The sequence below is a fragment of the Phyllobacterium sp. CL33Tsu genome, from assembly GCF_900113985.1.
GTDB classification, from domain to species: Bacteria; Pseudomonadota; Alphaproteobacteria; order Rhizobiales; family Rhizobiaceae; genus Phyllobacterium; species Phyllobacterium pellucidum.
The window spans coordinates 453511-630038 of the sequence record NZ_FORJ01000002.1 but is presented as its reverse complement, the minus strand read 5'-3'; the positions used below and the strand labels follow the sequence as shown (position 1 = coordinate 630038).

The 176528-nt window shown below is 59.2% G+C and carries 162 protein-coding genes, 1 tRNA gene, 2 other RNA genes, 4 pseudogenes and 1 riboswitch (1 of these 170 running past the window's edge); of the genes and pseudogenes, 119 read left to right on the top strand and 50 right to left on the bottom strand.

The genetic code is table 11. From position 1 onward, the window contains the following. The 3 genes from BM074_RS12685 to BM074_RS12680 form a co-directional block, all read left to right on the top strand. Window positions 1-672, top strand: a 672-nt coding sequence (locus BM074_RS12685) for a sulfatase/phosphatase domain-containing protein (protein WP_175498842.1), incomplete at its 5' end; no start/stop codon positions are given. Between the two features lie 839 nt (window positions 673-1511). Beyond that, a complete protein-coding gene (locus tag BM074_RS22735; protein ID WP_139217663.1) occupies window positions 1512-1781 on the top strand; it encodes a hypothetical protein in 270 nt (89 codons plus the stop codon). Window positions 1782-1846: 65 nt separating this feature from the next. After that, window positions 1847-2701, top strand: coding sequence for a universal stress protein (locus tag BM074_RS12680; protein ID WP_091922393.1), 855 nt, complete (start codon window positions 1847-1849; stop codon window positions 2699-2701). A gap of 641 nt (window positions 2702-3342) precedes the next feature. On the opposite strand, the gene BM074_RS12675 is transcribed toward BM074_RS12680, so the two are convergent. The 5 genes and pseudogenes from BM074_RS12675 to BM074_RS12645 all read right to left on the bottom strand — a co-directional run bounded on the left by BM074_RS12675 (window position 3343) and on the right by BM074_RS12645 (window position 7110). Next, a complete protein-coding gene (locus tag BM074_RS12675) occupies window positions 3343-3960 on the bottom strand; it encodes a hypothetical protein (protein ID WP_091922392.1) in 618 nt (205 codons plus the stop codon). Between the two features lie 628 nt (window positions 3961-4588). Next, window positions 4589-4774, bottom strand: coding sequence for a hypothetical protein (locus tag BM074_RS12670; RefSeq protein WP_091922390.1), 186 nt, complete (start codon window positions 4772-4774; stop codon window positions 4589-4591). A 575-nt stretch (window positions 4775-5349) separates the two neighbouring features. After that, entirely contained in the window at window positions 5350-5688 is a 339-nt protein-coding gene (locus BM074_RS22730; RefSeq protein WP_139217662.1) for a hypothetical protein, read from the bottom strand. 426 nt (window positions 5689-6114) lie between these two features. Beyond that, window positions 6115-6789: pseudogene (locus BM074_RS12650) on the bottom strand (SOS response-associated peptidase). Window positions 6790-6852: 63 nt separating this feature from the next. Continuing rightward, window positions 6853-7110: a hypothetical protein gene (locus BM074_RS12645; protein WP_139217661.1), complete on the bottom strand. Its 258-nt coding sequence runs from the start codon at window positions 7108-7110 to the stop codon at window positions 6853-6855. A gap of 557 nt (window positions 7111-7667) precedes the next feature. On the opposite strand from BM074_RS12645, the gene BM074_RS12635 reads away from it, so the two are divergent. The 3 genes from BM074_RS12635 to BM074_RS12625 all read left to right on the top strand — a co-directional run bounded on the left by BM074_RS12635 (window position 7668) and on the right by BM074_RS12625 (window position 10700). Further along, window positions 7668-9101 carry a DUF1254 domain-containing protein gene (locus tag BM074_RS12635; RefSeq protein ID WP_091922381.1) on the top strand — a complete coding sequence of 478 codons (1434 nt, stop codon included), beginning with the start codon at window positions 7668-7670 and terminating at the stop codon, window positions 9099-9101. Between the two features lie 462 nt (window positions 9102-9563). After that, window positions 9564-9869, top strand: a complete 306-nt coding sequence (locus BM074_RS12630) for a DUF982 domain-containing protein (protein WP_091922457.1) — start codon at window positions 9564-9566, stop codon at window positions 9867-9869. Between the two features lie 204 nt (window positions 9870-10073). Next, window positions 10074-10700 (top strand): cysteine hydrolase family protein, encoded by a 627-nt coding sequence (locus tag BM074_RS12625; RefSeq protein ID WP_091922379.1) that lies wholly within the window; start codon window positions 10074-10076, stop codon window positions 10698-10700. Here the strand turns inward: BM074_RS12625 and BM074_RS23490 are convergent. Next, a pseudogene (locus BM074_RS23490) lies at window positions 10685-10801 on the bottom strand (DUF6766 family protein); the annotation flags it as partial. The gene BM074_RS12625 and the pseudogene BM074_RS23490 overlap by 16 nt on opposite strands. A 47-nt stretch (window positions 10802-10848) precedes the next feature. Here BM074_RS23490 and BM074_RS12615 point away from each other — a divergent pair. Next, on the top strand, window positions 10849-11574 hold the full coding sequence (locus BM074_RS12615) for a sigma-70 family RNA polymerase sigma factor (protein ID WP_091922377.1): 726 nt from the start codon (window positions 10849-10851) through the stop codon (window positions 11572-11574). A gap of 617 nt (window positions 11575-12191) precedes the next feature. On the opposite strand, the gene BM074_RS23030 is transcribed toward BM074_RS12615, so the two are convergent. Beyond that, window positions 12192-12341, bottom strand: a complete 150-nt coding sequence (locus BM074_RS23030) for a hypothetical protein (protein WP_162737325.1) — start codon at window positions 12339-12341, stop codon at window positions 12192-12194. Window positions 12342-12434: 93 nt separating this feature from the next. Further along, window positions 12435-13379, bottom strand: coding sequence for a LysR family transcriptional regulator (locus BM074_RS12600; RefSeq protein ID WP_091922374.1), 945 nt, complete (start codon window positions 13377-13379; stop codon window positions 12435-12437). A 102-nt stretch (window positions 13380-13481) separates the two neighbouring features. On the opposite strand from BM074_RS12600, the gene BM074_RS12595 reads away from it, so the two are divergent. Then, window positions 13482-14030, top strand: coding sequence for a nuclear transport factor 2 family protein (locus BM074_RS12595; protein ID WP_091922373.1), 549 nt, complete (start codon window positions 13482-13484; stop codon window positions 14028-14030). Between the two features lie 474 nt (window positions 14031-14504). Continuing rightward, the gene (locus tag BM074_RS12590) at window positions 14505-14696 is read left to right on the top strand and encodes a hypothetical protein (RefSeq protein WP_091922371.1); all 192 of its coding nucleotides are present in this window, start codon (window positions 14505-14507) and stop codon (window positions 14694-14696) included. 51 nt (window positions 14697-14747) lie between these two features. Here the strand turns inward: BM074_RS12590 and BM074_RS12585 are convergent, their stop codons facing one another. From BM074_RS12585 to BM074_RS12570, 4 genes are all read right to left on the bottom strand, one after another. Then, window positions 14748-16001 (bottom strand): sensor domain-containing diguanylate cyclase, encoded by a 1254-nt coding sequence (locus BM074_RS12585; RefSeq protein WP_091922369.1) that lies wholly within the window; start codon window positions 15999-16001, stop codon window positions 14748-14750. Window positions 16002-16521: 520 nt separating this feature from the next. After that, window positions 16522-17223, bottom strand: a complete 702-nt coding sequence (locus tag BM074_RS12580; protein WP_091922367.1) for an SDR family NAD(P)-dependent oxidoreductase — start codon at window positions 17221-17223, stop codon at window positions 16522-16524. A gap of 40 nt (window positions 17224-17263) precedes the next feature. Beyond that, window positions 17264-17779: a DUF3833 family protein gene (locus BM074_RS12575; RefSeq protein WP_091922366.1), complete on the bottom strand. Its 516-nt coding sequence runs from the start codon at window positions 17777-17779 to the stop codon at window positions 17264-17266. Further along, window positions 17776-18543 (bottom strand): MFS transporter, encoded by a 768-nt coding sequence (locus BM074_RS12570; RefSeq protein ID WP_280139079.1) that lies wholly within the window; start codon window positions 18541-18543, stop codon window positions 17776-17778. The genes BM074_RS12575 and BM074_RS12570 overlap by 4 nt, the downstream gene beginning before the upstream one ends. 985 nt (window positions 18544-19528) lie before the next feature. On the opposite strand from BM074_RS12570, the gene BM074_RS23485 reads away from it, so the two are divergent. The 11 genes from BM074_RS23485 (at window position 19529) to BM074_RS12505 (ending at window position 31106) form a co-directional block, all read left to right on the top strand. Continuing rightward, window positions 19529-20020, top strand: a complete 492-nt coding sequence (locus tag BM074_RS23485) for an SDR family NAD(P)-dependent oxidoreductase (protein ID WP_348271659.1) — start codon at window positions 19529-19531, stop codon at window positions 20018-20020. Between the two features lie 189 nt (window positions 20021-20209). Continuing rightward, window positions 20210-23080, top strand: a complete 2871-nt coding sequence (locus BM074_RS12555) for an ATP-binding protein (protein ID WP_091922361.1) — start codon at window positions 20210-20212, stop codon at window positions 23078-23080. Window positions 23081-23228: 148 nt separating this feature from the next. Then, the gene (locus BM074_RS12550) at window positions 23229-24209 is read left to right on the top strand and encodes a zinc-dependent alcohol dehydrogenase family protein (RefSeq protein WP_091922359.1); all 981 of its coding nucleotides are present in this window, start codon (window positions 23229-23231) and stop codon (window positions 24207-24209) included. Window positions 24210-24244: 35 nt separating this feature from the next. Then, on the top strand, window positions 24245-24544 hold the full coding sequence (locus tag BM074_RS12545) for a tautomerase family protein (RefSeq protein WP_091922358.1): 300 nt from the start codon (window positions 24245-24247) through the stop codon (window positions 24542-24544). Window positions 24545-24638: 94 nt separating this feature from the next. Then, window positions 24639-25625, top strand: a complete 987-nt coding sequence (locus BM074_RS12540; RefSeq protein WP_244532825.1) for an alpha/beta fold hydrolase — start codon at window positions 24639-24641, stop codon at window positions 25623-25625. Between the two features lie 92 nt (window positions 25626-25717). Beyond that, window positions 25718-26683 carry an MBL fold metallo-hydrolase gene (locus BM074_RS12535; protein ID WP_091922354.1) on the top strand — a complete coding sequence of 322 codons (966 nt, stop codon included), beginning with the start codon at window positions 25718-25720 and terminating at the stop codon, window positions 26681-26683. A 129-nt stretch (window positions 26684-26812) separates the two neighbouring features. Beyond that, window positions 26813-27250, top strand: coding sequence for a DsrE family protein (locus BM074_RS12530; protein ID WP_091922353.1), 438 nt, complete (start codon window positions 26813-26815; stop codon window positions 27248-27250). Window positions 27251-27360: 110 nt separating this feature from the next. Further along, window positions 27361-28206 carry an SDR family NAD(P)-dependent oxidoreductase gene (locus BM074_RS12525; RefSeq protein WP_091922456.1) on the top strand — a complete coding sequence of 282 codons (846 nt, stop codon included), beginning with the start codon at window positions 27361-27363 and terminating at the stop codon, window positions 28204-28206. A gap of 350 nt (window positions 28207-28556) precedes the next feature. After that, the gene (locus tag BM074_RS12515; protein ID WP_091922350.1) at window positions 28557-29009 is read left to right on the top strand and encodes a nuclear transport factor 2 family protein; all 453 of its coding nucleotides are present in this window, start codon (window positions 28557-28559) and stop codon (window positions 29007-29009) included. Further along, entirely contained in the window at window positions 29006-30091 is a 1086-nt protein-coding gene (locus BM074_RS12510; RefSeq protein WP_091922348.1) for a Gfo/Idh/MocA family protein, read from the top strand. The genes BM074_RS12515 and BM074_RS12510 overlap by 4 nt, the downstream gene beginning before the upstream one ends. Continuing rightward, window positions 30084-31106 carry a quinone oxidoreductase family protein gene (locus BM074_RS12505; RefSeq protein WP_091922346.1) on the top strand — a complete coding sequence of 341 codons (1023 nt, stop codon included), beginning with the start codon at window positions 30084-30086 and terminating at the stop codon, window positions 31104-31106. The genes BM074_RS12510 and BM074_RS12505 overlap by 8 nt, the downstream gene beginning before the upstream one ends. A gap of 762 nt (window positions 31107-31868) precedes the next feature. Here the strand turns inward: BM074_RS12505 and BM074_RS12500 are convergent. Then, on the bottom strand, window positions 31869-32219 hold the full coding sequence (locus tag BM074_RS12500) for a hypothetical protein (protein WP_091922344.1): 351 nt from the start codon (window positions 32217-32219) through the stop codon (window positions 31869-31871). An 869-nt stretch (window positions 32220-33088) separates the two neighbouring features. Here BM074_RS12500 and BM074_RS12495 point away from each other — a divergent pair. Continuing rightward, the gene (locus tag BM074_RS12495; RefSeq protein ID WP_091922342.1) at window positions 33089-33673 is read left to right on the top strand and encodes a TetR/AcrR family transcriptional regulator; all 585 of its coding nucleotides are present in this window, start codon (window positions 33089-33091) and stop codon (window positions 33671-33673) included. 27 nt (window positions 33674-33700) lie between these two features. Further along, window positions 33701-34726, top strand: a complete 1026-nt coding sequence (locus BM074_RS12490; protein WP_091922340.1) for an NAD-dependent epimerase/dehydratase family protein — start codon at window positions 33701-33703, stop codon at window positions 34724-34726. Here the strand turns inward: BM074_RS12490 and BM074_RS12485 are convergent. Then, a complete protein-coding gene (locus tag BM074_RS12485) occupies window positions 34717-35112 on the bottom strand; it encodes a MerR family transcriptional regulator (protein ID WP_091922339.1) in 396 nt (131 codons plus the stop codon). The genes BM074_RS12490 and BM074_RS12485 overlap by 10 nt on opposite strands. Window positions 35113-35182: 70 nt before the next feature. On the opposite strand from BM074_RS12485, the gene BM074_RS12480 reads away from it, so the two are divergent. The 5 genes from BM074_RS12480 to BM074_RS12460 all read left to right on the top strand — a co-directional run bounded on the left by BM074_RS12480 (window position 35183) and on the right by BM074_RS12460 (window position 39782). Continuing rightward, window positions 35183-36166 (top strand): aldo/keto reductase, encoded by a 984-nt coding sequence (locus BM074_RS12480; protein WP_091922338.1) that lies wholly within the window; start codon window positions 35183-35185, stop codon window positions 36164-36166. A 292-nt stretch (window positions 36167-36458) separates the two neighbouring features. Next, a complete protein-coding gene (locus tag BM074_RS12475) occupies window positions 36459-37694 on the top strand; it encodes an MFS transporter (protein WP_027230383.1) in 1236 nt (411 codons plus the stop codon). 147 nt (window positions 37695-37841) lie between these two features. After that, on the top strand, window positions 37842-38639 hold the full coding sequence (locus BM074_RS12470; RefSeq protein ID WP_027230382.1) for a type 1 glutamine amidotransferase domain-containing protein: 798 nt from the start codon (window positions 37842-37844) through the stop codon (window positions 38637-38639). Window positions 38640-38697: 58 nt separating this feature from the next. Further along, window positions 38698-39453 carry an alpha/beta fold hydrolase gene (locus BM074_RS12465; RefSeq protein ID WP_091922337.1) on the top strand — a complete coding sequence of 252 codons (756 nt, stop codon included), beginning with the start codon at window positions 38698-38700 and terminating at the stop codon, window positions 39451-39453. A 20-nt stretch (window positions 39454-39473) separates the two neighbouring features. Beyond that, the gene (locus tag BM074_RS12460) at window positions 39474-39782 is read left to right on the top strand and encodes a putative quinol monooxygenase (protein ID WP_081815769.1); all 309 of its coding nucleotides are present in this window, start codon (window positions 39474-39476) and stop codon (window positions 39780-39782) included. A 24-nt stretch (window positions 39783-39806) separates the two neighbouring features. Here BM074_RS12460 and BM074_RS12455 read toward each other — a convergent pair whose 3' ends face one another. Then, a complete protein-coding gene (locus BM074_RS12455) occupies window positions 39807-42659 on the bottom strand; it encodes a winged helix-turn-helix domain-containing protein (protein ID WP_175499001.1) in 2853 nt (950 codons plus the stop codon). Between the two features lie 469 nt (window positions 42660-43128). Between BM074_RS12455 and BM074_RS12450 the strand changes: the two genes are divergently transcribed. The 7 genes and pseudogenes from BM074_RS12450 (at window position 43129) to BM074_RS12420 (ending at window position 51535) form a co-directional block, all read left to right on the top strand. Next, entirely contained in the window at window positions 43129-43557 is a 429-nt protein-coding gene (locus tag BM074_RS12450; RefSeq protein ID WP_091922333.1) for a GlcG/HbpS family heme-binding protein, read from the top strand. Between the two features lie 271 nt (window positions 43558-43828). Further along, window positions 43829-44290, top strand: coding sequence for a (2Fe-2S)-binding protein (locus BM074_RS12445; protein ID WP_091922331.1), 462 nt, complete (start codon window positions 43829-43831; stop codon window positions 44288-44290). A gap of 1 nt (window position 44291) precedes the next feature. After that, window positions 44292-46550: a xanthine dehydrogenase family protein molybdopterin-binding subunit gene (locus tag BM074_RS12440; RefSeq protein ID WP_091922329.1), complete on the top strand. Its 2259-nt coding sequence runs from the start codon at window positions 44292-44294 to the stop codon at window positions 46548-46550. 712 nt (window positions 46551-47262) lie between these two features. Then, window positions 47263-47673 (top strand): annotated as a pseudogene (locus BM074_RS12430) (GFA family protein). Between the two features lie 334 nt (window positions 47674-48007). Beyond that, entirely contained in the window at window positions 48008-49708 is a 1701-nt protein-coding gene (locus tag BM074_RS12425) for an FAD-dependent oxidoreductase (RefSeq protein WP_113282198.1), read from the top strand. A 10-nt stretch (window positions 49709-49718) separates the two neighbouring features. Beyond that, a complete protein-coding gene (locus BM074_RS22725; protein ID WP_139217658.1) occupies window positions 49719-50030 on the top strand; it encodes a hypothetical protein in 312 nt (103 codons plus the stop codon). Then, a complete protein-coding gene (locus BM074_RS12420; protein WP_091922327.1) occupies window positions 50015-51535 on the top strand; it encodes a mechanosensitive ion channel family protein in 1521 nt (506 codons plus the stop codon). The genes BM074_RS22725 and BM074_RS12420 overlap by 16 nt, the downstream gene beginning before the upstream one ends. Window positions 51536-52083: 548 nt before the next feature. Here the strand turns inward: BM074_RS12420 and BM074_RS12415 are convergent. Then, window positions 52084-52464: a hypothetical protein gene (locus tag BM074_RS12415; RefSeq protein ID WP_139217657.1), complete on the bottom strand. Its 381-nt coding sequence runs from the start codon at window positions 52462-52464 to the stop codon at window positions 52084-52086. 944 nt (window positions 52465-53408) lie between these two features. Here BM074_RS12415 and BM074_RS12405 point away from each other — a divergent pair. Beyond that, a complete protein-coding gene (locus BM074_RS12405; protein WP_027231921.1) occupies window positions 53409-54428 on the top strand; it encodes a hypothetical protein in 1020 nt (339 codons plus the stop codon). Between the two features lies 1 nt (window position 54429). On the opposite strand, the gene BM074_RS12400 is transcribed toward BM074_RS12405, so the two are convergent. Both BM074_RS12400 and BM074_RS12395 read right to left on the bottom strand, forming a co-directional pair. Continuing rightward, entirely contained in the window at window positions 54430-55086 is a 657-nt protein-coding gene (locus BM074_RS12400) for a class I SAM-dependent methyltransferase (protein WP_091922321.1), read from the bottom strand. Beyond that, a complete protein-coding gene (locus tag BM074_RS12395; protein ID WP_091922319.1) occupies window positions 55086-56342 on the bottom strand; it encodes a BtaA family protein in 1257 nt (418 codons plus the stop codon). The genes BM074_RS12400 and BM074_RS12395 overlap by 1 nt, the downstream gene beginning before the upstream one ends. A gap of 383 nt (window positions 56343-56725) precedes the next feature. Here BM074_RS12395 and aroA point away from each other — a divergent pair, with 383 nt between their 5' ends. After that, on the top strand, window positions 56726-57994 hold the full coding sequence (gene aroA / locus BM074_RS12390) for a 3-phosphoshikimate 1-carboxyvinyltransferase (RefSeq protein ID WP_091922317.1): 1269 nt from the start codon (window positions 56726-56728) through the stop codon (window positions 57992-57994). A 394-nt stretch (window positions 57995-58388) separates the two neighbouring features. Here aroA and BM074_RS12385 read toward each other — a convergent pair whose 3' ends face one another. Together BM074_RS12385 and BM074_RS12380 are read right to left on the bottom strand one after the other, a co-directional pair. Beyond that, complete coding sequence (locus BM074_RS12385) at window positions 58389-58901, bottom strand: GNAT family N-acetyltransferase (RefSeq protein WP_175498999.1); 513 nt, start codon at window positions 58899-58901, stop codon at window positions 58389-58391. Then, window positions 58894-62529, bottom strand: coding sequence for a hydantoinase B/oxoprolinase family protein (locus BM074_RS12380; RefSeq protein ID WP_091922313.1), 3636 nt, complete (start codon window positions 62527-62529; stop codon window positions 58894-58896). The genes BM074_RS12385 and BM074_RS12380 overlap by 8 nt, the downstream gene beginning before the upstream one ends. A 233-nt stretch (window positions 62530-62762) precedes the next feature. On the opposite strand from BM074_RS12380, the gene BM074_RS12375 reads away from it, so the two are divergent. The 24 genes from BM074_RS12375 to lpxC all read left to right on the top strand — a co-directional run bounded on the left by BM074_RS12375 (window position 62763) and on the right by lpxC (window position 87588). After that, complete coding sequence (locus tag BM074_RS12375) at window positions 62763-63185, top strand: hypothetical protein (protein WP_091922311.1); 423 nt, start codon at window positions 62763-62765, stop codon at window positions 63183-63185. Between the two features lie 127 nt (window positions 63186-63312). Then, on the top strand, window positions 63313-64032 hold the full coding sequence (locus BM074_RS12370) for a J domain-containing protein (RefSeq protein ID WP_091922309.1): 720 nt from the start codon (window positions 63313-63315) through the stop codon (window positions 64030-64032). Next, window positions 64019-64783 (top strand): peptidoglycan recognition protein family protein, encoded by a 765-nt coding sequence (locus BM074_RS12365; protein ID WP_091922307.1) that lies wholly within the window; start codon window positions 64019-64021, stop codon window positions 64781-64783. Before BM074_RS12370 ends, BM074_RS12365 begins: the two co-directional genes overlap by 14 nt. A 211-nt stretch (window positions 64784-64994) precedes the next feature. After that, window positions 64995-65762 carry a lytic transglycosylase domain-containing protein gene (locus BM074_RS23480; RefSeq protein ID WP_091922305.1) on the top strand — a complete coding sequence of 256 codons (768 nt, stop codon included), beginning with the start codon at window positions 64995-64997 and terminating at the stop codon, window positions 65760-65762. A 97-nt stretch (window positions 65763-65859) separates the two neighbouring features. Beyond that, an RNA gene (gene rnpB / locus BM074_RS12355) (RNase P RNA component class A) lies at window positions 65860-66298 on the top strand. A gap of 377 nt (window positions 66299-66675) precedes the next feature. Then, on the top strand, window positions 66676-67134 hold the full coding sequence (mraZ, locus tag BM074_RS12350) for a division/cell wall cluster transcriptional repressor MraZ (protein ID WP_091922303.1): 459 nt from the start codon (window positions 66676-66678) through the stop codon (window positions 67132-67134). Continuing rightward, complete coding sequence (gene rsmH, locus BM074_RS12345) at window positions 67131-68129, top strand: 16S rRNA (cytosine(1402)-N(4))-methyltransferase RsmH (protein ID WP_091922301.1); 999 nt, start codon at window positions 67131-67133, stop codon at window positions 68127-68129. Before mraZ ends, rsmH begins: the two co-directional genes overlap by 4 nt. 3 nt (window positions 68130-68132) lie before the next feature. After that, a complete protein-coding gene (locus tag BM074_RS12340) occupies window positions 68133-68561 on the top strand; it encodes a cell division protein FtsL (protein ID WP_027231910.1) in 429 nt (142 codons plus the stop codon). Between the two features lie 2 nt (window positions 68562-68563). Next, entirely contained in the window at window positions 68564-70303 is a 1740-nt protein-coding gene (locus BM074_RS12335) for a peptidoglycan D,D-transpeptidase FtsI family protein (RefSeq protein WP_027231909.1), read from the top strand. 119 nt (window positions 70304-70422) lie between these two features. Further along, window positions 70423-71892, top strand: coding sequence for a UDP-N-acetylmuramoyl-L-alanyl-D-glutamate--2,6-diaminopimelate ligase (locus BM074_RS12330; protein WP_027231908.1), 1470 nt, complete (start codon window positions 70423-70425; stop codon window positions 71890-71892). Then, window positions 71889-73322 carry a UDP-N-acetylmuramoylalanyl-D-glutamyl-2,6-diaminopimelate--D-alanyl-D-alanine ligase gene (locus tag BM074_RS12325; RefSeq protein WP_091922299.1) on the top strand — a complete coding sequence of 478 codons (1434 nt, stop codon included), beginning with the start codon at window positions 71889-71891 and terminating at the stop codon, window positions 73320-73322. Before BM074_RS12330 ends, BM074_RS12325 begins: the two co-directional genes overlap by 4 nt. 31 nt (window positions 73323-73353) lie before the next feature. Next, window positions 73354-74436 carry a phospho-N-acetylmuramoyl-pentapeptide-transferase gene (mraY, locus tag BM074_RS12320; RefSeq protein ID WP_027231906.1) on the top strand — a complete coding sequence of 361 codons (1083 nt, stop codon included), beginning with the start codon at window positions 73354-73356 and terminating at the stop codon, window positions 74434-74436. A 5-nt stretch (window positions 74437-74441) separates the two neighbouring features. Beyond that, window positions 74442-75845: a UDP-N-acetylmuramoyl-L-alanine--D-glutamate ligase gene (murD, locus tag BM074_RS12315; protein WP_091922298.1), complete on the top strand. Its 1404-nt coding sequence runs from the start codon at window positions 74442-74444 to the stop codon at window positions 75843-75845. After that, complete coding sequence (gene ftsW, locus BM074_RS12310) at window positions 75838-76995, top strand: putative lipid II flippase FtsW (RefSeq protein ID WP_091922296.1); 1158 nt, start codon at window positions 75838-75840, stop codon at window positions 76993-76995. Before murD ends, ftsW begins: the two co-directional genes overlap by 8 nt. Window positions 76996-77001: 6 nt before the next feature. After that, window positions 77002-78129 carry an undecaprenyldiphospho-muramoylpentapeptide beta-N-acetylglucosaminyltransferase gene (gene murG / locus BM074_RS12305; RefSeq protein ID WP_091922294.1) on the top strand — a complete coding sequence of 376 codons (1128 nt, stop codon included), beginning with the start codon at window positions 77002-77004 and terminating at the stop codon, window positions 78127-78129. Next, window positions 78126-79526: a UDP-N-acetylmuramate--L-alanine ligase gene (gene murC / locus BM074_RS12300; RefSeq protein ID WP_091922292.1), complete on the top strand. Its 1401-nt coding sequence runs from the start codon at window positions 78126-78128 to the stop codon at window positions 79524-79526. The genes murG and murC overlap by 4 nt, the downstream gene beginning before the upstream one ends. A gap of 58 nt (window positions 79527-79584) precedes the next feature. Beyond that, entirely contained in the window at window positions 79585-80559 is a 975-nt protein-coding gene (murB, locus tag BM074_RS12295) for a UDP-N-acetylmuramate dehydrogenase (RefSeq protein ID WP_091922290.1), read from the top strand. Between the two features lie 68 nt (window positions 80560-80627). Next, a complete protein-coding gene (locus BM074_RS12290) occupies window positions 80628-80894 on the top strand; it encodes a type II toxin-antitoxin system HicA family toxin (protein WP_091922288.1) in 267 nt (88 codons plus the stop codon). Further along, the gene (locus tag BM074_RS12285) at window positions 80891-81229 is read left to right on the top strand and encodes a type II toxin-antitoxin system HicB family antitoxin (protein WP_027231899.1); all 339 of its coding nucleotides are present in this window, start codon (window positions 80891-80893) and stop codon (window positions 81227-81229) included. The genes BM074_RS12290 and BM074_RS12285 overlap by 4 nt, the downstream gene beginning before the upstream one ends. Window positions 81230-81438: 209 nt before the next feature. Continuing rightward, window positions 81439-82365 carry a D-alanine--D-alanine ligase gene (locus tag BM074_RS12280; RefSeq protein WP_091922286.1) on the top strand — a complete coding sequence of 309 codons (927 nt, stop codon included), beginning with the start codon at window positions 81439-81441 and terminating at the stop codon, window positions 82363-82365. Next, entirely contained in the window at window positions 82353-83294 is a 942-nt protein-coding gene (locus tag BM074_RS12275) for a cell division protein FtsQ/DivIB (protein ID WP_091922284.1), read from the top strand. The genes BM074_RS12280 and BM074_RS12275 overlap by 13 nt, the downstream gene beginning before the upstream one ends. Beyond that, window positions 83291-84613 carry a cell division protein FtsA gene (ftsA, locus tag BM074_RS12270; RefSeq protein WP_027231896.1) on the top strand — a complete coding sequence of 441 codons (1323 nt, stop codon included), beginning with the start codon at window positions 83291-83293 and terminating at the stop codon, window positions 84611-84613. The genes BM074_RS12275 and ftsA overlap by 4 nt, the downstream gene beginning before the upstream one ends. Before the next feature lie 68 nt (window positions 84614-84681). After that, on the top strand, window positions 84682-86376 hold the full coding sequence (gene ftsZ / locus BM074_RS12265; RefSeq protein ID WP_091922282.1) for a cell division protein FtsZ: 1695 nt from the start codon (window positions 84682-84684) through the stop codon (window positions 86374-86376). A 270-nt stretch (window positions 86377-86646) separates the two neighbouring features. Continuing rightward, entirely contained in the window at window positions 86647-87588 is a 942-nt protein-coding gene (gene lpxC / locus BM074_RS12260) for a UDP-3-O-acyl-N-acetylglucosamine deacetylase (protein WP_027231894.1), read from the top strand. Window positions 87589-87725: 137 nt separating this feature from the next. Here the strand turns inward: lpxC and BM074_RS12255 are convergent, their stop codons facing one another. Then, window positions 87726-88619, bottom strand: a complete 894-nt coding sequence (locus tag BM074_RS12255) for a LysR substrate-binding domain-containing protein (protein WP_091922280.1) — start codon at window positions 88617-88619, stop codon at window positions 87726-87728. Between the two features lie 118 nt (window positions 88620-88737). Between BM074_RS12255 and BM074_RS12250 the strand changes: the two genes are divergently transcribed. From BM074_RS12250 to BM074_RS12210, 9 genes are all read left to right on the top strand, one after another. Further along, a complete protein-coding gene (locus BM074_RS12250; protein WP_091922278.1) occupies window positions 88738-89148 on the top strand; it encodes a tautomerase family protein in 411 nt (136 codons plus the stop codon). Then, window positions 89145-89708: a DUF4865 family protein gene (locus BM074_RS12245; RefSeq protein WP_091922276.1), complete on the top strand. Its 564-nt coding sequence runs from the start codon at window positions 89145-89147 to the stop codon at window positions 89706-89708. The genes BM074_RS12250 and BM074_RS12245 overlap by 4 nt, the downstream gene beginning before the upstream one ends. Before the next feature lie 148 nt (window positions 89709-89856). Next, window positions 89857-91026 (top strand): MFS transporter, encoded by a 1170-nt coding sequence (locus BM074_RS12240; protein WP_091922452.1) that lies wholly within the window; start codon window positions 89857-89859, stop codon window positions 91024-91026. 376 nt (window positions 91027-91402) lie between these two features. Further along, on the top strand, window positions 91403-92269 hold the full coding sequence (locus tag BM074_RS12235) for an outer membrane protein assembly factor BamD (RefSeq protein ID WP_091922451.1): 867 nt from the start codon (window positions 91403-91405) through the stop codon (window positions 92267-92269). 18 nt (window positions 92270-92287) lie between these two features. After that, window positions 92288-93967, top strand: coding sequence for a DNA repair protein RecN (gene recN, locus BM074_RS12230; RefSeq protein WP_091922274.1), 1680 nt, complete (start codon window positions 92288-92290; stop codon window positions 93965-93967). 112 nt (window positions 93968-94079) lie between these two features. After that, window positions 94080-96224 carry an NAD-dependent DNA ligase LigA gene (ligA, locus tag BM074_RS12225; protein WP_091922272.1) on the top strand — a complete coding sequence of 715 codons (2145 nt, stop codon included), beginning with the start codon at window positions 94080-94082 and terminating at the stop codon, window positions 96222-96224. Continuing rightward, a complete protein-coding gene (locus BM074_RS12220; protein WP_091922270.1) occupies window positions 96221-96940 on the top strand; it encodes a DUF2461 domain-containing protein in 720 nt (239 codons plus the stop codon). The genes ligA and BM074_RS12220 overlap by 4 nt, the downstream gene beginning before the upstream one ends. Before the next feature lie 104 nt (window positions 96941-97044). Then, entirely contained in the window at window positions 97045-97785 is a 741-nt protein-coding gene (locus BM074_RS12215) for an AzlC family ABC transporter permease (protein WP_091922268.1), read from the top strand. A gap of 1 nt (window position 97786) precedes the next feature. After that, window positions 97787-98080: an AzlD family protein gene (locus BM074_RS12210; RefSeq protein WP_027231884.1), complete on the top strand. Its 294-nt coding sequence runs from the start codon at window positions 97787-97789 to the stop codon at window positions 98078-98080. A 7-nt stretch (window positions 98081-98087) separates the two neighbouring features. Here BM074_RS12210 and BM074_RS12205 read toward each other — a convergent pair whose 3' ends face one another. Then, on the bottom strand, window positions 98088-99932 hold the full coding sequence (locus BM074_RS12205) for an aminopeptidase P family protein (protein ID WP_091922266.1): 1845 nt from the start codon (window positions 99930-99932) through the stop codon (window positions 98088-98090). A gap of 249 nt (window positions 99933-100181) precedes the next feature. Here BM074_RS12205 and BM074_RS23025 point away from each other — a divergent pair, with 249 nt between their 5' ends. Beyond that, window positions 100182-100322 (top strand): hypothetical protein, encoded by a 141-nt coding sequence (locus tag BM074_RS23025; RefSeq protein WP_153668675.1) that lies wholly within the window; start codon window positions 100182-100184, stop codon window positions 100320-100322. Window positions 100323-100326: 4 nt separating this feature from the next. Here BM074_RS23025 and BM074_RS12200 read toward each other — a convergent pair whose 3' ends face one another. After that, on the bottom strand, window positions 100327-101211 hold the full coding sequence (locus BM074_RS12200; protein WP_091922264.1) for a 50S ribosomal protein L11 methyltransferase: 885 nt from the start codon (window positions 101209-101211) through the stop codon (window positions 100327-100329). Between the two features lie 10 nt (window positions 101212-101221). Continuing rightward, on the bottom strand, window positions 101222-101815 hold the full coding sequence (locus BM074_RS12195; RefSeq protein WP_091922262.1) for an SCO family protein: 594 nt from the start codon (window positions 101813-101815) through the stop codon (window positions 101222-101224). 274 nt (window positions 101816-102089) lie between these two features. Between BM074_RS12195 and BM074_RS12190 the strand changes: the two genes are divergently transcribed. From BM074_RS12190 to BM074_RS12180, 3 genes are all read left to right on the top strand, one after another. Next, entirely contained in the window at window positions 102090-102737 is a 648-nt protein-coding gene (locus BM074_RS12190) for a DapH/DapD/GlmU-related protein (RefSeq protein WP_091922260.1), read from the top strand. A gap of 68 nt (window positions 102738-102805) precedes the next feature. After that, window positions 102806-103288, top strand: coding sequence for a CreA family protein (locus BM074_RS12185; RefSeq protein WP_091922258.1), 483 nt, complete (start codon window positions 102806-102808; stop codon window positions 103286-103288). A gap of 108 nt (window positions 103289-103396) precedes the next feature. After that, window positions 103397-104230 carry an N-acetylmuramoyl-L-alanine amidase gene (locus BM074_RS12180; protein WP_091922256.1) on the top strand — a complete coding sequence of 278 codons (834 nt, stop codon included), beginning with the start codon at window positions 103397-103399 and terminating at the stop codon, window positions 104228-104230. 9 nt (window positions 104231-104239) lie between these two features. On the opposite strand, the gene BM074_RS12175 is transcribed toward BM074_RS12180, so the two are convergent. Then, window positions 104240-106681 carry an ATP-dependent helicase gene (locus BM074_RS12175; protein ID WP_091922254.1) on the bottom strand — a complete coding sequence of 814 codons (2442 nt, stop codon included), beginning with the start codon at window positions 106679-106681 and terminating at the stop codon, window positions 104240-104242. A gap of 250 nt (window positions 106682-106931) precedes the next feature. Here BM074_RS12175 and BM074_RS12170 point away from each other — a divergent pair, with 250 nt between their 5' ends. Further along, window positions 106932-109271, top strand: coding sequence for a glucose/quinate/shikimate family membrane-bound PQQ-dependent dehydrogenase (locus BM074_RS12170; RefSeq protein ID WP_091922252.1), 2340 nt, complete (start codon window positions 106932-106934; stop codon window positions 109269-109271). Between the two features lie 3 nt (window positions 109272-109274). Here the strand turns inward: BM074_RS12170 and BM074_RS12165 are convergent, their stop codons facing one another. Further along, a complete protein-coding gene (locus BM074_RS12165; RefSeq protein ID WP_027231875.1) occupies window positions 109275-109745 on the bottom strand; it encodes an Lrp/AsnC family transcriptional regulator in 471 nt (156 codons plus the stop codon). 147 nt (window positions 109746-109892) lie between these two features. On the opposite strand from BM074_RS12165, the gene BM074_RS12160 reads away from it, so the two are divergent. From BM074_RS12160 to BM074_RS12135, 6 genes are all read left to right on the top strand, one after another. Then, window positions 109893-110804, top strand: coding sequence for a DMT family transporter (locus BM074_RS12160; RefSeq protein ID WP_027231874.1), 912 nt, complete (start codon window positions 109893-109895; stop codon window positions 110802-110804). A gap of 44 nt (window positions 110805-110848) precedes the next feature. Beyond that, a complete protein-coding gene (locus tag BM074_RS12155) occupies window positions 110849-111736 on the top strand; it encodes a dienelactone hydrolase family protein (protein WP_091922249.1) in 888 nt (295 codons plus the stop codon). A gap of 84 nt (window positions 111737-111820) precedes the next feature. Next, a complete protein-coding gene (locus BM074_RS12150) occupies window positions 111821-112774 on the top strand; it encodes a hypothetical protein (RefSeq protein WP_091922247.1) in 954 nt (317 codons plus the stop codon). Between the two features lie 8 nt (window positions 112775-112782). Next, a complete protein-coding gene (locus tag BM074_RS12145) occupies window positions 112783-113148 on the top strand; it encodes a DUF2185 domain-containing protein (protein ID WP_027231871.1) in 366 nt (121 codons plus the stop codon). 223 nt (window positions 113149-113371) lie between these two features. Next, a complete protein-coding gene (locus BM074_RS12140; RefSeq protein WP_091922245.1) occupies window positions 113372-114781 on the top strand; it encodes an FAD-binding oxidoreductase in 1410 nt (469 codons plus the stop codon). Between the two features lie 124 nt (window positions 114782-114905). Further along, entirely contained in the window at window positions 114906-118691 is a 3786-nt protein-coding gene (locus tag BM074_RS12135; RefSeq protein ID WP_348271660.1) for an AsmA family protein, read from the top strand. A 30-nt stretch (window positions 118692-118721) separates the two neighbouring features. Here BM074_RS12135 and BM074_RS12130 read toward each other — a convergent pair whose 3' ends face one another. The 5 genes from BM074_RS12130 to BM074_RS12110 all read right to left on the bottom strand — a co-directional run bounded on the left by BM074_RS12130 (window position 118722) and on the right by BM074_RS12110 (window position 121167). Continuing rightward, entirely contained in the window at window positions 118722-119207 is a 486-nt protein-coding gene (locus BM074_RS12130) for a VOC family protein (protein ID WP_027231868.1), read from the bottom strand. Between the two features lie 101 nt (window positions 119208-119308). Beyond that, complete coding sequence (locus BM074_RS12125; protein WP_027231867.1) at window positions 119309-119539, bottom strand: ribbon-helix-helix domain-containing protein; 231 nt, start codon at window positions 119537-119539, stop codon at window positions 119309-119311. After that, the gene (locus tag BM074_RS12120) at window positions 119536-119754 is read right to left on the bottom strand and encodes a DUF4169 family protein (protein ID WP_091922241.1); all 219 of its coding nucleotides are present in this window, start codon (window positions 119752-119754) and stop codon (window positions 119536-119538) included. Before BM074_RS12120 ends, BM074_RS12125 begins: the two co-directional genes overlap by 4 nt. 2 nt (window positions 119755-119756) lie before the next feature. Further along, entirely contained in the window at window positions 119757-120326 is a 570-nt protein-coding gene (locus tag BM074_RS12115) for an SspB family protein (protein WP_027231866.1), read from the bottom strand. 184 nt (window positions 120327-120510) lie between these two features. Further along, window positions 120511-121167, bottom strand: a complete 657-nt coding sequence (locus BM074_RS12110) for a TetR/AcrR family transcriptional regulator (protein ID WP_244532823.1) — start codon at window positions 121165-121167, stop codon at window positions 120511-120513. 241 nt (window positions 121168-121408) lie between these two features. On the opposite strand from BM074_RS12110, the gene BM074_RS12105 reads away from it, so the two are divergent. Further along, window positions 121409-122617, top strand: a complete 1209-nt coding sequence (locus BM074_RS12105) for a multidrug effflux MFS transporter (RefSeq protein WP_091922239.1) — start codon at window positions 121409-121411, stop codon at window positions 122615-122617. Between the two features lie 63 nt (window positions 122618-122680). Here BM074_RS12105 and BM074_RS12100 read toward each other — a convergent pair whose 3' ends face one another. The 4 genes from BM074_RS12100 to ssrA all read right to left on the bottom strand — a co-directional run bounded on the left by BM074_RS12100 (window position 122681) and on the right by ssrA (window position 124751). Continuing rightward, complete coding sequence (locus BM074_RS12100; protein WP_091922238.1) at window positions 122681-123238, bottom strand: AAA family ATPase; 558 nt, start codon at window positions 123236-123238, stop codon at window positions 122681-122683. Between the two features lie 206 nt (window positions 123239-123444). After that, on the bottom strand, window positions 123445-123924 hold the full coding sequence (locus tag BM074_RS12095; protein WP_091922237.1) for an SRPBCC family protein: 480 nt from the start codon (window positions 123922-123924) through the stop codon (window positions 123445-123447). Next, entirely contained in the window at window positions 123917-124258 is a 342-nt protein-coding gene (locus BM074_RS12090; protein ID WP_027231862.1) for an ArsR/SmtB family transcription factor, read from the bottom strand. The genes BM074_RS12095 and BM074_RS12090 overlap by 8 nt, the downstream gene beginning before the upstream one ends. A 136-nt stretch (window positions 124259-124394) precedes the next feature. Next, window positions 124395-124751, bottom strand: a transfer-messenger RNA (tmRNA) gene (gene ssrA, locus BM074_RS12085). 143 nt (window positions 124752-124894) lie between these two features. Between ssrA and BM074_RS12080 the strand changes: the two genes are divergently transcribed. Then, window positions 124895-125206, top strand: a complete 312-nt coding sequence (locus BM074_RS12080; protein WP_027231861.1) for a DUF2853 family protein — start codon at window positions 124895-124897, stop codon at window positions 125204-125206. Window positions 125207-125260: 54 nt separating this feature from the next. Here the strand turns inward: BM074_RS12080 and BM074_RS12075 are convergent, their stop codons facing one another. Both BM074_RS12075 and BM074_RS12070 read right to left on the bottom strand, forming a co-directional pair. Continuing rightward, entirely contained in the window at window positions 125261-126349 is a 1089-nt protein-coding gene (locus tag BM074_RS12075; protein ID WP_091922235.1) for an NAD(P)/FAD-dependent oxidoreductase, read from the bottom strand. Between the two features lie 113 nt (window positions 126350-126462). Further along, complete coding sequence (locus tag BM074_RS12070) at window positions 126463-126858, bottom strand: DinB family protein (RefSeq protein ID WP_244532821.1); 396 nt, start codon at window positions 126856-126858, stop codon at window positions 126463-126465. A gap of 263 nt (window positions 126859-127121) precedes the next feature. On the opposite strand from BM074_RS12070, the gene BM074_RS12065 reads away from it, so the two are divergent. The 6 genes from BM074_RS12065 (at window position 127122) to BM074_RS12040 (ending at window position 132556) form a co-directional block, all read left to right on the top strand. Continuing rightward, the gene (locus BM074_RS12065; protein WP_027231859.1) at window positions 127122-127916 is read left to right on the top strand and encodes a thymidylate synthase; all 795 of its coding nucleotides are present in this window, start codon (window positions 127122-127124) and stop codon (window positions 127914-127916) included. Window positions 127917-127959: 43 nt separating this feature from the next. Continuing rightward, on the top strand, window positions 127960-128460 hold the full coding sequence (locus tag BM074_RS12060) for a dihydrofolate reductase (protein WP_091922233.1): 501 nt from the start codon (window positions 127960-127962) through the stop codon (window positions 128458-128460). Between the two features lie 191 nt (window positions 128461-128651). Continuing rightward, complete coding sequence (gene hflK, locus BM074_RS12055; protein WP_091922231.1) at window positions 128652-129758, top strand: FtsH protease activity modulator HflK; 1107 nt, start codon at window positions 128652-128654, stop codon at window positions 129756-129758. Continuing rightward, window positions 129755-130699: a protease modulator HflC gene (locus BM074_RS12050; RefSeq protein ID WP_091922229.1), complete on the top strand. Its 945-nt coding sequence runs from the start codon at window positions 129755-129757 to the stop codon at window positions 130697-130699. The genes hflK and BM074_RS12050 overlap by 4 nt, the downstream gene beginning before the upstream one ends. A 12-nt stretch (window positions 130700-130711) precedes the next feature. After that, entirely contained in the window at window positions 130712-130897 is a 186-nt protein-coding gene (locus BM074_RS12045) for a DUF2065 domain-containing protein (RefSeq protein ID WP_027231855.1), read from the top strand. Window positions 130898-131005: 108 nt separating this feature from the next. Next, window positions 131006-132556 carry a DegQ family serine endoprotease gene (locus tag BM074_RS12040; protein WP_091922228.1) on the top strand — a complete coding sequence of 517 codons (1551 nt, stop codon included), beginning with the start codon at window positions 131006-131008 and terminating at the stop codon, window positions 132554-132556. Window positions 132557-132583: 27 nt separating this feature from the next. Here the strand turns inward: BM074_RS12040 and serB are convergent, their stop codons facing one another. Next, window positions 132584-133471 (bottom strand): phosphoserine phosphatase SerB, encoded by an 888-nt coding sequence (gene serB, locus BM074_RS12035; protein WP_091922226.1) that lies wholly within the window; start codon window positions 133469-133471, stop codon window positions 132584-132586. 27 nt (window positions 133472-133498) lie between these two features. Here serB and miaA point away from each other — a divergent pair, with 27 nt between their 5' ends. Beyond that, the gene (gene miaA / locus BM074_RS12030) at window positions 133499-134380 is read left to right on the top strand and encodes a tRNA (adenosine(37)-N6)-dimethylallyltransferase MiaA (protein ID WP_091922224.1); all 882 of its coding nucleotides are present in this window, start codon (window positions 133499-133501) and stop codon (window positions 134378-134380) included. Here miaA and BM074_RS12025 read toward each other — a convergent pair whose 3' ends face one another. Then, the gene (locus BM074_RS12025) at window positions 134381-136279 is read right to left on the bottom strand and encodes an ATP-binding protein (protein ID WP_091922223.1); all 1899 of its coding nucleotides are present in this window, start codon (window positions 136277-136279) and stop codon (window positions 134381-134383) included. Between the two features lie 382 nt (window positions 136280-136661). Between BM074_RS12025 and BM074_RS12020 the strand changes: the two genes are divergently transcribed. The 12 genes from BM074_RS12020 to ilvC all read left to right on the top strand — a co-directional run bounded on the left by BM074_RS12020 (window position 136662) and on the right by ilvC (window position 147903). Then, window positions 136662-138467, top strand: a complete 1806-nt coding sequence (locus BM074_RS12020) for an acetolactate synthase 3 large subunit (RefSeq protein ID WP_091922221.1) — start codon at window positions 136662-136664, stop codon at window positions 138465-138467. Between the two features lie 22 nt (window positions 138468-138489). Then, a complete protein-coding gene (gene ilvN / locus BM074_RS12015) occupies window positions 138490-139062 on the top strand; it encodes an acetolactate synthase small subunit (protein WP_027231850.1) in 573 nt (190 codons plus the stop codon). A 131-nt stretch (window positions 139063-139193) separates the two neighbouring features. Next, the gene (locus BM074_RS12010) at window positions 139194-139787 is read left to right on the top strand and encodes a LysE family translocator (protein ID WP_027231849.1); all 594 of its coding nucleotides are present in this window, start codon (window positions 139194-139196) and stop codon (window positions 139785-139787) included. A gap of 38 nt (window positions 139788-139825) precedes the next feature. Further along, the gene (gene nthA, locus BM074_RS12005; protein ID WP_091922219.1) at window positions 139826-140446 is read left to right on the top strand and encodes a nitrile hydratase subunit alpha; all 621 of its coding nucleotides are present in this window, start codon (window positions 139826-139828) and stop codon (window positions 140444-140446) included. Beyond that, a complete protein-coding gene (gene nthB / locus BM074_RS12000; RefSeq protein ID WP_091922218.1) occupies window positions 140443-141102 on the top strand; it encodes a nitrile hydratase subunit beta in 660 nt (219 codons plus the stop codon). Before nthA ends, nthB begins: the two co-directional genes overlap by 4 nt. Further along, a complete protein-coding gene (locus BM074_RS11995; protein WP_280139082.1) occupies window positions 141095-141451 on the top strand; it encodes a nitrile hydratase accessory protein in 357 nt (118 codons plus the stop codon). The genes nthB and BM074_RS11995 overlap by 8 nt, the downstream gene beginning before the upstream one ends. Window position 141452: 1 nt before the next feature. Then, window positions 141453-141899: a hypothetical protein gene (locus BM074_RS11990; RefSeq protein ID WP_036814422.1), complete on the top strand. Its 447-nt coding sequence runs from the start codon at window positions 141453-141455 to the stop codon at window positions 141897-141899. A 61-nt stretch (window positions 141900-141960) separates the two neighbouring features. Further along, window positions 141961-143088, top strand: coding sequence for an ATP-dependent DNA helicase (locus BM074_RS11985; protein WP_091922215.1), 1128 nt, complete (start codon window positions 141961-141963; stop codon window positions 143086-143088). Between the two features lie 125 nt (window positions 143089-143213). Next, a complete protein-coding gene (locus tag BM074_RS11980; protein ID WP_091922213.1) occupies window positions 143214-143954 on the top strand; it encodes a pyridoxine 5'-phosphate synthase in 741 nt (246 codons plus the stop codon). Window positions 143955-144159: 205 nt separating this feature from the next. After that, window positions 144160-146025 (top strand): potassium transporter Kup, encoded by a 1866-nt coding sequence (locus tag BM074_RS11975; protein WP_228019398.1) that lies wholly within the window; start codon window positions 144160-144162, stop codon window positions 146023-146025. Window positions 146026-146203: 178 nt separating this feature from the next. Beyond that, complete coding sequence (locus BM074_RS11970; RefSeq protein ID WP_091922211.1) at window positions 146204-146863, top strand: TetR/AcrR family transcriptional regulator; 660 nt, start codon at window positions 146204-146206, stop codon at window positions 146861-146863. 20 nt (window positions 146864-146883) lie between these two features. Next, entirely contained in the window at window positions 146884-147903 is a 1020-nt protein-coding gene (ilvC, locus tag BM074_RS11965; RefSeq protein ID WP_027231841.1) for a ketol-acid reductoisomerase, read from the top strand. Window positions 147904-147966: 63 nt separating this feature from the next. Here the strand turns inward: ilvC and BM074_RS23280 are convergent. After that, window positions 147967-148089: pseudogene (locus BM074_RS23280) on the bottom strand (BA14K family protein); the annotation flags it as partial. Window positions 148090-148441: 352 nt separating this feature from the next. Here BM074_RS23280 and BM074_RS11955 point away from each other — a divergent pair. The 11 genes from BM074_RS11955 (at window position 148442) to BM074_RS11905 (ending at window position 157267) form a co-directional block, all read left to right on the top strand. Further along, complete coding sequence (locus tag BM074_RS11955; protein WP_091922207.1) at window positions 148442-149557, top strand: endonuclease/exonuclease/phosphatase family protein; 1116 nt, start codon at window positions 148442-148444, stop codon at window positions 149555-149557. Between the two features lie 3 nt (window positions 149558-149560). Next, window positions 149561-150274, top strand: coding sequence for an NUDIX hydrolase (locus BM074_RS11950; protein ID WP_091922205.1), 714 nt, complete (start codon window positions 149561-149563; stop codon window positions 150272-150274). Between the two features lie 125 nt (window positions 150275-150399). After that, a complete protein-coding gene (locus BM074_RS11945) occupies window positions 150400-151317 on the top strand; it encodes a PhzF family phenazine biosynthesis protein (RefSeq protein ID WP_091922203.1) in 918 nt (305 codons plus the stop codon). 115 nt (window positions 151318-151432) lie between these two features. Beyond that, a tRNA-Lys gene (locus tag BM074_RS11940) sits at window positions 151433-151508 on the top strand. An 86-nt stretch (window positions 151509-151594) separates the two neighbouring features. Then, window positions 151595-151939: a RidA family protein gene (locus BM074_RS11935; RefSeq protein ID WP_027231836.1), complete on the top strand. Its 345-nt coding sequence runs from the start codon at window positions 151595-151597 to the stop codon at window positions 151937-151939. Between the two features lie 240 nt (window positions 151940-152179). Continuing rightward, window positions 152180-152452 (top strand): 30S ribosomal protein S21, encoded by a 273-nt coding sequence (gene rpsU, locus BM074_RS11930; RefSeq protein WP_027231835.1) that lies wholly within the window; start codon window positions 152180-152182, stop codon window positions 152450-152452. 196 nt (window positions 152453-152648) lie between these two features. Then, window positions 152649-153215, top strand: a complete 567-nt coding sequence (locus tag BM074_RS11925; protein WP_091922201.1) for an NADPH-dependent FMN reductase — start codon at window positions 152649-152651, stop codon at window positions 153213-153215. A 50-nt stretch (window positions 153216-153265) separates the two neighbouring features. Further along, window positions 153266-153384, top strand: a riboswitch (TPP riboswitch). A 147-nt stretch (window positions 153385-153531) separates the two neighbouring features. Beyond that, window positions 153532-155334 (top strand): phosphomethylpyrimidine synthase ThiC, encoded by a 1803-nt coding sequence (thiC, locus tag BM074_RS11920; protein ID WP_091922450.1) that lies wholly within the window; start codon window positions 153532-153534, stop codon window positions 155332-155334. Between the two features lie 3 nt (window positions 155335-155337). Continuing rightward, a complete protein-coding gene (gene thiO / locus BM074_RS11915) occupies window positions 155338-156297 on the top strand; it encodes a glycine oxidase ThiO (protein WP_091922199.1) in 960 nt (319 codons plus the stop codon). After that, window positions 156294-156491, top strand: a complete 198-nt coding sequence (thiS, locus tag BM074_RS11910) for a sulfur carrier protein ThiS (protein ID WP_091922197.1) — start codon at window positions 156294-156296, stop codon at window positions 156489-156491. The genes thiO and thiS overlap by 4 nt, the downstream gene beginning before the upstream one ends. 2 nt (window positions 156492-156493) lie before the next feature. After that, a complete protein-coding gene (locus BM074_RS11905; protein ID WP_091922195.1) occupies window positions 156494-157267 on the top strand; it encodes a thiazole synthase in 774 nt (257 codons plus the stop codon). 16 nt (window positions 157268-157283) lie between these two features. On the opposite strand, the gene BM074_RS11900 is transcribed toward BM074_RS11905, so the two are convergent. Further along, window positions 157284-157733 (bottom strand): RrF2 family transcriptional regulator, encoded by a 450-nt coding sequence (locus tag BM074_RS11900; RefSeq protein ID WP_027231829.1) that lies wholly within the window; start codon window positions 157731-157733, stop codon window positions 157284-157286. Window positions 157734-157910: 177 nt separating this feature from the next. Then, on the bottom strand, window positions 157911-158216 hold the full coding sequence (locus BM074_RS22720; RefSeq protein ID WP_139217656.1) for a hypothetical protein: 306 nt from the start codon (window positions 158214-158216) through the stop codon (window positions 157911-157913). A 236-nt stretch (window positions 158217-158452) separates the two neighbouring features. On the opposite strand from BM074_RS22720, the gene BM074_RS11890 reads away from it, so the two are divergent. The 3 genes from BM074_RS11890 to cysW all read left to right on the top strand — a co-directional run bounded on the left by BM074_RS11890 (window position 158453) and on the right by cysW (window position 161263). Then, window positions 158453-159460, top strand: coding sequence for a sulfate ABC transporter substrate-binding protein (locus BM074_RS11890; protein ID WP_091922194.1), 1008 nt, complete (start codon window positions 158453-158455; stop codon window positions 159458-159460). 101 nt (window positions 159461-159561) lie between these two features. Continuing rightward, a complete protein-coding gene (gene cysT, locus BM074_RS11885; protein WP_027231826.1) occupies window positions 159562-160404 on the top strand; it encodes a sulfate ABC transporter permease subunit CysT in 843 nt (280 codons plus the stop codon). After that, window positions 160388-161263 (top strand): sulfate ABC transporter permease subunit CysW, encoded by an 876-nt coding sequence (gene cysW, locus BM074_RS11880; protein WP_027231825.1) that lies wholly within the window; start codon window positions 160388-160390, stop codon window positions 161261-161263. The genes cysT and cysW overlap by 17 nt, the downstream gene beginning before the upstream one ends. An 11-nt stretch (window positions 161264-161274) precedes the next feature. On the opposite strand, the gene BM074_RS11875 is transcribed toward cysW, so the two are convergent. From BM074_RS11875 to BM074_RS11855, 5 genes are all read right to left on the bottom strand, one after another. Then, the gene (locus tag BM074_RS11875) at window positions 161275-161835 is read right to left on the bottom strand and encodes an alpha/beta hydrolase (protein WP_091922192.1); all 561 of its coding nucleotides are present in this window, start codon (window positions 161833-161835) and stop codon (window positions 161275-161277) included. Between the two features lie 159 nt (window positions 161836-161994). Next, entirely contained in the window at window positions 161995-162945 is a 951-nt protein-coding gene (locus BM074_RS11870) for a lysylphosphatidylglycerol synthase domain-containing protein (RefSeq protein WP_027231823.1), read from the bottom strand. Window positions 162946-162988: 43 nt separating this feature from the next. Beyond that, window positions 162989-164746, bottom strand: a complete 1758-nt coding sequence (gene ybaL, locus BM074_RS11865; RefSeq protein ID WP_027231822.1) for a YbaL family putative K(+) efflux transporter — start codon at window positions 164744-164746, stop codon at window positions 162989-162991. A 185-nt stretch (window positions 164747-164931) separates the two neighbouring features. Next, window positions 164932-167460: a protein translocase subunit SecD gene (gene secD, locus BM074_RS11860; RefSeq protein ID WP_091922191.1), complete on the bottom strand. Its 2529-nt coding sequence runs from the start codon at window positions 167458-167460 to the stop codon at window positions 164932-164934. A gap of 102 nt (window positions 167461-167562) precedes the next feature. Then, window positions 167563-167991 carry a hypothetical protein gene (locus BM074_RS11855; RefSeq protein ID WP_091922189.1) on the bottom strand — a complete coding sequence of 143 codons (429 nt, stop codon included), beginning with the start codon at window positions 167989-167991 and terminating at the stop codon, window positions 167563-167565. A gap of 202 nt (window positions 167992-168193) precedes the next feature. On the opposite strand from BM074_RS11855, the gene BM074_RS11850 reads away from it, so the two are divergent. The 4 genes from BM074_RS11850 (at window position 168194) to BM074_RS11835 (ending at window position 172769) form a co-directional block, all read left to right on the top strand. Then, on the top strand, window positions 168194-168904 hold the full coding sequence (locus BM074_RS11850; RefSeq protein WP_091922188.1) for a 2OG-Fe(II) oxygenase: 711 nt from the start codon (window positions 168194-168196) through the stop codon (window positions 168902-168904). 54 nt (window positions 168905-168958) lie between these two features. Then, the gene (locus BM074_RS11845) at window positions 168959-170188 is read left to right on the top strand and encodes a urate hydroxylase PuuD (protein WP_091922186.1); all 1230 of its coding nucleotides are present in this window, start codon (window positions 168959-168961) and stop codon (window positions 170186-170188) included. Beyond that, entirely contained in the window at window positions 170185-171495 is a 1311-nt protein-coding gene (gene guaD / locus BM074_RS11840) for a guanine deaminase (RefSeq protein ID WP_091922184.1), read from the top strand. Before BM074_RS11845 ends, guaD begins: the two co-directional genes overlap by 4 nt. A gap of 62 nt (window positions 171496-171557) precedes the next feature. Beyond that, entirely contained in the window at window positions 171558-172769 is a 1212-nt protein-coding gene (locus BM074_RS11835; RefSeq protein ID WP_051614965.1) for an NAD(P)/FAD-dependent oxidoreductase, read from the top strand. 3 nt (window positions 172770-172772) lie between these two features. Here BM074_RS11835 and BM074_RS11830 read toward each other — a convergent pair whose 3' ends face one another. The 3 genes in view from BM074_RS11830 to BM074_RS11820 are tightly spaced (each overlapping or abutting the next) and all read right to left on the bottom strand, a layout consistent with a single transcriptional unit that may run on beyond the window. Then, window positions 172773-173360, bottom strand: coding sequence for a sarcosine oxidase subunit gamma (locus BM074_RS11830; protein WP_027231815.1), 588 nt, complete (start codon window positions 173358-173360; stop codon window positions 172773-172775). Then, entirely contained in the window at window positions 173353-176340 is a 2988-nt protein-coding gene (locus BM074_RS11825) for a sarcosine oxidase subunit alpha family protein (RefSeq protein ID WP_091922182.1), read from the bottom strand. Before BM074_RS11825 ends, BM074_RS11830 begins: the two co-directional genes overlap by 8 nt. Then, window positions 176337-176528 carry the 3' portion of a sarcosine oxidase subunit delta gene (locus BM074_RS11820; RefSeq protein WP_027231813.1) on the bottom strand. The gene runs 84 nt beyond the window's last position, so only the last 192 of its 276 coding nucleotides appear in the window; its start codon lies off the right edge, out of view; the stop codon is at window positions 176337-176339. Before BM074_RS11820 ends, BM074_RS11825 begins: the two co-directional genes overlap by 4 nt.

Here is a 176528-nt window from a genome sequence, read left to right as displayed (position 1 = left end):
CCCTTCAAGGGTGGCAAGCTGTCGACCTGGGAAGGCGGGATGCGGGCGCCGCTCGTTGTGCGCTGGCCCGGCCACATCAAGCCCGGCACGGTGAAAAACGACATGTTCGCTTCCCTCGACTGGTTGCCGACCCTCGTTGACATTGCTGGCGGTCCTAAAGGCAATGAATTGAAGAGCGAAATCGAGAAGGGAACATATCCCGGGATTACCAAGACCACACTCGATGGCGTCAATCAGCGCGACTATCTTGAAGGGACGTCGGACAAGTCGGCCCGCGATACATTCTTCTACTATTCCGGCAAAGACCCGTCAGCCGTCCGCTACAAGAACTGGAAAATGTATTTCGCGATGGTATCCGATGCTCCGCAGGGATTCCTGACCGGTGTCATTCCGTATAGCTGGACACAGGTCGTCAATATCAAGCGCGACCCGTTCGAAACCTCTGTCGGCGATCAGATAAAGACGCTTTTCGGTATGGGCGGGGCAATCTCGGCTCCGGCGACTGCCTACGTCTACGACTGGAACATGCTCCCGATCGGCCAGGCATTGTGGCTCAAGGAACTCCAGAGCTATATCGACTTCCCGCCAATGCAGGACCCGGCGAGCTATAACCTCCAACAGGTGATCCAACAGGTTCAGGCAATGAAGCAAGCGCATCACCCAAGTGAATGACACGAATAATGCGGACGTCCCCTAGGGCCCGTCCGCATTCGGCGATTAGCCCTTCGGCGCGCTCAATCGGCCTCTCGCCAGTACACCGACGATGACGAAAAGCGCCGCAGGAATTGGATAAAACTTACTTCAGCCAGCTTTTCCACCGCCCAATTCCGACGGTGTCTCCAAGAATGCTTTAAACGTTCGTAGTACGTGTTTTTGCGCGTCCTTCCGACTGGATACGACACCGTTCATTGTACTCGCTCGGAATGGTGAATGCCCGAGCTGGAAGTTGTAATACCAACGGCCATGCAGAGGGCCACCGTATAGACGGTATATGCGACCGATGGCCAAACGAAATGCAACCCCAATGAATTCATCGGGCCGCTTACGCTTGTCGAAATGGATCGGCTGCCAAGTTATGTCATATATTGCCCGCTTTTTCGTCGAAGGTCGGGAAGCACGATTTTCACCCACCGACCTGGGTTGTCTTTCGATCGCCATTTGAAGCGCTCCCATCGTCGGCCACAGTACGGTGTCTTCTCGCACGCGGCCGGCTCAATTCCCGCTACCAATTCTTAGCATACCAGGCGTTTTGCTGCTCCAGATATTCTCTTGGTTCGCCTTCCGCCATGGTTTTACTCGCTCGGATTCCTCTGCTCTCTTTTGAGAGCGTGACTAGGCACTTGATCAGCCGCAGCTCGCATCGCCTTGTCGATGATTGGGTCGATGCATTGCTTAAGCACTGACTAGCACCATGAGCCATCGGACGTTCCGGGCAGCAGGCAGGGTCACTTTAGTGAGAAACGTCGATAGACTGCGGATAGAGTGCTATAAGCGTCTTCAGGGGCATTTGAATGAACAGTGATCGTTATCCGGGATTCGATCGCCAAAGCGAGCGTCATACTTACAATGAGCTTGGCTCTTTGTTTGGCCCCGACAGCAGCCTCAAAAGACCAGACGTCTCCCATCCGACCCCCCCGGTTAAAGTTGAGCAATTACTAAAACTGCTGGATGATCCGGATTTGCATCGAGAAGCAGCAAAGCTCTTCGGCCGAAGTAGATTGACTCGAAAAATACGTTTCACGCCCTTGTTGATTTTGCGTGATCCGACCCACAGGTTTTGAAGAAATTGGCCCACAATTAATGTAGTATTGAAATTCCTTATCTCGGTCTGCTGGGGCGTATCATCATGAAACATATTCTCGTGGCAATGGACGTCAGCGAGATATCGGATCGAGCATTTGAAAGAGCTCTGCAACTGGCGCAGGTACATGATTCCAAGCTAACCGTCATGCACGTCATAGACGATGAGGAATTGATAGATAACGATCTCAACACCAAAGACCGATTGATCGAACAAGCCACGACGGATCTGCGGCGACACTGGGCAAACTTGTCCCCTTCCTCTGCCACCCGCATCAGCGCTATCGTCAAGATCGGCTCCGTCGCGAAGGATATTCTCGCCGAGGTTGCAACCAGACAAGTCGATCTTATAGTTCTTGGCATGCACCATGCGACGACGAAGGACCGCTTTACAGGAACCAAAGCCGGAAATATTGTCCGCAACAGCCTCGTTCCGGTTCTGGTTGTGAAAGACAAGCCCGCTGGCCCTTATCGTACGGTCGTTGCCGCGTCTGACTTCTCTCTTTCCTCGCAACATGCGCTGGGCGCTGGACTTGAGATTGCTCCTGAAGCAGCTGTTTGCCTGCTGCATGTCTTTCAAACCCCATTCTCAAGCCGTATTAAGGTAAATGCCGAGGAATTGGCGGAATATGAGCGGCCCTTGATCGATCAGTCTCAGCGCGAAGCCGATGCGGCCATCCGGGCATTTGTGAAAACCAATGGCGCTTTTTCAGGGTCCGTCACGCCAAGGCTTGAACGCGGAGAAATTGAGCCGGGCATAGACAAGATCGTGGCTGAACAGAACGCTGATTTGCTAGTCATGGGTACACATAGCAGCAGCGGTTTCGTCGGCGCCATCATTGGTAGCTATGCGATGAGCTTCCTGAATGCCCCGCCTTGCGACGTCATGGTAACGCGGTAAGCGCGCGCTGGAAAACTTAGGTCCCGATTCCTTGAGTAACAGCGATGCTCAGACGGTCCCCACACACTTATCCCCGAACATTGCAAACAATTATCCAGCTTCAGATTGTATTCCCTGGAGCGCACCGCCCGATGAACCCGCTTGTCAAGCGTGGGCAGGGTTCCAATGATGTGCTGAACAAGTTTTCACATGCTTGCGGGCCAAATGGCCGCTAACTTAAGGGTTAACCTTGCCTAACTAATGCGCAAACTCTTGTGCACCGCGAATTCATAACCATGTCGCATGGATTAGCCGAGTGTTGCAGAAAATCGTTGGATATCAATTGCAGCCACGACTTGATGCACCTCGGGGCGGGCGCCGTCCCAGTTATTATCCTTCTGCAGGATTCTTCCCGGCCCGCCAGTCATCGCCGGATGATATCCAGGCCCATACTTGCGGCAAATGGCGGATTCCCTTGCAAACAAAACCGCTTACTAGACGCTCAAAAAGAGGAGGAGAGAAACTCCGGTACGAACCCTGCCGTTTCATTCCCCTCCGAGGAGGCCAACCGCCGGCTTTTGGGGGTAGCGGTCAGTATGCTCAATCTACCAGCTTCGGCGTGATCTTGGGGTGACTCGGAACCTTCGTATTCCCCCCCAGTGCTAGCGCCTTGCATCCAAAAGTGCGTTGACCTCATCAACCTGATCGTCCGTCAGCGTTCGACCGAAATTTGCTTCCAACGTCGTCACGGCATCATCGAGAGCTTGTTCGCGCAGTATCGGATCGGTCAGCGCCAGCGCTGCCTCGCGATCGCGCTCATAGATAGCTATTTTACCAACCGACGAGTTTGGGGCTGCGCGCTCCCGGGCGCGGGCAGAGGCATGCGCCGCATTCAGCGGGCCCCATGTAGTGTCATCAAGGTTGTCATTGGTGAACTCGTCTTCTTTGGCCCAAGTTTTCTGAACCTTTGATTTGTCGATCGCGGTCGTCCTTTGCTCTTTCGACTTATCGTAATCGGTTTTCCTATTGTTGTGGGCACTAGCCGCATTGCCGTGGCTGGAAGAGGATTTCCCGCTAGCGCCGGCGTTTCCCTTAGCACCCCCTTTGCCCTGGCCGCCGCCATTTCCATTACCGCCGCCATGTCCATTACCGCCACTGTTTCCGTTGCCACCCTTTTCGGCAAAGGCCGGACCAGCGAAGTCAATTTGGTTTATCGTCGCGCCAGGAACCATTAAACCGAGAGACGCGGTTCCAATGAGAATAAATCTGAGCCGCTTCATGTCTACCTCCCATATTACTATTAAATTGAAAAACTGGACCGTCAGTTGGGTACCGAATATGCCCTAATCGGCAGTCGGGACCAAACGATTGCGGGGGCTCAATCGGACCGCCTACCCGAGCCCCTGCAGACAATCGAACTTCAGTCGATTTTAAACGGTGTACAGTGAGGACTGTTCCACAAGGGCTTGGCCTCATTGCGTCTTGGAAGAATACCTTTGGCCAAGCCCCACTGGGTGTGGGATACCAGCACAGATATAATACTCCTAATTCTGGAGTGCGTACGCTGAAGTTAATGTGATTTAGTTTCTGGTTATTGCGAAAAAGGGCGTAAAACTTACGCCCACCGCCAAGTCTTGAGCCCGAGGCTGCGGGCGACATTGGCGACCTGGATGCTCCTGTCAGCAGCGCACAAACGTACCAAAAATTGATGATGTTCCGCCTTGTCCGGAAAGAGACGGTCGGACATAAAAACGGGCTCGGACACGACGAGGGTCGCATGTCCGAGCCCATTGCTGCTTAATGAGCAAGGGTGGCATCAAGCAGATGCTATGGTTCCAACAGGCTGCCAACGGGAAGCGCCTGCGATTTCCATAGCCTAGTCGTCCTTTTTCACAATCTGGCCATTTTTCATCTCGAATACCCCTCATAGCCGCCTTGGATAATGAACGAATCTTCGAGTTCACGCCACGTTCCCAGCGGCGTCTCGCAGAGGCTGCAATGGATCATCGTCGTATAGGTCACGGTCTTCGGAATGCGCAGATAAATCTTTCCGCACTTGGGGCAGGTCAGCTCGAAGTTCAGCTTTTGCGGCACGCTTTCTTCTCCAAGAGGCGAGAGCGCAGCTCATCTCCCAAGCACCAGCGGCCGTTGTATCCCTGGCGACGTTTATAATGTACCGTAACTGTGGCCCCACGCAAGATTTTGAGTGCACTTCGAACATTGGCGATGGGAGATTAAAAGTATCGGAACGTAGTCGTGAAGAAGCGCATTGCTTCCGCCAAAGTTTCGACAGATGGCGGATGAAGACGGCAAAGATGAACGGATCAGGGTTGTGAGAAAGCACCTACTGGACCCGACATTTAAGGAGGCTTTGCGGTCTCGCTACGGCAATGTGCCTGACGATGAACGCTTCAAAGAACTTCTCGAGCAACTTGACGAGGCAGAGCGCCGTCATCGTAACAGACAACGTTAAACCGACTTGGTCGCGTCAATGCGGGCATCATGTGCCTCGCTTCATCGCTTTTTGCAAAAGTGTCTCGACCGAACGTAATTGCTGGTGATGCATCGCAAGTTGGGTGGTGTCCGCGACCGTTACGATGGCAGCAAACACTTCATCCTCGGCCCATCCGGCCGCAACAGCTTCGCCGAAGAGTTCAAGTAATCTATCTTCAATCGCCCTCTGGCAGTCGCTCAATCGATCCTTGTGGCCGGCCGGCTTGCGTGGTCTCTCGATCGTCATGTGAAGCACTACTTCCATCATCCATCACGGCACGACGTTTTCGCGCACGCCCACGCCGTTGGGCCAATTCTCGCTCGCGATTTTTAGCATACCATGCGTTTTGCTGCTCCCTGTATTTCTCTGGGTTTGCTTTTCGCCATTGTTTTACTCGTTCTGCTTCCTTTGCTTTCTTTTCGGGGGAAGGTGGGTTTTTGGCACGCCACTGCCGCATCTTCTCGGCATTTTTCGTTTTGCGAAGGGCCTCTTTTTCGTCGGTACTTTTGCTCATGTCTTCCTGCTCGCCACACCCTCGCTGCGGAGATCCTATTTATCCAACCCGCTTGTGCTCACCGCAATACCATTCCAGTCCAAATCGCTTTTCAAATCTAAATGAGCCGCACGATCTACAACCAGGATGCATGCAATGGTGCTCGACGATGGCCGCTGGGGCTTTGTCCACGTCCTGCGGGTAGGTAGGCTTTGGCGGTCCTGTCTCAGACATCGGTTTTCTTTATAAAAGCCAAGCAAGAAAAACTCCCAACATAATGCCGAGAAGGACCAGCGCGAGGAACCTGTTCGTCTTCCGAACTTGGCGAGCCTCTTCGGACGACATAACGCGAAGCGCGCCGGCCGCGTTCTTTTCAAGGTCGTTTAACTCAAAGTGCCGATTGGTCTCGTTTTGATGGTACATTTTGGGTTCCAGATGAACTCGCGCTTAAAGCAATGAGGGCTGCTGTTCTTCGGCAACCGGTTGAGGCGGCAGGATCAACTGCTCGTCGGGCAGCGGACGCTGCAATTTCAGCGCCTCCTCGGCTGGAGCATTCATCCATACGTCGATTTCATCAGTACTGGTCAGAATAACCGGCATTGCCTGTGGATGAATGGGCGCAACGATGCTGTTGGGATTAGTGGTTAGGAAGGCAAAGATATCAGCTTGAACCGGGCCTTCCTTCTTCTTGCGGACGCTGTACCAACTCGTCCAGATGCCGGCGAACTAGAAGAGGGGCCTTTCCTCGTTGAGCGCGAACCAGTGGATGGGCTTTTTCTTGGTAACGGGATCGGCGACCTCGCCATATTCGGAAAAACTGGTCGCCGGAACGACGCAACGGTTTTCGGGACCAATCCACCGGCGCCAATGTGAAGAGGTCGGGTTGCGAATGTTGGTCACGCCGCTATCGACCTCGGATTTAAGGTACTGTCGGGGCGTCGGCATGCCCCAGCGGGCGAGGGCAAGCTCGCGTTCACCCTCGGCATTCTTGCGGCCGATTGGTGCGTGATAGTCGGGGAAAATATCGATCTGCGGCGTCAGGCGATTGGTAAGGTCGTGGATCGGCAGGAAGAGTTGCCGCATCGCTTCGTGGGTCGTGGTGGCATTGTACAGATTGCACATCAGGCTCACTGGTCCGTGGAGATTAATGGACGATATCCGATCAACCACCTGGTGCAAGCGTGGTCAGTCGCGCGGCCGATTGCTGGTGCCAAATTCGTTGCCGCGCCGCGTCCCGCACGCCCGGCAAACAAGTCTGCGGGAAATATCTTCGAGGATCACATCAGCGCCGTAGCGTTTGGACAACATGGATTTTTCAATCTGACCGATTTTGCCGCACTGAATGCAGTAGCCGAACAAATCATCCCACGCTTCAAGCTCCGAGAGCCGCGTCCTCTCCTTGATCGGCCGAAGATGCCGCTCCCTCATGGTCGCTTCAGCCAAAGCAAATACCACGAAAGACTGATCCGGCGGGTTAGTGACGCTTATGAAGGCCGCGTGCATTATGAGAAACGCACATATTCGACAGGAGCAATTTTTGACGCCCGAGCAATTTAAGGAATGCCTTTCACTCTTGCGCTGGACTCAGATCGACCTTGCTGCGGCATTGGAATGCGACATTTTTCTCACGAACGCTTGGGGCAACGGGCTTGAGCCGATCCCGGCGGATATTTCCGCGTGGCTCGAGAAACTCGCTAAGGCTCACCACAAAGCCGGTATTCCCGATGCATATAGGGGTGCAGTGCTAAAGATGAAGGTGGGAGGGTAGAAAAGAGGCGTTTTACATCGTAATGCATTTAGCGATTCCGCGAGGCTTTGGAAACAGTAATTTACAGTAACATCTGATGGCTCTACTAGCCAAGATTGCAGCCTTTGAATATCAAAACCGGGTGACGCAAAATCAGTGTTTCTGAATATTGCGCCGCCAAGTTTGGGGTAATTCAGAGGAGAAATATCATGGGGCACTTGCTTCTGGCAGCCACGGCGGGAGTACACAGCAAATGTTGACCAAGCGCGATCTTCTTCGCTCGGCTGCGATAATTGCCGCTGCCGCTACAATCGTGAAGCCAAGCATCTTGATGGCGCAGAGCTATCCGGACATTATCGAGGCGAAGAACATCGCCGAGGAAGGGTTCATTTATGGCCTGCCGCTCGTGATGAACTATGGGGTCATGTACGAGTATGCGGTCGATCGCAATTCGGGGCAGTTCAAGGCTCCGTTCAACGAGATCAAGAACGAACCCAACGTCTTCACCTACAAAGACACAGCAATCGTCACGCCAAACAGCGACACACCCTATTCCTTCGTCTGGCTCGATTTGCGGGCCGAGCCGGTCGTACTCTCGGTCCCGGCGATTGACCCAAAGCGCTACTACTCGGTGATGCTCTGTGACGGCAATACCTACAATTACGGCTATATCGGCACTCGTGCCACGGGCAGCGAGGCCGGCGACTACATGGTGGTCGGGCCAGACTGGAAGGGTGACACCCCGGCAGGCATCAAGCAGGTGTTTCGTTCGAGCACACAGTTTTCCGTCGCGGGTTATCGCACCCAGCTCTTCGGGCCGGATGATCTCGACAACGTCAAGAAGGTGCAAGCTGGTTACAAGGTACAGATGCTCTCGGCGTATCTGAAGCAAACGCCACCAGCGGCGGCTCCGGCCATCGACTTCCCGAAGATCGATAAGGAACTCGTGAAGACCAACTTCTTCGATTACCTCGACTTCGCGCTGCAGTATGCGCCGCCGCAGGACAATGAAAGGGAGATACGCGCCAAGCTGGCTCGCATCGGCGTTGGGCCAGGCAAGACCTTCGACTTCAAGGAGCTGCCAGTGGAGCATAAGCTGGAGCTTGGCCTTGGCATGAAAGAGGGCCAGCGCAAGGTCGATGAGGCAGTCGCCAACGTTGGCAAAACAATCAATGGCTGGCGGCTTAGCGGTCTTCCCGGGGATAGCGCCCACTACAACGGGGACTGGTTAAAGCGCGCTGTCGCGGCGCAGGCCGGCATATATGGTAATGACCCGGAGGAGGCGACATATCCGTTTACCCGCGTCGACAGCGACGGGCAGACGCTCGACGGCAGCAAGCACAACTACACGCTGACGTTTCCGGCAGGACAACTGCCGCCGGTGAATTCATTCTGGTCGCTGACCATGTATGACGGCAAGTCCCAGCTCCTGATCGAAAACCCGATCAACCGCTATCTCATCAACTCGCCCATGCTGCCCGCTATGAAGACCAACGCGGATGGGTCGCTGACACTGCATATCCAGAACAAGTCTCCGGGCGCAGACAAGGAAGCGAACTGGCTGCCTGCTCCTGACGGGCCGATCTACTTGGTGATGCGGCTCTACTGGCCAAAGACAACGCCGCCTTCGGTGCTGCCGGCGGGCGAGGGGACCTGGGCGCCCCCTGGGATCGTAGTGAGTTCCTAAGTTTCAGATCGAAAACGGAGTGGTAAGGCAGTCAGCGCCGCCGCTTCATCGGCGCTTTGCGCTGCCCTGCTCCGGTCTGGTAAGTTTACGCTTCCTACAAATACTTCCTTCAGCGCGCTGGAATTGAGGTCCACCGAGGTGGAACCAGGAATACCATTGAACGTTAACTGCCGAAAATCGAAAGCAGCGAAAATTTGGGTGGATCGCGATGGAGGATCATCGGTACCCGCGCAAAAAATGTAGCCCATGGAGTGCTGGCAAGGCCATGGAGCTCAGGTTAACAAGGTCACAATCACCAGAGTCAGATCGCGCTGACGATAAAACCTGGGTAAGCCCATGGCTGTGGCGGTCCGCCCGGTCTGTAAACTTAAGACCCAGCAAAAAGCATACCGAGTGGCGCAAGGTGTTGGCCACGGGCACTCGGAGTCCGTGGCGAACACCGAGCTAAATAAGGAGGAGCTTATGGAGTACAATATCTTCAAAAATCCCGTGGTGATATTGGTTGGACTGGGTGTGCCAAGCCAAGTCAGGTCCGTCACTGAAGCATATGCGCTGTTGAGGGATTGGCCATTGTCGAAAAAAGAGGTCGCTCATACGATGGCACTGAACGCATGCCGCGCGGCGCTGTCAGGAGAGGTAGAAGCAGAGACCGCTCGGAGCATGTTCCTTGCTTTCGCCCGCAAACATGACGCTCTTGCGCCGGACTTCGAGGTTGCCGTGCATCGTAGTTCGGCGGAAAAATACTCGAATATCAGGAGGCAGCCATGACGGATTTACAAGTGACCGTCCTCATGGCCTTTGCCATGGTTCTGGCGATGGCGACCCAATATTTTTCGCAGACAAGAGACTAACGGCGGTGTTCGCGTTTGGCACGTGTCGACGTGCAACGCCGGCGCGCCCGTGCACGAATAGAGGATGCTGACAGCGCCGTCATCAATGGTCTAGTAGCGGTTCCGGTCATGGAGGTGACGAGTGGCGAGCGGACTAAGATTTGGCCCCATTGATGAAGCGGCAGTTCACCTTTGTGTCGACATGCAGGGCATTTTTCGAGGTGACAGCCCATGGGCCATGCCATGGTTTGACCGGGTCTTACCGCACATTGAAGCCTTGGTAGGAAAAGACCCTACGCGGACAGTGTTCACCCGATTTATTCCTGCTCGGAATGCACAAGACGTGGGTGGAACCTGGCTGCGCTATTATCAACGCTGGAATAACATGACCCTTGATAATCTTGACGCCGGCCAGGTTGATATCGTTCCTGAGCTTGCGCGGCATGTTCCGCCCGCGCGGACCTTTGACAAGGTTGTGTATTCGCCTTGGCAATCCGGCGAACTGTTTTTGCACCTCAATCGGGGAGCGGTCCGCACCCTTATCGTAAGTGGCGGCGAAACAGATGTCTGCGTCCTCGCTTCGGTGCTTGGTGCGATTGATCTCGGCTTCCGAGTGATTGTCGCGAGCGACGCGGTCTGCAGTTCGTCGGATGCAGCTCATGACGCCATGCAGTTGTTTTATGGTCAACGCCTCTCGCAGCAAGTTGAGACCGCTGAAACGGAGGAAATCCTGGATTGTTGGAGTGCTTACTATCAGTTCCCGGTTTGATCGTTTGGCGCTTCAACAGGCTTTAATTCAGGCGAGCCGCTATATCGCAGAAAAACCGGCAGCACTACCAGCGTTGCTGTCGAGAAAAACTCTGACTGCCAGGTTGAAAGCAGCTTCTCCGCATGTTGAATGAGTTGATCGTCGGAAAATGCGAAACTTCTACCAAAGCTTGCTGACCATTTTCATAGATAGACGCCACGGTGCGGTCGCCCCCACCGCCCGCTTCTCTGAACGTTATTTTTCGATCTACAACCTTCATCAGTCTACTCCTAGTGGTTGTAGGAGCAACTGTTCTAACCGACGGCAACATGCGCCGCCAGAAAACTTTTTGACATCTAAGAAGGAACTGCTTGCTGCTATTCCGGCATTACGCCGATTTTCCCGTACCTTTCACAAATCGAAGCCAGCCGCCGAAGATCTGGTTCAGGAGACGTTGGTGCGCGCTTGGCACTCTCTCGACAGCTATCAGCCAGGCACCAGCATGCAGGCATGGCTTTTCACCATCATGCGCAACATCTTTCTCACCGATTACCGAAAGCGCGACCGGGAGACGACGGGATTTACGACGGATATTGCGGATTACCAAGGCGCACAAGCTGCGCCTCAAGAATGGAAAATTCGTGCGCAGGATGTGCAGGCGGCCCTCCACAGACTTCCAACTGAGCAGCGCATCGCCATCGTCCTATGTTGCGTGCTTGGACACAGTTACCAGGAAGCAGCAGACATATGCGGTTGTGAAATCGGGACGATTAAAAGCCGGATCGGTCGGGGCAAACTCGCACTGTTGTCGTTGCTTGGCGAAGAGAGCCGACTATCGGTCCTCGAAACCGATTACCGTACTTCGACCACAGCAGCCATTAATTTCTTCGCCTAGAACACCGGAATGAAATGGGCTCGGAAAGGTTCGGGGTGCGCAATTCCAAGCGATAGCGCTGCTGCATGGAGCGCAAACGGGGTGCCGGAAAGCATCCTCATCATCAAGCCGTTTGTTCCTGCGCAGCTCGTAACCGCGCTCGCAACGCTGCTTAACCAACCCAACCTTGATCCGCCTGGTCCGAGCGGGCCGTGACGGGCCGAACTGCTTTGGCACCCACAGATCGCCACTAGCGCCACTGTTAATGGCGCCATCGTCCAAGCCGCTGGTCAAATTGCCGCCTTTCTCGCTCGTCGGCTCAATCTGGGCGCGGATGCAGCATTGGTTTATGGGTACATCCCTCATGGTTCTGGCCGTTAAGATGGCGACGGCTCCGCGCCCATGACAACCCGCTACTTTGATGCGAGGTAAGCAATAAGGATGTCGTGCGCCGCTTTGAGATCAGGCTTTTCGACCAATTCGCTACTTGTGTGAATATAGCGGACCCCATGATTCCGATTGCTCGCGATCCGGCAACTACTTGTTGAGCCGCCGAAGGGGGTGGACGCGATGCGGCCCATTGGAATCCCCATCACCCCGTCAGCACGAAGGCTTCGGACATCGCCCGACGACGGTGATCAAAAGCTGCGCATGGGCGATGCCGGGCAGCGAAGCCAGAGGCGGGCTGCGCCGTGCTCGAGCGTCAGTGAGAGCAAGAACGGTTCGACCGGCGGGTCTTCGCGATCGTTCTCGGCCGGAAGTGCGGCGTAGAGAGCGCCGTTCGGCATCAGACACCGGCGCCTGCCGAACCAGAACATCCGTGATGCTATATCCCATTGCTTGGACGACGGGCACGACCACAAAGCTTTGCCGATCGCCGCCTATGATCTCGCAGCGGCCGCCGTGAGTTTGTCAAGCAGCCACATCAGCCCCGCGTCGGCCGTCGCGGAGCGCGGCACAAAGGCCGTGAGCGGAAAATCGCCGAGTGGCAGCGGTGGCTCCGCAATGGCGATCCCCATGGCCGGCGCGAACCGTTCGGCGAAGCGCCTCGGCACAGCGCAGATCAGGTCGGTCTCACCGACCAGGGCACAGGCAAACATGAAGTTGGGGACCGTCAGCGCTACGCGCCGAGCCAAGCCCTGGTGTCTGAGAAGTGTATCGACGAAGCCGTGTGGATCGCCGCTTTCCGACACGACCAGGTGCCCACTATCGCAATAGGTCTCGATCGTCGGACGCGCGAGGAAGGCATGGCCCCGCCGCAGCACCAGAACAAAGTCCTCCTCGTGCAGTATGCGGCTCTCGAAGCGCAGCGGACCTTTCCCTGAAGGGATCACGGCTATGTCGAGCATGCGCGTCTCCAGTTCGCGGAACACGTCGCGCCAGGCCCTGTCGGGCTCTTCGCCGGGAAGCGGCAGGAGCTGGCGGATGCCGAGGTCAAGTCCGGGGGCTTCCCGGGCGATAACCGACAGCAAGGTCTGCAGGAAGACAGCGGAGACCCCGTCGGGCGCGCCGATCACCATGCGGCGCCGCGTTGTGCCCGGATCGAAGGGCTCCGCACGGGCGACCACTGCGCGGACATGGCGCAGCGCTTCGTCGATGCCGGGGGCGAGCGCCTCGGCGCGCTCTGTCGGCACGACACCCTTGGGCGTCTTCATGAACAGCGGATCGTTGAGCAAGCGACGCAGTCGGCCCAGCCCGTGGCTGACCGCAGAGGTCGAGAGGTTCAGCCGTGCCGCGGCGCGGCCAACATGGCGTTCGGCGAAGACCGCTTCGAACAGTACCAGCAGGTTGAGGTCGGCTCGCGATAAATCGATTTCATGCAACATATTGGTGAAATCATATCACTTCATTCATCAGACGTAAAATTGCATCAACGCCCCGCACAAGCGCGGTCCCAATCGACCGCGTCCGAGCGAAAGGACACCAACATGATATCCACTTTTGGCTTGAGCCTGCTGGCGACGCTGGCGGGCGCCACGGAGACCGGCAATGCGCGCGCGGAAGCCGAGGCATCCGAGATCGAGGCGGTCGCCGCCCAGGCCGCCGAGGCGCACGCGCATCTGATGCATGGAGATATTGCCGCCTATCGACGCGCAATCCAGACCGCGCCCGACTTCATCCTCATGGACCCCTTCGGCGGCGTTCCCACCGGCAATCCCAAGTCCGACGCTGACTGGGAGCGGATCGGTCGCTATTTCAGAGACGGGCGCGACGCCAGCTTCCGGCTGATCGCCTCTTACCGGGCGAGCGACATGATCGTCCTCGTTGCGAACGAATACGCGCATGTCGCCGTAGGATCGCTGCCGGCACAGGACTGGGCGCTGCGCGTGACCCTCGTCTTCCGGCGCGACGGGAACCGCTGGCTGTTGGTGCACCGTCATGCCGACCCACTTGAGCCGGGCATCAGTCTGGAAGAAGCGAGCCGGATAACGCTCGGCCGCAGGGCGACGAAACCGGTCGTGGAAGAGGGCCAATGACCGCGCAACAGTGAGCTGGATCTAGTGGTTTTTGCTTGAATAATGATCGTTTAACAGAAGACCTTGAGATTAGGTTGAATATCCGCCTAAACCGTACTTTGGGTTTGATTAGCCATTCCAATGATTTGCCGAATTGTGAAGCAGTGGGTCGATGGTTCGATTCCGTTCAAGGCGGCGGAGTCAAAGTGCCCTGTAGCAATCATTGAGATAGTGCACTTGAATGACCAGATGGGGCCGGTAGCGGACCGGCAGCTAACCCGTAACACAAGGGAGAAAGCCCCATGCCGCGCCTCTCCAGCTTTCGGAAAACCCAACCGGAGGAAGTCACGCCGATGAACCTTCTGTAACATTGGCGCATGCGAATCGATTTGCCAGATCAGTCGGTTGATGCTTGGCCGAAACTATCTCGGGCGGCTCCGCCGGCTACGAGCCCTCAATCGGGCTTTGCCGGCAGGGTGGCGGTTGGAGGTTTGGTTGAAGAGCTTTGGGGTACCCTTCGACATCAAAGGCGAGAGCCGTTTGCGTGCCACCAAGACTGCTGTCAATGGCGCAATGTTCATCGATAAAGGCAACTGCGAACCTTTCAAACGGGTCATCGAGAGCGCGGCCGACATGGGTGGGCAGCCGGTGGCAATTACCAAGAGCGTCCGGCACGGCGCTGTTTAGATTCCATATATAGCCCATCTGCGTAGCAGAAATCGATGGCATTCTTCCTTTTCAGCAAAACTCCACCTCAACGTTTCGGCTGTCTTGTGAGATAATGCGACATGAGGTTTTCAGGCCGTCGGCGCCGATTACAAGGGTGAATTCGTTGGGCAACGTTCGAGTGTCCGTTACGACGAGCCCTGCACCCTTTTGACCGAGCGACTTCACCGTGCAATCGACGACCGAGCCATAGTGATTATATAGGATCGCACCGGCCTTGAGCACGGCGGCGCGCGCGAAGCCCGCGCCATCTGCATCTCCGTCCCAAAGGACGCATCGGTTGCGACCTTCATTCTTAGCGTTGTAGAGCGCGGCGTCAGCCGATGCCAGTAGTGCGTCGATCGTGTTTATAGCACCCCGGCATGATGCAACGCCAAAGCTCGCGGTGACCTGCACCTTCGATCCGCCCAGTGAATACTCCATCCCTGCAATTGCTGTGCGCAGTCTTTCCGCAACCGAGAGAGCGCCCTTGGCGTCGACATAGGGAAGAAGGATTGCGAACTCCTCGCCGCCTAATCGCCCGAAAATATCGCTGTCGCGCAAATTCTGCAGAACCGTGTCGGCGGCGGCTATCAGCACGCCGTCACCTGCAGCGTGACCATAGGTGTCGTTAATTGATTTGAATCGATCGAGATCAAAAACCAGGCAGGTCAAGTCATGGCCGTGGCGCAACGCCAGCGAAATTGCCTGGTTGCAGGCTTCTTTGTAGGCGCGGCGGGTGAGGGCTCCGGTAAGCGCGTCAGTTGCCGCGAGCCTCGACAGCTCGAACCGGTCCATGACGACATCGGCTAAATCGGTAAGGATCGACGACTCGGTTTCGCCGAATTTTCGGGATTGGGTACCGATTGCACAAACGGTACCGATAATGTGACCGTCTCGCGTGCGCAGCGGGGCGCCGGCATAAAAACGGATGTTCGGCGGACCAATTACATTGGGATGCTCTCGAAAACGGCTGTCTTGGAGCGTATCCGGTACAATAATAAGTTCCCCGCTCTCCAAGGTAAACTTGCAGAACGTCTCGCTCCGCGCAATTTCGGAGGATTCGAGGCCAACACGGGATTTGTACCACTGGCGGTGCGCATCTATTACCGAAACGAGTCCAATATCTACAGCGAAAATCTTCTGCACAAGGCGAACAATGCGATCTATCGATTCATCCCGTGGAGAATCGAGGATGTCGAGCCGATCAAGGGCGGCAAGGCGGTAACTCTCGCGCTTGTGGAAGTCGAACTCGGATTTGCCTGTTACGCACAGTTTGGATGACATACCAACTCGGCTTGCTTTGTTAAAATTCACTTTAGTCCACGCAAGGTCGGCGCGTTGTACTGATACTTACAAAGCTCACTAGGATGCGCAAGGAATCAAACGATTCTACTCAGCTTGACCAGTGCAGCTTCGTAAAACAAGGGCTTGTTCTGTGGCCTCATAGCTAGACGCAAGCGGCAAAATGACACTTGTGATGTGATCTGGCAGGTGACGGAATTGAAATGCGCACCACACTTTGATCAAGCCAATTGAATGTATCGTCGCCTTTGATAGTCACACGGTGGATTCCCGACTCTTCAGACTTCAACACGCGGAACGGAATATCGATTAAGTTATCGAGCGCCCATAAATCGGACGGACTCCCGATTTGAGTCCTCCTTTCGAGCGCGCATGTAACTAGCCATGGCTCCGGAATCGTCATCGTAGAGCAGCGAGCGCACTCCAGCACGCGAGCATCCGATGGCTTCCTTTGTCTCGTCGGACAACTGCTGTGGCAGTAGCCCGCGATCATCTCGCGGAACTACCATTCGATTGGGCAGCCATTATAGTCAATGAACGTCCCGGTGCGATCGGCGGTCAATTGGTCGATGACGTTTAGCAGGGACGCCGCGGCGACTGCCGGATCTGATCTCGGATGATTGGCCGCAAACGGCCGGCTTAGTTTCGTATCAACGGTTCCAGGGTGCAGCGCCACACACAGACATTGTGGATGGGTTCTCGCAAACTCGATAGACGCTGTCTTGACGATTTGGTTGAGCGCCGCCTTCGATGCGCGGTATGATAGCCAACCACCGAGGCGATTATCCCCGATCGATCCCACCCGCGCCGACAATAGGGCAATAATCGCCTTCGATTTCTTGGAAACGAGCGGCGAAAAATGCTTGAGAATTAGCGCCGGTCCCACCGCATTTATGCGCAACAACTCCATCATGTGCTCGCCGTCTAAAGCTGCCAATGACTTTTCGGGAATGGCATCCCCAATTCGGAGAATTCCCGTGGCGACGATCAACACATCGATAGTCTCCACTCGTTGTCTAAGGTCATCCGCAATCTCAACGATGGAGTTTTCGTCACCCAGTTCGAAGTGTGGAAAGGTGGTCCGGTCAACACCTTGAACGACGTTCGCACGGGTGTCTGAAACCAAGGCGTGGCGCAACGCCTGACCGATCCCCCCGGATGAGCCGACGACGACCGCGTTATAATTTTCTCGAAGGCTATTCATTGATGTCGCCGGCAATTGGAAGACAAAGAACGCGCGGGCCTCACTTGCGAAATTCGACGTGGGTTCGCGCCACTGGAAACCCGTACTTGCTCACCCACGCATCGTTGATCAACAACCCATTGCTCTGCAACGTCATCCTGTCATGAAACCGGACGCGATTTTTACGGGTGTTGCCGTCAAGATAGACGTCATAGCTGAAGCGCGCCGTGTCACCGTTCACCCTTACAAAAGCACGCCCGACCACGTCTTCGCGGGTGCCGAGGTATGTCGTGAGGCTTGTCTTGACGAATATCCAGGTCTTGCGGTCCTTCTGACCATCCGCATAGGTGAAATCCTCTCGGAGAAGCAGACGCTTGCCGTTCCACCGGCCGGTCAGCCGAACTTTGAAGCTTTTTTTCACGCCGTTGATGGCACTGAATTGTCCCTCCGCGCGAGTATGCCCGGCGAAGTACTTCTCCAGCACAAGGTCGTTTGCCGAAGCGGCGGTGAAAAGGCTGCTGGCAATGAAGGCAATGGCAATCGTCAAACACTGGCGCAAGGTTTTCTCCTTCGTCATTCGGATACGTCTGGATACGCAAAGCGCTCGGTTTTGGATGACGCGCGCGATTTCTGGGATCGTTCAATGTTCTGGCGCAGCTTGTGCTGGGCTGCCTCGTCAAGCGGGAAGTTCCACATGATGCCGATCGCTGCCAGTTTGAAGGCGATCGGTAGCCAAGCATAGAGCGTGCTCAACACATGAAGAGCCAATGCGCCGGATTGGCCCTGAGCCTGTGTATTAAAACCGGACAACTGCAGGATCGGAAACACCAGCCCGACCGCAAGAGCCAGTGAAAACTTGGTGGCCAGACTCCAGGCCGCGAAATATATCCCCGTTCTTTGACTGCCGGAGGTGGCTGTATCGATGTCAACGACGTCCGCCTGGATCGAAGCGGGCAGGGCGAGGTCAAATCCGAGAAGCAGTCCGGTGAAGCCGCAGATCGCGGCAAAGGGGCCGACATCACCCCGGTCAAGAAAGCCGCTGAAGGCAAACACCAGACATGCGACGCCCATGGCATAACACCATGCCCTATGTTTGCCGACGATCCTTGCCGCCCATGCGGCAAGCGGGACGCCCACAATCCCGCAGATAAAATACAGAAAAAGCAACGGACCGCGCATACTCGGTGCGTCCAGGCGGTCCGATACGAAATAGAGAAACAGAGTGGCGGGAATGGCGTTGGCAAGACCATTGAGCACGAACGCCAGCAGGAGGCGCAGAAACGCACGGTTGCCGAGTAGCGCTTGCACGCCTTGCATCAAGGTGACGCTTCTCGTGGACACGGCTGAAGTCTACTGTCGGCCCCATTACGGACATAGGAAGTTCGATTGCGGATTCGCGTCTTCCTTGTAGGCATTCATCAGTGTCCGCTTCGCGCCCCTTTACCGGACAGATCGGCAAAACGTGCTGTGGCTGGAAGCAGACATCCCCGGACATGGCAGAGTCGTGATCGCGCCGACAGCAAACAGTTCATCGAGAAGAATTGGCCGCCGGGCCGGAACTTTGGCACGGTCGGCTGCATGCCGAAAGCCGCGATCGCGGTGCGGACGCGCGGTCGCACCTGGTCCGACTCAAGAGGAACCAACCCATCTTTCCCCGGCTCTCCTCCGACGACGGCACATCAGACAGTTATGGCGAAATTGGTGCATTTGGAAAATTGGTGCAGGATACATTTGGAAACGCCACCGTGTCCCATCACGCTTGATCGACTTAGATAGAGATCACCAAAGCGCGAGGAACCGGCTATTGAATAGTTGCGCCAACGTTAGAACTCCTATGCGAGAAGCCCAACCGCCGGTCCGCACCCGATTTGGCTCCTCAGTGACCGCGGCGGAAATCGCTCGTGGTGTGGACCTGACCGGAAAATTTGCCATCGTTACGGGTGGCGCTTCCGGTCTAGGATTGGAGACTGTCAAGGCACTCGCAGCATGTGGCGCGACGATCTGCGTGCCCGCGATAGACCCGGTTGAGGCACGAGTGGCATTGGACGGTGTTGGACAAATAGACGTTTGGCCGCTCAACCTTATCGATCAGGTGTCCGTCCATCAGAAACTTCGCCGCCGCATTTCTCGCACGGCGAAGCCGACTTGATCTTTTGGTTCTTAACGCGGGTGTGATAGCGAGGCCGCTGTTCCTCGATCAAAACGGTTACGAGGGCCACTTCTCCGTGAATTATCTGGGCACTTTCAGCTGGCAGCATTATTATAGCCAGCGTTGCTGGCGGCAGATAAGGCCCGAGTGGTTGTGCTATCGTCCCGAGGCCATCAGATGTGTGATGTCGATCTCGACGACCTAGATTTTACTCGCCGCCCGTATGACAGATGGAAGGCCTACGACCAGTCGAAAACGGCATGCGCGCTGCTTGCGGTATCCCTTGATAAGTGCGGCCGCCATCATGGCATACGCTCCTTCGCGGTGCATCCCGGAATGATAATAACGCCGGGCATTCGCCACATTACCTGGTCCGAACTCGACTCCTTCGGTGCCGTCGCGGCAGACGGCTCCCCCGTAGTCGATCCGGTCCGGGATATGAAAGCCTCGGAGCAAGGTGCGGCGACGACAGTGTGGTGCGCAACCTCGCCAGCGCTGGACTCAATGGGCGGCGTCTACTGCGAAAACTGTGATGTCGCACCCGCGGAGCAGGATGGCCCCTGCGGTGTGCGTCCGTACGCGGTCGACCCGCAGAGGGCGGAACTGTCATGGCAGGCGAGCGACCGGTCACGACATCGCAAGGACTTGATACTGCGCTTGATCGTTTGAGCGCCTTCCGGCAAGGACGAGTCGACACGTAAGATTTGGCAAGAATGGATGGAAGTTCGTCCTTTTCCTGTCATATTATGATCGAGACACGGGTTAGTCATTCGCTTTCAGTATTATGACCAGGCATCGTCACCTGCACAGCAACATCTCTTCTGAGGGCTGAAAAAGCGCCGATTAGTAAAGGATAGAATGCAAGGGCAGTCGCCTCTGGATGCAGCGCTTGCGGCTGATGAAGCGACCGCATTCGGTGCATTCGTGCTCTATGCCGGGCGGCATCTATTGCTCAAGGACGGCGAGCCCGTCACGATCGGCTCTCGGGCGCTCGAGATTCTCATCACGTTGACCGAGCGATCGGGCAAGCTAGCAACGAAGGATGAACTGACCGCGAGAGCCTGGCCCAATACTACAGTTGAGGAATCGAATCTAAGAGCTCAGATCGCATTGCTTCGAAGGGTGCTCGGCGACGATCAAGCCGCTCCCCGGTACATCGCGGCCGTCCCCTCAAGGGGCTACCGTTTTGTTGGTCCTCTCACCCGTTACCGCGTCGAAAACGAACCGAAGACGACAACTGCGCCGAATAACCTTCCACGACAGCTTATCCAAGCCGTCGGACGTGACGAAGCGATCCAGATCGTCGAAGGTCGGTTTAAACGGTCACGGGTGGTGACGATCGTTGGACCAGGCGGCATTGGAAAAACGACCGTCGGCCTTCGAGTGGCGGAACAGTTGTGGTCATCGCATAAGCATGGCCTTTGCTTCGTTGACTTGGCACCGATCACGAATCCTCAGCTCGTCCCTTCAATCGTAGCTTCACAGCTTCGCCTCCCGGAGACATCCGGTGACCCGACCGCGACCCTTATTGGGTATCTTCGCGAAAAACACATGTTGCTCGTGTTCGACAGTTGTGAACTAGTTCTTGAAGCGGCTGCCCGCCTCGCGGAGACTCTGCTCCGCCAAGCGCCGGAGGTTAGCATTCTGGCGACCAGCCGCGAGGCGCTGCGGGCAGAAGGCGAAAGCGTCTACAGGCTCCCGCCTCTCGACCTGCCACCGTCGGCGGCAGGTCTGACTGCCGCTGAGGCGTTGCAGTTCCCGGCAATTCGCCTGTTCGTAGAGAGGGCAACGTCGTTCGCGAGCGGGTATTCTTTCGACGACGACGAAGCACCCGTCGTCACGCACATATGCCGCCAGCTCGACGGGATCGCTCTCGCCATCGAGCTAGCGGCGGCACGAGTGGAAGCATTCGGCACGCGTGGGATAGCGGAACTTCTGAACGATCGACTGCGATTGCTGACAGGTGGACGGCGCACCGCACTGCCCCGCCATCAAACCTTGGCGGCCATGATCGACTGGAGTTATGGGGCGCTATCTGACGGTGAGCGTAAAGTCCTGCGCAGACTAGCGGTGTTTGCTGGCGATTTCGGACTGGACGCCGCTGTCGCCATTGCAACCGACCCGACCGCCCCGGATGGCGATGTACCGGGTCATCTAGCTGACCTCGTCGCCAAATCCCTGGTGTCGGTAGACGCCCAAGGCAAGGCCGCACGATACCGTCTGCTCGACACCACTCGGGCGTTCATTTTAGACAAAGTTCGGGATGAAGGGGAACTCGACGCCATCATGCGTCAACTCGCGGCCTATCTGTGCCAAGTCCTACGGCATTCGCAGAAGGAAGTCGAAACCTTGTCGAGCGAAGATTGGCTGTCGCGATATGGGATCCACATTAACAACGTGCGCTTCGCTTTGGACTGGGCCTACTCGGATCACGGCGACGCGGAAGTAGGCCTCGGGCTCACCGTCGCCGCTATTCCGATATGGTACCAGCTTTCCCTAGTCGACGAATGCCTGACCAGCGTCCAACGAGCGCTGCGGGGTATCTCCCCTGGTGAGCGAAGAGACCAAAACGCTCGTCAGATCATGCAGCTCTACAGAGCGCTCGGACTTTCAAAAGCTTTCAAGATCGGGTTTGCGCCCCAGGCTACGGCCGCGTTCGCCAAGGCGTTGGAGATATCGGAAGAGCTCGGCGACGTGGACGCTCAGGCGGAAGCTCTCTGGGGGTTATGGGTCGCACAGGTGGGAATGGGTGAATATAGGGCGTCGCTGAAAAGCGCCAAACGTTTCGCGGCGGTCGCAGAAAGTATACTCGATCGTTTTATTAGCGACCGCATGCTCAGCATGACACTCTTCTGCATGGGGGACTTCAAGGGCGCACGCCGTCACGCTGATCTGATGTTGACCCACGATACCTCGGCTGAAATCGCCTCCGCAAGCTCTGTCCGTTTCAGGTTTGGCCAGTCAGTTTCAGCACGAATCCAGCCAGCTCAACTCCTGTGGATGCAAGGCTTTCCGGATCAGGCGATCAAGGCGGTCGATACCGCCGTCGAGGCGGCGCGGGGCTCGGGCCACGCAATCTCATTGTGTGAGACCTTGGCGCGCTGGTCCTGTCCTGTCCTGGTTCACGTAGGAGACTTCACGGCGGCGGATATTGCGATCACCGAGCTGCTCGACCTGGCGACTGCGAATGCGCTCGGCCCATGGGAGGTGTTCGGCCGATGTTGGAAGGCAGCGCTTCTGATCGAGCGAGGGCTTCATGACCGAGGCGTTTCGCTCCTCCGGAACGGGTTGGCTGAACTGCGCCAGGTAAAACTGTTCAATCTCTATAATGTGCGATTTCTCGGCTATTTAGCCGAGGGATTGTCCTCGCTGGGACAACACACTGAAGCTCGCTCGTTGGTAGAGGCAGCGATCAGCGGCAGCGAGGAGAAGGAGGAGCTGTGGTGCATCGCCGAACTCCACCGTCTGAAGGGGGATGTCCTGTGGCGAGGTGGCGAAGACCTCGACAGCGTGGAACGATGCTATCGCCGTTCGGTCGAGGTGGCAAGGCGGCAGGACGCCCTATCTTGGGAGCTCCGAACGACCACCGGTTTGGCCCGTGTGGTGCGTGACCGGGGGGACATCGCTAGGGGGAGTGCCATGTTGGCCTCCGTGTATAATCGGTTCACCGAGGGATTCGACACGGCCGACATGGTGGCGGCCAAGGTGCTGTTGGCCGAGATGTCCTAACCTACTGACCTCTCAGTATTTGTCCTGTCACGGGAATTCACCACGATTCACTGGCTTGAGAGCTAGGTGTTCTGCCATCTTCTGGCCGTCGTCGAATAGTCGTCGACACCACATCAAGGGCACGCAGATGAAGACCACCGCCGCCACTATGGACGCGCTCGTCCTGAACGAAACGAATACGGACCTTGTCCGTACAACCGCAGTCCGCCCAGAGCCCGCATCAGGCGAGGTTCTTCTGCGAGTCAAGGCGAGCGGCGTCAATCCGCTCGATCTCAAGATCAAGAGCGGCCAGGCTCCTCACGCGCGACATCCCTTACCCGCCATCCTTGGGATGGATGTTGCCGGAGTCGTCGAAGCCGTCGGTCCCGGCGTGACCGCGTTTAAGCCGCAGGACGAGGTCTTCGGCATGACGGGTGGCGTCGGCGGTCTGCAAGGTTCGCTAGCGACCTATGTTGCCGCCGACGTGGAGTTGCTTGCTCCAAAGCCCTCAAACCTGACCATGCGCGAAGCCGCCGCGTTGCCGTTGATCTTCATCACGGCTTGGGAAGGCCTTGTTGATCGCGCGCAGGTCCAGGCGCGTCAGAAGGTACTGGTACTCGGTGCCGGGGGTGTCGGACACGTCGCGATCCAGATTGCTCGGGCTTTCGGTGCCGAGGTTTTCGCAGTGGACAAGGCCTCGAAGCAAAGCCAGATCGAGGAGCTCTGCGCAACGGCTATCGACCGCCATCAGACGACCGTCGAGGAGTATGTGAAAGACCATACGGGCGGCCGGGGCTTCGACATTGTGTACGACACTGTGGGCGGGGCCGGGATCGACGCCGCTTTCAACGCGGTGGCGCGCTTCGGCCATGTTGTCAGCTGCCTCGGATGGGGCACTCATTCGCTTGGACCGCTTTCGTTTCGAGCCGCAAGCTACTCGGGTGTTTTCACGCTCCTGCCGATCCTGACTGGGGAAGGCCGGGCCCATCACGGGCATATCCTGCGAGAGGCGAAGCGGCTCGCGGAAGCGGGAAAGATTACCCCTCTCGTTGATCCGCGCCGCTTCAGTTTCGAGACTGTTGCGGAAGCATATGCCAAAATCGAGAATCGGACAGCCAAGGGCAAGATCATAATCGACGTCGCCGACTAGGGCACCTTCAACACACTAATCAAAGGAAAGATGTCATGCCATTCGTCAATGTGAAACTGGTCGACGGCGTCTTCACGCCGGAAGAGAAACACGCTTTGGCCAAGGCTTTGACCGATGTCATGGTCAAGTTCGAAGGTTCGGAGGCGTTTCGCGAGGTGGTGTGGGTTCTCATCGAAGAACTGCACACCGACGGCTGGCACATCGGCGGCAGGCCGTTCGAAGGGCCCAAGTCTTTGATGACGACGCTCTCGAAATCCAAGGATGTCGTCGAAATCATCGACGGCACGCCCAAGACCCGGAAGGAGTGGGCAGCAGCAGCGCCAGTTCTGGGCTGACCAATTCGCAATCTCGGCACGGCCAAAAGCGAAGGCGCCGGACCGCCAACAGAGCTGCCGGTTAAACCGTGTCCGCTCCTCAGAGGGAACAGGCATGAACACGAATACGAGCATAACAATACCCACTGCGACGAGACGGGATGTCCTGATCGGGACCGGAGCCGCCTTCCTCGCCACGACGTTGCCGCTAAGGGCCTTTGCCGCCACGGCATCGTCGAACTTAAACAGAGCAACCATTGAAGACGGGAGTGAGACCATGAGCAGCATAAGAACGAAAGACGGCGCGCAGATTTTCTACAAGGACTGGGGCTCGGGGCAGCCGATCATGTTCCACCATGGTTGGCCGCTCAGTGCCGATGACTGGGACAACCAGATGCTGTTTTTCCTCGCGAAAGGTTTCCGCGTCATCGCGCACGACCGAAGGGGCCATGGCCGCTCCAGTCAGACCTCCGACGGCAACGACATGGATACGTACGCGGCCGACGTCGCTGCTCTCGCCGAGGCTCTCGACCTCCGCGATGTCGTTCACATCGGTCATTCGACCGGCGGCGGAGAGGTCACAAGGTACGTCGCCAAACATGGCAAGGGCCGGGTCGCGAAAGCGGTCCTCATTTCCGCGATCCCTCCAGTCATGGTCAAGTCCGCCGATAATCCGGGCGGTCTTCCGATAGAAGTCTTCGACGGCTACCGCGCGGCTTTGGCTGCGAACAGGGCACAGCTCTACCTCGATATTGCGAGCGGGCCGTTCTACGGCTTTAACCGCCCTGGCGCGACCATCGCCGAAGGCACGATCCGCAACTGGTGGCGTCAAGGTATGATGGGCGGCGCAAACGCGCATTACGAGTGCATTAAGGTCTTCTCCGAAACCGATTTTACGGAAGACCTGAAAGCCATTACTGTCCCGGTCCTGGTGATGCACGGCAGCGACGACCAGGTCGTCCCTATAGCCGACTCCGCGGAACTTTCCGTGAAGTTGCTCAAGAACGGGAAACTCAAGGTCTATGAGGGCTACCCGCACGGGATGTTCACGACGCATTCCGACGTGATCAATGCGGACCTGCTCGCCTTTATAAAGGCTTAACCACTCGGCAGACTGCAAAGCCTGCCTCGACCTCTCCATCTCCAGCTAGAAAGCCGCCGGCTCTCCTGAAACCGGCTGCGGAAAGGTATGTCATGAAGTCCGAACACATGCTCTCGAGGCGTGGATTTTGCCTTTGTTGCGTCGGCTTGGCGGGCTTTGCCACCAAAGGGGGATGGTTGAGCCCCCGCGAAGCCTACGCCGAGGCGCGGGGTCTGGTGAGCCTCATAAAAGATAGCGCGGCAAAGTCTGTCATCACCACGCACAAGCTGAGGCACGGTATTACCATCCTGGAAGGCTCTGGCGGCAACGTCGCGGCACTTGGTGGGAAGGACGGTCTCGTCATGGTAGATGCTGGCATCAGTGTCTCCCGCAAGCAAATGACGAAGGCGCTCGCCGAAATCTCGCCTGAACCTGTAACCCACTTAGTCAATACCCACTGGCATTTCGACCACGCGGACGGGAACCCCTGGATCGGCTCCGGCGGAGCCAAGATCATCGCGCACGAGAACACGCGTAAACACCTCTCTCAGGTCCAGCGGGTCGAAGACTGGGACTACAATTTCCTCCCGCTGGAGCCACGAGGCGTCCCCAAGCACGTCTTCGCCAAGGAGCTTTCGCTCAAGCTCAACGGGGAGTCAGTCTCCCTAAAATATTATGGTCCGGCGCATACCGACGGCGACATTTCGGTTATGTTTGGCGAGGCCGATGTACTACATGTCGGCGACACCTACTGGAACGGCATATATCCCTTCATCGATCATTCGACTGGCGGCAGCATCGACGGGATGATCGCGGCGTCCGAGGCGAACCTGGCCGCCTCGACGAACAAGACCATCATAATTCCGGGACATGGAAATCCCGTGAGCAATCGCACCGAGTTGCAGGATTTCCGCGACATGCTGGTGGCAATCCGGGAGAATGTCGCCGCGCTAAAACGCGCGGGACGGTCGAAGGACGAGGCTGTTGCAGCCGAGCCCACGGCAGCGTTTGACGACAAATGGGGCAATTTTGTCATTGATCCGGGCTTCTTCACGCGGCTTGTTTACGAGAGCGTCTAGCGCCCAAAAGGCGACCACCGCTCTGTTCTTACTGGCGCGCATCTCCTCCCGACTCCCACGCGCCACCGGGACGCCCCACGGGGCGTCCCGGCATCCCCGACCATAATAAAAGCCAAGTAGGAGACGACGATGTCTGAATCCAAGAGCAATCTGTTCATCGATATCCCGGTCGAACTGCAACAGGTCAAGTCGGTGCACAGCATCGGCTCCCTTCAATTCGAAGGCGACCTGCCCGCAGCACTGTTCCACCTTCAACTGATCACCGCCGACATCGCGAATTGGAATGCGCAATCCGATGTGATCGTGGTCTTTCACACTAATGCGGGTCATGTCACCCTCAACGACGCAGCCTACAACGCTTCGCGTAATATCGCCACTGGAAACCCCTACAAGAAGCTAGTCGCCGACCTCATCGACTTAGGAGTCAAGGTCGAACTCTGCGGGGCCACAGCGAAGGTAAACGGCTGGGGAAACGCCGATCTGCTGCCCCTCATCAAGATCAATCTGGACGCCATGGCTCGTACGATACAGCTCGTGCAGCATGGCTTCGTCAAGATCACGGAGTGACCTCCGGTTACACCCATGTGGCCAAGGAGGCCGTCATGCTTCAATTGCCATTCGGATTCCATTCCACTGCTTCTGAGGTTCTGAAAGGAGTGGATCTTCGCGGGAAGACAATAATCGTGACCGGTGGCGCAAGCGGCATTGGTATCGAGACAACCTCTGCGCTCGCTGCCGCAGGGGCGGCCGTCATCATCGCCGCCCGCCGAACGCAAGCTGCCGAGCAAGTCGCAGCAGACCTTCGGATCAGGAGTGTCAATCCCAGCATTCAGGTCAGGCAGCTCGACCTGGCCGACGTCAATTCCGTAAGCCGTTTCGTAGACGAATGGGAAGGCCCGATCCACGCGCTCGTCAACAATGCGGGCATTATGGCGTTGCCGGACCTGCGACGCTCTTCACAAGGATGGGAGATGCAGTTCGCGACCAATTTCCTGGGGCATTTTGCTTTGACCCTTGGCCTCCGCCGATTCCTCGCCATGGCCAATGGCGCGCGCGTCGTGTCCGTAAGTTCGAGCGGAAGCCTGTTCGGCCCAGTGTTCTGGGACGATCCGCACTTCCACTTCATCCCTTACGATCCCCTTCTGGCATATGCACAGTCGAAGACCGCGTGCACCCTTTTGGCGGTGGGTATCAAGGATCGATGGGGCGATGACGGGATCGCGTCGAATGCGCTCAACCCGGGAGCGATAGCCACCAATCTGCAGCGTCACACCGGAGGACTCCGAACGCCCGAGCACCTTCGCAAGACTCCCGAGGAGGGTGCAGCCACATCGGTGCTTCTCGCGGCCTCGCCGTTGGTCGAGGGGACCAATGGAAGGTACTTCGAGAACTGCGTCGAGGCTCCAGTTGTATCGAGCCGCCCCCAATCGAGACTTGAGGGGGCGCCCTCATACGCGCTCGATAGCGCCAACGCGCACCGCCTCTGGGAAATGGCCGTCGGACTGTTGGGGGGGGCCAAATGATGAACGCGATTCAGCAAGTGGGTTTCATCGGCCTTGGCGACCAAGGCGCTCCGATGGCGAGGGCGATCACCAGATGCATATGGCCCCGACGTCCAGAATCTTACAGATCGCTGTCAGGTGTCCGACACCTCGCTGCCGGCTCCCGCCAGTTTGCCACACTTTGCAACAACGCTTTGACCGTTCCCAAACTGCGCAACGTCGAAGTCTTTGCCATGACGGACAATGTCGGGACCAACCTCCGGGCGGCTTAAGGCTCGTGACCATTGACCGAATCGACAAGATTCCAGGACTTATCGATCTCAATCGTCCTTGATGAACATCTCATGTAGGCATCCGAAAGGAGAATTTAAATGCAGAACAATACACAGTTATTCGACGAGATTGCCGTGTGGAAAGCCAGGTACTGCCGATACGTCGATACCAAGCGCTGGGACGAATTCCGGAAGCTCTTCTCGGACGCACCGGACATCCGCTTCGTGGACACCGAAGGGCAGACGACGCACGCCTTCACGTCGGTAGATGAGTTCGTGACGAAGAGCGCCCGTTATCTTGAAGGTGCACGGACGATCCATCAGGTCCACAATGCTGAGATGGAGAGGGTTTCCGATAACAAGGTGGCCGCGATCTGGTCGATGGAAGACTATCTCGTTTTTCCGCCCACCGACGACATACGTCCTTCCAGTATGCACGGTTACGGGCACTACTACGAAACTTGGGTGTTCGAGGACGGGCGATGGCGAATCGCCAAACTTGAACTCCATCGAACCATTCTTGAAATTACGCCGAAGGAGCTGGTTCAATGACCCATCCACCGATCAGAGTCGGCATGATCGGCGTTCACCCCGACCGGGGATGGGCATCGACCGCTCATCTGCCCGCACTGCGGGAACTACCACAGTACCGCCTTTCTGCGCTGAGCCATAGCCGAATTGAAACCGCCAGGGCGTCTGCCGAGAAATTTGGCTTTGACCACACGGTCTCATCGACGGAAGAGCTTGTACAACATCCTGAAGTGGACCTCGTAGTGGTCACCGTCAGGGTTCCGGAACATCTTCAACTCGTGACCGCCGCGCTTGAGGCAGGGAAGTCGGTGTTCTCCGAATGGCCGCTCGGCGTAAATCTCGAGGAAGCTCAGAAAATGGATGCGCTCGCCGCGCAAAAAGGCGTCTCGGCGATGATCGGCCTTCAAACCCGCGCGAACCCGACCCTCCGGCACATGCGAAATTTGATCAAGCAGGGTTATCTCGGCGAGGTGCTTTCGGCGTCGGTCATCGGCTCGGGAATCACTTGGGGGGAGGAGATGGAGGAGGCATTCCGATACACCCTGGACCGGTCCAAAGGCGCGAGCATGCTCCATGTGCCGTTCGCCCACACTATCGACGCCGTGTTGTTCGCGCTCGACGAGGACTTCCTCAGCGTGTCGGGGGCGTTGGTCAGTCGCCGCCCGACTATCAGAATGATTGAGAGCAAGGAAGTCGTCCCGCTCGACGTCGCGGATCAAATAGCCTTCACTGGCAAGCTAACCTCCGGCGGCTTGGTGACGAGCCATTTCCGCGGTGGGCTGTCGCGTGGGACCAATTTCCACGTGGAGATCAATGGCAGCAGAGGCGACTTGTTGCTCACAAGTCCCTTTGGCTACGTGGGCCTGGGAGGGTTCAAGCTCATGGGAGCGCAGTCGGACGAGACGCTTCACCCGATCGTCGTGCCTGACGACTTCGGTCCTGAAGACAACGTACTCACGGGCAACGTGAGGAGGCTTTACGAACTCTTCGCTTCAGACATGACATCGGGCACGCGGCACGGTCCAACGTTCCAAGATGCGGTCAAACTACACCGCCTGATCAACGCGATCGAGAAGAGCGGCGGAGTGGCGCAGGATGTCTAAGACCATGCGAGCGCTGGTGATGTTCGCCCCCGGCGGGCCTGAAGTCTTGCAGGTCCGAGAAATAGCCAGACCGAAGATCGAGCGACCATCCGATGTCCTCGTCAGGGTCATGGCCGCCGGGGTAAACCCGGCGGATTGGCAAAACAGGAAGAGCGGACAGCGCCCTGACCCGTCTGCCGGGACAGGATCCCCCACGATCCTCGGCATCGATGGCGTGGGCGTGATCGAGGAGACTGGCGATGCGGTTGACGGGATCACAGTCGGAGACGAAGTCTGGTACATAGACGGTGGGTATCCAGGCAATCCCGGCAGCTACGCTGAATACAAGGTAGTCCACGGAGATTATGTCTCTAGAAAGCCGGCGAGCATGGACTTTGTGCAGGCCGCGGCACTGCCCGTCGTCGGCCTGACCGCGTGGGAAGCCGTTTTTGACAAAGGGAACGTCAAGTCTGGCGATCACGTTCTTGTGCACGGTGGGGCAGGTGGCCTCGGCCACATCGCTATTCAGTATCTTGCAAATATCGGTGCCCGGATAGCCACCACGGTGTCGAATGACGTAAAAGCGGAGTTCGTTCTGGGGCTAGGTGTCGAAATAGCGATCCGCTATCGGAGCGAGGACGTGAACGAGAAGCTGAGGTCTTGGAGTGGCAAGGATGGCGCTCCCGTTGTGTTCGACTTCGTCGGGCATGAGAACTTCGCTCGAAGCTTCGAACACGTTACGCCTTACGGCAGGCTGGTGAACACTGTCGTCTCTGACTGGCCCGGCGGCGGCAACGCACTAGCGGAATGGAAAAACCTCGACGTCTCGTTCGTCAACATCGGACTGCCACAGATAACCCGAGATCATAGACACAGGCTCAGGCAGGTCACGGTACTCGACGCCATCGCCAACCTAGTCGACACGGGCAAATTGCGTGCCCACATCGACCGCGTCGTCTCCTTCGACCGCGTCGGTGAGGCGCACCAAGCGTTAGAGGCAGGCGAGACTATCGGGCGGGTGGTTCTAAGAATCTAAACTTCATTCCGAAGAGGTTTAAGCCCGAATGGTCGCGTGCCGTATCGAGGGCATTTGGCTTCGACGCTGTTGGTTATCTCCTACTTTCATCCAAGATCAGGAACGAGCCCCCGGCGAACACCTGGAGGAACCGCACGAAAGCCTAGCGTTCCTACCGGGCCCTGAAGTTGCGGAACCTGATTTCGACAGCCGCTCACGAGCACCTCCTCGTAGTGCAACTGCCCGCTGCCCAGCCACGCACCAGCAACAAGGGTCAACTACAGCCGAAGGTGTACGCTAGTTCTGACTGGAAGAATGACATTTCGGGGCCAATCCCAGACCTGGACGAACTCTGATGTCCGCTTCTCGTGTTGGATGTCTTAGCAGCGGACAACGGCCATCGGCCCCGAAGCTGGCGTTTGGCGATTGTGGCCAATTGAGCGGCTACGCGCCTCCGTCTCGGTCATAGGAGCCTTCATCTCGCTTGTCTGGAAGCAGACATTGTATTGGCAGCGGGGTCGCGCCGCCTTGCGCCTTGAAATCGGTCGTTCAGGCTCTTCGGCGCAGTGCAAGGTAGCCGCCATTCGAGACCGAAGGTAGAGACGACTGAGAAGGCAGCACGTGGATCCCCGCTGCTGCGGGGCCTAAACAGCCGCAGAATACGCATCTCTCATTCATTTTAAGAGGGACGCATTACTGAGGCGAATAACATCACTGACAGCTACCGCCGCCACTACACTACTGAGCCCTAACAACCATTTAACCTGAACCGTAGTCGGCCCTCTACAACTTCTCGCCGGTCTTTTCTTCATACCAGTCGCGAATGGTCATGCACAGAAGTCCGACCAGTGGTGCTTCAAGAAAGGGGAGCGTCTCGCCATCAGGTGCAAACGACGGCGCATCGTATTGGTCCATAGCCCATTTGCCGATGTATTCTCCATCACGGGTCACGACCGACCCGTCATCGCAGAGATTGATCGGATACACCAAGGGATCACCGTACGGGATGCCGTAGCGCCGCCAAGCTTCTCGAAGCTCCTCGCCCGTAAGCTCGGCAGGCGGATCAAAGGGCCGCAGTTCAGGCTTTGGCTCGCGTTTGCCGGTCTTCTTTCGCTGTTTTTCCCCTGACGCCATGGTGGAGAGGTGTTTGCTGCTGCGCGCTCCATCTGCCGGCGGAGATTTTCCTCTTCGAACGCACCTCCCGTACTGATCTGATCCTGAAAGACCGCGGCGTGGCCAACGATTTCGGGCATTCGTCCTTTGCTGGCAGGGATGCTGGGGATCGACGTATTGAACTTTGGGGCAAAGGCACGAATGGCCGTGCTTTCTCTTTCGTGCATCTCGTCCGGTGGGCAGGGGGGCAGGGCAAGAGACCACGGCAATGAAACGTCAGGAACACGGTGGTAATAGCGGCCCAAGCTATCAATAGGCCGTTCCGTTAGGTCCCATGACTGACCGACATAGACGATCTCATCTGCGCAACCGATCAAGTAGATGCCACTTCTCGAAAGAAGACCCGCGTAAAGGAGGTTCAGGCCTCGGTGCGGATTGCGCACAAAGACCTGCCGTCTCCACGCCACGAACTGCTTGTGATTGTTCAGCATCTAAGTCTATCCGCAATGCAGGTCCTGACGTTGCTGTAGCAGTTCCATTTCCGTTAGGCGGGTTGCCATGCCGGACAAGGGCCGCTACCCCGGGGCTGTCCATCGTAATTGCATCTCGGTATTGCGCAAGTGGCGCACGCTGGCAGTGAACAAGAGTCGGACAGTCCAGAGACTCTTTCTCGTTCAACTGCCGGGCGGCAGTAACGCGCCCTTATGGCCGCCGTTCCTTTCGATTGTTTCATTACTTAGAATCAGACGGCCAGCTTCGGTTGTTCTGGAGTCTCGGGATCGCCGAGATAGGACCCTTAGTGCCCGACTCGCAGCCCGTATCATCTGTCAACTTGACAAAACCGACGGCGTTTATTTATAACCATCCGGCTGGAATAATTGGATAAGACGATGGGTAGAAAGCGGGTTATCGATCAGCAGGCTATCCTCGATGCCGCGGAGCGCGTCGTCGGGCGCGATGGTGCTGCCAATCTGACGGTCGAGGCCGTCGCCAAAGAAGCGGGCGTCAACAAGGCGAGTGTGCTTTACGATCACAAGTCCAAACAGGCGCTAGTAGAAGCCGTCGTTGATCGTGCTTTCGAGCGCGATACGGCCTTTCATGCCGGCATCGAGGAGCAGATCGATGGGCCCGAGGATCGGGCAATCAAGGGCCGCATCCTTGCCACTGCCGAACCGCCACCTGAGGCGTTCAAGGCGGTGGCGCTGAACCTCAGCGCCACGCTTGCACTCGATGAAGGATTGCGTCGCAAAATGCAGGAGAGCCAGGCCCGGACCATCGCCCGCATCGAGGAGACCTCACCGTCGCCGCGCGGCGCGCTTCTCGCCTATCTGGCGCTCGAAGGACTGAAGTTCCTTGAACATCTCGATTTCCATCATTTCCCGCGCGAAGATCGCGACAGGGTTCTTCGCGAAATCAACTGGCTCGTGACGGCGCAACCGGGAGAGATTGATCTCCGGGGCGTCAAGGCGGGCTAACATTCAAAATACCATCAGGTAAATGACATGACAGACAGCATTGCCTCACATGCCGCGGCCACGGATAAACTCGTCCCGTTTCAACGTATTTTCCTGACCGGGGGCAGCGGGTATGTCGGCCGCAACCTGATCCGCCATTTTGTTGCCCGCGGCGTTGCGGTAATAGCTCTCGTGCGGAGTGATGTTTCGGCGGACATCGTTCGGGCGCTCGGGGCAGTCCCGTTGCGGGGTGACCTTTTCGATGCCGCCCTCGCCGCCGGAATGACAGGGTGCAATGCCCTGATCCACGCCGCCGCCGACACGGACCATGGCCCGGCGACGGAACGGCAGCGGCGTATCAACGAGGACGGCACGCGCGCTGTGCTCGATGCTGCTCGTGCCGCCGGCATCGCCAAGGTCATCCACCTGAGCACGGAATCCGTGCTTGCTACGGGCCAGCCGCTGGTCAACGTTGATGAGACCATGCCGTTGCCCGCAAAGCCGGCAGGCGGTTATTCCCGCACCAAGGCAGCGGCCGAGCGCATTGCCCTGGTTGCCCATGGTCCGGATTTCTCGGTCGTCGTGCTTCGCCCCCGCTTCGTTTGGGGCCGTGACGACACGACCGCACTGCCAACGCTTTTGGAAGCAGTCCGCTCCGGAAAGTTCGCGTGGATTTCTGGCGGTACTTACCTGACCTCGACGACCCATGTCGCCAATCTCTGCCATGCCGTGGAACTCGCGCTCAGCCAGGGCCATGGTGGACAGGTTTATTTCATCTCGGATGGCGATCCGGTGCCCTTCCGCACGTTCGTATCGGCCCTCATCGAAACACAGGGGCTTGCCGTCCCGGACAAGATCGTGCCGCGCCTCGTGGTTCGCGCCGTAGCCGCGATCGGCGACGTGGTGGCAAAAATATCCGGGGGGCGGATCGTGCCTCCGCTCACGCTTCAGGCCTACGCGACCTCCGCCGTGGAAGTGTCTTTCGATATCGGCAGAGCCCGGTGCGACTTGGGTTATGCCCCGGTGATCTCCCGGGAGGAAGGCCTGACGGAACTCAGGTCCGTTCAGCACTGATAGTCGTCAAGGCGGGGCGCATCGTCGGGCTTTCCCGCGTTGATCCAGTCCACCTTGCCGCGCAGGAATGACAAGGCTGCGTCCAGTGCGACCTTTCGCTCCTCCAGCCTTGCGATCTGCGAATGCAGGACCTCAAGGGTACGTTCCGGTGAATGCTCGCCGGCGCGATATTCCTCATTAAGTGCAAGGATTTCACCAAGTGAGTATCCCAGCGTCTGCTGCAGGCGGATCATGCGCGCGGCCGTCACATCTTCCTGCCGAAATATCTGATAGGGGTTTGAACCGCCCTTGGCGCTGCGTTCCGGTTTCAGTAATCCCTTGGCAATGTAGAAGCGGATGGTGTCGACCGGCAGATCGGCGGCTTTGGAAAATTCCGAAATCAGCATGATTCAACCCTTGACCATGGACTATACTCCATACTTATAAGAGCCGCTTGTCTAAGCAAGGAGCAACACCATGACAAGCAAAATTACCGCCATGCCGCAGGTCCAGCTCGGCCGGGAAGGCCCAATGATCGGTGCCCAAGGGCTCGGGTGCATGGGCATGAGCGAATTCTATGGCGAGACGGATGAGACTGAATCCCGTGCCACGCTGGAGCGGGCGCTGGAACTGGGTGTGACGATGTTCGATACCGCCGATATGTACGGCGTCGGCGCGAACGAGGAGTTCCTCGCCCCTTTCATCGCCGCCCATCGGGACCGGATCATTATCGCCACCAAGTTCGGCTATACCCGCACGCCGCAGAACCCCAACGACTGGAGCCTCGACAACCGCCCCGAATTCATTCGGGCTGCCGTCGACCGTTCCCTGAAGCGGCTCGGTGTTGATGTCATTGATCTCTATTACATGCACCGCCGCGACGGTGTCGTGTCGCTGAATGAGTCGATCGGTGCGATGGCCGATCTGGTGACTGCCGGCAAGGTAAAATGGCTCGGTCTCTCGGCCGTCGGCGCGGAGGAACTGCGCGCCGCCTACGCTATCCATCCGATCGCGGCGCTGCAGTCTGAATGGTCGATCTTCACGCGCGACATCGAGAAGGATGTGGTGCCGGCCGCGGCCGAACTCGGCGTGACAATCGTGCCCTATTCGCCGCTCGGCCGGGGCATGCTGACGGGCCAGGCGTTCGTGAGCGCCATGAGCGGGGATGACGCCCGCCAGCACTTCCCTCGCTTTTCCGCTGAAAACCGGGATGCAAACATGCGGCTGGTTGCCAAAATTGAAGAGATCGCATCCGCCAAGGGTGTAACATCAGCCCAGCTTGCCCTCGCGTGGCTTTCCGCTCAATCCAAGGTATTGAACGCAAAGACGGCCCCCATCCCCGGAACGCGCAAGCGCACGCGGCTGGAGGAAAATGTCGCGGCGGCCTCCATCAGCCTTACCGAGGAAGAGATTGGGATGCTGGAGCCGCTTGCGGCAGCGGTGCAAGGTATCGCAATCTGAGTGGATCGATCCGATGCGCGGTCTAGGCCGCGCATCGGAGCCAAGTGAGATGCTCACTTGGGGGCCGAGGCTGCTATGCGCCCTTGTTCAAGTCATTGACCCGGTAGCGGCCGCATCCTGAAAGCTGACATTCAAAGGGACAGCACATTCACGGTTGGCCGCATTCATCCGACATATTCGCCGTTTTCGAGATTGTCACAAACCTCGCATGGGTTGCAGACAGGGATACATTGCGCTTAGTGTCTTGCCCAACGATGCGATCGCCGAACTTTCGAAAAACAGGAAGTGCCCGTTGAAAGGAACAGACTTCAACGAGTTCAGGAACGGATGGCGGCTGGTGCTGGCCGGCTTACTCGGAACGGCTTTGGGCATGCCCGCCATTCCGTTCTACACGATCGGCGTCTTTGCGCCGATCTTCGTGGAAGAATTCGGCTGGTCCTTCGCGATCATTTTTGGCGGTCTGTCGCTGTTGGCCGGTGCAATTCTGATCGTCGGTCCATTTTTCGCGACGTTGATCGACAGGTTTGGTGCGCGACTGGTGGCGTCGATCTCGCTACCGTGCCTGGGCCTGAGCTACATGACGCTCGCGGCATCGAACGGCTCTATCGAACAATACTATCTGTCGTGGCTGGCTATCGCGATCTTCGGGTTGGGAGCGACCCCCGTCGTCTTCACGCGGGCGATGAATAATGCGTTCGAAGAACGCCGAGGTCTTGCCCTTGGCATCGTGCTATCTGGCGCGGGCCTGTTCGCCTTCGTGGTGAAACCGCTGGCACAACTGTTGATCGAAACTGGTGGATGGCGTGTCGCTATCTTGGTGATCGGGGCACTGCCCATATTTATCGCGTGCCCAATGGTCCTCTGGGGCTTTGCTAGGCTGCCAAGTAAGAATGCCAGCACCGAGTTGGCGATGAACGAGGTGTCGGATGGCATGAGCGCTCGTGAGGCCTTCCAGTCACGCTATTTTTGGATCTTGGCGATCGTTTTTGTGCCGATGTCACTCGCCATCGCCGCGCCATTGCCCAACATCGAAAACATACTTCGCTCGCTGAGCCTCTCGCCCAGCGAAATCGTCCAACTCGCCTCGCTCGTCGGAATAGCGGCCGTGGTGGGCCGACTGTTGGGCGGCATTCTGGTTGATCGCTTTTGGGCACCGGCAGTCGGTACGGTCATATTGACGTTCGGCGCAGTCTCCTGCCTCATCCTTTCGCTAGGCCAGGTGGACTTTCCCATGGCGTGCATCGCTATAATATTGCTTGGCCTAACTTCTGGGGTGGAATTCGACCTGATGGCCTATCTGGTTGCCCGATATCTCGGTATGCGCAGCTATGCCACGACCTACGCCACGTTGTACGGAATTTTTGTGGTGGGCGCTTTTGTAGGTCCCAGCCTGTTCGGCTACGCGTTCGACAGTACGGGTACCTATTCGGGATTACTCAAGGCCTGTGCGCTGCTGCTTGTGGCTGGCGCGGCAACGATTCTTCTCCTGGGGCCCTATCCGAACCGAAAGATCCAGGCATTCGCCTAGATCGCCGGATCAATTTTGGCCGTCAGGGCCCGTGTGGGTTTTAACCTCTTTTAACCAGCCAGCAGGGAAGCGCCGCGCTATCATGCCTACAGTCCGGATGGCTGGCTTCACTCCGCCCTCCGCCGTGAAACATCAGGAGGCGGGTTTATGAGCAAAGGAAAAGTGCTGGTGATGGGCTCAAACGCCACACGCATCGAAATTCAGGGAGCCGGCACCGGGCCTACGGGACAATATCTAAATGAAACAGTGGTGCCTATGTTGGCGCTTGTCGGTGCAGGCTATGAAGTTCTGCTTGCCACTCCCTCTGGGGCCAAGCCTTTCATTGACCCGGCATCGGACGCAGTCCAGCATTTCGACGGCGACGAGGAGGCGTATCTTCGCGGCAAAGAGTTCTTCGCCAACGATCCCTCAATGAACACGGGCCGCACCCTGCGATCTGTGATCGAGGAGGGGCTGGATAGGTATGCCGGCGTGTTCGCGCCAGGAGGCCAAGGACCCGTCGTCGATCTGATGCAGGATCCCGACGCGGGAGAGATCCTTCGGCATTTCCACGCGGCCGGAAAGCCCACCGCCTTGCTCTGTCACGGCCCGATCGTCTCGATCTCCGCAATGCCTCAGGCGAAGGAATTTCGCGCGGCGCTGATCCTGGGTGACCAGGTCAAGGCGGCAGAACTTGCCAACGGATGGCAATATGCAGGCTACAAAATGACGGTGTATTCGGGAAGCGAGGAAAAACCCATTGAGGATAACATCCTGCATGGCAAGCTTTATTTCTATATGCCCGAAACCCTGGACTTAGCTGGCGCCAAGGCGACAACCGGCCCAGACTTCGAACCCTACGTGATCGTGGATCGTGAACTTATCACGGGCCAGAATCCTCGCTCTGATCATCCGATCGCGGCAAAGCTCATCGAAGCACTCGATCGCGCCAGTCCGGCGTTGTGAAGCATATGGGGCGTAGTGTCTCGCCGTGTACATCCCTCAATCAAATGGAGCTGGTTTTATGGTGCGCATTGCTTTAGTCCTCCTGTTGTCCTTGATCGCTCCTGCAGCCGCGTTGGCGCAGTCGGGCGAAAAGCCTGTGTCGATTGTTCTTGTGCATGGCGCGTTCGTCGACGGCTCCGGCTGGAAAGCGGTCTTCGACATACTGACTAACGAAGGATACGAGGTGCTGGTCGTCCAGAACCCGACGATCAGCCTCAATGGCGATGTTGCGGCCACGCATCAGGTGATTGCCGCGGCAAGACATCCGGTGATCCTCGTCGGCCACTCCTATGGCGGAATGGTCATCACGGAGGCCGGTGACAATCCGAAGGTACGAGGTCTGGTTTATATCGCTGCTTTTGCGCCAGACTCAGGGGAGTCGGTGGCATCGCTTGCGGAACAGAAGCCGCCGACGGGAGAATCGGCCGCGCCGCTGCTGCCGCCCCACGACGGTTACCTGCTCGTGGACCCGTCAAAATTCCCGGGTGCTTTCGCCGCCGATGTCGATGCTTCGATCACGCGATTCATGGCCGCCTCGCAGGTGCCGTGGGGGCTAGAAGCAGTGCAGACAAAAATCACCAAGGTCGCGTGGAAGGCCAAGCCGTCGCATTTTATGGTAACCACCAAAGACTCGATGATTCCGCCTACCTTCCAGCGGGCATTCGCGAAACGGGCCGGCGCTACAACCATGGAGATTGATAGCAGCCATGCCGTGATGCTCTCCCATCCGCGCGAGGCTGCAGCCTTCATTGAAACTGCCGGCCGTACGAAATAGCCGACTGGGAGATCCTGATCATGGCTCACATCAAGATTGTGGGGACATTGCTTGCAAGACCTGGGAAAGCGGGAGAGCTTGAGGCGTTGCTCTTCAGCATGGCGCCCCACTGCAGGGCCGAGCAGGGTAATCTACGATGGGACATCTGGCGGGACCAGACGAAAGCCGACCAATATGTTCTGGACGAGCTCTATCTCAACAATGCAGCGGTGGAGGCTCACCACGAGACGCCGCATTTCAAGAACTATCTGTCGAAAATCCACGACCTTGCCGACCGCAACGCCATTGTGCTCGAGCCCGCACTAGTAGCGAACAAGAATGGCTGTTAAGACCTACCATCGACGGGCTGTGTACTATCGCCTAAGTGTCTCGAGCAGGTGACGCGCCTTCGCTATGTTCGCACAGGCCGGCACGTTATCGAACTCGGCGCAGATGGGCGACAGCAGATCGGCTGCCGCCACGAGGCGATCGGTTTCGGCCCAAAGTTGCGCCAGAGCCGTCGAGGCCCGAAGCTGGAAGAAAAGCGCACCGCTTTCTCTTGCAGTCTCTGTGGCCAGCAGCAGCGTTTCCGACGCGCCCGACAAGTCGCCATCCCGCCACTGCACCAGTCCGTGCACCCGATGCAGTTCCGGCTGTGACCAGTATTCGCCTTGGCGGTCGGCACGGTCGAAGGCAGCGCTCAAGCTGTCACGGGCGAGCGCGATATGTTTATGACGCAATGCGGCTTCCGCGAGCATGGCGAGATATAGAGGCACCCGGACGAGGAAAATGTTGGAAATGAGTTGGCCTATCGCAAGTCGCATCATGTCAACGCCTCCGCCCTCGCCGTCCATGCTCCTCACGGCGCCCTCGTAGAATTTACAAACGGGTCGCCAGATGGCGATATCGCGCAAGCTAAGGTTGCGCGCTAGCATCGCAACATGTCGGCGCGCAGTTTCGCTCTCGCCGGACCACAGCGCGATAGGCAGCGCCGCCTGTGCAAGGGCGTTGGAATGCGAAACCAAGTGATCGAGCGCAAGGCTGTGATCGAGCGCCTCCTGCAGTGCCGTCGTCGCCTCGCTTCGATCGCCACACACCCAGGCCGCCGTCGCAAACGCCACCCGGATCGACACGAACCGGTCCATCTGGAATCGGGTGACGGCCGATCGTTTCGCGGTGATCGCATGCTCGCGCAAGAGCCTTTTCAGGTCATCGCACGCAAGCCGGACGTCGCCGCAGTAAAAGGCGGCCGTTGACCTTACGCGCTCGCCCTCCGCTACCACCGCCTGTTCATTTTCCCGTTCGGCGAGTTGGGCGAACTGCTTGAGAGTCGCAATTGCTTGCCGGTGTCGTCCGGTGAAGCTTTGCAGGATACCAAGTCCCCACAATGTACGCAGCTGGTAGTCGACATTGCCGATCTCGCGGGCCAATTGGTTGGCCTCCATCCACGCCGCATCGGCTTCGGGGCCTAAATGATCGGAGAAATTGAGGCCCGAGGCGTAGGACGCTATCAGTTTCATTTTGACGGCGGGGTCGCACCGAGACAGCGCTTCAACCGATTCCAGTGCCCGTTCCACGCGCCGGCGACTTTCCGCTACGGTCGACAACTCGTCCCAAAGCGAGATTGCCGCGCTGGTAAGACGCACACCGACCTCGGGATCGGCACCGTCGCCTAAGGTCCAGTCGATCGCCTTCCGCAAGTCGTTCGCTCGCGGTTCGTAGCAGGCGGTCCATTCATTCCTCGGTTGCCATTGCCAATCCGCCTCGGCTTGCTCGAACAGTTGTAGAAGATGGCGCGCATGGCTGGATTGAGCGTCGACGGCTTCTCCACTCTTGTTTAGCCGCTCGGCCGCAAAGCTGCGAGTACTGTCGAGCAGGCGATAGCGCGGCACGCCCGCATCGTACACGACCGACAGGAGTGATTTCGCGGCGAGGCTTTCAATGCACGCCGCTATCTCCTCGATCCTGCCGCCGATGCGACCGGCGACGCCGATGACGTCGGATAGAAAGAAGCTTGCCGAAAAAACCGAAAGCAACCGCAGGAGCCGGGCCTCATCCCGGGCGAGAAGTTGGTAGCTCCAATCCATGGTCGCAAGCAGCGTCTGGTGGCGGGCTGAAGTATCGCGTGCTCCTGCATTGAGAGGCTCGAAGCTGCGTTCCAGAAGACCGAGTAGGGTTGCCAGATCCATAGTCACCAGCCTCGATGCCGCAAGCTCGATGGCAAGCGGAATGCCCTCGAGTCTTCGGCAAATGGCCGAAACCGCAGGCGCGTCCATGTCATATAATTGGTAGCCACACGCCTCGTGTGCCGTTCTGACGAAGAGCTCCACGGCAGCAAAGGCCAAGGCATCCTTTCGATTGTTGATCTCTTCCTCTTCCGGATAAGCTAGTGGTGACAAGCGATAGACGCTCTCGGACCGCGAGTGGAGCGGTTCCCGGCTCGTCGCGAGGATGTGAACGCCGGGAGCTGCCAGCCTCAAATGCTCAGCGATGGCGCAGGCCGTGCTAAGAACATGCTCGCAATTGTCGAGCACAAGCAGCATTTCGCGATCCCGCAATGTTTCGACGATGCCGGCAAGCACATTGGTCCATTTGCCGCTGACGCCCAGCGAAGCCGCAATCGTCGTGTCCACAAGCTGTGGGTCGCCGATGGTGGCGAGATCGACGAAGCAAACACCATCGCCATAACGTTTCAGAATGCGTGTCGCTGCGGCCAATGCGACGGTCGTCTTGCCGACTCCGGCCGGGCCGACAACAGTCACGAATTTTTCCGTCGGAAGCTTGGCTTCGAGCGCCGCGATAACTTGATCGCGTCCTATAATCGGCGCGATGTTCGACAATTCTCTCGCTGGCGCCTTGGCATCGAAAGCCGGCGGCGAATGATCTCCTCCATAGATACGCAGCGGGGCGACGAAGCGATAGCCGCGCCCGCTTACCGTGGCAATGCACGACAGTCCTGACGCTTCTCGCTGAAGAGCACGGCGCAATGCGGCGATGTTGACCTTCAGATTGCTTTCATGGACGAAGGTGTCCGGCCAGACGAAGCTCATCAGCTGGTTCTTGGTGACGACCTCTCCCGCATGGATTAGCAGCAAGTGGAGCAGATCGAGAGCTCGGGCTCCTACCCTCATCGGTTTGTCATCAAACATCAACAATTGCCGGTCCGGAATGAACCGATAGTCGCCGAAGCAATATGTCTTACCGTCTATCTTGCCGGATCGTTTCATGCACCCACGATTGACTCCGTGATCAACGCGCCGTTTCGTACTGCGCCTCAGCATCTGACCGGATGTCCCCCAGGCTCAGCTTAGTTTGCTCTGGCGTGGGGACAATTTAACCTCTTTATCCGCTCGCGTATAGAACCGTCGGACGTGACAGGCAGGAGTGCGCGTCGTGGGGCCGGTGATGTCGGCCCTTGGTTGTAAATGTAGACCGTCCTGGCCGAACCATGACATCATTGATAGCGGTAAACTAAGTAATCAGTATTGGATTTTACCTCTTTTTACCACGCAGGCGGTGACTGTGGTGGTAGTCGTACTTTCAACATAGACGCTAGCATACCGGCTTTCGATTAATTCGACCGAAGTGCCCATCGATCTGAACAAACGCTAGATCTTCGAAGACGCGACCCCTGAACGACTGTGCCGCATCCACCCCTGCTCAGTGGGAAGCTCGATCAAAGAAAGGCCGCATACGATGCCACGCAAGTTCAACACCCTCACGCTTTCAGACGCGAAGCATATAATCGAGGCAGGCGAGGCAAAAGCTGCCAGCATTGGCATTGCCTACAATATCGCCGTCGTCGATGCGGGCGGGGCGCTCGTTGCATTCAGCCGGCAGGACGGTGCTCTGATCGGAAGCATCGATCTCGCCATCGGCAAGGCAGTGACGGCCCGTTTATTCGATAAGACCACCGCCTATCTCAGCGAACTGGCGCAGCCCGGCGCGCCACTCTTTGGTATCGAGCATAGCAATGGCGGACGGGTCATTATCTTCGGTGGTGGCGCTCCGGTGCGCATCGGCGGTGAAATCATTGGTGCGGTGGGCGCGAGCGCCGGATCGGTCGAACAAGATATTTCGGTCACTGAGGCTGCGATCGCGGCACTCAATTCAAGCAACGCCTGAACGAAACATCGGTAATGAAAGCGGAGCGCATCGCTATTCGACCGACCGCCGCTTCCAGACATCATGCCTGGGTGCCCCCCTGGCGCGAGCTCCGCCTTCAATGAAACCTGTCGAACGGCCAATATCCAATCGAAGACGACCCCTGACCGTTGGGATGCTCAACCGCCGGTCAAAAGAAGTAAATTCTGGTCAACTGTCCTTTGCAGCTTCGGAAGCCGCGGGTACGGTTGCATGCAATAGCTGAGTCCTGGCAAATTTGGAAAGGCTTGCGATGTTTGATATCACGGTAAATGGCGTTAGGCACGAAGTCGACGTGGTTCCCGAGATGCCATTGCTCTGGGTTTTGCGCGACGAGCTTGGCATCACAAGTCCGAAGTACGGTTGTGGAATAGCCCAGTGCGGCGCCTGCACGGTACAGATTGACGGAATAGCCGTGCGCTCATGCCAAGCGCGCATGGGTGACGTCGCAGGCAAGGCGATTACCACGATCGAAGCCGTCGGCAATGGCAAGCTTCACCCGGTGCAGGAGGCCTGGATCGAACATCAGGTACCCCAGTGCGGCTACTGTCAGACCGGCCAGATTATCCAAGCGATCTCCCTCCTGGAGATGATTCCCAATCCATCAGATGAGGATATCAATGAAGTCATGTCGGGCAATCTCTGCAGATGTGGCACCTATGAGCGTATTCGCGTCGCCATCCATGCAGCCGCCGAAAAGATAGGAGGCAGATGATATGGGCGAGATACCAGGTCTTTCCCGCCGAGCCTTCGTTTTCGGCTCTGCAGCTGTCGCCGGCGGTGTCGCTTTCGGTTCGTATGGTCGGGCCCAACAGGCGCCTTCTGCCCCTACTGCCAAAAATCCGTTGGCATCAGGTCTCGGGCCGGATTCGGTCACATTCAATCCGTGGGTGGAGATCAGTCCGCAAAGAATTACGCTCATTGCCCAGCATGCGGACATCGGCCAAGGCGTCGGTTCTATCCAACCGCTCATGATCGCGGAGGAGTTAGACCTCGAGCCGGGTCAGTTTGAGATTCGTTTTGCCGCACCTAGCCCCGCCTATTTTAATACCGGGTTCGCTCATGAACTTGCTCCATTCATGGCGCCTGACCAAAGCCCGGAAGCAGAGAAGGCACGAGCGGCTGCGCTGGAATGGTTGAGGCAGTCGGGCCTGCAGATGACAGGGGGCTCCAGTACCATACCAGATACCTACGAAAAACTGCGCGCAGCAGGCGCAGTTGCGCGAGAAACGCTGAAAGCGGCCGCAGCCAAGCGAAGCGGATTCGCCGTTGCCGAATTACGCACCGAGGCTGGCAACGTGATCCTTCCGGATGGAAAGAAAATCTCCTACATCGAGCTGTCTACAGACGCGGCAAACATTCCTCCGGTGATGGACGTCAAGCTTCGTGACCCGTCACAATGGCGACTGATTGGCAAGCCTATGGAACGGCTTGATATACGCTCCAAAGTTACCGGCGAATTGAAATTTGGCATCGATCGCGAGATCGACGGAATGGTTTACGCAGCCGTCAAACTGAACCCCAACAAGGGTCAGCCCATAAAGTCGTATGACGCAAGCAAAGCTCAATCGATGCCGGGCGTCCAGAAGATAATCAAGATCTCGAACGGCATTGCCGTGATCGCGACAAACAGCTGGTATGCCATGAAGGCGGCCGAGCTTGTCGATTGCCTATGGGAGCCGTCCAAATACCCCGCCGAGCAAGCTGAGCACTGGAATATCGTGGGCTCTTCCTTTACTGCGGAATTCCTCGGCAAAGAGTGGCGCAATGATGGCGATATAGACGCTGGATTGAAAGAGGGCACGCTCGTGGAGGCAGAATATCGCGCCCCATATGTTGGACATCAACCACTGGAACCACTCAACGGTATAGGCATCGTTACCGACAGCGGAATGGAAATCTGGGCTGGTCATCAAACTCCGCAGTCAGTGCAATATATTGCAGCAAAAGCGATCGACATGAAGCCCGAGCAGATCACCTTTCATAACGAGTGGTCAGGTGGAAGCTTCGGACACCGTCTTGAATTCGAAAACATCAGAGTGCTCGCCGAGATCGCGAACCAGCTACGCGGAACTCCTGTAAAGCTCGTCTTCTCGCGTGAGGAGGATTTCCGGCAGGATATTCCGCGCCAGATTGCGATGGGGAGATATAGGGGTAGTGTCCATGACGGCAAGATAATCGCCGCTGACGTTCAGGTTGCAGCAACCCCTCCATTCAAAGAATTGCTTGGAAGGATGGGCTCGCCGCCCAAAGACCCTGATGCTCAACTGGCGGTTGGCATATGGAATGTATACTACGATATTCCAAATTATCGCGCGACGAGCTTCGAGGTAAAGGGACTATCCCCTTCCACCACTTGGCGGTCGGTCGGGGCTTCGGCGAACGGCTTCTTTACCGAGAGTTTCCTTGACGAACTCATCCACGCTGCACGGCTTGATCCGCTCTTGGCGCGCATCCAGTTTTGCAAGATCCCGATCTACCGAAAGCTTCTGGAAACCGTCGGAGAAATGGCCGACTGGCAGGGACCACTCGGGAACGGAAAAGGCCGTGGTGTGGCGTTTGTCGAGTCGTTTGGCACAGCGGTGGCTGAGATCGTTGAAGTGACTATGACAGACTCGGGCATCAAAATCGACAAGGTCTGGGTTGCGGCTGACGTCGGTAAGGTAATTGATCCCATCAATTTTGAGAATCTTGTCCAAGGCGGTGTCATCTGGGGCCTTGGTCATGCAATGAACTGCGAGCTCACCTATAGCAAGGGGGCTGTCCAACAGACCAACTACAACCACCACGAGGCCATGCGCATGTATCAGTGTCCGGTGATCGAGGTTCGTGGCCTGGAAAACGATTACACGGTCAGAGGCATTGGTGAGCCGCCGGTACCACCTGCAGCACCCGCACTCGCAAATGCCATATTCGCTGCGACAGGCAAGCGCATCCGCGAAATGCCCTTCAACAAGTTCATCGATTTCGTTTGAGTGAGGGCGGATATGACAAGAATTCTGATTGCCATTACGCTCGCAGTTTGCACGGTAACACCTCTTACAGTGATGGTTTACGCAAAGGGCGAAGGTTCGAAAGACGTACTTCCCCCGGGGAGCGTCAGCAGGACGGCCGGTCTAGAGGCATGGAAAAGGATCGAAGCGGTCGTTACCCATCCGCGCTGCGCCAATTGCCATGTGGATATTCGCGGCATTCCGATTTGGACTCCAGCCGGTGAAACGAAGTCTCGAATTCATGGCATGAACATTCATGCGGGCCTGAGCCGGATTGGAGCCGAAGAAATAGCCTGTTCGGCATGCCATATGACGTCCACTCAGCCGAACGACCCTGCTCCCGCGCCACCGCGTGCAGGCATTCCTTGGCAACTCGCTCCCGTGGAGTTTCTTTGGTACGGTCAGAGTGGTACTGAGATTTGCAAACAACTAAAGGATCCGGCCCGGAACGGAGGCCGCGATAATGTGGGCTTGCTCGACCATCTTCGGCACGATGCATCATTGGGTGGGTTCATTCCAAGAAGTTGGGAACCGGGAGCAGGCCGCAGCAGGCCGCCTGGAACCTTCGAGGACCATGTCAAAGACATGGCTCTTTGGGGGGCCGCGGGGCAACCCTGTCCAAACTAAGGAGGCATAATTGCTATGTGTTACTGGGGATCAGCGGGGTTATCCTAATGCATCGAGGTACACTGCTATGGTAAACAAACATACCGGCCAATGCGCATGCGGCGCGTGAGATTCGGGTTCGACATCAATTCCGACTTTGTCGCTGTCTGCCATTGTATCGACTGCAAAAGGGCATCGGGTGGCGAAGCGATGACACTTCTCTGCGTAGCTGAAGATGATTTCACTCTCCTAAGCGGTCAACCCCAGGCTTTTCATTACACCGCTTCTTCGGGAAATGGGCTGGACCGTAATTTCTGTCCCGCTTGCGGCGCAAGACTGTTCACCAGCAACGGGGAAAGCTACCCGGGCATGGTCTTCGTCACGATCGGCGGCCTCGACAACCGCGAAGGCGTCATGCTGTGCTGAAATGTTCACCAAGCGCCGGCTCGCTTGGGCCGTTCCGCTCGAGGCGCCGCAATTCGAGGCTATGCCGAGATGAACTCTGCCGTTTGGCCGATAACTGGTCGCCGAATTTGACTATCCGCCTGAACAACGAGGGCGCGTAGGATGTTTGGGCGGATCGCAGCCATCCGCGCAAACATTACGAATGGAGGGACGAATGTTGGAGAATACCTATCGCGGTCAATGCGCTGCCGTGACCCTGCATTGCACGAACGAAGGGGAGCGGTGAAACCGCGGTCTTCGCCTTGGCGCCCGGCTATGGGATGCGTGGAAACGTCCGCGAACAGAGAGCCCTCGGAAATTGTTTGGTTTTGTAGTGCACAGGATAAACTGACGAGATCATCGGGATAGTCCGATATGGAGTTCACACAATGGCGATCACCGATGCTCGGCGGGAACAAGCATATCCAACACTTTCGACTTTCCAAATCGGGATGGCTCGACGCTTCGCGAGCGGCGAGCCGAGGCGCTTCGGCCCAGGCGACATCCTCTATGAGATCGGAACCCGCAACGTGCCTGCCTGGCTTATTCTAGAGGGATCCGCCGATGCAATTCAGCGCGGTGCGGCTGGCAGGTCGTCCGTGATCGCCACTTACGGTCCGGGCCAGTTCACCGGCGAGACCAACCAGTTGTCTGGTCATGCAACCCTGGCATCGGTGGTCGCGGGCGAGAAGGGCGTAATTGCAATACCCTTTGATGCCCCACATCTTCGCGCGCTTGTCATCGGGTCGGCGGATGTTGGTGAGGCGATCATGCGCGCCTACATCCTCCGTCGCGTCTCGCTGATCGAAGAAGGGCGGGCCGGCGGTGCAGGGTCGATTCTGGTTGGACGCCGGGATGCTCCCGACATCGTGAGGTTGTCTGGATTTCTCACCCGCAACGGCTATCCCCACGCCCTCGTCGCCGCATGCGAGGCCGAGGGGCGCGAGCTGGTCGAACGGCTCGGCATCGCACCTGAAGATCTGCCGTTGATGATCTGCCCAAACGGCACATTGCTCAGAAATCCGAGCGACGCGGATGCTGCGTCCTGTCTGGGCGTCGTGCCGGATCTCGATCCGAAGAATGTCTATGACGTGGCAGTCGTCGGAGCGGGACCGGCTGGACTGGCCACGGCTGTCTATGGGGCATCTGAGGGGCTGTCTGTTTTGGTTCTCGATTCGCGCGCTTTCGGCGGCCAGGCGGGCGCATCCGCCCGGATCGAAAATTATCTCGGCTTCCCAACTGGTATCTCCGGACAGGCTCTTGCGGGCCGGGCCTTCAATCAAGCGACGAAGTTCGGTGCCGAGCTTGCGATCCCACTGACCGTCGGAAAGCTGTGCTGTCATGGACCTGAGTCGGAAGCTCCTTTCTCTCTCGAGCTCAGCAATGGGTGTACCGCACGGGCGCGTTCCATCGTGATCGCGTCAGGAGCGCGCTACCGACGGCCTGATGTCACCAATATCGAAGAGCTGGAGGGAGCCGGCGTCTCCTACTGGGCATCGCCGATCGAGGCCCGCCTCTGCGCCGGAGAGGAAGTCACTCTCGTCGGCGGCGGGAACTCGGCCGGCCAGGCCGTTGCTTACCTCGCACCACAGGTCAGGCACCTGCATCTCGTGGTCCGGCGACCACTCGAGCAGACTATGTCCCAGTATCTGATCGACCGGCTCGCGGTATTGGCCAATGTCGAACTCCATGTGGGCAGGGAGATTGTGGGCTTGCATGGCGACCGGGAGACAGGTTTGACCGGCGCCACCTTCCGTGACGTCCGAACCGGCGAGACCGAGGAGTGTGCTTCGCGCCATCTCTTCCTGTTTATCGGCGCCGATCCTAATACCAGCTGGCTTGACGGCTGTGTCGCGATCGACGGAAAAGGCTTCGTTCTCACGGGAGATGGTATCGGCCATGGGGAGCGACTGCCGCTGGAAACGAGTTGCCCTGGCATCTTTGCCATTGGAGACGCACGGGCCGGCTCCACAAAGCGGGTCGCGGCCGCCGTCGGTGAAGGCGCGGCCGTCATCGCGCAGATCCATTCTTTCTTGGTGCGAAATGTGGGAGGCACGTCTGCGCTGGCCGCTTCGCCGATCCCAACTTAGCAAGTGCGAAATGAACCAAGGTGGAAACTGCTCGGCGGCGAAAATCGCCACCGACGCGCTTTTAAAGTCAAACAATCTCAAAAATCTCTCGTCCCTGCAAAAGCCCCGCTCAGAAACTTTTTCTTTGAAAATGCCGATAATGGCTGTTTTGTTGTTGAATTCGATTGGTGCTAAAAACTCTACAATCGACAGGATGCATGATCCGCGCTCCGGTTTTAAGAACTGGATCCAGGGGTGGCCGCTTGGCTGCAGCGAGCCACCGCTTCGTGAGAAGGACGCTTGTAGGTGGAGCGGAAGCGTTCTAGCGTGCTTTTCAGAATGACGCTCTCCGACGTGATCACCGATCCTACTATTCAGGCCGGGACACTTGCGGCTGCGGGTGCATTTGTCTCGCGGGTGGCGCTACGCAACAACCCGACATGGCACCTGATCTTTCAGGTTACGTTTTTTGTGGTTTTGACTGTGCTGCTGCTTTACCATGATATAGTGCCATATCAGGCAGGCCCGCCCACGGCCTCCGGCGTCCAGAAAATATTCATTGGAATCGCAAAGGTTATCTGGTGGATCAACGCTGCCTGGGCGCTCGTTGGATTCGCCCGTGTGTTCCTGATCTTTGAACGGCGCCCACGCGAAGGGCGGCTGATACAGGATCTCGTCGTCGGCATTATCTATCTGGGAGCGGTTCTCTCCGTCGTCGCCAATGTCTTCAGCCTTCCCGTCGGCACGCTTATCGCCACATCGGGCGTACTTGCCATCATTCTTGGCCTTGCCCTGCAAAGTACATTGAGCGATGTCTTTTCGGGCATCGCCCTTAATCTTGGAAGGCCGTACGTCATAGGTGATCTGATTGTGCTTGGCGATGGCACCGAGGGCAGGGTTGTCGAAACCAATTGGCGTGCAACACATCTTCTCAACAATAAAAACGACCTCGTGATCCTGCCAAACAGCGACCTTGCAAAGGCAAGGTTGATCAATATCAGCAGCCCTGACCGGAGCCACGGCGTGAGTATCACCGTGCGTTTTTCGCCCACCACCAGGCCCTCGGCTATTGCAGATCTCATGCGCTCGGTTCTCTTGAGCTCCACCACGATATTGAATTCCCCCGAGCCCGGTATTCAGATCAAATCGCTCGATGGTTCGGCCGTCGAGGTGGAATTGTTCTTTCGCGTGACTGACATCGCCAGGGCCGGAGAAGCGCAGAATGAAATATTCGATCTGATCTATCGGCACAGTCTGGCGGCCGGTCTACCGTTGGCATCAGCTGTAGGCGAGCATGGCTCCCTGCCAGCCAAGACGGACACGCTGTCCACTATGCGCTCAACACAAATGCGGCTACTCGATGCGATGCCACTCTTCAAAACACTCACCGAGGACGAAAAGGAAGTTCTAGCCAACGCCATGTCGCGTCGGACCTTCCACAAAGACGAGGTTGTCGCCGAACAGGGCTGCGAGATGAAATCATTGGTGATAGTTCGGACGGGTGTTCTGGTCGTTACCCGCAAGGAAGAACGTCGGCAGCTCGAATTGAACAGGCTCGCGCCTGGGGATTATTTCGGCGAAGCCAGCCTCCTGACTGGAGCTGGAGAGACCGGTTCCGTACGCGCCCTTGCCTACACCGTTGTTTACGAGATCGCCAAGTCTACCTTGGCTCCGCTGCTGCACGATCGACCAAGCCTGGTGGAAGAACTCAGTCTTATTCTATCGCGGCGCGCCGAAGCGGAGAAGCATCTGTTCGGTAACAGTGACGAGATTGCAGGCATTCATGCGGTCCCGGGTTTGGTGAAGAGGATCCGGCACTTGTTTGAGATTGGAACGGCAATAACCTGAATTCTTAAATGACACGTGACCCAGACCCAAGTAGGTGTACCGGCCGTCATGAATGCACCGTCGGGAATGCGGCCGCCGGGCGCTGTCACTTTGTTTTTTAAAGAGCTGATACGCTTGCTGAAAAAGCAGGGCTTTTCACCAAGCAGACGCGTCGAGGAAGGCCGACGCTTCGGCTCCGTTTCGAGGAGACCGATTACTGTGAGCGCGAAAGGTGTCAATGGGCGTTGAACTTTTGACTCCTTTGTGGATGAGGTCAGCACTTGCCCGACGCTGGTCGGGTTGCAGAGGGTCCGCAAGTGCGGCGACAGCACAATACTGTTGGCGTTGGCGGCCAACATGGAGCAGCACTATCAGGAAGAACCAGCCAGCCTGGCTAAATCTTGCTGCGACTAGCGCGGGACGGAAATAATATCCGAATGCAACGCCTCAGACAGTGTTCGAGAGTGTACCCAATCTAGTATCGACTATTCGTCGCTCTCCAGCGGCAGCTTTCGGGGAGTCCAACAGATAGTGGAATGACCTACTTGAGGTCGCTTGCCGAATGGCGGCTATTCGCCGAGCCGCCCCGATAAGGGACCGACGGCTTCCGGCCCCGTTCCAGACGGGCAACAATGCGCCTTGATCTCGGCCTTTGAGTCCAGTTCCGCGACGTCCCAAAAGCAGTCCTTCAACCCAAACCGACTCAATGTCGTTAACGGGCGGGGAGCTGTCGCGACCGCGCCGCCAATTTCAGCCATCACAATGCGCCAGTCGATCTCTAAACTTGCTAATATGTCGAGGTTGAACTGGGCGCTGCTACGACAGGCGGATATTCCGTTTCGGTACTTAAGCCGCTTGCCTAGCTTAACGAAAAAAGAATTCCATCCCGTGCTCACATGCTTGACCGTCTGCACGCTATCGGAATGAACACGAGACAGCACTGTACGCATCGCCGAAATCGAGCGATGACCAACCGCGCGTCGCAAGCCGACCTATGACGCGGTGTGCTGAATCGAGAGGGTACTACGAGAAGCCTGTCGGGCCATCACCGTTGAGGAGGTAATTCTAGGGCCTCAAGATGCAGCCACCCCAAACCAACCCAGCAATGATACAAAGATACGAAACAGCGACGCAACCGGCGCTTAGGCGCTGAAAGAAATAGCCTTTCCGCTCGTACATGGCTTTGGTAGGAAGCGCCTCCATATACGGGTACTGCTCCCACGAAAGGTTCATTGCGCCATGGGCGTGCATGAAAGAGCGCTGGGCGAACCAAGCAAAGCCGGACGAGGCACCAGCCAATACTGAGCCTGCGGCAATACAAAGGCTGGCCAGAGAAGTGATTTGAACAATAATACCGTTTGTGCGTCGGATGAGCCGCGCAGCACGCCAAGAAAAGCAAAGCAGCGAGCACCGCGCCGCCATTAGTCAGCGCCGCTGTGCGAATCGCCTCTAAGCCGAAATCAATCGAAGCGCGGAACAAATCCTTGCCGGACTGGTCAAACGATGCGTGGGCAGCCAGTGCTTCTTCACGGGCAATTCTCCATTTTCGCAATTCCATCGAATCGTCGTGGGAATATTCCATTGTACCTGTTCTATGCGCACGTCCGCACTGGTCAGCAACCCTTGGCAGGAAAGGGTTGAGAAGCCGTTAGTACGTGCTCAAAGCATGAACATTTTTTCTAGCAAAAATTACATTTGGATTACATTTCAACCTTTTCAAAACAAAAAAGTATTTGGTTTCAAATAGCTTAGCCGAATGAGTAATTACGCTTAACAGATGATGAGCGTGAGCGCGCCTCGTCGATGTTGTTCTGATTGCATATTTTTGCATGCTGCATCGAATCTTAAGCCGTGATACTCGTTGCAAACAGCGTTTGGTGCGAGGGGCGGGACGATGAGAAAACTTGGTTTGCTGGTTTTTCTTGTCGCGCTGGTTGCGCTGGCCAATGCCTTTTTCGCGTCGTGGGTTACTATCAACAGGGACGATCTGGCGATATCCGTCAGCCAGTCCGGCAGTTGCGTTCGCCCGGCAATACCGAGTTTCTGGCGCAACTATAGAGGGTACCCCGATTACGACAACGAGCTGATCTCCGACTATTTCGGCATCTATGCCGCTTACGCTTCCAACGTCTACGCGCCATCGAACCGGGACCGTTTCAATCTCAAACCAGAAATATTCGGCTGGGCTCCGCAGGGCGGGCCGATCATCCGGCCGGGTGGGTTCTACGCTGAGCTTTTCTACAAGCGCAGCCCGGTGCGGCTTTCGGTAATGCTCGTCATCAGAGGCAAGGACAGCGCGTTCAACCTGCCGGATCTGATCAGCGAGAACACCTTGTTTACCCAGATGATCAATCCGTGGGATCAATACAGGACTGTGCGCAAGGAGTTTTCGCGTATCCGCCGTGAGGCGCAAAGCGGCTCGGCGGGCCTGCCGGTCGAATATATCGTCGTCGGTCATGGGCTTGGCGGCGGACTTGCACGCCACCTTGCGGCAGCGTTCCCGTGTACTGCGGCGATTACCTTCGATTCCACCTTCGTTTCCAACAATCGGCGCCTGGCCGAGCCCTATGACGGCCAGGTCGTCGATCTCTTCGCCGACAATGATTTGCGCTCGCGGCTCGCAGTTTTGCCAAATCCGCGCGCCTTCTTTCGCATATCGCGAGTCCACCAATGGTACCGCGTGCGCAATGCCGGAGATTTCTCCGGTCCCGCCGGCATGCAGAGGGCTGCCGTTGCCATGGCACGGATCCCGGTCATGTGCCTGCTGCGCGATGATTGCGAGTTGAAGCGACCGACAAGCGGCGATAGCGGCGAAGAGAACCCGCAAAGCGGGCGTTCGGCCGCGGAAATGTCGATGCTCTTTTGCCTCGCGGGCCCAGGTTCAGCCGGCCCCAAAGCCGACCTTTGCCAGTAGGTCAGGCGTGGCGGCGGATTACTGAAATCCAGGCAAAGCCGCGATAAAGCCTATGGATTTCGGCCTGCGCATTGGAGGCCAGGGCAATCTCGCTTGCAACATCGAACAGGTCGTTGCGAGGCGTCACGTGGTACCATTCGAGCCATTTATAAAGCCCGCGCCGCGCGAAGGCAGGCAGATCGCGCAGATCGCCGAAATCGACAACATGCAGCGCGCCACCCGGCGTGAGATGGTTGATCGCTTCGCGCATCACCGCCTGCCATTGCGGGATCATCGATACGGCATAGGAGATGAAAATCCGGTCGAACTCGCGCCGCCCGAGGATCGCTTCAGGTTCGAACTTTGCCGCGTCGGCATAGGCGAGCGTGGCGCGATCACCAATTCCTGCAGCAGCTATCTTCTTGCGTGCCGTTGCCAGCATTTCATTGGAAATATCAATGCCGTAGAGCGAAGTCTTAGGATAAGCCCGCCCGGCAAGCACGAGGTTGCGGCCTGTACCGCAGCCGATCTCCAGGATACTGCCACGCTCGGGCGGGGTGAGCCCGGCAAGCATCGGGTCGCGGCCAAGCAGATAGTATTTGCGGGTAGCGTCATAGAAGTGACGCTGATGCCGGTACACCCGGTCCATCAGCGGGCCGTGTTCAATCTTGGCAAACATCAGGCGCGGTCCTTGCGAAGGTAGAGATGAAAGCCGCCATAGATCGACGAGCGATCGCGCTCGTGCAGTGCGCGGGAGAGTTCTTCCTGATAGTCCCAGCTATTAAGCAACGTATCGTCGACGCGGCCAGGCAGGATCGTAGGCTCGGCGGCCGTGCGGAAAATGACGCGTGCGCCCGGCGCGGCAGTGCGGGTGATCTCCGCCCATAGTTCATTGAGCTGGGTGTCGTTCATCCAGTCCTGCGCATCCAGAAGAATGAAGCGATCGACCGAGGCGTCGGGTTTTGCCGCGAGGAACTCGGTGAAGGAGGCATTGACGACGTTCATCCGGCTGGCGCGGTCGCGCACGGTGGCAAAATTGCTGCGAGAAAGGTAGGGCGGCAACGGACCGGTCTCGGCATTGTCGCTGTAGCCGCGGCCAAAGGCCTGCCAGGCAAAATAGTTTTCCGAGAGCGGAAAACCGCAGGCGAGCTTTTCCAGCCTGCCGCGCAGCACCTGCGCCATATTGCCATCGCCGGCGGTGGCGAGCGCATCATATTGCTGCGGAGGAATGCCTAGTCCGAACAGCGACGACTTCCGCTTCGTCGCCCAGCGGATCATGCGCTTGTCGAAGAGCGGGGCGAGGGCTGTATCGAAATAGGCACGCTGCTCCTCCATGGTGGATGCCTTGAGCAGATCGCGCGGGTCGATGCCGTACAGCCTGGCAATTCGATGCCCCATGCCGATGAAGAGCCCGAGCAGCCCGTGCCGATAGAGGTCGCGTGAGAAGATGGTGATCCGACGCCGGCCGGAAAGCATGCGCTTTTCCCAATAGGCGCGGCTCGTCGCGTCGAGATGCGGCTGGATGAAACGCTCATAGGCAGCAAGGTTGGCCCTGTCGTCAGCCGTCCCATAGAAGCGGTAAAAGGCGTCGTAATTGGGCAGGCGGGCAACTGCTGCGAGCTTAAGCCGGTTGAAGGCGACATGAGCGGTGTTGAGGTCGACGGCTTCGACGCTGGCCGGATCGGCCGTCAGATAGGACATGGCGTTGCAGCCGCCAGAGGCAATGGTGACAATCCGGTGGCCAGGCAGAATCTGCAGTGCCTCCATGTCCACCTCCGGGTCTTCCCAGATTTGCGGATAGACCAGCCCCTTGAAGACATGGGCGAAGAGGCGTTCCGAAAGGCCGGCCTTCGAAAGGAGCCTGTTTTGCCGGACCGCCTTGTTGAGCTTCTCGTTGCGCGGAGACAGTGCGTCGGATTGTCTAGCAAGCGGCATCTAATCGAATCCCCTTTATTGGAAATTCCTGCCCGCCTAGCATCCCGATGTAACAAATGGGTGACGCACGCCCTTATAGCGACTTGCCAAGTTGATTCAATTTAAGCGGGCAAGTAATTGAGCTTGCACGGCCAGGAAGTGTGACAGCCGTGCAAAGGCAATTTAACAAGTGCCGTCATTTCCGTGTTTTATCAACGTTTCGTTGACGCCGCTGCGCCAAGCCAGTTTCAGCGCAAATCCAGGCGCCCATGACGCCTAACAGGGCACGTAGACATCAGGATCGCGCTTGTCGGTGCGTGCCGACTGGCCTAAAGAAATTATATGCAAATTCACCGATTCGTGGCTGCCCTGTCGGCCCGCATTGTATCCGGAAGTGACGTAGAATGAGCCAGCGTTTGGTTGCCACGATTACTCCGCCCGGTCGCAGGCTGATCGGCCAGATTACTCCTCCTGGCTCGAAGTCGATCACAAACAGGGCTCTGCTGCTGGCGGCAATGGCGCCTGGCAATAGCCTTATCCGCGGCGCGCTGAAGAGCGACGACACACGCTATATGTCCGCGGCTATGCGCGACATGGGCGTGATGGTCAGCGAGCCTGACGAAACCAGTTTTGCATTGACCAGCAGCGGCCGCCTTTCTTCACCTGCGGTTCCGCTATTTCTAGGGAATGCCGGCACCGCTACCCGCTTTATCACGGCAGCGGCGGCGGTCGTGGACGGAACGGTCATCGTCGATGGCGACGATTATATGCGCCTCCGACCGATCGAACCGCTCGTTGTAGCGCTGCGCGCTGCGGGCATCGACATCTTCAGCCAAGCTGGCTATCCGCCAGTGACCGTGCGCGGCACTGGCCGCCTGAAAACCAGCCGGATCGAAATCGATGGCGCGCTATCGAGCCAATATGTCTCAGCTGTGCTGATGATCGCGCCGTTTGGCGAGGGGCCGATCGACATCATACTATCTGGCCCCGCTATCGGGGCGCGCGGCTATGTCGATCTGACACTTGCGGCAATGGAGAAGTTCGGCGCAATGGTGGAGCAGACATCAGATGCAAGTTGGCGCGTCCAGCCGACCGGCTATATCGCCACCGATTTCATAGTCGAACCTGATGCGTCTGCAGCTACTTATCTGTGGGCGGCGGAAGCGATCACGAATGGTTCAATTGACCTAGGCATGCCGGTGGAGGCATTCACCCAACCCGATGCCAGAGCAATGGCCACTATCCGACAGTTTCCGCGGTTGCCGGCTGTCATCAACGGCGCGCAGATGCAAGACGCGATACCTACGATCGCGGTCTTGGCGGCGTTCAACGAAACACCGGTGCGATTCAGCGGGCTATCCAATCTGCGCGTCAAGGAATGCGACCGCGTGTCGGCGCTAGCTGCGGGGCTCAACGCAATTCGCCCAGGCCTCGGCATTGAGGAGGGAGACGATCTGCTTGTCGCCTCGGACCCGGGTTTGCAGTCAAGCTTTTCCGAGGTCGACATCGATACCCATTCTGACCACCGCATCGCGATGAGCTTCGCGCTGGCCGGCCTCAAACTGCCAGGCATCAACATCCTTGATTCCGGCTGCGTGGCGAAAACCTATCCAGGTTACTGGAACGCCCTGCGTTCGCTAGGGGTCGCGGTCAAGGAAACGTCCCCCTCATAGTATCTTGGCGAGTATCGTTCAGGAGACCGGATTCTCGGGTATCTGGGCATCTGGACCGCCGGTGTCGAGCGCGCTTGGCTTTCGCGATGCCAGCGCGGCGTCGTCGACGTGTACCTTGAGTGAAAGCTTTTTGCAAAGGTGAACTCATTTCATCGGCGAGCGTCAGTCTCTGGCGGACATGCGCGAAATTCGTCGGCCGCATCAGTCCGCCAAGGACTCGCAGCGCCTTCGACCGTTATTTTGTTCGCGCCAAATGCCTCGATGATGAGGGGCGGGCAAGTAATTGAGCTTGCACGGCGAGGAAGTGTGACGGCCGTGCAAAAGGCAATTTAACAGGTGTCGTTCGTTTCGTGTTTTATCGACGTTTCGTTGCCGCCGCTGCGCCAAGCCAGTTTCAGCGTAAATCCAGGCGCAGGTGCTCGTCGTCATAGGACTTGCCGTCGTAGCGCAATGCATCCTTCTCAAAACCAAAAACTGTAAATCCGAGACCAAGATAGATATTGCGCGCGGAGAGGTTAGTTGCCATGACCGTCGCATGAAGAACACCGACATGCTGCCTCGCATGTTCGATCACGGCCGCAGTCAATCGTCTGCCCAAGTCATGACCTCGCCAGGCGGGATCGACGAAGACTCCCCATAGCAGGCCTACGTGACGCTTCTTGGCTTTGGGACTGACGGCAAAGCCGGCAAGGCCAACGAGCTGGTCGCCGGCGAAGGCGCCAAACACCGCATTGGGCTGCGCCTCCAGCATCGAGCGTATTTCGGCGATGTCGCGGCCGCACTCTTCCTCATAGCTCGAACCAAATGCTTCGGGTGCAGTCTGCAGGCAATGCAGCCGCAGGGCCTGGAAACGCTCCGCATCGTCGCGGGTGAGGCGCCTGACAGCAATCTGCATAGGTTCAACCATCATTCTTTCCATAACCGCCTGGGGTGGGTGTGGTGAGTATCACGGCTTCACCGGCGTCGAGGACGGTCTGGTCGCAGGCTTTGAGCGTTTCGGTCTCTCTATCGTTGCGACGTACTTGCGTCTTGCCTGTCTCGCCATTGCCGCCGCCGTCGAGGCCTTCGGGCGGCCGGCTGCGATGCGACGACAGGATGGCGCAATCCATCCGTTCGAGGAAACGGATCGTCCGCTGCGTGCCGTTGCCGCCCGGGAAAGTCCCGGTGCCGCCGGAACCATCGCGGATATGAAAATCCTCGAGCAGGACCGGGAAGCGCATTTCGAGGATTTCGGGATCCGTGAGGCGTGAATTGGTCATGTGCGTGTGGACGGCGGCGGTTCCGGCAAAGCCGGTGCCGTCGTTGAAATGGCCGGCGGGCGATCCCGAGCAGATCGTCTCGTAATATTGATAGCGCTCGTTGCCGAAGGTCAGATTATTCATCGTCCCTTGCGAATTCGCCATCGCGCCCAAGGCGCCAAACAGGGCGTTGGTGACATGCTGCGATGTTTCAACATTGCCGGCAACGACGGCCGCCGGGTAGGTGGGCTTCAGCATCGACCCATCTGGGATGATGATGTCGATAGGACGCAGACAGCCGGCGTTCATCGGTATCGCGCCTTCGACCATGACACGGAATACGTAGAGCACCGCAGCGCGCGCCACAGGCTCCGGCGCATTGAAGTTGTTTTTCATGACCGGTGACGTGCCGGTAAAATCCACCGTTGCCCGGCGCTCGTTGCGATCGACGGTAATCTTCACCGCAATCGTCTGGCCGGTGTCGGTCTCGTAGCTGTATTCGGATTGCTCGGGCAGCCGGTCGAGCACGGCCCGCACACTCTCCGCCGCATTGTCCTGGACGTGGCCCATATAGGCTTCGACCACGCCGAGCCCGAACTGGCCGATCATCTTCTTAAGCTCAGCAACGCCTTTTTCGTTGGCCGCGATCTGCGCCTTCAGGTCGGCGATGTTCTGATGGACATTGCGCACAGGGAAGGGGTGATGGGTGAGAAGCGCGGTCAATTCCCGTTCACGAAAGCGGCCACGCTCGACGAGACGGAAATTGTCGATGAGAACACCTTCTTCATCGACGGTCGTCGCGAGCGGCGTCATCGATCCCGGCGCGGAACCGCCAATATCGGCATGATGGCCACGTGAGGCGGCGTAGAAGAGAATGTTTTTTTCCGCATCGTCGAAGACCGGTGTCACCACAGTGATATCCGGGAGGTGCGTGCCGCCATTATACGGAGCATTGAGGGCAAAGACATCGCCCGGATGGATATCGCCGGCATTGAGCTTGATGATCGTCTCGACCGAGCGGTCCATGGAGCCGAGATGCACGGGCATGTGCGGTGCGTTGGCGACGAGGGCGCCGCTGCCGTCGAACACGGCGCAGGAAAAATCGAGACGTTCCTTGATGTTGACCGAATAGGCGGTGTTCTGCAGCGTCACGCCCATCTGTTCGGCGATCGACATGAAGAGATTATTGAAAACCTCGAGCATGATCGGATCGGCTTCGGTGCCGAGCGCGGCCGTGCGAAGCTTCTTTTCGGCCCGGCGCATGAGGACATGGTTCAAGTCCGTGATCTGCGCGCGCCAGCCTGGCTCGACGACGATGGTCTGATGCGGCTCGATGATCAGGGCCGGACCCTTGATCTCATGCCCGGGCGCGAGGTTTTCGCGCCGGAACGCCGGAGCCTCGTGAAACGCACCGCCGGAGAAAATCCGGCATGTGTTTTCGTGCTGCGGTTCTGCCGCAACCGGGGCCTGCTTCTTTTCGACTTGCGTCTGCTCGCGGGAATCCATGCCCTCGACGCCGACGGCTTCGACCACGATGCCCTTATTGTCGTATATGAAGCCGAACTGGGCCTTGTGAGCAGCTTCGAAGGCAGCGCGCGCTCCATCAATCGCAAAGGCGCTGAAATCGATGGGGATCGTCGTATCGGTTCCGTCATAGCGCAGATGCACGATGGGACGCGCCGCAATTGCCTCGGCCGGAACACTCTGGCCTGCAAGTTCGGTCGTTACGGCAGCCGACAGGCGCGCAACGAGTTCGCGAATTTCCTTAAGGTTTTCAGAAGAAAGCGGTTTGACCAGCGCCTGTTGCCGTGACGCGAATATCGAGGAAAGGCCGATACCATAGGCTGAGAGCAGGCCGGAGAAGGGATGGATAAGCACCGCTTCCATGCCGAGCGCGTCGGCAACAAGGCAGGCATGTTGCCCGCCCGCGCCGCCGAAGCAATTCAGGAGATAGCCGGTGACGTCGTAGCCGCGCTGCACCGATATCTTCTTGATCGCATTCGCCATATTCTCGACTGCGATCGTCACGAAACCTTCGGCAACCTCTTCCGGCGTCTTGCCGTCGCCGATATCTGCCGCAAGCTTCGCAAATTTTCTCGCAACGATCTCAGCATCGAGCCGCTTGTCTTGGCCGGGGCCGAAGATCGCCGGAAAATATTCGGGCCGCAGCTTGCCGAGCATGACATTGGCGTCCGTAACCGCAAGCGGCCCACCGCGCCGGTAGCAGGCGGGGCCGGGATTGGCACCTGCCGAATCGGGACCGGCCTGGAAGCGCCCCGCGCTGTAGTGCAAAATGGAACCGCCGCCTGCGGCGACCGTATGAATGCGCATCATCGGCGCACGGATGCGCACTCCAGCGACTTCCGTATCGAAGGCGCGCTCATAATCCCCATCGTAGTGGGCGACATCCGTGCTGGTACCGCCCATGTCGAAGCCGATCACCCGGTCGAACCCCGCAAGCCGTGCCGTCTCGACCATGCCGACGACGCCGCCCGCAGGACCGGACAAAATGGCGTCCTTGCCCTGGAAGAGATCGGCTGCCGTCAGCCCGCCTGACGACATCATGAAGGAGAGGCGCGGCCCCTGTTCCGCCCCGTCGCCCGCGCCAAGCTCACCGGCAACCCGATCAACGTAGCGGCGCAGGATTGGAGACAGATAGGCATCGACGACGGTGGTGTCGCCACGCCCGACGAGCTTGGCGAGCGGCGAAACTTCATGGCTGACCGACACCTGTCCGAACCCGAGGTCCCGCGCCACCCTGGCTGCAAGCTGTTCGTGTGCCGGATAGTTCCAGGCATGCATGAAGACGATCGCGACAGCATCGATCCCATCCGCTTTGGCCCCGGTCAACAAGTCGCGTATCTGCGCGGCATCCGGCGCAACTTCCACTGTGCCGTCCGTTCGCACCCGCTCATCGATTTCGACCACGCGCTCGTAGAGCTGTTCGGGAAGAATGATTTCCTTCGCAAAGATGTCGGGCCGCGCCTGGTAGGCAATCCTCAGGGCATCGCGGAAACCGCGTGTTATGACGAGCAAGGTCCGGTCGCCCATGCGCTCAAGCAGCGCATTGGTTGCGACAGTCGTCCCCATCTTCACCTCGCCGATACGTTCGGACGGTATGTGATCGCCTGGCTCGACGCCGAGGAGTTCGCGAATGCCCTGGATGGCTGCGTCCTTATAGGCTTCGGGATTCTCCGAGAGGAGCTTATGGGCATGAAGCTGCCCAGCCGGATCGCGCGCAATCACATCGGTGAACGTGCCACCGCGATCGATCCAGAAATCCCATCTGTCCTTCACGGGCAGCCTCCGTCTTCAGGTGATTCGGCGGCGCGGAAAAAACCTCGCACATGCCCCAAGTGAGAATAAGCCAAACGGCAACAAGCGCAATCATGGAAGATTCTACGTTAAGATTTGCGCGAAACCGTTGATATCCACGGGAAAATTAACTGAATGCGCAAACAAACCGCCGCCAGCCGCCAATTCGTTTTAAGCTAAGGCGAGGGGCCAGTTTTAGCGATGGAGAGGAAACGATGAAGAACAGACTTTTTGTGGCGATGGCGACAGCCTCACTTCTCGTGCTTGCCGGTTGCGGCGAGAGCGAACAGAAATCGGAACAGGCTCCGGCGAAAACCGAAGCGCCGGCTCCGGCTCCGGCTCCGGCTCCCGCCCCGGCACCAGCGCCTGCGCCTGCTGCCCCGGCGGCAACCGAGACGCCTGCGGCTCCCGCTGCCCCTGCCGCGACACCCGCAACGCCGATGAATGCTCAAGACACGTTGAACAAGCTGAAAGAGCAGGCAGCGACCATGACGCCCGAGCAGAAGCAGTCAGCGGTGGCGACGGCGCGCAAGGCTGCGGAAGACGCTGCCAAATCGGCTGGTCAGACCGACGACCAGGCCAAGGTTGCTGCCGACGAGGCGGAGAAGGCGATCAAGGACGCCCTCGGCATGCAATAGCGCTTGCCTTTCGGCCGGGCGCTCCGCCGTCCGGCCGACGGTGGTGCGCGCCATGCGGCAACGCGTCCACCGCCGCGACATTGATATGGCTCTCGCATTTGCGAATGAATTTGAATAAAACGAAGTCATGTCGATTTGGCGCCGCATCAGCGATTTCATTACCAGCACTGCGATCGATGCATTCTCGAGCATCATCGAAGCCGTCCGAACCACGTTCGAGGGCGATCCGGAGACGCGCCGGCGCGTGGCTTTCTCCATTGCGATGATTGCGCTTTCGGCGAAGATGGCAAAGGCTGACGGCGTCGTGACGCAGGCCGAGGTGAATGCGTTTCACGAAATATTCCACGTCCCGCCGCAATATCAGGAGCAGGTTACAAGCCTCTACAATCTCGCAAAGCAGGACGTAGCCGGCTATGAGGCCTATGCGACGCAATTGTCCGGGCTTTGCGGCACCGGCAAGCCCAATTGCAAGATGCTCGAAGACATCCTGGATGGGCTCTTTCACATCGCCAAGGCTGACGGCGCCCTGCATGACAAGGAACTTGTTTTCCTCGGAACCGTGGCTGAAATCTTTCAGCTCGACGAGGAACAGTTCGACCGGATACTCGCGCGCCATGTCGGCCTAGGGCAGACGGACCCTTACCGGGTCCTTGGCCTTTCGCACGGCGTCAGTTTCGAAGAGGCCCGCAAGCAGTACCGCGCGCTGGTGCGTGAGAACCACCCGGACGTTCTGATCGCTCGCGGCGTGCCGGAAGAATTCATCGCCATCGCCAACCAGCGCATCGCAGCGATCAATGCCGCCTGGGACCGGGTTGAAAAAGACCTGAAGGCGTATGAGCGGGTTTAAGCCGGACCACCTTTCCGCCGACGTCCATGCCTCGCCCAATTTCGGGCCGCGCAAGGATGGCAAGCGACCGTCATATCTCATATTGCACTATACGGGCATGGAGACCGGCGAGGCCGCACAGAACTGGCTCGCCAATCCCCAAAGCGAAGTCTCCGCTCACTACGTCGTCCACGAGGATGGGCGGATCGTGCAGATGGTGCCCGAGAGCGAACGGGCGTGGCATGCAGGCCAGAGCTTCTGGAAGGGCGAGACAGACATCAACTCCTGCTCCGTCGGTATCGAGATCGTGAACGGCGGTCCGCTTCTCGGTTTTCCCGATTTCGAACCCGTTCAGATCGATGCCGTCATAGACCTTTGCAAGGGCATTGTATCCCGCCATGGCATCCGGCCCGAAGCGGTGCTTGCCCATTCCGACATCGCTCCGGCGCGCAAGATCGATCCCGGCGAGAAGTTTCCCTGGCCTGTCCTTTACGATGCCGGCGTCGGTCACTGGGTGAAAGCGTCGCCGATCAGAGGCGGGCGTTTCTTTACGCTCGGCGATCAGGGCCAGCCGGTCGAGGCTTTGCAGTCCATGCTGGCACTTTACGGCTATGGCGTCCCCATCGACGGGGTCTTCGGAAACGCGACACAATTGGGCATTTTAGCGTTCCAGCGCCATTTTCGCGCCGAAAAAGTCGATGGAGTCGCCGACATGTCAACTATCGAGACCCTGCATCGACTACTTTATTCGCTGCCTGCTCTCTCTGCGTAAGCGTTTGAACCAAAAAAACTTTTCCGGCTCGTTTTGTGCAATGCAACCTATATATATCAATGGGTTACATTTTGTTATTTGGCCGATCAATATTCGGCTGCATTGGACCGTCAAATCCTTGGCCAGTGTTCCGGCTCTGCCCTTTTGATTTTTGGCACGGAACGATCCCGGTGTGCACATTCGTGTCGCCCAAGCTTCTAGACGGAAAACGATGAACAAAAAATTTGGTATGATTCTCGCCCTTTTCGGGGCGATGGCCTTCTATGGCTCAAATTCAGCACTCAGCAGCCCGGCAGAGCCGAACAGTATCGCTGATTACATCAAGTTGAAGCGTGAACGGGAAGCCCAGGCAAAGGCCAAGGCAGCTCCGGCCGCAAAAATCACCCAGTCGAAGGAAGAGGGTAAACGCGTCGTCGCCAAGGCGCCGGCAACGAAAAAGGCAGCTGCCAAGCAGCAGCGCGTCAGCAAGAAATCCGCCTCGCACAAGCGCCCGGTCGTTCAGGCCAAGGCCCGCATCAAGACCACTGTCGTCAACGAGACCATTGCCAGCGTCGATACGATGACGACGGGGAGCATCGCGTCTGCCGGCGCTTCGGCGATCGGCGGGACCAAGTATTCGACGATCATCAATTCCTACGCCGCCTCCTATGGCGTACCGGTCGCGCTTGCCAATGCCGTCATTCGCGTTGAAAGCAACTACCAGCCGAACATGACGGGCAGCGCCGGCGAAATCGGTCTGATGCAGATCAAGTATGAGACGGCCCGCGGCCTCGGCTATACCGGCACGCGCCAGGCGCTCTACAACCCGGAGGAAAATATCCGCTGGGGCATGAAATATCTTGCCGGCGCCCATAAGCTTGGCAACGGCACCACGTGCGGTACGATCCTGCGCTACAATGCCGGTCATGGCGCGACGCGCATGAACCCGGTTTCGGCCAATTACTGCGCCAAGGTGAAGCTGGAGATGGCATCCAACTAGGCTTTGGGTGTAATCACCGCATGATTTGAAAGGCCGGGCCGGACGCCCGGCCTTTTTTCGTTTGCGTTTTTCGCGCGAAACGCCTTTATACGCGTCGCCAGCTGGCCGGGCAGCCGCGCATGTCAAAAGCCGAAAGGCGGCATGTGAGGAAAGTCCGGGCTCCAGGGAAACACGGTGCCGGATAACGTCCGGCGGGGGCGACCCCAGGGAAAGTGCCACAGAAAGGAAACCGCCCCGCCTGTATTTCGGCTGCGACCGCGCAACGCTGGTCCGAGCCCAAATACTGGCGGGGTAAGGGTGAAAGGGTGGGGTAAGAGCCCACCGCGCAACTGGTAACAGGGGCGGCATGGCAAACCCCACCGGGAGCAAAACCGAATAGGGACGGCGTGCCGGGCGCAAGCCTGGCGATCAGTTTCCGGGTCAGTCGTCCGGGTGGGTTGCAAGAGGCGGGCGGCAACGTCCGTCCAAGATGAATGGCTGCCGCGTCGGGCGCGAGCCCGGCCATACAGAACCCGGCTTACAGGCCAGCTGGCACTTCAATTTCCATGGGATGATCGATCATTGTGAAGCCGCTTGGCGAGCGGCTTCACAGTGGTGCGAACGCGTGAATGTGGCCTTTCCTAACGCTTCATTAAGCTTAATGAGCGATAAATTTCAGAATCGCCGGTCGTGCGCCGAATTGACGGCTCATTCCCTATCCGTGTCCGCTGGTCCCATTGACGCCCATAGTGCCCCATGATACCGATTGACTTCATCAGTAGCGTTCATTCGACACGGTGTCCCCCGCATTACGAACACGCATGCCAGGGCTGGCCATGGGCTGACCATGCCGATGCCTTGTCCGAACCATCGGAAGTTAGAACCATTGGCACCCCGAGAAATGCGGACGGGGCGGAAACGGCGGTGTTACGTCTTGAACCGGTTCCTCGGAAATATAACGAACAAGATCGACGCCAAGGGGCGGGTCTCGGTGCCGGCGCACTTCCGTTCGATTATCCAGAAGGCGGGTCACGCGGAGCTCTACGCGCTGCGTTCTCTGCATCTGCCTGCCCTCGATGTGGGCGGGCCGGAGCTTTTGAGCCGGTTCGACAAGCGTTTGGAGAACGAGGATCCTTTCGCGGAGACGGCGGACGACATGTCCTTTTACCTGCACGCCGACGGCGGCTTTCTGAAGCTCGACGGGGAGGGGCGGATTACGATCACGGATTTCATCCGGGAGCATACGGGAGTCTCGTCGGATGTGACCTTTGCGGGCGCCAACACCCACTTTCAGATGTGGCATCCGGATCGTTTCGAAGCGCATCGGACAACGGTGCGGGAACGCCTCGCGGAAAAGCGTCAACTCGAGACACTGAACGGGGGCAGTCGATGACGGCATCCGACGACCGGCACATTCCCGTCCTGCTCGAGGAAGTCATCACGGCGTTGCAGCCGCAGCCGGGCGACTTGATCATCGACGGCACGTTCGGCGCGGGCGGCTATACGCGCCGCATTCTCGAAACAGGCGCGTCGGTTACGGCAATCGATCGCGATCCCTCCGCGATCGAGGCAGGCCGCGCCATGGAGAAGGAATTTGCCGGGCGTCTCACGCTTGTCCAGGGCACGTTCTCGACGCTCGATCAGGTTGCCTTGCTGGCCGGCGCGCCCGATGGTGTCGTTCTCGATATCGGCGTCTCCTCCATGCAGATCGACGAAGCGGAGCGCGGTTTTTCCTTCCAGAAGGACGGGCCGCTCGACATGCGCATGTCAAGTTCCGGACCAAGCGCCGCCGATGTCGTCAATCGTCTGAAAGCGGGCGACCTTGCGCGCATCTTCAATTTCCTTGGCGAGGAGCGCCATGCCGGACGTATTGCGCGCATGATCGAAAAGCGCCGCGCGAGCGAGCCGTTCATCCGCACCCGCGATCTCGCCAATGCGATCGAAGCGCTGGTCGGGCGCAATCCGAAGGTGCCGATCCATCCGGCGACGCGCGTGTTCCAGGCGCTGCGCATCTTCGTCAATGACGAGCTGGGCGAGCTCGTGCGCGCGCTCCACGCGGCCGAAAGAGTGCTGAAGCCGAGCGGGCGACTTGTCGTTGTCACGTTTCATTCGCTGGAAGACCGTATCGTCAAGCGATTCTTCGCCGATCGTTCGGCAAGTGGCGGCGGATCGAGGCATCTGCCGCAGGTCGAACAGCGGCTGGCAAGCTTCACGCCGATCGGCAAGGGCATTGTTGCGCCGAGTGAGGCTGAGGCCGAGCGCAATCCGCGCGCCCGGTCCGCAAAGCTGCGTGGCGGAGTCCGCACAACCAATCCACCGCTTGCCGAGGACCATTCCATTTACGGCCTGCCCAACCTGCCCGCATTCCAAGATAAGGCGAGGAACTGATCCGTGCTGCGCACCTTCGATATCATATTGATAGGACTGATGATCGCGGCGGCCGCCGTGACCTACAAGATAAAGCATGATGCGGAAAAGCAGATGGCGCAGGTCAGCAAGCTCGAACGCATGATTGCCGACGAGCGCGATACGATCGACCTGCTCAAGGCCGACTGGAGCCTGCTCACCCAGCCCAATCGCCTGCAGAAGCTGGTGGAGACCTTCCAGGGCCAGCTCGACCTGCAGCAGATGGAAGCGCAGCAGATCGTCAACATCGACGAGCTGCCGCAGCCAAAGCCGGCATCGGACGGGCTTGATGATGTCGCGAACATCATCACCGAGGCGAATGCGGGCAATACGATAAAGACGGACGCGACGCTGACCGGCAGCGTCAAGAAAAGCAGCGCAGCCGTTCCAGGCGCAAAGCCGAAGGGGCATTGATGATGGCAGCGCTGTGGATCAAACGGAAAAAGAACCTTCTCGAAACGGGCGCTTCGCCGGCCTTCGCGCTTGACGCGAAAAAGAAGAAATCCGGCAATCGTGCACGCAATCGCGTCGTCATGGCCATTGCCGGTTTCATGGGCATATACGGCATTATCAGCGGCCGCCTGATCTATTACGGCATGCAGGAAGATACGACCGGTTATAATGGACCGACTGGCGCCGTGCTTGCCTCGCGTCCCGATATTCTCGACCGCAATGGCGAGGTGCTGGCGACCGACATCAAGACCGCGTCCCTCTACGCCGAGCCGCGCAAGATCATCGATCCCGACGAGGCGATCGAACTTCTATCGACCGTGCTGCCGGATTTGAACTTCGAGCAGACCTATAACCGTCTGAAGAGCAATGCGGGCTTCGCCTGGCTGAAGCGCGGTTTGACGCCGCAGCAGAAGAGCCAGATCATGGCGCTCGGCATCCCCGGCATTGGCTTCAGGACCGAGAAATCACGCTTCTACCCGGGCGGGCCGACCGCGTCGCATATTCTCGGCCTCGTCAATATCGACAATCAGGGCATTGCCGGTATGGAGAAATACATCGATGAGCAGGGTCTTTCGGACCTGCGCGATGTCGGCCTTGCGGACAGCCGTTCGCTCGAGCCGGTAAAGCTGTCGATCGATCTTCGCGTCCAGCACGTCGTCCGCGATGTCGTCGTCAATGCGATGCAGCGCTACCGCGCCATTGCCGCGGGCGCCGTCGTCCTTAATGTTCATACGGGCGAAGTCCTGGCGATGGCCTCTGCTCCGGATTTCGATCCGAACAATCCGTTCAACGCGCTCGACAAGGACAGGCTCAACCGCATGTCCGCCGGCACGTTCGAAATGGGCTCGACGATCAAAAGCTTCACGACCGCCATGGCGCTCGATTCCGGCAAGGTCAATATCAACAGCACCTTCGACGCCAGCCGCCCGATCACGATCGGCCACCAGACCATTCGCGACTTTCACGGCAAGCATCGCGTGCTGACCCTGCCTGAAGTCTTCATCTACTCGTCGAACATCGGTTCGGCAAAGGAAGCCGACGTCGTCGGCATCGAGGGTCACAGGGCGTTTCTGCATCGTCTCGGTCTTCTCGACCGCATGCAGACCGAGTTGCCCGAAGTAGCGCGCCCGATGGAACCGAAAGTCTGGAAGAAGGTTCACTCGATCACCATCGCGTTCGGTCACGGCATGGCGACAACCCCGTTGCAGACGGCCGTCGGCGCCGCAGCCCTGATGAACGGCGGCAAATTGATAGAGCCGACTTTCCTGCCGCGCACGGAGGAGGAAGCCACCAAGGTTGCCAAGCAAGTGGTCAGCGAGAAGACGAGCGAGGACATGCGCTATCTCTATCGCCTGAACAGCGAGAAGGGCTCTGGCGGTTCAGGCGCGCGGGCGAACGTTCCGGGCTATCGCGTCGGCGGCAAAACCGGAACGGCTGAAAAAGTCGTCAACGGCCGCTATTCGAGCGATGTCAGGTTCAATGCGTTTGTGGCGGCGTTCCCGATCGACAAGCCTGAATATGTGGTGTTGACCATCATCGATGAGCCGAAGCCCGAAGAGGGCAAGGTTGCGGCAACTGCCGGCTTGAACGCGGCGCCGATGGTTGCGGACATTATTCGCCGTTCGGCATCGTTCCTCGGCGTCAAGCCGGATTTCAAGGAAGAGAACATGGCAGCGCCAACGATGGTGTCGTTCGATGAATAGCCACAGCTTCGCTCGCGAATGCCCCAGAAACGACTCAAAACGATGCGTTTTGCGAGCAGAATCGGTGATTCTTGACCTTATGAGATGAAAAGTTTTTGAAAATGGGTTCCACTGCGGCCATGCAACTTAAAGATCTGAACGGAATTCCTGAAATCGCTATCTCCGAACTCGGCGATAAGACGATAACCGGATTGACGTCGGATTCGCGCAAAGTGGAACGCGGTTTTCTGTTTGCCGCGCTGAAAGGCTCCAAAGCCGATGGCGCAACCTATGCGGCGGACGCGGCGTCGCGCGGGGCCGCGATCATTGTTACCTCCAAGGGTGCGAAGCTTGGCAAGATTGCCGTTCCGATCGTTTATGTCGACGATCCACGCCGCACGCTCGCGCTTGCTGCGGCAAGCTTTTACAAGCTTCAACCGGATGTGATGGTGGCGATCACCGGCACGAGCGGCAAGACGTCGGTCGCATCCTTCACCCGCCAGATCTGGGCGCAGGCGGGCTTTGCCTCCGCCAGCATCGGCACCACCGGTGTCGTATCGCCCAAGCGCGACGATTATGGTTCGCTGACGACGCCCGACCCGGTCGAACTCCACAAGCTGCTCAGCGAGCTCGTCGATGAGGGCGTTACCCATGCCGCCATGGAGGCATCCTCGCATGGTCTCGACCAGCGCCGCCTCGACGGCGTGCGTCTCTCGGCCGGCGCCTTCACCAATCTCGGCCGCGACCACATGGACTACCATGCGACGGTCGAGGAATATCACGCCGCCAAGCTGCGGCTCTTCACGGAACTGCTGCCGAAGGGTGCGCCGGCGGTCATTTTTGCCGATGACGCCTTTTCCAAGCCGACGATCGCTGCTGCCACTGACGCTGGCTGCAAGGTGCTCACCGTCGGCCGCAAAGGCGATTTCATCACCTTGAAACGCGTCGAGCACGAGCGCTTCCGCCAACACGTCGAGATGCACATCGCCGGGGAAATCTTCGAGATTACCCTGCCGCTCGCCGGCGACTTCCAGGTGGCGAACGGCCTTGTCGCGGCGGGCCTTGCTATTGCCACCGGCGTTCCGCCCGCAGCGGCCGTGCGCGGCCTCGAGCGCCTAAAGGGCGCGCCGGGGCGGCTCGACCTCGTCGGTGCGACAGAGGAGGGTGCGCCCGCCTATGTCGATTACGCCCACAAGCCTGACGCGTTGGAAAACGTCCTCGCGTCGGTGCGTCCGTTCACGACCGGCCGCGTCATCGTCGTCTTTGGCTGCGGCGGCGACCGCGACAAAGGCAAGCGCCCGATGATGGGCGAGATCGCGACGCGCCTCGCCGACGTGGTCATCGTCACCGACGACAATCCGCGTTCAGAAGTGCCCGCCACTATTCGCGCCGAAATACTTGCGGCAGCGCCGGGCGCCATAGAAATCGCCGACCGCCGCGAAGCGATCCGCCATGCGGTTTCGATGATGAAATCCGGCGACACGCTGATCGTGGCCGGCAAGGGCCATGAAGAAGGCCAGACAGTCGGCGATGTCGTTCTGCCGTTCTCCGATCATGCAGAAGTCGGCTCGGCGCTGAAAGACCGTCTGGCACGGGAGAGCGGCGCATGAGCCTGCTCTGGACCTCCGATGCCATGATCGAAGCGATGAACGGGCGGCCCGTCGGCAAGTTGCCAGAGGGCATCACCGGCATTTCCATCGATACCCGTACCCTGAAGCAGGGCGAGGCTTTCTTCGCCATCAAGGGTGACGCGCTCGACGGACACGATTTCGCCACCGCGGCGGTCGCTGCGGGCGCGGCGCTGCTTGTCGTTGCGGAAGCGAAACTGCCGGCGCTCGGCAAGTTGAAGGCGCCGATGATCGTCGTCGATGACGTGCTCGCGGCCATGACCCGGCTCGGCATTGCTTCACGCGCGCGCTCCAATGCGCAGATTATCGCGGTGACCGGTTCGGTTGGAAAGACTACGACCAAGGAAGCGCTGCGGCATGTGCTTGCCACCAGCGGGAAGGTTCATGCCTCGGCGGCGTCCTTCAACAACCACTGGGGTGTACCGCTGACGCTCGCCCGCATGCCGGCCGATACCGATTACGGTGTGTTCGAGATCGGCATGAACCATCCCGACGAAATCCGCCCGCTGGTCAAGATGGTGCGCCCGCACGTCGCGCTGATCACGCTCATTGCGGCGGCGCATCTCGGTCATTTCAAGAATCTTCAGGAGATCGCAGCCGCCAAGGCGGAGATTTTCGAAGGCGTCGTTCCCGGCGGCTACGCGCTTCTCAACCGAGACGACAAGCATTTCAAACTGCTCGAGAAAATGGCGAAGGATGCGGGCGTCGAGCACATCAAGACCTTTGGTGAGAACGCCCGGGCAGATTACAGACTGATCAAATTGAAACTCCTTGGCGATTGTTCCTGCATGACAGCGCGGCTCGCCGGCGAGGAAGCCGTGGTCAAGATCGGAGCGCCCGGCCGACATATTGTGCAGAACGTTCTTGGCGTCCTCGGCGCGGCGCATCTTGCCGGTGCAGACATGGCCCAGGCGACGCTTGCTCTTGCCTCTCTGCGCCCGGAAAGCGGGCGCGGCGCGCGCCATACGCTGGAAGTGGCAAAGGGTACATTCACGCTGATCGACGAGAGCTACAATGCCAACCCGGCCTCCATGCGCGCCGCGATCGAACTGCTTGCGGCGGCAACGCCGACCGGACGCGGGCGGCGCATCGCGGTGCTCGGCGACATGCTCGAACTCGGCAAGCAGGCGCCGAAACTTCATGCGGAACTCGCTTCAGTGATTGCCGACAACCATATCAACATGGTTTTTCTCGGCGGTCCTGAAATGGCGGCGCTCAAGGCGGCCATGCCGGTTGAATTTCATGCCGAATACAGGCAGAGCGTAGAGGAACTGCAACCGCAATTGCTGAAGACGATCCGGGCTGGTGACGTGATCATGATCAAGTCATCCAAGGGGACGGGATTCTCCCAGATCGTTAAAACGCTCTTGCAGAAATACAATTCCATCGAGCCTGCCGGTCCAGCCGAGTAAGCTGCGGGGATGGGGAAAGGGCTCTAGCCACATGCTTTATTATCTCGCCGGTCTGGCGGAACATATCCAGGCGCTGAACGTGTTCCGCTATATTACGTTTCGGACCGGCGGTGCGCTGATTACCTCGGCGCTCATCGTTTTTCTGTTCGGACCCCGCATTATCGACTCGCTGCGTATCAGACAGGGCCGCGGCCAGCCGATTCGCGCCGACGGCCCGCAGACGCACTTCAAGAAGGCCGGCACGCCAACCATGGGCGGCCTCATGATTATGACCGGGATTCTCCTGTCGTCGCTGCTCTGGGCCAACTGGTCGAATGTCTATGTGTGGATCGTTTTGCTCGTCGCGCTGTGCTTCGGCGCCATCGGCTTCTACGACGATTACCTCAAGGTCAGCAAACAATCGTTCAAGGGGTTTTCGGCCCGCGGGCGTCTCGGCATCGAGTTCCTGATCGCGGGCCTGGCCGGTCTCGGCATCATGTGGGCGGGACAGGAACCGTTTTCGTCGTCGCTAACCTTTCCCTTCGCCAAGCAGTTCATCATCAATCTCGGCATCTTCTTCATCCCGTTTGCTGCCTTTGTCATGGTCGGCGCGGGTAACGCCGTCAATTTCACCGATGGTCTCGATGGTCTTGCAACCGTCCCGGTGATGATCGCCGCAGCTTCCTTCGGCGTCATCGCGTACCTTTCCGGTAACGCGATTTTCGCCGACTATCTGCAAATTCACTTCGTGCCCGGCACCGGCGAGCTCGCCGTCGTCCTTGGCTCCGTCATCGGCGCGGGCCTTGGGTTCCTCTGGTTCAACGCGCCTCCCGCCGCCATCTTCATGGGCGACACCGGCTCGCTGGCGCTTGGCGGTCTCATCGGGGCTGTTGCCGTCGCAACCAAGCACGAGATCGTTCTTGCCATCATCGGCGGCGTCTTCGTCATGGAAGCCATGTCCGTGATCATCCAGGTGGCGTCGTTCAAGATGACCGGCAAGCGCGTTTTCTTGATGGCGCCGATCCACCATCATTTCGAAAAGAAGGGCTGGACCGAGAGCCAGGTCGTGATCCGCTTCTGGATCATCGCCGTCATTCTCGCGCTGATCGGCCTTTCGACGCTCAAGCTCCGGTAGGCCGCATGATCCCCGCCCATTCCATGAAGGACAAGACCATCGCGCTCTTCGGGCTCGGCGGGTCGGGCATTGCGACCGCGCAGGCGATCGCCGCGGGCGGAGCCAGAATTGTTGCATGGGACGACAACCCGGAAAGCGTCAGGAAGGCGCAAAGCGCCGGCATCGAAACCGGCGATCTTCGGAACGTCGACTGGAAGCAGTTTTCCTCCTTCGTCCTGTCGCCCGGCGTACCGCTGACACATCCGCGCCCGCACTGGAGCGTCGATCTTGCGAAAGCAGCCGGCGTTGAGATCATCGGCGACGTCGAGCTTTTCGTGCGCGAGCGCAATCGCGCCGGCAAGAAAAGCCCGTTTATCGCCATCACCGGCACCAACGGCAAGTCGACGACAACTGCCCTCATCGCCCATATCATCAAGGCTTCGGGCCGGGACGTACAACTTGGCGGCAACATCGGCACGGCGGTCATGACGCTGGAGCCGCCGGCGGATAATCGCTTCTATGTCGTCGAATGCTCGTCCTACCAGATCGACCTTGCGCCATCCCTCAATCCGACGGCAGGCATACTCCTCAATCTGACCCCGGATCACCTCGACCGGCACGGCACGATGCAGCACTACGCCGAGATCAAGGAACGTCTGGTGGCAGGAAGCGAAACGGCGATTGTCGGTGTCGATGACAGCTACTGCGCGGCGATAGCGGAGCGGCTGGAGCGGACCGGCAAGCATGTGATTCGCATCTCCAAGCGCATGCCCATCGAGAACGGCTATTTCGCCAAGGGCTCCGATCTCGTCCGCGCCAGGAACGGCGATGCGTCGGTAGTCGCCACTCTTGCCGGCATCGGTTCGCTCAGGGGCGAGCACAATGCGCAGAATGCGCTTGCCGCGCTTGCTGCCTGCCTCTCAGTCGGGCTGTCGATAGAAGAGATCAATGCGGGCCTGCGCACCTTCCCGGGTCTTGCGCACCGCATGGAGCAGGTGGCCAAGCTCGGCAATACCCTGTTCGTAAACGATTCCAAGGCCACCAATGCCGACGCGGCGGCGCCGGCACTGTCGTCGTTTCCACGCATCTACTGGATCGCCGGCGGCCTGCCCAAGGAGGGCGGCATTGCCTCGCTAGCGGGCTTCTTTCCGCGCATTGCCAAGGCCTATCTTATTGGAGAAGCCGCTCCGCAATTTGCCGCGACGCTCGGCGATGCAGCGCCCTTCGAGATTTCCGGCACGATCGCAGCTGCCGTCGAACATGCCGCTCGCGATGCCGCCAGCGACGGCTCCGGCGAACCTGTCGTGCTGCTTTCGCCGGCCTGCGCCAGCTTCGACCAGTTTCAGAACTTTGAAAAACGCGGCGAGGCATTTCGCTCCGCCGTCCTCGCGCTTGAGGGCGCATCACCAATTGGAGGCATAGATGGTTAGTCGTATTGACCGTGGTCCCGTCGCCGACTGGTGGTGGACAATAGACCGATTTCTGCTGGCGGCCTGCCTGGCGCTGATGGGCCTCGGGATTCTCTTGTCTTTTGCCGCAAGCCCCGCCGTTGCCGAACGCATCGGCCTTGAGAGCTTCTACTTCGTCAAGCACCAGTCGATGTTCATGGTGCCGGCAGTTGTCGTGATGTTCGCCGTGTCATTCATGGCGCCGCGCACCATCCGCCGCTTCGCCATCATCTTGCTCGGCGTTTCACTCGTCGCGATGGTAGGGGCGCTGTTGTTCGGCATCGAGGTCAAGGGCGCGCGGCGCTGGGTTTCGCTTGCCGGCGTTTCGATCCAGCCGTCGGAATTCATGAAGCCGGCGTTCGTCATCGTCTGTGCCTGGCTCTTCGCCGAGAACGAGCGCCACAAGGATATTCCCGGCAATCTCTTCTCCATGATGCTCTTCGGCGTGGTGGCCGCGCTTCTGGTGGCGCAGCCCGATCTTGGACAAACGATCCTTACGGCAGGCACCTGGGGCGCCATGTTCTTCATGGCAGGGGTCCCGTGGCTTTGGATCATCAGCCTCGGCGTGCTCGGCATGGTCGGGTTCTTCGGCGCCTATACGGTGTTTCCGCACGTCGCCGGTCGTATCGACCGATTTTTGACCGGTGAAGGCGACACGTTCCAGGTCGATGCTGGCCGCGAGGCGATCATACGCGGCGGCTGGTTCGGGCAGGGACCAGGTGAAGGCACGATCAAGCGCATCATCCCTGACAGCCATACGGACTTCATCTTCTCGGTGACAGCTGAAGAGTACGGCATTGCCTTGTGCCTGCTCATTGTGGCGATCTTCGCCTTCATCGTCATTCGCGGGCTGACGATTGCACTCAAGGAGCGGGACGACTTCACCCGCCTTGCAGTGTCAGGTCTCGTCATTCTCTTCGGCTTCCAGTCGATCATCAATATCTCCGTCAATCTCCACCTGATGCCGGCCAAGGGCATGACCCTGCCATTCATTTCCTATGGCGGCTCGTCGCTTATCTCGGTCGCCATATCCACAGGGCTGCTGCTTGCTCTGACGCGGCGCAGACCTGAAGCGCGGCGGTCGGCCACGCTCGGCAGCGCGAACATGCCTTCCATGGCCGGCGCACGCTGAGGGGTCATGGCAAAGGGGATTATCTTTCTTGCCGCCGGCGGAACCGGCGGTCATCTTTTCCCGGCTCAGGCGCTCGCACATGAGTTGATCGCCCGCGATTGGGAAGTTCATCTTGCCACGGACGACCGGGCGGAGCGGTTTACCGGTGCATTTCCGGCAAAAGCAATTCACGTCGTACGTTCGGCCACCATTGGCGGGCGCAATCCCTTTTCGCTCGCCAGGACTTTCTGGACCCTGTGGCAGGGCAATCTCGATTCACGCAAGCTGTTTCGGGCGATGAAGCCGAAGCTCGTCGCCGGCTTTGGCGGCTATCCAACGCTGCCGCCGCTCTATGCGGCAACGTCGCTGCAGATACCGACGCTCATTCACGAGCAGAATGCGGTCATGGGCCGCGCCAACAAGGCGCTTGCGGCGCGCGTGACCGCAATTGCCGGTGGCTTCCTGCCCGACAATGGCGGCCCATTCGCGCAGAAGACGGTGTTGACGGGCAATCCCGTGCGCCCCGAGGTTCTGGCCGAGGTCGGGAAAACCTATGAGCCAGCGCAGGTATCGGGGCCGTTCCGTTTCCTCGTCTTTGGCGGCAGTCAGGGCGCGCAATATTTCTCGGCGGCGGTCCCCGCGGCGATCGAACTGCTGTCGCGCGAGAACCGGGCGCGTCTGGTGGTGACGCAGCAAGCCCGCCCCGAAGACGAAGCGAAGGTTCGCGCCGCCTACGATGCGCTCGGCATCAGGGCGGAGGTCGCTCCCTTCTTCAAGGATATGCCCCACCGCATCGCCGAGGCGCATTTCGTCCTCTCGCGGTCGGGGGCGTCGACGGTTTCGGAGATCGCAGCCATTGGACGACCGGCCGTGCTCGTGCCGTTTCCGCATGCGCTCGACCATGACCAGGCGGCCAATGCCGCGGCGCTCGCGGCGGCCGGCGGCGCGGAAGTGATCAAGCAGTCGGAACTCTCGCCGGAACGCATCGCCTCGATCCTTGCCAATGCCATGAACGAGCCCGACCGGCTGGCAATGACCGCAGAGAAAGCCCGAAGCACCGGCAAGCCGGAGGCGACAAGGTTGCTTGCAGACCTCGCAGAGGCTATTGCAACCGGCCAAAGCGTCGAAAAATTCAAAAAAGGAGTGCGTCCATGAAGATGCCGCTCAACATAGGTCTCGTTCATTTCATCGGTATCGGCGGTATCGGCATGAGCGGCATTGCCGAGGTCCTGCATAATCTCGGCTACAAGGTGCAGGGATCGGACCAGTCCGACAGCGCCAATGTGCAGCGTCTGCGCGAGAAAGGCATCGAGGTCTTCGTCGGTCACGCGGCCGACAATCTCGGCGACGCAGAAGTGGTGGTCGTCTCGACGGCGATCCGAAAATCCAACCCGGAACTCGTCGCGGCGCGCGAAAAGCTGCTGCCCGTCGTTCGCCGCGCTGAAATGCTCGCCGAATTGATGCGTTTCCGTCAGGCGGTTGCCATTGGCGGCACACATGGCAAGACCACGACCACCTCGATGGTGGCAACGCTGCTCGACGCCGGCAATCTCGATCCGACTGTGATCAATGGCGGCATCATTAACGCCTACGGTACGAATGCACGCATGGGTGAGGGCGACTGGATGGTCGTCGAGGCGGACGAAAGCGACGGCACGTTTCTGAAGCTTCCCGCCGACATTGCAGTCGTGACCAATATCGATCCGGAGCATCTCGATCATTACGGGACCTTCGACCGCGTGCGGGAGGCTTTCCGCCAGTTCGTCGAGAACGTGCCGTTCTATGGCTTCGGCGTCATGTGCCTCGACCATCCGGAGGTGCAGTCCCTGGTCTCGCGCATCGAGGACCGCCGGGTCATCACCTATGGTGAAAATCCGCAGGCCGATGTGCGCTTCGTCAATCTTGCCGTCAATGGCGCAAGCTCTACATTCGATGTCCAGATCGCCAAGCGCAAGACCGGCGATACAACGGTGATCGAAGGTCTGCATCTGCCAATGCCCGGCCGGCACAATGTGTCGAACGCCACGGCTGCAATCGCCGTCGCCAATGAGCTTGGCATTTCGGCCGAGGACATCAAGAAGGGGCTCGCATCGTTCGGCGGCGTCAAGCGTCGGTTCACCCATACGGGCTCGTGGCAGGGCGTCGAGATTTTCGACGACTACGGCCATCACCCGGTCGAGATAAAGGCCGTGCTGCGGGCGGCGCGCGATTCCGCCAAGGGCAGGGTCATCGCCATCATGCAGCCGCATCGCTTTACCCGGCTCGCCAGCCTTTTTGACGACTTTGCCGCCTGCTTCAACGATGCCGATACGGTTATCGTGGCGCCGGTCTATACGGCGGGCGAGGATCCGATCGAGGGCGTCAATTCCGAAGCTCTGGTTTCGCGCATCCGCACCGCCGCTCACAGAGACGCGCGCTATATCAGCGGGCCCCAGGAAATCGCGCCCCTGATTGCCCAGATTGCCAAGCCTGACGATTTCGTCATTTTTCTCGGTGCCGGCAATATCACGCAATGGGCCTATGCCTTGCCAAAGGAACTGGCGGCGATCTAGATTTGGCGGTTGCGCCGCCAGCGGGATGTGCGGCGCTGTGAACCGTTGGAAGGATAATATGTACTCACTGGTTGACGGCGAGGCCCTGCTGAAGAAGCTGGGCGATCGATTTTCGAAGCTGCGTGGCCGCTTGACGCCCAATATGGGCATGGAGAAAGTCACCTGGTTTCGCGCGGGGGGGCCGGCCGAGGTCATGTTCCAGCCAGCGGATGAAGAAGATCTTGCCGAATTCTTGAAAGCAGTACCTGCTGAGTATCCTATCCTCACGGTCGGCATCGGTTCCAACCTTCTGGTGCGCGATGGCGGTATCCCTGGGTTCGTCGTTCGCCTCTCCGCCAAAGGGTTTGGCGAGGTCGAGCGGGTCGGTGACGTGCAACTGCGCGCAGGCGCAGCAACGCCGGACAAGCGCGTTGCTGCCGCAGCGCTTGAAGCCGGAATTGCCGGCTTTCATTTCTACCACGGCATCCCCGGCGGTATAGGTGGAGCCTTGCGCATGAATGCGGGTGCGAACGGCGTCGAAACGCGCGAACGCGTTGTCGAGGTGCGCGCGCTCGACCGCAAGGGCGAGCTTCATGTGCTTTCCAATGCCGACATGGGCTACGCCTACCGCCATTCGGGTGCGGCGAGCGATCTGATCTTCACCTCGGCGCTGTTCGAAGGCACGCCCGGCGACAGGGCTGAGATTCAGGCGGCGATGGACGCGGTTCAGCACCATCGCGAGACAGTCCAGCCGATACGCGAAAAAACCGGCGGCTCGACCTTCAAGAACCCGGAAGGGTCATCGGCCTGGAAGGAAATAGACAAGGCCGGCGGACGCGGATTGATGATCGGCGGCGCCCAGATGTCGCCCATGCACTGCAATTTCATGATCAACACCGGCACAGCGAGCGGACACGATCTCGAGACCCTGGGCGAGACGATCCGCGCCAATGTCCTGAAGAATTCCGGCATCCGTCTCCATTGGGAGATCAAGCGGTTGGGCCGGTTCCGTACCGGCCAGGATGTGCAGGAATTCATGGGGCAGTTGTTGTAGGACCGACGTTTTTTTAATTAGCTTTTACAATCCTTTGCCAAAAAATCAATTTTCAGTGGTACTTAAATATGGTACTAAATCTAAAGCGTCGCCATCGCGTGACCCTGCAGCAAATATTTGCGCGGCCGGCCAGCGGCTCCATTCGCTGGTCGGATGTCGAGGCTCTATTGCTGGGTTTGGGCGCTGAAATCACGGAGCGCGAAGGGTCGCGTATTGGCGTCTTTTTGTTCGGTGAAATCAGGGTATTCCACCGTCCGCATCCTTCACCGGATACCGACAAGGGCGCCATTGCAAGCATTCGAAAATGGTTGGAGAGCCACGGTATAAGGCCATGAAGAACGTTATCCAGATTGAAGGCCACAAGGCAGTCGTTTCCTACGACCCGGATATCGAGATGATCCGGGGCGAGTTTCTCGGTCTGTCCGGAGGGGCCGATTTCTATGCGGATAGTGTTGAAGGGTTGATGGAGGAAGGCCGCCGGTCGCTAAAGGTCTACCTCGATATGTGCGCGGAAAAGGGTATCGCCCCGTTCCGTGAGTACTCGGGACGTTTCAATGTCAGGCTCCCTGCGGAAATCCACGAGGCTGCCGTTTTGGCCGCGGCATCTGAAAACAAGAGCCTCAATGAGTGGGTGGCGGAAGCCATCGAAGCCGCCGCACGCGCTGCCTGAATACCCGCATTTTTTTACGCCGAATTTCATTGTTGAATCATTGAGGGCTTGTCAGCGAATCAACTCTCTGATTCTTTAGGGACAAGCGTTAACTGATTTGAGTCGGCTGCTTTTTTTGCCAGCCTTGGGTGTCTGCGGTCCCGGCCGCCGGACGTGCCCGGACTCATGTCTTTTTTCGCGTTGATGGGGAAATTCGAGGGGATGCCTTGATGGCGAAAAAGCATGTTGCAGTGCTGATGGGCGGCTTTTCATCGGAGCGTCCGGTGAGCCTTTCGTCCGGCAATTCCTGCGCCGATGCTTTGGAGGCCGAAGGCTATGCCGTCACCCGCGTCGACGTCGACCGCAACATCGCCAGCATCCTGAACGATCTTCGGCCCGACGTCGCCTTCAATGCCCTTCACGGCCCCTTCGGCGAGGACGGTACGATCCAGGGCATCCTCGAATTTCTTGAAATTCCCTATACCCATTCTGGCGTGTTGGCCTCGGCGCTTGCTATGGACAAGCAGCAGGCGAAAATCGTTGCCAGGGCGGCAGGCGTGCCTGTCGCGGAAGCGAAGGTGATGAACCGGTTCGACTTCACGTCGGCGCATCCGATGAAGCCACCCTATGTCGTTAAGCCGGTCAACGAAGGTTCGAGCTTTGGCGTCGTTATCGTCAAGGAGGATCAATCGCATCCGCCGCAGGTCATCACATCGCCGGACTGGAAATATGGCGATACGGTCATGGTCGAGCGCTACATTCACGGCCGCGAATTGACCTGCGCTGTCATGGGCGATGTCGCCATCGGCGTGTGCGAAATCATCCCCGTTGGCCACCAGTTCTACGATTATGATTCAAAATACGTTACCGGCGGATCAAATCATGTAGTGCCGGCTAAAATTTCACTAAAAATTTACCAAAAAGTACAAACACTGGCACTCAAGGCGCATCAGGCAATTGGATGTAAAGGAATTAGCCGGTCGGACTTCCGTTATGACGACCGTTTTTCCGAAGATGGCGAGCTTATCTGGCTGGAAGTGAACACCCAGCCCGGCATGACGCCAACATCCCTTGTACCGGATATCGCCAAAGCTGCGGGGCATACCTTCGGTGAATTGTTGAGTTGGATGGTGGAGGACGCATCGTGTTTGCGTTGAAGGCTAAAAATGCGCATCCGCGCGCTGCAGTGACGGTCGGTTCGGACCGCACGGCGGGTTTTGGCCGCTTCCGCGTCGTCCTGCCGAAATTTTTGCGCAAGCCGGTCCGCGTCTTCTCGCGCCTCGTCGAGGGCGAGCTCACGATCCCCAATCATGTTGGCACCATCGGCGCGGTTGCCTTCTTTGCCTTGACCGGCGCCTATGGTGCGATCCTCGGCGGGCATGCCCCAGAGGTCGTGAAAGTAACGACTTCGACCTTCGGCTTTGCCATCGAAGACGTGAAGGTGGTTGGAAACAGCGAAACCTCGGAGATCGATGTCCTCGGTGCGCTCGGGCTCGACGGGGAGACCTCGCTGGTCGGACTGAGCGCAGCGGATGCGCAAAAGGCGGTTGCGACGCTGCCCTGGGTCGAATCCGTCGATGTTTTCAAGGTCTATCCCAACACCATCCAGATCTCGATCCACGAGCGCACCGCGCTGGCGGTCTGGCAAAACGGCTCCGAGCTTTCGGTGATCGATGCGGATGGCCGCGTGATCGTCCCCTATACGGGCGGACGCAGCGCCTCGCTACCGCTGGTTATCGGCGCCGGTGCTGAAAAGCAGGCGAAGCTGCTGTTTGCGCAGATGGCGGCGTACCCGCAGATCGCAGCTGAGGCAAAAGCCTATGCGCGTGTTGGCGATCGTCGCTGGGACCTGTTCTTGAAGAATGGCGTGACGGTGATGCTGCCCGAGGGGCAGATCAAGCAAGCGCTCGCCGACATCGTCGATATGGACAACAAGTCCGGCATTCTGTCGCGCGACATCGCTTCGGTGGACATGCGTTTGACAGACCGCGTCGTTGTGCGGCTGACGCCCGACGCGATGATGCAGCGTGTTGAGTATTTGAAGGCGCGGGACAAGGCGCCAAAGCGTTCGGAGAAGCGTGTATGAGTATTCTGAACGGAAAGAGCACCTCGAATGGAGCGCCATCCGCCAAGCGGACGCGCTCCTTGACGGTTCTCGACATCGGATCGAGCAAGGTCTGCTGCATTATTGCGCGGTTGCGTCCGCGCGAGGAAAGCGCGCTTCTGCCTGGCCGAACCCATCGCATTGAAGTGCTTGGCATCGGTCACCAGAAGTCGCGTGGCATCAAGTCCGGTGTCATCGTCAATCTCGATGCGGCCGAACAGGCGATCCGCCTTGCCGTCGATGCGGCGGAGCGCATGGCAGGCCTCACGGTCGACTCGATGATCGTCAATATTTCGTCCGGCCGGCTCAAGAGCGAGACGTTCTCCGCCAGCATCAATCTTGGTGGCCATGAAGTCGACCAGGCCGACATCCGCCGCGTTCTTGCCGCCGGCGCCAAGCAGGCGCTTGCCACCGAACGGCATCTCGTCCACTCCCTGCCGGTTGCCTACGGTCTCGATGGCGAGCGCGGCATCCGCGATCCGCTCGGCATGATCGGCGATACACTCGGGGTCGATATGCACGTGCTGACGGCTGATGCTGCGCCGCTGCGCAACCTCGAGCTTTGTGTCAATCGCTGCCATCTTTCGGTTGAGGCGATGATCGCGACACCGTATGCCAGCGGCCTTTCGGCCCTCGTCGACGACGAAGCCGAGATGGGTGCTGCCTGCATCGACATGGGCGGCGGCACGACCACCATCTCCGTCTTCTCCGAGGGTAAGTTCATTCATGCCGATGCCATCGCCATCGGCGGCAATCACGTGACGATGGACGTCGCACGCGGCCTCTCCGCGCACATGGACGATGCCGAGCGGCTCAAGGTGATGCACGGTTCGGCCCTGCCGAGCGCGGCCGACGATCGCGATCTCATCAGCGTGTCGCCGCTCGGCAACGATGCTCGGGATGTCCCCAATCAATATCCGCGTGCCGTGCTCACGCGCATCATCCGCGCCCGCGTCGAGGAGACGCTGGAGCTTGCGCGCGACCGTCTCAATCAGTCAGGTTATGGGCAGATCGTCGGCAAGCGCGTCGTACTTACAGGTGGAGCCAGTCAGTTGGCAGGGCTGCCGGAAGTCGCCCGCCGCATCCTGGCTCGCAATGTGCGCATAGGTCGTCCTCTCGGCGTTACGGGGCTTCCCGAAGCAGCCAAGGGTCCGGCCTTCTCCGCAGCGGTCGGTCTTTTGATCTATCCGCAGGTAGCAGGCATCGAGGAGCGTTCTGTAAAGGCCGGTTCATCATCGCTGATGACAGGTACAGGTGGGCGTTTTCAGCGTATCGGCCAGTGGCTGAGAGAGAGTTTTTGATCAATCGGGGAAACCCAAAAGAAAATGCCGCAGCGGCGAGGCGGTAAGGACGAAAAGGAACGAGACACATGAGCATCAATCTGCAAAAGCCGGATATTACCGAGCTTAAGCCCCGCATCACCGTGTTCGGTGTTGGCGGTGGCGGTGGCAATGCGGTCAATAACATGATCAATGCCGGCTTGCGCGGTGTTGAATTTGTTGTGGCCAATACCGACGCACAGGCGCTGTCGCAATCGAAGGCGGAACGCCTCATTCAGCTGGGCGCTGCCGTTACCGAAGGCCTCGGCGCTGGATCGCAGCCGGAAGTCGGCCGCGCAGCCGCCGAAGAGTGCATCGACGAGATCATTGATCATCTGTCGGGCACACATATGTGCTTCGTTACCGCCGGTATGGGCGGCGGTACGGGTACGGGCGCTGCTCCGGTCGTTGCCCGCGCGGCGCGTGAAAAGGGCATCCTCACCGTCGGCGTCGTCACCAAGCCGTTCCATTTCGAAGGTCAGCGCCGCATGCGCACCGCCGACATGGGCATTGCCGACCTGCAGAAGAATGTCGATACGCTCATCGTCATTCCAAACCAGAACCTCTTCCGCATCGCCAATGACAAGACGACCTTTGCCGACGCTTTCGCGATGGCCGACCAGGTCCTCTATTCGGGCGTTGCCTGCATTACCGACCTCATGGTCAAGGAAGGCCTCATCAATCTCGATTTCGCCGACGTTCGCTCGGTGATGCGCGAGATGGGCAAGGCCATGATGGGCACTGGCGAAGCTTCGGGCGATGGCCGCGCAATGGCTGCCGCGGAAGCTGCGATCGCCAACCCGCTCCTCGACGAAACCTCGATGCGCGGCGCCAAGGGCCTCCTGATCTCGATCACCGGGGGCCGTGACATGACGCTGTTCGAGGTGGACGAGGCGGCAACGCGTATCCGCGAAGAAGTCGACCAGGATGCCAACATCATCCTCGGCGCCACGTTCGATGAAAGCCTCGAAGGCATCATCCGCGTTTCGGTCGTCGCTACCGGCATCGACAAGCAGGTTGGGGAATCGGCGCCTGCGCCGATCGAATTTCGCCAGCCCATGAAGCCTGTGGCGAAGCCCGCGCCGCTGCCGGCGGCAAGGGTCGAGACCGTGACCCGTCCGTTTGTCCAGCAGCCGGCCGCCCGCACCGCCGATCCGGTCGCCGATGTGATCCGCGCCGCCGAACACGACGTTCCGCAGCGCGCACCCCAGCCAATCGAGCAAGAGTTCCGTCCGCAAAGCCGGATCTTCCAGGCGCCTGCACCGGAAGTCTTCGATGCACCGATCGCTGCCGCACCGGTTCAGCCCGTGCATCAGCCGGCACCGCAGCCGCAAATGCAGGCCGCTCCCGTGCAGCCTGCTGCGCCGCGCATGCCCAACGTCGCCGATTTCCCGCCTGTCGTTCAGGCGGAACTCAGCGCACGGGATATGGCGTCGCGCGATCATGGCCGCGAGCAGGCCGCTTACGAGCCGCAGGAAGACCGCGGACCGATGGGCCTCCTCAAGCGCCTGACCGCCGGTCTGACCCGCCGCGAAGACGAGACCGCACGCCTCGAGCCGGCGCAGCCGCGCGAACCGGCAATGCGCCCGGCCGAGCCGCGCCGCCCGCTGTCACAGGATGCGTCGATCTACGCGCCACGCCGTGGACAGCTCGACGATCAGGGCCGCGTGCAGTCGCAGTCGCGTCAGGCTTCCGAAGACGACCAGTTGGAAATTCCGGCCTTCCTGCGCCGGCAGGCCAACTGATCTGATCACGGATTATTAACGAATATGAATTCCGCCACTCAAATCGTGGCGGAATTTCTCTTTAAAACCATTGAATTGGCATGAAAACGACTTAGCTGCACGCATGGCGGTTTCGTTACAAATGTCCCGAAACCGTGATTTTGCTTCGCAAGGCGCCATCTGTATCTTGCGCTGCAATAAGACAGGGTGGTTGATTCCGCGGCAACGCCGCGCGTCAGTCAGATGTCCAGACCGGATATCGATCCGGCAAGTTCACAGGCAAGGGGTTCAATGCGCGATTTCCAGACGACGATTGCAGGACGCATCACGCTTTCCGGAGCGGGCGTTCATAGCGGCGCCCCCGTCAGCCTGACCTTCCTGCCCGCCGATCCAGATACCGGCATCGTGTTCCACCGGGTGGACGGCAAGGGCGATACGCACCCGATCAAGGCGCTGGTGTCGCAAGTCGGGACGACCGATCTTTCGACGACACTGACGAATGGCGCCGGTCTCACCATCAGCACTGTCGAGCATGTCATGGCTGCGATTGCGGGCGCGGGCATCGACAACATGACCATCGAAATCGATGGGCCGGAAGTGCCGATCCTCGACGGAACGTCGCTCGCCTTTCTCGATGCCTTCGAAGAGGCCGGATTTGTGCGCCAGGCGGCCAAGCGCCGTTTCATCCGCATTCTCAAGCCGACGCGGATCGAGTCGGGCGCTTCCTGGGCCGAGTTTCGGCCGCATGACGGCACGCGCTACGAGGTTGAGATCGATTTCGAGACGCCGGTTATCGGCCGCCAGAAATTTGCCGCCGATATGGACGAGAGGACCTTCCGCAAGGAGATCGCACGGGCGCGCACCTTCGGGTTCATGCGCGATGTCGAAAAGCTCTGGGCCGCCGGGCTGGCGCTCGGTTCCTCGCTCGACAACTCGCTCGTCATCGGCGACGACAATTCGGTGATCAATCCGGGCGGACTGCGCTACAAGGATGAATTCGTGCGTCACAAGACGCTCGATGCCATCGGCGACCTTGCGCTTGCGGGTGCGCCGTTTATCGGTTGTTTCCGTTCCTATCGGGGCGGACACCGACTCAATGCGGCTATGCTGCGCGCGCTTCTGTCGGATCATTCGGCTTTCGAGATCGTGGAAATGGCCGGAAAGCGCAGCCAATCGCGCGGGGCGACGCTTGTTGCGGTCAACGCGCCGGTATTCGCACCCTGGGTCCTGTAGTCCGATGAATTGAAGCCGGCTGCGCCGGCGTCGTCACGTAGAAACAGCGTTTCTATTGCTCATCGGATTCGGTCGCCGGATGGCAGACTAACACTAGCACGGCCGCTGGAACGCTATTCTTACCCTGGTGTCTGCTCCTATGGGTCGACAGAAACAGCGCTGCGCACTGCCTCGGTCATGATGGCGGCGAGGCGAAGGGTCGCCGGATCGGCATGCGATTGCGAGCGATGCAGGAGGAGACTGAGCGACGGCAGCCCGGGCAGGCCGCTTACAACCGGCGCCAGAGGCTGGACGCTGGCCGGCAGTCCAACCGGTGTTCGAACAGTTACGCCCAGTCCTGCCGCCGTTGCCGCCCACAGGCCGGCAAGGCTGGGGCTGGTAAAGGCGAGGCGCCAGGCGATGCCGGCATGATCGAGCGCGTTGGTGGCGGCAGTGCGCAGCAGGCAAGGCGCTTCGAGGCAGGCCAAGGGCAGAGGATCGTCAGCAACTGCCAGCCGTTCAATTGACGCATTGGCCGAACCTACCCAGCACATCGGCACCTCGGCAATGCGCTCGCAATAGGGCGTAACCGCCCCGTCGCTCCAGGCGAGCGCGAGATCGAGTTTCCCGGAGGTGACGCGATCGATCAATTCGGCGTTGCGCGCAACACGGGCTTCGATGCGAACCTTTGGATGGGCGCGTGCAAACTGGCCCAGTACCTGTGGCAAAATGGTCTCGCCGAAATCCTCCTGCAGGCCAAGCCGCACCCAGCCTTCGAGTTCGCTGCCGTGGATCGCTACAATAGCCTCGTCATTGAGATCGAGCAGGCGGCGCGCATAAGCCAGCATGGTTTCTCCGGCATCCGTCAACGCAAGACCGCGACCTTGCTTGACGAAGATATCCGTGCCGGCCTGCTGCTCCAATTTTCTCAATTGCGAACTGACCGCAGAGGTCGACCGCCCAAGCTTGTCAGCAGCCTTTGCGAAGCTGCCAAGCTCGACGCCAGCGACGAATGTCCTCAGCACCTCGAGATCCAATGTGATCTGCCGCATTTTAACTATCCTATATTTTAGGATCAATTGTTTAAATTATTCTAATTTTAAGGACCATCATGAGCGCGTATAGTCGCTGGGTCAAGCAAAGTTGCGCAAGAATCCAAGGACTATAACGATGCCATTCACTCGGATCACACTGCTGGAGGGAAAGTCGCCGGAGTATTTGAAGGGGCTTTCCGACAGCCTGCATCAGGCAATGGTGGAAACATTCGACGTGCCCGCGGCAGATCGGTTCCAGGCGATCCACCAGTTGCGCCCCGGCGAACTCATATTCGATCGCACCTATTTCGGTGGGCCGCGCTCCGACGATTTTGTCGTCTTTACCATCACTACGGGCAAGCCACGGGACACGGCGATCAAGAGAGCGTTCTACAAGCGGCTCGTGGCATTGCTTGCAGAGTCCCCGGGGGTAAGACCCGAGGACGTCATGATCATCGTCAGCACATCGAGCCGGGACGAGTGGTCGTTCAGCAATGGCGAAACCCAGATGCTGGATGGCGCTGCCGTCGAGGAGGCCCGGACATGATCGCCATGCAATATAGCTTCACGCTGCCCGCCGACTACGACATGTCGATCATCGACAGACGGATCGCCGAAAAGGGGCCGCTTCTCGATAACCTGCCCGGCCTTAAGTTCAAAGCTTACCTGACAGCGCGTAAAGGCAGCAGAAGTACCGAAAATCTCTACGCGCCCTTCTACGTCTGGGACAATGAATCCGGCATGATGGACTTTATCTGCGGAGATGGTTTCGCCAACCTGACACAGTCGTTCGGCTGGCCCGCAGTCCGGACCTGGTTCGTCTGGGAGGCGCAGATCGCGCGGAACGTCCGGGAAGCAGTCGCAGCAACGCGCCAACTTCGCGAAACGCCGGCCTATGCACCGCTTGCGGATTTGCGCAGGCGCGAGAGCGCCGACGTGTTCGAGGATGTCGAGCAGAACGGCGCGTTGGCGTCGATTTCTGCTTTCGAGCCGACGACCTGGACGCGCGTGCGCTTTCAGCTATGGGGCGAGAGAAATTCAGCCAGACCAGGTGAGACGTTCGATGTCGGGCACGTTTCCTTTCCGGAAGGGGCACAATCCGATTAGACTTTAGTAGGGCTTTTAACGGCCGTATGTCCATGCAACGAGTAACGCTGTCGGCATCCGCAGGTCCAGCGCGACCGACCTCGTGGAGCCGGTCGTGAATTCGGAATTAAAGACATCGCTAGCCAGCCGTTCGCTCATTGCACTTGCCATGCTGAACTTCTTCTTGGCCGATGCGCGCGATGGGCTTGGTCCGTTTCTTGACGGGTTTCTGGCAACGCGCGGATGGACGCCGGTAACGCTCGGCTTCATAGCGATGATTGGCGGCATACTCGGAATGGTGGCGACGCCCTTGTTTGGGGCCATGGTGGACGCGTCGCGGCATAAGCGACTGCTGATCATTGTGCCTGTCGTGCTGGTCAATGCCGGTGCGCTTTGGACACTTGTCAGCCCCGATAATCTGTCGGTGTTCGGTGGCCAGTCTGCGACCGCTATTGTCGGCGCGATTATCGGCCCGGCGCTCATGGGCCTCACGCTTGGCCTCGTGGGCGAGAAGAAGTTTCCAGGACAGGTGGCCAGCAACGAATTCTGGAACCACGCCGGAAATGTCGTTTCCATGGCCGGAACATTCGGGGCCATCCTTATGTTCGGCGAAAGTGGCGTGGTCGTTCTCATGCTGATCACCGCCGTCGCCAGCATCGTTGCCGTACTGGCAATCGACCCGGATGAAATCGACAATGACGTCGCGCGCGGCCTTGTTCCTGAACGCGACAACGACAATGGCCCGTCCGGCTTTGCCGTGCTCTTCGACAATAAGGGCTTGATCTTTCTTGCCGTGACGCTGCTGATCTTTCATTTTGGCAATGCACCCATCACCCGGTTAGTAGCGCAGAATTTTTCGGTCCAGCTTGGGACGCCGTTTCGGACGACGGCGATTACGATAGGGGTCGCGCAGCTGGCGATGATCGTTGCCGCGCTCGCCGCGCCAATGTTGATCAGGCGCTTTGGCCTCGCCTCCGTGTTCATTATCGCGCTTGCTGCGTTGCCCATACGGGGCGCGATTGCCGGAACGCTGACAAGTTTTGTATCGATCTTCCCTGTCCAGATCCTTGACGGCGTTGGCGCAGGTCTGATCGGCATTGCGACGCCGATCGCGGCGGAACGGATTCTGTCGGGAACCGGACGCTTCAATGTCGGCCTTGCCGCAGTCATGACAGTGCAGGGCATCGGCGCTTCACTCAGCAATGCGGTCGCCGGCTGGCTCACTCAAATAGGCGGTTACGCCCTGGCCTATTGGGTGCATGGCGGCGTAGCGGTGCTGGCGCTTCTCCTGTTTCTTGCCACAAGAACCTCCATTACGCCGGACAGCCCAAGATCGTGAGTACGTGGGCCAAAAGCGCCTGCAGAATCGCCTTAGGCATTCATAAGATGGCGGAGCGGTGAAATTACCGAGCTTCAAGGCTTTGCGGAACCTGCATTCAACAACTGCCTCAACCTCATGATTTGAAGCATATTATCCGGTTTCCGAAGTAATCTTTCCTGCTTATTCCGCCACCTTTTTGAGCTCCGCCACAAAATTGGACGATTGGATGGCAATAAGATTGCTGATTCTTTCGGCTTGTGGTTTATGAACGCCCAACCGACGGTAAGATTGACTTTGTTTGAGCATGAGTCGCAAGCGTGGCCAACAGGTTTGCGAGTGATGCTCTTGAATTATGTGTGGGGCCGGAGAGAGCATGGCGAACTGCAGAATGTCGATGAATAAGCGGTTTGGCGGCAAGGCCAGACTGACCCTTCTCCTTGTTCCGATCGCCGGCGCATTGGCAATTACAGGTTGTGCATCCAAGGATGACGATATCGATCTCAACGCCTATGTCGACACGATCGAGCCCGCCGACGTTCTTTACAATCAGGCGCTCGCCAATCTGAATTCTGGCCGTCTCGACGAGGCCGCCAAGAAGTTCGACGCGGTCGACCGCCAGCATCCCTATTCGGAATTTGCGCGCAAGTCGCTGGTCATGGGCGCCTTCGCCAATTACCGCGCCGGCAAGTATGACGAAGCGGTCAACATGACCAAGCGCTACATCGCGCTCTATCCGAACCAGCCGGAAGCGGCTTACGCCTATTACATCACCGGCCTTGCCTACTATCGCCAGATCCCGGACGTGACGCGCGAACAGGGCATGACGCGCCGTTCGATCGCCGCCTTCAACGAGGTGGTCGAGCGTTTCCCGGATTCCGAATATGTTGAAGACTCGCGTGCGAAGATACGCTTCGGCCGCGACCAGCTCGCCGGCAAGGAAATGCAGGTGGGCCGCTACTATCTGGAGCGGAAGGATTATGTCGCCGCCATCAAGCGCTTCCGCGGCGTTGTCGAGCAATATTCGAACACCCGCCACGTTGAAGAAGCTTTGGCGCGGCTAACCGAGGCTTATTATGCCTTGGGCGTAACCAACGAAGCGCAGGCGGCGGCCGCTGTGCTCGGCCAGAACTATCCGGACAGCCAGTGGTACAAGGACAGCTACAAGCTCTTGCAAAGCGGTGGATTGCAGCCGCGTGAAAGCGCTGGATCGTGGCTTTCCAAGGCCGCAGCGGCTATTACTGGTGGCAAAGACGGCGTCTGACCCTAACCTGAGCGATCCATGCTTTCGCATTTGTCGATCCGCGATATTGTTCTGATTGAACGGCTCGACATCGAGTTTCGCGATGGCCTGTCGGTGCTGACCGGCGAGACCGGTGCCGGCAAATCCATTCTTCTCGACGCGCTGTCGCTGGCTCTCGGAGCGCGCGGCGACGCCTCGCTCGTTCGCCATGGTGCCGACCAGGGCCAGGTAACGGCGGTATTCGATGTGACAGGCGGTCATCCGGCCCGTGCCTTGCTGCGCGACAACGATATCGATGACGACGGCGACATCATCCTGCGCCGTGTTCAGACCGCTGACGGCCGCAGCCGCGTGTTCATCAATGATCAGGCGGCAAGCGTGACCCTGCTGCGCGAGCTCGGGAAACGGCTTGTCGAAATTCACGGACAGCACGATGATCGGGCTCTTGTCGATATCGACATTCATCGCACGCTGCTCGACGCCTTCGGGGCGCTGGAAGTCAAGGCGGCGCAAGTTCGCGACCTGTACAAGGCATGGCGCGACGCGGAGCATTCGCTCGTGCGCCACCGGGCCAAGGTGGAGGCCGCCGCGCGCGAGGCCGACTATTTGCGCGCCTCCGTCGAAGAACTCGCCAAGCTCGATCCCGAGCCGCAAGAAGAAGAGACGCTGGCGATCAAGCGGACGGATATGATGCGATCCGAAAGGATTGCGGGCGATGTCAACGATGCCAATGAGGTGCTTTCGGGCAACGGGTCGCCAGTGCCGTCGCTGGCGAGCCTGGTGCGCCGGCTCGAACGCAAGGTTCCCGAAGCGCCGCAACTGCTCGAACCGGTCGTCAAGGCGATCGATGAAGCGCTCAATGCACTCGCCGAAGCGCAAAATGGCGTCGAACATGCAATTCGTGCCATCGATTTTGACCCGCGCGTCCTCGAACAGACGGAGGAGCGACTTTTTGCTCTGCGTGCAGCTGCGCGTAAATATTCCGTCGCGGTCGACGATCTTGCCGCGCTGCGCGATAGGATGGATGCCGATCTCGCCGATATCGACGCAGGCGCCGAGCGGCTTGCCGTGCTGGAACTTGAGGCAACGGCAGCGCGCGATGCTTATGATCGTGCAGCGGCTGTGCTTTCGGCCGATCGCATCGAAACTGCTGATCATCTCAAGCAGGCGGTGATGGCCGAACTGCCGGCGCTCAAGCTCGAGCGCGCCGAGTTCATCGTTGAAATCAAGACGGACCCGGCAAACCGCAGCGCCGATGGCATCGACACGATCGAATACTGGGTGCGGACAAACCCTGGCACGCGTGCCGGGCCCATGATGAAGGTTGCGTCAGGGGGCGAACTTTCGCGCTTCCTGCTTGCACTCAAGGTGGCGCTTGCCGATCGTGGTTCGGCGCCGACCCTCGTCTTCGACGAAATCGACACGGGCGTCGGCGGCGCAGTTGCCGATGCGATCGGCCAGCGGCTGCGTCGTCTTGCCGGTCAGGTGCAGGTGCTTTCGGTAACGCACGCGCCGCAGGTGGCTGCGAGGGCACAGACACACTTTCTCATTGTGAAATCGGCAGCCGGAAATGACCGGGTTGCGACATCCATCCGGGCGATGGAAACGAACGACCGGCAGGAGGAAATCGCCCGCATGCTTGCAGGCGCCAGCGTCACCGACGAGGCCCGCGCCGCGGCGGTTCGGCTTTTGCGCGAGAACGCCGCCGCCATTTCCTGAGTTATGGCAGGAGGTGGCGGCTGCGCCGCCAACGCGCAGATTGCACGATGCTTTTCGGTATATGTTAGGCTAATCTCCCGTCCGAATCCGTATATTCAGCGTCGGACAGGCCATGGCAGACACCCCCGTAGAAAAACTGACTGAGCCGGAAGCGGCCGAGGAACTTGGCCGGCTGGCAGCGGAGATCGCCCAGCACGACTATCGCTATAACACGGAGGATGCGCCGATCATCTCGGATGCCGAGTATGACGCCCTGCGCCGACGCAACCTTGCCATCGAGCAGCGCTTCCCGCACCTGAAGCGCGAAGATTCGCCCTCCAACAAGGTCGGCGCCAGCGTCTCGGAAAAGTTCGGCAAGGTTACGCATGCCATTCCGATGCTGTCGTTGGACAACGCTTTTTCCGACAGCGACGTTGCGGATTTTGTCGGCCGTATCCGCCGCTTTCTCAAGCTTGGTGCGGATGCCCCGGTAGCCATCACTGCCGAGCCGAAGATCGATGGCCTGTCGCTGTCCCTGCGCTACGAACTCGGGCGGCTCGTGACGGCGGCGACGCGCGGCGACGGAGCGACCGGCGAGAATGTCACGCTCAATGCCCGTACCGTTGCGAGCATTCCGAACGTCCTCAGCGGCAAGCCGCCAGAGGTGCTCGAGGTGCGCGGCGAGGTTTATATGAGCCATGCGGATTTTGCCGCACTCAATGAACGCCAGGCCAAGGAAGGCAAGCAAATCTTCGCCAACCCGCGCAATGCCGCGGCAGGATCGCTGCGCCAGCTTGATGCCACGATCACGGCGTCGCGCCCGCTGCAGTTCTTTGCCTATGCCTGGGGCGAAATAAGCGAAATGCCGGCGAAGACCCAGATGGGGATGGTTGCGGCCTTCAAGGACTATGGATTCCGCGTCAACCCGCTGATGAAGCGCTTCGAGACGGTGGAGGGGCTGGTCAAGCACTACCACGAGATCGAGGAACAGCGCGCGCTTCTTGGCTACGACATCGACGGGGTGGTCTACAAGGTCGACGAGCTTGCCCTGCAGCAGCGTCTCGGTTTCGTTTCGCGCAGCCCGCGCTGGGCCATCGCCCACAAGTTCCCGGCGGAACGGGCGATGACCATACTGCGCGGCATCGATATTCAGGTCGGACGCACGGGGGCGCTGACGCCGGTTGCGCGGCTGGAACCGGTCACGGTAGGCGGCGTTGTCGTCACCAACGTCACCCTGCACAATGAAGATTACATCAAGGGTATTGGTCAGAATGGGCAGCCGATCAGGGAAGGTCGCGACTTGCGCATCGGCGATACGGTCGTCGTGCAACGCGCCGGTGACGTCATTCCGCAGATCGTCGATATCGTGGCGGACAAGCCGCGCGGATCGGCTCCTTACGTCTTTCCCGACACATGCCCGGCTTGCGGCTCCCATGCCGTGCGCGAGGAAGGCGAGGCGGTGCGTCGCTGCACCGGCGGGCTGATCTGCCCCGCCCAGGCCGTGGAGCGGATACGGCATTTCGTCTCGCGCAACGCGTTCGACATTGAGGGACTTGGCGAAAAGCAGGTCGAGTTTTTCTTCAAATCGGACGATCCTGCGCTCCATATCGGCACGCCTGCCGACATCTTCACGTTGAAGAAGCGGCAAGCCAACTCGTTGGCAAAGCTGGAAAATATCGACGGTTTTGGCACCCTATCGGTCAAAAAGCTCTATGACGCCATCGACGACAGGCGGGAAGTGTCATTGAGCCGCTTCATCTACGGCCTTGGCATACGCCATGTCGGCGAAGTCAATGCGAAGCGGCTGGCGAAAGCCTTCCGCTCGTATGCACGGCTGGCCGAAACAGCCATGGCGGCCGAGATGCCGAAGGACAGATCCGACAAGGGCAACGATGCCTGGCGCGAACTCAACGACGTTGAAGGTATCGGCAGCATCGTCGCCGAGGCGCTCGTCGATTTTTACGCGGAGGAACATAATCGCGAGGCGCTTGCGGCGCTTCTTGCCGAAGTGACACCGCTCGACGAGGAAGTAAAGACAGTCAACGACTCGCCCGTGGCGGGCAAGACGATCGTCTTCACAGGGTCGCTCGAGCGTATGTCGCGCGACGAGGCGAAGGCGATGGCCGAGCGCTACGGCGCTAAGACCGCGGGGTCCGTCTCCAAGAAAACCGATCTTGTCGTTGCCGGGCCAGGCGCCGGCTCGAAGCTCGCGCAGGCGCAAACGCTCGGCATCGAGGTCATTGACGAGGATTCGTGGTTCACGTTGGTGGGAGCATGAGCGAGCCGCTGTTCAAGGGCTTCGGCGACAAGGCCTTGCCCTTCCTCAAAGCGCTGGATTTCCATCAGAATCGGGAGTGGTTTCTCGAAAACAAGGAGCTTTTCGAGGCCCATCTCTACGAACCGCTCGGCGATCTCGTCGAAGACCTGATCGCCCGCTTCGAAAAGGCAGGCCTCCCGTTTAAAGGTGATCGCAAGAAGTCGCAGTTTCGGATAAAGCGCGACACGCGCTTTGCCAAGGACAAGAGCCCCTATAACCGGCATCTTTCGGCATTGCTTTCTCCAGACGGCAGCAAATGGACCGAAACCGGATGCTTTTACGTTTGCGTCGGGCTCGAAGATTATCGCGGCTGCTATGCGGCGGTGGCCTGGTGGCAGCCGAAGGGCGAACTCCTCACCGCCATGCGCCAATCGATTGTCACGAAGCCGGAGAAATACCGTGCGATGGTCGAGGCCCTGCGCAGGAACGGCCTTGAATTGCGCGACAGCGACCGGTTGAAGCGAACGCCGCGCGGCTTTGACGACGTGACGGATGCGGATTTGATCGAAGCGCTGCGCAACCGGAGTTTCGTCGTGCGCCATGCGATTGACCCTGGGGCGATTACCGCGCCGGAGCTTGCCGATGATCTGTTTGATTTCGCCTTGCGATCCAGACCGCTGATCGACTGGGGTCGATCCATCGAGGGCACGCTCGTCACTGAAGTCGCTACGTTGTAATCGTATCGGCAGGTGGAACGAATAGGGTTCACTGCAGCAACATTGATCTTATCGATCAACAAATCTCGCGTGACACACTCGCGCGTATAGCCTAGAGCACGGCGATGGACGAACAAATATATCAGCGGACGGCCACCGGCGAGACGAGTTCCCGCACGCAGTTTTGGGAAGGCTTTGTAAAGGGCCTGCCGATCATGGTCGCGTCGGCGCCGTTCGGGCTGCTGTTCGGCGCCCTTGCCATCGACAACGGTTTTACTGTCGGCGAAGCGGTGTTCATGAGCGCCTCGATTTTCGGCGGTGCCAGCCAGATGGTCGGCATCGAACTCTTTGGCCATAATGTCCCTGCCTGGCTGATCGTATTTTCGATCTTTGCGGTCAATTTCCGGCACGTGCTCTATTCGGCAGCCGTCGGACGGCGTATCGGCCATTTCAAGCCGCTGCAGGGCCTATTGAGCTATTTCCTGCTCACCGATCCGCAATATGCGGAAACCGAGAAGCGGGCTGAATCCGGCAAGCCTGTAACCTTTATCTGGTACCTCGGGGTTGCGACGCCGATCTATGTCATGTGGGTGCTGGAGGCCTGGATCGGCGGCCTCTTCGGCAATCTCATTTCAGATCCGCATGCGCTTGGCATCGACATGCTGCTGCCGATCTATTTTCTCGGTCTCGTCATGGGGTTCCGCAAGCGCGATAATTGGGGGCCCATCGTCATCGCCAGTGGCGTCGTATCGATCATCGCCTACAAGACCATCGGCTCGCCTTGGCATGTGAGCATTGGCGCACTTGCCGGCATCCTCGTCGCTGTCATCGTCGCCAAACCTGAAAAAGCGCAAGGGAAGGACTAAGATGTCGTCGATCTTCTGGATTACGGTTGCCGGCGCGATCCTGACATTCCTGACCCGTATCGGCGGGCACCTCGTACTCTCGCGCTTTGAGCGCATTCACCCGCGCGTCGAGGTTGCCCTCAATGCCGTTCCCGCGGCGGTATTGACGACGCTTGTCGCGCCTGCCATCGCAACCGCCGATTGGCGCGGGCTGGTTGCGCTCGTCTTCGCCGGGCTGGTTTCGCTGCGCTTCAATGCTCTGACGATGTTTCTTGCCGGCGCAGCAATGATCATCCTGCTGCGCCAGTTTTCCTGAGCCGATCTCAGCCCTTCGGTTCGTGGCTGAAGGGTTCCGTCGCCGCGATCAGCCAGTCGCGTTCCTCGCCGCTGACATGCGGCAGCAGGGTTTCACGTACGCGGGCGTGATAATCGTCAAGCCAGACGAGTTCATCGCGCACGAGAAGATCGGTGTCGATGAGGCGCTTGTCGATCGGGCACAGGGTGATCGTCTCGAAACCCATCATCGGCAAGTCGCCGCCCTCCGGCACCGAAGGCTCGGTGACGATCAGCAGGTTCTCGGTACGGATACCGTAGCCGCCGGGCTTGTAATAGCCGGGCTCGTTCGAAAGGATCATGCCCGGAAGCAGCTCATGGACGCCACGCTTCGAGATGCTCTGCGGCCCCTCGTGAACGGACAGGAACGAGCCGACGCCGTGGCCGGTGCCATGGCCATAGTCGTAACCCTGCTTCCACAAGGCAATACGGGCGAGAACGTCGATATCCATGCCGCGTGTCCCCTTCGGAAAACGCGCCGTGGAAATAGCGATCATGCCCTTGAGCACAAGGGTGAACTTGCGCTTCATGTCCTCGGTCGGCGTGCCGACCGGCAAGGTGCGGGTGATATCGGTGGTGCCGTCGCGGTATTGCCCGCCGCTATCGATCAAATAAAGTTCGCCGTCCTGGAGCACGCGGTTCGACTGGGTGCTGACGCGGTAGTGGGCGAAAGCGCCGTTCGGACCGGCGCCGGAAATACTGTCGAAGGAGAGGTTTTCGAGCGGCATCTGGAAACCTTCGGCCACCTTGCGCCGCGTTTCTTCAAGCTTGGTCGCCGCCTTGATCTCGTCGATCGTGCCGGGTGCCTGCGTGTCGATCCACGACAGGAATGACGACATGGCGACGCCGTCGCGCTCATGCGACTTGCGGGCGCCCTGAAGCTCCACAGCATTCTTCAACGCTCGTGGCAGGCGTGCGGGATCAAGTCCATCGGCCACCTTGCCGCCTGCCTGCTCGATGATCAGGCGCAGTTTTTCTGCTGCAAGCGCCGGGTCGAGCATCACCGTCTTGCCTCCAGCGGCAAAGGCAGCAACGTCGCCTTCGAGGGTCGACGGCGCGCGCAGCGTCGAAAGCTGGGTGAGGTATGCTTCGGTCTCGATCGGCAGCTTGCGCTTGTCGATGAAGAGAAGCGGCTCCCCGCTTGCCGGGATGAGGGCAAAGGCGAGGGGGAGCGGCGTATTGCTGACATCGTTGCCGCGAATGTTGAAAGCCCAGGCGATCGATGACGGATCGGTGAGGATGGTCGCATCGGCCTTGGCCTTGGCAACCGTCGCGGCCATCTCATGCAGTTTCTCGCTGGCAAGCTTGCCCGCATATTTTTCGGGCTGGATCGTGACCTGTTCGAGCGGCGCCGAAGGCTGGTCGTCCCAGATCAAATCAACGAGATTATCCTTCACCGCAACGAGCGTGCCGCCATTTTTCTCGAGCGCCTCGCGCAGCGCCTTGGTTTCGCTTATCGTGTGAAGCCAGGGATCGAAGCCGATCGTGAATTTCCGTTCGGCGTTGCGCAGCCATACCGGCGGCGGCGTATCGACCAGGCTTTCCACGGTGAAAACGTTCGGATCGGTCTGTTCGGCCGCCTGCAATGTGTAGCGGCCATCGACAAAGAGATAGGCCTTGTCCTTCATGATCAAGGCGACGCCGGCCGACCCGGTGAAGCCGGTCAGCCATGCGAGCCGGCGCGCGCGGGCGGGCACGTATTCGCCCTGATGCTCGTCGGCGCGCGGTACCAGAAATCCGTCGAGACCAAGGGATTCGAGTTCGGCGCGCAGTTTTGCAACGCGGGGGCCGCCGGTAGCTGGATTGCTGACGACCTCAAACGACTGGAACATGATTAATCTGACCTCTTTTGTTGGAGGCCGAACCTATCGCCACGGCCGGGCTCGCGCAATGGAAGAGGCGATGCGTAGAGCGAATTTTGCCGGGGGAATCAGCAGCCGCACAGGAAGATTGCAGAATTATTGCGGGGCGCATGTGTGAGGTGCATCACTGCCATGCGTGAACCGCGCTGGCGGGAGGCGGGCAAAATCAGCTAGATTCGAAGCGGGAGGATCGGTCTGCCACCATAATCACGGAGATGAGACATGGCCCAGAAGATCCGCGGATTTTTCAAGACAGCCCTTGAAAACCTGGTTTCCTGTCGCACGGCCCAAATGGGCCGCTATGCCGTGCGCGCCATCGACGCGCCGCGCGAAAGATACCGGCACAGGATCTATTCCGTTTGACGCTTCAGTAGGTTGCCCGGGACTTGAGGTGCAGCGTCACCCAGCCTTCGCGGTGCAGCGTCTTCTGGTGGAATAGCCCCTGGATACGATAGGCGGCCAAAACCTTTTCGCGCTGTGAATCCAGTATTCCGGAAAGGATTAGCGAGCCGCCATAGGCGAGGTGCCTGCGCATTTCGGGCGCGAGCTGCATCAGCGGCCGGGCCAGGATATTGGCAACGATCAGATCGAATGGCGCCGCAAGACGCATTGCCGGATGGTGGAAACCGGTCGCCGTTTCGGTTTTGACGCGAGCGGCGACACCGTTCTTGACGACATTTTCGCGGGCGACCGCCACCGCAACAGGATCGATATCGGTCGCGAGCACCGGGATCGGTGCGAGCTTGGCGATGCCGATGGCAAGGACTGCACTGCCTGTGCCGAGATCAAGCGCGTTTTGCGGATGATCCCTGCGGATCACTTCGCCGATCATGTCGAGACAGCCGGACGTCGTGCCGTGGTGGCCGGTACCGAAAGCCTGGCCAGCGTCGATCTGGATGGCGAGATCGTTGATCCGCCGCTTGTCGCGATCATGCGAGCCATGGACGAAGAAGCGTCCGGCGCGCACAGGTTTCAGTCCTTCGAGCGAATGCGCCACCCAGTCGATGTCCGGCACCTGTTCGCGCTGGAGCTCAAGGCCGAACATGTCGCTTCCGAGTGCGTCGCGCATGCGCGCCTCGATCTCGTCGGGCTCGAACGTATAGACGGAGACTTCGAAGATTTCGCGATCCTCATCGATTTCCGAGGAAGATATTGGCAGGCCGTCCTCTTCGAATGCGCGCTCCAACAGGGCGAAGACGCGGCCGGCCTCGATCTTGCCGGCGGTGAGGAAAAGACGGGTCTGCGTGGTCATCAGGGAACTTTCAGCTCTTGGCGAGGCGTTGCAATTTCTCGACAGCCGTATCAGGATTTTCGCCATAGGCAATGGTGCCGAAGAAGCCGCCCTTGCTGTCGAGCAGATAGATCGACGCAGTGTGGTCCATCGTGTAGCCATCACTACCCTCTACGGGAACCTTGCGGGCGTAGACGCTGTAGCCCTTGAGCATGGCGGCAAGCTTGTCGGGCTCGCCGGTGACGCCGACGATGCGATCGGAAACATTGCCGACATAGGCTTTCAGCGTTGCCGCGTCATCCCGTTCCGGATCGACCGTCACGAAATAGGCGTTGACGCCGTCCGCCTCGGGTCCGAGCTTTTTCAGCCAGCCGTCAAGTTCGAACAAGGTCGTCGGGCATATTTCCGGGCAATGGGTGAAGCCGAAGAAGATCGCAGAGGGCTTTTGCCGGAAAGCTGCTTCGGTGATCGGCTCGCCATTCATCGTCGTCAGTTGAAATGCTGAACCGAACGGGCCTTGCGCCCCGCCTGCGCTCTTGCGCGACGCCTCAAAAGTGACCCATCCGGCCGCGGCCACAAAAAGCAAGGTCGCCGCGATAAGAAGAGGCAGCAGGCGTCTATTCATGGATGAAGGCTCCGGGACGGCGTGGCGGCTACATGCACCAGGCAAGACCCGCATTAATGAGAGAAAGAAAGATCGAATCGCTATTGTTAAACCATGCGGCAAAGGTCAGTCCCGTTGCGACTGACGCGCCAAGCGCGAGCGCTGCGTAGAGCATCAATCTGGGCGTGCTGACCGACGGCGATGTTTTCATGACGCGAATATAGGATTTGCCCGCGGTTTATGCAAAAGAAATGCCGTGGGCACGATGCCCGCCAACCAGTTTCGAGAAGATGCCATGGCTGAGACCAACGATCCCCGTCTTATGAACGAGCAGCCGCGAATACATCCGACCGCGCAGCTCAAGGGCGTCAAGCTCGGCAAATATGCGGAAGTCGGTGAAAGAGTGATCCTGCGCGACGTGACGGTCGGCGATTTCTCCTATCTGGAACGGCACAGCGAGGGTATCTACGCCGACATCGGGCGCTTCTGTTCGATCGCCGCCAATGTTCGCATCAATGCGCTCGAACATCCCATGGAGCGGCTGACGATGCACAAGGTCAGCTATCGCCCGAATGAATATTTTCGCTTTCAGGGCATCGATAACGGATTTCGCGCCCGCAGACAGGCGAAGCGGGTCCGCATCGGCCACGATGTCTGGATTGGCCACGGCGCGGTGATCATGCCCGCTGTCGAGATCGGGCACGGCGCCGTCATCGGCGCCAATGCCGTGGTCACGCGCAGTGTCGAGCCCTATATGATCGTAGCCGGCAGCCCGGCAAGGATGATACGGCCGCGTTTCCCGCAGGCTATCGCGACACGCCTCCTCGAACTTGCGTGGTGGGACTGGCCGCTCGACAGCATCTTCGAGGCAATTCCCGACATCCAGTCGCTTTCCATCGAAGACTTCCTGGCAAAGTGGGAAGGGCATCGCCCCGGCTCATAATGGCTTGCAATCGCCGCCTTAAATCGCCAACTGTCTCTGGCGAACGTTTTGAACCTCCGGAGATTTGAATGAAGAAGACATTGATTGCACTCATGCTTTTCGGCGCCGCGGCATTCCAGCCGGCAACAGCCGAGGAGGTCGGCAAGGTGGGCGTCGACTGGTTCGGCAATGATATCGTCATCGATGCGGTCCATGATCCGAAAGTGGAGGGCGTGACCTGCCACCTTGCTTCTTTCTCCCGCGGGGTTATCGATCGGCTGCAAAAGGGCAACTGGTTCGAAGACCCGTCCAATGCGTCGATTTCGTGCCAGCAGACGGGCCCGGTGACCATTGGCGATATCGAACTTGGCGAAGGCGGGGAACGCGTATTCTCTGAGCGCACCAGCCTTATCTGGAAGAAGCTCGTCATCACCCGCATCTACGACAAACCCAACAATTCGCTGATCTATCTGGCGCACGCGACCCAAGTTCAGGACGGCTCGGCCAAGACCTCGATCTCGACCATCCCGCTTTTTGCCGGCAATGTGACCTGGACCAAGGGCAAGCCCTAATAGAGGTCTGTGGCCTGGGATGGCGAAAAATAGTAGCCCGTTCGTCTAATAGGAATTTATTCTTATAACGTGTAGGTTAGGACCAGTTCTACATCAAGGAAACTGGTCATGAAATTCACGATTAAAAATCATAGGCTTGCTCCGATCGGTTCCCAGCTTCCGTTCGTTGCTTCTCCCAATGTCGGCGGCGCGCTGGCGCCGAAATTCATCGTTATTCACTATACTGCAAGTGGGCCGGACGCCGATATCGCCCGATATTTTTCGCAAAAGTCGGCCAATGTCGCGGCTCACCTCGTCGTGTGCCGCGATGGCTCGATCTGTCAGTGCGTGCCCTTCGACAAGGTTGCGTGGCACGCGGGTAAAAGCCGGTGGACCGGCAAGGGCGGCCGGCAATATTCCGGTCTTAACAATTCTGCGATCGGCATCGAGATCGAGAACTGGGGACCTTTGAAGAAGAGCGGCGCCTGCTGGGTATCGTGGACGGGTGCGCCTGTCGAAAGTCAAAAGGTTATCGAAGCAAGGCACAAGTTCGGCGCGCCCGATTGCGGGTGGGAGGTTTTCACGACGGTGCAGCTCGAGACCGTGATTGCGGCGGTCCAGGCGATCTGCGCCGAATATGCCATCGAGGATATTCTCGGCCACGACGATATCGCGCCCGGCCGCAAGTCCGATCCCGGCCCGGCCTGGGACATGGCGACGTTCAAGGCCAAGGTGAAAGGCGAGGCCGAAGATGGCGATGCGGTGATGGTCGTGCATTGCCCCAGCGGGCTCAACATCCGCTCCGGTGCCGGAGCGTCGTTCCCGCTGGTTCATAATATGCTGCCCGATGGTACGAAGGTCTTGGTGCACGAAGCCAGCGGCAAATGGCGCTACGTTTCGGTGCTCGAGGCTTCAGGAAAGGCCGACTTTTCGGGCTGGGTTCACGGCGATTGGCTGGTTTAATCCAGCCAATCAAATCGCCTGAACGAAACTGTCGAGCACGCGCTTCTGGCCTGCCTTGTCGAAATCGATCGTCAGCTTGTTGCCTTCGATCGAGGAGACGTTGCCGTTGCCGAATTTGATATGGAAGACGCGGTCGCCCACGTCGAAGTTCGAGGGCGTTTCGCTGACGGATTTTGCCACGAGTTCCCCATCTATGGTGCGGCCCTTGACCGAGCCGCGTCCGGCGCCGAAGCCGGAATCCGTCTCGCCATAGCCGATCCGCTCCACCTTCGCGCCGGAGCGTGAGCCCCAATTATTGCGCGTGGCGTCAGAGCGATGCTGCTGCGCGCGCTGCCAGCCGGGGGTCGAATAGCTGTTCTCGAACGGGTCCGCGCGGTCGAAACGCGACTGGCCATAACCGCCGCGTCCGCCATAGCCCCCATAGGAATCGCCACCCGCGACAACGTCCACATGCGCTTCCGGCAGTTCTTCGAGGAAGCGCGAGGGGATCGTCGATTGCCACAGACCATGGATGCGCCGGTTGGAGACGAACCAGATGTGAAGGTTCTTCTTGGCGCGGGTCAGCCCGACATAGGCGAGGCGGCGCTCCTCTTCGAGGCCGGACCTTCCGCCTTCGTCAAGCGCCCGCTGGTTCGGAAAGAGACCTTCCTCCCAACCGGGGAGAAATACCGTCTCGAACTCCAGTCCCTTGGCCGAATGCAGCGTCATGATGTTGACGGAGTCAAGGTTCTCGTTCCGCTCGGCATCCATGACCAGCGCGACATGTTCGAGGAACGAGCGCAGCGACTCGTATTCCTCCATCGAGCGAATCAGTTCCTTGAGGTTTTCCAACCGCCCAGGCGCTTCGGCCGACCGATCCGCCTGCCACATCGCGGTATAACCGGATTCGTCGAGGATTTGCTCGGCGAGTTCCGTATGCGGCGTATTGTCGATGAGCGCCTGCCAGCGCTTGAAGTTCTCGATGACTTCGCGCAACGCTGAACGCGGCTTTGGCTTCAGCTCTTCAGTTTCGACAAGGTCGACGGCGGCATCGAACATGCTGATGTCGCGGGCGCGGGCATAATCATGCAATTGGCGGATCGCTGCCTCGCCAAGCCCGCGCTTCGGCGTGTTGACGATGCGCTCCAGGGCAAGATCGTCGGAAGTCTGCGCCACGACACGCAGATAGGCGAGGGCATCGCGTATCTCGAGGCGTTCGTAAAACCGCGGTCCGCCAACGACCCGGTAGTTCAGTCCGAGCGTGACGAAGCGGTCTTCGAATTCGCGCATCTGGTGGGAGGCGCGCACGAGGATCGCCATGTCGTTGAGATTGTGCCCGCGACGCTGCGCCTGCTCGATTTCTTCGCCGACAGCACGGGCTTCCTCTTCGGAATCCCAGGCGGCGTGGACATTCACCTTGGCATCGTCTGGGTTTGCCGCATCGGTGAAGAGCGTTTTGCCGAGCCGGCCTTCATTGTGCGAGATGAGGTAGGAGGCAGCACCGAGAATATGTGCGGTCGAGCGATAGTTGCGCTCGAGGCGGATGACCTTGGCGCCGGGGAAATCCTTCTCGAAGCGCAGGATATTGTCCACCTCCGCGCCGCGCCAGCCATAGATGGACTGGTCGTCGTCGCCGACGCAACAGACATTCTTCGACCCCTGCGAAATCAGGCGCAGCCACATATATTGGGCGGTGTTGGTGTCCTGATACTCGTCGACCAGAATGTAGCGGAACTTTGCGTGATATTCCTTCAGGACATCCGGATTGGCGCGGAACATGCGGATCGGATGACATAAAAGATCGCCGAAATCGCAGGCATTGAGCGTCTTCAAGCGGTTTTGATAGGCCGTATAGAGTTCGCGCCCCTTGCCGTTGGCAAATGACCGCGCATCGCCCTCCGGTATCTCAGCCGGACCGAGGCCCTTGTTTTTCCAGCTGTCGATCATCAGCGCGAATTGCTTGGCCGGCCAGCGCTTGTCGTCAATTCCCTCGGCTTGGATGATCTGCTTGATGAGGCGGATCACATCGTCCGTATCGAGAATGGTGAAATCGGATTTGAGCCCGACAAGTTCGGCGTGCCGGCGCAGGAGCTTGACACCGATCGAGTGAAACGTGCCAAGCCAGGGCATGCCTTCGACGGCGCCGCCGACAAGGACCCCGATGCGCTCTTTCATCTCGCGCGCGGCCTTGTTTGTGAAGGTCACGGCGAGTATCTGGCTCGGATAGGCTTTACCAAGTGAGAGGATATGCGCGATGCGGGAGGTCAGAACCCGGGTCTTGCCCGTGCCGGCACCGGCGAGGACGAGGACCGGTCCCTCCGTCGTCTCCACGGCAAGGCGTTGCTCGGGATTAAGGCCATTGAGGTAAGGCGGTGCGCCCCGCGCCTGCATGGCGCGCGCAGCTATGCCCGATGGACGCCGCGGCGCCTCAGGTTCATCGAAGAATGGAATATCGTCAGGCAATCCGGCCATTTGAACCCAATGTAATGATTCGGGATCGAAAAACCAGATAAAAGCGATACAAAAAGAGAACGGGCGCGCGCTAAGAGGGCTTGAGCGGTGTATATCTCCGGTTGCATTGTTCCTTAGTCGATATTGCTTCAAGCAATTTAAAGGCTTACCCATTTTGACCAGAGCCGACTCTGGCAGCCGCCGGCGCATTCGCAGCCGCATGCCAAGGCCACCGAACCGAACCTGATTGAGCCTGGAAAGGACCCCCACCATGGCAATCACTCTGACGGCGCTCATCTTCTTCATCTTTGCAGCGGTGCTTGGCGTCGGCGGGATCTGGCTCATTATTCTCGGCGGCAGCTGGTACTATCTCATCGCTGGCATCCTCTTCCTTGCCACGTCGATCCAGCTTTTTCGCAAGCGCAGTTCCGCCCTCATCATCTACGCCGTTCTGGTCATAGGCACATTGGCCTGGGCGATCTGGGAGATCGGGTTCGACTGGTGGCAGCTTGCGCCGCGCGGCGGCGTGATCATGCTTTTCGCGCTCTGGTTACTGACCCCATGGATCTGGCGTGAGCTCAACGAGGAGGAGGGGCGGTCGCCCTCTGATTTTCTGCCGGCACTGCCATTGGGCATTGCGGCAATCGTCGGGCTCGGCGTTGCTGGCTACGCGATGACAGGCGATCCGCTTGAGATCGTGGGCGAACTCAGCAAGGAAGTCATCGTTGCCACGCCTGACCTTGGCGGCAATGTGCCGGACAATGAATGGCACCAATATGGCCGCACGCCCTATGGCCAGCGCTATTCGCCGCTGAAGCAAATCACGACCGAGAATGTCGGCAACCTGCAGCTCGCCTGGCAATATCAGACCGGCGATGTGAAGCTGCCGCAGGACGTTGGGGAAACCACCTATCAGGTCACGCCGCTCAAGGTCCACGATACGCTCTACCTGTGCACGCCGCACAATTGGGCGATCGCTATCGATGCGGCGACGGGCAAGGAGAAATGGAAGTTCGATCCGAATGTCGGTCTCAACCCGGATCGCCAGCATCAGACGTGTCGCGGCGTCTCCTATTATGCCGATCCGAATGTGACGGCGGGGCAACCCTGCGCCGAGCGCGTGTATCTGCCGACATCTGACGCCCGTCTGATTGCCCTCGATGCGGCCAATGGCCAAATCTGCCCATCCTTCGGCGACAAAGGCACAGTCCATCTTGAAAAGGGCATGCCTTACAATCCCGCCGGCTATTACTACTCGACATCGCCGCCGGTCATAGCAGCTGGCAAGATCATTGTCGGCGGCGCCGTCAATGACAATTACTCGGTCCACGAACAATCCGGGGTCATCCGCGCCTTCGACATCAATACCGGCGCCCTGATCTGGAACTGGGATTCCGGCAATCCGGACGTAACGACGCCGTTGCCCGAAGGACAGACTTATACGCATAACTCACCGAACAGCTGGTCGGTATCCAGCGTCGATGAGAAGCTTGGCCTCCTCTTCGTGCCGCTCGGCAACCAGACGCCCGATCAGCTGGGAGCCGGGCGCAGCGAGAATGTCGAGAAATTCTCCTCATCCATCGTTGCCCTCGATCTGAACTCCGGACAGTTGCGCTGGGTGCGCCAGACCGTGCATCACGACCTCTGGGACATGGACATTCCGGCCCAGCCGGTGCTTGTCGACATCAATACGGCTACGGGCTCGGTGCCAGCCCTGGTCGGCCCCACCAAGCAGGGCGACATCTATGTTCTTAACCGGCGCACGGGCGAACCGATCATACCGGTCAACGAGGTGGCGGCGCCAACGGGCGCCATAGAAGGCGATTTCACGTCACCGACGCAGCCGGTTTCGGACCTTACCTTTATGCCGCAGCGTCTGACAGGCAAGGACATGTGGGGCGTGTCGATGTTCGACCAACTCGCCTGCCGCGTCGAGTTTCTTCGCCTGCGCTATGACGGGCGCTATACGCCGCCCTCGCTGCAAGGCTCGCTGATCTATCCCGGCAATTTCGGTGTGTTCAACTGGGGCAGTGTGGCGGTTGATCCGGCGCGCCAGGTGATGTTCGGCATGCCGACCTATCTCGCCTTCACTTCGCGGCTGGTGCCGCGTGCCGAAGTGCCGCCGCCCGGCGCGGGCACGAAAGGCAGCGAGCAGGGCCTCAACCGCAATGAAGGCGCCCCCTATGCGGTCTATATGGGGCCGTTCGTCTCGCCGCTTGGCTTGCCTTGCCAAGCGCCGCCGTGGGGCTATGTCGCCGGCGCGGATCTGCGCACCGGCAAGATCGCCTATAAGCGCCGCAACGGCACTGTGCGCGATTCTTCGCCGCTGCCCTTGCCCTTCAAGGTCGGGGTGCCGGGCATCGGCGGGCCGATGATCACGGCAGGCGGCGTCGCCTTCCTCGGCGCGGCCGTCGATGATTACCTCAGGGCCTACGATCTCACGAGCGGCAAGCAATTGTGGGAGACGCGGTTGCCAGCCGGCGGCCAGTCGACGCCGATGACCTATGCGCTCGCCGACGGAAAGCAATATGTCGTCATCGTCGCCGGCGGTCACGGTTCGGTCGGAACCAAGCCCGGCGATTACGTCATGGCCTATACATTGCCGAAGTAAGCATCATCGCTGCGGCAATTTCAGCGGCGCGCCGGTCTTTACCGTCCGAATGGCGAAGTTGGAGCGTATATCGGCGACGCCGGGCAGAAGGAGCAACTTGTCGGTGAGGAATCGTTCATAGGCGCTGAGGTCTTCGACCACCACTTCGGCCAGAAAATCTGCCGTGCCTGAAATGAGGAAAGCGGCCGTGACCTCGGGCATCGCCAGGAGCGCGGCCTGCTGCGCTTCCGAGTTTTCGCGGCTGTGGTGCCCGACCTTTATTTCCACGAAAACCGTCAAGCCGAGGCCTACGGCCTTGCGGTCGATGTCGGCGCGGTAGCCGCGGATCACGCCGGATTTCTCGAGGTTGCGGATACGCCGCAGGCAGGGGGACGGGGAGAGGTTCACCTTCTCGGCGATCTCCACGTTGGTTGCACGCGCATCCTCCTGCAACGCTTCAAGAATGCCGATATCGAAATTATCCATATTTGGCATAAATGACCTTTTACAGGGTTCGAGCTTCCCGAAAGTTGCTGAAAGCATAAGTAGAGCGGCATCAACTTGCAAGGACATGCTTCGACCGTTTGCCCTATTGTTCTGTCAACCGAACGATGTTTCGGACGAAAACGAAAGGACATTCCGATGGTTGCTCTTGCCCCCGAAATGAAGAAGTCCAATTCACTGGGAGCCGGTTACGCCGGCGCATTGATTACCATCCTTATCTGGGCGACGTGGATCATCGCCACCCGGCACAGCAGCGCAACACACCTTGGCACCATCGATCTCGGCTTGATCCGCTATGGTGTTCCGGCGCTGGTCCTTGCGCCGGTCTGGCTCAGAACCGGGCTCATTCCGCGCGGCGTGCCAGTCAAGCTTGTCGCCATCATGGTCTGCGGGGCAGGGGCACTCTTCTTCCAGATCACCACCTTTGCCATCCATTCCACGCCTGCTTCGGCGGTGGGCGTATTGCTCGGCGGATCGATGCCGCTTGCTGCCGCACTGATCGGCGTGGTCGTCTTCGGCGAGCGGCCGGATTTCACCCGCTGGCTCGGCCTTGCCGCAATCGTGGCCGGTCTTGCGATACTTCTCACCATCGCGCTCGGCAGCCACGCGATCGGGTGGATCAGCTTTACCTTTCTGCCGCTGGGAGCTCTCCTGTGGGCCGGCTATACGCATGCGTTCAAGCGCTCCGGCCTCACGGCGCTTGAAGGCGGCGCGTTGATTGCGGTCTGGTCTTTCATCATCCACATTGGCCTCGCGCTTGTCTTCGGTACGGCCATCACCAGCGTTCCCCTGGCGGAGATCGCGTTGCAGTTTCTCAGCCAGGGCATCCTGTCGGGCCTCGCCGCCATGCTCGCCTATGGGATCGCTGTGCGTGTGCTGGGCGGCAGCCAGGCAGCGGCCTTCAGCGCCCTCACGCCGGTTCTTGCCGCGCTTGGCGGTGCCATCTTCCTTGACGAACCGGTCGGCGTCTGGGAGATTGCGGCAGCATTGATAACCGGGCTTGGCGTTGCCCTCTCAACCGGCATCCTTTCACACCGCTGCAAGCGCTGATGTGAAAGGTCGGCGCCTCGCCCCCCAACAAGGGTGAGGCTGTCATGAACGATCCTAACGCTACTCCGAAAATCACGCAGGCCATGGTCGATGCCTATGACGAGTATACGCACCTGACGCTTGACCGGCGCTCTTTCATGGACAAATTGACCAAGCTTGCCGGCTCGGGTGCTGCTGCCGCCATGATCGCCCCGCTGCTGGCGGCAAATTCCGCGAGAGCGGCCATCGTCGCTGCCGACGACAAGCGCCTGCTCACGAAGGATGTCGTGTTTCCCGGATCCAAAGGCGAGATCAAGGGCTATAGGGCAAGCCCTGCCGATGCGTCCGGCAAGCTTCCCGGCGTCGTCGTCATCCATGAAAATCGTGGCTTGAACGATCATATCCGCGATGTCGCGCGGCGCGTGGCGCTCGAAGGCTTTGTTGCGCTCGCGCCTGACCTGTTGTCCGTTTCGGGAGGAACGCCGCCGGATGAGGACAAGGCCCGCGACATGATCGGGGCGCTCGATGCCAGCACGGCGATTGCCGAAGGTGTCGCGACCATCGACTATCTGAAGAACGACAAGGCCACCAACGGCAAGGTCGGGGTCGTCGGCTTCTGCTGGGGCGGCGGGCTTGTCAATGACCTTGCCGTCAATGCGCCCGATCTTGGCGCAGGTGTCGCCTATTACGGGCGCCAGCCCAAGGCTGAAGACGTGCCGAAGATCAAGGCGCCGCTCCTCCTGCACTATGCCGGGCTCGATACACGCATCAATGCGGGCATCGACGCCTACAAGAAGGCGCTCGAGGCGAACGGCAAGACCTTCGAAATCTTTGTCTATGATGGCGCCAATCACGCTTTCAACAATGATACCTCGGAGGCGCGTTACGACAAGAAGGCCGCCGAGCTTGCCTGGGGCAGGACAATCGGCTTCTTCAAGAAGAACCTGGGCTAGCGCGAAACAGCGAACGAGGCCAACAGCTTGCGGGAAGCGTCGCGGAGCACTACTTCTGGATGACGTTCACGTAAGGAACCGCCAATGCGCCTGGTCACAATTGCCCTAAGCTTTCTGATGTTGCTGCTCGCCGGCATTGGGGCAAGCCGCGCTGATGATGTCGTATTTCCGGGCGGATCGAGCATAGGGCTTGTCCCGCCGCCCGGGCTGGTGCTTTCCACCAATTTCAGCGGTTTCGAAGACGCAGCCAAAGGTACCTCCGTCGTCGTCACCGAAATGCCCGCCGACGCCTATGCGGCACTGGCGGCGAAATTCAATCCCGAGGGCCTGCGCGAGACGGGCATCGAAACTGTGGGCCAGCCTGAAAACTGGCCGGTTCAGGGCGCGGTCGTCTCCAAGCTCATGCGCGGCAGCCAGATGGCGGCAGGCATAAAATATCGCAAATGGATCGTGCTCGTCGGCGCACAATCGACGACGGCCATGGTCACGGTGCAAATTCCCGATGGCGTCGAAGGCGGCCTGTCCGATGCCGATGTCGATCAGGCGCTGCACAGCATCGTCGTGCGTGCGCCGCCAAGCCTCGAAGAACAGATCGCATCGCTCCCCTTCAAGCTGACCGACATGGCAGGCTTTCGTCCTGTGCGCGTCATTGCCGGCGCGACGTTTCTTTTGACCGAAGGAGCAAACGACGTTGCGACGAACTCCACACAGCCGATGGTAATCATCGCCTCAAATCTCAATACGGCGCCCGAGCCGTCCACGCGCATGGACTTTGCCAGGCAAGCGTTTGCGTCGCTGACCGGCATCAAGGATGTCAGTTCCGACAATGAATCGAGTTCGGAAGCCGATGGCGCCGAATGGGTGGAAATCGACGGCAGCGCCAAGGATGCGGCGAGCGGCGATCCTCTCTACGTCGCTCAAATTGCCCGTTTCGAGGCCAGCCGCTATGTCCGCGCCATCCTGATCGTTCGCGAGAGTGAGAAGGCCAAATACGCCGATCGCTTCCGTAAACTAGCCAAATCCATGACGATCAATTAAAATTAGTCATGGAAAAGAGCTATCGACTCAGTGAAGACCAGATACGGCCATTGATTCGAAACTATGGTGGCTGCATCGCTACGGACACGATAACGATCGATGGTTTTCCGGTGCGTTTCATGTACCGCGAAGACCCCGACAACGAGTTCGACAGTGGCTGGCGCTTCCTTTCCGGCTTCGAGAGCGACGACTACATGGAAGATCCGGAAAACAGCGGCATCTTTGACGTCAATACGATCGCCAATTACGATCCGAGCATTATCCCCTTGCTGGACGCTCCCGTTGGCAGCGTCTTCGAGAAGACGGGTCAGCAGGAACGCTTCGTCGCGGTGACCGATTGGCATCCGGACGACGATGACGACGAGGAAGACTGACACGCGGCGTTGCGACGCGCTGGGCCGGCAGCTTTCACACTGAGTTACAACTGGACAAGTCACGTGCATTCCCCGAAAATGCAGTGATAATCGATGAATCCTCGATTGTTGTGCCCAGCCCTCGCTTGTGCGCGGGTGGTGGTCAAAAAGAGTGTGCGAACGCGCATGCATGAGCTTGTGGCCGTTTCGGCCGTAAACGATGCGCGGAAGGGTGGAGACTGAAATGGCACTGGCAGACGCAGAGGCATTGCTGCGCAACGAGAACGGAATTGCAACTGTCGTATCGATTCTCAAGAAGCGCTTCGGCGATAATGCCCAAACCGGCAAATCCATTCGCGAACAGCATGCCCACACCACGAGCTACGTTCCGAACCAGGCTCCCGATCTCGTCGTTTTCGCCGAATCCGTCGAGGACGTGCAGGAGGTCGTGCGCCTTTGCGGAGAGTGGCAGGTACCGGTCATCGCGTTTGGAACAGGCACTTCCCTCGAAGGCCATGTGAACGCGCCGGCCGGCGGCATATCGATCGATCTGTCGCGCATGAACCGCATTCTGAAAGTCTATAGCGAAGACCTGAATGTCGTTGTCGAACCTGGGGTTACGCGCAAGGAGCTTAACGAATATCTGCGCGATACCGGGCTGTTCTTCCCGATCGATCCCGGCGCCAATGCGAGCCTCGGCGGAATGGCGGCGACGCGCGCCTCGGGAACGAATGCAGTGCGCTACGGCACAATGCGCGAGAACGTTCTGGCTGTGAAAGCCGTGATGCCCGACGGTCGTCTCATCACCACGTCGAAACGGGTGAAGAAGACATCCGCGGGCTATGACCTGACGCGGCTCCTCATAGGTTCCGAAGGCACGCTCGGCATCATTGTTGAACTCACGCTCAAGCTCTACGGCATTCCGCAGGCGATTTCTGGCGGCATCTGTGCGTTCCCCGATCTCGAGAGCGCCTGCAACACGGTGATCGAAACCATCCAGATGGGCATTCCCGTGGCGCGCATCGAACTCGTCAACCAGATCGAAATGCAGGCAATGATTGCCTATTCAAAGCTCGACTACGAACCGGCACCTTACCTCTTCCTCGAGTTCCACGGCAGTGAAACCGGGGTCGCGGAACAGGCGGAGCTCTTCGGCGAAATCGCTGCGGCCAATGGCGGCGGCGCATTCAAATGGACCGCCAATGTTGAGGAGCGGGAGAAACTCTGGTCGGCGCGGCACAACTCCTACTTCGCCTGCATGACGCTCGCTCCGGGCAAGCAGTCGCTGTCGACGGATGTCTGCGTGCCGATCTCGCGATTGGCGGAATGCATTGTAGAGACAGAAACCGACATCGAGAGCAGCGGCCTCATCGCGCCGATCGTCGGCCATGCGGGAGACGGCAACTTCCATGTGCTCGTGCTGTTCGATGAAAAGAACCCCGAGGAGATACAAAAGGTCGAAGCCTTCGTCGAGCGCCTCAATTTGCGGGCCATCGCAATGGATGGTACCTGCACCGGCGAGCACGGCATAGGGCAGGGCAAGATCAAGTTCCTGAGAGCCGAGCTTGGCGGTGCGGTCGATGTCATGGAAACGATTAAGCGCGCCATCGATCCGGGCAATATCATGAATCCCGGCAAGATCTTACGGCTTTGAGCTTGCAAGTTGATTCGGGGCGCTGAACCTTTTTCTGAGGATTGCGTGCGAGCGAGGCGCTCGTCACGCCCGCGTGCGCAATCTTCTGCTATAGCGCCCAAGATAGAGTGATCGGAGCGGGAACCTGGCACGCCTTTTTGTTTTCATTGGTGGACTCCTCGTCCTGGTGCTGACTGCAGCGCTGATCGTGCCTTATTTCGTCGACTGGGCCGGTTATCGTTCGTCGTTCGAGCGGGAGGCGTCGGCGCTTCTGGGCCGCCCCGTTACGGTTGCGGGCAGCGCGAGCGCGCGTCTCCTGCCGTTTCCTTCGGTAACATTCTCCGATGTGCGGGTCGGCGATCCCGGCACCGAGCCTGTCATGACGATCGACAAGTTCTCAATGGATGCGGAGCTTGCGCCCTTCATACGCGGCGAAATCCTGATTTTCGACATGCGCATCGAGAATCCGCGGGCCACCGTTCGGATCGACAAGGACGAGGCGTTCGACTGGGCGATCCGTCCGCGTACGCCGTTTCATTCCGCGCAGGTACGGCTTGAAGACATGCGCATCACGGACGGATCGATCATCATCCGTGATGCTTCGACGGGAACCACGCGTACGGTTACCAATCTGGATGCCACGCTTGCAGCGAACGATCTGTCCGGACCCTGGAGCTTCGATGGCACGCTGTTCTTCAACGGCAAGAAGACCGCCGTTACTGCATCCACGGGCGCGGTCAAACCCGATGGTACGATGAACCTGCGCACCCGCTTCACCCCTGACAGTGTTCCGGCCTCGTTCGAAACCGACGGTCTCGTTTCGCTTCAGAACAGCGGCCTTAAATATACCGGCAGTATCGCCATTCGCTCCGCCGATGAAGTCGCGGCGGCAACAGGCGCCAAAGTCGAGCAGAAAAAAGCAAAGCCGCTATTGTCCAGCCTGCGCGTGACAGGCCGCTTCGAGGCCGACCACGCCAAGGTGACGATCCCCGAGTTTCGTATGGAGCAGGGGCCCGTGGACGATCCTTATGTGGTGAATGGCACCGCCTTGTTCGATTATGGCAAGAACCCCCACTTCGAAGTGAGGGCAGATGGCCAGCAGGTCACGTTCGCGGAGCAGGCTCAGCCGGCGAAAGGCGCAACGCCGACCCCGATAACGGCGGCCGAGCGTCTGGCGGTGTTCCGCCGCCTCATGGACCAGCTGCCAATTCCAACAGTGCCGGGCAGGATCGACCTCAAACTGCCCGCGATCGTTGCGGGCGATACGACCATCCGCTCCGTCACCATCGACGCTGCGCCATCCGCAGCCGGCTGGACGATCAACCAGTTGCGGGCCGAACTGCCGGGACGCACGCAATTCGAGGCAAAGGGTACCTTAAGGGTCGGCGATGATTTCGGCTTCGACGGCCGGTTGCTCGTCGCTTCTCGGCAGCCCTCCGGGCTCGCAGCATGGCTGACCAATTCGGTCGACGAAGCCATCCGGCGTCTGCCTGGCGCGGGCTTTTCCGGCGATGTAAGCCTGCGCGATGACCTGCAGAAGATCGACAATCTCGAGGTTGCCCTTGGCGGGGCCTCGCTGAAGGGTTCGCTTCTGCGAAGCGCCAAGGGCGAATCCCTGCCGCTGACGCAATTGGTGCTCGAGGGCGGCGCGCTTGACGCGGATGCGCTTGAAGCATTCGCCGCCATCTTCGGCAATAATGGCCAGCCTTCGGACGATGGTTCACCGCAATTGCGCGGGCAGGACCTCGATGTGCATCTCAAAGCCGGACCGGTTACCCATGGCGGCCTTGTCGCAGAAACGCTCGACACCTCATTCCGCCTGCGCGACGGCGTCTTCGATATTGATCGCCTGACGATCGGCAATGTCGCCGGGGCAACCATTACCGCAACCGGCAAGCTCGAACCCTTCAAGGCGGAACCATCGGGCTCGATAGATTCGACCGTGCTTTCCGACAACCTTGCTCCCTTCGTGACGGCCATGGCGCGAAGGTTTCCCGACTTCCCATTCATAACGTCGCTCAGCCAGCATGCGGTAAGCTATCCCGGCCTTTTTGAGGAAACCAAGCTTAACGTTCTCGCCAATAGCCTGCAGGGAAAAAGCGGTGCCAACGAGTTCTCCTTGAGCGCGGCCGGCAAGACCGGCGGGATGGACGTCACGCTTTCAGGTACGACCTCGAAGAACAGCGAGGGTTTGCGAAGCCTCGAACTCACCATGGATTCGCGCAGCGAACAGGCGGAAGCCCTGATGGCGTTCATCGGCCTGCCGGCGCTGCCTCTTGGGCTTGCTGGCGGGCTTGAAGCGGATCTTGCCTTGAAGGGCAACGAGAAGGACGGGCTGCAGACGCAACTTTCGCTTAAAGCATCGGACGGACAGGCGCTCGTCGATGGCGTGTTTCGCAATATCGGCGATGTTCTCAGTGGCGAAGGAAGGGCCTCGATCAAGGCAGCGGACCTCGAACCCTATATCGCGACGGCAGGCTACACGCTTCCAGGCTTTGGCGATGGCATGCCCGTGGATCTCGCGAGCAGCTTTCAACTTGGCAAGGGCAGGCTTAACCTTCCCGATCTTGCGGGCCAGGTGAGCGGCACCAAGGTCGGCGGACGGCTCGGAATAGAAATCGCCAACCAGGTCCCCGACGTTCAAGGCGATTTGAATGTGGCGCATCTCGATCTTGCGACTCTCGGTGACTTCATGCTCGGGACCAGCGCGCTCCAAGCGGAGGCACGCGGGCCATGGCCGACGACGACGTTTTCGGGCACACCGCTATTTCCCCTGAATTTCAAGCTGAAGCTTAATGCAAACGAGGCGGATGCCGGTTTCCTCGGGACGATCGGCAAATTTCAGGCAAACACGGCGCTGAAAGACGGATCGCTACGCTTCGATGACGCGAAGGGGGATATTCTCGGCGGCAATTTCAACGGCATGTTCGAACTGCGCAATACCAGCGGAACGGGACTGGCAACAGGTCAGTTCACCCTGGACGGTACGGCGCTCGATACGCTTTACAAGCCCGATGAGGACGTAATCCCCTTCGTGCCGCTCCGCGGCAAGACAAAAATTTCGGCATCGGTCAATGCAACCGGCACGTCAGTGGCCGAGATGATGCAATCGGTGGCGGGTTCCGGTGTCATTTCTGTCGCCGATCTTGCGATCAATGCTCTCAATCCAGCGGCATTGACGCCGATTGTGACGGATACGGATGCGGCCGACGGGCCGGTTACCCCGGCAATGATCGACGCCACGATCGGCAAATATCTCAACACTGGTGAGTTCAAGGCCGGCGCTGCCGAATTTGCCTTCACCATCGCCGGCGGCATGGCGCGGACATCGACGTTCCAGTTGGCGAGCGAAGGGGCAACGCTTGGCGCCGATCTTCGTGTCAACTTTCCGGATCTCACCGTCGCGTCGCAGGGACGTTTCGTTTTCGATCCCGGAAAGTCGATCGTGGCCGGGGCCGATCCCGTCGTCGAGTTCAGCCTCTATGGACCTTGGGCAGCACCGAAGGTGACGCTCAACCAGCAGCCATTGGAGCAATTTCTGACGCAGCGGGCGCTTGAACGCGAGCAACAGCGGGTCGACGCCATGCAGGCGGCGCTTGTCGAAAAGCAGCGGCTGCGCCGCGAGGCTCAACTCTTCCAGGCGCGTGCGGACGAAAGGCAGCGTCTTGCCGAAGAGGCGCGGTTGAAGGCTGAACAAGAGGCAAGGGAAGCGGCTGAACGCGCCGAGGCGGAAAAACGCGCCGCCGAGGAGCGGGCGGCTGCAGCAAAGAGAGCGGCGGACGAAGCTGCGGCCCAGAAGGCCCTTGAACAGGGACAAACGCCGCCCGCGCAAGGGCAGGGCGGCGCAGCTGTGGCCCCGTCACAGGGATCGGGTACGATAAACAAGCAGTCCGTCGACGAGTTTTTGAAGACGCTCGAACCAAAATTTTAGGTCGGGGAGAATTCCGTCGATGAGCGCGGTCTATCCGGCGTCATAGGCCCGTTGCAGCTCGGCGATTTCAAGCTTGTGCATATCCATCAATGCATTCATGACGCGCGTCGACCGGTCCACGTCCTTGTCCTGCAGCATTTCCATGATCAGCGATGGAACGATCTGCCATGACAGGCCAAACTTGTCCTTGAGCCAGCCGCATGGTCCGGGTTCGCCGCCATCGGCTGTCAGTTTTTCCCAGTAGTAATCGATTTCTTCCTGGTTGGCGCAGTCGACGGTGAGGGACACGGCCTCGGTGAATCTGAACTGCGGTCCGCCATTAAGGGCGAGATATTCCTCGCCTGCCAACTGGAACTTGGCGATCAATACCTTGCCTTCCTTTTCCGGGTCGCTCTTGCCCCAGTGGGTTATTTCAAGAACCTTCGAATCCTTGAAAACCGACAAATAGAACTCAATCGCGTCCTCAGCATTTCCGTCGAACCAAAGGCATGGCGTAATCTTCTGGTTGGCTGGCATCTATCCTTCCTTTCGATTTGAATTCAACCGCTCCGAGGACGAACGAGCATGGGCCGGGCCTACACTTGGCCGATATTTTTTTGCAGAGTCGCAACAGCTATTTACGGACGATTGTTGCCGGCGTTTCTCACCCAACCGAGAACATGAAGCCTTAACGCCGACGAAAGATTGGAATTGCGGTCGCGGGTCTCATCCACTTCGGCAATGAGGCCGGCGATGGTCAGATTGCGGGCTTTGGCGATGTCGAGCAGAAGGTCGTAGAAGGCGTCTTCGAGCGAAAAGCTCGTGCGGTGGCCATGAATGGAAACCGAGCGCTTGCGGACGGCGCTCACGTCTTGTCCGTAGGCACGTCAGCCGGGTCGGCGGCGTCGGGCTTTTCCAGCCTATTGACGTCGAGAAAGCGCGCGGCCTTGTTGGTCTCATCGCGTTCGAATTTCTTTTCGACCTTGGTGCGACCGTACCGGATGCGGTTCTCGGCGGCGTGCTTGTCCTTTGCGTCCTTGGCCCTGCGCTTCTTGACCAGGCGAAGGTTGACGATCTCGCCCACGGCTATTTTTTCTTGCGGAAGGAGTCCAGCGATACGACTGAAGCCGATGATTTCTCGCCGTTTTCCTCAGCAGCTTCGCCGCCTGCCTTTGCAGGCTTCTTCGCTGCCTTGACGGGCGGCTTCGGCTTGGCGCTGGGCGTTGCGACCTTGGGCTTTTCGGGCTGGGCAGGCGCGATGCTGGTGACACCCTGATCATTGTCCCCGACTGTTTCAGCAATCTCGACATCGAATTCAAGTTCGAAATTGACCGAAGGATCATAAAAGCCGCGAATGGCCGAGAACGGCACGACGAGGCGCTCCGGCACGTCGCCGAAGGAGAGGCCAACCTCGAACTGCGTGTCGGTCACCTGCATGTCCCAGAACTGATGCTGCAACACGATCGTCATCTGCTCGGGATATTTCTCGTGCAGCCGGGTCGAGATTCGCACGCCGGGCGCGCCAGTCAGGAAGGTGACGAAGAAATGATGATTGCCCGGGAGACCTGCCTTGGCAACTTCGCCGAGCACTTTGCGGATGACGCCCCGAAGCGCTTCCTGGGCAAGTATATCGTAGCGGATCATATCTTGTGGCATGCATTCTTATCCCATGGATTCACCCCTGCCTGTCAAGCGAAAGGGTGACCGAATTTCGACCATTATGGCGCATGGCTAAAGGAATTGCGACCGCTTGTCAGCACTGCGCTTAAATTTAACGTGATGGGCTGGGCGGATCGTTAAGCGCAGTGAGCGGAGAGGGAAAATGGCGCGCCAATAATGATCAGCCGACAACGGAAAGCGCCGGGCTCGGGCGGTTCGAATCGTTGCCCTGGGGGGCATAGGCGCGAAGGAACGTGCGGACCGCGTTGCGCGACGCGCTCTCCATCTGTTCCTGGCTCGGCGTTTCTCCGAACAGCGTTACCATCTGCAGGTCGGCGTTGACGAGCGCAAGAAACTGGCGCGCGGCGACATCGACATCGTCGATGTCGAGGATAGCTTTGTGGTTGAGGCGGGCGAACAGCGCGGCGAGGGCCATGGTAATCTTGCCCGGCCCATGCTGGCGCCAGGCCTCGAACAGATGCGGATAACGTTCGCCCTCGCTTTGGACAAGCTTGCGCAAAAAGCGCCCGTCCTGATTGCAAAGGCAATTCTCGGTCAAACGTATTGCAAACCCGGTCAGTTCGTTCTCCAGATTGTCACTTTTCTCGGGAAAGGTCGCAAGGACCGAAAAGAGCGCGGCATTGGCCCGGTCCATGACGTCGGCGACGACGGCGGTAAACAGCGTTTCCTTCTCGCGGTAGTGGTTGTAGATGGTCTGGCGGGAAACGTTGGCCTCGACGGCAATTTCGTCGATACTCGCTCCGAAAAAGCCTTCGCGGCAAAACACGTTGGCAGCGGCGTCAAGGATGGAAAGGCGTTTGGCACATTGGCCACGCATGGTGGGCCCCGCGGATTTCAGGGCAACGTCACGATTTGTCATGAATGAAAGATAAGGCGTCTTGACGTTTTAGACAATGGTGTCTAATTTGACACTCGTGTCCAAAATTGTTGACACGCCAATTAACGCGGTACGTGTACTTCCTCCCAAGACTGTGCGCTCCGTCAAACCTCATCCTGATCGCAAGGCACCGCGGAAACAATCCGGTTTCTGCGCCGCAGCTTTTGAAAGATTTGGCATCATGACGACATCCTTCTTTCGCAACGCTCTCATCCTCGGTCTTCTCACTGCGATCGGCCCATTTGCCATCGACATGTACTTGCCGGCCATGCCATCGATCGGCAGGGAACTCGGGGCAGAAAACAGCGCCGTACAGCTGAGCCTACTGGCATTCTTCATTTCCTTTGCAATTTTCCAGTTGTTGTACGGTCCCTTGTCCGACATGTGGGGCCGCAAGGCGCCCCTCTACATAGGCATCGGCCTCTTTGCCGTCGCCAGCATCGGCTGCGCCCTTGCGCAGGATATCGAGACGCTCGTCGCCTTCCGCTTCCTGCAGGGAATTGGCGGCGCCGCCGGGATGGTCATTCCGCGGGCGATCGTCCGTGACATGCACACGGGCGTCCAGGCGGCCCGCCTGATGTCGCTGCTGATGCTGGTCTTTAGCATTTCGCCGATCCTGGCGCCGCTGACGGGCAGTGCCGTCATCGAATTTTACGGTTGGCGCGGTGTTTTCTGGGCGGTGATGATCGCCGCCTTCATCGGCCTTATCCTGCTATCGACTCAGCTCAAGGAAACGCGCCCATCCGAGGCGCGTGCCGAAAGCGGCCTTGGCAGCGCCATGTCGGCCTACCGCCTGCTTCTTGGCGACCGGAATTTCCTGACGCTCACTTTTATCGGCGGCCTCGGCATTTCCAGTTTCCTTGTCTATCTCGCGAACTCGCCATTCGTGCTGATCGATCACTATGGGCTGACGCCAACCCAATACAGCATAGCGTTCTCGATCAATGCCGTGTCGTTCTTTGCTGTATCGCAATTGACCGGCTGGCTCGGCGACCGCTTTGGCCTCGTCCGCGTCATGCGTATGGCGGTCACGGCGTTCGCGCTCACCATGGCGGCGATGGTCGTGGTCATGAGCCTTGGTATCAATCAACTGCCGGTGATGGCGGCGTTCCTCTTTGTTGGATACGGCTTCCTCGGCCTCGTCATCCCGACAACTTCGGTTCTGGCGCTTGAGGACCACGGTGAAATCGCCGGTACGGCGTCGGCGCTGATGGGTATGCTGCATTTCGTCACCTCGGCGATAGCGATGGTCATTGCCGGCGTGTTTTTCGACGGCACGGCCCTGCCGATGGCCATAGGCATCGCTCTTTGTGCGGTTGGCGCTTTCGTTCTTACCCAGGCAACAATCGGCAGGCGCCGCGTCGTTGAGGCGGGAGCCGCTGCCGAATAATTCTGATCCTCCGTCAGAAGCATGCGAAGGCTCCCGGAACGCGCGTTCCGGGAGCCTTTGTCGTCAAGGGACGGCGCCTATGGTTTCGATAAGGAAGGCGACCCGCTCCGAAATCGGCACGCGTGGAACCTCGACGAGCGCATAGCCGCAATCGCTGTAGGCCGAAACCATTGCGTGAAAGGTCCGCTCGGCCTCTTCAAGCGTTTGTTTGCGCTCTGTATCCTGTGTAAATATCTCCGACCACGGCGGCAGAATGAAAACCGTCGGGTTGTAGCGGAATATCCCTGCTGCCTCGCGGACATGGGCGGGAACTTCAAGGCCGCTAAGCTCCAGATAGCCAACAATGTCGGGCACGCCGCGATCGAAGAAGACGAGGTCGGCGCTGTCGGCTGCGCTATCGTAGGATCGCATCTCCCACGACAGCATTAGTTCCGCGAAGATGGCGGGGTCCTTCCATGGCACGGCAGGGCCATCCACTATCTGATGATGGTGGATGATTGCGCGCCCGGCCTCGGTCGAGGTTGCGTATCCGCGCTGGCCAAGGGCTGAGATCAGGCTCGTCTTGCCCGAGCCCGGACCGCCGGTGAGAATGATGAAATTGTTCTGGATGTGTTGCTGCATAAATGCTCCGGCTCGACGGTTGCGGAGACCGCAACTCGTCACGCGTTGACGTCAGGCACAGACTGTAAGATCCGGGCCGATTGAAATTTGGGAATTTGGGGAGTGCGCATGGGCTAGCGCGGGGAGGGTGCACGAGCACCGAATCGAATGCCATCGCTATCATAAGGGCGGCGACGAACCATCGCCACCCCGATTTGCAGTCCGAATTATTCGCGTGCGAGCAGAGCTTCGAGGCGGTCGAAGGCGCTGTTCCAGCCGGTGACATGGCCGTCGCAACTTTCCGCCGTCTCGAAAACGCTCTGGCGGAATGTCATCAGCGTCTTCGCCGCCTGATCTTCAAAGGTGATGTGGACAAGGGTCTCGTTTCCAGGCTTACCGTCCTCCTGGTCCCAGGCAAAGGTGAAGGCCAGTGTTCGATTGGGTACAATCTGCTGGTAGACGCCGCCGTGCCAGAGTTTTTTCCCCGTCGCTGCCGAATCGAGGCACGCGCGCCACTTGCCGCCAACGCGAAAGTCCGCTTCCACCTGGGTTGCCGGATAATCACGCGGACCGAGCCACTGCATCATCCGTTTCGGGTTGGCGAAGGCCGTGAAGACGATGGCAGGCGGCGCATTGAACAGTCGTGTGATGGTAAGGATGCGTCCCGCAGTGTCATTCGTCACGTGGGCCCTATTGGTATCAGCCATCTTGCTCTCCGTTGTTTTGTACTTCGTGCAGATAGTCTTCCAGTCGGTCGAAGCTGCTTTCCCAGAACTGGCGGTAGCGTTCGAGCCAGTCGGTCGCTTCCTTCAAAGGCTTGGCATCGAGGCTGCAGGGTCGCCACTGCGCTTCACGGCTTCGGATCACAAGGCCCGCCCGTTCAAGCACCTTCAGATGTTTGGTAATTGCAGGTCCTGACATGTCGAACGGCTGCGCGAGTTCAGTGACCGAGGTCGTTCCAAGCGACAAGCGTGCCAGGATTGCACGGCGCGTTGGGTCAGCGAGCGCTGAAAATATTGTGTCGAGTCGATCAGGCGTCATCTGGACAAAACCGAATGGTTATTTAACTTTGGAGTTTAGTACACCCTGCGTTGATGGCGGTCAAGCGTCATCGACAAACGAAAACGTCTATCGGGCGCGGTCCTGAGGCGAATATTGTTGAAAGAACAGGGAACAAAGTGGAGGCTTCTGTTGCCAGGTGCCTCCGAACCCCGCCTAGAAGTGCGAACCCCTAGGACTTGATTTGAAGCTATCGCACCGCATTAAGCGGCGAGACGTGCTTCCGCATAGTTGTCGTTTGCAACTACTGAGTTAGCCCGATAACGGTGGTACAATGCCGGGCAAAAGAGCGATCTTTACACCCTTGTCGATCCTGTGTCGCCCCCGCCACAAGGCAGCGTCTCGGCTGCATTGTGGTGGAGGCGCCGGGTACTGCCCCCGGGTCCAATGGGCTTATTGCATCGTCCGTTTATCACCATAGCCGACCGAAGCCGGCACGACTTATATAGGGCCTGATTTGTTGAATTGAAAGAGTGCATTGACTTCAAATCGTTGCTGGGGAATGTTTCGACTTGTATACAGAGTCACCGCCTCATGCGTCGGCCAGTCGCGAGGCGTCTTCAGGTTTCAGGGAGGCTGCAATGCGGGGCATTGCACCCAGCAAGCAGGGGAATTTCCATGACTGACTATTTGAAGGATGTACGCCATTACGACGCAGCTGCCGATGAGGCGACTGTTGCCAAGATCGTCAAGCACCTCGGCATTGCCCTGCGCAACCGCGACTCGTCTCTGGTATCCTGCACGGACCCTGATGAACTCAAGCGGGTACGTACCAACTGGGTAGAAAAGAAACTTGGCCTCACCGACACCGCCAAGGCGGAAGCCGCGATCGAGTCTGTTTGTGCGGCCATGAAGGCTGACAACACCAAGAGCCGTGTCACCTTCTACTATTTGACGGCGAAAGCACTCGGCGCCCTCGGAAGCCTCTGATCCACGCTTTCCTGATCGATGTGAAATCCCTGGCCGTGCGCCGGGGATTTTGCGTCAGGAGGCCGCGCGGCCGGCGACTTCAAATCGCTCCAGCCTATAAGGCGCGAGGCGTTCATCTACAGCCTGCGTCATGATTTCGCCGCCGACCATGGTTCCTACCAAGGGGGCGAGGGTGACACCTGAATGCATGACGGCAATGTAAAGGCCGTCGCAACCTTCTGGCCGGCCAATGACGGGAAATCCGTCCGCAGGCGTCGGGCGATATCCTATCGTGTGAAACTCAAGGGCAATATCGTCTGCATCCCGAAACATTGCCTTGACCTTGGCGAAGAGAGCTTCCGCGGTTTGGCCAGGATCGTCGCCGGGCTCGCTTCCCGCGAAATCGCTGCCGGCAATGATGCGCCCGGCCGCCGTCTGACGCATGTGGACTTCTGGCGCAATCACCAATCCATTCAATCTCTGCCGTGTCGGCTTGGAATGAACTATCAAACCGGGCGGCGTCTCAAGCGGCACTGTAACGCCGACAGACGCCGCAAGCTTGGTAACAGCGGCTCCGGCGGTGAGCACCACCATGTCGGCCGTCATTTCACCGGAAGAGGTCCGGACGCCGGTAATACGCCCACCTTCCTCGCGCAGGGCGGTGACGGTCACATTGTCGATCAACGTTGCGCCGTGGGCTCGCGCATCGGCAAGCAGTATGCGCGCGGCGTCGACCGGCTCGACTGCGCCTTCCTCCGCAACGGCAACCGCGAAGTCCGGATGTTCTGCGAGGTTTGGCTCCAGATTGGAAGCCTCAGCACGGCCAACGTGCCTGATATCGTAGCCCCAGCGTCCGTGCTCGGTCAGATAGGCATGCAATTCATCAGGCGCGAGGTCCCAGCACAGGCTGCCGCACCAGCGTAGCGGCATGTCCGGCAATTGCGATGCAAGCTGCCGCCACTCAGCCATCGCGCTACGTCGCAGCCGGAAATAGGGTTCCGGATTGCCCCAGGTCGCGTTGATCCAGGCGAAGGAGGCAGCGGTCGCAACGCCGCCCGCGTGCTCGTAGAGCACGGTGACTTCAGCGCCGGCTTTCGCCAGCGAGCGGGCAATTGATGCGCCGATAATGCCGGCGCCGACGACGATAATTTTCATGGACCTCATTTGCTCTCGAAATTGCGACGGCTGGGATCCGTCCTGTGGAGAAAACCGGCAAAGACATCGCCGGATGCCGCATCCGACACTTGGGGTAGCAGCCGGCCCACTTCACCGCGATGTTAGCTGCCATGGGTAATCACATGCGCCAGCATCTCTTCGCGGGACATACGCCCCGGCTTGCCGTCGGTGAATTGGAATGCCACGATTTCCGACAGTTCTGCAGAAGTGACATTGCGCATGTAACCGATGTACCACGCGTCAGTCTCGCGCACATCGGAGAATAATCGATCTGCGGCAGGCACGCCGTCCGGCTCATTGGTGCTGTAGGAATGGCTTCGTCCCTTAAGATGCGCCATGAAGATTCGATCGACGATATGAGCGTGATTGAGCGTGCTCAAGGCCGTGCGATAGGAAGGAGAATTTTCATCACCGATCTCGAGCATCGCCCGATAGAGCGTATCATTTGCCCAAGCCTTATACTCAAAAAGGGATTTGAGAAGAACCTGTGAACTCATTGTAAACCTCGTCTGCGCAATACGCTGTTTTGTAATGGATTAAAGTATTTTCCACTGATGCTTGTGTCTCTCTTGCTATTCAATCAAATTCAAAATGACGTGTCATCAAAAAGTGGATGTCGATTTCACCTCAGACAAATCGAATCTATCAGAGCTTTGATGCTCATACGCGAGGCTTATGCCCTCATGCGCTCTGAAGCCGGGATACTGTGGATTGGCGAAAGCGATGGTTTTTCGCCGGTCGAATCTGCTAAGAAGGAGGCATGCGCACTTATCTCGATCTTCTCCAGCATGTCCTGGACACAGGCGTCGACCGCGGCGACCGGACCGGTACCGGGACACGTTCCGTGTTCGGCTACCAGATGCGGTTTGATCTTTCGGCAGGCTTCCCGCTGCTGACGACGAAGAAGCTCCACCTCAAGTCCATTATCCATGAGTTGCTGTGGTTTCTCGAGGGCGATACCAACATCGCCTATTTGAATGAGCACGGTGTCACCATCTGGGATGAGTGGGCCGATGAGAACGGCGACCTTGGGCCGGTATACGGCTACCAGTGGCGTTCCTGGCCGGCCGCCGATGGGCGGCACATCGACCAGATTGCCAATGTGGTCGAGGCGATAAAGACCAACCCGCATTCGCGGCGCCTGATTGTTTCGGCGTGGAATCCGGCGCTTGTCGACGAGATGGCCCTGCCGCCATGCCATTGCCTGTTCCAGTTTTACGTTTCGGATGGAAAGCTTTCCTGCCAGCTCTACCAGCGCTCGGCCGATATTTTCCTGGGCGTACCCTTCAACATCGCCTCCTACGCGCTGCTGACGATGATGGTGGCGCAGGTAACAGGCCTGAAGCCCGGCGATTTTGTCCACACGCTTGGCGATGCGCATCTCTATTCGAACCATTTCGAACAGGCCAGGTTGCAGCTTGGCCGAACGCCCGGTCCCCTGCCGAAGATGCACATCAATCCGGCGGTAACGGACCTCTTTGCCTTCAAATATGACGATTTCCGTCTGATAGATTACGTCGCCGAATCCAGCATAAAGGCGCCGATCGCCGTTTAGGTTTTTTCGTCGCGGGTGCTCATTAAGAACGGACGATGTCAGCATGATCAGTTTCGTGGTTGCAATTGCCGAAAACGGCGTCATCGGACGAGAGAACGGCCTGCCTTGGCGGCTGTCCTCGGATCTGAAGCGCTTCAAGGCGACGACAATGGGCAAGCCTATCATCATGGGCCGCAAGACCTGGGATTCGCTCGGCCGCCCGTTGCCCGGACGCACCAATATCGTCGTAACGCGCGACGCTGCCTTCGGAGTCGATGGCGTCATTGCGGTTCGCTCCGTCGATGAAGCGCTGGTCGTGGCCGGCAGTCATGCCTCTGCCGACAAGGTCGACGAGATCTGCATCATTGGTGGGGGCGAAATCTTTCGCCAGACCTTGAACCGCGTCGACCGGCTCTACGTGACCTGGGTGCTCGCTGACATCGATGGCGACGTGCACTTTCCGCCGATCGATCCCAAGATCTGGGCCGAGGTTTCCAGCGAGGAATTCCCGGCTGGCGAGAAGGACAATTATCCGACGCGGTTTGCCGTCTACGAGCGCCGCTGAGCGCGCGTATAAACTGCGCGCGATATGAAAATATCGTGATAAGGAACCATAATCGTTCGGCTTTTTACCAAATTCGCGCGAAATCCGGCCGCGCGCGTTGAAAGCGTGCCCTGCCATCCCTATAAACGGGACATCGTGACAGTGGGAGGAAGCCAAGGGGTTGGCGTTTTCCTTCAAAATATGAGGTAGGAATGCCCTGGAGTAATCAGAACGGCGGCGGCGGCCCATGGGGTGGCGGCGGTAACAATAGTGGTGGTGGGGGTCCATGGGGCCAGAAGCCGCAAGGGGGCGGTGGCGGTAATCCGCCGGACCTCGAAGACATACTCCGTCGCGGTCAGGATCGTTTGCGTCAGGCTCTGCCTGGGCGTTCCGGCGGCAGCCCTGCTTTTTGGGGGATTGCAGCCCTCGTTCTCGTTGCTTTCTGGCTTTTCCAGTCGGTCTATACGGTGCAGCCGGATGAGCGCGCGGTTGAACTGCGCTTCGGCAAGCCGAAGCCCGATATCGCCGAACCTGGCCTGCATTTCCATTTCTGGCCGATCGAATCCTATGAAAAGGTCGAGATCGTCGAAAAACAGAAGAACATCGGCGGTCAGGGCGCACGCGGCGCCAAGGAAGGCCTGATGCTATCGGGCGACCAGAATATCGTCGACGTCCAGTTCTCCGTGCTCTACCGCGTTTCCGATCCTGTCGCCTATCTCTTCCATGTCGAAAACCCGGAGAATCTGGTGCAGCAGGTGTCCGAGAGCGCCATGCGCGAGATCGTCGGCCGCAGTCCGGCGCAGGACATTTTCCGTGACAATCGTGCGGGCATTGCCAACGACGTGCGCGGTATTATCCAGAAGACGCTCGACGATTATGGCGCTGGCATGCAGATCAATGCCGTATCGATCGAGGATGCGGCACCGCCGCGCGAGGTCGCCGATGCCTTCGATGAAGTGCAGCGCGCCGAGCAGGACGAAGACCGTTTTGTCGAAGAATCGAACCAGTATTCCAACCAGAAGCTCGGTCAGGCCCGCGGTGAGGGCGCACAGATCCGCGAAGATGCGGCCGCTTACAAGAACCGTATCGTGCAGGAAGCCCAGGGTGAGGCGCAGCGCTTTACCTCAGTCTACGATCAATATGTGAAGGCGCCGGAGGTTACCCGCAAGCGTCTGTTCCTCGAAACAATGGAGCGTGTCCTGAAGGACTCCAATAAAGTGATTGTCGATCAGAGCGGCCAGGGCGTCGTTCCTTACCTGCCTCTGACGGAACTGACCAAGCAGCAGCAGCGTCCGGCAGCCGAGGGGGCGAAGCAATGACCCAGAACCGCCTCCCCATCATCGTCGGCCTCATCGCCCTTGTCGCCTTGCTGGTCTATTCGTCGATTTTCGTCGTTCGCGCCGGCCAGCAGGCAATCGTCCTGCGCTTCGGCCAGATCGTCGACGTGAAATCCGACCCCGGCATCTATTTCAAACTGCCGTTCGGCTTTCTGGAAGCCGACAATGTCCAGATGATCGAAGATCGTCTCCTGAGCTTCGAACTCGACAATATCCGCGTGCAGGTCTCCGGCGGCAAGTTCTACGAAGTCGATGCCTTCCTCGTTTACCAGATCACCGACCCGCGTAAGTTCCGGCAGACCGTGTCGGGTGACGTTACACTGGCGGAAGCCCGCCTGCGTACCCGTCTCGATGCCTCGTTGCGTGGTGTCTATGGTTTGCGCGGTTTCGAGGCTGCGCTGTCTGATGAGCGCGCCGGCATGATGCATGAGGTACGTGAACAGCTGCGTCCCGATGCGGAATCGCTTGGCCTTAAGATCACCGACGTACGTATACGACGGACTGATCTCACCCAGGAAGTCTCGCAGCAGACCTTCGACCGGATGAAGGCGGAGCGCCTTGCGGAAGCCGAACGCCTGCGCGCCCGCGGCCGTGAAGCAGCCCAGCGAATCAAGGCGATCGCCGACCGCCAGGTGGTCGAGATCATTGCCGAAGCCCGCAAGGAATCGGAAATCATGCGAGGCGAGGGCGAAGGTGAGCGCAGCCGCGTCTTTGCCGAAGTGTTCTCCAAGGATCCGGATTTCTTCTCGTTCTACCGGTCGATGACGGCCTATGGCACCGCTCTCGACAATACTGGAACGACGATGGTGCTTTCGCCCAATTCCGAGTTCTTCCGCTATTTCCAGGACTCGAATGGAAACCTTCCTCCGGTGAGCGGCGCCACCTCGCCGGCGCCGGCCGCTCCTGCGCCTGCCCCGCAATAGGGGCAGGCTCTCATGGTAGACTTTCTCGATGCCGTAGGGCTGTTCCTCGTGTTCGAGGGCGTGCTCTACGGCTGTTTTCCCGTGGTAGCCAAGCGCGTCGCACGCGACGTCAGCGAGCAGCCTGACGGGTTCCTGCGGATCGCCGGCGTGGCGGCGGTGGCGATCGGTGTTGCCATCGTCTGGCTTGCACGCGGATAAGTGGTCAAGGCCGCCGTTCATCAAACCTTTGTGTCGGCGGCCATATTTTTGTCTACTCTCACCGTTCTGTTGTATTATTTCCACGTTAACCGATAGGGGACCGAACGCATGGTTCTAAACACTGGTCGCACCTCCTTCCGTTCCACCACGGCAGCAGCGGCGCTGATTGCATTGGTTGCAGCGGGCGCTACTCCCTTGTCTGTCAATCACGCATTTGCGCAGGCGCAGGCGGCGCCGGTACCGAACAGCCTGCAGCCGCGGGCTCAAGGTCCAGCTTCGGTCGCTGATCTTGCCGAAGGGCTTCTTGACGCCGTGGTCAACATTTCGACGTCCCAGACCGTCAAGGGTCAGGATGGCGAGTCAGGTCCGGTACCCATGCCGAAGGTTCCGGAAGGCTCGCCCTTCCAGGAATTCTTCGATGAGTATTTCGGCAAGCAGAAGCCCGGACAGAACAATCCCTCGCATCAGGTCCAGTCGCTCGGCTCCGGCTTTGTGGTGGATGCAGCGCAAGGCATCGTCGTCACCAACAACCACGTGATCGCCGACGCCGACGAGATTGAAGTCAATTTCAACGACGGCTCGAAGCTCAAGGCAGAACTCGTCGGCAAGGACACGAAGACTGATCTTGCCGTGCTGAAGGTCGATCCGAAGAAACACAAGCTCGTTGCTGTCAAGTTCGGCGATTCCGCCAAGACGCGGATCGGCGACTGGGTTATGGCCATCGGCAATCCGTTCGGCCTCGGTGGCACGGTTACGCTCGGCATTGTCTCGGCGCGCAATCGCGATATCAATTCCGGACCCTACGACAACTTCATCCAGACGGATGCGGCCATCAACCGGGGCAATTCCGGTGGCCCGCTGTTTGACATGTACGGTGAGGTGATCGGCATCAACACTGCGATCATTTCCCCGACCGGCGGGTCGATCGGCATCGGCTTTGCCATTCCGGCAGAGCTTGCCTCCGGCGTCATCGCCCAGTTGCGCGAGTTCGGCGAAACGCGCCGCGGCTGGCTTGGCGTGCGCATTCAGCCGGTGACCGACGAGATTGCCGAAAGCCTCGGCATGCCGTCGAGCAAGGGCGCGCTCGTCGCCGGGATCATCGATGGCGGCCCCGTCGCCGATGGTTCGATTCTTGCCGGCGACGTGATCACGCGTTTCGACGGCAGGGACGTCAACAATGTCAAGGACCTGCCGCGCGTGGTCGCGGAGAGCCCGGTTGGCAAGGAAGTCGATGTCGTCGTCATCCGCAAGGGCAAGGAGCAGACCGTCAAGGTCAAGCTCGGCAGGCTCGAAGATACCGATCAGCAGGCCAAGAAGGATGACCAATCCAGTCAGGGCGAGGATAACAATGCCCTGCACGGCGTCGATGTCCTCGGCATGACCCTCGGGTCGCTCGACGATGACAGCCGGAAGTCGTTCGGCATCGCCAAGGAAGTGCAGGGTGTTCTCGTCACCGAAGTGCAGAAAGACTCGATTGCCGCCAACAAGCGTATCGAAGCCGGCGACGTCATAGTCGATATCGCGCAGGAAACGGTTTCGACGCCTGAGGACGTCGCGGCGCGCATCGAAAAGCTGCGCGACGAGGGCCGCAAGAACGCGCTGCTCATGCTGGCTTCAAAAACCGGCGAGTTGCGGTTCGTTACACTGCAGATGAATTGATGGAGCGCGGCGGGCTTGGCCGCCGCCTCAAATCACGAAATCCGTCTTGCGGTAACCCTGCACGTAAAGCAGCGCCGTCAGGTCACCATGGTCGATGCGAACGCGTGTCTGCTCGGCAACGACAGGCTTGGCGTGAAGCGCAACGCCGGTTCCGGCAAGCTGCAGCATGCCGAGATCGTTGGCCCCGTCGCCCACGGCAATCGCCTCACTTGGCGACAGGTTGAAACGGTCGCAGATCGATTTCAAGGCGGCAACCTTCGCCTCGCGGCCAAGAATGGGCTCCCGGACTTCGCCGGTCAGCATCTTTCCGTCGTCAAGCAATGTATTGGCGCTGTTTTCGTGAAAGCCGATCATATCGGCTATGCGCTGGGTGAACACCGTGAAGCCGCCGGAAACGAGGGCGGTATAGGCGCCGAATTTCTTCATCGTCCGCACCAGTTCAGGACCGCCCGGCATCAGCGTGATGCGGCTGGCAATGACCTTGTCGATGACACTGTAGGGGAGGCCCTTCAAGAGCAAAACACGTTCGCGCAAGGCTGGCTCGAAGGAGATCTCCCCGTTCATTGCCCTTGCCGTGATGGCCGCAACCTTGTCGCGCAGGCCTGCTTCCTCGGCGAGTTCGTCGATGCATTCCTGCTGGATCATGGTGGAGTCCATGTCAGCAATCAGGATCTTTTTGCGCCGTGCATTCTGGTCCTGCACCATGATATCGATGGGGCTGCCGCCGAGCGCATCCGCAAGCAGCGCATGGGCTTCGGCCGGATCGGTGCCATCTTTCAGCGCAATATCGCAGGCGATTCCATCGGCCAGCCAATAAACACCTGTTGCATTGACCGCCGCCGAGGCTTTAATCCCGAGCGAAGGCGAAAGGCCCGCCATGGCGGGATTTGCGATGAGGGTGGCCATCAAAGGCATGGGACAATTTCCGATCGGGCGGTTGATGTGACAAGACAGGCGATCCTGATAGCTGGACCGACGGCAAGCGGCAAGTCGGCGCTTGCGCTTCGTTTGGCAAGGGAAGCGGGCGGGGTGATCGTCAACGCCGATTCAATGCAGGTCTACGACGTATTGAACCTTCTGACGGCGCGGCCGAGTGCCCACGATCTCGAGATCGCGCCACATTATCTATACGGCCATATTTCGCCTGCATTTGCCTATTCGACCGGCCGTTGGCTTGCAGATGTCGAGGCGCTGCTGGGGCGTCCGGAACTGTCAGACAAGCCTGTCGTATTTGTGGGCGGCACAGGACTTTATTTCCGGGCGCTTTTGGGCGGGCTCTCGGCCATGCCGGATATTCCCGCAGAAATCAGAGCGCACTGGCGGCGTCAGGACGCGGAGCACGGAGCCAACAAATTGCATGCGATCCTTGCCGGGAAGGACCCACTGGCTGCATCGATCTTACGGCCCTCGGACAGCCAAAGGATTGTGCGTGCGCTGGAGGTTATCGATGCATCGGGCCGTTCTATCGTCGATTGGCAAAAGGAGACCGGACGCCCGCTGATCGATCCCCGGACGACGCGCAAGATCGTCATCGATCCGGACAGGGCGTGGCTCGGCGAGCGCATTGCCATGCGCTTTCAAACCATGATGACATCGGGCGCGATCGAGGAGGTCTCCCAACTGCTGGCCCTGCAACTGCCAAACGAATTGCCTGCGATGCGGGCGATCGGCGTCAAGGAGATCGCGGAAGTCATTGAAGGCCGGTCGAGCGCCGAGGAAGCGGCCAATCGCGCCATTGTCGCCACGCGCCAATATGCCAAGCGGCAAATGACGTGGTTTCGCAACCAGCTCGGCGACGATTGGGAGCGCCTGGCCTATCCTTGATCAGGGCTTGTCGGTGCGGAAGGTGCGGATGAGATCGCTGGCCCGGAAACGTTCGCTACTTTCCTGCTGCAGCTTGGCTTGCTCGTCATTGCGCATCGCCGCATCGAGCGTCCGCCATTGCGCGCGCACGGGATCTGTCGCGACTGGTGGTTGAGGACGTGGCGCTGCAAACGATTGCGGCGTCGCGTGAGCCATTATCCCATCCAGATCGTCGAAGTCGCTGTCGTCGCCACTGTTGTTTTCCGCCGCATTGAGCTGGCGCATGCGCGTCAGGATCATGTCGAGCGAAACATGTGTATCGCCAAGCCGGGACGATTGCTGGGTCCTTGCCATGTGCGCGGCAGGCAATTGATCCGGCGCAATCGTCTCGAACATCATGCGCATCGGGGTCGGAACAGCTTCCCCAAAGGCTATGGCCTCGCGATTGGCGATGGATGAAAGAAACCCGATCGTACTCTGCGACGCGCCGGTTATGGCGCCGCGGATGATTTCCTGGTCGCGCTCATTGCCGAGCCGCATGGCGAAGACCGTGCTGCACTGAGACAGGATCGTCGGGTCGAGTTCGCCCGGGCGCTGCGTGATGACGGCAAGATAGACGCCGTATTTGCGTCCCTCCTTGGCAATGCGGGCAACGGCCTGGCGGGTCGGCCAGAAACCGCCATTCGGATCGGCGGGAATATAGCGATGCGCTTCTTCGCACACGACAAGGGTCTGCACGCGCCCGTCGCTCGAAAGTGCAAGGTCAAACGCCAGGCGGCATAGCACCGACGCAACGGAGTTCACGACTTCGGATGGCAGGCCGGCCAATTGGAAAACGCAGATCGGCCGGTCGTTCTTCGGTATGCGGAATATGTGGCCGATCGTCTGGCGCATCGTGTCCATGGTCGTCGGCGCCGAGAACATGAAGCGGTAGCGCGGATCGGCGACAAGCGCCTGCAAGCGCTGCTTTAGCGCTTTCATCGTCGGCCGGTCCGGCTTGCCTTCGAGCTGGCCGATACGCTCATCAATAAGCTTTATCAGGTCGGTGATCCGGTACGGCGAGGGCGTATCGGCCGTCATGGAAGAATAATCGCGGTCCTTTTTGAGGAGCGATGCGCTGGTAGTCCCTTCCGCGCTGGCAAAGCGCTCCTTGGCGAGCGGGATCAGATCACGCAATATATCGACTTCCGCTGCAACCGATGGGCGTCCGCGGAAGACTGCCTCGGCGAATTCCTCCAGCCGGAATAGCCAGTAGGGCAGGTCGAATGTTGTGTAATCGATCGAAATGGCGTGCTCGGGAAACGCACTTGAAAATTCATTGTGCGGATCGAGGATCAGGACGCGCAGATCGGGACGCTGGGCGATAATCTTGCGCAGGAGCAGCGAGACTGCACTAGACTTGCCGACGCCGGTGCTGCCGAGGACGGCAAAATGGCGCGATACGAGGCTGTCGATGGAGATCAGGGCGGGAATATCGGCATTTTGCGACAGGTGACCGACCGACACGGTGTTGGTCATCGTAGCGTTGTAGATTGCCGCGAGGTCTTCCGAGCGAATACGGTGCCCCACCGCTCCCATATAGGGATAGGTGGCGATGCCGGAGGAGAACCGCAGCGTCCCGTCGCTGAGCGTATCGACCTGCCCGACGAGTTCGATGTGGACGTGAATGATCTGGTCTTCGCCAGGTTCCCATTGGGCGTTGGGAAGATCGACCTTGTAGACAAGGCCGACAACGCGGCTGTGAGCGACCTGTATCGAGATGAGCTGGCCTACCGTCCAGTAGTCCTCCGACGCAGAGACGGACGGTCCGGACTTCGCATGGATGATCGCCTTTTCGCCGTTGCACTCGATGACATGACCGTCGGTTCGATTGCGAAGGAAGGGACGGGGCTGCTGGGAAGGCAAAGCTTCTGAACTCATTGGCGGCGTTCAATCCTGGGCGAGGAGGAATACTGATATCGTTCACAACAACCCTAAGCTGAGACGCATTGAGATTATGTTAGCCCGGTAGTTTGCATTTGAACGATATGCGCAGGCGCCTTGCCTCAATCGCGATTCATTTGCCAAATCCCTGCATTTTTGCCGTTGACGGATGGAAAATGCCAAATTATCGTCCGCGACCATGAAAACAGTTCTTATCGTCGTGGGATCGCGCATGGGCAGGGTGTTGTAAGCACCCGGCGAAAGCTCCCATGCGCGAAACACAGGCTCCTTCGGGGGCCTTTTTTATTACCAGCATCTCAGTTAAACGAAATCATCTTCTGAAGGGCCGAGAGCCACAGGATCGAACGGGAAGAGACCGATGACCGCAGAAAAACAGGATAGTGACAGCCACGCATCGCAACGACGCGAAATGACCGGCGCCGAAATGGTCGTCCAGGCGCTTATCGACCAGGGCGTCAAGGATATTTTCGGTTATCCGGGCGGTGCTGTCCTTCCGATCTATGACGAGCTCTTCCAGCAGGACAAGATCAATCACATCCTCGTGCGCCATGAGCAGGGCGCGGGCCATGCGGCCGAAGGTTACGCCCGCTCGACGGGCACGGTCGGCGTCATGCTGGTAACCTCGGGTCCCGGCGCGACGAATGCGGTGACGCCGCTGCAGGATGCGCTGATGGACTCGATCCCGCTTGTCTGCATCAGCGGCCAGGTTCCAACCAGCCTGATCGGCTCCGACGCGTTCCAGGAATGCGATACGGTCGGCATCACGCGCCCCTGCACCAAGCACAATTGGCTGGTCAAGGACGTCAACGATCTGGCGCGCGTACTGCACGAAGCCTTCCACGTCGCCAAGACCGGGCGGCCCGGTCCGGTTCTCGTCGACATTCCGAAGGACGTCCAGTTCGCGACCGGCATGTATACGCCGCCGGAAACCGCGCCGCGCACCAGCTACAACCCTAAGGTCCAGGGCGATATCGAGGCGATCAAGCAGGCGGTTGCGCTGCTCGCCTCCGCGAAGCGTCCGGTCATCTATTCGGGCGGCGGCGTCGTCAACTCCGGCGATGAAGCCAGCAGGCTTTTGCGCGAACTCGTGGAGATCAGCAATTTCCCGATCACATCGACGCTGATGGGCCTTGGCGCCTATCCGGCATCGGGCAAGAACTGGCTCGGCATGCTCGGCATGCATGGCACCTACGAAGCCAACATGGTCATGCACGATTGCGATGTCATGCTGAATATCGGCGCGCGTTTCGACGACCGCATCACCGGCAGGCTCAACGCCTTTTCGCCGAACTCGAAGAAGATTCATATCGATATCGATCCGTCTTCGATCAACAAGTCCGTTCGCGTCGATATTCCGATCATTGGCGATGTCGCCAACGTTCTTGAAGACATGGTGCGCCTGATGCGCGCCTCGTCGGTCCAGCCGGACAAGAAGGCGATCGGCGAATGGTGGTCGCAGATCGACAAGTGGCGCGCACGCAAATCGCTGTCCTATACGCGAAACAAGGACGTGATCATGCCGCAACATGCGCTGGAGCGTCTCTACGCGCTGACGAAGGATCACGACACCTACATCACGACCGAGGTCGGCCAGCACCAGATGTGGGCGGCGCAGTTTTACGGCTTCGAAAAGCCCAACCGCTGGATGACGTCCGGCGGGCTCGGGACAATGGGTTATGGCCTGCCGGCGGCGCTGGGCGTGCAGATCGCGCATCCGAATTCACTGGTCATCGATATTGCCGGCGATGCTTCGGTGCAGATGACGATGCAGGAGATGAGCGCGGCGGTGCAGTACAACGCGCCGATCAAGATCTTCATCCTCAACAACCAGTACATGGGCATGGTGCGCCAATGGCAGCAACTGCTGCACGGCAACCGGCTGTCGCATTCCTATACGGAAGCCTTGCCTGATTTCGTCAAGCTGGCGGAGGCCTATGGCGGGCACGGAATACGCTGCGAGAAGCCAGGCGACCTCGATGATGCGATCCAGGAAATGCTCGACGTCAAGAAGCCGGTTCTCTTCGATTGCCGCGTTGCAAATCTTGCCAACTGCTTCCCGATGATCCCGTCGGGCAAGGCGCACAATGAAATGCTGCTGCCCGATGAAGCAACGGACGAAGCGGTCGCCAATGCCATCGATGCCAAGGGCAGGCAGCTCGTTTAACCGAACCGGAGAAAGAAATATCATGAACGCGCAAAACCTTGCCTCCGGCTCGGCCTACTTCATCGCCAAGGAGACCGAACTACCGGTAACGACGGTCCTATCGGTACTCGTCGACAATGAGCCGGGCGTCCTTGCCCGGGTGATCGGACTCTTTTCCGGACGCGGCTACAACATTGAAAGCCTTACGGTTTCGGAGACGGAGCACGAGCAGCACCTGTCGCGCATCACCATCGTGACGCGCGGCACGCCGCATGTGCTCGACCAGATTCGCCACCAGCTCGAGCGCATCGTGCCGGTGCATCGTGTCGTCGACCTGTCGGTACGTGCAGGCGAGCTTGGCAATGAAAAGCCGATCCAACGCGAACTCGCCCTGGTAAAGGTTGCCGGTTTCGGCGACAATCGCAATGAGGCGCTGCGCCTCGCGGAGGCATTCCACGCCAAGGTCGTGGACGCCACTGTCGAGCATTTCATTTTTGAGATAACCGGCAAAGGCTCGAAGCTTGACCAGTTCATCGCCATCATGAAGCCGATCGGCCTCGTCGAGATCTGCCGCACGGGCGTGGCTGCGATGAATCGCGGCGCACAAGGCATGTAATCTCCAATGGAATGGCTCCAAATGTCAGGGATGCGCAATTGTATCCCTGACAAGATACGCGTTGAGCCGGATATCGAGCGGCCATATAGTTTGGGCCATTCATTTATACTCCATTTATACATGGTTAGATCATGACGCTCGAAATTTTCCTGACGCTGCTCGTCTTTGCCTTTGTCACCTCCATAACCCCCGGTCCGAACAATCTGATGCTGCTGACATCGGGTGTGAATTTCGGTTTCAGGCGGACGATTCCGCACATGTTCGGGATCGGCAGCGGGTTCTTCACCCTGCTTATCGCGGTAGGGCTGGGCCTCGGCGCGCTCATCCACAATTTTCCGCTGGTATACACTGCCCTCAAGTTCGCCGGCGGGGCCTACCTCGTCTACCTTGCCTACAAGATCGCGACATCGCGGTCGCTTGGCACGGTCGACAGCAATGCACGGCCGATGACGTTTTTCGAAGCCGCTGCGTTCCAATGGATCAACCCTAAAGCCTGGGTCATGGCCGTTACCGCCATGGCGACCTACACCTCGTCGGATGCCTATCTGCTGACGGTTCTCATCGTCGGTATCGCTTTTGCCATCGTCAACGTCCCTTCGGTGTCGAGCTGGGCAGCGTTCGGCCAGATGATGCGGGGATGGCTCGCCGATCCCGTCCGGCTTAAATGGTTCAACATCACGATGGCGCTTCTCCTCATTGCGAGCCTCTGGCCAATGCTGAAGTGAGCTTGCACCGGGGCAGGAAAAGGTCTTAAGATTTTTCCATGGCACACGATCACCCCGAGCATCACCCCGACAACGAACTCGATCCCATGGCCGCGCGCGTGCGGGCGCTCGAGACGATCCTGACAGAGAAGGGTCTCGTCGATCCGAAGGCCATCGATGCGATCGTCGATACCTACGAGACGAAAGTCGGCCCGCGCAATGGGGCGAGAGTGGTCGCGAAGGCCTGGTCCGACCCGGAATTTGCCGGTTGGCTGCAACGCGACGCGACCGAAGCAATTGCCTCGCTCGGCTATGCCGGGCGCCAGGGCGAACATATGCAAGCGGTGTTCAACACCTCCGATACGCATAACCTTGTGGTCTGCACCTTGTGCTCCTGTTATCCGTGGTCGGTGCTCGGCTTGCCGCCAGTATGGTACAAGGCGCCGCCCTATCGCTCGCGGGCAGTGATCGATCCGCGCGGCGTGCTTGCGGAGTTCGATGTCATTCTGCCCGAGACGACGAAGATCCGCGTTTGGGATTCGACTGCCGAACTGCGCTACCTCGTTGTCCCCCTGCGTCCGGCTGGTACCGAGGGTTTCGGCGAGGAACAGCTCGCGGAACTCGTCACACGCGATTCGATGATCGGCACCGGGCTGGCACTGACCCCGGAGGCGGCATGAACGGCCCGCAGGATCTCGGCGGGCAAATGGGATTCGGCCCGGTTGCGCCGGAAAAGGACGAGCCGCTGTTTCATGCGGAATGGGAAAAGCGCGCGCTCGGCCTGACAATAGCCGCCGGGGCAATGGGGCATTGGAACATTGATGAAAGCCGGCACACGCGCGAAAGCCTGCACCCTGCCGATTATTATTCGTCCACCTATTATGAAATCTGGATAAAGGCGCTCGAGCGATTGCTGCAGCGCCATGGTTTCGTGTCGGCCGAGGAACTTGGCAAGGGTCATGCCGCGGGCAAGGGCACGGAGCCGAAACGTGTCCTCAAGGCGGAGAACGTCGCGGCGGCCCTGGCGAAGGGTGGACCCTGCGATCGGCCGATGACCGCGCAGCCGCGCTTTTCGGCGGGTGACAGGGTGCGAACACATAATTTCAATCCGCAGACGCATACGCGGCTGCCGCGCTACGCCCGCGGCAAGGCAGGAGTCGTCGAGGCTGTGTGGGAGGGCTTCGTCTTTCCGGACACCAACGCCCACGGCAAGGGCGAGAATCCGCAATTCGTTTATACAGTGACCTTTCCGGCTGCGGAGATTTGGGGCGACGGGGCCGACCCGACGCTGACAATCAGTATCGATGCCTGGGAGAGCTATCTTGAGCCTGCGTGACCTGATCACGCACTCCAAGGGTCTTCCGTCGCAGGATGGCAGTCCTGTCTTTGCCGAGCCATGGCAGGCCGAGGCATTTGCCATGGTTGTTGCCTTGCACGACAGGGGCCTGTTTACCTGGGATGAATGGGCGCATGCGCTCTCGGCTGAATTGAGGCGCCCTGGCGCGCTGGAGGACGCCAGCGATTACTATCATTGCTGGCTTGAGGCCCTGGAAACCCTTGTCGTCACCAAGAATGTTGCGGCAAGAAGCGAAGTAGAAGCGCTTGCGGCATCCTGGCAACGCGCCGCCCACGCGACGCCGCACGGCGAGCCCATCAGACTTGAAAACGACCCGGATCGATCCTGAAATGATGATTTCCCTGAACCTGCGCCGGAAGGCGTTTCTCCTTCTTGCGTGCGCAATGCTTGTTCTTGGCGGCGCCGCCATGGCGCAGGAAGACAATTGGCCAACGTCCAGCGAAGACGATTTGCGCAAGCTTATCACTGGGGCGACGCTGACGGGCGAAGTGAAGGCCGAGCCGCCGTTCAACTTCAGTGAATTCCTTGCCTCCGACGGAAAGTCGCGCGGCAAGATGATCGAATGCTGCAAGCCTGAGCAGGTCGTCAGCAACGGCATGTCCTATGCGGGCGAGTGGACGCTGGAAAAGGACAATCTGTGCGTTACCTATGAAGGTGAAGCGGACAAGATCTGCTGGCGCCTCCAGGTGAAGGGCGACCGGTTTCGCATGACCGACCAGAAATTCGGTCGGGTCGGCGAGGGGCAGATCCGGGCGGGAAATCCCGATAATCTATAGTATAAGCCGATACCGCGGCATTTTCCTTGCCCTTTGGCGGCGAATCCTGTCAGTCAGACCCATGCAATTATCTCCGCAACAGGACGAAGCGCTACGAGCGGTTTCGACATGGCTGAAGGAAGGGCGACGGCCGATCTTTCGCCTGTTCGGCTATGCCGGCACCGGCAAGACAACGCTCGCCCGCTATTTCGCCGAACATATCGATGGCGACGTCCAGTTTGCAGCCTTTACCGGTAAAGCGGCGCAGGTGCTGTGCTCGAAAGGCGCGGCCAATGCACGGACGTTGCATTCGCTGATTTACCGGCCGCGCGGCGAAGAGGCTGTCGAAGACCAGACGACGGGTAAGACCAGTATCGCGCCGACTTTTTCGTTGAACCGGCAAAGCCCCGTCGCCAAGGCCAAGCTCATCGTCGTCGACGAATGCTCAATGGTTGACGAACAGCTTGGCAAGGATCTGCTGAGTTTCGGCACGCCCATTCTTGTTCTCGGCGATCCCGGGCAGTTGCCGCCGATCTCGGGCGGCGGGTTCTTCACCGAGCACGAGCCGGATTTTCTCCTGAGCGAGATTCACCGGCAGGCGCGCGATAATCCGATCATACGGCTGGCACTTGACGTGCGCGAAGGTCGCGAATTCGGCTATGGCGACTATGGCGCGGCCAAGGTCATCTCCAAGACCGACGTGACCCAGGACCTCGTGCTTGGCGCCGACCAGGTGCTGGTCGGAACGAACCGCACGCGCCGCCGCTACAACCAGCGCTTGCGCGAACTCAAGGGCTTTTCCGCCGCCTTTCCGCAGGCTGGCGACAAGCTGGTTTGCCTGCGCAACGACCCGGCCAAGGGGTTGCTCAATGGCTCGCTGTGGAAGGTTATGACCTCGTCGCGCGAGACCGTGAAGCCGGGCATCAACCTTCTCGTTTCACCCGAAGACGAGGAACCGGGCAGGGGCGTTGCCAAGATCAAGCTCCTTAAGGCGCAGTTCGATGACCCCGACGCCGAAATTCCATGGCAGACGAAAAAGCGCTTCGACGACTTCGACTATGGCTATGCGCTGACGACCCACAAGGCACAGGGTTCGCAATGGGATGATGTCGTGCTCTTCGACGAAAGCTTTGCATTCCGCGATACCCGCGAGCGCTGGCTCTATACGGCCATCACCCGCGCTGCCGAGCGGTTGACGGTTGTCCGGTAGGGCAGACCATGCGTCCGTGACATGGATCGTTCAAATTTCGATCGGGCCTTGAACGAATTACCAATGTCTTATGTCGTATTTCTCAGATAGAACTGTGTGAGACGTTCCTGCGTGGAAATTCGACGATGACTGCAACACTCTCCGTCAACCTCAACGCTATTGCGATGCTGCGCAACCGCCGCGACCTGCCATGGCCGAGCGTGACCGGCCTCGGGCGCATAGCGCTGGCGGCCGGAGCGTCTGGGCTGACGGTTCACCCGCGACCGGACGAGCGCCATATACGATTCTCGGATCTGCCCGAGATTCGTGCGCTCATCGACGATGAGTTTCCCGATGCGGAGTTCAACATAGAAGGCTATCCGACGGCGGAGTTTCTCGAACTCGTCGCCAGGAATGAGCCGGAACAAGTGACCCTCGTTCCCGACGATCCATCGCAAGCTACGTCAGATCACGGTTGGGATGTCGTCGCGAAGGCAGATTATCTGCGCCCGATCATCGCCGGGCTGAAAGAGCGGGGCGCGCGCGTTTCCCTGTTCATCGATCCCGATCCGGAAGCGCCGGCTGGCGCGCAGGCACTCGGGGCTGACCGCGTCGAACTCTACACTGGTCCCTATGGTGGCGCCTTCGACGATCCGCGCCGTGCGGCCGCAGAGCTTTCGAAGCTGGAAGTCACCGCTGCGGCAGCTGCGAAGGTGGGAATAGCGGTCAATGCCGGACACGACCTGACCGTCGCCAACCTGCCGCCTCTGGTCAAGAAAGTGCCAAATCTGGTTGAAGTTTCAATAGGTCATGGCCTGACCGCCGACGCTTTGACCCACGGAATGTCGCGCTCTGTGGAAAGATTCCTCGATGCGCTACGAGCTTAGCCCCTTGATAAGGGTGAGCGATTTGATTTGCCATGCGTTTTTGCATACCGTGAGTCTAGAGCTATGAAGAAATGGCGATTGATATTGCGATGCAACACGGCTAACTCGTCCGCCCACGCTGTCAGAGCGAGGAAAAAATTGCATGAGTGACCAGCAATTGGCTGACGAGAACTACTACAAAGATCCCGTCACCCATGACCCGGATATGCATCACCACAAAGAGACGTTTCCGGTACTTGTGCTTGGGGCACTCGGCGTCGTCTATGGTGATATCGGCACGAGCCCGATCTATGCTTTCCGCGAGGCGCTTCATGCTGCTTCCCTTGATGGAAGCCTGAGCCGGACTGACGTGCTCGGCGTCGTCTCGATGATCTTCTGGGCCCTCACGGTCATTGTCACCATAAAATATGTGCTTTTCGTGCTGCGCGCCGACAATGACGGCGAAGGCGGCATTCTTTCCTTGATGGCCTTGGCACGGGCGAGCTTCAAGACTCGCCCGCAACTTATTCTGGCCCTCGGGATTATCGGCGCGTCGCTGTTTTACGGCGATGCGGTGATCACGCCGGCGATTTCCGTGCTTTCGGCGGTGGAAGGCCTTGAGATCGTCACGCCCACGTTGGAGCCGTTCATCGTCCCGATCACGCTGGTCATTCTGCTGACGCTGTTTTCCATCCAGCGCTTCGGTACGGCGCGTGTCGCGACCGTTTTCGGTCCGATTACCTTGCTCTGGTTCCTTGCCCTCGGCTTCTTCGGTCTTTGGCATCTCGCCGATGATCTGAGCGTCTTTGCCGCAGCCAATCCGGTCTATGCCTTCGAATACATCATAGACAATCCGGCTACCGCCTTCCCAACCATCGGTACGGTATTTCTGGCCGTCACCGGTGCGGAGGCGCTTTACGCCGACCTCGGGCATTTCGGTCGCAAACCCATAGCCACGGCGTGGATGTGGGTCGTTTTTCCGTGCTTGCTCTTGAACTATTTCGGTCAGGGCGCCTTCATTCTCGCGCATGGCGATGCGGCCAAGAATCCGTTCTTCGAAATGTTTCCGAACTGGGCGCTTCTGCCCATGGTCATTCTCGCCACGATGGCGACGGTCATCGCCAGCCAGGCGGTCATCTCGGGTGCCTATTCGCTGTCGCGCCAGGCCGTGCAACTCAATCTCCTGCCGCGTCTGAATATCGAGCACACCTCGGAGAAACAGTCTGGCCAGGTCTATTTGCCACGGGTCAATGTACTCCTCGGCCTCGTCGTCATCTTGCTGGTTCTGGGCTTCGAGCGCTCGTCCAATCTTGCATCGGCCTATGGCATTGCCGTCACCGGCAACATGCTGGTCACGACGACCCTGCTTTTCATCGTCATGCTCCGCATCTGGAAGTGGCGTCTTTGGGTCGCAATCTGCCTGACGCTTTCCTTCCTTATCATCGATCTGACCTTCGTCAGCGCCAATCTGATCAAGGTCGTCGATGGTGGCTGGGCTTCGCTCGTCGTCGCCTTCCTGATCATCCTCGTCATGTTCACCTGGGTGCGCGGCAGCCGCCAACTTTTCGAAAAGACTCGCAAGGGCGAAGTGCCGCTTGATCTGATCTCGCGCAAGATGGCCGAAAACCCGCCGACGCTGGTTCCCGGTACGGCCGTCTTCCTCACCGGCGATCCAAAGAGCACGCCGACGGCACTGATGCACAGCCTCAAGCACTACAAGGTCTTGCATCAGAACAATGTCATCCTCACCGTCATCACCGCGCCGACGCCGCTGGTAAAGAAGAGCGAGCGCGTGCGGATCGAGCCGATCAACGACCTGTTCATGCGGGTGACGCTGACCTTCGGCTACATGGAGCGTCCCAATATTCCCCGCACCCTCGCCATCTGCCGCAAGCAGGGCTGGAAGTTCGACATCATGACGACGTCCTTCTTCCTGTCGCGGCGCTCGCTGAAAGCTTCGGCGCGGTCCGAAATGCCGCGCTGGCAGGATCGGCTTTTTATTGCCCTTGCTCGCACCGCAAGCGACGCGACGGAGTATTTCCAGATCCCGACCGGGCGCGTCGTCGAAATCGGTACGCAGGTGAATATTTAGAACCTGTTTAGTCTAGGACATGATCGAGGCGGAGTCCGGCCAGGGTCACCCCGGTCGCCAACGCCTCGCCGATACATTCTTTATCGAAAAATAATTGCGCCATGGCGCTTGCCAAATACCCTGCATCGTATTAGAAACCCGCCGTAACGTACGGTACGGTACGGCAGGGAGTTAACGCGTGCACCCCACAGTCGATGTCAGCGAAAGCGGATTGACCGAGCGTCAGAAGGACGTGCTCGATGCGGCGCTCGCGCTTCTCGTTGAGGCGGGCGACACGCTGACGATGACAAGCGTCGCGCGTCGTGCCAGTTGCTCGAAGGAAAGCCTCTACAAGTGGTTCGGCGACCGCGACGGTCTTTTGACCGCAACGGTGCAATGGCAGGCCCTGAAGGTGAGGGGCGTGCCGGTCGATCCCGAGGCATTCAACCTTGCCTCGCTGACCGCAGGGCTCGAAGGCTTCGCTGCCGATTGGCTGCGTGTGTTGTCGGGCAATATTTCGGTCGCGCTCAACCGGGTCGCCGTTGGCCATGCCGGTAGCGACAAGCAAGATCTTGGCGCGATCGTGCTCGAAAACGGCCCATTCGCCATGGCGCGGCGCTTGAAGCCCCTGCTGCAGCTTGGGCGGGAGACCGGCCTTTTGGAATTTCAGGAAACGGACGAGGCGTTTCGCACTTTCTTCGGACTTGTCGTCCGGGATGTGCAAATCCGGTTGCTGCTCGGCGACCGGCTCGGATTGAACGAGACGGCGATCGACCGTGACGCAAGGCGAGCGACACAGCAGTTTCTGGCTCTCTACGGAATTAACACCAACCAGGCCCGGAACGGCCACCAATCCTAACCAAGGGAAGGAATAGATCGATGCGCGTATATTATGACCGCGATGCGGACATCAACCTCATTAAGTCGAAGAAGGTTGCCATTATCGGCTATGGTTCGCAGGGCCGCGCCCATGCGCTGAACCTCAAGGACTCCGGCGCCAAGGACGTGCGCATTGCGCTTCGCCCCGGCTCCGCCACCGCCAAGAAGGCCGAGGCTGACGGCTTCCAGGTCGTCAGTGTTGCCGAGGCTGCAAAATGGGCCGATCTGATGATGATGGCAACGCCGGACGAGCTCCAGGCCGACATCTACAAGGAACATATCGCCGACAACATCCGCGATGGCGCTGCGATCGCCTTCGCGCACGGCCTCAACGTGCATTTCGGCCTCATCGAGCCGAAGAAGAGCGTCGACGTCGTCATGATCGCCCCGAAGGGCCCGGGCCACACCGTGCGCGGCGAATACCAGAAGGGCGGCGGCGTTCCCTGCCTTATCGCCATCCATCAGGATGCTTCCGGCAATGCGCATGATCTCGCCCTTTCCTATGCTTGCGGCGTTGGCGGCGGGCGTTCGGGTGTCATCGAGACCAATTTCCGCGAAGAGTGCGAAACCGACCTCTTCGGCGAGCAAGTCGTTCTGTGCGGCGGTCTGGTCGAACTGATCCGCGCCGGTTTTGAAACGCTGGTCGAGGCTGGCTATGCGCCGGAAATGGCCTATTTCGAGTGCCTGCACGAAGTGAAGCTGATCGTCGATCTTATCTATGAAGGCGGCATCGCCAACATGAACTATTCGATCTCGAATACGGCCGAATGGGGCGAATACGTCTCAGGTCCGCGCATCATCACCGCCGAGACCAAGGCCGAGATGAAGCGTGTTCTGAAGGATATCCAGACCGGCAAATTCACGTCCGACTGGATGCAGGAATACAAGGCCGGCGCGTCGCGCTTCAAGGGCATCCGCCGCATGAACGACGCCCACCAGATCGAAGAAGTCGGCGAAAAGCTGCGCGGCATGATGCCGTGGATCGGCAAGAACAAGCTGGTCGACAAGGCCAAGAACTAAGACGTTATCGTGTGAAGCAGAAAGGCCGGCGGAGCGATCCGCCGGCCTTTTCACCCTCTGCATTTACAAATCGCATTGCCGCCGCGGTGCGTTATATGGCTGGAACGTGTTGTCGGAAGGGCGGTACGACTGGTAGCGCGCGCGGCACCGTTCGACCTGGCTCGGTCCGGACGGCCCGACCGGACGGCGAACGCGAAAATCGTAGCAGCGCGACGAACCGGTACAATCAGGCGAGGCAATATTCGCAGGCGAACCATTCTTGAGGATGATCGGCTGGCGCGGGATGACGTCGAGGCCACGCGGCGCCGGGCGATAGGTTTGCACTTCCTGTGCCGATGCGACGCTCATCGAGATCGGCGCGGCGAGGCAGATGGCAAGGGCAATTGCTAGGTTTTTCATTTGTCCGGTCTTTCCATTCGCATAACAATATAGGAGCGAAGCGCCACGATAGCCACTGGTGGTCATCGCCGAACCCGATTAGGTTTCCTAAAAAGCAACGTTGCTTCGTACCGAATGGTTTCAACCTGGACCCCTCCGCATGCCCGTCCGCATCGCTACCTTCAATGTCGAGAACCTGATGAGCCGGTTCGATTTTTCCGGCTTCCGCAACAATCTCAACATGGATCGTTCGCTCCAGCTCTTTCAGATTCAGGACGAGGCGCAGTTCAGGCAGCTCGAACAGGCCCGCGCCATTGCCCATGCGGACGATACGCGCCAATTGACGGCGCTGGCGATTGCCGAAACCCATGCCGACATATTGTGCCTGCAGGAGGTCGACAATATCGGCGCGCTGAATGCTTTCGAGTTCGGCTACCTGTTCAAGATGGTGGGCGAGGGCTACCGCCACAAATACATGGTCGAAGGCAATGACAGCCGCGGCATCGATGTCGCCGTGCTCCTGCGCGACCAGACGCGCTATGGCGAACCGATAGAATTCGTTTCCATGACCAGCCACGCGCATGTGACCTATGACGATTTCGGGCTTTACGATCCGCAGCTCGGCCTCGTCGGGATCACCGCCAATGAGCGCATTTTCAAGCGCGACTGCCTGGAGATCGATGTGCGCATCGCCGGCAAGCCGCTCAGCCTCTTCGTCTGCCATTTCAAGTCGATGGGATCGCCGCGCAATGGTCTCGACGGGCGAACCTCGACCATGCCGGTGCGTCTTGCAGAGGCGAAGGCCGTGCGGCGCATCATCAGTGACAAGTTTGCGGCAAGCGGCGGCCCGGCGGACAAGCACTGGGTGATCTGCGGCGATTTCAACGATTATCGCGAGCGGGTGGTGATCGGCGGTGATTCCATGAGCGGCTATACGTTTGCTCCGGTCAACGACCCGGTCAGCTGCGTCGATGTCCTGCTCGAAGGCGGGTTCTGCGAAAACCTGGTGGAGAGGCGGCCGATCATGGATCGCTGGACGCTTTATCATACGCGCGGCCCGCAGGAACGGCATCTTTGCCAGCTCGACTATATCCTGGCCTCGCCGGAGCTTGCCCGTTCCAACGGCAAGGTTCTCCCCGACATCATCCGCAACGGCCAGCCGCACCGGACAATCTTTCCGCCCGGCCAAGAGGTCGATCGCTTTCCACGCACTGGCTGGGACCGGCCCAAGGCCAGTGATCATTGCCCGGTGGCAGTTACTCTCGATATGGTTTGAACGATGCTGGATATTCCGGAAGGTGCGGTCATTCCGCTGAAGAGCGCGACCGTGCGCATCGACGGCGCACCCCTGGCCTATGAATTGCAGAACAGCGCGGATATTGCGGCAAACTGGTCGCGTGCGACCGCCGACAACCCTGCCTTGTTCAATGGTCCGTTCTTCATGGCGGAAGAGGCATCGGTTGCGGGTGGCGATTTTCGCGCGCGATATCACCGCACGCGCTTTGCAACGATGATGCACTGGAAGGGCAATGCGTCTGTCGAAAAGCCCTGGCACATTTTTGGCGTGGGCGTCATCGTTTCCAGCGACAACAGGTTGATCGCCGGCCGTATGGCGCCTTCGACGTCGGCCGCGGGCCGCATCTATTTTCCAGCCGGATCCTTCGACGAGGACGATGTCGTCGGCGACCATATCGATATTGACGGCAATATGATGCGTGAAGTCGAAGAGGAAACCGGCATTGATCTTTCGCGGGCGGCAAGCAGGGACAATGCCATTTATCTCGTAACCGTGAACCGCAGCATTGCGCTGTTCCGCCGCCACTTTTTCGATCTGACCGCCGCGACCATTCTCGATCGCATCCGCGCGCACATTGCCTCGGAAAACGATCCGGAACTCGATGATATCGTTGCGATTTCCGGCGCCGGTGCAATGCGCGAGGCGACGCCGCCGACATTCCGCGCCTTTGCAGACTGGCACTTCGACCGGTCTTGAGCTTGCGCCGCAAGAGCGTAAGCTTTCAGGCCTCGGACCCGCCCAGAATGTAACCGTCACAAGCTTTGGCTTGAATGGGCGGGACCATCCACTAATTTCTGCGCATTCACGCGGGGAGAACGCAAATGGCTGGTCGGAGCTACGAAGTCTACGACGTCTTTACGGACAAGGTACTGGCGGGAAATCCCTTGGCTATCGTCCACGATACCGATGGACTCGACAGCGAGGCGATGCAGAAGATTGCGCGGGAGTTCAACCTTTCCGAAACGGTGTTCGTGCTTGCGGCCAGGAACCCGGCACATACGGCCTGGGCGCGTATCTTCACACCGGACTATGAGATGCCGTTTGCCGGTCATCCGACCGTGGGCACGGCGATTTCGCTGGCGCAACGACGCTTTGGCGCCGTCGAGGAGGATCAGGACGCGCTGATCATTCTTGAGGAGCAGGTTGGCCCGGTGCGCTGCGGCGTCCGCCTTACCGCGAGCGGTGCTTTTGCGGAGTTCGACCTGCCGAAGCTTCCCGTGCAGATACCCTACAATTACGACAGGATCGCAATTGCCAACGCGCTGCGGCTCGAACCGCGGGAGATCGGCTTCGAAAATCATGTGCCGAGCATCTGGGACGCGGGCGTGCCATTCATGATGGTCCCGGTCCATGGTCTCGAATCAGCTGGCCGCATCCGTATCAACCAGACGGCTATGAAGGATGTTGCCCCGACCATCGGGCATCGCCAGTTGCCGGTCTACTGCTATTGCCGCGAAACTATCCTGCACGATAGCCATTTTCATTCGCGCATGTTCGTCAGCGATGACGGCACCTACGAGGATCCTGCGACAGGCTCGGCGACGGCTGCCTTTGCCGGCGCCATCCACGCCTTCGACAGGCCGCTCGACGGAGTGCTGCGGCTCTCGATCGAACAAGGCTACGAGATGGGCAGGCCGTCGCGCCTGCAACTGGAGCTGGATATTGCCGAGGAGAAGCTCCTAGGCGCGCGTATTGGCGGTTCGGCGGTCAAGGTCGCGGAGGGCCGTCTTTTTGCTTGATATGCTGCCTTGCGCTGTTCCTGTGCGCGGCCGTCATAAAGTTTTCAAGAAGGGCTGGACAGGCAGGAAATGCCCCGTTATAGAGCCCTCACTTTCGGTCGTCACAGCGGCTGACGGGCACATAGCTCAGTTGGTAGAGCAGCTGACTCTTAATCAGCGGGTCGTAGGTTCGATCCCTACTGTGCCCACCATTCTTTCGAAAAAAGGGCCGCATGGCCCTTTTTTCATGCACGCGAGGCAGGCTCAACCTGCCGGCAAACGCTAGAGGAGACTTTCCATGAGCATCCGTCGTATTGAAGTTGGTCCGCGCATGAGCCAGGCCGTTATCCATGGCAACACGGTATATCTCGCCGGGCAGGTGGGTGGCCCGGGCAAGAGTGTTACCGAGCAGACCAAGGATGTCCTTGCGGCCGTCGATCGCCTGCTCAAGGAAGCCGGCACCGACAAGTCGAAGCTGCTCCAGGCCATTATCTGGCTCGACGACATGAAGGACTTCAGCGAGATGAACGCCGTGTGGGATAGCTGGGTCGATCCGGCCAATACGCCCGCGCGCGCGACCGGCGAAGCCAAGCTCGCAACGCCCGAATACAAGGTCGAGATCATCGTCACCGCCGCTCTCTGATTCGGTTTGGCGCACGTCAATGTGCGTTATTCTTGAAGCGGTTGTCACCATCCTGCCGTAAAAGGCGGTTTCTTTGCAGCAAAGCCCGAGTAAATTGCTCGGGCAGGCTGGATTTTTGGCGCGGAAATGCATAAAGTCCGCGCTTCTCCGGATTGCCACAGGGGCAATTCTTCAAACGCTTGTCTGATTGTAGCCAATTGCTATTGCGCAAGACGAGGCAAGCATGGGTAAGGAAAACGATTGCAAGTACTCGTTCGAGACAACAATGTTGAACAGGCCCTCCGGGTCCTGAAGAAAAAGATGCAGCGGGAGGGTCTCTTCCGCGAAATGAAGGCGCGCCAGGCATTCGAAAAGCCGTCCGAGCGCCGTGTCCGTGAAAAAGCTGAAGCCGTCAGCCGCGCCCGCAAGGCAGCGCGCAAGCAGGCACAGCGCGAAGGTCTCCTGCCAGGACCGAAGAAGAAGGAACGCCCGCCGCGTCCGAATGGCAATAGCGGTGGCGATTTCAACCGATAGTCGGTGACCGGCCCGTCCGGTCATTTTTATAGCGAGAAAACCCGCACGGCCTTGCCCGGGCGGGTTTCGTTTTTCCTGGCCCTGAATGGTCGGCCGGGATCATCCCTTGGGCGGTTTCCAGAAAGTGCCTCCTTGCGCGGCCCAATAGCCTGCCTATTCATGCAGGCATTCAGTCATGCATCATGGAGACAAGCATATGGCGCTCAAGCTCAACATTATCATTGCCAGCACACGCCCCGGTCGTGGCGGTCCGGCAGTCGCAAAGTGGTTTCATGAATTTGCCAGCTTGGATGCCCGGTTCGAAACCGCGCTGATCGACCTTGCCGAGATAAACCTGCCTCTCCTTGATGAACCGCATCATCCCCGCATGCTGAAATATGAAAAGGCTCATACCAAGCGTTGGAGCAGCCTCGTCGATGCGGCAGACGCAACCGTTTTCGTTACCCCGGAATATGATTATTTTGCTCCGCCATCGCTCATCAACGCTTTGATTTACCTGTCCAAGGAGTGGAATTACAAACCGGCCGGATTTGTCAGCTATGGCGGCGTATCCGGCGGCTTGCGCTCGGTCGAGTCGGTAAAAGGGCTGGTTGCGGGCTTGCGCATGATGCCGATTCCCGACGGCGTTGCCGTGCATTCGTATCAGCAGTTCATTGATGATGAAGGCGTCTTCCAAGCCACCGAATCGATGACGGGCAGCGCGGCGACAATGCTGGCGGAGCTTGCCAAGTGGGCAGAGGCCCTGAAGCCGCTGCGCACCTGACCTGACGTATTGACCCGCTTGACAACAGCGTTGCAGGCGGGTCTCTTAGAGACATTCACCAGGGGGGTCCCGACAAGGGGCTGAGATACTGCTGGCCATCGGCAAGCGCAGTGACCCGTTGAACCTGATCCAGTTCATACTGGCGTAGGGACGGTGCAAAAGTCTGCGCGGGCCAGGGATCTCCTGTTGTAGTTCGCACAAGCCTTTCATCCTTCCGGCACAGAACTGGGTTTCGCGCCTGCATGGCCATAATGGCGTGCGGGCAATTTGAACTGGCGGGCGTTTTTGAGCGTTCGCGGAGCAAAGGAACCTGATGATGACCGCAATTACTCCAATCGTTTCGACCGGCGCGCTCCCGGCATCGACCAAGGTCTACAAGGCCGGGCGCATATATGCGGATTTGCGCGTACCGATGCGCGAAATTGCCGTGCATCCGACGGCGGGCGAGCCCAATATCACCGTCTATGATGCGTCCGGTCCCTATAGCGATCCGCTCGTGACGATCGATATTGCGCAGGGCCTGCCACGCATGCGGGAGGCCTGGCTTGAGGCGAGGGGCGACACGATTGTTTATGACGGCCGCCACGTTCTCCCTGCCGATAATGGCTTTGCGACCGGTGAACGCCTGACGCCGGCTTTCTCCGGTCTCAGCAGGCCACGCAGGTCCAGGGACGGCCGTGCCGTTACCCAACTCGCCTATGCGCGGGCAGGCATCGTTACGCCGGAGATGGAGTTTGTCGCGATTCGCGAAAACCTTGGCCGCGAAGCGGCGAGGAGCGCGTTGGTACGCGACGGCGAATCCTTCGGAGCGGCAATACCGGACTATGTGACGCCCGAATTCGTGCGCGACGAGATCGCGCGGGGCAGGGCGATCATCCCTGCCAATATCAACCACCCCGAACTCGAGCCGATGATCATCGGCCGCAATTTCCTCGTCAAGATCAATGCCAATATCGGCAATTCCGCTGTCACCTCTTCGATGGCCGAGGAGGTCGAGAAAATGGTCTGGGCGACGCGCTGGGGCGCGGATACGGTCATGGACCTTTCGACCGGGCGCAATATTCACAATATCCGCGAGTGGATCATCCGCAACGCGCCAGTGCCGATCGGCACGGTTCCGCTCTATCAGGCGCTGGAAAAGGTGGGCGGTATCGCCGAGGACCTGAGCTGGGAGATTTTCCGCGATACGCTGATCGAACAGGCGGAACAGGGCGTCGACTATTTCACCATCCATGCCGGGGTGCGGCTTCATTACATCCCGCTCACCGTCAACCGGGTGACCGGCATTGTCTCGCGCGGCGGCTCGATCATGGCGAAGTGGTGCCTGCATCACCACAGGGAAAGCTTCCTTTACGAGCATTTCGCGGAAATCTGCGATATTTGCCGCGCCTATGATGTTTCCTTCTCCCTGGGTGACGGGCTGCGGCCTGGCTCGATCGCCGATGCCAACGATGCGGCGCAATTTGCCGAGCTCGAGACGCTCGGCGAACTCACCCGGATCGCCTGGGCCAAGGATTGCCAGGTGATGATCGAAGGGCCCGGCCACGTGCCGATGCACAAGATCAAGGAGAACATGGACAAGCAGCTCGCCGTTTGCGGCGAGGCTCCATTTTATACGCTCGGACCGCTGACGACAGACATCGCACCCGGCTACGATCACATCACCTCCGGCATCGGCGCAGCAATGATCGGCTGGTTCGGCACAGCAATGCTCTGCTACGTCACACCCAAGGAGCATCTCGGCCTGCCCAATCGGGACGATGTCAAGGTCGGCGTCATCACCTACAAGATCGCCGCCCATGCGGCCGACCTTGCCAAGGGTCATCCGGCGGCGAAACTGCGCGACGACGCGCTGTCGCGGGCGCGTTTCGAGTTCCGCTGGGAAGACCAGTTCAACCTGTCGCTCGATCCCGAAACCGCGCGCCTCTATCACGATGAGACACTTCCGAAAGAAGCGCACAAAGTGGCGCATTTCTGCTCGATGTGCGGGCCGAAATTCTGTTCGATGCGCATTTCGCACGACATCAGGGCGGAGGCGCAGAAGGAAGGCATGGCGGCGATGGCGGCGAAATTCCGCGAGGGCGGCGATCTCTATATGCCGCTGGAAAATGGCGGTTGATCCATGGCGGTGCTTGTCAAAGGCGCGGCCGTTGCCGGCCTGGCGGTCGCGCATGAACTGATGGTGCGCGGTATCGAGGTGACCGTGGTCGATCCAGCGCCCGGAGGCCTAAGGGCCGCATCCTGGTATGCTGGCGGTATGCTAGCGCCCTATTGCGAAAGGGAAAGCGCCGAGCAGGCCGTCGTCGAGCTTGGACGAGCGGCAGCTGATTGGTGGGAGGAAGCACTGCCCGGCAGCGTGACCCGGAACGGCACGCTGGTCCTCGCCCCGGCACGCGACCATAAGGAACTCGACCGCTTTGGCGCGCGCACGTCCGGCTTCGAAATGGTCGATGAAGGAGGGATCGCGGCGCTTGAGCCCGACCTTTCCGGCCGCTTTCGCAAGGGGCTTCATTTTCCCAGCGAAGCGCATCTTGATCCTCGCCACGCGCTGGTCGGCCTTGCCGCAAAGCTTGCAGCCTCCGGTGTTTCTTTCGAAACCGATCTGTCGGCCCCGTCGGACTTCGAGTGGACCATAGAATGTGTCGGTCGCGCGACGCAGGACGAGAACATTCGCGGCGTGCGCGGCGAAATGCTGCTGTTGCGCACGCCGGATGTTGCCCTGTCGCGGCCGATACGGCTCATTCATCCCCGCTTTCCCGTCTACATCGTGCCAAGGGCAGGACAGACCTTCATGGTCGGCGCAACGATGATCGAAAGCGATGCGACCGGGCCGATCACAGCGCGTTCGATGATGGAACTGCTGAATGCCGCCTATAGCCTGCATCCCGCCTTTGGCGAGGCTGAGATCGTGGAGACTGGAACCGGTATCCGGCCAGCCTATGCCGACAACCTGCCGCGCGTCGTCCGCAACGGCAATGCAATCAGCATCAATGGACTTTTTCGCCACGGTTTCCTGCTTGCTCCCGCCATGGCGCTGCAGGCTGCGGACATGATTTTCGATGAAAGGAACAAGGCGCAATGAAACTCATCGTCAACGGTGAAACGCGGGAGGTCGCGGCGCAATTCCTCAACGCGCTGCTGAGCGAGCTGGAGTTCGAGGGCGAATGGCTGGCGACGGCGCTGAATGGCGAACTCGTCCGCTCGGCCGAGCGTACAGACTGCGCGCTCCGGGAGGGGGACCGCATCGAAATTCTGACGCCGCGGCAGGGAGGCTGAGCATGCTGACGCTTTACGGCACCGAACTTCATTCACATTTGCTCCTCGGAACCGCGCAATACCCATCGCCGGCAATTCTGCTCGACGCCATTAAGGCCTCAGGCACTGGGGTCGTCACGGTTTCCTTGCGCCGCGAAACGGCGGGTGGAAGTTCCGGCGAAAGGTTCTGGTCGTTGATTCGCTCTTCCGGCGTAAGCGTGCTGCCGAATACGGCCGGCTGCCATTCGGCGAAGGAAGCGGTGCTGACGGCACAGATGGCGCGTGATCTCTTCGCCACGGATTGGATCAAGCTCGAAGTCATCGGCAATCACGACACGCTGCAACCGGATGTTTTCACGCTGGTCGAGGCCGCGCGTATCCTGAGCAACGAGGGGTTCAAGGTCTTTCCCTATACGACCGACGACCTTGTCGTCGCCGGGAGGCTGATCGATGCCGGCTGCGAGGTGCTGATGCCATGGTGCGCTCCGATCGGCTCGGCGCAAGGCCCGTTGAACCTGCATGCGCTTCGCTCGCTGCGCGGTCATTTCCCGGATGTCCCGTTGATTGTCGATGCCGGCCTCGGCCGTCCGTCCCATGCGGCGATCGTGATGGAACTCGGCTTTGATGCGATCCTGCTCAACACGGCCGTGGCGAAGGCAGGTGATCCGGTGGCGATGGCCGGCGCCTTCGCCAAGGCGACGGAGGCCGGCTACGCCGCATTTCGCGCCGGCATGCTCGAGCCGCGCGATGTTGCCGTGCCGTCAACGCCGGTGATCGGCAAGGCAGTTTTTGGCTAGCAAACGCCTCGGCCAGTCAGCTATCGAGCAAGGCTGCGACGTTGTGGTTTTCGCCGTAGACGAGGCAATCGGCAATGGTTGTCTTGTCGAGGACGCCCCGCGTCACATTGGCCACCTCGTTGAAGACATGGCGAATCTCGCAGGTCGCTTCGCTGGCGCAATCCTCGCAGCGGCGATAGGCGATCTTGCTGAGGCAGGGGAGTGGCGCAATCGGTCCGTCGATGAGCCTCAGCACTTCGCCGAAAGTGATGTCCTCCGCGGATTTCAGTAGCAGATACCCGCCCATCTTGCCGCGACGGCTCATGACGATGCCCTGACGCTTCAGATCGAGAAGAATCTGCTCGAGGAACTTCTTTGGGATGTTCTGCTCTTCGGCGATGTCGGAGATAAAGAGCGCTTTCTCGGCATCCGCCCTGGCGAGCACGACAAGAGCCCGCAGTGCGTATTTGGCTTTTTGCGATATCATTTTCTCTGCCTGACCACCGTTTCAGCTGCAGTCATAGTCCGTCGCATACCATTTTCCATTGTAGAAGTGTTAAAAATCTTAAGTTTTTTTGCGGCGGAGGAATGGCTTAAAAATGGCGTGTAAGGCGCTGAAAAATAAGAATTCATTAAGATACTTGCCTCTTTGCCGAAGATAGGTTCACACGTTTGATACACGATTGAAACGGTAGAGATTATTGACAAATGATTTCAAGCCGTCATCATCAGCTATCGGTTGACCCCAAAAGGCAACTGCACTCTGCAACCGAAACCATTCTCGGAGGTCGCGATGTACAGTGAAGTATCGAGCATTTTCAATCGGGCCGAACGCTTGTGGCGCGACGTATTTACAGCAGAAACGCTGGAGCTGGATACCGGCGACTCCAAGAAGCGCGACTGCGATGAAGCGTCCGCCAAGCGCCATCGCAATTGGACGGAAGAAGACTTTCTCTGGTGCTGGCAGCATCGCGGTTTCTGGTAATCGCAGGCATATCCGGCGGTCGGAGCGACGCGCTGCAGGCAGTTGCTCCGTGCCACTACAGTTGTAGAATTTGGTTTCATTTATTGCATTAACAATAGAACAAAAGTCCTTCCGCGTCGGGCCCGCTCCGGCCATTCTGGCAAAAATTGCCCATCTTGAACCAGAGTGGCAATGGTCATCATTGCCGGTGCGTTCGCTCCCGGCCTGTGCGGGAGTTTTCCATGAAAAGACTATTGGTTTTGACGGCTGTGGCGCTCGGCCTCAGCCTTAATGCGGTGAAAGCGGCCGACGAGCCGAGCGAAATCCTCAACGTTTCCTACGATATCTCGCGCGAACTCTACGAGCAGATCGACAAGGCGTTTTCCGCTGCCTACAAGAGCGAGAAGGGCAAGGACATCACCGTCAACCAGTCGCATGCCGGTTCGTCCAAGCAGGCGCGCTCGATCCTTGAAGGGCTCGACGCCGATGTCGTGACCTTCAACCAGGTCACCGACGTTCAGGTCCTGCACGACAAGGGCAACTTCATCCCTGCCGACTGGCAGTCCCGCCTGCCGAATAATTCCTCGCCCTATTACTCGCTTCCCGCCTTCCTCGTTCGGGCGGGAAATCCCAAGCACATCAAGAACTGGGATGATCTTGTGCGCGACGACGTCAAGGTCGTGTTTCCCAACCCCAAGACATCGGGCAATGCGCGTTATACCTATCTGGCTGCCTACGCCTATGCGCTCGAAGCCAACAACAAGGATGAAGCGAAAGCTCAGGAGTTCGTCAAGAAACTGTTCGCCAATGTGCCGGTTTTCGACACGGGCGGGCGCGCGGCAACGACGACCTTTGCCGAGCGCGGCATTGGCGATGTGCTGATTACATTCGAGGCGGAAGTGCTCGGAACGCGCAAACAGCTTGGCGAGGACAAGTATGAAGCCGTCGTGCCGCCGGTCAGCCTCCTTGCCGAATTCCCGGTGACCGTCGTCGACAAGGTGGTCGACAAGCGCGGCTCGCGTGCCATTGCCGAGGATTATCTGAAGTTCCTTTACACACCCGAGGGCCAGGACATCCTTGCCCAAAACTTCAACCGTGTGAACGATGCATCGGTGAAGGCGAAATATGCCGCGCAGTTTCCGGAAACACGGCTCCTGACGGTGGAAGATGTCTTCGGCGGCTGGGACAAGCTTTCCAAGGAGCATTTCTCCGAAGGCGGCATTCTCGACAAGGTGTTCACCAAGCGTTAACCGGACCGGCCAGCATGGCATATGGCGCAGCGGCGATGCTGCGCCATTCTATTTTTTTTCCCACGACTTGCATTCGGACATGCACAGGCTAGAAAGCTGGAATGTCATTGTTTTCAAGGTCTTCTTCGCGCGGAATTCTGCCAGGCTTCGGTCTCACCCTTGGTGTGACCTTGCTCTATTTCGTGGTGATCGTAGCGCTGCCGCTTGTTGCCATGCTCTACAAGTCGGCCAATCTCGGCTTTGCGGACTTCTGGACGATCGTCACCTCGGAAAGAGCGCTTGCCACCTATCGCATCACGGTATCGACGGCTGCGCTGGCAACCCTTCTCAATGCGATGTTCGGCATGCTGCTCGCCTGGGTGCTGGTGCGTTATGAGTTTCCGGGTCGCCGGTTGCTCGATGCCATTGTCGATTTGCCTTTCGCGCTGCCGACTGCGGTCGCAGGTCTTGCCCTGGTCACCGTATTTTCGGCCAATGGCTGGTTTGGGCGCTATCTCGAGCCGCTCGGTATCAAGGTCGCCTATGCGCCTCTCGGCATCGCGCTCGCCATGATGTTCACCAGCATCCCCTTCGTCATCCGTACGGTGCAGCCGGTGCTGGAAGATCTTGCCAGTGACGTCGAAGAGGCGGCGAGATCCCTCGGCGCCTCCAATTGGCAAATATTCACAAGGGTCATCTGGCCGGCAATTTTGCCCGCATTTATAGCGGGTTGTAGTCTGTCCTTCGCGCGCAGCCTCGGCGAGTTCGGGGCGATCGTCTTCATCTCCGGCAACCTGCCTTTTGAAACCGAGGTGATGTCGTTGCTCGTTTTCATCCGGCTCGATGAATATGACTATCCGGCCGCCGCAGCGCTGGCGACAGTGATGCTGGTCACCGCCTTTCTCATGCTCGTCATAACCAACTCGATCCAGGCCTGGCATTTGAGATATGCAGAACGCAACTGAATCCGCGCTGCCCGCGCCGGCCGTCACGGCCTATTCTTCACCCCGGCGCGGCAAGCCAGCGGCGAGCGCAGTCCATCGCGTTCTCATCGGCGCCGCGTTCATCCTTTCGGCGCTTTTCATCGGCGTCCCGATGCTGGTGATCTTCACCTATGCGTTCCGCGAAGGTATGGGCGTCTATTTCTCGCAGATCACGCAGCCGGCGACGCTGCATGCAATCTGGCTGACGGTGCTTACCGCGATCGTGGTCGTGCCTATCAACATGGTGTTCGGCATCTGCGCCGCGTGGCTGGTGACACGGTATCGCTTCCCGGGTCGCCAGCTTCTGATCAGCCTTATCGAGATTCCATTTTCGGTCTCGCCGATCGTTGCCGGCGTGACATATCTGTTTCTCTACGGCAGCCAGGGACTGCTCGGGCCGCTACTCGAAAGTTACGACATCAAGATCATGTTCACCGTGCCGGCGATCTTTCTCGTCAGCCTGTTCGTGACCAGCCCTTTCGTCGCCCGTGAACTCATTCCGCTGATGCAGGCGCAGGGCAGCGAAGACGAAGAGGCAGCCATCACGCTGGGCGCCACCGGATTGCAGACGTTCCGCTATGTGACGCTGCCGAACATCAAATGGGCGCTGCTCTATGGCGCGGTGCTGTGCAATGCCCGCGTCATGGGCGAGTTCGGTGCGGTATCCGTCGTGTCCGGCGCCATTCGCGGTCAGACCAATACATTGCCGCTGCAGATCGAATTGCTGTTCAACGATTACAACGTTACCGGCGCCTTTGCCGCTTCATCGACATTGGCGTTGATCGCAATCGTGACGCTAGTGTTGAAGTACGTGCTCGAACGCAAGCAACGGGCTGGCTAAGGAAGCCAGGCTCAGGCGGCGCGCTGTGGCCGGTAGTCTCGCTGCGGGCGTCGCAGCGAGTTGGCAAGGACATGGCCGTCCGGCCACGCGCCAAACCCCGCTTCTACGTTGATGTGGCCGGCATATTGCAGGTCGACAAAACCCGAACCCCAGACGCCGGCAAGGGCTTCCGCCTTCTTGAACGACATGTAGGGGTCATTGCGGCTGGCAACGACGATCGACGGGAAACCGAGATTGTAGCGGGGCAGGGGCGCGAAACTCTCGAACTTCGAATCCTGCGATGCCATGCGCTCAGCGTCGGCGGGCGCAACGAGTACGGCTCCCGCGATGTGAGCTGCCGAGGGCCGGCTTGCGAGGTGAGAGACGAGAACGCAGCCGAGGCTGTGCGCAACGAGAACCGCATCCGGAGTTTCGGCAAGCTTTGCTTCCAGCACGTGCAGCCACTGTGACAGGACCGGGTTTTCCCAATCGTCCTGCTCCACGAGATGGGCGGTTTCATCCTCGGCAAGCCATTGCCTTTGCCAATGGCCGCTTTCGGACCCGCGATATCCCGGAATGATCAATGTCGTCATCGGTGCCACAACTCCCTTGCTGCAAAATCGGCTGAAGGAACTCTGATGTGGCCCAAAAATAAGGTTGCCGCGACAATTCTTGAAGAAACAGCCCACTAAAGAGCCGGCATAATGGGAAAATCTGGCCCTGCAAAACCGCGCTTGCGTGGAAAGCGCCGCTTACGTTTCTCCGTCTTTCTTGTACCAGCGGATGAGAAGCTGGGAGCGTTCGAAATAAAGGACTACCAGCAGCGACAGGGCAAACGGGATCAGGAGATAGAACAGACGGAAGATGATAAGCGCGGCGAGAACGTCGGCATGGTTCATGTCGGGCAGGCCGGTCAGGAATACGAGTTCAAGAACGCCGAGACCGCCAGGCGCATGCGAGATCAGAGCCGCTGAAAACGACACGAGAAAAATGCCGAGGATGATCAGAAACCCGGGATTTCCTTCGGCGGGCAGCGTGAAATAGATGATAGCCGCAGCGCCAATGAGCTCCAGCGGTCCGACGATCAGTTGCTGCGCGACAACCGAGAGACGCGGATATTCGAGCGTGAACTGGCGAATCCGCAAGGGTTTGAATTGCAGCCAGCTGCCAAAGACATAGAGGAGGACGATGGCCAACGAGCCATAACCGAGGACATAGCCCACGGAAACCGGCAAATCCGCGTTGAAGCGCTGAAGTAGTTCCGGCTCGATCAAAAGCACGAAAGCACTAAGCGTCAGTATGCCGAGCATGAAAGTGAAGGAGCAGAAGGCAATCAGCAAAGCGATTTCAGATCCGCTCATCCCTTGCGAGGAATAGGCGCGATAGCGAACGACGGCTCCTGAAAGCACCGACGCGCCGATATTGTGGGACAGCGCATAGGTTGTGAAGGAACATAGCGCGATGAAGAGCCACGAAATCTTGCGGCGAAGATGCAGGAGCGCTACGCGGTCGTAGCCGGCAAGAGCCGCGTAGGCGGCAAGCGAGGACAGCGCGGCGAGGACCCAGCGATGCGGAGGAATCGCGTAGATGCTGTCGATTACGTCATCCAGCGAGATGCTCCGCAGCTCCTTGTAGAGGAGCCATACGGAAATCCCGACGGCGGCCAGTCCGACAACCGGCCATACATAATCCTTCAGCTTCATACTCGGTCCTGCCCACTCATACCGGTCGCTTTTATTGTTGTCTTTATTCAGTCAATGGTGCGGGCACCGGTTCATCGAGACCGAGAATCTGGGAAACCAGACCGCGCGCGATCTCGCGTTCTCCCATGATCACCGTATCGGCGCCGAGGTCCTGCAAGTGCTGCACTTCGGCGTCCGAATGGGCGCGCGCCAGAATGTTGATCGTCGGATTCGCGGCGCGTGCCTTGACGACGACCTGCCCGGCCTCAAAAGCATTGGGGATCGCCAGAATCAACTGCCGGGCTCCAACCAGATTCGCCGCCGCAAGTACGTCGCCATTGGCGGCGTTGCCGACGATGGTCTCGATATTGTCATCCCGCAACCTGGCGACGGTCTTGTCGGCATCTTCAATAACGAGGAACGGCTTGCCTCGTTCCTTGAGCGCCTCGCCAACGAGACTGCCTACCCGGCCGTAGCCGACGAGCACCGCATGATCGGTCAGCGTGGTGGGTTGCACTTCCTCCACGGCCTCCGCCTCGACAGTGGAAGGTTCGGCCGCGTCCGCAACAGGCTCGGTTGCCGCCGCCCGCTTTTCCAGCCTGGGTTTGAGATATGTCACGGCGGCAAATGCCAGCGGATTGACGAGGATCGACAGGATGGCGCCGCCAAGGATGAGGTCGCGTCCCTCCTGCGGCAGCATGCCAAGATCGACGCCAAGCTCGGCGAGAATGAAGGAGAACTCGCCGATCTGCGCCAGACTTGCCGAAATAATGAGCGCCGTGCCGGACGGATAACCGAAGGCGCGCACGATGAAGAAAGCAGCGAGCGACTTGCCGATGACGATGATCGCCAGCGTTGCCAGTAGCGGCAGCGGATCCTGGACGATTGTCATCGGATCGAACAGCATGCCAACCGAAACGAAGAACAGTACCGCGAAAGCATCGCGCAGCGGCAGCGATTCTTCGGCAGCGCGGTGGCTGAGCTCGGATTCGCTCATGATCATGCCGGCAAAGAAGGCGCCAAGCGCCAGCGATACGCCGAAGAGCTTTGCCGCACCGAAGGCGACGCCAAGCGCGATGGCGAGTACGGCGAGGCGGAACAGTTCGCGGGAGCCCGTATGCGCAATGGCGTGCAGCGTCCAGGGAATGACGCGTCGGCCGACGATGAGCATGACGGCCACAAAGGCGGCTACCTTGCCGAGGGTCAAAAGGATGACGCCGAGGACGCCGAGGTTGAAATAGTTGACGATCGGATCGCTGAGCGCGCGCATGGCCTGCTCGCCGTCACCGCCGCTGTTGAGCGCGCCGGCAATTGCCGGCAGCAGGACGAGCGCGAGGACCATGGCAAGGTCTTCGACGATAAGCCAACCGACGGCGATGCGGCCGCGCTCGGTCTCGATAAGGCGGCGCTCCTGCATGGCGCGAAGCAGCACGACCGTACTTGCTACGGACAGGGCCAGACCGAAGACAAGGCCTGCCTGCAGACCCCAGCCAAGGATCCAGGCGAGACCCGCGCCGAGGATTGTAGCCGCCACGATCTGTACGACGGCGCCCGGAATGGCGATTGCGCGGACGGAGAGAAGGTCCTTCAGGGAAAAATGCAGGCCAACGCCGAACATAAGCAGGATCACGCCGATTTCGGCAAGCTCCGCCGCGAGCTTCTGGTCGGCGACGAAACCGGGGGTATGGGAGCCGGCGAGCACGCCGGCGAGGAGATATCCGACAAGGGGAGGAACTCGCAACCGATTGGCAATCGCACCAAAAATAAAGGCCAGAACCAGACCAATGACGATTGTCGCAATCAGCGGCGTTTCATGAGGCATATGTCGGCATCTCCTCCGTGGGATCGTTGAAAAATGAAATTTGATGAACCTGCAAACAGCGTCCTGTCGCAGCAGTATTGCGTACCGGGGAAGTCTTGCAAACCGCTTTCGTCAATTCTGCGGCACATGAAAGGCATTTTTTCCATGTGCCGCAAATATTTAGGCTTTGTGCTGGTCGCGCGGCATCAACTTTGCGCGACCGGCTTTTCACCGATGCGGTGCTGGTGGTTCTTCTCCCACCAGGTTCCGAGCAAGAGCAGGATGGGTGCTGCGATAAAGAGCGAGGAACTTGTCGCGATAATCACGCCGAAAAGCATCGGCAGCGCAAAGTTCTCGACCGCCTTGCCGCCCCAGATCGCCATCGGAAGCATGGCGAGGAAGACGGTCAATGAGGTGTAGATACAGCGCGCCAGCGTCTGGTTGATGCTGAGATCGATGATCTGGCGCAGCGGCATCTTCTTGTGGATGCGCAGGTTCTCGCGCATGCGGTCATAGACCACGACCTTGTCGTTGACCGAGTAGCCGATGATCGTCAGCAGTGCGGCGATGGCGGTCAGGTTGAAGTCGAGGCCCATCAGCGCAAAGAAGCCGACGGTCTTGGTGGTATCGAGAATGAGTGTCGCAATGGCGCCCAGCGCGAAGTGCCACTCGAACCGCCACCAGATGTAGAACAGCATGGCAAGGCTGGCTAGGACGACGGCAAGGATGCCGGACCGCGCAAGCTCGCCGCTGACCTTAGGCCCGACGACTTCCGAGCTTTCGAACTTGACGGCGGGGTCAAGCTTTTGCACGGCATCCTTGACCTTGGTGACAGCAACGGTCTGCGCCTCTTCGCCGCCTTCCTGACGCTGGACGCGGATGAGAACGCGATTGTCGCCGCCGCCCTGCTGCAGGGCGACTTCGCCAAGGCCGAGACCTTCGAGCGTCGAGCGCATGGTGGCCAGATCCGCCGGCTGCGATGTCGTCACATCCACCTGGATACCGCCCTTGAAGTCGATGCCGTAGTTGAGGCCCGGATGGATGAACAGGATCACCGATGCGATCGACAGGAAGATCGACACGCCGATACCGAAGAAGCGGGCATTCATGAACGAGATGTTCGTGTTCTCCGGAACGAGCTTGAACAGGTGCTCGATGCGGATCGTCTTCATCTTGCGGCGACGCACGATCGCCATCATGATGATGCGAACGACGGTCACGGCGGTGAACATCGAGACGAGAGCGCCGATGATCATGGTGATCGCGAAGCCGCGTACCGGGCCGGTGCCGAAAAGGAACAGCAGGAACGTCGCGATAAGGTGCGTGGCGTTGGCGTCGACAATGGTCGAATAGGCGAGCCTGAAACCACGATCGACCGCGGCCATCGCGCCGATACCCTTGCGCGCTTCTTCCCGGATACGTTCATTGATGAGAATATTCGCGTCGACCGCAAAGCCGATGCCGAGAATGATGGCGGCGATGCCGGGCAGCGTCAGCGTCGCTCCGAGCAAGCTCAATATGCCGAAGGTCAGGGCAACGTTGAGAGCAAGGGCAAGGTTGGCGATGAGACCCCAGCCGCTATAGAGGATGAAGATAAAGGCAACGACGAGGGCGAAGCCGATAAAACCGGTCAAAAGGCCCATCTTGATGACGTCGCCGCCAAGATCAGGACCGACCGTCCGCTCTTCGATGACGGTAAGCGGAGCCGGTAGCGCGCCGGCGCGCAGCAGCGCCGCGGTCGTCACCGTATCCTGTACGGTGAAATTGCCGGTGATCTGGCCCGAGCCGCCGGTGATCGGCACCTGGATGACCGGTGCGGTCAAAACCTTGCCGTCGAGCACGATGGCGAACGGCCGTCCGACATTCTGGCTGGTGATGTCCGCGAACTGACGTGCGCCGACATTATCGAAGCGGAACGTGATGATCGGCTGGTTGGTCTGCTGATCAAAGGCGGCGCGGGCGTCGGTCAACCGTTCGCCGCTGATCGCAACGCGATCCTCGACCGGGAATGTGACGCCGGGAGTCTTGGCGTCGGGAAGGATCGACACGCCGGGAGGCGGGTTGGTGCCGGCATCATGGTCGGCGACCATATGGAACGTCATTTTGGCCGTGCTGCCGAGCAGGGCACGCAGCTGGCTCGGATCCTGGAGGCCGGGCAGCTGGACCACGATACGGTCGGAACCGACACGCTGGATCGATGGTTCGGCGACGCCGACCTGATCGACGCGGCGGCGGACGATTTCAAGACTCTGCTGCAAGGCATTGTCGAGCTTGTCCTTCATGCCGGCCTCGGTGAGCGTCAGGCGGATCTGATTGTCGGTCGACGTGATGTCTATATCGCTGACAGGGCCGGCGAAACCGACCTGAGCAACCTGCGAAGACAATTCCCGCAAGGCAGCCACCGCGGCATCGCGCTGCGACGGATCGGAAAGCGTCACGATAACGGAATCGCCGGCAACACGCACCGACTGCGGCTGGATCTTCGCCGTGCGCAGATGGCCGCGTGCATCATCGAGGATCGAGCGGATACGGTCCTTCTTCAGGGCCGCGGCATCAACTTCGAGAACGAGATAGGAACCGCCGCGCAGGTCAAGGCCGAGTGCAACCTGCTTCTTGGGGAACCAGCCCGGCATCGCATCAAGCTGTGCCTTGGTGAAAAGATTGGGTAGCGCGAGCGTAATACCCGCCAGAATGATGAAAATATAGGTCCAGAGGACCCACCTCGAAGTACGCATGGTCGTTTTCCGTTATGAGATGGGGGCACTGCCGGGAACTGCTTACGCGTCTGCCTGGCGAGCGCCGAAGTTGTTCGTCATTTCCTGCCGGAAATGGTGATATCAGCCAAGGGCGCGCGGCGGCGCGCGGGCGCTGAATAGCGGATCGTGGCCGAGAAGCAATGTGGCGCTCGGCGCAAAAATCCGGATACCGGTCTGGTCGGCGAGCGTAAGCCGCGATCCGTCCGGAAGCAATGCATCCTGGGGACCGCTGTCGGCGCCGAGCCCGCTCTTGATTTTCAGATGCAGCGCTTCAAGCGCGATGACGCGCATGGGCCGCTCGACCGGAGTCGAGTGGTTGTCGGTTTCGTGGGCGACACGTGTTGCGTGCGACTTGGCCGCGCCGATCGCCCGTTCGGCCAGATTGCGGTCCGGGCCCGACATGTAAGAGGCGCCAAGGGCCGCGCCGATCGTGGAGACAAGCCAGAAAACAGAGATCAGGAGCGGAGCAGCGCTGCGCTTTCCTGTCCTGCTATTTCCATGCTTGTCCATGCCGCTACCCAATATCAATCTCCCGCGGCGCAAAGCGCCTCGTTGGTTCCTGTATTATGAAGTCTTGTCGGCTGAGTCACTTAAAATCGACGTGTAAACCGGTTCGGCCAAGAAAAAACGCACTGCCGCGCAGGAAACGGGTGGAACCCTGCGAGACTAAGCGCACTCTAAGGCCGACAGAAAATTGCATGGAGGCCATGACATGACTGACAGCGTTACGCCACTTGCCACCACACGGTGGAACGACATTGCGACAAGTCTCGACAATATCGGCTATGTGATCTTGAAAGAGGTGCTGTCGCGACAGGCGTGCGAACAGCTGGCAGCGGGTTATGGGGACGACGACCAGTTCCGCAAGCGGATCGTCATGGCCAAACATGGCTTCGGGCGCGGCGAATACAAATATTTCAGCTATCCGCTGCCGCCGCTGGTGAACGATCTTCGCCAATCGCTTTACGGGCCGCTCGCCGGCATCGCCAATCGGTTGAATGAGTTGATGGGCGTCGATGTACGCTATCCGGACGGGCACGCAGCGTTCATCGAACGCTGCCATGCAGCCGGCCAGAACCGGCCGACGCCGCTGCTGCTCGAATACAAGGAAGGCGACTACAATTGCCTGCACCAGGATATCTATGGCGAGCATGTTTTCCCGCTCCAGGCCGCCATTCTCCTGTCGCGTCCGGGCGAGGATTTCAGCGGCGGCGAATTCGTTCTGACCGAGCAGCGGCCCCGCATGCAGTCACGCGTCGAAGTTGTGCCGCTCAGGCAAGGCGATGCCGTGATCTTTCCGGTAAGCAATCGTCCGGTCAAGGGTTCGCGAGGTTATTACCGGGTCAATATGCGCCACGGTGTCAGCCGCCTGCGCAGCGGCAAGCGTCACACGCTCGGCATTATCTTTCACGATTCGAAATAGTTGCATCGACCCGCGAACGACCGCATTGTAGCGCGGCAATCTCGTGGGGCGTCGATGGATTATCTCATTTTCTGGGAATGGCTGAGCTTCGCCGCACGCTGGCTGCATGTCATCACCGCAATCGCCTGGATCGGATCGTCCTTCTATTTCATCGCGCTCGATCTCGGCCTGCGCCGCCACGCCGCTCTGCCTGCAGGCGTCAACGGCGAGGAGTGGCAGGTGCATGGCGGCGGCTTCTACCACATACAGAAATATATGGTGGCGCCGGCGCACATGCCCGAGCACCTCATCTGGTTCAAGTGGGAGTCCTATGCGACCTGGCTCTCCGGCTTTGCGCTGCTTTGCATCGTCTACTATGCCGGCGCCGACCTTTATCTCATCGACCGCAATGTGCTCGATGTCTCGACGTGGGTCGCAATCCTCATTTCACTCGCCTCGATCTCGATCGGCTGGCTGATCTACGACCTCCTGTGCAAATCACCGCTCGCGGCGAACGACACGGCGCTGATGCTCATCCTCTATGGTGTCATCGTCTTCATGGCCTGGGGCTACACGCATATCTTCACGGGCCGCGCCGCCTTCCTGCATCTCGGTGCATTCACGGCGACCATCATGTCGGCGAATGTGTTCCTGCTGATAATCCCCAACCAGAAGAAGGTCGTCGCTGACCTCATTGCCGGAAAATCGCCCGATCCCAAGCTCGGCAAGCAGGCAAAACAACGCTCGACACATAATAACTACCTGACTTTACCCGTCATTTTCCTGATGTTGTCGAACCACTATCCGCTGGCAACGTCCACGGCGTTCAACTGGATCATCGCGTCGCTCGTGTTCATCATCGGTGTTTTGATCCGCCACTATTTCAATTCGCGCCACGCCGGAACAGGCAATCCACACTGGACCTGGCTTGCGAGCGCCATACTGTTCATCGTCATCATCTGGCTCTCGACGGTCCCCAGGGTTTTGACCGGGGAGGCAAAGGTTTCGCGGGCAGCCGAACCATTCCTGACCGCGGCACATTTCGAACAGGTGCGCGACACGGTGTTGGGCCGCTGCTCGATGTGCCATTCCGCCGAGCCGTCGTGGGAGGGTATCCTGCTGCCGCCGAAGGGCGTCAGGCTCGACACGGATGGCCTGATCGCCGCGCATGCCAGCGAGATCTATATCCAGGCCGGCGCCAGTCATGCGATGCCGCCGGGCAATGTCACGCAGGTGACCGACGCCGAACGCGCCTTGCTCGTCGCCTGGTATCGCAGCGCGACCGCTGGAAAGCCGGTGCAATGACCGAAGTTCTGCTACGCGGCCGCCTTCTGACCTTCCATGATGAGCCGATAGCAGGCGAGGCGAGCGCCGACGCCTTCACTTACATCGAGGACGGCGGCCTCTTGCTGTGCGACGGCACGATTGCAGCAATGGACGAGTTTTCGGCGCTGCGAGCGGGCGCGGGCCGCAACGTCGAGGTCATCGATCATCGCCCGCACCTGATTATGCCGGGGTTCATCGACGCTCATATCCATTTTCCGCAGATGCAGGTCGTCGGCTCCTATGCGGGTGCGTTGCTCGAGTGGCTCAACAAGTACACCTTCGTCGAGGAACAGAAATTCTCGAACCAGGGCCACCCGGAACGCATCGCCTCGGCATTTTTCGATGAACTGATCCGCCACGGAACCACGACCGCGGCCGCCTATTGTTCGGTGCACAAGGCATCGGTCCAGGCCTTTTTCGCCGAATCGCACCGGCGCAATACGCGGATGGTGGCGGGCAAGGTGATGATGGACCGCAATGCGCCGCCGGGTCTCCTTGATACGGCGCAGTCGGGCTATGACGATAGCAAGGCGCTCATCGCCGAATGGCATGGCAAGGGCCGGCAGCACTACGCCATCACGCCGCGCTTTGCGCCGACATCGACGCCGGAGCAACTGGAGATGAGCGGCGCGCTTGCCCGCGAACATCCGGACCTGCACATTCAGACGCATCTATGCGAAAATACTGCCGAAATCGCCTTCGTCGCCGAACTCTTTCCGTGGAGCCGCGACTATACGCACGTCTACGAACACTATGGGCTGCTGGGGCCGAAAACGCTTCTCGGGCATTGCATTCACCTGACGGACGCCGAAATCCGCTCTATTGCGGAGAGCCGTTCCGTTGCGGTTTTCTGCCCAACGTCAAATCTCTTCATCGGCAGCGGTTTGTTCGATCTTGCCCGGCTGCGCGCTTCGGAGCCCTCCGTCCGCAACGCCATTGCGACGGATATCGGCGGCGGGACATCCTACTCCATGCTACGCACGCTCGATGAAGGCTACAAGATCCTCAATATCCAGGGGCAGCGCTATCATCCGCTGCGCTCCTTCTATCAGGCGACGCTTGGCAATGCCCGGGCGCTGTCGCTGGAAGATCTCATCGGTTCGCTTAAAGTGGGAACAGAAGCGGATTGCATCGTCCTCGATGCGGGCGCCACGCCGGCCATGCGGCTTCGCATGGAAACGGTCGAGACGCTGGTCGAGGAACTCTTCCTTCTCCAGACCATGGGCGATGACCGGTCCATCGTCGAGGTCTATGTCGCGGGCCGACCGGCCAAATCGACGCTGTAGGGAACCGCAACAGCATCCGCACCGTTTGGCAGCAGTCACTTCCTCGCACCTGCGAAAGCCTTATGATCACACAACATCGCGATTTGCGAACCGGCCAGCCGATCTGGCTCGCCCGACGGGCACCCCGTATCGAGACGCAACTTCTGGTCGAAGATATCCGAACGGATGTTGCGATCATCGGGGCGGGCATCAGCGGCGCGCTGATGGCCGAAAGCCTTACGGAGGCTGGTTTCAGTGTCTGCGTCTTCGACAGGCGCAAACCGGTTACGGGGTCCACGCCGGCGAGCACGGCCCTTTTGCAATTTGAAGTTGACACGCCTCTGCATCAACTCGCGCGCAAGATCGGTATCAATGATGCCGAGCGTGCGTGGCGCCGATCGAAGCTTGCCGTCGATGCCCTGCGCGAGCGGACGCGGCGACTGCAGATAAACTGCGAAATGGAAAATCGCGATTCGCTTTATCTCGCGGGCAATCTCCTCGACAAGGACGGCCTGGAAAAGGAGCTTGCCGCGCGACGCCGCGCCGGTTTTGAAACGCAGTTGCTTGGCCGCGAAGAACTGAAGACGGTGTTCAACATCGACCGCGAAGCGGCATTGATGAGCTTCGACAATATAGAGGCAAATCCGCGCAAGCTTGCAGCAGGCTATTTGAAAACGGCGATAGGGCGCGGAGCGAAGGTCTTCGCGCCCGCCGACATCGTGGCTGTCGAACCGGCCGACCGCGGGGTTCGGGCCATGACTGCGACCGGACAGACGATCCGTTGCAAGCACCTGATCTTCGCGACCGGATACGAAATACCAAAGCAGGTGCCGCAAAAGGGGCATTCGATCATCTCGACCTGGGCCGTTGCGACGGTTCCGCAAAAGCAGACGCCGTGGCCGCAACGCTGCCTGATCTGGGAAGCCTCCGACCCTTACCTCTATATGCGCACGACGGCGGACGGGCGCATCATCGTCGGCGGCGAGGATGAGGAGTTCGAGGACGAGGACAAACGCGACGGCAAGCTGCCGGCGAAAACGAAAGCGATACTCGCCAAGCTCAAGAAGTTGTTCCCCGACGTTAGCGCCGAGGCAGACTATGCATGGACCGGAAGCTTTGGTGCGAGCGAGACGGGTCTGCCATCAATCGGGCCGGTACCCGGCATGAACCGCTGTTATGCCGTTCTCGGCTATGGCGGCAACGGAATTACGTTCTCGATGGTCGCCGCGCAGATCATTCGCGGACAGATCACCGGCACTGGTGATCCTGACGCGGATGTGTTCGCCTTCAAATAGCGATCATTCGACCTTGTACCCAACTTCTTCTGCCGCATGGCCGAGCGTTTTCCAGAACGACCGCGCAAAGGTGCGGAAGACATAAAGGTCGAAGGTCTCGTCGTCGATACGCTGGATATTGGCGTGGATGTCGTGATGCAGGGTCGCCCGCCCATAGGCGATAGGAAAGGCGTGCTCCGAAAAATCGATGGCGAAGAGCTTGGACAGCACCCATTCGGCATCAGGGCCACTGACCCGGATAACCGTCCGCCCGTGCGTGAGGTCGATGATCGTCGCAAGGTCGGCGGAAATGACGGACCGCAGGCGCAGCTCAAGTTCGGGCGTTGCGGCGACGACAAAATAGCGTCCGGGCGCAAAGCCGAACACTGACTTCTCACCGGCAACGCGGCCGAGCCCCGGCTTGTTCTGCAAGACGAGCCCCGTCGCGCTGCCTATGGCGGTCAGCACTTCTGGAATGGTGTCGCTCCAGGCGGTGATCTGGATAATCGAAAGTCCGATCCGCTCGCGGATCGTCACGCCGACCCCGCCGGCGGCATTGCCATGATCGCCCGTCACGTAGGCAGAGCCGATTGGCGATTGAAGCTCAGCCATGCATGCGGCTCCCTTCTGGATCATACATATGGTGGCTGACGATCTCGACCGGGCAGTGCCTGCCGCGCAAAAGGTCGGTGGCGAAGGCGCGGTTGCCGATCATCGACGTTCCGTGCTTGACCAGCGCCAGCGCGATATATTTGCCGAGCGCCGGCGAATAGCAGGCAGCGGTGACATGGCCAAAGCTGTCGGCGGGCTCGCGCGGCCTTGCATCGGTGACGATGTGGCTGCCCCCGGTGATCGCCTGATTGTCGAGCGAGACGAGGCCGACGAGCGAAAGCCGGTTCTCGTCCTTGAGCCCCTCGCGGCCAAGCATGGCGGAGCCGATGAATGGCTTTTTCTTCGACAGCATCCAGTCGAGGTGAAGATCATGGGCGCTGGCGCGTCCGTCGATCTCGGCGCCGGTCACGTGTCCCTTCTCGATGCGCAGCGTTCCAAGCGCCTCAAGGCCGTAGGGCATGACGTCGAACGGTTTACCGGCCGTGAGCAGGGCTTCCCAGACCCTCGTCCCGTAGCCCGAACCGCAATAGACTTCATAGGCGAGTTCGCCCGAGAACGAGAGGCGGCAGACCATGACTGGTACGCCCTCGATCTTGCCATGGACGATGCCCATGAACGGCAGAGTGTCATTGTCGACCTTTGTGCCGGTAACGCAGGCTTCCAGCAGCGCGCGTGCCTTTGGTCCGGCAACGGCCGTACCCGCCCATACGTCGGTGACCGAGGTCAGATGGACGCGCAGTTCCGGCCAGATGCAGTCGAGGAAATATTCCAGATGCTGCATCACCGGGCCGGCATTCGCGGTCGTGGTCGTCATCAAGAACTGCGTCTCGCCGAGGCGCCAGGTGGTGCCGTCATCGAAGGCAAGCCCGTCCTCGCGCAACATCAGGCCGTAGCGCGCCTTGCCGACCGGCAGGGTCGAGAACATGTTGGTATAGACCCGGTCGAGAAGCTCCGCCGCATCCGGTCCTTGAATATCGATCTTGCCAAGTGTCGAAACATCGACAATGCCGACGCTCTGGCGCACGGCACGCGCCTCGCGCACATAGGCCTGCTCGACCGTTTCGCCATGGCTGCCATAGATCATCGGACGGTGCCAAAGACCGGCTTCGTACATCTTGGCGCCGTTGGCGAGGTGCCAGTCATGCATCGGGGTCAGCCGATGCGGACGCAGGTCGCCGTAGCGTTCGCCGGCGAGAGCGCCAAACGACACAGGCGTGAAGGGTGGGCGGAATCGCGTCGTGCCAGCTTCCGGTATCGAGATGCCGCGGGCATCCGCCATGATCGCGAGGCCGGGGACATTCGAGGTTTTGCCCTGATCCGTCGCCATGCCGAGGGTCGTATAGCGCTTGAGATGCTCGACGGAATGGAAGCCTTCCCGATAGGCGAGGCGAACATCGTCGGCGGTCACATCATGCTGGAAATCGACGAATGCCTTTTGCGATTTTGCCGAAGGTTCGACCTGGAACACAGGCGCAGGCGAGGCGTCGAGCATGGGCGCTTCGACAGGCGGCAAGACCAGCCGGCTCTTGGCCGAACCCTTGGTCGCCGCATCGGAGAGCACGCTGATCGTATCCATGTAACCGGCGGCAGCACCCGTCACCACCCAGTTCTGGTTCGGTTCGGGCGGCAGGAATGCCTGCAGGTCCTCGTCCCATTCCGGCTTGCCGCCGGCCTGGCTCGCAAGGTGAATGGCCGGTGACCAGCCGCCGGAAACGCCAAGACAGTCGGTGCGGATTTCGCGGGGCGCACCTGAGACCCGGCCTGTTTCGGCATTGAAATGCTGGACCGTGATCGAACTCAACGTCTTGCCGGCGTGGGTTCCAGTCACGGCATGGCCGGTCAGAAGCTCGGCGTTTGCCGCAGTGGCGATATCGCGGCAGGCACCCGACACATCTGCGCGAACATCGACGATGGCGACGATATTGACGCCTGCAAGGGAAAGCGCCCGCGCGGCTTCGTAGGCGCTGTCATTGTTGGTGAAGAGCGTGACGTTGCTCCCGGCTGCGACGCCATATTCCACCGCATAGCGGCGCACTGCGTCGGCGAGCATGACGCCTGGACAGTCATTGCCCGGGAAGACCATGGGCCGCTCGAAGGCGCCGGTTGCAAGAATGGTCTTGCCGGTACGAATGATCCAGTGGCGCTGGCGGGGCTGTCCCTTGGTGCGGTTGGGCTTGAAGTCGGAGACGTGTTCGATGGCAGTCAGGACATTGCCGTCGTAATAGCCCCAAACCGACGTCCGGGTCAGAAAGCGCACATTCGGCATGGCTGCCAGAGCCGCCGCCTTTTCACGTGCCCAAACCGACGGGTCGCGGCCGTCGATCGTCTCGGCCGAGGCGAGCAGCGAACCTCCCGGAAGCGGCCTTTCTTCGGCAATGATAACGCGCGCGCCAGTGCCGGCCGCTGCTTCCGCCGCAGTGAGGCCAGCAGGACCACTGCCGACGACGAGCACGTCGCACCAGGCGTTCATGCGTTCGTAGCGATCCGGATCGGGCGCGGTGCCGGCCTTGCCGAGGCCGGCTGCGCGGCGAATGAATTTTTCGCAGAACATCCAGAACCGCGTGCCACGCAGCGGGCCGATGGCCGGGCCCATGAACGTTTTGTAGTAAAATCCGGCGGAAAACAGCGGTCCGGCCAGCTGGTTGATGGCCATGAAATCATGGTCGAGCGAGGGAAAGCGGTTCTGGCTTTGGGTTACCAGCCCGTCATGGATCTCAAGCTCGGTTGCGCGCACGTTCGGTTCGCGGACGTCGCCGGAAAGCACGGTGACAAGCGCATTCGGCTCGTCGCTTCCCGCGGCAAACACGCCCCGCGGCCGGTGATACTTGAACGACCGGCCAAAAAGGGTGATGCCGCTCGCAAGCAGCGCCGAAGCGAGCGTGTCGCCGGGATGACCGCTGTAAGCCTTGCCGTCGAAGGTGAAGCGAACCGATTTCGAACGCTCGATGCGTCCGCCCTTGGGAAGCCTTGAACTCGTCATGCCTGTCCACCGCTCGCAACGTCGCGCGCAAAAGCCACGGATGAAATGGCATGGGTGGTCATGTCGCGGGTAACGACCAGATGCTGCCGACAGCCGCCGCTGTGCAGCCAGAACTCACGGTGCAATCCCGATGGATTGCTGCGGTCGTAGACATAGGCGTTCCAGACGTCCGGATCGTTGGACAAGGG

What these genes read in the sequence shown, in the direction of transcription:
- BM074_RS22735 (WP_139217663.1), top strand. Translation starts at nt 1,512, where the DNA reads ATGAACAGTGATCGTTATCCGGGATTCGATCGCCAAAGCGAGCGTCAT.
- BM074_RS12680 (WP_091922393.1), top strand. Translation starts at nt 1,847, where the DNA reads ATGAAACATATTCTCGTGGCAATGGACGTCAGCGAGATATCGGATCGA.
- BM074_RS12675 (WP_091922392.1), bottom strand. Translation starts at nt 3,960, where the DNA reads ATGAAGCGGCTCAGATTTATTCTCATTGGAACCGCGTCTCTCGGTTTA.
- BM074_RS22730 (WP_139217662.1), bottom strand. Translation starts at nt 5,688, where the DNA reads ATGAGCAAAAGTACCGACGAAAAAGAGGCCCTTCGCAAAACGAAAAAT.
- BM074_RS12635 (WP_091922381.1), top strand. Translation starts at nt 7,668, where the DNA reads ATGTTGACCAAGCGCGATCTTCTTCGCTCGGCTGCGATAATTGCCGCT.
- BM074_RS12630 (WP_091922457.1), top strand. Translation starts at nt 9,564, where the DNA reads ATGGAGTACAATATCTTCAAAAATCCCGTGGTGATATTGGTTGGACTG.
- BM074_RS12615 (WP_091922377.1), top strand. Translation starts at nt 10,849, where the DNA reads ATGCGAAACTTCTACCAAAGCTTGCTGACCATTTTCATAGATAGACGC.
- BM074_RS23030 (WP_162737325.1), bottom strand. Translation starts at nt 12,341, where the DNA reads ATGCCGAACGGCGCTCTCTACGCCGCACTTCCGGCCGAGAACGATCGC.
- BM074_RS12600 (WP_091922374.1), bottom strand. Translation starts at nt 13,379, where the DNA reads ATGTTGCATGAAATCGATTTATCGCGAGCCGACCTCAACCTGCTGGTA.
- BM074_RS12595 (WP_091922373.1), top strand. Translation starts at nt 13,482, where the DNA reads ATGATATCCACTTTTGGCTTGAGCCTGCTGGCGACGCTGGCGGGCGCC.
- BM074_RS12585 (WP_091922369.1), bottom strand. Translation starts at nt 16,001, where the DNA reads ATGTCATCCAAACTGTGCGTAACAGGCAAATCCGAGTTCGACTTCCAC.
- BM074_RS12580 (WP_091922367.1), bottom strand. Translation starts at nt 17,223, where the DNA reads ATGAATAGCCTTCGAGAAAATTATAACGCGGTCGTCGTCGGCTCATCC.
- BM074_RS12575 (WP_091922366.1), bottom strand. Translation starts at nt 17,779, where the DNA reads ATGACGAAGGAGAAAACCTTGCGCCAGTGTTTGACGATTGCCATTGCC.
- BM074_RS23485 (WP_348271659.1), top strand. Translation starts at nt 19,529, where the DNA reads ATGTGTGATGTCGATCTCGACGACCTAGATTTTACTCGCCGCCCGTAT.
- BM074_RS12555 (WP_091922361.1), top strand. Translation starts at nt 20,210, where the DNA reads ATGCAAGGGCAGTCGCCTCTGGATGCAGCGCTTGCGGCTGATGAAGCG.
- BM074_RS12550 (WP_091922359.1), top strand. Translation starts at nt 23,229, where the DNA reads ATGGACGCGCTCGTCCTGAACGAAACGAATACGGACCTTGTCCGTACA.
- BM074_RS12545 (WP_091922358.1), top strand. Translation starts at nt 24,245, where the DNA reads ATGCCATTCGTCAATGTGAAACTGGTCGACGGCGTCTTCACGCCGGAA.
- BM074_RS12540 (WP_244532825.1), top strand. Translation starts at nt 24,639, where the DNA reads ATGAACACGAATACGAGCATAACAATACCCACTGCGACGAGACGGGAT.
- BM074_RS12535 (WP_091922354.1), top strand. Translation starts at nt 25,718, where the DNA reads ATGAAGTCCGAACACATGCTCTCGAGGCGTGGATTTTGCCTTTGTTGC.
- BM074_RS12530 (WP_091922353.1), top strand. Translation starts at nt 26,813, where the DNA reads ATGTCTGAATCCAAGAGCAATCTGTTCATCGATATCCCGGTCGAACTG.
- BM074_RS12515 (WP_091922350.1), top strand. Translation starts at nt 28,557, where the DNA reads ATGCAGAACAATACACAGTTATTCGACGAGATTGCCGTGTGGAAAGCC.
- BM074_RS12510 (WP_091922348.1), top strand. Translation starts at nt 29,006, where the DNA reads ATGACCCATCCACCGATCAGAGTCGGCATGATCGGCGTTCACCCCGAC.
- BM074_RS12505 (WP_091922346.1), top strand. Translation starts at nt 30,084, where the DNA reads ATGTCTAAGACCATGCGAGCGCTGGTGATGTTCGCCCCCGGCGGGCCT.
- BM074_RS12500 (WP_091922344.1), bottom strand. Translation starts at nt 32,219, where the DNA reads ATGGCGTCAGGGGAAAAACAGCGAAAGAAGACCGGCAAACGCGAGCCA.
- BM074_RS12495 (WP_091922342.1), top strand. Translation starts at nt 33,089, where the DNA reads ATGGGTAGAAAGCGGGTTATCGATCAGCAGGCTATCCTCGATGCCGCG.
- BM074_RS12490 (WP_091922340.1), top strand. Translation starts at nt 33,701, where the DNA reads ATGACAGACAGCATTGCCTCACATGCCGCGGCCACGGATAAACTCGTC.
- BM074_RS12485 (WP_091922339.1), bottom strand. Translation starts at nt 35,112, where the DNA reads ATGCTGATTTCGGAATTTTCCAAAGCCGCCGATCTGCCGGTCGACACC.
- BM074_RS12480 (WP_091922338.1), top strand. Translation starts at nt 35,183, where the DNA reads ATGACAAGCAAAATTACCGCCATGCCGCAGGTCCAGCTCGGCCGGGAA.
- BM074_RS12470 (WP_027230382.1), top strand. Translation starts at nt 37,842, where the DNA reads ATGAGCAAAGGAAAAGTGCTGGTGATGGGCTCAAACGCCACACGCATC.
- BM074_RS12465 (WP_091922337.1), top strand. Translation starts at nt 38,698, where the DNA reads ATGGTGCGCATTGCTTTAGTCCTCCTGTTGTCCTTGATCGCTCCTGCA.
- BM074_RS12460 (WP_081815769.1), top strand. Translation starts at nt 39,474, where the DNA reads ATGGCTCACATCAAGATTGTGGGGACATTGCTTGCAAGACCTGGGAAA.
- BM074_RS12455 (WP_175499001.1), bottom strand. Translation starts at nt 42,659, where the DNA reads ATGAAACGATCCGGCAAGATAGACGGTAAGACATATTGCTTCGGCGAC.
- BM074_RS12450 (WP_091922333.1), top strand. Translation starts at nt 43,129, where the DNA reads ATGCCACGCAAGTTCAACACCCTCACGCTTTCAGACGCGAAGCATATA.
- BM074_RS12445 (WP_091922331.1), top strand. Translation starts at nt 43,829, where the DNA reads ATGTTTGATATCACGGTAAATGGCGTTAGGCACGAAGTCGACGTGGTT.
- BM074_RS12440 (WP_091922329.1), top strand. Translation starts at nt 44,292, where the DNA reads ATGGGCGAGATACCAGGTCTTTCCCGCCGAGCCTTCGTTTTCGGCTCT.
- BM074_RS12425 (WP_113282198.1), top strand. Translation starts at nt 48,008, where the DNA reads ATGGCGATCACCGATGCTCGGCGGGAACAAGCATATCCAACACTTTCG.
- BM074_RS22725 (WP_139217658.1), top strand. Translation starts at nt 49,719, where the DNA reads ATGAACCAAGGTGGAAACTGCTCGGCGGCGAAAATCGCCACCGACGCG.
- BM074_RS12415 (WP_139217657.1), bottom strand. Translation starts at nt 52,464, where the DNA reads ATGCGTACAGTGCTGTCTCGTGTTCATTCCGATAGCGTGCAGACGGTC.
- BM074_RS12405 (WP_027231921.1), top strand. Translation starts at nt 53,409, where the DNA reads ATGAGAAAACTTGGTTTGCTGGTTTTTCTTGTCGCGCTGGTTGCGCTG.
- BM074_RS12400 (WP_091922321.1), bottom strand. Translation starts at nt 55,086, where the DNA reads ATGTTTGCCAAGATTGAACACGGCCCGCTGATGGACCGGGTGTACCGG.
- BM074_RS12395 (WP_091922319.1), bottom strand. Translation starts at nt 56,342, where the DNA reads ATGCCGCTTGCTAGACAATCCGACGCACTGTCTCCGCGCAACGAGAAG.
- aroA (WP_091922317.1), top strand. Translation starts at nt 56,726, where the DNA reads ATGAGCCAGCGTTTGGTTGCCACGATTACTCCGCCCGGTCGCAGGCTG.
- BM074_RS12385 (WP_175498999.1), bottom strand. Translation starts at nt 58,901, where the DNA reads ATGGTTGAACCTATGCAGATTGCTGTCAGGCGCCTCACCCGCGACGAT.
- BM074_RS12375 (WP_091922311.1), top strand. Translation starts at nt 62,763, where the DNA reads ATGAAGAACAGACTTTTTGTGGCGATGGCGACAGCCTCACTTCTCGTG.
- BM074_RS12370 (WP_091922309.1), top strand. Translation starts at nt 63,313, where the DNA reads ATGTCGATTTGGCGCCGCATCAGCGATTTCATTACCAGCACTGCGATC.
- BM074_RS12365 (WP_091922307.1), top strand. Translation starts at nt 64,019, where the DNA reads ATGAGCGGGTTTAAGCCGGACCACCTTTCCGCCGACGTCCATGCCTCG.
- BM074_RS23480 (WP_091922305.1), top strand. Translation starts at nt 64,995, where the DNA reads ATGAACAAAAAATTTGGTATGATTCTCGCCCTTTTCGGGGCGATGGCC.
- rsmH (WP_091922301.1), top strand. Translation starts at nt 67,131, where the DNA reads ATGACGGCATCCGACGACCGGCACATTCCCGTCCTGCTCGAGGAAGTC.
- BM074_RS12335 (WP_027231909.1), top strand. Translation starts at nt 68,564, where the DNA reads ATGGCAGCGCTGTGGATCAAACGGAAAAAGAACCTTCTCGAAACGGGC.
- BM074_RS12330 (WP_027231908.1), top strand. Translation starts at nt 70,423, where the DNA reads ATGCAACTTAAAGATCTGAACGGAATTCCTGAAATCGCTATCTCCGAA.
- BM074_RS12325 (WP_091922299.1), top strand. Translation starts at nt 71,889, where the DNA reads ATGAGCCTGCTCTGGACCTCCGATGCCATGATCGAAGCGATGAACGGG.
- mraY (WP_027231906.1), top strand. Translation starts at nt 73,354, where the DNA reads ATGCTTTATTATCTCGCCGGTCTGGCGGAACATATCCAGGCGCTGAAC.
- murD (WP_091922298.1), top strand. Translation starts at nt 74,442, where the DNA reads ATGATCCCCGCCCATTCCATGAAGGACAAGACCATCGCGCTCTTCGGG.
- ftsW (WP_091922296.1), top strand. Translation starts at nt 75,838, where the DNA reads ATGGTTAGTCGTATTGACCGTGGTCCCGTCGCCGACTGGTGGTGGACA.
- murG (WP_091922294.1), top strand. Translation starts at nt 77,002, where the DNA reads ATGGCAAAGGGGATTATCTTTCTTGCCGCCGGCGGAACCGGCGGTCAT.
- murC (WP_091922292.1), top strand. Translation starts at nt 78,126, where the DNA reads ATGAAGATGCCGCTCAACATAGGTCTCGTTCATTTCATCGGTATCGGC.
- murB (WP_091922290.1), top strand. Translation starts at nt 79,585, where the DNA reads ATGTACTCACTGGTTGACGGCGAGGCCCTGCTGAAGAAGCTGGGCGAT.
- BM074_RS12290 (WP_091922288.1), top strand. Translation starts at nt 80,628, where the DNA reads ATGGTACTAAATCTAAAGCGTCGCCATCGCGTGACCCTGCAGCAAATA.
- BM074_RS12285 (WP_027231899.1), top strand. Translation starts at nt 80,891, where the DNA reads ATGAAGAACGTTATCCAGATTGAAGGCCACAAGGCAGTCGTTTCCTAC.
- BM074_RS12280 (WP_091922286.1), top strand. Translation starts at nt 81,439, where the DNA reads ATGGCGAAAAAGCATGTTGCAGTGCTGATGGGCGGCTTTTCATCGGAG.
- ftsA (WP_027231896.1), top strand. Translation starts at nt 83,291, where the DNA reads ATGAGTATTCTGAACGGAAAGAGCACCTCGAATGGAGCGCCATCCGCC.
- ftsZ (WP_091922282.1), top strand. Translation starts at nt 84,682, where the DNA reads ATGAGCATCAATCTGCAAAAGCCGGATATTACCGAGCTTAAGCCCCGC.
- lpxC (WP_027231894.1), top strand. Translation starts at nt 86,647, where the DNA reads ATGCGCGATTTCCAGACGACGATTGCAGGACGCATCACGCTTTCCGGA.
- BM074_RS12255 (WP_091922280.1), bottom strand. Translation starts at nt 88,619, where the DNA reads ATGCGGCAGATCACATTGGATCTCGAGGTGCTGAGGACATTCGTCGCT.
- BM074_RS12250 (WP_091922278.1), top strand. Translation starts at nt 88,738, where the DNA reads ATGCCATTCACTCGGATCACACTGCTGGAGGGAAAGTCGCCGGAGTAT.
- BM074_RS12245 (WP_091922276.1), top strand. Translation starts at nt 89,145, where the DNA reads ATGATCGCCATGCAATATAGCTTCACGCTGCCCGCCGACTACGACATG.
- BM074_RS12240 (WP_091922452.1), top strand. Translation starts at nt 89,857, where the DNA reads ATGCTGAACTTCTTCTTGGCCGATGCGCGCGATGGGCTTGGTCCGTTT.
- BM074_RS12235 (WP_091922451.1), top strand. Translation starts at nt 91,403, where the DNA reads ATGAATAAGCGGTTTGGCGGCAAGGCCAGACTGACCCTTCTCCTTGTT.
- recN (WP_091922274.1), top strand. Translation starts at nt 92,288, where the DNA reads ATGCTTTCGCATTTGTCGATCCGCGATATTGTTCTGATTGAACGGCTC.
- ligA (WP_091922272.1), top strand. Translation starts at nt 94,080, where the DNA reads ATGGCAGACACCCCCGTAGAAAAACTGACTGAGCCGGAAGCGGCCGAG.
- BM074_RS12220 (WP_091922270.1), top strand. Translation starts at nt 96,221, where the DNA reads ATGAGCGAGCCGCTGTTCAAGGGCTTCGGCGACAAGGCCTTGCCCTTC.
- BM074_RS12215 (WP_091922268.1), top strand. Translation starts at nt 97,045, where the DNA reads ATGGACGAACAAATATATCAGCGGACGGCCACCGGCGAGACGAGTTCC.
- BM074_RS12210 (WP_027231884.1), top strand. Translation starts at nt 97,787, where the DNA reads ATGTCGTCGATCTTCTGGATTACGGTTGCCGGCGCGATCCTGACATTC.
- BM074_RS23025 (WP_153668675.1), top strand. Translation starts at nt 100,182, where the DNA reads ATGGCCCAGAAGATCCGCGGATTTTTCAAGACAGCCCTTGAAAACCTG.
- BM074_RS12200 (WP_091922264.1), bottom strand. Translation starts at nt 101,211, where the DNA reads ATGACCACGCAGACCCGTCTTTTCCTCACCGCCGGCAAGATCGAGGCC.
- BM074_RS12195 (WP_091922262.1), bottom strand. Translation starts at nt 101,815, where the DNA reads ATGAATAGACGCCTGCTGCCTCTTCTTATCGCGGCGACCTTGCTTTTT.
- BM074_RS12190 (WP_091922260.1), top strand. Translation starts at nt 102,090, where the DNA reads ATGGCTGAGACCAACGATCCCCGTCTTATGAACGAGCAGCCGCGAATA.
- BM074_RS12185 (WP_091922258.1), top strand. Translation starts at nt 102,806, where the DNA reads ATGAAGAAGACATTGATTGCACTCATGCTTTTCGGCGCCGCGGCATTC.
- BM074_RS12180 (WP_091922256.1), top strand. Translation starts at nt 103,397, where the DNA reads ATGAAATTCACGATTAAAAATCATAGGCTTGCTCCGATCGGTTCCCAG.
- BM074_RS12175 (WP_091922254.1), bottom strand. Translation starts at nt 106,681, where the DNA reads ATGGCCGGATTGCCTGACGATATTCCATTCTTCGATGAACCTGAGGCG.
- BM074_RS12170 (WP_091922252.1), top strand. Translation starts at nt 106,932, where the DNA reads ATGGCAATCACTCTGACGGCGCTCATCTTCTTCATCTTTGCAGCGGTG.
- BM074_RS12165 (WP_027231875.1), bottom strand. Translation starts at nt 109,745, where the DNA reads ATGCCAAATATGGATAATTTCGATATCGGCATTCTTGAAGCGTTGCAG.
- BM074_RS12160 (WP_027231874.1), top strand. Translation starts at nt 109,893, where the DNA reads ATGGTTGCTCTTGCCCCCGAAATGAAGAAGTCCAATTCACTGGGAGCC.
- BM074_RS12155 (WP_091922249.1), top strand. Translation starts at nt 110,849, where the DNA reads ATGAACGATCCTAACGCTACTCCGAAAATCACGCAGGCCATGGTCGAT.
- BM074_RS12150 (WP_091922247.1), top strand. Translation starts at nt 111,821, where the DNA reads ATGCGCCTGGTCACAATTGCCCTAAGCTTTCTGATGTTGCTGCTCGCC.
- BM074_RS12145 (WP_027231871.1), top strand. Translation starts at nt 112,783, where the DNA reads ATGGAAAAGAGCTATCGACTCAGTGAAGACCAGATACGGCCATTGATT.
- BM074_RS12140 (WP_091922245.1), top strand. Translation starts at nt 113,372, where the DNA reads ATGGCACTGGCAGACGCAGAGGCATTGCTGCGCAACGAGAACGGAATT.
- BM074_RS12130 (WP_027231868.1), bottom strand. Translation starts at nt 119,207, where the DNA reads ATGCCAGCCAACCAGAAGATTACGCCATGCCTTTGGTTCGACGGAAAT.
- BM074_RS12115 (WP_027231866.1), bottom strand. Translation starts at nt 120,326, where the DNA reads ATGCCACAAGATATGATCCGCTACGATATACTTGCCCAGGAAGCGCTT.
- BM074_RS12110 (WP_244532823.1), bottom strand. Translation starts at nt 121,167, where the DNA reads ATGCGTGGCCAATGTGCCAAACGCCTTTCCATCCTTGACGCCGCTGCC.
- BM074_RS12105 (WP_091922239.1), top strand. Translation starts at nt 121,409, where the DNA reads ATGACGACATCCTTCTTTCGCAACGCTCTCATCCTCGGTCTTCTCACT.
- BM074_RS12100 (WP_091922238.1), bottom strand. Translation starts at nt 123,238, where the DNA reads ATGCAGCAACACATCCAGAACAATTTCATCATTCTCACCGGCGGTCCG.
- BM074_RS12095 (WP_091922237.1), bottom strand. Translation starts at nt 123,924, where the DNA reads ATGGCTGATACCAATAGGGCCCACGTGACGAATGACACTGCGGGACGC.
- BM074_RS12090 (WP_027231862.1), bottom strand. Translation starts at nt 124,258, where the DNA reads ATGACGCCTGATCGACTCGACACAATATTTTCAGCGCTCGCTGACCCA.
- BM074_RS12080 (WP_027231861.1), top strand. Translation starts at nt 124,895, where the DNA reads ATGACTGACTATTTGAAGGATGTACGCCATTACGACGCAGCTGCCGAT.
- BM074_RS12075 (WP_091922235.1), bottom strand. Translation starts at nt 126,349, where the DNA reads ATGAGGTCCATGAAAATTATCGTCGTCGGCGCCGGCATTATCGGCGCA.
- BM074_RS12070 (WP_244532821.1), bottom strand. Translation starts at nt 126,858, where the DNA reads ATGAGTTCACAGGTTCTTCTCAAATCCCTTTTTGAGTATAAGGCTTGG.
- BM074_RS12065 (WP_027231859.1), top strand. Translation starts at nt 127,122, where the DNA reads ATGCGCACTTATCTCGATCTTCTCCAGCATGTCCTGGACACAGGCGTC.
- BM074_RS12060 (WP_091922233.1), top strand. Translation starts at nt 127,960, where the DNA reads ATGATCAGTTTCGTGGTTGCAATTGCCGAAAACGGCGTCATCGGACGA.
- hflK (WP_091922231.1), top strand. Translation starts at nt 128,652, where the DNA reads ATGCCCTGGAGTAATCAGAACGGCGGCGGCGGCCCATGGGGTGGCGGC.
- BM074_RS12050 (WP_091922229.1), top strand. Translation starts at nt 129,755, where the DNA reads ATGACCCAGAACCGCCTCCCCATCATCGTCGGCCTCATCGCCCTTGTC.
- BM074_RS12045 (WP_027231855.1), top strand. Translation starts at nt 130,712, where the DNA reads ATGGTAGACTTTCTCGATGCCGTAGGGCTGTTCCTCGTGTTCGAGGGC.
- BM074_RS12040 (WP_091922228.1), top strand. Translation starts at nt 131,006, where the DNA reads ATGGTTCTAAACACTGGTCGCACCTCCTTCCGTTCCACCACGGCAGCA.
- serB (WP_091922226.1), bottom strand. Translation starts at nt 133,471, where the DNA reads ATGCCTTTGATGGCCACCCTCATCGCAAATCCCGCCATGGCGGGCCTT.
- BM074_RS12025 (WP_091922223.1), bottom strand. Translation starts at nt 136,279, where the DNA reads ATGAGTTCAGAAGCTTTGCCTTCCCAGCAGCCCCGTCCCTTCCTTCGC.
- BM074_RS12020 (WP_091922221.1), top strand. Translation starts at nt 136,662, where the DNA reads ATGACCGCAGAAAAACAGGATAGTGACAGCCACGCATCGCAACGACGC.
- ilvN (WP_027231850.1), top strand. Translation starts at nt 138,490, where the DNA reads ATGAACGCGCAAAACCTTGCCTCCGGCTCGGCCTACTTCATCGCCAAG.
- BM074_RS12010 (WP_027231849.1), top strand. Translation starts at nt 139,194, where the DNA reads ATGACGCTCGAAATTTTCCTGACGCTGCTCGTCTTTGCCTTTGTCACC.
- nthA (WP_091922219.1), top strand. Translation starts at nt 139,826, where the DNA reads ATGGCACACGATCACCCCGAGCATCACCCCGACAACGAACTCGATCCC.
- nthB (WP_091922218.1), top strand. Translation starts at nt 140,443, where the DNA reads ATGAACGGCCCGCAGGATCTCGGCGGGCAAATGGGATTCGGCCCGGTT.
- BM074_RS11990 (WP_036814422.1), top strand. Translation starts at nt 141,453, where the DNA reads ATGATGATTTCCCTGAACCTGCGCCGGAAGGCGTTTCTCCTTCTTGCG.
- BM074_RS11985 (WP_091922215.1), top strand. Translation starts at nt 141,961, where the DNA reads ATGCAATTATCTCCGCAACAGGACGAAGCGCTACGAGCGGTTTCGACA.
- BM074_RS11980 (WP_091922213.1), top strand. Translation starts at nt 143,214, where the DNA reads ATGACTGCAACACTCTCCGTCAACCTCAACGCTATTGCGATGCTGCGC.
- BM074_RS11975 (WP_228019398.1), top strand. Translation starts at nt 144,160, where the DNA reads ATGCATCACCACAAAGAGACGTTTCCGGTACTTGTGCTTGGGGCACTC.
- ilvC (WP_027231841.1), top strand. Translation starts at nt 146,884, where the DNA reads ATGCGCGTATATTATGACCGCGATGCGGACATCAACCTCATTAAGTCG.
- BM074_RS11955 (WP_091922207.1), top strand. Translation starts at nt 148,442, where the DNA reads ATGCCCGTCCGCATCGCTACCTTCAATGTCGAGAACCTGATGAGCCGG.
- BM074_RS11950 (WP_091922205.1), top strand. Translation starts at nt 149,561, where the DNA reads ATGCTGGATATTCCGGAAGGTGCGGTCATTCCGCTGAAGAGCGCGACC.
- BM074_RS11945 (WP_091922203.1), top strand. Translation starts at nt 150,400, where the DNA reads ATGGCTGGTCGGAGCTACGAAGTCTACGACGTCTTTACGGACAAGGTA.
- BM074_RS11935 (WP_027231836.1), top strand. Translation starts at nt 151,595, where the DNA reads ATGAGCATCCGTCGTATTGAAGTTGGTCCGCGCATGAGCCAGGCCGTT.
- BM074_RS11925 (WP_091922201.1), top strand. Translation starts at nt 152,649, where the DNA reads ATGGCGCTCAAGCTCAACATTATCATTGCCAGCACACGCCCCGGTCGT.
- thiC (WP_091922450.1), top strand. Translation starts at nt 153,532, where the DNA reads ATGACCGCAATTACTCCAATCGTTTCGACCGGCGCGCTCCCGGCATCG.
- thiO (WP_091922199.1), top strand. Translation starts at nt 155,338, where the DNA reads ATGGCGGTGCTTGTCAAAGGCGCGGCCGTTGCCGGCCTGGCGGTCGCG.
- thiS (WP_091922197.1), top strand. Translation starts at nt 156,294, where the DNA reads ATGAAACTCATCGTCAACGGTGAAACGCGGGAGGTCGCGGCGCAATTC.
- BM074_RS11905 (WP_091922195.1), top strand. Translation starts at nt 156,494, where the DNA reads ATGCTGACGCTTTACGGCACCGAACTTCATTCACATTTGCTCCTCGGA.
- BM074_RS11900 (WP_027231829.1), bottom strand. Translation starts at nt 157,733, where the DNA reads ATGATATCGCAAAAAGCCAAATACGCACTGCGGGCTCTTGTCGTGCTC.
- BM074_RS22720 (WP_139217656.1), bottom strand. Translation starts at nt 158,216, where the DNA reads ATGCTGCCAGCACCAGAGAAAGTCTTCTTCCGTCCAATTGCGATGGCG.
- BM074_RS11890 (WP_091922194.1), top strand. Translation starts at nt 158,453, where the DNA reads ATGAAAAGACTATTGGTTTTGACGGCTGTGGCGCTCGGCCTCAGCCTT.
- cysT (WP_027231826.1), top strand. Translation starts at nt 159,562, where the DNA reads ATGTCATTGTTTTCAAGGTCTTCTTCGCGCGGAATTCTGCCAGGCTTC.
- cysW (WP_027231825.1), top strand. Translation starts at nt 160,388, where the DNA reads ATGCAGAACGCAACTGAATCCGCGCTGCCCGCGCCGGCCGTCACGGCC.
- BM074_RS11875 (WP_091922192.1), bottom strand. Translation starts at nt 161,835, where the DNA reads ATGACGACATTGATCATTCCGGGATATCGCGGGTCCGAAAGCGGCCAT.
- BM074_RS11870 (WP_027231823.1), bottom strand. Translation starts at nt 162,945, where the DNA reads ATGAAGCTGAAGGATTATGTATGGCCGGTTGTCGGACTGGCCGCCGTC.
- ybaL (WP_027231822.1), bottom strand. Translation starts at nt 164,746, where the DNA reads ATGCCTCATGAAACGCCGCTGATTGCGACAATCGTCATTGGTCTGGTT.
- secD (WP_091922191.1), bottom strand. Translation starts at nt 167,460, where the DNA reads ATGCGTACTTCGAGGTGGGTCCTCTGGACCTATATTTTCATCATTCTG.
- BM074_RS11855 (WP_091922189.1), bottom strand. Translation starts at nt 167,991, where the DNA reads ATGGACAAGCATGGAAATAGCAGGACAGGAAAGCGCAGCGCTGCTCCG.
- BM074_RS11850 (WP_091922188.1), top strand. Translation starts at nt 168,194, where the DNA reads ATGACTGACAGCGTTACGCCACTTGCCACCACACGGTGGAACGACATT.
- BM074_RS11845 (WP_091922186.1), top strand. Translation starts at nt 168,959, where the DNA reads ATGGATTATCTCATTTTCTGGGAATGGCTGAGCTTCGCCGCACGCTGG.
- guaD (WP_091922184.1), top strand. Translation starts at nt 170,185, where the DNA reads ATGACCGAAGTTCTGCTACGCGGCCGCCTTCTGACCTTCCATGATGAG.
- BM074_RS11835 (WP_051614965.1), top strand. Translation starts at nt 171,558, where the DNA reads ATGATCACACAACATCGCGATTTGCGAACCGGCCAGCCGATCTGGCTC.
- BM074_RS11830 (WP_027231815.1), bottom strand. Translation starts at nt 173,360, where the DNA reads ATGGCTGAGCTTCAATCGCCAATCGGCTCTGCCTACGTGACGGGCGAT.
- BM074_RS11825 (WP_091922182.1), bottom strand. Translation starts at nt 176,340, where the DNA reads ATGACGAGTTCAAGGCTTCCCAAGGGCGGACGCATCGAGCGTTCGAAA.